This is a genomic window from Pseudomonas sp. F(2018) (genome assembly GCF_005508865.1).
Taxonomy (GTDB): domain Bacteria; phylum Pseudomonadota; class Gammaproteobacteria; order Pseudomonadales; family Pseudomonadaceae; genus Aquipseudomonas.
The window spans coordinates 1,392,678-1,566,359 of record NZ_SCOM01000001.1 but is presented as its reverse complement, the minus strand read 5'-3'; the positions used below and the strand labels follow the sequence as shown (position 1 = coordinate 1,566,359).

Genomic DNA, 173,682 nt, shown 5'->3' with positions numbered 1-173,682 from the left:
TTCTTCTCAACCGCTTGCGCTTCAGATCAGAACTTCTTCTCGTCAGCGGGAGGCGCATTCTACAGCGTTCAAAACCGCTGTCAACCACCTCTTTCAACCGCTTTCGATCTACCCGATCGAAGCAACCAACAAGATCAAACCACCACCTTGTCAGCCCGGCGCATTCTACTCGAATTCGCCATCCGGTCAATCTCTTTTTTCATCCAACTCTTTGAATTTCAAGGAGTTTTCCGAGAGAACTGCGCCGGAAGTGGTGCGCATTATAGGGGACCAAATCTAACCGTCAACTCCTTTATGCAAAGTTTCTGAAATTCCCGCTTCCCTCTATATGAAGAGGGGGTTTTCATGCCTGCATGATCCAGCCTTCTACACCCATAGCTGCCTGGCGCAGTGCCTCGGAGCGGGTTGGGTGTGGATGGCAGATCAGCGCGATGTCTTCGGACGACGCGGCGAACTCCATGGCGACGCAGTACTCGCCAATCATCTCGCTCACGCTCGGCCCCACCATATGCACGCCAAGGATCTCGTCGGTGCGCTCATCGGCCAGCACTTTCACGAAGCCCTCGGTCTCGTGGTTGATCTTGGCGCGGCTGTTGGCCGTAAAGGGAAACTTGCCGACGCGATAGGCACGCCCTTCTGACTTGAGCTGCTCCTCGGTCCTGCCGACGCAGGCCACCTCGGGCTTGGTATAGATGACGCTGGGGATGACGTCATAGTTCACCTCGGCAGCCTTGCCGGCGATCTTCTCGATGCAAGCGATCGCCTCATCTTCCGCCTTGTGCGCCAGCATCAACCCTGAAGTGACATCACCGATCACCCAGATGCCAGGGATCGATGTCTTGTGGTGCTCATTGGTCAGCATGCCGCGCTTGTCTGCAGCGAGCCCCACGCTCTCCAAGCCCAATTCCTCGGTGTATGGGCGACGTCCAATGGCTACCAGCACATAGTCGGCCTCCAGCACCTGGGCCGAACCGCCCGCGGCTGGCTCGATGCTCAACTCCACCCCTTTGCCTTTCACTACCGCACCGGAGACCTTGCTGCCCAGCTTGAAACTCATGCCCTGCTTGCTCAGCGAGCGTTGCAGCGTCTTGGCCGTCTCGTCGTCCAGCCCGGGGCAGATTCGATCCAGATACTCGACCACTGTCACTTCACTGCCAAGCCGGCGCCAGACCGAACCCAACTCCAGGCCGATGACTCCTGCACCGATCACGACCAGGTGTTTGGGTACCTCCGGCAGCGAGAGTGCACCGGTCGAATCCAAGATGCGCTGGTTGTCGATGGTCACGCCCGGCAACGGGGTCGGTTCGGAGCCGGTGGCGATCACTATGTCCTTGGCCTGCAGCTCGGTCTGGCTACCGTCGGCTGCCGTCACCTCCACCCGCCCTGCCCCGGCCAGCTTGCCCCAGCCCTTGATCCATTCAACCTTGTTCTTGCGAAAGAGGAACTCGATGCCCTTGGTCAGCGCAGAAACGCTCTCATCCTTCTGCTTCATCATCTGCGGCAGATTGAGTGTCGGCTTGACCTCGATGCCGAGGTTGGCGAACTCCTTACCGCTCGCTGCTTCGTAGAGCTCCGATGCATGCAGCAATGCCTTGGACGGCATGCACCCCACATTCAGGCAGGTACCACCGAGCGTGTCGCGCCCCTCGACACAGGCGACCTTGAACCCGAGCTGACCAGCCCGAATGGCGGCGTTGTAACCACCGGGACCACCGCCGATTACCACGACATCGTATGCACTCATGAAGCACTCCTTAAATTAGCGACTAGCCGGCAAAGGGGCGGCACTCGAACCGCGACGCAGCAGGTGGAAGGCCGCAAAGGCCGCGGTAGCGAACAAGCCATGAAGAAGAACCATAGGCCAGGACGTGCCGTCCTGCAGAACACCGAGCAGAACTCCGGCCAGGGTCGCGCCGGCCATCTGGGCAAAGCCCATGAAGCCCGCCGCCAGACCGGCACGATGGGCATTGGGAATCACCGCTCCGGCCACCGACGCCGGTAGCACCATGCCACCGCCGATGGTGACCAGCACCTGCGGCAGAGACAGACCGAGCACCGAAAGCCCGAACAAGGCATGCACCAATACGGTCAATGCAGCGCCGGTGGCTACCAGGGCAACGCCAAAGGCGACGATCCGCTGCGGCCCGAGCTGGAGAATCTTCTTCTGGGTGAACAGCGCTCCGGCAATCAGTCCGGAGACGATGGCGCCAAAGGTAAGGCCGTACTCCGCCGCACTCAGGCCAAGCAACTTTATATAGGCAGCGGATGAGCCGGCGATCACGGCGAACATCGCGCCGTAGGTGAAGGCCAGGGTCAGCGCGAAGGCGCGCAGCGAGCGCCCCTGCAGCAGATCCCAATAGTCGCCCGCCAACCCGAGCAGGCGACCGGCCCGCGGATCAAGCTGCGCATTGCTCTCCTTATAAAGGAACAGCACCGCGAGCAGCGCGACGCTGCCGACCGAGAAAGCCGCCAGCACTGGCGCCTGCCAGCCCCAATATTGAGTCAGCTGACCGCCGAACATGGGCGCAAGCGCGATGGAGGTCAGCATGCCGATTACCGTGAGCGCCAGGGCCGGGCCGGCTTCGGCCTTCCACACATCGCGTACCACGGCTCGCGCCAGCACCAGGGCCGAACAGGCACCCAGCCCCTGCAGCGCCCGAGCGGCGATGAACTCGGTGAGATCGCCAGCCGGCAGCATCCAGCCAGTCGCGGCCAGGTAGACCAGCAATCCGGCAATCAGCACCGGCCGGCGCCCCAGGCGATCGGACAGCGGCCCGACGATCAGCTGACCGAGCCCGAATGCCGCCACGAATATCGACAACGCGGCCAGGCTCGACCCTGGCTTGGCCGCAAAGCCCTGCTCCAGTTCAGCAAGCGCCGGAATCAGCAACTGGGTGGAAATCTCTCCCAGCGCCGTAAGCGTCATGAGCATCAGCAGCAGGATTCTGGTTGGTTTCGGCATGGCATTTCTCCGCACATCCGCAGCGAGGCCACATGGCGTCGCGCATTTATATTTTGACCATAATATAAAATATGAAATGATGCCAATCATTCATTGCCCTTCAAAAGGAGCCGAGCATGCAAACAACTAATCGAGAGCAGATCCTCGCCAACTGGCTGGAGGCCGAGCGCAACGCCCGCGCCCGGCTGGGTGAGCCCGGCACCCTGTCGCTGAAACAGGTCAGCGAGCTGAGCGCCCAGGAATTCTTCGACCGTATTGGCAGTGGCGAGCTGCCCAGCCCACCCTTCGGTCATCTGGTCGACTTCATTCCGCTGGAATGGGAGCCGGGTCGTTTCTTGTTCCAGGGCACGCCTGACGCCCGCCACTACAACCCGCTCGGTAGCGTGCATGGCGGTTACGCAGCCACCCTGCTCGACTCCTGCATGGGCTGCGCCGTGCATACTCAACTGAAAGCCGGCCAGGGCTACACCACCATGGATCTGCGCATCAGCTACGTGCGTGCCATCACTGCCAGCATCGGACCGATCCGCGCCGAGGGGCGCGTCGTCCACCTGGGCCGCTCCACCGCGCTGGCCGAGGGTCGGTTGTATGACGTGGATGACCGCCTGTACGCGGTCGGCTCCACCACCTGCATGATTCTCGATTTACGCGGCTGACCAACCTCGCGGGCCCGCCAGTACGCTTACAACGGCAGGCCCGCATCTCCCAACCAGTTGGATTGCTCACCCACCAATCACCTCAATAGAACCCATCAATCATTAAATTACAATCGACATCTATACGGTCGTTTGAATTACTCCTATCATATTTCTGCGGATGGCGAATCCACGCCTCCCTCACCGTCACAGGACTACAGCCATGACCTCCATCGTGATCGCCGGCTACGCCCGCTCCCCCTTCCACTTCGCCAAGAAAGGCGGATTGATCAATCTGCGTCCGGACGACCTGGCGGCCCAGGTACTGAAGGGGCTGGTCAACAAGCTCGATCTCGACCCCAGCCTGCTGGAAGACGTGATCATGGGCTGTGCCTATCCAGAGGCCGAACAGGGCATGAACATCGCCCGCATCGCCAGCTTCCGCGCCGGCTTCCCCGAGACCCTCGGCGGTGCCACGGTCAACCGCTTCTGTGGCTCCTCTATGACCTCGGTGCACTTCGCCGCCGGGCAGATCATGCTCGGTGCCGGCGAGGCCTTCCTCTGCGCCGGTGTGGAGTCCATGACCCGCGTGCCCATGGGCGGCTTCAACATCTCGCCCAACCCGACGCTGATGAGCAGCTTCCCGCAGGTCTACATGGCCATGGGGCATACCGCCGAAGAGGTGGCCAAGCGCTTCGAGATCAGCCGCGAGGAGCAGGAAGCCATGGCGGTCGAATCCCACGCCAAGGCCGTTCGCGCCCGCGAGCTCGGCTATTTCAAGGACGAGATCCTCGCCGTGGAAACCCCTGAAGGCGTGATCGACGAAGACGGCTGCATCCGCCCCGGTACCAATGCCGAAGCCCTGGCCGGACTGAAGCCGGCCTTCGGCGGCAGTGTCACCGCCGCCACTTCGTCGCCACTCACTGACGGCAGCGCCGCCGTGCTGGTGTGTACCGAAGAGTTCGCCCGCCGCCATAAGCTGGACATCCTGGCGCGCATCAAAGCCGTCGCCGTCGGCGGCTGCGCCCCGGAAATCATGGGCATGGGTCCGGTGGTCGCGACCCGCAAGGTGCTGGAGCGCGCCGGTCTGAGCATCGACGATATCGACCTGGTCGAGATCAACGAGGCCTTCGCCAGCCAGTCCATCGCCTGCGTACGCGAGCTGGGCCTGGACATGGCCAAGGTCAATATCGATGGCGGCGCCCTCGCCCTCGGCCACCCGCTGGGCGCCACTGGCGCGCGCATCACCGGCAAAGCCGCGTCGCTGCTCAAGCGCACGGGCGGCCGTTACGCCATTGCCACCCAGTGCATTGCCGGCGGCCAGGGTGTGGCCACGCTGCTCGAAGCGGTCTGACCATCACGGGCGCGGCTCCTCGCCGCGCCCGCATTCCCTTCCCAGCGTGTAAGATGAAGGTCAGCATTCCAATTCCTGCCTGGAACTGACCGCCATGCGCTATTCCGAAGACCACAAAGCCAAGACCCACCAACGCATCGTCGACGAGGCCGCCCTGCGCTTTCGCCGCGACGGCGTGCTGGCCACCGGGCTGCAACCGCTGATGAAGGCCCTGGGCCTCACCCACGGCGGTTTCTACGCGCACTTCAAGTCCAAGGACGACCTGGTCGAGCAGGCGCTGCAGCAGAGCGCCGATCAGCTCAAGGTCGGCCTCAACGAAGTCGAGCAGAGCCCGCAGCCGTTGCAGACCCTGATCAAACGCTACCTCTCCTCCGCCCATTGCAAGGCGCCGGGCGCCGGCTGCCCGCTGCCGACCATCTCCGCCGAGCTGGGCCAACGCGGCCAACCGAGTCCGGTCACCGATCAGATCGTGCGCGACCGCCTGCAGATGATCGCCAGCAACCTGTCCGGCGAAGACGCCGAGGCACAGAGCGCGCTGATTCTCTCGAGCATGGTCGGCGCCCTGGTGCTGTCACGCAGCGTCGCCGATCCGGAACTGGCCGAGCAGCTGCTCAGCTCGGCACGCAAGCTGTTGCTGGAACAGGTCGAAGAGGCCTGATCGGCATGCAACAAAAAGCCCTCGCGGTCACCCGCGAGGGCTTTTTATTTTCTGCGCCTCAGCGCTTGTAGCGAGCCGCCGCGCTGTTGCGCGACAGATTCGGCCCCAGTGCGCCACGCGCGGCCACCAGCGCCTGCCAGTCGGCCGCGTTCGGCAGCGACGGAATGGTGACCAGCTCGCCCTGGTCGAAACCGGCCAGCGCGGCATCCACCATCTCGCCGACCTCCATGATCATCTCCGCCGGCAACGCGGCCTCATCGATGCCGGTGCGCTCCCAGATCTCGGTGCGGGTCATGCCCGGCAGCACGACCTGGACCTTCACGCCCTTGCCGACCAGCTCGCCATTCAGCGTCTGGCTCAGGCTCAGTACATAGGCCTTGGAGGCACTGTACACGGCGTTGAACAGCTCCGGCGCCAGGGCCACTACCGAGGCGATGTTGATGATCGCGCCGTTACCACGCGCGGAGAACTGCGCGGCAGCCACGGACGCCAGACGAGTCAGGGCGACGATATTGAGCTGGATCAGCACCTCTGCCTGGTCGAGATCGGCCTCGGCCAGCTTGCCGTTGGCGGCGATGCCGGCGTTGTTCACCAGCACGCTGATGTCCGCATCGTTGCGCAACTTGTCTTCCACTACCGCCAGCTCGGCCCTCTGGGTCAGGTCGGCCTTGAGCACTTCGACCTGCACCCCGTACTCCTGGCTCAGGCGACCGGCCATGCTTTCCAGGCGCTGGGCGTCGCGCGCCACCAGCAGCAGGTCGTGGCCGCGGCGCGCCAGGCGCTCTGCATAGGTTGCGCCGATGCCTGCGGATGCGCCAGTGATCAGTGCCTTGCCGAGTTTGCTCATGTTTCGTCTCCCGAAGAATGGATAAGGCCGAATGGCCAGCAACTGCATTGGATTACGCTCGACATATTATATGACGAACGTAATCCCACAACAGCTATTTGCCTATGGCTCTCATAGAGCGGCGGCTACCCCTGCTTATGACTATAAAAATAGTCTAAAAAAGTATTTATCTATTCCATTTTTATCACTTAGCTTTGCTCTACCGGACCACCGGACAAACCCCAAGAAGAACGACATCTGTCCAGTGGCTCGACCTTCCCCGGAACGGTCCGCGCCCGCCCGAGGAGCATCACCATGAGCATTCCCTTCGCCCGCCGCCTGCTGGCGGTACTGACGATTTCCAGCCTGAGCCTGAGCGCCCAGGCCGCCGACTTCACCGTTGCCTACCAGACCACCGTCGACCCGGCCAAGGTCGCCCAGGCCGATGGCGCCTATGAGAAAGCCAGCAAGTCCGAGATCGACTGGCGCAAATTCGACGGCGGTGCCGAAGTCATAACCGCCGTGGCCTCCGGCGACGTGCAGATCGGCTACGTCGGCTCCAGCCCGCTGGCCGCCGCGGCCACCCGCCAGCTGCCGGTGCAGACCTTCCTGATCGCCACCCAGATCGGCGCCGCCGAGGCCCTGGTCGCTCGCGACGGCAGCAAGATCAGCAAGCCGGAAGACCTGATCGGCAAGAAGGTCGCCGTACCCTTCGTTTCCACCGGCCACTACAGCCTGCTGGCCGCGCTCAAGCACTGGAACATCGACCCGGCCAAGGTGCAGGTCCTCAACCTGGCGCCGCCGGCGATCATCTCCGCCTGGAAGCGCGGCGACATCGACGCCACCTATGTTTGGGACCCGGCCCTGGGCGTGGCCAAGGAAAACGGCAAGGTGCTGATCACCTCCGGCGAGCTGAGCGAGCTGGGCGCACCGACCTTCGACGCCTGGATCGTGCGCAAGGACTTCGCCGAGAAACACCCGGAAGTGGTGCGCGCCTTCGCCAAGGTGACCCTCGACGCCTACGCCGACTACCGCAAGGATCCGAAGGCCTGGCTGGCCAACCAGGACAACATCGCCAAGGTGGTGAAGCTCTCCGGCGCCAAGGCCGAGGACATCCCGCTGCTGCTGCAGGGCAACGTGTTCCCGCTGGCCGCCGACCAGGCCACCGCCCTCGGCGCGCCGACCACCCAGGCCATCACCGACACCGCCAAGTTCCTCAAGGAGCAAGGCAAGGTCGACGCCGTGCTGCCGGACTACGCCCCCTACGTCAGCAACCAGTACGTCACCAACTGAGGACTGGAATCGCGGGTTTCACCCGCCCTACATCGAGGCTTTCCGTAGGGCGAGTGAAACCCGCGAACAGGCAACCAAGCATCGGGCCCTCACCTCTCACGAGGCGAGGTTCGGCGACGGCAGGGAAGCCGTCACCGGATGCACCCAACCTGAAGAGAAAGACATGGCCCTACTCGAACTGGAGCGCATCGGCGCACAGTACCCCGGCGCGGCCGAACCGGTACTGCAAGACATTTCCCTGACCCTCGGCCCCGAGCAGTTGCTGGTGGCCCTGGGCCCTTCCGGCAGCGGCAAGACCAGCCTGCTCAACCTGATCGCCGGTTTCACCGCCCCCAGCCAAGGGCGCATCAGCCTCGACGGCGTGCCCGTCACCGGTCCCTCCGCCGAGCGCGGCGTGGTGTTCCAGGACGACGCCCTGCTGCCCTGGCAGAACGTGCTGGATAACGTCGCCTTCGGCCTGCAACTGGCCGGCGTGCCACGCGCGCAACGCGAGGCCAAGGCCCGCGAGTTGCTGAGCCTGGTCGACCTGGCCGGCTTCGAACAACGACGCATCTGGGAACTCTCCGGCGGGCAGAAACAGCGCGTCGGCCTGGCCCGCGCCCTGGCCGCCGAGCCGCGCGTGCTGCTGATGGACGAACCCTTCGGCGCGCTGGACGCCTTCACCCGCGAACAGATGCAGGAACTGCTGCTGCAGGTTTGGCGGCGCACCGCCAAGCCGGTGCTACTGATCACTCACGACATCGAGGAAGCGGTCTTCCTCGCCACCGACCTGGTGCTGCTGGCGCCCAACCCGGGACGCATCGCCGAGCGCCTGCACCTGAACTTCGGCAGGCGCTACGCCGCTGGCGAGAGCGCCCGCGCCATCAAGTCCGATCCCGATTTCATCGCCACCCGCGAACACGTGCTCGCCCAGGTCTTCGCCGAGCGCCAGAGGAGGCAGGCATGAGCAGCTACGAGTTCGTCTACGCCAAGAGCGAGGCCGAACAGCAGGCCGCGCGTGCGCCACGCCAGCTCAGCCTGCTCGCCCTCGGGCTGATCAGCACCGGCAGCCTGCTGTGGATCTGGTGGGCGGTGACCGCCGCCGGGCTGATCGAGCCGCTGTTCCTGCCCAGCCCGCAGACCGTGCTGGCGCGCGGCTGGAAGCTGATCACCGAGGGCTACCTGGATGCCAGCCTGTGGCAGCACCTGGGCGCCAGCCTCGGGCGCATCGGCCTGGCCCTGCTGTTTGCCGTGCTGACCGCCATTCCGCTGGGCATCGCCATCGGCCGCAGCCGCGTGGTGCGCGGCCTGGTCGACCCGCTGATCGAGTTCTACCGGCCGATTCCGCCGCTGGCCTACCTGCCGCTGATCGTCATCTGGTGCGGCATCGGCGAGCTGTCCAAGGTGCTGCTGATCTACCTGGCAATCTTCGCCCCCATCGTCATCGCCACCGCCACCGGCGTGCGCAGCGTCGACCCGGCCAAGCTGCGCGCCGCCCAGGCGCTCGGCGCTACCCAGGGCCAACTGATCCGCCACGTGGTGCTGCCCAGTGCCCTGGCGGACATCCTCACCGGCGTGCGCATCGGCCTCGGGGTCGGCTGGTCGACCCTGGTCGCCGCCGAGCTGATCGCCGCCCAACGCGGCCTGGGCTTCATGGTGCAGTCGGCGGCGCAGTTCCTGGTCACCGACGTGGTGATCTTGGGCATCCTGCTGATCGCGGTGATCGCCTTCGCCCTGGAACTGGGCCTGCGCGCCCTGCAACGCAAGCTGGTGCCCTGGCACGGCCAGGCCCACTGATTCGGAAGTAGCTGCATGAGCCTCAATATCACTCCCCTGAGCCCGGCGCTGGGCGCCATCGTTGGCGGCATCGACCTGCGCCAGCCACTGGCGGACGCCGACCAGCGCGCCATCGAACAGGCCCTGCTCGACCACCAAGTGCTGTTCTTCCGCGCCCAGCCGATCGAGCCGCCACAACAGGCAGCCTTCGCCGCACGCTTCGGCGACCTGCACATCCACCCGATCTACCCGAACATCCCCGAGCAGCCGGAAGTGCTGGTGCTCGACACGGCCGTCACCGACGTGCGCGACAACGCCATCTGGCACACCGACGTGACCTTCCTCCAGACCCCGGCCCTGGGCGCCGTGCTGGCCGCCAAGCAGCTGCCGGCCTATGGCGGCGATACGCTGTGGGCAAGCAGCAGCGCGGCCTTCGAGGCACTGTCCAAGCCATTGCAACACCTGCTCGACGGCCTCACCGCCAGCCACGACTTCACCCGTTCGTTCCCGCTGGAACGCTTCGGCAACACGCCCGAGGCGCTGGAGCGCTACCACGAGGTGCAGCGCCAGCATCCACCGGTGACCCACCCGGTGGTACGCACCCACCCGGTCACCGGGCGCAAGGGGCTGTTCGTCAACGAGGGTTTCACCACGCGGATCAACGAGCTGGAACCGGCCGAGAGCGACGCCCTGCTGCGCTTCCTGTTCGCCCATTCGACTCGGCCGGAATTCAGCATCCGCTGGCGCTGGCAGGAGAACGACGTGGCCTTCTGGGACAATCGCATCACCCAGCACTATGCGGTGGACGACTACCGCCCGGCGCGACGGGTGATGCACCGCGCCACCATCCTGGGTGACAAGCCCGCTTAGGGCTTGTTGCTATCCGGCGACGCATCCTCGAAACGGTCCACGGTACGCAGGCTGCGGAAGCCCCACATCCAGCCGCCGACCACGCCAAGGGTGCACAGGCTGCCCAGCACCGCCGCCGGCACCGCGCCGAACCAGGCGGCGCTGCTGCCGGCGCGGAATTCGCCCAGCTCGTTGGAAGAACCGATGAACAGCATGTTCACCGCGTTCACCCGGCCGCGCATGGCGTCCGGGGTGGAGAACTGGATCAGCGAGGAGCGGATATACATGCTCACCATGTCCGCGCCGCCGGCCACCATCAGCGCGGCGAACGACAGCCAGAACAGGCTGGACAGCGAGAACACCAGGTTGGCCAGGCCGAACACCGCCACTGCGATGAACATGCGCATGCCCACGTGGCGATTGAACGGCCGCGTGCTCAGGTAGAAGCCCACCGTCACCTCGCCGATGGCCATGGCACTGCGCAGGATGCCGAGACCGGTCGGGCCAACCTCCAGCACCTCATGGGCGTACATCGGCAGCAGCGCCACCACGCCGCCGAGCAGCACGGCGAACAGGTCCAGCGAGATGGTGCCGAGGATGATCGGCCGCGAGCGGATGAAGTGGATACCGGCGGTGAAGCGCTTCCAGGCGGTGGCTTCGAGCGGCTTGCTCTCCTCACGGAAACGCACCTGGACGCAGGCCAGCATCAGCACGCCGGCGGCGAAGAACAGCAGGCACAGCGCATAGGTCAGCTCGCCGCCGCCGATGGCGTAGAGGCCGCCGCCGAGCACCGGGCCGGAGATGGTCGAGGCGCGCACGATCATGCTGTTGGCGGCGATGGCCGCCGCCAGGCTCTCGCGCGGCACGATCTGCGGCAGCAGGCTGGACAGCGCCGGCCCGGTGAAGGCACGGGCGCAGCCGTAGGCCACCAGCACGCCGTAGAAGGCCTCGACCGGCCCATGGATCAGCGACAACCACAGCAGCACCGCGGCGCAGATCGCCTCCACGCCCCAGCTCAGGCCGAGTATCCACTTGCGGTCGAAGCGGTCGATCAGGTCGCCGGCCGGCAGCAGCAGGAACAGCATCGGCAGGAACTGGGCCAGGCCCACATAGGCCAGGCTCATCGGGTCGCGGGTCAGGTCATAGACCTGCCAGGCCACCACCACTGCGAGGATCTGCACGGCGAACATGGCCAGCACACGGGCGGCGAGAAACGGCAGGAAACCGGGCTGGCGGTAGACGGAAAGTTCGGCGGACACGGCGCAAGTCCCAAGGCAGAAAAGAAAACGGGGCAATCTACTGGATCAAAAGCTGTCCGGGCAAACAACTCCCGGGCACATGCATATACCTAAATGTCATTTATGAAATAACAAACAAATCAATAAGCTATAAAAACCGGACCACCGGAGCACCGCACTTTTCTCGCCGCTCCGTTGCGCCCTCATCCCCGGTGCCCGTTGCTGGCGCATCCACAAGATGAGGTTTGCATGACCAGTCCGATTACCCTTGAGGACAGCTCCACCGCCCGCGAAGTTCTGCGTTCATCCGACCAGGACATCACCCCCGCCCTGCTCCCCGCCGCCATTCTCGGCAGCGACGCCGAGGCCCTGCAGGCCGCCCATGAGCTGGCCCGCGCCGCCGAAGCCGAGGCCATCGGCCGCGACCGCGAACGCCGTCTGCCCTGGGAACTGGTAGAGCGCTTCACCGCCAGCGGCCTCGGCAGCATCGCCGTGCCACGCGAGTTCGGCGGGCCGCAGCTGTCCCACGTCACCATCGCCGAAGTATTCCGCATCATTTCCGCCGCCGACCCGGCCCTGGGGCAGATCCCGCAGAACCAGTTCGGCCTGCTCGGCCTGCTGCGCGTCGCCGCCAGCCCGGAGCAACAGCGCCGCCTGTTCGCCAGCGTGTTGGCCGGCTGGCGCATCGGCAACGGCGGCCCCGAGCGCGGCAGCAAGCACACCCAGGACATCCAGGCGCGCCTGGTGCAGCGCAACGGCCGCTGGCTGTTCAGCGGCGAGAAGTTCTATTCCACCGGCGCCCTGTTCGCCCACTGGATCGCCAGCAAGGCCCTGGACGAATCCGGCCGGCCCTGGCTGGCCTTTATCCAGCGCGGCCGCCCGGGCCTGCGCATCGTCAACGACTGGTCCGGTTTCGGCCAGCGCACCACCGCCAGCGGCACCGTGCTGCTCAACGAGGTGGAAGTGGACGCGGACAATTTGATCCCGCTGTGGCCGCTGGCCGAACAGCCGAGCCTGCAGGGCGCCTTTTCCCAGCTGATCCAGGCCGCCATCGACCTGGGCATCGCCGACGCCGCCCTGCGCGACGCCATCGCCTTCGTTCGCGACAAGACGCGGCCGTGGATCGACGCCAAGGTCGAGCGCGCCGGCGATGATCCTTACGTGATCGCCGATGTCGGCCGCCTGCAGGTCGAGCTGCACGCCGCCGAGGCGCTGCTGCACCAGGCCGGCCGCGTGCTCGACGAAGTCGCCGCCGCGCCCATCGATGCCGACGGCGCCGCCCGCGCCTCCATCGCCGTGGCCGAAGCCAAGGCGCTGACCACCGAAATCTCGCTGGTCGCCAGCGAGAAGCTGCTGGAGCTGGCCGGTAGCCGCGCGACCCTGGCCGAGTTCGGCCTCGATCGCCACTGGCGCAACGCGCGCACCCACACCCTGCACGACCCGGTGCGCTGGAAGTACCACGCCATCGGCGCCTGGCACCTCAACGGCAGCCGCCCCAACCGCCACTCCTGGATCTGAGCCATGAACGCACCTCTGAACACCGGCGCGGCGAAGATCCGCGACGACGCCCAGGCTCTGGCCACCGCCGAGCGCCTGGCCCAGGATTTCGCCGCCAGTGCCGCCGAGCGCGACCGCGAGCGCCGCCTGCCGCATGCGGAACTCGACGTCTTCAGCCGCTCAGGCCTGTGGGGCATCACCGTACCCAAAGCCTTTGGCGGCCCCGGCCTGTCCAGCGTCACCCTGGCCAAGGTCATCGCCCGCATCGCCCAGGCCGACGGCTCGCTCGGGCAGATTCCGCAGAACCACTTCTACGCCCTGGAAGTGCTGCGGGTGAACGGCAGCGAGGCGCAGCAGCGCCGCCTGTACGCCGAGGCCCTGGCCGGCAAACGCTTCGGCAACGCCCTGGCCGAGCTGGGCACCAAGACCGCGCTGGACCGCAACACCCGCCTGACTCGCACTGACGACGGCTACCGCATCGACGGGCGCAAGTTCTACTGCACCGGCGCGCTGTTCGCCCAGCGCATTCCTACCCTGGCGGTGGACGAGCACGGCGTCGGCTTCCTCGCCTTCGTTCCGCGCGAAGCCGAGGGCCTGCAGCTGATCGACGACTGGAGCGGCTTCGGCCAGCGCACCACCGGCAGCGGCAGCGTGCTGTTCGATAACGTACCGGTGGCCGCCGACGACGTGGTGCCGTTCCAGAGCGCCTTCGAGCGGCCGACCACGGTCGGCCCCTTCGCCCAGCTGCTGCACGCGGCCATCGACACCGGCATCGCCCGCGGCGCCTACGAGGACCTGCTGCAGTTCGTGCGACACAAGTCGCGGCCATGGATCGACGCCGGCGTAGATACAGCCGCCGAAGACCCGCTGACCCAGCAGGAGATCGGCAAGCTGCGCGTGCGCCTGGCCGCCACCGAGGCGCTGCTGGAGCGCGCCGGCGAGTTCGTCGACCGCGCCCAGCTGGCGCCGGACGAGGCCAGCGTGGCCGCCGCTTCCATCGCCGTGGCCGAGGCCCGCGCGATCAGTACCGAGACCTCGCTGCTGCTTGGCAGCAAGCTGCTGGAGCTGTCTGGCAGCCGCGCCACGCTGGCCGAGTACGGCCTCGACCGCCACTGGCGCAATGCGCGCACCCACACCCTGCACGACCCGGTGCGCTGGAAGTACCACGCCATCGGCGACTACTACCTCAACGAGCGCCTGCCGCCGCGCCGGGGGACCATCTGATGGCCAAGCAGTTGCTGCTCAACGCCTTCAACATGAACTGCGTCGGCCACATCAACCACGGCCTGTGGACCCACCCGCGCGACCGCTCGGTGGACTTCAACCGCCTGGACTACTGGACCGACCTGGCCCGCCTGCTCGAGCGCGGGCTATTCGACGGTCTGTTCCTCGCCGACATCCTCGGCGTCTACGACGTGTACCAGGGCGGCGTCGACCTGACTCTGCGCGAGAGCATCCAGCTGCCGGTCAACGACCCGCTGCTGCTGGTCTCTGCCATGGCCGGCGTCACCTCGCACCTGGGCTTCGGCGTCACCGCCAACCTGAGCTACGAGGCGCCCTTCACCTTCGCCCGGCGCATGAGCACGCTGGACCACCTCACTGGCGGCCGGGTCGGCTGGAACATCGTCACCGGCTACCTGGAGAGCGCGGCCCGCGCCATGGGCCACAGCGAACAGGTGGAACACGACCGCCGCTACGACCAGGCCGACGAGTACCTGGAGGTGCTCTACAAGCTCTGGGAAGGCAGCTGGGAAGACGACGCCGTACTCGCCGACCGCGGCCGGCGCATCTACGCCCAGCCGCACAAGGTCCATCCGATCCGCCACCACGGCGAGTTCTACCAGGTCGAGGGCTACCACCTCAGCCAACCCTCGCCGCAGCGCACGCCGCTGCTGTTCCAGGCCGGCTCCTCCGCACGCGGCCTGCAGTTCGCCGGCAGCCACGCCGAGTGCGTGTTCATCGGCGGGCAGAACAAGGAAGCGGTGCGTGCCCAGGTCGACAAGGTGCGTGCCGCAGCCGTGGCTGCCGGCCGCCCGGCGGATGCGATCAAGGTGTTCATGGGCATCAACGTGGTGGTCGCGCCGAGCGAGGCCGAGGCCCGGGACAAGCTGGCCGAGTACCAGCGCCACGCCAGCCCCGAGGCCGGTATCGCGCATTTCTCCGCCTCCACCGGCATCGACCTGGCGGGCTTCGGCCTGGACGAGCCGATCGTCGAGCGCAAGACCAACGCCATCGAGTCGGTGGTCAAGAGCTTCAGCGGCTGGACCAAACGCCGCCTGCTGGAGCAGCACGCCCTCGGCGGCCGCTATCCGCAGGCGGTCGGCTCACCCAGCCAGGTGGCCGACCAGCTGCTGGCCTGGATCGACGAGACCGGCCTGGACGGCTTCAACCTCACCCGCACCGTCACCCCGGAGAGCTACGTCGATTTCATCGACCTGGTGATCCCCGAGCTGCAGCAACGCGGCCGCTACAAGACCGCCTACGCCGACGGCGCCCTGCGCCACAAGCTGTTCGGCCAGGGCCCGCGACTGACCGCGCCACATCCGGCCGCCCACTGGCGGCAAGCGCACCTAAAAACCGAAGAAAAGGAATCTCGCCATGCGTAAAACCATTCGTAGCTTCACCCTGCGCGCCGCCGCCCTCGGCCTGCTGCTGGCCGGCGGCCTGGCCCAGGCGGACGAACCGCTCAAGCTCGGCACCACCGCCGCCTTCGCCCCGCCGCTGGAAGTAGCCGTGGCCGAAGCCAAGGCCCAGGGCCTGGACGTGGAGCTGGTGGAATTCACCGATTGGATCGCGCCCAATGTCAGCCTGGCCAACGGCGACATCGACGTGAACTACTTCCAGCACATCCCCTTCCTGGAGAACGCCAAGAAGGAAGGCGGCTACGACCTGGTGCCGGTGGCCCGCGGGGTGATCAACAACGTCGGCCTCTACTCCAAGAAGCACAAGGACTTCGCCAGCCTGCCGGACGCCGCCACCGTGGCCATCGCCAACGACCCGGTCAACGGCGGCCGCGGCCTGCAGCTGCTGGAGAAGGCCGGGCTGATCAAGCTCAAGCCCGGCGTCGGCTACAAGGCCACTCTGGAAGACATCACCGACAACCCCAAGCACCTGAAGATCATCGAGCTGGAGGCCGTGCAGCTGGTGCGCGCGCTGGACGAGGTCGACCTGGCCCAGGGCTACCCGCACTACATCCGTCTGGCCGGCACCCTGGACGCCGAGTCCGCCCTGCTGTTCGACGGCCTCGACCACCCCGAGTACATCATCCAGTTCGTCGCCCATCCGGAGAAGGCCAAGGACGCGCGCGTGCTCAAATTCATCGACATCTACCAGCATTCGCCGAAAGTGCGCGCCGCCCTCGACAAGGCTCACGGCAAGCTCTACCAGGCGGGTTGGGAGAGTTGAGATGAGCGGCTTCCAGGCCCACCTGCCGCAAGCCACCGGCGAGGCGCAGCTGCGCTTCGTCGGTGTCGGCAAGACCTACGTCACCGGTGTGCGCGCCCTGCGCGACATCGACCTGGCCATCGACCGTGGCGAGATCTTCGGCATCATCGGCCGCAGCGGCGCCGGCAAGTCCTCGCTGCTGCGCACCATCAACCGCCTGGAAAAGCCCACCAGCGGCCGCGTGCTGATCGACGGCGTGGACATCGGCCAGCACGACTACGACCAGCTGGTGGCGCTGCGTCGGCGCATCGGCATGATCTTCCAGCACTTCAATTTGCTCTCGGCCAAGACCGTGCGGCAGAACGTCGAGCTCCCACTCAAGGTCGCCGGCGTGCCGCGCGAGGAGCGCCGGCGCAAGGTCGACGAGCTGCTCAAGCTGGTCGGCCTGGAGGGCAAGCACGACGCCTACCCGGCGCAGCTCTCCGGCGGACAAAAGCAGCGCGTCGGCATCGCCCGCGCGCTGGTGCACGATCCGGACATCCTGCTGTGCGACGAGGCCACCAGCGCGCTGGACCCGGAGACCACCCAGTCGATCCTCGCCCTGCTGCGGCAGATCAACCTGCGCCTGAACCTGACCATCGTGCTGATCACCCACGAGATGGCGGTGATCCGCGACATCTGCGAGCGCGTGGTGGTGCTGGAACAGGGCGAGATCGTCGAACAGGGTCCGGTCTGGCGCGTGTTTGGCACGCCCAGCCACGAGGTCACCCGCACCCTGCTGGCGCCGCTGCAGCACGAGCTGCCGGACGACCTCAAGGCGCGCCTGCGCAGCTACCGCCTGACCCCGGATGACAACCTGGTGCTGCGCCTGCACTACGCCGGCCACGGCACCGCGCCGGACCTGCTCGGCATCGGCAGCGCCCTCGGCGGCCGGGTGACCCTGCTCGACGGCGGCATCGAACGCATCCAGGGCCGCCCGCTCGGCCGCCTGCTGGTGGAAGTGGCAGGCTCCGCACTGGAGCCGGAACAACTGCTGAACAACGCCCGCCGCCTGGCGGACCACGCGGAGGTAGTCGGCTATGCCACTGCTGCTTGAACGTCTCTGCCAGGGCCTGCTCGACACCCTGCTGATGGTCGGCGTGTCATCGCTGCTGGCCCTGCTCGTCGGCATCCCGCTGGCGGTATTCCTGGTCACCAGCGGCCGCGGCGGCCTGTTCGAGGCGCCACGCCTGAACCGTCTGCTCGGCGCCATCGTCAACCTGTTCCGCTCGGTGCCATTCCTGATCCTGATGGTCGCGCTGATCCCCTTCACCCGCCTGGTGGTCGGCACCACCTACGGCGTATGGGCCGCCGTGGTCCCGCTGACCATCGCCGCCACGCCGTTCTTCGCGCGCATCGCCGAAGTCAGCCTGCGCGAGGTCGATCTGGGTTTGATCGAGGCCGCCCAGGCCATGGGCTGCCGGCGTCGGCACATCATCTGGCACGTGCTGCTGCCCGAGGCTCTGCCCGGCATAGTCGGCGGCTTCACCATCACCCTGGTGACCATGATCAACTCCTCGGCCATGGCTGGCGCCATCGGTGCCGGCGGCCTGGGCGATCTGGCCTACCGCTATGGCTACCAGCGCTTCGACACCCAGGTGATGCTGACGGTGATAGTCGTGCTGGTAGCGATGGTCAGCCTGATCCAGCTCGGCGGAGATAGATTGGCCGGCAGGCTGAATAAACGAACCTGAGCCGCTAGCGGCTCAGCTCGTAGGCGCACATGTTGACGGTGGAGGCCAGGTTCAGCGACTCGATGGCGCCACAGCCGGCGATGGTGAATGGCTGGGCGCCGAGCGCGCTGAGCTGCTCGCGCGGCACGCCGCGGGCTTCGTTGCCGAACAGGTAGCAGTCGAAGTCCTTGAAGCCGGCGGACTGCAGGCTGTCGCCCTGCATGTCCAGGCAGGCGATGCGCGGGAAGCGCTCGGCCAGGGAGTCCAGCTCGACATCCAGCTCCAGCGGGGCATGGAAGATCGCGCCCATGCTCGAACGCACCACCTTGGGGTTGTACGGGTCGACGCTGCCAGGGCTGAGCAGGCAGCGGAAGCCGCCGAACCAGGCCAGGGTGCGCAGGATGGTGCCGAGGTTGCCCGGGTCCTGGATCTCGTGCAGGTAGATGGCACGCTCGCCGGCAACCACCGGCGCGGCGCCCTGCGGCATCGGCACCACGGCGACGATGCCCTGCGGCGTCTTGGTGTCGGAGATCTGCGCCATCTGCCGTTCGCCGATCACATGGGTCTTGAACGGGCTCTGCCAGTGCTCGTGGGCGGCGGTCACATACAACTGGCTGCGCTGCAGCAGCGGGTTGTGCACGGCCGCCTTCTGCAGCTCCAGCACCAGGTGCTCACCCTCAACCAGAAAGTGGCCGAACTCGGCGCGATACTTCTTCTGCTGCAGTTTCTTGACGTCGTCGAGCTTCATCAAGCGCCCTGCCCGGCCAGCAGCGACTTGGCCACCGCCTCGGCGACCTTGATGCCGTCCACGCCCGCCGAGAGGATGCCGCCGGCGTAGCCGGCGCCCTCGCCGGCCGGGTACAGGCCCTTGAGGTTGAGGCTCTGCAGGCTCTCGTTGTCGCGGGTGATGCGCACCGGCGACGAGGTGCGGGTCTCGATACCGGTGAGGATCGCGTCGTCGCGGTCGAAGCCGCGAATCTGCTTGCCGAAGGCCGGCAGCGCCTCGCGGATCGCCTCGATGGCGTATTCCGGCAGCGACGGCGCCAGGTCACCCAGACGCACGCCGGGCTTGTACGAAGGCTCGACCTCGCCGAACTCGCTCGACGGCGTGCCGCGAATAAAGTCGCCCACCAATTGGGCCGGTGCGCAGTAGTCACGCCCGCCCAGCTCGTAGGCACGCGACTCCAGGCGCTCCTGGAACTCCACGCCGGCCAGCGGGCCGCCGGGGAAGTCCTGCTCCGGGTTGATGCCGACGACGATGCCGGAGTTGGCGTTGCGCTCGTTGCGCGAGTACTGGCTCATGCCGTTGGTGACCACGCGCTCCGGCTCGGAGGTGGCAGCCACCACGGTGCCGCCCGGGCACATGCAGAAGCTGTACACGGCGCGGCCGTTCTTGGCGTGGTGCACCAGCTTGTAGTCGGCGGCGCCCAGCTCCGGGTGACCGGCGTACTTGCCCAGGCGGGCCTGGTCGATCAGCGATTGCGGGTGCTCGACGCGGAAGCCGATGGCGAAGGGCTTGGCCTCGATGAACACGTTCTGTCGATGCAGCATGCGGAAGGTATCCCGCGAGCTATGGCCCAGCGCCAGCACCACGTGGCGGCTGCGAATGGTCTCGCCATCGGCCAGCACTACACCTTCCAGTTGGCCGTCGTCGATCACCAGGTCGCTGACCTTGCTCTCGAAGCGCACCTCGCCGCCCAGGGCGATGATTTCCTCGCGCATGGCCGCCACCACGCCGGTGAGGCGGAAGGTGCCGATGTGCGGCTTGCTGACATACATGATCTCTTCCGGCGCGCCGGCGCGGACGAACTCGTGCATCACCTTGCGCCCGTAGAACTTCGGGTCCTTGATCTGGCTGTACAGCTTGCCGTCGGAGAACAGCCCGGCACCGCCCTCGCCGAACTGCACGTTGGACTCCGGAGTCAGCACCTTCTTGCGCCACAGGGCCCAGGTGTCCTTGGTGCGGCGGCGCACATCCTTGCCGCGTTCCAGCACGATGGGTTTGAAGCCCATCTGCGCCAGCAGCAGCGCGGCGAACAGGCCGCAGGGACCGAAGCCCACCACCAGCGGGCGCTCGCTCAGGCCGGCCGGCGCCTGGCCGACCGGATAGTAGTTGGTGTCCGGGGCCACGCGGATGTGCTGGTCATCGGCGAAGCGCGCCAGGATCGCCGCCTCGTCACGCACCTCCACGTCGATGATGTAGATGAACAGGATGACGCTGTTCTTCTTGCGCGCATCGTAGCTGCGCTTGAATACGCTGAAGTCCAGCAGGTCGGCGTCGGCGATACCCAGGCGCTTGAGGATGGCCTGGCGCAGTTCATCGGCGGAATGATCGAGGGGCAGGGACAGTTCGTTGATGCGAATCATGGCGGTAATCCTGGCCGGTCGACCCGGCAAAGGAAGCGAAGAAGGAGGGGTAAGGCGCCAATTGTAGCCGCGGCCACCCTGCCCTGTCAGGCCGCGTGCCGGGGCGCGGGCCCCGTGGATTTAACCTGCGGCGCACTATCGGCTTATAATTGCCGCCACTTTGCGGCCCGCTGCCCATGCAACGGCCCGCACCCCACCTGATTTTCCGTGCCTGGCCCCCTCATGAAACGCTCCAAAAGCAGCAGCCGCTGGCTGAACGAACACGTCAACGATCCTTACGTCAAACGCGCGCAGAAGGACGGCTATCGCTCGCGGGCCAGCTACAAGCTGCTCGAGCTGAACGAGAAGGACAAGCTGATCCGCCCCGGCATGCTGGTCATGGACCTGGGTTCGGCACCCGGCGGCTGGTCCCAGGTGGCCGGCAAGATCGTCGGTGACAACGGCCGCGTGATCGCCAGCGACATCCTGCCGATGGACCCGCTGGACAACGTCGACTTCATCCAGGGCGATTTCACCGAGGATGCCGTGTTCCAGCAGATCCTCGCCAAGCTCGACGGCCGCCAGCCCGACCTGATCATCTCCGACATCGCACCGAACATCAGCGGCGTCGCGGTGGCAGACCAGGCCTCGTCGATGTACCTGGTCGAGCTGACCCTGGACATGGTGCGCCAGGTGCTCAAGCCCGGCGGCAACTACGCGGTGAAGGTGTTCCAGGGCGAAGGCTCCGAGGCCTTCCTGAAGGACGTGCGCAGCTCGTTCGAGAAGGTGGCGATCCGCAAACCGGAAGCCTCGCGCCCACGCTCGCGGGAAGTCTACCTGGTGGGTAAAGGCTTCAAGGGCTAAGGCGGCCTGGCGCCGCTGCACAGCAGATCAACAGCGGCTCCACCCGATCCAGACGGCCATACCACTCCGCTCAATGGCAGTGACCTTTTGCCAGCGATGCCGGCCCAAAGCTAGATGTCTTTGCCGCAATCCAGGCTAACCACCGCCCGCGGTTAGCCAGCAGAATGCCAGTATTTTCACCGAGCTCCGGGGCCCTCCCGGGGTGCGAAATTCCCCATCCGGACCATAACGACTAGAGCCGGTAAGGGGCAGTGGCACACCGTTACTCCCGGTGGCCACAGTCCAGGCTCGGCCCCGTCTGGCTGGCGTGTAGCGCCGGCAGCGGCGGCAGGAGCCATGGAACGACAGCCGCCTCGGGCACAACCCGTGGCGGTACCCGGCTACAGAAACCTTGCATGGATACCTTGCGATGCCCTCCAACCTGAAGTTCAGCCAGAAGATCCTGCTGGCCGCCTCGCTGGTGACGATTGTTGCCTTCACCCTGTTCGTGCTGTTCAACGACTACCGCCAGCGCCAGACCCTGAATGCCGATGTGCACGCCTCGCTGCAGGAAGTCGGCAGCCTGGCCACGCGCAACATCAAGACCTGGCTGGACGGCCGTATCCAGCTGGTCGAGTCCCTGGCCCAGCAGCTTTCCGCCAACGGCGAGCAGGGCCAGCCGCTGCAGGCCGCGCTGAACCTGCCGGTCTACGACCAGCGCTTCCAGCTCACCTACTTCGGCGGCGCGGACGGCGCCATGACCTCGGTGCCGGTGGGCAACCGTCCGGCCGACTACGACCCGCGCGCGCGCGGCTGGTACAAGGCCGCCAGCGCCGCCCAGGGCAGCGCGCTGACCGAGCCCTATATCGCCGCCTCCTCGCAGAAGCTGGTGATCACCATCGCCACCCCGGTGCGCCGTGACGGCCAGATGGTCGGCGTAGCCGGTGCCGACATGGACCTGGCGAGCATCGCCCAGCTGCTGGAGTCGCTGAAGTTCCAGGGCCACGGCCATGCCTTCCTGGTCAGCGCCCAGGGCAAGGTGCTGCTGCACCCGGACAGCAACTACACCCTCAAGGACATCCAGCAGCTGTACCCGCAGGACACCCCGCGCGTGCAGGCCGGCGTCAGCGAAGTCGAGGTGGACGGCAAGACCCAGTTCATCGCCTTCACCCCGCTGGAAGGCCTGCCCTCGGCCAACTGGTATGTGGCCCTGGTGCTGGACCAGGACGCCGCCTTCGCCGCCCTCGGCGAGTTCCGCACCTCGGCCGTGGTCGCCACCATCGTCGCGGTGATCGCCACCGTATTTCTGCTGGGCATGCTGATCCGCGTGCTGATGCAGCCGCTGCTGCTGATGGGCAAGGCCATGCGTGACATCGCCCAGGGCGACGGCGACCTGACCAAGCGCCTGAGCGTGCAGAGCCAAGACGAATTCGGCGAGCTGGCCACCTCCTTCAACCAGTTCGTCGAGCGCATTCATGGCTCGATCCGCGAGGTGTCCTCGGCCACCGGCCAGCTCAACGAAGTGGCCAAGCTGGTGGTCAACGCCTCCAACTCTTCCATGGCCAACTCCGACGAGCAGGCCAGCCGCACCAACAGCGTGGCCGCGGCGATCAACGAGCTGGGCGCCGCCGCCCAGGAGATCGCACGCAACGCCGCCGATGCCTCCAACCAGGCCTCGGATGCCCGTCATCTGGCCGAGGACGGCAGCCAGGTGCTGCAGAAGACCATCGTGGCGATGAACGAGCTGTCGGAGAAGATCAGCGCCTCCAGCGCCAACATCGAGGTGCTGAACAGCAAGACCGTAGACATCGGCCAGATCCTCGAGGTGATCAAGAGCATCTCCGCGCAGACCAACCTCCTCGCCCTCAACGCGGCCATCGAGGCGGCACGTGCCGGCGAGGCCGGGCGCGGCTTCGCGGTGGTGGCGGACGAGGTGCGCAGCCTGGCCCACCGCACCCAGGAGTCGGCCCAGGAAATCCACAAGATGATCGAGGAGCTGCAGGTCGGCGCCCGCGACTCGGTCACCACCATGACCGAGAGCCAGCACTACAGCGCGCAGAGCGTGGAGATCGCCAACCAGGCCGGCGAGCGCCTGGGCAGCGTGACCCAGCGCATCGGCGAGATCGATGGCATGAACCAGTCGGTGGCCACCGCCACCGAGGAGCAGACCGCCGTGGTCGAGGCGCTGAACATGGACGTCAACGAGATCAACACCCTCAACCAGGAAGGCGTGGAGAACCTGCAGGCCACCCTGCGCGCCTGCGGCGACCTGGAGCGCCAGGCCGCCCGCCTACAGCAGCTGGTCGGCAGTTTCCGCATCTGAGTACGGGCCCGGTGGGCTTGCCGCCCACCGGGTCGCGTTGCTGAACCGCGCGAAACCAGCACCGGCGGTCACCGATCGCCCTCGGTATTTCCGCTGCCGCCGCTGCCTTCCTATGCTTCGACGTAGCGAAATGTCTGCCGCCATGAGCAAGCGTTTGACATATCAGATCAACTGTTTGACATAATTGACACCCTGAACCCAGAGTTCAGCGTGCAGCAGGTTCCCTGCGCCACCCATCAGTAGCCAGCGGTGATAACAAGATGATTGAGGTAACTGAGGTTTCCATTGCCGAGTTGCGTGCGGCGCTCGAGTCCGGTCGCACCACGGCGGTCAACCTGGTCAAGGCCTACCTGGCCCGCATCGACGCCTACGACGGCCCCGAGACCGCGACCCGGCTCAACGCCGTGGTCGTGCGCAACCCCGATGCGCTGCAGGAGGCCGAGGCTTCCGACGCCCGCCGCGCCCGCGGCGAGACGCTCGGCCCGCTGGATGGCATTCCCTACACGGCCAAGGACAGCTACCTGGTCAAGGGCCTGACCGCCGCCTCCGGGAGCCCCGCCTTCAAGGATCTGCTCGCCTATCGCGACGCCTTCACCGTCGAGCGCCTGCGCGCCGCCGGCGCCATCTGCCTGGGCAAGACCAATATGCCGCCCATGGCCAACGGCGGCATGCAGCGCGGCGTGTATGGCCGGGCGGAGAGCCCGTACAACGCCGCCTATCTCACCGCGCCCTTCGCCTCCGGTTCGTCCAATGGTGCTGGCACCGCCACCGCCGCCAGCTACTCCGCCTTCGGCCTGGCCGAGGAAACCTGGTCCAGCGGCCGTGGTCCGGCCTCCAACAACGGCCTGTGCGCCTACACGCCGTCGCGCGGGGTGATCTCGGTGCGCGGCAACTGGCCGCTGACGCCGACCATGGACGTAGTGGTGCCCTACGCACGGACCATGGCCGATCTGCTCGAAGTGCTCGACGTGGTGGTGGCCGATGACGCCGAGACCCGCGGCGACCTGTGGCGCCTGCAGCCCTGGGTGCCGATCCCCAAGGCCTCCGAGGTACGTCCGGCGTCCTACCTGGAGCTGGCCGCCGGCGCCGCCGCGCTCAAGGGCAAGCGCCTGGGCGTGCCGCGCATGTTCATCAACAAGGACGAGCTGGCCGGCACCAGCGAGAAACCCGGCATCGGCGGCCCGACCGGCCAGCGCATCCATACCCGTGCCTCAGTGATCGCACTGTGGGAAGCGGCGTGCAAGGCCCTGGAAGCCGCCGGCGCCGAAGTCATCGAAGTGGACTTCCCGCTGGTGTCCAACTGCGAGGGCGATCGCCCGGGCGCGCCGACCGTGTACAACCGCGGCCTGGTGAGCAAGGAGTTCCTGCATGACGAGCTGTGGGAGCTGTCGGGCTGGGCCTTCGACGACTTCCTGCGCGCCAACGGCGATCCCAAGCTGAACAGGCTGGCGGACGTCGACGGCCCGCAGATCTTCCCGCACGACCCGGGCACCCTGCCCAATCGCGAGGACGACCTGGCCGCCGGCATGGACGAGTACGCCAACATGGCCAAGCGCGGCCTCAAGACCTGGGACCAGATCGAGACGCTGCCCGACGGCCTGCGTGGCCTGGAGCAGACGCGCAAGATCGACCTGGAAGACTGGATGGACGAGCTCAAGCTCGACGCCGTGCTGTTCCCCACCGTGGCCGACGTGGGCCCGGCGGATGCCGACGTGAATCCGGCCTCGGCGGACATCGCCTGGAGCAACGGCATCTGGGTCGCCAACGGCAACCTCGCCATTCGCCACCTGGGCGTACCCACGGTCACCGTGCCGATGGGCGTGATGGCCGACATCGGCATGCCGGTGGGCCTGACCTTCGCCGGCCGCGCCTACGACGACTCGGCGCTGCTGCGCTTCGCCGCGGCCTTCGAGTCGACCGGCTCGAAGCGCCTGGTGCCGCCGCGCACCCCTCCGCTGGGCAACTGATGGAGTAGCGGATCGGCGCCGCAATGGCGCCGATCCCGCTCGGCTTCAGCCGCCCACAGCAGACGGCCCGCGGGTCCGTATGACGCGGGCGGGGTTGCCGACCACGGTCGCTCCGGCAGGTACATCCCGAGTCACCACGCTGCCCGCACCGATCAGGGCGTCATCACCGACTGTCACGCCTGGCAGGATCAGCGCACCCGCACCTATCCAGACATTCGCACCGATGCTCACCGGCCTGCCGAACTCCAGCAGCTGGGCGCGCAGCTCGGGTTCGCGCGGGTGGTCTGCGCTCAGCAGCTGCACGCCCGGGCCAATCTGCGTGCCGGCGCCGATGCTAACCCGGCAGACATCCAGCACGACGCAGCCGAAGTTCATGAACACCCCAGGGCCCAGATGGATGTTGTAGCCATAGTCGCAATGGAACGGCGGCCGTATGTTCACCCCCTCGCCCACCGCTCCCATTATCTCGGCCAGCAGCGCGCGACGCTCTTCCAGCGAGGCCGCGCTGGCGGCGTTGTAACGCGCCATCCAGTCCGCCGCGCGCTGCGCATCCGCGGCCAGTTCGGGGCCGCACGCCACATACAGCTCCCCGGCCAGCATCAGTTGTTTCTGCGAGCGCTGTGTCATCGCTGACCTCTCGGCTTGCGCCTGTGTGATAGGGCTGGCCGCGCGCATGTCGCTGCAAGAACAGCCGCACCCCGCTCGGCAGGCGCAACGTCTCGCCGGCTAGACATCCACCGTCACCCAGGCGGGAGCGTGGTCGCTGGCATGGGGCTCACCGCGCACCCAGCGGTCCACGCCGGCGTCCTGCAAGCCCTTGGCCAGCGTCTCGCTGAGCAGCAGGTGGTCGATGCGCAGCCCCGAATTGCGCTGCCAGTGCTGGCGGAAATAGTCCCAGAAGGTATAGAGCCGCTCCTCGGGAAAGCGCGCGCGCAGCGCATCGGTCCAGCCCTGTTGCAGCAGGCGCTGGTAGCAGGCACGACTCTCCGGTTGCAGCAGCGCGTCCTTCTGCCAGGAGCGCGGGTTGTAGATGTCCAGATCGGTCGGCACCACGTTGTAGTCGCCGGCCAGCACCACCGGATGGCCGCTGCTGGCGAGGGATTTGGCATGGGCGATCAGGCGCTCGAACCAGGCCAGCTTGTAGTCGAACTTCGGGCCCGGCTGCGGGTTGCCGTTGGGCAGATACAGGCAGCCGACGATCACGCCATGGGCCGCCGCCTCCAGATAGCGGCTCTGGGTGTCGGCCGCGTCGCCGGGCAGCTCGCGGCGGATCTCCAGCGGCTGCATGCCCCTGGCCAGGATCGCCACGCCGTTCCAGGCCGGCTGGCCGCGCCAGAGCACCCCGTAGCCGGCGTCACGCAGGGCATCGGCGGGAAACTTGTGATCGGCCGCCTTGAGCTCCTGCAGGCACACGATGTCCGGGGCTTCGCGATCGAGCCAGGCGAGCAAGGCCGCCAGGCGTGACTGGATGCCGTTGACGTTGAAGGTGGCGATACGCAGCGTGGCCAAGCGTGCCTCGGGCGATAACAGATGGATGTTGTCAATGCTTCCCTCCGCTCGCCAGAGCGGGAGGACATGCCCCATAGATGCTGATGCGGCCGCATGAGTTCAGCACAGCGAGCCGGCCCGCCAACAGAAACCCGGCTGCACGCCGGGTCTGGTGGTTAAGGCGGGTCAGACATTCACTGGCTGGGCCGTGCCTTGGTCCGGTTGCTCCGTGCTGGGGGAGTCCGGCTCGTTGGGGTCTTTCCAGTCCTCCGGGCGTTCGTCGTCCTGCACCGGTGTATCCGTGTCCGTGTCCGTACCCGTGTCGGTGTCGGTGTCGGTGTCGGTGTCGTCGGGGACTATGCCGGGCTCGATCGGCTCTTCGGTTTCGGGCTGGTTACCTGGGTTGGTCGTTTGCATGTTTCACCTCGCGAGAGGCCCCGGATGGGCCTCACTGGGTTCGAGGTGGCCGGTTCTACCCCAGTTCAAGCTATCCGCTGCGCGGTAAACGTCGACTCGTCGACAGCCCGTCAAGGCCGGGAGTTATAGGCCGAACTTTTCTGCCAGCGCCCTGTTCTACCGCTCAAGGATAAGGACGCATGCAGCCAAGCACAGCGCCTATCTGCTCTTGCACAGCGCACTTCGGTTGGCCGCATTGGCGCAACCATCTACCGCGTCCGATAGGAAAACGACACATGACGGACTGGCTCAAGGCTGACGGCGAGATGGCGGAGCGTATTCGCGACTATGACTGGTCCGCGACCGCGCTGGGCCCCATCGGCACCTGGCCCGACGTGCTCAAGACCACCCTCGCCCTGTGCCTGGACTCGCGCTTTCCCCAAGTCATCATGTGGGGCCGCGACCTGGTCACGCTGCATAACGACGCCTTCACCCCGATACTCGGCAGCAAGCCCGCTGCCCTCGGGCGGCCGTTCAGCGAGGTATGGAAGGAGGTCTGGGGCGACGTCAGCCCGATTGCCGAACGCGCCTGGGCAGGCCAGGCCACCTATGTCGAGGACTTCCCCCTGTTCATCGAGCGCAGCGGTGAACCGGAGCAGGCCTACTTCACCTTCTGCTACAGCCCGATACGCGACCACACCGGCCGCGTCGTCGCCATCCTCGATACGGTCACGGAGACCACCGCCACGGTGGTCGCCAACCAGCGACTCGGCTTTCTCGCCGCACTGGCGGCCGAGGTGGCCGACGCCACCAGCCCCGACATGATCATGGCCGCCACCACGCGCATGCTCGGCGAACACCTGCGGCTGTCCGGCTGTGCCTATGCCGAGATGGACGCGGACGAGAATGGCCTGACCGTGCGTGGCGACTGGGTCAAATCCGGGATGCCAAGCCTGCAGGGACGTTACAGCCTGGCCGATTACGGCGAACTCGCCGTGCGTAATCTGCGCGCCGGCCAACCGCTGGTGATCAACGATCTGCGGCAGCTGCCGCCGAGCGAGGCCGCCGCGTTCCGCGCCTCGCACATCTCCGCCGCCGTCTGCATGCCGCTGATCAAGGACGGCCGCCTGATCGCCCTGATGGCGGTTCACGACAAGAAGCCACGCACCTGGTCCGTGTATGAACGCACCCTGGTCGGAGAAGTAACCCAGCGCTGCTGGGCGCACATCGAGCGGGCCCGTGCCGAGGTGAAGCTGCGCGAACTCAACGAGAGCCTGGAGGAGCGCGTCGCCCTGATGGTGGCCGAGCGCGAGGCCACCGTGGCGGAGCACCACGAGATGCGCAAGATGGAGACCATCGGCCAGCTCACCGGCGGTATCGCGCATGACTTCAACAACCTGCTGACGCCGATCATGGGCACCCTGGACCTGGTGCGCCGGCGCCTGGACGACCAGCGTTCGCGGGAGCTGGTCGACTGCGCCCTGCAGGCTTCGGACCGCGCGCGCACCCTGGTCGGCCGCCTGCTGACCTTCGCCCGCCGGCAGACCCTCAAGCCACGGGCGGTAGCGCTGGACGCGCTGGTCAGTGACATGCGCGACCTGATCGTCCGTTCGCTGGGCCCGATGATCGAAGTGGCGATCGACATTCCCAGTCAGCTGCCGGCGGTGATAGTCGACCCGCACCAGCTCGAACTGGCCATCCTCAATCTGGCGGTCAACGCCCGCGACGCCATGGATGATGGCGGCCGCCTGGAAATCAGTGCGACGCTGGACGACGTGCCCAGCGCCGCCGTGAGAGGCCTGAGCGCCGGACGCTACGCACGGCTGACGATCAGCGACAACGGCAGCGGCATGAGCGCCGAAACGCTCAAGCGCTGCGTGGACCCGTTCTTCTCCACCAAGGGCATCGGCAAGGGCACCGGCCTCGGCCTGTCCATGGTGCAGGGGCTGGCGGCGCAATCCGGCGGTGGCCTAGGTATCGAATCGGAAGTGGGGGTGGGCACGCGCGTCAGCATGTGGCTGCCGATCACCGAGACTCAGGCCGCGAGCGAGGGCGACGAATCCGCCGACGCACCGCAGGCACCGCGGCCGACCCGGGTGCTGCTGGTCGACGACGAGGAAATGGTCCGCCAGACCGTCACCATGCAGCTGCAGGACCTGGGCTACCAGGTGACCGGAGCCGCCTCGGCGGCCACCGCGCTGCGCCTGATCGACGAGGGCCTGGCGCCGGACGTGCTGGTCACCGACCACATCATGCAGGACAAGACCGGCGCCCAGCTCGCCCGCGAGCTACGCCAGCGCATTCCCAGCCTGCCGGTGCTGATCATCTCCGGCTACGCCAACCTCACTCCCGCACAGATGCGCGGCTTCGAGGTCCTGGCGAAGCCCTTCCGCCGCAGCGAACTGGCTGCACGCCTGGTCCAGATGCTGAGCGCCGCGAGCTGAGGGCATCCCGCGTCCCGCTGACAGAGCCACAGCCCGGCCCGGCGCCCCGCATGCAGGCGCTCGAAGCCACCATGGCGGCCAATCAACCTGCCGAGAAAAAGTTGAACTCCCTTTTCCACCGCCGGTCCGTTTAAAAAATCCCCTGCCGCCGTTGCGCTTGCCGTCACTCGATGTGGCTTCACGAGTGCCAGCGTTGGCGGCACTGTTATTCCCCGCGAAAGGAAATCCGCGATGTCCGTTTCTCAGCTTGCCGAGCTACTCAAACAGAACGAAGAACAGCTTCTGGACAAATGGATGGCCGCCCAGCGCGCCGCCGGCATCCGCATCGACCTGATCGACGAGCGCGCCGTCCAGGAAAGCTCCCGCGAGCTGCTCAAGGCCGTGACCATCGCCCTGGCCCAGGGCTCGGACGATATCGAGGCGCCGGCCTGGAAGCCGCTCATCGCGCAACTCGAACGACTCTCGGTGACCCAGGCGCGCCAGGGCTTCAGCCCTTCCGAGACGGCCACCTTCGTATTCTCCCTCAAGGAGCCGCTGTTCGACCTGATCCAAAGCCAGGGCAACAATGCCATCGACCTGGTCTGGCTGATCAACAAGCTGATCGACAAGCTCGGCCTGTTCAGCCTGGAGTACTACATGGCCAGCCGCGAGACGGTGATCCGCGAGCAGCAGGAAAGCCTACTGGAGCTCTCCACCCCGGTGGTCCAGCTGTGGGATGGCGTGCTGGCGGTGCCGCTGATCGGCGCGCTGGACAGCAACCGCACGCAGATCGTCATGGAATCGCTGCTGCAGAAGATCGTCGAGACCGAGTCGGACATCGCCATCATCGATATCACCGGGGTGCCGACCGTGGACACCATGGTCGCCCAGCACCTGCTCAAGACCATCACCGCGGCCAAGCTGATGGGCGCCCGCTGCATTATCAGCGGCATCCGCCCGCAGATCGCCGCGACCATCGTGCACCTGGGCGTCGAGCTGGGCGATGTGGTGACCAAGGCTTCCCTGTCCGACGCCTTCAAGCTGGCGCTCAAAGAGCTGGACGTTCGTCTGGTCAGCGGCAAGGCACGCTAAGGACGGGCGCCATGGTAGATCGCATTCCAATTCTCAAGATGGGCAACTACCTGCTGCTCAGCATCCAGGTCGACATGCACGACCAGCTGGCGCTGGACCTGCAGGAAGACCTCACCGCACAGATCGTGCGCCACAAGGCCAAGGGCGTGCTGATCGATATTTCCTCCCTGGAGATAGTCGACTCCTTCATCGGCCGCATGCTCTCGCACATAGCCAACGTCTCCCGGATTCTCGATGCCAAGGTGATAGTGGTCGGCATGCAGCCGGCCGTGGCCATCACGCTGGTGGAACTGGGCCTGTCCCTGGAGGGTATCGCCACCGCGCTGAACATCGAGAAGGGCATGCGCTGGCTGGAGAACAGCGTGAACGAGGACGACATCGCCGGGGAGCCCGAGAGTGAAGACGCAGACGCTCCCTCTGAAGCAGGAAACTGACATCGTCATCATCCGCCAGCAGGTACGCAAACTCGCCGAGCAAGCCCGCCTGGGCCTGGTCTCGCAGACCAAGATAGTCACCGCGGCCAGCGAAATTGCGCGTAACGCGCTGATCTACGGCAATGGCGGCGAATGCCAGCTGGAGCTCGCCAGCCGCGAGGGTCGTGCGGCCGTGCGCCTGGTCATCCGCGACCAGGGGCCGGGCATCGCCGACATCGAGCGCGCCCTGGTCGACGGCTATACCTCGGGCAGCGGGCTGGGCCTCGGTCTCAGCGGCTCACGCCGCCTGGTGGACGAATTCGCCATCGACAGCCAGCCCGGCGCCGGCACCACCGTGGAGCTATGGAAGTGGAGATGAGCGAACGCTCCACGCAATGCGTCTTCCCCATCAGCCATACCGCGCACGCCGACGCTGCACGCCGCAGCATCGTACGCCTGGCCGGCCGCCTGACAGCCGATGAGCCCCTGCTTGGCCGCATCGGCGTGGTGGTGCAGGAGATGGCGCTCAACCTGGTGATCCACGCCGGCGGTGGCGAACTGCTGTATTACCAGGACGACAGCCGCCTGGAACTGCTGGCGGTGGACCGTGGCCCCGGCATGGTCGATATAGCCCGCTGCCTGGCCGACAGCTATTCCAGCAAGGGCACCATGGGCGCCGGCCTGGGCGCGATCAGTCGGCTCTCCGACCGCTTCGATATCTATTCCCAGCCGGAGCGCGGCACCGTGGTGCTGGCCCAGTTTCACCTGCAGCCGCCGGCAGGACCGCTGATTTCGGCGGGCGTCTCCCTGCCCTACCCGGGCGAGGAGCTGTGCGGCGACGCCTGGGCGGTGAATGGCAACCGCCTGCTGGTGTGCGACGGGCTGGGCCACGGCTATGCGGCCAACGAGGCCAGCCGCAAGGCGCGCGAGCTGTTCCGCGAACACGACGCGAACCTCCCGCTGGAGACGCTACTCGAACGTATGCACCGGGTACTGATGGCGACCCGCGGTGGCGCCGTGGCCCTGGCGGAGGTCCTGCCGCAACAGGCTCAGGTGCGCTTCTGCGGGGTCGGCAACATCGCCGGCGTGCTGCACGACGGGCGCAACCGCAGCATGGTGTCCGGCAACGGCACGGTGGGCTACCGGATCGGCAGGATCCAGAGCTTCAGCTACCCCTGGTCGCCCACCACCCTGCTGCTGCTGGCCTCGGACGGCATCAGCACCCGCTTCGACCTGGCCAGCTATCCCGGGCTGGCCGGGCGCCATCCGGCCGTGATCGCGGCGGTGCTGCACCGCGACTTCCGCCGGCACAACGACGACGCAACCATGGTGGTAATGAAACATGCATAAGGTGCGGCGCATCGTATCCATAGACATCCGGGAGGAAGTCGATGTGGTCACCTGCCGTCAGAGCGCCAAGCGCATCGCCGCCTGGCTCGACCTGTCGCAACTGGAGCAGATCCGCTTCGCCACCTCGGTGTCGGAGCTGGCCCGCAACATCTACCAGTACGCCGGCCAGGGCGAGTTCCTGTTCGAGCTGGTGGAGAACAAGGCCGGCCTGCTCTGCGGCCTGCGCTTCATCGCCGACGACCACGGGCCCGGCATCGTCGCCATCGACAGCATTCTCGACGGCAGCTACGTCTCGCCCACCGGCATGGGCGTGGGGTTGCGCGGCGCCCAGCGGCTGATGGATGAATTCGAGATCCAGACTTCCGCTGACGGTACGCGCATCCTCGGCATGAAGGCGATCCATCCGCCGCGCCCCTCCCCCTCGCCGACGCAGCTGCGCGAAATCCGCGAGCAACTGCACTCCGATGGGGTCGCCGACCCCTATATCGAGCTGCAGGTACGCGGCAAGGAACTGCTGCTGACCGCTGCCGAACTGCAGAACAAGCAATTCGAGCTGGAGGCCACCAACCAAGAGCTGGAGAACACCAACAAGGGCGTGGTGGCGCTGTATTCCGAGCTGGAGAAGGCCACCGACGAGCTACGGACTGCCAGTCAGTCGAAGAGCCGCTTCTTCGCCAACATGACCCACGAGATCCGCACGCCGATCAACATCGTCGAGAACATCAGCAAGATGCTGCTCAAGGGCGTGGACGGGCCACTCAACCCCGAGCAGTACAAGCAGGTGGCCTTCATCCGCGACGCCGCCTACGAGCTGTCCGAGCTGGTCAACGAGCTGCTCGACCTGTCCGAGGCCGAGTCCGGACGCATCGAGATCACCCCCGTGCGCTTCACCCTCGCCGACTTCGTCGAGCAGCTGCGCCAGTTCACCGGCGCCCTGGCGCAACGGTATCCGGCGCTGGCCTGGGAAGTGCTCGGCGCCACCCATGACGTGGTGCTGGAAACCGACCGCCACCGCCTGTTCCAGATACTGCGCAACCTGATCGGCAATGCCTTCAAGTACACACCATCCGGCAAGGTCAGCGTGCGCACCTACCTGCCGGACGAACAGAACGTCGAGTTCCTGGTGGAAGACACCGGCATCGGCATCGACGCGGAGAATCACAGTCGCGTCTTCGAGGAATTCCTGCGGGTACGCAACCCCGCCGCGCCACAGATCCAGGGCACCGGCCTGGGCCTACCCGTGGCCCAGCGCCTGGCACGCCTGCTGCGCGGCGAGATCAGCCTGGACAGCGAGCTGGGACGCGGCAGCCGCTTCCTGCTGCAGGTGGCCCGCCTGTATGACCAGCAGGCGCCCGAGCCGGCGGCGCTCGACCTGAACGGTATCAACATCCTGCTGATCGACGACAGCGAGGCCGACCGCTACCTGCTGTCGCGCCTGCTGCAGCCCTACCATCCGGTGATCATCGAGGCAGTCAGCGCCACCTCGAGCATCGACAAGCTGCATGCGGTGCGCCCGGACATCATCTTCCTCGACCTGGACCTGCCGGACATCTCCGGCGAGGACCTGCTCGAGAGCATGGACTGGAGCATGCACTCGCGCGTGCTGATCAACACCTCCAAGCCGCTCGCAGGGGCGGCGCTGGAGCATCTGCAGCGTCACAGCCGGGCGGTTCTGCACAAGTCGCACCCGGACTACGCTGAGCAGGTCCTGCATCACGTGGGACGCCTGGTGGAGGAGCAACGCGATGCGCACTAGACGAGTCCTCATCGTCGACGACATGGAAGCCAACCGCTATGTGCTGCGCAAGATCCTGGCCAGCGAGGAGAACTTCCAGATCCTGGAGGCCGGCACGGGCGCCGAGGGCCTGCAACTGATGATCGAGGGCGTCGACCTGGTGATCCTCGACATCAACCTGCCGGACATGACCGGCTTCGAGCTGATCCAGCAGGCCGAGCAGAGCCTGGGGCCGTCGCGGCTGCCGGCGATCATCAATATCTCGGCCACCTTCGTCAGTGGCAAGGACAAGGCCACCGGGCTGAACACCGGCGCCCGCGCCTACCTGACCCATCCGATCAACCCGGATGAGGTGCTGGCGACCATCACCAGCCTGCTGAAGAGCAACACCCGAATGGAGCGTATCGAGCGCCAGCGCAACTGGGCCGAAGCGCGCAACGAGCAGCTGAGCAAGGAAAAGGTCATGCTCGAACGCTTCATGCGCTCCTTCAGCCATGACCTGCGTTCGCCGCTGTCGGCGGCGGTGATGGCCACCGGGCTGATGCAGCGCAACCCGGCGCGGCGCACCGAGGATCTGCTCGCCGTGCTGCAGGACAACCTGCGGCGCATCGACGAGATGGTGGGCAACCTGCTGGATATCTCCCACGTCAGCGTCGGCGGTGGGATCAAGCTGATGAGCGAGAGCATGGAACTGGGCATGCTGCTGCGCGACGCCGTAGCCAACCTCGCCCTGCAGCTGGACAACCCGCTGGAGCTGCAACTGGAAAGTCCCGACCTGCAGATAACCTGGGACCGCTCGGCGTTCCTGCGCATCTTCGACAACTTGGTCGGCAACGCCGCCAAGCATGGCCAGGCGCTCAAGCCAATCCGCATAGAGCAGAGCCATGAAGGCGACTTCGTCAGGCTGGTGGTGACCAACCAGGGCACCTTCCCCGAGGAAGTGCTGGACAATCTGGCTACCCCCTATTTCATCTCCAGCCGCAGCGACACCAAGGGCTGGGGACTCGGCCTGCCCATCGTCAAGGCACTGGCGGAGAGCTTCGGCGGCGAAGTGCAGTTCAGCAACCAGGGCGACCTGGCGCGGGTGGAGCTGCTGCTGCCGGTGGCCTTGGCGGGCTAATCCCGACCGCAACACGAAGAAAAGCCAGGCGATGCCTGGCTTTGCTTTTCCGGCAGCCGGCGGCTGCGCTCGGCCTGGTCACTTCTTCAGATAGGCACCCGAACCCAGGTCCGCTCCGGTGAGCGGGTCCAGGGTCGGATCCGATGCGGTGCGCACCGCCATCTGCTCGACCACCTCGGCCTGTTTCGTCGGCAGCTTCACACTGGCCAGGCCATCGCCGCCGTCCAGGGCGGGCTGGGGATCGTCCACGAACTCCCACTGGTCGCCCTGGTTCCACGGGCCGCGCACGTCCCCTTCGCCCTGGGACATGTTGAAGTAGACGTTGGTGAACTCGGGCATGCCAGGCAGCTTGCCTTGCGGGAAGTTCGGCTGGATGGTGTGCAACGCCTTCTCGAACGATTGCTGGTGGGCCAGCTCACGGGTCATGAGGAAGCCCAGCGCCTCCTTGATACCCGGGTCATCGGTGACGTTGATCAGCCGCTCGTAGACGATCTTGGCCCGTGCCTCGGCCGCGATATTGGAGCGGAAGTCCGCGGTGGGCTCGCCGATGGAATCCACATAGGCCGCGGTCCACGGCACGCCGGCGGAGTTGGTCAGAGCCGGGCCGCCACCGTAGAGCAACGAGGTGATGTGCGAGTCGTTGCCACCTTCGGTCAGGGAGCGATACAGCACCGCCTCCTTCTCCACCGCCTCGGCCAGATCGCCCTTGGCGCCCTTGTTCAGCATGCCGACGATCGAGCCGATGATCTCCAAGTGGCTCAGCTCCTCGGTGGCGATATCCAGCAGCAGATCCTTGCGGCCTGGATCGTCCTCATTCAGGCCCTGGGTGAAGTAGCGCATCGCTGCAGCCAGTTCCCCTTGCGGCCCACCAAACTGCTCGAGCAGCAGATTCGCCAGGCCCGGGTTGGGGCCGGCGACACGCACGGTGTATTGCAGTCGCTTGTTATGTACGAACATCGAAGACTCCTCCGGTTGGGTTGCTCCCTCATGTCATCCACCGGCCTTCCCGGGCTCTTCAGATGCAGAGTCACCACATCCGCAGGCAGTTCAGGGAGATTGCGGAGAATCGAACAAGCCAAGCGCGAGCCTCTGGCGCGGGCGTTTCGCTTGTTTACCCGGCGTAAATTAGGTTGAACCGCCGAGGGCAGGACGGCTTCCGAGATACATGGCCACTGACCCCGGAGAAACAGCGCTATGGCTGACAAACGAGACAACCTGATCGACTGGCTGCGTGACGCCCACGCCATGGAACAGCAAGCGGAGCAGATGCTCAGTGCGCAGAAGTCGCGGCTGGAGAACTACCCCAAACTGCGTACCCGCATCGAGAAGCACCTGGAGGAAACCCAGGGCCAGAAGGCGCTGCTGGAGCAGACCCTGGCGCGCCTGGGCAAGGAACCATCCACGCTGAAGGACATCGGCGGCAAGCTGATGGCCTTCGGTCAGGCGGTGGGTGGCATGGCCGTGAGCGACGAGGTGATAAAGGGCGCCATGGCCGGCTATGTGTTCGAGAATGTCGAGATCGCCGCGTACACGGTGCTGATTGCCGCAGCCAAGGCGGCGGGTGATGTGGAAACCCAGAAGGCCTGCGAGCAGATCCTGCCGCAGGAGATCGCAATGGCCGAGTGGCTCAAGGAGCACCTGCCGGAGCTGACCCAGGCCTTCCTCGATCGCTCCGAGACACCCGGCCTCGAGGCCAAGCGATGAAGGCTGTGCTGCGCGGCTGTTGCGGGGCTGGCGCTCAGGAGCAACAGCCCCTGCTGAAGACCCTGAGCTTTGCCGTACTGCACTTTTCCATCGCGTTCACCGTCGCCTACCTGCTTACGGGCAGCCTGCTGACCGGTGGCCTGATCGCCCTGATCGAACCCGCCTGCAATACCGTGGCGTTCTACTTCCACGAGCGCCTCTGGAACAAGCGCGGCTCTCCGGTGCAACGCGAAGAAGGCCACGGTCACGGTAACCTCATGGGCGCGCTCAACTCCCAGGGCCGAGGGGGCCAGCAGGAAAGCCAATGATCGCCCTGCCCTGAACGACGACAGCGTGAGCGAGAAACGCATAACGGCGCAGCAGCTGGGCCTGGCCGAGGGATTGGCCAGGGCCAGCGACGCCGCGTTGTTCAAATGGCTGGTGGCGAGTTTTCTGTTCGGCAAGCCGATCCAGCAGTCCGTCGCCGAGCAGGCCTACCGCATCATCGTCGAACGGCACCAGCGCGATACGCCGCAGCGGCTGGGCGGCTCCAGCAAGGCGGAACTGGTGCGCATGCTCGGTGAGGCGCGCTACGTTCGCTACGACCGCTCCACCGCCGAGCGCCTGCTGAAGCTGTGCCGCAAGCTCGATGAGCAGTACGACGGCAAGCTCAGCGTGATGCGCCAGCAGAGCAGCGACCGCGAAGACTTCGAACGGCGCCTGGCCGAGTTCGAAGGCATCGGCCCCAAGACCGTGGAAATATTCATGCTCGAGGCGGCCGGCGGGCTGTACTGACGACGCGGCGCCCGGCGCTGGAACACTGCGGTCATGGCCCCCTGCCACACTCCATTTGGCGATACTCCGGCCCCCTATATTCGGCTAGGAAGAGCAATGGACTGGCTTGTCACCTATCAAACCGCCGCGGGTCTGCAGAAGAAGGTCGTGGTGCGGGCGATTGCCCTGCCCAACCACAAGGCAGTGGCGCAGAAAATTGTCATGGATGCCTACGGCGACGAGCCGCCTCAGCCGTTGGGCAATCTGTCGGCCATCGACTGGCTGGATCGATGCGGTCTCGAGATCGTGGATATCGATCTGCTGAATTCGGAAGCGGCCGTCTGATCCCCGGGATCAGCCTCACCTCGCAGCCGGCTCGAATCGTCTCGACGTTCTCGGCCGCTCGCCGCCACGATCACCTGCCTGAACGACTGCCGCCCGAGAAAGATATGGCGCGGCCGACAGCCCGTCGGCCCGGAGGAATTGTTCGGCGAGCACTGCAGTCAGCTCTTTGACCCTCATTGCATCGCCTGAACAGGAGTCCTCCCATGAGCACGCGCTCCCTCAACAACGCGCTGGTGGTGATCACCGGCGCCTCCAGCGGCATCGGCCGGGCGGCCGCTCACGCCTTTGCCCGTCAGGGCGCACGCCTGGTGCTGGCGTCCCGCGACGCCAGCGCATTGGCCACCGTCGTCGAGGAGTGCGAGGCACTGGGCGCGCATGCCCTGGCCGTGCCCACGGACGTCACGCAAAGCGCCGCGGTGGAGAATCTGGCCACCCGTGCCGCGGCGTTTGGCGATGGCTATCTCGATGTGTGGGTGAACAACGCCGGCGTCGGCGCGGTAGGCGACTTCGTGCAGACCCCGCTGCAGGCCCATGAACAGATCGTCCAGACCGACCTGCTCGGCTACCTGCGCGGCGCCCATGTGGCGCTGCCGTACTTCAAGGCGCAGAAGTCGGGCGTGCTGATCAACACCCTGTCGGTGGGCAGCTGGGTGGCGCAGCCCTATGCGGTGGCTTATTCGGCGAGCAAGTACGGCCTGCGTGGCTTCTCCGAGGCGCTGCGCGGCGAGCTGACCCAGTGGCCGGATATCCACGTCTGCGATGTGTACCCCGCGGTGATGGATACGCCCGGTTTCCGCGATGGCGGGAACTTCACCGGCAGCGCCCTCAAGCCGCCACCGCCGCGCTACGATCCGCGCCTGGTCGCCGAGGCGATGGTCGACCTGGCTCGGCATCCCCGGCCCGGCAAGACGGTGGGCGGCACCGCCACCCTGCTGCGCCTCGGTCACTTTCTGCTGCCCGGTTTCGCGCAGCTCTCCGGCCTGCTGGTCGGCCAGGCCTTCAAGCACGGCGAACCCATCGCGCAATCCTCGGGCAACCTGTTCCAGCCGCCCTCCGGCGAGCGACGCATCGATGGCGGCTGGCGCACGCCCGCCACCAGCAGCACCGCGCCGCTGCTGCTCGGCACGGCGGCCGCCTTGCTGATTGGCTGGGGGCTGCTGCAGCGCCTGCGTCACGGCGCGCAGCACTGAGGCGTCACGCGGCGTCTCGCTACGCAACCGTCGGTCACGCCAGGCGAACCTTGCCGAAGGCATGGCGGCCCAAACTGGGTCGCCGACCACAAAGAGAATGCCTATATGAAAGCGCTGCGAATCGTCCTAGCCGCCACCGCCCTGCTGGTCGGTAACGTCGCCCTGGCCCAGGCTCCCGCCGGTAGCCCCGATGGCAACGAGGGCTCGGCGCCGAGCCCGAGGGGCAATCCGGCGCCGCAACAGGAACTGGATACGCACCAGGACAACGGCCAGGTCCGTACCGAAGACGGACGCAAGGTGAATACCCGCGATGGCAACGCGCAGAACGATGGCGAGCGCGACGACTCCGCCGAGCACTCCTCCCCCGGCGGGCCGACCGACCCGGCCTCCGACCCCGGCTCGCTCGACTAGCTACTGAGCCGGATCAACCAAACCGGGCCAGCAACGGCCCGGCAAGCGGCCTCGGTCCCGATCCATGAGCGCCTGCCAGCCATGCACCCTCGTCAGATCTGATCGGGCGCCTAGCGCATTCTCACTGGAAACGCGCCGATGTACTTCAGGCGCAGGTTGTCGGTCCGAGGATGACACTCGGGTGACTGTTTGATGATTACACAAGCGAATGCCTCGACCTCACCCGGTGGGGTGGTGCCGATGCGGGGATTTGGCAGGACCGGCTAAGAGGAGATGCAGCCGGCGAAGCGGTGCAGAGCTACGAATAAGACTCCATGGCGGCAAGGGTGAAGCCCGAACCATCGACGACACGACGCTCAGGGGCGCCCTCGTTTGACCGCCGCTCGATCTTGCGCACACCCTCGACAGACATACCGGCGGCGAGCAACGTCAGGTCTTCGGAGATCCGTTTGCCGACAGAAGCCGGCTCCAGGCCCGCGAGCTGGTCGAGCCGCACTGCGTCGATGGCAAAGCGCTCGCCGGTGGCCTCGTTGGCCAGGGAAAGCACGCTTCTGCCCTGTCCTTCGTCGCCTGCGCCTATTACCCGATAGCCAGGGATACTTCCGGAAAGCTCATGTACCAGCATGGGTGATCCTCAATGAGAGGAGGCCCAGAACGGGCCTCCCTTCGCAGCGGCTACGCTTACTGACGACCACCGCCGTGGCTGTTCTGACCACCTTTGCGGCCGGCTTCGGCGGCCTTCTCGCGGTCGTTGGCAAAGTTGCCACCGCTGTTCTGGCCACCCTTCTTACCGGCTTCCGAGGCTTTCTCCCGATCATTGGCGAAATTGCCCGGATTTCCCTGACCACCTTGGCTGCCTTGGCTGCCTTGGTCCTGATTGGCTTGGCTGCCTTTGCTGCCTTGGCCTTGATTGCCTTGATTGCCTTGATTGCCTTGATTGCCTTGATTGCCTTGATTGTTGCTCATGTCGGTATCTCCAAATTGCAGGGCAAGGATTGCCCAGGCGCTTCAATGGAGGGGGCCGCGCCGCTTGATGTTCCGTCTATTTCCACGCTCCGCTTGGCGATGGCAGACGAGTGGTAGAAGGCCAAACGCCAGTTTCCGTGGCCGTTCGAATCACCGATCGGCGCAGGTCGGCGGCGTATAGCCCGATCGGACGATGGAAGGCTGCACTGACCGTACGGATGCGTTTAGCCCGCTACTTCCGCGAGATGCACGGGAAAAATGCGCGGGCCAGGATCCGCAGCGAAAAATAGCGGGAGATATTCATGGACGGTATCGCCAGCGAGGCGTACAACTCTAAGAGAACACACAAGCACTTCACGTCCCACACTCCCCGCCTAGTCTCTAGCTAACTCAGCTTGCACTCCCGCTGAAGAACCTGACTAAGGATCGTGGTTACCCACGAGAGCGCCATATCCGACAGCGCTCTCTCACTTAGTTGGAAGGCATATCAAAGCCATGAGTGCGCTACATCGTGAGCGGTACGAGGTTCCCCTCGCACAGCTGCGGGATTCGATTTTTCTGGATGTCATGTGTCACGGCGGCAAGATCCTGCTGGTCAATGTGCTCTTTCGAGAGACCACCCAGGCGGTTTACTACCCGGCGCCCGACGTTCAGATGCCGTGCAGCGACGCGGAAAAGGCCTGCCGACTCGCCCTGGGCCACTTCAGATCGCGGTCGTACAACCTCTACCCCCAGGAGCGTCGCAGCATCCTGCGACGCTGCGTTCTCATACTCGATGAGAACGGTCCGCTGTATGACGGCGTGCTGTTCCAGCATCAGGAAGAGAACGGGAAAGCCACGCGGCATCGCAGCTCCTCCATATCCTGAAGGTGACGGCGAGCCCGCCCAGCGGGCCGACAGAATCTGATCTGCTGCCCTGCTAGGCTAGCTACGCGAGCAATACGGACCCTCGTGGAGAATCGGGATGATCAGCAAGAACACCATCTGCCTCTGGTACGACGGCACCGCGCTGGATGCAGCGACCTTCTACGCCGAGACATTTCCGAACAGCTCGGTGGACGCCATCCACCGCGCGCCTAGCGACTACCCTGCGGGCAAACAGGGCGATGTACTGACGGTCAATTTCACGCTGATGGGCATTCCCTGCCTCGGGCTTAACGGCGGGGACACTTTCCCGCATACCGAAGCCTTCTCGTTTCAGGTTGCCACCGATGACCAGGCCGAAACCGATCGCCTGTGGAACGCCATCGTTGGCAACGGTGGGCAGGAAAGCGCATGCGGCTGGTGCAAGGACAAATGGGGTCTGTCATGGCAGATCACCCCGCGCGCGTTGACGGACGCGATCACCAACCCGGACCCGGCAGCGGCCGGGCGTGCCTTTGCAGCGATGATGGGCATGCACAAGATCGACATCGCCGTCATCGAAGCTGCACTGAAGGGTTGACCGGCAACTGGCGTGCGCTTCTGGCCGCCGACTGATGATCATTCGACGGTCATAAGCGCAACTCCCCGGCGCCTCGTGGAGGCTAATCCGCCAATGCCGCCAACACCTCGCGCACCCGCTCCAGCGTCCCCGGCGTGCAAGGCATCAGCGGCTCGCGCAGCTCATGGGCGATTCTGTCCTGCACAGCCAGGGCACCCTTGATCACCGCCGGATTCGGCTCGACGAAGGCCAGCTGCATCCATGGCAGCAGGCGATAGAAGGTGCGTCGCGCAGCCACCAGCTCACCCTGCTCGATCTGCCGCTGCATCAGCACATAGAGGTCGGCGCGAATGTGCGCGGACGCGGATATGGCCCCTGCTCCGCCCAGGCACAGCGTGCCGAAGATCTGCAGGTCCTCGCCTGCCAGCACCTGAACGTTGCCATCGGCGATCAGCGCCATGGTGGTTTCCGGATCGCCGCCGCAGTCCTTGATCGCCGCGATGCGCGGGTGGCGAACGATGCGCCGCAAGGTCTCGCGCTCGATGCGCACGCCGGTGCGATAAGGAATGTCATACAGCACCAGCGGCACGCTGGCGGCGTCGGCGACCGTCTGGAAGAAGGCCTCCAGCCCTTGCTGCGACGGGCGTACGTAGTAAGGCGCCGGCACCAGCAGCCCGGCAGGCGCGCGCAGCTGGATCTGCTGCTGCAGGGCCAGCAGCTCGCGCAGGTTGTTGCCGGCCAGGCCCATGATCACCTGTTGCGGCGGCACCCACTGCAGCACCGCATCCAGCACCGCGAGTTGTTCTTCCTGGCTCAGCGCCGCCGCCTCACCGGTGGAGCCGCAGATCACCAGGCCCGAGACACCCTCCTCCAGCAGCCTGCCGACCAGGCCGTGCAGTGCGGCGAAATCGATCTCACCGGCACGAAAGGGAGTGACCAGGGCCACCCAGATCCCACGAAAATCAGACATGCGAAAACTCCTTGTGGCTGACCGTAAAAGTCGCCGTCAGGAGGGAGCGGGAATCAAGCGTGCGAGAGGTTCGACCTGGCGCCTTGTGTCCTGTCAGCCCATCTGACGGGACAGCGCGCCCCGGTCAAATGAGCGACTGTTTCTTGGATTTATTGGCAACGACGACGCACGCGCCAGCCTGGGCGAAGAAGCCCGGCGCTGGCAGCGAGTGGTCGAAGATTGGAAACATGGAATGTCCGTTGCGCAAATCCTGAGCCGGATAGTGCGCAGCGGCAGGCGTGGCTGTCAATCAGCAGCACGAGGCCCTGCAGGAGCCGCCGCTGGCTCGTCGGTGTGCGCCAATTCCCCGGATACAGAGGCCAAGCGCAACCTAAGGTCGCTCAAAGGATTGCCGTGCCCGCTCCACTTCCGCCCTGATCACGCATTCGCTGGCATGGTCGTTGAACAGTCCCATGGCCTGCATGAACGCATAGACAGTCGTAGGCCCCACGAACTTCCAGCCTCGGCGCTTCAGCTCCTTGGATAGCGCCACCGACTCGGCAGAAGACGAGGCGCTCTGGGGCACAGTCGAGCCCGCATTCCCGGGTTCGTAGCGCCAGAAGAACGCGGCTAGCGACCCCTCCGTCTCAACCAAGTCGCAGGCGCGGCGTGCATTGTTGATGACGGCCTCGATCTTGCCGCGATGGCGGACGATGCCGGAGTCCTGCAGTAGCCGCTCTACATCAGTGTCATCGAACCTGGCGATGCGCCGAAAATCGAAGCCATGGAAGGCCTCTCGAAAGCTGCCGCGCTTGGCCAGGATCGTGCGCCAGCTGAGGCCTGACTGAAATGCCTCGAGGCTGATCTTCTCGAACAGGCGCCTGTCGTCAGCAACAGGAAAGCCCCATTCCGTGTCGTGATACTGGAGAAACTCCGGTGCTGCCGCGCACCAGCGGCAGCGAGGCAGGCCGTCGGGGCCAACAATCGTCTCGTTCATGGCCTCAGCTATCCAGATTGGCCAGCAGGAACTCCAGGCGGGGATCCACCCTCGACGGGGTCACCGCCACGATCTCCGCCTGCACAACGTCTTCCACTACGAATGGATCGCTGCCGATCCGCGCCTCGAGCTGGGCCAGCGTGATGCCGCTCGCCAGAATCATCCCGCCGGCCTGTGACTGCAGGCTGCCGGCCAGGAGAAAAACATCCTCGTCGAATCCGCGCTGCAGCCAATCCTTGTGAGCCTGCATCAGCTGACTCGCCTGATCACGCCTGGCTGAAAATCTTAGGAACACGATGAACATGTACGGCCCTCCCTGAAGTGATTACTCGATCCTGGTCTTTGCCTCGCCGGCGATACCGTCAAGCCATGCGCACATGCGCTCGGCCTCCCGCTCGACAAAGCGCTCGTCTTGCAATACATGGGCGAGCACGGCAACGCCCTGACTGAACGCCAGCACGTGCATCGCCAGAGCATCGGCGTCCACCTCATGCCCCAGTTGAGAGAACTGCTGGCACAACCAGGTGCGAAACAGAGCGAACAGCTGGTTGGATTGCGGCTGTGCGGGATGGCCGATCTTGGCCAGCTCGCTGCAGAGCGTGCCGACCGGGCAGCCGTGGCGGATGATCTGTGGCCGATTCGCGATGACGATGAGGATGAAGCTCTTGATCCGCTCGGAGGGCGAGCTGCTCTGGCCCTCCCACGCCCGCAGCATCTCCGAGGTGCTCGTCATGCGCCGCTCGATGACGGCATCGAGGATCTCGTCCTTGCTCTTGAAGTGGTAATAGAAATTGCCTCGGGAGATGCCCACGGCATCGGCGATGTCGGCGAAGGAGGCATAGTCATAGCCCCGCTCATAGAACAGCCTGTCCGCCTCGGAAACGATGCGCTCGCGGGTAGTCAGATCAGCCATTGAAGGTGTGCCTGTCGCCTTGGTCGGTGGATTAGGACACTTGGCCTAATCCGATGCGCCCGATCCTAGGACGGCCATCCTAATCGGTCAAGACAGGCGAACGGCTGTCGGGCAGCTGCCAGCCGGAAGCGGCCGCAGACAGTGGACCGCTTGGACGATCCAGCCCGGCGCGATCAATCGCGATTGCGGTACAGCGCCGGAACCCACTCGTACTGGCCGGCCTCTCGACGGATATGGCCGATACCGGGAAATGGCAGGTGGGCCACGGCCGACAGGCGCCTCTCGCCGGCTGCTCGCTCGAACTGCAGCAGACGCTGGGCACGCGCCGCGTCCTGATCGACATCGAAGGCGATGGTGACCTCGGGCCGGGGGAACTGGATCAGGCCGACATGCATGATGTCACCCCAGAAATCGATGCTCTGCCCCTCGCTCTCCACTCGGTAGAAGCTGTGCCCTGGCGTATGTCCGGGAGTGGGTATGGCGGTGATGCCGGGCAGCACTTCCGCTCTCGAGGAGAAGGTCCTCACCTTGCCCGCCTTCTGGTACGGGCCGACCGTCTTGAGCGCTTCCTCCAGATGCTTGGGCTTCAGCCCCTTGTCCAGGTTGCCCCGGTCGAGAAAGAAATCGACATCTGCCTGGCCGACATGGACGGTCGCGTTGGGAAACAGCATGCGCCCGCCGCGAGCGAGGCCACCGGAGTGGTCGGTGTGGATGTGCGTGATCAGCACGTCGCTGATCTGCTCCGGGCGAAAGCCCGCCGCTGCCAAACTCTCGGGAAGCTTGCCGCCAACCGCACCGAACAATTCGCCGGCACCGGTATCGACCAGCACCAAGCGTGAACCGGTGTCGATGACGTAGGCGTTGATCGATGTCTCCAGGGGATTGGCAGCAAATCCCCTGCGCAGCAAAACGTCGATCTGCTTGGCGCTGATGCCCTTGAGCAGAGGGTGCAGGTCAAGCAGCAAGGTTCCGTCACTCAGGGCGGTGACTCTGAACCGGCCGACATCGAAGCGGTAGACGCCCGCAACCTGTTGCTCAGCGTCTGCAGCGCCAGCCGCAGCGAGCGAAGGGGCCACAAGAGTCAGTGGGCCAGTAGTCAGCAGCACCATCAGGTAGAGACACAGCGGTTTGATCTTCATGGCAAGGACCTACGCTCGAGCGATCATCAGTGATCGATGAATAACATTAGCTGGTGCGGCTCCACGAACTTCCCTTGCCTTCTTCGTGGTTCCCAATAGCAATGTCAGGGAGTAATGTAGAGTCTGAACTTATTTCGTGAGATCTCTACATTGAATAATTGGCTGTGTCTGGTCATGGCGCTGCCGACGGCCAATGCCGCCGAGCGAATGCGCGCTTGGCGCATGCTGAAAAGCGCTGGCGCTGCGGTGCTGCGCGATGGGGTCTATCTCTTGCCAGAGGGCTCGGCTAGTCGCGAGGTCCTGGAGTCCGTCGAGCGTGACGTACTGGATAGCGGTGGCTCGGCGACGCTGCTGCCGGTAGATGACCCCAACGGCGAACGCTTCATAGCGCTCTTCGATCGCGGCGACGATTACGCCAGGTTGCGCTCGGAGGTTGAGCCCCAACTGGCCCAGCTGGCTCCCGAGAATGCGCTGGCGACCGCTCGCCAGGCGCGCAAGTTGCGCAAGTCGTTTGCCCAGATCCAGGCCATCGACTTCTTTCCGGGCGCAGCTCAGCAACAGGCAGACGCGCTGCTGCGTGACCTGGAGGTGGCCATCAACCGGGCGCTGTGCAAGGACGAGCCCAGCAGCCACGAGCACGCCCTCGAGCAGCTCGACCCGCGGGACTACCGCGGGAGGATCTGGGCGACTCGCCAGCGTCCCTGGGTAGACCGCCTGGCCAGCGCCTGGCTGATCCGCCGCTTCATCGATCCGCAGGCCAGCATGCTCTGGCTGCCCTCTCCCGATGCCTGCCCTGCGGATGCGCTCGGATTCGATTTCGATGGTGCCCGGTTCAGCCACGTCGGCAACAAGGTCACCTTCGAAACCCTGCAGGCCAGCTTTGCGCTGGAGGCGCCGGGGCTTCAGCGCATAGGGGCACTAGTGCATTACCTGGATGTGGGGGGCGCGCAACCCACGGAAGCGACGGGTGTGGAGCGCGTACTGGCTGGCCTGCGAGACAGCATCCGGGACGACGATCAGCTATTGGCTGCGGCCTGCGCCATCTTCGATGGGCTGCTGGCCGCATTCGGCAAGGAAGGACAACGTGATGAGTGAGACGGCCATGCAAGCGACAGAGCAAGACCAGGGCAAGGTAGAAAAAGTCGGCCTACTCGAGGCATTCCTGTTCTGGCTGAAACTGGGGTTCATCAGCTTCGGTGGCCCCGCCGGGCAGATCTCGATCATGCACCAGGAGCTGGTGGAGAGACGGCGCTGGATCTCGGAGCGGCGCTTTCTGCATGCATTGAACTACTGCATGCTCCTGCCAGGCCCCGAGGCCCAGCAGCTGGCCACCTACATCGGCTGGCTCATGCATCGCACCTGGGGTGGAGTGATCGCCGGCGCACTGTTTGTGCTGCCCTCGCTGTTCATCCTGATTGCCCTGTCTTGGGTCTACATCGCCTTCGGCGAAGTGCCCGTGGTGGCGGGATTGTTCTACGGCATCAAACCCGCCGTCACCGCCATCGTGGTGCAGGCTGCTCACCGTATCGGTTCACGCGCCCTGAAGAACAACTGGTTGTGGGCGATCGCGGCAGCCTCCTTCGTGGCGATCTTCGCGCTCAACCTCCCGTTCCCGCTGATCGTCCTGGGGGCAGCCATGATCGGCTACCTGGGCGGACGCTATGCTCCCGACAAGTTCAGCATCGGTGGCGGGCATGGTGCGTCCAAGCAGTCCTACGGCCCGGCATTGATCGACGATGACACGCCACCGCCGGCCCATGCTCGCTTCCGCTGGCCACGCCTGGCCCTGCTGGTCGCAGTGGGAGCCGTGCTGTGGGCCTTGCCGATGGGGCTGCTGACTGCCCTGTATGGTTGGGAGGGCACCCTGACCCAGATGGGCTGGTTCTTCACCAAGGCCGCCCTCCTCACCTTCGGCGGCGCCTATGCGGTACTGCCGTATGTGTATCAGGGCGCGGTAGGCCACTACGGTTGGCTGACCCCAACCCAGATGATCGATGGCCTGGCACTGGGCGAGACCACCCCGGGGCCGCTGATCATGGTGGTGGCCTTCGTGGGCTTCGTTGGCGCCTATGTGCATCAGGTCTTCGGGCCGGAACAGGCCTTCCTTGCCGGTGCCGTGGCGGCCAGTCTGGTCACCTGGTTTACCTTCCTGCCCTCGTTCCTGTTCATCCTCGCCGGCGGCCCGCTGGTGGAGTCGACCCACAATGAACTGAAGTTCACGGCACCGCTGACCGGCATCACTGCCGCGGTGGTTGGCGTCATCCTCAATCTGGCGTTGTTCTTCGGCTATCACGTGCTGTGGCCCGAGGGTTTCGCGGGCCGCTTCGATTGGCCTTCAGCGCTGATCACCGTCGGCGCCGCAGTGGCGCTGTTCCGCTTCAAGCGTGGAGTCATCCAGGTGTTGCTGGGCTGCGCTCTCGTGGGCTTGGCTATCCACCTGCTGCGTTAGGGAGGGGTTATGGGGCGCATATCGATTCACGAGCTCGCCGAATGGCAGGCTGCAGGTCGCAGCTTCGAGCTGCTCGATGTGCGCCGAGCCATCGTGCGCAACGCCGACGGAGCACAGATCGCCAACGCGAAATGGCATGACCCCGAACAGCTTTTCTCCTGGAAGGATCAGGTGCCACGGGACCGGCCAGTGATTCTTTACTGCGCTCGCGGGCATGAAATCAGCCAGGGATGTGCCGCTACCCTCTGGGCAATGGGACTGGATGCGCGATATCTCGTAGACGGCTTTGCAGGGTGGCGCGAGGCCGGGCAACCGGTGTGCGATTTGCTCTAGCCGCGTCGTTCTGCCCGCGTTGCGAAAGACGAGCCGCGGCCTAGATCGATGCGGTGGTAAACGGACACAGGGCTGCCACCCACTTTCCCGTATTGGCCGATAGCTGCCCGTCGTCACCGGCTGCAATCGGCCAGAAGCGGACGCCTGGAGCGTCCGCCGACTGTGGGTCATCCGTGCTTGACCAAGTTGATTGCCGGTAATGGCCCTCCGGGGAACTGTGCCAGGCGACCCTCGGACAGACCGCCTAGATCTATGCCGGCGAAGCCCAAGCGCTCAATCAGCTTGGCCACTTCGGCCTTGGCCGCGGCATCCTCACCTGAGTAGAACAGCACCCTTCTGCCACCCTCGGCCGTTGGATCGCCACTTAGCAGCGCTGCCTGCAGATGGTTGAACGCCTTCACCAAGCGCGCCCCTGGAAGCATCCGTGCAACCACCTCGCTCGAGCTCTCGCCGCCCAGATCGAAGGGACGGAAAGTCGGCGCCTCGATGGGGTTGTTGGTGTCGACCACGATGCGTCCATTCCAGGGAGACAGGTTTTCTAGCGCGGCGGGAATTTTCGACCAGTTCACCGCGAGAAAGACTATGTCCGCCTGGGCGGCTTGCTCTCGGCTTACCGGTATGACCTTTGGCCCCAGTTCGTCAGCCAGACTCTGCAAGCTCTCCGGCCCACGGCTGTTGGCGATTTCGACCTCGATACCCGCCTTGCTCAGGGCGCGTGCGATGGCGCTGCCTATGGCGCCGGCGCCGATGATTCCAATCTTCATGTCATCTCTCCTCAGGCAGTGAAACCGCCGTCTACCAGCAGCTCGGCGCCGCTGACGAAGTCCGCCTCGGGGCTGGCCAGCCAGGCTACGGCAGCGGCGACGTCGCGGCCCTCGCCGTAGCGGCCGACGGCAATATTGGGGCGGACGAAATCGGCCACAGGGCCATCCGCCGGGTTCATGTCACTGTCGGTCGGGCCGGGGTGCACGGTATTGACCGTGATGCCACGAGGACCGAGATCACGCACCAGCCCGCGACTGAAACCGGCCAGCGCACCCTTGGTTAAGGTGTAGGCGGAGGCGGTGGCAAAGGCGGCGTACTGCACCATGGAGCTGCCGATATGAATGATGCGCCCGCCGCGCCCCATGTGCTTGAGCGCCTCCTGGGTGGCGACGAATACGCCGGTGACATTCACCGCGAGAATGCGCTGGAAGTCCTCGAAGGCGATTTCCTCCGGGGCGCCGAGTACGCTGATGCCGGCGTTGTTGACCAGAATGTCCAGTCGACCGAACGTGCTGGCAACCTGCTGTACCGCGTTGCGTACCGCTTGCGGGTCACCCGCATCGGCGGCAATGGCCATTGCCCTGCCACCGGCGGCAACTATCTCGCCGACCAGTGTCTCGGCCTTAGCCGGCGAGGCGTTGTAGGTGATGGCGACACTGGCTCCGTCGGCGGCCAGGCGTTTGGCGATAGCGGCGCCGATGCTGCGCGATCCGCCGGTAACCAGGGCGACCTGGCCACTCAGGGGAAGATTGACGTTGTTCATGATGCAGACCTCGTGTGGATGGTTGGTGTGCTCATGAAACGCCTTTCGCTTTCCACGCAGTAGCAGGTAATGACTAGAATCACTTTCAATCAATGATTGAAGGTGTGGTTATGGAGACCCTGGCTAATTTGGAGTCCTTCGTGCGCAGCGCCGAGTGCGGTAGCTTCTCAGCTGCCGCACGTCGCCTGGGTCTGACGCCGGCGGCCATCAGCCGCAACGTGGCTCAGCTGGAAAGCAACCTCGGCGTGCGCCTGTTTCAGCGCAGCACCCGACGCCTGACCCTGACTGAAGCCGGCGAGCGCTTTCTCGGCAATGTGGGCGGCGGGCTTGAAAGCATCCAGGCGGCGATTGCCGATCTCACCAGTAGCGCCGGTGCCCCGGCCGGGGTGCTGCGCCTGTCGGCGGCTCCGGCCTTTGGGCGCGACTATCTGCTCCCCCTGATGCCCGAGTTCCTGGCCCGCTACCCGGCAGTCACGCCGGAATGGCATTTCGACAACCGCCAGGTAGAGCTGATCACCGATGGCTTTGATGCGGCTATTGGTGGCGGCATCGAGTTGACGCCGGGCGTGGTGGCGCGCGAACTGGCACCAGCGCATCTGGTAATGGTCGCTTCGCCAGCCTACTTAGCCGGAAGGCCAGCACCACGTCAGCCAGGCCAGCTCGCCGAAATCGACCACTTGGCCATGAGATCGGCTCAGAGCGGCAAGGTACGCAGCTGGATGCTGCAGAACTCCAAGGACGAGCGAGCACCGCTGGAGCTGCGCCCGAGGATGTTAGTGAACGACCCGCAAGCACTGTGTCAGAGCGCCTTGCTCGGGCTGGGCGTGGCCCTGCTTGCCGTACCGGATGTGCTGGAGCATCTGCAAAGCGGTGCGCTGCAACGTGTCTTGCCGGACTGGTATGTCGATGCCGGCCCCATCTCGCTCTACTTTGCCAGCCAGAAGCTGTTACCGGCCAAGACACGGGCATTCATCGATCACCTGATCGAGCGGTCCCGTGATCAGAAGTGGGGAAGACGGTTCGATGCGAGGCTTTTGGCGAGTAGCTAATGTCTGCTTTGGCCGCGTCGAGCCAGTCCCTTCAGCCAGGAACCGGCCATGGGGGACGCCCAGGCTGGACGGTACGAGCAGTACCCTTGGCACTGCTCGTCCATCTTCACTGGCTCAACCGGCCGTAACGGTCATGCCACCATCGGCCATCACCACCGATCCGACGATGAAGCTGGCCCGATCCGAGGCGAGGAATGCCACCACCTCGGCGATTTCCTCCGGTTGAGCCGCACGGCCGATGGGGGCGGCCTCGCCGTGCTGCGCCAGGAACCCAGGGCCGTCCTCGACCACGCCGTTGAGGATGTTGGTGATGACGTCGCCGACGCCGATGGCGTTGACCCGGATGCCATGCTCGATAGCCTCGAGCGCCAGGGTGCGAGTCAACTGAGCCAGCGCGCCCTTGGAGGCCGTGTACGCGGCAATGGTCGGGAAGGCGAAGTAAGAGGCGTAGGAGGCGATATTGATGATGGCGCCGGACTTGTTCGGCATCATCGCCTTGACCGCCTCGCGGGAATGCAGGAAGGCCGCGGTGGCGTTCACCGCCTGGATACGCTCCCAGTCTTCGCGCGTCATATCGATCACCAGCTTGTTGATGATGATGCCGGCGTTGTTGACCAGGATGTCCAGTCGGCCGAACTTCTCCACAGCCAGTCCGACGGCGCGCTCGGCGGCACCGTCTACCGTGATGTCCGCCACCAGCGGGACCAGTCCTGGGCGAGCCAGCTCCTCGACGGCGGGATTCAGGTCCTCGGCGATGACCTTGGCTCCCCTCGCGTGCAGCATCAGTGCGATGGCCTTGCCGATGCCGCTGGCTGCACCGGTAACCAGTGCCACTTTGCCCGCAACCTCTTGGATAACGTTGTTGTAGATAACAGTCATGGTGATCTCCTTCGTCACGAGCCGGCGAGGAATTCGCGGCCCAGCACCCTGAGGCACTGTCGTTTTCGACGGCTTCACTGTCTCGCAATGCCATGAGTCGGGCTTTGGCGTAATTGCCGGCGATGTCGGAGTTTTGCGCTGAACTGATCCTGTCGGAGAAGCGGAAGGTCTCATCTAGCCAACGGGCCGCATCTGCTCTTGCGCGCCCAGAACGACAAGCCGGCTGTCATCCGCACATACGTCTATCCAGTCAGAACTGCGATCGCTTCGGGCGCCCCATCGCTGGGCTGGTGGACTGACCACGGCAGCCTGCTCGAAAACTGCGCGCTGCGTTACCCTAACCATGCCGCCCCTCCGGGGCATCGCCGATGGAGAACCTGTGAGCCCTCTCGAGTCTGACGAGCGCGCTGCCAGCGGTCATCAACGCATCGCCGCCGAATCAATGCCGCAGCACCTGCCGGGCGAGCCTCGCCCGTTGCCGGCGCACCCCCAGGTGCAGGACGCCGTGATGCAGCTGTACAGCCATCACACCGTTACCGACCCGGTACTCGTCCCTGCGGTTGTGGAGCCATTGCTGGTGCTGGTTCTGGCTGGATCGGCCAGGGTCGAGGAGCGCTCACTCGGCGGGCCATGGGAGGCGGCAGAGGTGCAGGTCGGCGACTTCTTCCTGACCAGCACCTGCGAACCCTACGAGATGCGCTGGCAGACTCACGGCGCCGACTGCTTCGAGGTGATGCATCTCTATCTGGGCTTGCCGCTGATCGATCTGGCTGCACGCGAGGTGCTGGGCGATCAGGAAAGGTCGGTAGCGTTTCGCGATATCTCCGGTGCCCGCGATGAACGGGTGACCGCCATGCTGCAGCAGATACGTAAAGAACTGGTCGACGAGCAGCAACCCAGTCCTCTAGTGGTGAATTGCCTAGCCCAGGCGCTAGCGGTGCATCTGGTTCGCAATTACCTGGATCCGCTTAGCCAAACCCGGAGAGCCAATGCGCTGCAGGCGTACAAACTTCGCCGTGTGGTCGACGCGATGAGCGAGCGCCTTGCCGAGGATTTCAGCCTGGCCTACCTGGCTCGGGTCGCCGACCTCAGCGAATACCACTTCAGCCGGATGTTCAAACGCGCCACCGGCCTTTCACCCTCGCAGTACTTCATCCGCTTGCGCATGAACCGCGCCCGGAGTCTGCTGCTCGAAACCGACCGCAGCGTCATCGACATTGGCCTGGAGGTCGGATATTCGAGCCCGAGCCATTTCTCGCAGGTGTTTCGCCGGGAGGTGGGCGTCACCCCCAGCGCCTACCGGCAAACCTGAGCCATACCAGATCTCAGAGATTCTGGGGCAGGAAGCGCTCACTCAGATCCAGGGTTCGACCGGCCACGCGGAATTGTCCCTGCCCCTGATAATGCAATGTGGCCGGCTCGGTGACGGTCGAGGCTACATGTCCCTTGACCACTTCCCAGATGAACAGACCGTACTCATCGATCTGGCTGTCATCGGCCAAGCGACACTCGAAGCTCGCGTAGCATTCCTCGATGAGGGGCGCCCTGACCCGCGTTGCAGGCGCCGCCGTCAGACCACAGGTTGCGAACTTGTCCGAGGATCGGCCTGAACTGTTGCCCACGGCGACGACGGCCTCGACCAGATCGGCGGTCGGTACGTTGATCACACATTCCCTGCTTCGGCGGATCAGCTCATAGCTATGGTTGCCTTCCCAGATGTAGCAACCGAATAACGCTGGCCTGAATTGCATCATCATGTGCCAGCCCATGGTCATGATGTTGCGTTCGCCTCGCCAGGAAGAGCTGACCAGGACTATCGGCCCCGTCTCGAGATGACGTCGGGTCTCGACCAGCGGAAAGTCGGTTTTCTGATAGCGGCGCATGGCTCGTCTCCTCTGCGTGAACGATGGAGAGCCAGACTCCCGCAGCTTCGTCGCCTTTTCTGTCGCGAGCCTGCCCACCCTGTCGAGAAATTGCGGCCCAAAAGAAGCCGGGCATCTGCGAACCTGGGACAGCGTCGACGACGTCCGACACATGTCTGCTACGTCGACCGAACTCGAATGGCGACTGGGTGGCTGGCGCCAGCAAGCGGAGCAGTCATCCGCTCAACGGATCATGAGGTTGGCCGCCAGGAAATCCATGAACACTCTGACCCTGGTGGGCAACCGCCCCCCTTGCCCCACGTAGACCGCGTGGACCTCGGTTTTCACCGCGGGCATAAAATCCTCCAGCACCGGCAAAAGCCTGCCTGCGGCGAGATCCTGCTCGACCTGACAGAGGCCGACGCGCGCGAGGCCGAGCCCCAGCAGCGCCAGGTCGCGAACGCCGTTGCCATCACTGACTCGAGCGTTGCCCGCCACCGGCACAGAGATCGCCTCGCCATTCTTTTCCCTGAAGCCCCACTCCATGGAAGGCTGGCTGAAGGTGAACCCCAAGCAGTTATGGGTCGCGAGCTCAGACGGCATCTGCGGAGTACCGTGTGCCTCGAGGTAGGCAGGCGCTGCCACGATCAGGGTTCGAGTCTCCCCCAAACGTCTGGCGACCAGGTTCGAGTTCTTCAGCGGGCCACTGCGGATTGCGACGTCCGCGCGGGAGCTGATCAGGTCAACGACCTCATCGCTCAGGTACACCTCTACCGAAACCCCAGGGTGGTGCTCGAGAAACTCGTTCAGCAGCGGCAGCAGATACAGCCGACCGATGTCCACGTTGCAGTTGACCCGCACGATCCCCTGAGGCGCCGAGCTGGCTGCCGCCTCCTGCTCCGCCTCATCGAGAGCGGCCAGGATGGTCAGACAGCGCTCATAGAAGGCGGCCCCTTCGGGGGTCAGCAGTTGCCGACGTGTCGAGCGATTGAGCAGGCGGGCGCCGAGCCTGCTCTCCAAACGAGAAATCAGCTTGCTCACCGCGGAGGGGCTCATCGCGCAGCTCTTGGCCGCGGCCGTGTAACCGCCGTCCTCGACGACCCTGACGAAGACACTCATCTCGGCGAAGCAGTTTATGTCTAGCCGTCTCATATGAATTCAAGTCACAAGTTGTATGCCTGAGGACCGGCTATATCGGCCGGATCATCGCTCTTACGCTGTTTCCCAGAGCCCGAGCTGAGCCTCGAAATTCAGCAACAGACGTGCCACTGCAAGCGGAAATGTGTCGGGAGGATGAGATGAACTGCAAGGTCAAACTGGTCCTGATTCACCAAGGAAACGATGAAGAAGCGATAGGCCCTGCGCTGGCGAGATGGGCCTCCATGGTTATAGCGCAACGCGCCGAATTCGAATGCTGCCTGCTCGATACCTCCGAGCGACGAACAGCACTTGCCCAGCTCACCAGAGCCGATGCGTTCCTGATACTCGCGTCGGAGCAAAGCCATGGCTACTCCGCCGAGCTGAAGGCCTTCATCGACCGAGCACCGATTCGCTGGCAGGCCAGGCCGGTGGCCTTCATTGGCTATGGCGGTGCATCGGGCGGCATGAGCGCCATCGCCCAGCTTCGTCAGGTTCTGGCGGAGCAGCATGCCGTTCCCATCTGCAGCGTAGTGACACTGCCCAATCCGTGGGCGCTACGGGATGAAGAAGGAGCCTGGCGCGAGCCGGATCAGGCAAGAGTCCCCATGGCGCGCATGTTGGTCCTGCTGAACTGGTGGGCCATAGCACTAAGGAGCGCGCGCGAGCAGGCGCCCTATCAACTGGTCAGCCAGTAACGGAACTTTTGCAGGATTAGGCAAGTGGCATGCAGTAATCGATTAATGGCTATCAGTCCCCTGACCCTAATCTTTTTTCCAGGCCCACTCGCGGGTGAACAGTGAACTGAAGAGGAAAAGACCATGAAGAATATCGAAGGCAAGGTCATCGTCATTACTGGCGCCAGCAGCGGTATTGGTGAATCCACTGCACGGCTGTTGGCCAGCCGCGGAGCGAAGGTGGTGCTGGGTGCTCGGCGCACTGACCGCCTGGAGAAAGTTGCAGGTGAAATCCACGAAGCCGGTGGTACCGCAGCGTTTCGCGCCCTCGACGTCACCAGCCGACAAGACGTCCAGGACTTCATCGACTTCACCGTCACTCGCTTCGGTCGGGTCGATGTGCTGATCAACAACGCCGGGGTGATGCCGCTTTCCAAACTCGAAGCGCTCAAGGTGGACGAGTGGGATCGCATGATCGACGTCAACATCCGTGGGGTGCTGCACGGCATCGCAGCAACGCTTCCGCTGATGCAGCAGCAACGCGCCGGGCAGATCATCAATATCGCCTCGATCGGTGCATACGCCGTCAGTCCGACCGCGGCGGTCTACTGCGCGACCAAGTACGCCGTGCGCGCCATCTCGGAGGGCCTCCGGCAGGAGGTCGGCGGCGACATCCGGGTCACCGTCATCGCACCTGGCGTAACCGAATCCGAGCTGGCTGACAGCATCTCCGATGAGGGCGGTCGCGCCGAGATGGTGGAGTTCCGCAAGATCGCCATCCCTGCCGAAGCCATCGCTCGGGCAATCGCCTATGCCGTCGAACAGCCTGCGGACGTAGATGTCAGCGAGCTGATCGTACGGCCCACGGCGAGCCCCTTCTGACTGTTGTGCATCGTGCTGCTGGCCTTCCGTGAGGCCAGCTAGCGCGCAAGCTCGAGCAGCTGCCTGCGACCATGCAAGGCAAGTCGCCCCCCCCCAATCAGAGGATCAGCAAAATGGCGAAACCATCGAAAGATCAGAACAAGTACGTTGGCATGTGGGTTACCGCGGATGGCCGCATTCGTCACGAGCTACTTGCCGGTGGCCGTTATGACGAAGCCCGTGGCAGGAAGAAAAGTGCCTACCAGGGACGCTACTGGCTTGAGGGCGACCATATCGAATACGTGGACGATACCGGCTTCACCGCCGATGGTGAGTTCCGCGATGGTGTTCTTTACCACGCCGGGATGGTTCTCTATCGCGAAGAGATCGAACCGGCCGCGCAAGGCATGACGAACATCCGTCATTAAACAGCGAGCGGGAGCCTCAGGCGCAGGCGCGTCAGGTTTGCTTCGTCATCCGCTTCCAGAACCAGACTTCCTTGCTGTGCTTCGGCGAGGAGCTTGGCGGAGTAGGTGCCAAGGCCGGTGCCGCCTGGCTTGCCATGGCTCGCGTATTTTTCGAAGAACTGCGCCCGGAAAGACTCGGGTACCGCCGGCTGGTTCTCCATGACCAGCTCAATGCAGTCAGTCCGTCGCAACTCCAGGTGCACCCGACTCTTGTCGGGGGCGGCCTCGCAGGCGTTCTTCAGCAGGTTGTTCAGCAGCGAGAAGCACAGCAGCTCGCTGCCGCAGGCCAGAATCGGCGTTGTCTCGGTGGCATCCTCCAAGACCAGCTCGATGGTCAGGCTCTTGGCCTGGTAGGTGAGCCTGGCCGACTCGCATAGACGGCGCACCATGGTCAGCAGATCGACCGGCACGGGGCGCAGCACGAAGCGGCCGGTCTCGATCTTGTGTACGTCCCCCGCCAGGTCGATCATCCCCAGCAGGTTCCGGCAGTCATCCTCCAAGGTCTGCAGCATTTGCAGCTGGCGCGGCAGCAGGTTGCCACCTTCGAGCAGGCCACGGGCCAGACCGAGGATGTTGCACAGCGGCGCCTTGAGGTCGTGGCGGGAAATGCTGCTCGCCTCCTCCCGCAGGCGCTCCAGCTCCAGCATGGTGTCGTACTCCTGCTGCAGGGCGTTGCGCTGCTCGACCAGGCGCAGCAGGTTGGCCACGCGCAGGTGCAGCGCCTGGGGATCCACCGGCTTGCTGACGAAATCCACCGCCCCCAGTTCCAGCCCGCGCAACTGCGCCGCCTTATCGGTCATGCCGGTGATGAAGATCACCGGAGTCCGCCCGGCATCGGGATGGCTGCGCAGGCGTTCGGCCAGTTCGAAGCCATCCATGTTCGGCATCATCACGTCCAGCAGGATCAGGTCCGGCGGCGTGCCCGAGGTGCAGATGGTCAGCGCACTGCTGCCATCACGGGCCGCCAGCACCCGGTACTCGTCCTGGAACAGGCCGACGATCAGGGCCAGGTTGTCCGGCACGTCATCCACCACCAGCAGTGTCGGGCGCCGTTCCGCAACCGGCTCAGGAGCCTGCACCGGTGCCTCTACCACCGGGGGGCGTGGCAGCGGCCGACGGCTCATGGCCCTGGTGATGCGCTGCGCCAGGTCATTGGCGGTGTAGGGCTTGATCAGAATGTTGCTGACCCCCGCGGCGATGGCCTCGATGATCTGCGCGCGGGAGCTCTCCGCGGTGATCATGATGAAGGGCAGCGAGGCCAGCCGGGGATCGCCACGAACCTCGCGCAGCAGGCTGAGACCATTCATGACCGGCATGTTCCAGTCGGAAAGGACGACGTCTACCTTGCGTGCCCGCAGCACCGCAAGCGCCTCGGCGCCATTGCTGGCCAGCAGGATATGCCGAGCACCGAGCCGTCCGAGCTGGCTGCTGTTGACCTTGCGCATGGTGTCGGCGTCATCGACGACGAGGAAAACGGTTTCGGCGGTCATCATGGCGCCTGCCACTCCCGAATCTCGAAAGGAAAATGAGGTTTCATTGCGCCTCGCCGTCCTGCAGCAGCTCGAGCGCGCGATCGAAGTCGAACAGTTCGACCTGCTGCGCGACTAGTGCCAGGCGTTTGGCCAAGGCCGGATCGAGCGGCTGGCGGCGCAGCTCGCCGAGCGCCCCCATGGCGGCGGTATCGCTTTCGGCCAACAGTTGCTTGAGTCGGCTCAATTGCCGGCGCAGCTCGCCCTCCTGCAGCATCTCACCTCCCGCCTCCTGGCCGGCACCACCCAGACGGGCCAAGGCCGCCAGAGTCGGCGCCAGGAGGCGTTGCACTTCTGCAGCGAGCCCCGCTAGCGCCGCCGACTCGCCGGCCTGGCAAGCTCGCTCCAGCTCGGCCGCGGCCTGGGCCACGCCCTTGGCGCCGATGTTGCCGGCCGTACCGCGCAGGCTGTGGGCCAGACGCTCGGCGGCCTGGGCATCCGGATCGGCCAGTGCGGCCTGGAACTGTTCGGCAAAGCCAGCCTGGGCATCGCGGAACTTGCGCAGCAAGCGCAGATAGAGCTCCCGGCGCCCCATGCAGGTAGCCAGCCCGGCCGTCATGTCGATGCCCTCCAGGCTATCCGGCAGTTCATCCACCGGGTGCTCCGCCTGAGGCAACGGCGCGGGCTGCCGAGTGGCCGGCTTGATCCATTTGGCCAGGGTGGCGAACATCCCCTCGACATTCAGCGGCTTGGAAATATGGTCGTTCATGCCACAGGCCAGGGCCCGTTCGCGATCCCCCTCCATGGCATTGGCGGTCATGGCAATCACCGGCAGCGTGGCGAACTGCGCCTGCTCGCGAATCCGCCCGGTTGCCGTGTAGCCGTCCATGACCGGCATCTGGCAATCCATCAGCACGCCGTCGAAGTCCGCATCGGCAGCCAGTATGTCCAGCGCCTCCTGGCCATGCCACGCCACGCGCAGCTGAACGCCGGCGATTTCCAGCAGCTCGCGCGCCAGCTCTTGGTTCAACTCGTTGTCTTCCACCAGCAGCAGCCTCGCGCCCTGCAGATTGGCCATGGAGCTGGCGCTCTGCCCGGAGCGCTCGGTGGCGCGGGTCTCGCTCTGCACGCCCTTGCCCAGCACCACGCCGATGGCCTCGAGCAGGGTCGAGGGCGTTACCGGCTTGGTCAGCACCACCGGCAACTGGATGCCCTGGCGCTCGGCCTCCTCTCTCGCCTCCTCGCGGCCGAAGGCGGTGACCATGATCACCGACGGCGTGCAGTCCGGATTGGTGGAGCGCATGCGCCGCACCGTCTCCATGCCATCCATGTCGGGCATCTTCCAGTCCATCAGCACCAAGTCATAGGGCAGCTGCCTGGTCAGCGCATCGTCGAGCATGTGCAGGGCTGTGGCTCCGCTCTCCGCCACATCGACCTCCAGACCGAAGTTGCGCGCCATGCCGGAAAGAATCTCGCGGGCGCTGGCATTGTCATCGACCACCAGCACGCGCATGCCGAGCAACTCGTCGGCCTGGAACATGCGCCGTGGTTGGGCGTTGCGCTGCACCCCGAGGTACACCTGGAAGTGGAAGGTGGAGCCCTGCCCCGGCGTGCTCTCCACCCAGATGCTGCCGCCCATCAGCTCCACCAGCTTCTTCGAGATCGACAGCCCCAGGCCGGTGCCGCCGTATTTGCGGGTGATCGAGCTGTCGGCCTGGCTGAAGGACTGGAACATGCGTTGGCACTGTTCCGCCGTCATGCCGATGCCGCTGTCGCGCACCTGGAAATGCAGCATCACCCGATCCTCACCTTCGATCGTGCCCTCCACGCCCACCACTATCTCGCCGCGCTCGGTGAACTTGGCGGCATTGTTGCCCAGGTTGATCAGCACCTGGCCCAGGCGCAGCGGGTCGCCGATCAACGCGGTCGGCAGGTCGGCCTGGGTGTGGAACAGCAGCTCGAGGCCTTTGTCCTCGGCCTTCAGGCCGATCATGCTGGCGAAGTTGTCGAGCACGTCCTCCAGGCGGAAAGGCAGCTGCTCCAGGCTCATCTTGCCGGCCTCGATCTTGGAGAAGTCGAGGATGTCGTTGATGATGCCCAACAGATTTTCCGCCGAGCGATGCACCTTCTCGATGTAGTTGCGCTGCTTGTTGTCCAGCTCGGTGCGCAGCGCCAGGTGGCTCATGCCGATGATGGCGTTCATCGGCGTGCGGATCTCGTGGCTCATGTTGGCCAGGAAGTCGCTCTTGGCCCGGGTCGCCTCCTCTGCCGCCGCCCGGGCCTCGACCAGCTCCGTGACGTCGATGTTGACCCCGGTGGCGCGCAGCGGTGTGCCATCCGGGGCGCGGGTGAAGCGGCTGAGCGACCTGAAGGTGCGGACCGTGCCGTCGTTCTGCCGCACGATGCGGAACTCGAAGTCATAGCGATCGGCGCCACTGGCGACCGCCTCGGCAAAGGACCTGTCGGCCTCCTCCGCATCGTCGGGATGCAGCAGGGACTTCCAGGCCGCCATCGTTCCGCCGAACCCGCCTGGCTCGAGGCCGAACATCTTCTCCAGCTGGGGCGTCCAGTAGTCGCGGCCGGTCACGAGGTCGACGTCGAACAGGCCGATGTCGCCCGCCTCCTGGGCCAGGCTCAGGCGGTCGCTGGCCGTACGCAACTTGCTCTCCATCGCCCGGCGCTCGCTCACGTCGCGCACCGAGGCGCAGACGCAGATGCCCCGCCCCTCCAGGCTGGGCAGGCGGGACAGGCCGATCTCCACGGCGAACATGCTGCCGTCCTTGCGCACGCCCCGCAGGTCTTCGATATTGCCGCCCATCTGGCGAGTGCTGCCGTGGGCGATGAACTCGTTGCGCAGGCCCACGTGGCGGCCGCGGATCATGGCCGGCGTGAGCCGCTCGACCGGCTCGCCGATCAGCTCTCCGGCTTCGTAGCCGAACAGATTGTCCAGCTGCGGATTGGTCAGCAGGATATGGCCCTGGGCATCGACCACCAGCATGCCATCCGGGGAGGCCTCGATGATCCCGCGGTACCAGGCCTCGGTGGCTCGCAACGCCGCCTGCTGCACTTCCAGCTCTTGGGCCTGGCGCTCCAGCTGCTGGGTCTGAGCGACCATCTCGTCGGCCTGCCGACGGGTCTCCTGGAGCAGAGCCTGGGCCGCCTCGCTGCGTTCCATGATGGCCATGGCACCCGCCAGCCTGGGCAGCATCTCCTGCAGCAGCAGCGCCTCGTTCTCCTCCAGCGGGCGAAAGCCGGCCAGCTCGAGCACGCCGAGCAGGCGTTCGCCACGCAGCACCGGCTGCACCAGCAACTGGCTGGCCGGTGCCTCGCCCAGTTGCGCGCGCACATGCCAGAACTGCTCGGGCAGGTTCGCCAGCTGGCGCGGCTGACGGTCCAGCGCGCACTGGCCGAGCAGCCCTTCGCCGAGCTCGACCTCGGCGGCCGGCGGCCGCTCGCCATCCGTTGCATAGCCCCCCAGCAATTGCAGGCGTGACGCCCCACCGTAGAGGACATACAGCACCCCCTGGCACACGCCCAACGGCGGGGCGATGCGGCTGAAGAAGGCCTCGGCCAGCTGCTGCGGCGTCTCCGCCTGCTGCAGGTCGACTTGCAGCAGCGCGACCTGGGCCTTGACCCAACGCTGCCGTTCGAGCTGACGCGACTCCAGCTGAAGCTTACCGATGGCACGCGCCAGATCGCCGGTCTCGTTGCGCATGTCGGTGTGTGGGATAGGCCTGTCCAACTGCCCGGCGGCCAGCTGGTCAACGGCGTTGCGTACCCGCTCGAGCGGGTTGCGTATCGACTGGCTGACCAGCCAGGCCAGGGCCAGGGCCAGGGCCAGGCCTCCCAACAACAGGGCGTAGGTGAGCAGGCTGCGACGCTCGGCATAGGCGGTGATCTGCGTGACCAGGTCGCGCAGGGCAACCTGCTTGATCTGCGCAATGTTCTCCAGCAGCTCGTTGACTTGGGTTTCGAGAAGCTGGAACTCATCGCCGTTGAGCAACAGCTGTGCCTGCCCCTGGCGGCCCTGGCCGGTCAGCTGCAAGGCCTCTTCGCCGACCCGCTGCAGACGTTCGAGCTGAATCTCGAGATCTGCCAGCCGGACCAGGTTCTCGTCACGCGTGATGGTCGGCTCGGCCAGGGCCAGTTCCTCGCGCAGGCGCTGCTGGGCGCCCTGTATCTCGCGCAGGGCATCGAGGCGCACTTCGGCGTTGCTGGTGCTGACGGAGCGGTGCAGGGCCTGGACTATGTGCAGTAGCTGCACTCGCGCCTCATGCAGGTGCAGGGCTCCGATCAGATCATTGCTGTACAGATGCTGCAGATCGCGGGTCAGCTTGGCCTGGGTGCGCAGGCTCTGTACCCCGAGGGCCAGTGCCAGGGCCAGCAGCACGACGAACCCCAGCATCAGCTTGCGCCCCAGGGCAAGACGCTCAAGCAGGGCGAGCATTCTCATCGGGGACTCCTTGCCGACTCAGGGTTGCTGACCGCTCTGCTCGAGCGCGGCCCGCTTCTTGGCCATATCCTGATCGCTGTCGGCGAAGCGCTCGGCGATCTCGCGGAAACGCTCGGCATTGGCCAGGAAGGCATCGCAGATATCCGGGTCGAAGTGCGAGCCGCGGCCGTCGCGGATGATGCCCACCGCCTGCTCGTGGGGCATGCCGGGCTTGTACACGCGGCGGCTGATCAGCGCGTCGTACACATCGGCCACCGCCATCAGGCGCGCGCTGATGGGGATGTCGTCGGCGGCCAGGCCTTCCGGGTAGCCGCTACCGTCCCACTTCTCCTGGTGGCTGTAGGCGATTTCCTTGGCGAAGTGGAGGAAGTCGACCTTCACCCCCAGCTGGTCTTCGGCATGCTGAATGGCATCGCGCCCCAGGGTGGTGTGGGTCTTCATGATCTCGAACTCTTCCGGGGTGAAGCGGCCCGGCTTGAGCAGGATGCGATCGGGAATACCGATCTTGCCGATGTCATGCAACGGCGCCGACTTGAACAGCAGCTTGATGGTGTCCTCGTCGAGGAAGTGGCGGAAGCGCGGGTGCTCGCGCAGCAGCTCGGCCAGCAGCTTGACGTAATTCTGGGTGCGACGGATGTGGTTGCCGGTTTCGTTATCGCGGGTCTCGGCCAGCGATGCCATGGCCTGGATGGTGACATCCTGGATGGCCATGACCTCGCGGGTTCGGCGCTGCACCTCCTGCTCCAGGTAGTCGTTCTGGTCGCGCAGGAAGTCCGCGGCCGCCTTGACCTTGAGCTGGGTCTCGACCCGGGCCAGGACCACCGGCGGGCTGATCGGCTTGGTGATGTAGTCGGCGGCGCCCAGCTCCAGACCGTGAATCTCGTCCTCGGTGGCCGCCATGGCCGTGAGGAAGATGATCGGAATGTGCTGGGTGCGCTTGTCGCCCTGCAGGCGTTCGGCCACTTCGTAGCCGGACAGCCCCGGCATCATGATGTCCAGCAGGATCAGATCCGGCAGCGAGTCGCCCTGCAGAATGTGTAACGCCTTCTCGCCACTGTTGGCCGCCTTGACCCGATACCTGTCCTTGAGCAGGTCGGCCATCAGCATCAGGTTGTCCGGCGTATCGTCGACCACCAGGATGGTGGACGGGTTGTAGTGGCTCTCTCCGATGCTCACAACGGCGCTCCTCCCTGCCATGTTTCCTCTGCGTAGAGAGGACCGGCTATAGCTTTCCAGCACTTCGATGGACTGCATCGAACGATGCTGGCTCTCGGGCTTTAGCGAACGTTGTACTTCCTGGCCGGCAAGCCAAACGGCTGAATCAATATTAGATCGGCTTGAGCATCCTGCCTGGGAACGCCCGGCGCGCTAGCCGAAGGCCTTGGGCAGCGCGCAATACCTGTATATCGATACCCGGACCAGAAAGGCGCATGAATGGAGATATCGGGCGCGGCGGCACCCTGTCACTCTTTAGCTACGCGGGAGTTAACGACTTACGGGCTGCGAAGTAATTGCGCGTTGTTAACGATGAGGGTTTGCAGGATTTCTATCGCCCCGTTGATGGCGAATTGCACCCCCATGCACACGAGCAAAAAGCCCATTACACGGGATATGGCATCGATGCCCGACGGGCCGGTTATCTTCATGATCAGGTCGGAAGCGCGCAAACACCCCCAGAGTATGAGTGCGGTGGCCAGGAAGATTAATGGCGGTGCTATCAGGATTACCCAGGATGGAAAGCTCGTGTTCTGCTTGAGGGTGGCAGAGGCGCTGATGATCATCGCGATGGTCCCGGGTCCGGCAGTACTGGGCATGGCCAGTGGGACGAAGGCAAAACTGGCTCTTGGTGCCTCGCCGTCGCGAGAGGTCGATGGCTGAACAGGTTGAGGGAACAGCATGCGCGCACCGATTATTATCAGAATGCCGCCGCCTGCGATGCGCAATCCCGGTATCGATATATTGAAGACACTCATGATCAGCTCACCGACGTAGTAGGTGAACGTCATGATCAGAAAGACATTGAGTGCGGTCAGGAGCGCCTGCCGGTTCTTTTCCTCGCGACTAAGGCCTTGGGAGAGAGCCAGGAAAAGTGCCACTGTCGTGGGCGGGTTTATCAATGGCAGCAATGCCAGCAGCCCCAGAATAATGGCGTCGAATAAGTTGCCCATGCCCAGTCATCCTGAAAATTTCTGGTGGTTTGCCGCGGCTACTGACTGCGGAAGCGAGTCTGTCGGTGTCGCCGTCTGAATATAGACGTTGAACGAGCAGGCCCCGGTAGGACGTCCGTGACCGCCAACCACACTGCAAGCCTCTCGATGGCTCTTCGATATGCCTTTTCATATGATGCGCGAACACGAGATTTGGGATGTTTGGCGTGAAATCATCACCTAGAGGTATTTCATCGGGTCAGGGTACGCAAGGCAGTGCCAAATGGGACCTGAGCGAAGCTGTAAACCAGCTCTCGTGGGACGATCTTCGAATCATCAAGACGCTCAGCGAGTGCGGCAATCGCGCCCTGACTGCCAAGAAGCTCGGGATCAACGTATCTACCGTCTCACGCCGAGTGGCCCAGCTCGAGAAAGCACTGGGGATCGCTCTGTTCGATCACCGGCGCTCGGGTTACATGCTCACCACGGAAGGCGCCGAGTTGCGAGCCCTTGCCGAACGCGTCGAGCTCGATATCGTCAGCGTCGCTCGGCGCATATCACGTGCGGAGCACGGGCTTCTGGGCAAGCTGCGAATCACCACCAGTGACTCGTTACTCCTGTACTTCCTCACCCCCATCATTGCGGACTTCAAGGCGGTCAACGAAGGGATAACGATCGAGGTTCTGGTGGGTAACCAAACGTTGAGTCTTGCCCGGGACGAGTCGGACATCGCGGTAAGAGCGACCAAGAAACCTTCGGAAAGCCTGGTGGGGCGCAAACTCGCGACGATCGCCTGGGCACCGTACGGCAACCTCAGAAGCGCGCCTGCTTCTGCGCTTTTCGCCGAAGGCCAGTCGTGGGTGTCGTATTCCGGTGGCCTTAGCGGCCTGAAGGCCACCAGCTACGTCGACAACAGAGTGAATGCGCACTGCATCTCCTATCGCACCGACTCTGTCGCAGCAGCGAGCGTGGCAATCGCGGCGGGTCTCGGTTTCGGGTTCCTGCCCTGCATGCTGGGCGATATCACGCCGGGGCTGAGGCGCGTCGGCCCGGTGGTGCCCGAGCTCAATGATGAACTCTGGCTGCTCACCCACCAGGACATTCGGAAGTCTTGGCGAGTCAAGGCATTCATGACCTTCTGCGCCGCCGCAGTGGCGAACCAGAAGCCCCTCATCGAGGGACAACTGGCTCAACCGGCCGAGTAGTTCCGGGCGGGAATCTCGCTTAATCGGCTCGCGCGCCGATAACTGCCTTGCAAGCGATTTCGATCAGTTGCGGACGCTGCGCCAATCTGGACACGCCAATGATATTGCTCGCGCACTGTGGGTGTTCGGTGCCATAGGCTGCCTTGCGGACACTGCCCGCCACGGCGAATGCCGCGTCCATGTCCAGTACATACAGCGTCTCTTCGACTACGTCCTCAAGCGTGGCGCCGTAGAGGGCGAGCAGCTTGGCGATATTGTCATAGGCGGTACGCATCTGCTTTCCCATCGCGGAGAAATCACGGGGCTTCCCCTTGCTATCCAGCGGTGCGGGGGCAACCAGATTGCCGTCTTCATCGTGGTTGAACTGGCCGGATACATAGATCTCGTTCCCCACCTGCCGCGCCTGTGGATAGCCATACCCCTCTTCCCAGGGAACCCCCCAGTACGCGGTTTTTTGGCCATTGGGACGTGAAGCCGCCATTGCATTCTCCTTGTTCGGATCGGACGCCTGGATCGCGTCGGTTCGGTTGGTGGACGGCGGATGCTAGCAGCGCCGGCGCGTCTTTGATGGCGCATTTGTGCGCCATTGAAAGCGCAAAAATGCACAAACGAACTGGCTATCGATCCGCTAACTTGGATTCGAGTTCAGGCCGTAGCCGCTCCGAAAGCCCCTGTACTGCCGGGTGACTACGAAGCGAATGCAACCGCCGAGAACCACACCAAGACCTTCCAACCACCGACAGGTAACGACAATGAACAATCCGAAAACCGAAGTCCTGACTCCCCAGAACAGCCAACTGATCTTCATTGACCACCAGCCCCAGATGGCCTTTGGTGTCCAGAGCATCGATCGGCAAACTCTGAAGAACAACACGGTGGCTCTGGCCAAGGCAGCGAAGATCTTCGACGTCCCCACCACCATCACCACGGTGGAGACCGAGAGCTTCTCCGGCCATACCTACCCCGAACTGCTCGCGGTGTTTCCCGATGCGCCCCTGCTCGAGCGCACCTCTATGAATTCCTGGGACGACCAGAAGGTTCGTGATGCCTTGAAGAAGAACGGGCGCAAAAAGATCATCGTCGCCGGCCTGTGGACCGAGGTGTGCAACACCACCTTCGCACTCTCCGCCATGCACGATGCCGACTACGAGATCTACATGGTCGCCGACGCTTCCGGCGGCACTACCAAGGAAGCACACGACTACGCCATGCAGCGCATGATCCAGGCTGGCGTGGTGCCGATGACCTGGCAGCAAGTGCTGCTGGAATGGCAGCGCGACTGGAAGAATCGCGACACTTATGACGCCGTCATGAGCCTGGTCAAGGAACACTCCGGCGCATACGGCATGGGCGTCGACTACGCCTACACCATGGTCCACAAGGCACCTGAGCGCGTTGCGCACGGCCCGACCCTGGCCCCTGTCGCCGCTCCCATCTAAGCCTGAGCGCCCCCGGCTCTCGGGGGCGGCTCTTTCAACCGAATGACAGACGCAAGCCTATAGCCTCCCGATGGTGGGCACCGCTGCGCGCGTTACCAGGACAACATCGACGTAACCCTCTCACTGGTCGACAAACAAGGAGTATCCGCATGAATCGTCTCGCCCTGCTCACCTCGCTGCTGGCCCTGGCCACCGGCAATGCCCTTGCCGCCGGCAGCCCCGGCGTGGAACACAACACCCAGGCCTTCCTCCAGGCCCTGGAAGCCGGCGGCGGCAAGCCGCTGGAAACCCTCAGCCCGCAAGATGCCCGTGCCGTGCTGGTCGGCGCCCAATCCTCGGTCAAGGTCGACCTGTCCGGCGTGAGCGTGTCCGAGAAGACCATTCAGGCCGGCGGCCAGTCGATCCCGCTGACCATCGTCCGTCCCGAAGGCGCCAAGGGCGATCTGCCGGTATTCATGTTCTTCCATGGCGGCGGCTGGGTGCTCGGCGACTATCCGACCCACGCCCGCTTGATCCGCGACCTGGTGGTGAACTCCGGCGCCGCGGCCGTCTATGTCGGCTACACGCCGTCGCCGGAAGCCAAGTATCCGACCGCCATCGACCAGGCCTACGCCGCCACCCAGTGGGTCGGTGAGCACGGCAAGGACATCCAGGTCGACAGCTCGCGCCTGGCGGTGGCCGGCAACAGCGTCGGCGGCAATATGGCCGCGGTGGTCGCACTGAAAGCCAAGGAAGCCGGTACACCCAAGCTGCGCTTCCAGCTGCTGCTGTGGCCGGTGACCGATGCCAGCTTCGAGACGGCCTCCTACAACCAGTTCGCCCAAGGCCACTTCCTGACCAAGCCGATGATGCAGTGGTTCTGGGCCAGCTACACCACCGACCCGAAGCAGCGCGCCGAACGATTCGCCTCGCCGCTGCGCGCCTCTGCCGAACAGCTGAAAGGCCTGCCGCCGACGCTGATCCAGACCGCCGAGTTCGACGTGCTGCGCGACGAGGGCGAGGCCTATGCACGCAAGCTGGACGCCGCCGGCGTGACGGTCACCGCGGTGCGTTACAACGGCATGATCCACGACTACGGCCTGCTCAACCCGCTGGCCCATGTCCCGGCCGTGCAGGCCGCCATGCGCCAGGCCGGCGCCGAGCTGAAGCAGCACCTGCAGTAATCAACCCAGCAACCCGTCTGCCCCGGCACGGCAGTGCGCCGGGGCAGCGTGCACAAGGAACTGCAATATGCCCACAGAAACCGTCACCCTGATCATTCGGCACCGGGTCGCCAGCGGTCAGGTGCCCGCCTATGAGACCTGGCTACGGCGCATCACCCGCGTGGCCAGCGACTACCCAGGACACCTCGGTGTCGATGTACTGCGCAACGACGCGCTGTTCACCTCGGTACTGCGTTTTGCCAGCGCCGGTCAATTGCAGGCCTGGCTGGATTCCGCCGAGCGCGGCGCGCTGATCGCCGAGGTCACGCCGCTGCTGGCCGAGGAAGAAAGCAAGGAGCTGCACGACGGCCACGAGTTCTGGTTCGTCCCCGAGCAGCGGGCCGCGACCCCGCCACCGCGATGGAAGCAGGCCTGCATCACCTTCCTGGTCATCCAGCCACTGACCCTGCTGATGCCGCTGCTCTGGCAGCCGCTGTTCAGCCGGCTACCCTGGCTGGGAAGCTATGTTCCGAGCAACGTGCTGATCACCCTGAGCATCGTGCTGTCCGTCGTCTATCTGTTCATGCCGCGTGTCACTGCCTGGTTCGCCGGCTGGCTGAGCGCGCGCTGAGTACTGGAGAAAGTCATGAGCCAAGACCCGACCGATAAAAGCCGCCGCCACTTCCTCGCCAGCAGTTCCGTGCTCGGCGCCGCCGGCGCGCTGTGGGCCGCCCTACCTTTTGCCGGCGCTGCCGGCAGTTCTTTCGCCAGCAGTCTGGGGAGCGATATGAAAGCCGATCTGATCCTGTTCAACGGCCGCCTGCACACGGTCGACCGCGAGAAGCCCACGGCCAGCGCCGTGGCGATCAAGGACGGGCGATTCCTCGCCGTCGGCAGCGATGCCGAAGTCATGGCCCTGCGCGGCAGCGCCACCCAGGTCATCGATCTGCACAAGCGCACGGTGATCCCCGGCCTCAACGACTCGCACCTGCACCTGATCCGCGGCGGCCTCAACTACAACCTGGAGCTGCGCTGGGAAGGCGTGCCCTCGCTGGCCGACGCCCTGCGCATGCTCAAGGAACAGGCCGACCGCACACCGACGCCACAGTGGGTTCGGGTGGTCGGCGGCTGGAACGAATTCCAGTTCGCCGAGAAGCGCATGCCGACCCTCGACGAGCTGAACAAGGCGGCGCCGGACACCCCGGTGTTCGTCCTCCACCTGTACGACCGCGCACTGCTCAATCGCGCCGCGCTGCGGGTGGTCGGCTATACCAGGGACACGCCCAACCCGCCGGGTGGCGAGATCGTCCGCGATGCCAATGGCGAACCCACCGGCATGCTGGTGGCGCGACCCAACGCGATGATCCTCTACTCGACCCTGAGCAAGGGGCCGAAACTGCCGCTGGAGTACCAGGTCAACTCGACCCGCCAATTCATGCGCGAGCTCAATCGCCTGGGCGTGACCAGCGCCATCGATGCCGGCGGCGGCTACCAGAACTACCCGGACGACTACCAGGTGATCGAACAGCTGGCCAAGGACCAACAGCTGACCGTGCGCATCGCCTACAACCTGTTCACCCAGAAGCCCAAGGAAGAGCTGACCGACTTCAAGAACTGGACCGGCAGCGTCAAGCTGCACCAAGGAGACGACTTCCTGCGCCACAACGGCGCCGGCGAGATGCTGGTGTTCTCCGCCGCCGACTTCGAGGACTTCCTCGAGCCGCGCCCTGACCTGGCGCCGAACATGGAGAGCGACCTGGAGCCGGTGGTGCGCCACCTGGTCGAGCAGCGCTGGCCGTTCCGCCTGCACGCCACCTATGACGAATCCATCTCGCGCATGCTCGACGTGTTCGAGAAGGTCAACCGCGACATCCCGTTCAACGGCCTGCCGTGGTTCTTCGACCACGCCGAGACCATCACGCCGAAGAACATCGAACGGGTGCGCGCCCTGGGCGGCGGCATCGCCATCCAGCACCGCATGGCGTTCCAGGGCGAGTACTTCGTCGACCGCTACGGCGCCAAGGCGGCGGAAAAGACCCCGCCGATCCAGCGCATGCTGGCCGAAGGCGTACCGGTCGGCGCCGGCACCGATGCCACCCGGGTGGCCAGCTACAACCCCTGGACCTCGCTGTACTGGATGGTCAGCGGCAAGACCGTCGGCGGCCTGGAGCTTTATCCGCAAGGCCTGCCACGCGCCACCGCGCTGGAGCTGTTCACCCACGGCAGCGCCTGGTTCTCCAGCGAGCAGGGTAAGAAGGGGCAGATCAAGGTTGGCCAGCTGGCGGATCTGACCGCGCTGTCGGCGGACTTCTTCAGCGTCGAGGAAGAAGCCATCAAGTGGATCGAGTCGGTGCTCACGGTGGTCGACGGCAAGGTGGTTTACGGCGCCGGCGAGTTCGACAAGCTGGCACCGCCGCCGGCCCCGGTACTACCAGACTGGTCGCCGGTGGCCAAGGTGCCCGGCCACTGGAAGCCCGGCGCGCCGCTGGTGGCGCAGGTGCACCAGTGCGCTGGCGCTTGTGCCGTGCATGCTCACAGCCATGACCGCGCGCGACGCTCGTCGGTGCCGATCAGCGATTTCCAGGGCTTCTGGGGCGCGTTCGGCTGCTCCTGCTTCGCCTTCTGATGCGAAGCCGCCCGCGCGCCGGCCAACAACCCGGCGCGTGGGCACTATCTCGCTGGTCTCCAGCAACCCGCACATCGCCATCGGCCCTGAATCGCCCCCGATTTCGTAGGGGCTCACCGACCGCTATTGGCCGATAAGCGCCGTTGACTGACGTCAGCCATCGGCCAAAGGCTCCCGAGGTAGCGGAGCTAATCCTCGGGGAGCTGGAGCTCTACTTTGCGGGCCTCGTCAGAACGCTACCCTACTTCCAACTCCCATAGCTGGCCTCAACCCCATCTGCGGAACAGCACGCTCGCATTCACCCCGCCGAAGCCGAAGCCATTGGACAGGGCATATTCCAGAGGCATAGGTCGGGCGCCGCCGCTAATCAGATTCAAGCCTTCAGCGGCTGCATCGGGCACCTCCAGATTCAGTGTGGCGGGAACGATCTGATCGCGCAGCGCGAGGATGGTAAAGATGGCCTCGATACCTCCCGCAGCGCCCAACAGGTGTCCCGTGGCCGATTTGGTCGAGCTGATAGCGACACCGCTGCCGTCGCCAAACACGGTTCTGATCGCGGCCAACTCACCCTTGTCGCCCACTTGCGTCGAGGTGGCGTGGGCATTGAGGTGCTGCACCTGGGAGGCTTCGACACCGGCTTGTCGCAGCGCTTGCTGCATGGCCCGGCGGGCACCGTCTCCATCTTCCGGACCTGCCGTCATATGGTAGGCGTCGGCACTGGTGCCGTAGCCCACCAGTTCGGCGATCGGCGTGGCGCCGCGCGACAGGGCATGCTGCAGCTCTTCGATCACCAGCAGCCCCGCGCCTTCGCCCATGACGAACCCATCGCGCCGCTCATCGAAGGGTCTGGAGGCACGCTCCGGGGTATCGTTGTAGTTGCTCGAAAGTGCGCGTGCCGCGGCGAATCCGGCCAGGCTGACGCGGTGAATGGTCGCCTCCGCGCCACCACAAACCGCTACGTCAACCTCCCCCGCACGAATCATCCGCGCGGCATCACCAATGGCCTGGACGCCGGCGGCACAGGCCGTGACCGGCGTGCCCAGCGGCCCCTTGAAACCATGCGAGATGGACACATGCCCGGCAGCCATGTTGCTCAGGAAGGACGGAATGGTGAAGGGAGACAGGCGACGGGGCCCCTTGCTGTCGGTGGTGCGCACGGCCTCGGCAATCGCATGGAATCCGCCAACGCCCGAGGCGATGATGGTTGCGGTGCGTTCCTGCTCTTCAGGCGTGCTCGGCGACCAACCGGCCTGAGCCAATGCCTCATGGGCGGCAGCCAAGGCGAAGAGGATGAAACGATCCATCTTGCGCTGCTCTTTGGCCGCCAGCAGTTGATCCGGATCGAATCCGGCTTCGGGATCCTGGCTGCGATCCGGCACCTGGCCGCCGATGGTGATTGGCAGGTCACCTACCAGCTCAGGCGGTAGCCGGCGAATCCCCGACTGGCCAGCCAGAAGGCGTTTCCATATCTGCTCGACTCCACAGCCCAGCGGGCTGACCGCGCCCATTCCGGTAATGACGATACGCTTGCTCATGCTGGCCCAGCTCCTTGTGCTGCTTGATGGATAGCGGTGTATGGACGTTACTATCATCATGAAAGTAACATGCGAGCGAACATTCTTCAGCCCCACAAAGGAACAGCCATGCAGCGCAAGACTCTCGCCGATGCCGAATGCCCCATCGCGCGTAGCCTGGAACGGGTTGGCGAGTGGTGGAGCATCCTGATCATGCGGGATGCCCTGCAGGGCCTGCGCCGCTTCGACGAGTTTGCCCGCAGCCTGGAGATCGCTCCGAACATGCTCACCCGGCGCCTGAATTCACTGGTGGAGGCGGGGCTGCTCGAACGCCAGGCATACAGTCAGCGGCCCCTGCGCTATCAATATGTGCCGACGGCCAAGGGCGAAGACTTCCGCATCGTGCTGATGGCGTTTGTGGCCTGGGGCAATCGCCATTACGCCGAGGAAGGGGAAAGTGTGCAGCTCGTCGAGCGAGCCACCGGGCGACCGGTACGCCAGTTCATGGCAGACATCTCCGAAAGCTGTTCCGTGCCGCTGGAGCAGTGCACTGTGCAAGCGGGACCTAGCGCCAGCGCGGAAATGCGCCTGCGTCTGGGGGCCATGCCGGAGCGGAGCTAGCTGGCGGTTTTGGTGCAGCCGTCTTGGGAAGAGACGCCCAGTCAAAAACACTGGTCGCTAACGGGCCTGACGCTGTCCTAAAAGGTGGATAGACCAGGGGGCAGCCATGACCACGCAGAAACTGATCGTCAACGACTTGCGGCTGAACGTCTCGATCCGCGGCCAGGGCTCACCGCTGCTCCTGCTGAACGGCCTGGGCGGCCTGATCCGCACCTTTGATCCTCTGCGCGATGAACTGGTGGGCTATACAACCATCACCCTGGACGTTCCCGGGGTGGGCGAATCGCAAATGCCCCGCTGGCCGATGCGCCTGCCGCGCCATGCCGACCTGATCGCCGAAGTGCTCAAGCAGTTGGGAATCGAACGGGTCGATGTATTCGGCGTGAGTTGGGGCGGTGCGTTGGCGCAAGAGTTCGTCCTGCGTCATCCGGGTATGGTGCGTCGGCTGATCCTCGCCGCTACCTCGGCCGGCCCGGCGATGCTGGTGAAGCCCGCCGACATCCTAGATTTCTTTGGCAGGAGCAAAGGAGCCCGACTGCGCAAGCAAGAGGGCTCGCGCCATTCGATACAGACCCTGCTGCGCTTCGGCATGGTGAACGGCATGCTCACGGCCAACCCGCGAACCTACTACCACCAACTCACCGCCCTGGTCGGCTGGACCAGCCTGCTGCGGCTGTTTCGCCTGCGCCAGCGCACGCTGATCCTCACCGGTGAACGCGACACCCTGGTGCGCCTGTACAACGCGCATATTCTGCGCCGCACCATCCGCCATGCCGAACTGCACGTGCTGCAGGGCGAGGGACATTTTTTCGTGGTGACCGGCGCCAGGCGAACCGCCCAAGCGATACACGAGTTCCTCTGTCGGTAGCCGACGAGCTCCCGCCGAGAAATTGTAAAAACGCCGCATCCGAGCGGATGACCTTTAGCGGTCGGATGCGGCCCAGATGGCGGACAGCTCACTCAACGTCGACGGCCAGATCAGCGGCCGGCTGCTGAGATGGGCGATACAGCATCAGGTCATAGAGCGCCAGGCTGATTAACCAGCACAGCAGCGCCGTCCACAGGTTGTGCGAGAAGAAGTGGGCGCCCTGGGCCATACGCACCAGGGAGAACAGCACACCGAGAACCATTGCGGCGACTAGTGCCGTTCTGGCGCTGCGCGGGTAACGGTCGCGCAGGGCGAAGAACAGCGCGAACAAGGCGAAGCCGGACGCCGCATGGCCGCCGGGCCAGCAATTGCCCGGTTTCTCCACGGGCGCCGCACGCGGGCCGAGCAGAGGCGAGAAATGCTCAGGTCCGCCATATTGCTCCAGGCTCCACGGACAGTGCATCTGCGTGACCTTCTTCAGCGGGGTGACGAAGCCGGTGGACAACCCCATGGCCAACACCAGATAGCCCAAGGTGCGGCGCAACGGGCGCAGGCGCGTGGGTAGCAGGCTGAGCAGGAAGCCGGACAGGGCCAGCACGCCGATGGCGATGGTCAGCTGCTTGGCGCGGTCGTGAAGGACCTCCTCCAAGAAGTCATTGCGGCGACCGATGAAGCCCAGGTCCTGAACGTAGAACAGATCGGCAATGGCAAAGTCCAGGCGGCTCGGCTCGAACACCAGCAACAGGGCGAGCAGGGCCAGCGGGACGCCATACCACCAGCGCCGATCGAAACGAGGCGAGATGCTCATGGTCTTTCCACGCCTCTCCAGCTCAGCAGGCGGTGCTGCAGGTCGTGGCTGGCCGCCTGGTAGTACGCGATGTCGCGCTGCAGCAGCGGATCGTGGCTGTCGACCCGGTATTCGCGGCTGGCGCCGAGAGCGTCATCGTGCCGCCGCATGTGCCCGCGTGGGCTGAGGATGGCCAGGTTCTGGCCGTCGAACAGGCCCAGGTGTTGGTAATTGCCGATCAACACCCTGGGCGGAGCGGCATTAGCTTTGAGCAGGTCGTGACCGAAGAAGGTGGACTGGTAGTCCAGGTTGAGCAGGCCGAGCAGGGTCGGCGCCAGGTCGATCTGACTGGCCAGCTGGTCATCCTCACGGGGCGTCAGCCACTGGGGGGCATAGAGGAACAGCGGGATGTGGTAGTTGGCCACCGGGAGATCCTCCATCCCCGCGCTGCCGGCGCAGTGGTCGGCGACGAAGACGAACAGCGTGTCATCGAACCAGGGCTTGCGCTTGGCCTGTTCGAGGAAGCGCCCGATGGCCCAGTCGGTGTACTTCACGGCTCCCTCGCGGCCGTCCCCGGAAGGGATGTCTATGCGCCCGTCCGGATAGGTGTACGGACGGTGATTGGAGGTGGTCATCAGTTGCAGGAGAAAGGGTTTGCCAGCGGCATGATCGCGGTCGGCGATCTGCATGGCCTGGGCGTAAAGGTCCTCGTCGGCCATGCCCCAGGCGTTCTTGAAGTGGATATCGGCCTCGTCGACGCTGCTCTGGTCCACCACCCGGTAACCGTTGCCGGAGAAGAAGGCGTTCATGTTGTCGAAGTAGCCTCGCCCGCCATAGACGAACACGCTGTCGTAGCCCTGGGCGGCGAGCTGCTGGCCGAGACTGCCGTAGCCAGCCTCGCGACCGATGCGCTTGACGATGGAGCGTCCGGGCGTCGGCGGCACCGCCAGTGTGATGGCCTCCAGGCCTCGGTCGGTGCGAGTGCCGGTGGCATAGAAGTTGTTGAAGAACAGGCTCTGCCTGCGCAGTTCGTCCAGGTTCGGGGTCAACCCGCGCGCGTCACCGAAACTGCCGAGGTACTTGGCCGAGAGGCTCTCGATGGTCACCAGCACCACATTCAGCCTGCGCGGTGCACCGGGGTTGTCGATCTGCCGGCGGACGTCCAGGGGATCGCTGCCAACGAAGGTGGCCGTCGGCTCATCGAGCTCCCGGTGCAGCACGGGCGCCAGCGCGGTGTCTGGCAGTTGACTGTAGAACTGCCGATAGTCCAGCTCATTGTTGCGGAAGGCGGCGAAGAACTGGTACGGCCCGTTGCTCGCCAGCTCATGGCGGTAGGCATTGCCGCCCTGCCCTCGCGGGCTCTCCTGGTCGAGCAGAAGTGCGCTTAGACCGGCGGCCAGTGCCAGGCCGGCAATTCCCACGGCGCGCCCGCGCCAACTCGGCAACGACGCCCGCAGAGCTTCGCGCAGCGGCCGGCGCAGGGCGAGGCCGAGCAAGGCCGCCAGCACGCCTAAACCACTCAGCAACAGGCCCAGCGGATAGGACTCCAGCAGGTTGTTGAGCACCTCATCGGAATAGACCAGATAGTCCACGGCAATGAAGTTGAAACGAACGCCGAACTCTTCCCAGAACAGCCACTCCGCGGTGGCGACGAACAACATGGCGAACAGGCTTAGGAACAGCACTCCGGCCAGCAGCAGGCGATGCCCGGGGCGGCGCCAGAGGGCCGGTGGACACAGCAGCAGATAGAGGCCGAGCGGCAGCGCCGCATAGGCGAGAAAGCCCAGGTCATAGAGCAGGCCGACGGCGAATACGCCCGGAGCGAAACCGTCGGCCTCCCCCCAATGGGCGGAGAGCAGCAGAGCGCGGGTGACGAGGAATACGACCAGCCAGCAGGCCAGCAACAGCGACAGATAGCGCAGGGGTGCAGTACGAGGCAGCAGCATACGAGTGTCCGGGTAATAAATACGCTCGGCAGGATGTGCGGGCACACGTCGAAAGCTGGTGAAGAGAAAGTGAAAAGATCGTGGGTTGCTGCAGCGCTTGTGGGCGGAGGCGGCCGCCCCTATCAGCTAGCGGCTCGGCATCAGCCAGATGACCAGCCCCACGCCCAGGGCCAGCCAGACAAGCACGACAAAGAAAGCGGCCATCTTGCTGATGGGTCGCGCCAAGGCCTGCGACGCGAGTGCACGGAACTCGGCCATCAGGCCCGCCGGAATCAACCTGACCACTAGCCAGATCCCCAGCGGGACAATGATCAGATCGTCCAGATAGCCGAGCACAGGGATGAAGTCGGGGATCAGGTCGATCGGCGACAGGGCATACGCCGCGACGAGCAATGCCAGCAGCTTGGCTAGCTTTGGCGTTCGGGCATCCCGCGCCGCCAGCCACAGCGCATGGACGTCGCGCTTCAGAGCACGCGCCCAGTGCCGAAGACGATTGAGACCGAACACCAAACCTCCAGACGACGGACAGTCGATTTCACGGAACATTTACAGCCGGCGAGACACCTTACTGACCATACCACCTTCTGTCAGGAGCCCTACTTTGAGCAGCTCAGCGTCGGTTCTCGCCCTTGTGTCATTGCTTATCGCCACGCCGGCCATGTCGGCCAACCAGCCCGCAGCCAGGAGCTTCGGCTGGATAGAGGAAGGCCTGCTCCTGCCAGAAAACGTCTCGCTCAAAATCAAGCTGGACACCGGAGCGCTGACATCGTCAATGGACGCATCGGATATCAAGCGCTTCGAGAAAGACGGTGAGAAGTGGGTGAGATTCAACGTCGAGGCGAAGGACAGCAACAGCGGCGAGTCGGTAAGCATCCCCTTCGAGCGGAAGGTGGAGCGCACCATCAAGGTGCGAGGAGCAGGCGGCGCCGACCATCGTCCCGTGGTGCGCCTGAAGATGTGCATCGGCAACCAGATCCATGACGAAGAATTCTCCCTCAACAATCGGGGCAAGATGCTCTATCCCGTATTGATCGGGCGACGGACGCTGAAGCATCTGGGGACGGTCGACGTAGCTCGAACCTTTACTGTCGAGCCCAAGTGCAAGGCCAGCGCCAGCTGAACAGAGTCGGCAGTTCGTGGCGCATCGCCGCTTCCGGCGGAGAGTCGGCCTAAGCCGCTGCCAGAACGACTAACCCGGAAGATACAAAACCCCGTGCCGGCGCCCTGCATTTGCTGCAGGGCGGGACGGCACGGGGTGTTACGAAGCCGCAGGCCGATAGCCCCGGTGTGGCCTGGGCTTGCGCCTTAACGGGCCTGCAGCTTGAAGTTGTCGTCCGAGGGTTCCTTGGTATAGGCGCCCTGGTCGTGAACCAGCTTCTGCGTTCCGTTCATCAAGGTGGCAATGCGGCTGTCGGCGGTCTTGGCCGAGGCGGCCTGGTTGCTGGTGCCGGTGACCACGGGCGGGTTGAAGCTGAACGACCACAGGTAGTGCCACACCGCCGCGTTGTGCTTCTCGGTGATCTGCGTGGCGTTGAAGTACCAGGGCTTCAGCTCGCTGAAGGCGGTCATGTTCATCAGCCCCGGGTTCTCATCGCCGACGAAGACGGTGCTGGTGACGGCCGAGGAGCGGTAGGCCTCGAAGATCACGCCCTTGCCCTTCAGTTCGCTGACATAGCTGCGGCACACCGCACCGGTCCACTGATTGCCCAGCCAGCTCTTGGCATTGTTGGAGTAGAAGGGATCGAGCAGGGCCACGCGCTTGGGCAGCAGCTTGCTGTTGAGGGTGCCGGCAGTGACGGCATCGCTGATCTTCTTGCTCAGCACGATGGCCATCTGGTTGCCCAGCGAGTGGCCGAGGATGCGGATATTGCTGCCGGTGTAGCTGGCCATGTTGTCCTTGTAGCTCTTGAACAGCAGGTCGCTGGCGGACTGGGTCGGGCCGGTGCTGTAGACGCCGGCGGCGTTGCGCCAGCGCATGGCGCGCGGGCCACTGGTGCTCCAGATCTTGGCCTCGGCATCGGTGACTTCGCCCTCGTCGGCGAACTGGTTCCAGTACAGCACGCCAACGTTGTATCCGGCGTTGAGCCAGGCGGTGGCCAGATCCAGGCTCGGACCGCCGGCACCCTCGCGGTTGAACGTCTCGCGATCCTTGCGCGCGGTGGCGCCGTTCTGCCAGCCGTGGATGTAGATCACCGTCGGTTTGCTGGGGCCGAAGTAGGCGTTGCTCTGCCCGGGAACGGCTTTCTGCCAGGTATCGCCATAGCCAAACCAGTACAGGCCATAGTCGAGGTTGTTGAAGGTGGAGTCAGGGAAAACGCCGGGAGCGGCGTGGACGAGCGAGGAAAAGCACAGCAGGCAAAGCATGAATAGCTTGCGCATGGCGGGTGTCCCTAGTGTTGTTATTGTGTTGGGGCGCGGCCAATTAGGCAGAGTGCTGGCAACACTGTCAATGCACCAGGAGGCGGCCGCGGCGCGTCCATGCACGGGTGCGACAGCACCCGCTCATGTGGCTCCCGCGCCGGGCCGCTCCTGTCAGGTTGGCTAGTTGGGGAGCATGTCCACCAGCAGGCGCAGGTAGGAGGTCATGGTCTGCCCGCCCACGGTGCCCTTGTAGCCATGGCTGTCGAACTGGGTGCTCTTGACCAGGTTGACGCGATAGCGCGGGTTGGTCTCATAGGTGCGCCCGAGGGTGCTGGCGGAGCGGCTGTTGAACAGATCGGCGCTGACGGTCACGAACTCGCGCGGCTTGCGCCGGCCATTGGCACCGCTGTTGTTGGGGCTGCTGAAGATGTCGCCGGTGGCGGTCATCGCGGTGCTGTACTGCTCGCGACCGCGCAGGCTGGTCTTGCCGCTGGCGATCACGAACTGGCCGCTCTGCGGGCGATACTTGTCGCCGCTGGTCAGGTAGCTGGCCAGCACGTCGTACAGCGCCCAGCTGCTGCCACTGCCCAGTTCGGCATTGCGCAGGTCGAAGACGAACACGCCGCCGGTGCCGATTACCTCCATTTCCATCTGGCCGAGGCTGGCATTGTTCTGCACCAGCAGGCCGGTGTTCTCGTCCACGCCGAAGGCGAACGGCACGTTGGTGTAGTCGGCCAGGCGCACGATGCGGCCCTGGCGGCCCCGCTCGCTGAAGTGGGTATCCAGCAGGCCATAGTTGAAGAAGCGGAAGCCGCCTTGCGGGTCATACGCCAGGTCGTCTCCGGACGGCGTGGTGTAAGGCCCGTAGCGCAGCGCCTCGTAGCTCTCGCCACCGGTGACCATCGGCCCGTCGACCATGATCGCGGTACCGGCGCTGGTGCCGGCCAGCACGGCCCCCGCCGCGTACTTGCTGCGGATCGCGGCCAGCGCCGGGGTGTCGCCGCGGCTGGCGTTCTGCAGCGTCTGCACCAGGCGCGACTGGTCGCCTCCGCCGAAGAAGAAGCCGGTCATGCCATTTATCTGGCTGACCACGGTCGGGTTGCTGCTGTTGGCGATGTTGTCCAGGTCGATGGGGATCCACTCGGCCTTGACCGCGCCGTAGGTCTTCAGCAGGTTGGCGTAGTAGGCGCCGTTGGCCTTGGAGTTGGAGGCGTTGGCGGTGCCGGCATCCGGGTCCTGGCTCTCCGGAATGGAGGCGGCGGTGATCACGCCGATCTTGGCCTGGCCGCTGCCACCGGCCAGCTGGATAAAGCGCTGGTAGATGGCCGCGTTGTCATCCTTGAGGCCGCCGCCGACCAGCAGTAGCGCGCCTGCCGCATGCCCCAGGCCGGGTATCAGGGTAATCAGCAGAACGGCGTGGCGACACAGTTTGCTCAGTCTCATCTTCAGTTCTCCGTGGCTGCAGTTGTCTGCAGCGTTGTTGTGGATGTTGTGCAACGGGTACTGCGGAAACGGGGAATCAATAAACGCTGAAGCGTTGGAAGTACTGGCGCTCGATGCGGCGGTAGACGCCGTTGTCGAGAATCGCCACCAGGGCCTGGTCCAGGCGCGCGCGCAGGGCCTCATCGCCCTTGCGCACGGCGATGCCCTGGCCCTTGCCAAAGAACTTGGGAGCCTGCACGGCGTTGCCGACGCGTTCGAAGCCCTTGCCGCGCTCGGACTGGAGGAAGCCGAAGTAGCCGGACACCGCGTCGTCCAGCACCAGGTCCACTTCGCCGCGTTCCAGGGCCTGGTAGGTTTCTGCGGCGCTGGCGAAGCGCACGATGGGCAGGTGCTTTTCGTAGCGGGCGGCGAGGAAGCGGTCATAGGTGGTCTCGAGCTGCACGCCGATGCGTTTTCCGGCCAGGCGCCGCGGGGTGATGATCACCTCGTTGACGGTGCCCTCGCGGGCGAAGAAGAAGGCCGGGGTGTGCGCGTAGCGCTGGGTGAAGTCGACCAGGGCCTGGCGTTCCTCGGTGATCGACATCGACGCCAGGATCAGGTCCGTACGGCGCTCGCGCAGTGCCGGGATCAGGTCGTCCCAGGCGAAGCGCTGCAGCTCGCAGCGGGCGCGCATCTGCACGCACAGGGCGTTGGCGATGTCGACGTTGAAGCCCTTGAGGCGACCGTTCTGGTCGAGCTCCTCGAAGGGCGGAAATTGTCCTTCCATGGCGATGCGCAGCGTCTCGGCCTGGGCCGAAAGCGTCATGAACATGCCAAGCAGCAGGCAAACAAATCGCATGTGTCACTCCCACGAGAAAAAAAGGCGCCGGGCAGGCGCCTCAAGGCCAAAGGAGCAATCGAGCAGACCTTGAATCAAAGCAGCCGGCCTCCGCGCATGAGGTACGGAGGCCCGCGGCCCTACAGGCGGCCCGTGACAGGTGACACGGGCCGCAACATCACAGGATGCTCAGCGGGTAGTCGACGATCACGCGGAACTCGTGCAGGTCGCCCTCGCCCTGGTCACCATTGGCGTAGTGGAAGGCCTGGCGCAGGCGTACGGACAGGTCCTTGGCCGGACCCTCCTGGACGACGTACTTGATGTCGATGTCGGTCTCGCTGTGCTTGCCGTCCTCGCCGTAGTAACCGACGTAGCCGCCGTTCACATCCGCGTCGGTGCCATCGATATCGCTGCCCTTGACGTAGGTGACCTTGGTGGTCAGGCCGGGGACGCCGAGGCCGCTCCAGTCGTAGCCATAACCGATGCGCCAGGACTTCTCGTTCGGTGCGTTGAAGTCGGAGTACTGCATGGAGTTGGAGAGGAAGATCGAGTCACCGCCGACGTAGTCGAACGGGGTGTCGCCGTTGACGCGCTGATAGGCCAGCAGGATCGAGTGCGAACCCAGGGCGTAGGTGGCCGCCAGGCTGTAGGTGGTGTTGCTGATGTCGCCCTGCAGGGCATCACCGGTATCGCTGGTGCGGTACAGGTTGAGGTCGAAGTTCAGGCTCTGCCCTTCGCTGATGCTCAGGGTGTAGTTGAGGTTGCCGTAGTACTGGTTCCAGGTGTCCTCGAAGCGCGAGGCGTACAGGCCCAGGGCCAGGTCGTCGCTGACGTTGTACCAGCCGCCGGCGAAGTCGATGGTCTGGCCGATCTCGCCGCTGCCGTAGTTGAGGTACAGCTCCTCGTCACTGTTGGTCGAGTTGCGGTTGTTGTAGGCGGTGAAGTGACCGGCCTCCAGGGCCAGGCCGTCGATCTCGCCGCTGCTGACATGGAAACCGGTGGCGGTTTCCGGCAGCAGACGGCTATGGGCAGTGGCGAATACCGGTGCCTCGGTACGCATCTCGCCGTACTTCAGCACGGTCTCGGAAATGCGCAGCTTGGCGGCGCCGCCGGCCTCGCCGTATTCATCCTGGGCACGGCCCTCGTCGCTGATCGGCAGCAGACCGGTGCCGGTACGGCCGCGACCGCTGTCCAGCTTGATGCCCATGTAGCCATAGGCATCGGCGCCGAAGCCGACGGTGCCCTGGGTGAAGCCCGAGGCGAACTCGGCCATCACGCCGTGGGCCCACTCCTCGCGGTAGTTCTGGCCACCCGGGTTGTTCTTGAAGTCGCGCTGGAAGTAGTAGTTGCGATTCAGCAGGCTCAGCTCGCTGTCTTCGACAAAGCCCTTGGCATCGGCCTGGCCAGCCACGGCCAGCTGGCTGCTGGCGGTGGCGACCGCCAGGGCGAGACAACTCAGTTTCACGAGGTTCATGCCTTACTCCATTTCTAGTGTTGTTGGCGGGCCTGCGGCCCTTCTTGGTTTTTGCCCGGTCAGACAAAGAGTTCTGCTGTCAGCACCTCTGGGCGCCTGCCCTTGCTGATCACCGCCTCCAGGCACAGCGTCGATTCGCCATCCGGCCAGCAGACGAAGTAGCCCGCGGTCTTCTTCGGGCTCTTCAGCTTGAATTTCCATTCGCGCTCGGCGAACTCGCCGACATCGCGCAGTCGCTGCTGCAGCTCGATCACCGCGAAGAAGCCGGCCGGCGTCTCGACGCGCTCCAGCACGCGCACCTCGGAAGTGCGCAGCGCCTGGGCCGCGGGCTGGTGGTCGTGCAGCAGCTTGTCCAGGGCGAACAGCTCCAGATTGTTCAGTTGCATCGGTACATCTCGTTTTCTGGTTTTCTCGCGGGCAAACGCTGCCCGTCCGCCCTGTCACGACAGGGCGTGTTCGGTTGCGTATCAGGCGGTCAGGACGGTTTGGCGAGCCCGATCAGGCGAGCCAGGCTGCGTGCGGCCTCTTCCCGGCTGACGGTTTGCTGTGGCTGGAAGCGGCCGGAATCGGCGCTCATCCACCCCTCGCCGACCAGCAGCTCGGCGGCCTCGGCGGCGGCGGGATCGGTACCGGCCAGGTCCTTGAGCGGCGCGCGGCGCGTCAGATCGGTCTTGGCGAAGTTCTCGACCAGCGCCTTGCAGGCCAGCGCCCACTCCGCCCGGGTCACCTCGCGCTCGCCATCGAAGCGCTCGCCGCTGTGCAGCCAGCCATTGGAGACCGCCACCTCGATCTGCTCGCGCAGCGGGTGGTCCTGCTCGATGTCGACGAGCTTGGGCAACTTGTCCAAAGCCGGCTCGGCGGCCAGGGTCATCTGCAGCGCGTTGGCCAGCTCGTAGCGGGTCAGCGCGCGTTTGGGCTCGAAGCGGTTGTCGCCATCGCTGGTCATCAGGCCGCGGAAACTCACCGCGCGCACCGCGTCCGGCCAGCGGCTGGCGGCGGCGTCCTGCGGGCTGCTGCGGGCCGGGTCACGCAGGAAGGCATCCACCGGCGCGATGTCCAAGCGCACGTTCTGCACCGTGTAGTTGGTCAGCGAGTCGTTGAAGCGGCTGTGGGCCTGGAATCCGGCGGCCTCGCTGAGCTCGAAGCGATAGCCATAGTGGTAGCCGTTGGCCGGGTTGTAGCGGGTCATCAGCCCCACCTGGCGGGTAGCGGTGTTGTCGGCCAGGCCATAGAGCACCGCACGCGACATGGCGGATACCGCGGACAGGTCGGTGAGCAGCTGGTTGCCCACCAGGTATTCGTTACCGGCGGTGATCGGCTCCTTGCCCTCGGCTGGCTGGACCTTGCCGCTGGCCAGGTCATAGCGGTCGCCATGGCCGAGCATGGCCAGGCGCACGTTCTGCAGGCGGGTACCGTACAGGCCGAACTCCTTGTGCGCCTGGCTGGCATCCATCACCGTCAGGTAGCCCTCGCCGAGCACCTGCAGCTGGCCACCGGGCTGAACCCAGATAGCCGTATTGGTATCCAGACCGAAGCCCTTGGCCGGCCGCTGCTCGACCAGGTAGCTGGCCATGCGCGCCGCGCGACCGGTGCTGGTTTCCTCGATCTGGTCGAAGTGCTGGTCGATGATGCCGGCCTTGAACAGGCCCGCGCCCTTGAGCAACGCCGTGCCGCGCTGATCGGCCTTGGCCGCCACGCCGAAGTCCAGGGTGTCCATGACCACGCCGTAGGCGGTCGGCATGGTCGAGCCGAGAATGCTGGCGCCGGCGCTGGTGCCGGCGACCACGCCACCCTTGTCGAACACGCCACGCACCGCCTTCAGCGTCAGCGATTCGCTGCCGTCGCCGTTGTACAGCGCGCGGGCGATACGCGCCTGGTCGCCGCCGACGAACCACACGGCGCTGGCCTCGCTCAGCGGCTTGAGCACGGCCGGGTCGTTCATGGTGGTCTGGTAGTTCTGCTTGTCGATACCGACGATGCTGATGCGCTCGGCCGGCACGCCCAGGGCCTGCAGCTCGGCCTGGAAGCGCTTGCTGGAGCCGAGGCTGCCGCTGGCGGTGGGCATGATGGCGATGCGCGCCCGCTCGGCGCCGCCGGCCAGTTCGATGAGCTTCTGATAGACCTCGGTGTTGCTGGCCCGCAGCATGCCGCCGACGGCCAGCAGATGGCCTTCGGCCAGGGTCGGCGCGCAGTGGCCGGCAAGAATCAGGGTGGCGAGCAGCACGCCAGGTTTGGTCTGCATTCTCATTTCTTGTTGCTCTTCTTCTGAGTAGGGAGTGTTCGGCACACAACCAAATGACTCATTTATTTTCATAAATCAGTCAATTTGAAATGTTGTATACCAACGAAATTCCGCGATCAACCCCAGGCAGCACCACAGAAACAGACCGAACAGACAGCTTATTGAGCCTAAAACAGCTCTATTACGGCACTCTTCGCAGCCGCATCAGGCTGAAATTATTTTTTCAGAGAACAATACAATTGACATGATTTTTTCTTGACCTTAGCTTTGCTGACACAAAACGTGTCACTCACCACCGCAACACAACACAGCCAGGCCGCCTCATCTGCGCGGCTACTGGAGCTCTGGCCCACAAAGCCAGGGCTGAGAAATTCGCCGCCAGGCGAAGCAATGCACCTCACCCGCGAGGGTGGCCAACCATCCGCAACTGGAGTCATAAGATGAACAAGATCGCTCTGCTCGGCGCCCTGGCGCTCTCCGCCTGCGCCACCCTGGCACAGGCCCAGGAAACCCTGCGTATCGGCATCGAAGCCGCCTACCCGCCCTTCGCCTTCAAGACCCCGGATGGGCAGATCAGCGGCTTCGACTACGACATCGGCAATGCGCTGTGCGCGCAGATGCAGGTCAAGTGTGAGTGGGTCGAGCAGGCCTTCGACGGCCTGATTCCCTCGCTCAAGGTGCGCAAGGTCGACGCCGTGCTGTCGTCCATGTCGATCACCCCGGATCGCCTGAAGTCCGTCGACTTCACCAAGAAGTACTACCACACCCCCGGCAAGCTGGTGATGAAGGCCGGCACCGAGGTCAAGGACCCGCTGGTCGACCTCAAGGGCAAGAAGGTCGGCGTGCAGCGCGCCTCCACCTACGATCGCTACGCCAGCGACAAATTCGCCGATGCCGGCATCGAAGTGGTGCGCTACGGCTCGCAGAACGAGGCCTTCCTCGACCTGGCTTCCGGGCGTATCGATGCCTCCCTGGCCGACGTGGTGAACATCGGCGAAGGCTTCCTCAAGACCGACGGCGGCAAGGGCTTCGCCCTGGTCGGCCCGGACTTCAACGATCCGAAGTACTTCGGCAACGGCGCCGGCATTGCCGTGCGCAAGGGTGATGCCGCCACCGCCGAGAAATTCAGCAACGCCATCGCCGCCCTGCGCGCCAACGGCAAGTACGAAGAAGTCCAGGGCAAGTACTTCGCATACGACATCTACGGCCAGTAAGAGCCTGTGCACAGGGGTATCCGGCGAGTCCGGATACCCCTTTTTTCTGCCGACATTCCAGGTAAGCCATGATACGGATCGATCACCCCCTCCCTTGGAACAGCCCCGGCACGCAGCGCCAACTGAGCGTGCTGCACTTCGGCCAGGGGCCGCGCAAGGCCTACATTCAGGCGGCCTTGCACGCCGACGAATTACCCGGGATGCGCGTAGCCGTGGCCCTGCGTCAACGCCTCACCGCGCTGGAGGCGAACGGACAGCTACTCGGCCGCATCGAGCTGGTACCGGTCGCCAACCCGATCGGTCTGGCCCAGGTGTTCCAGTCCACCCACCAGGGCCGCTTCGACTTTGCCAGCGGCAAGAACTTCAACCGCGACTTCCCGGATCTGGCCGCGCTGATCGCGCCCAAGCTCCACTCGCTTCTGGGCGACGATGCGGCAGACAACCTTGCATTGATACGCGAGCTGATGGTCGGCGCCCTGCAGGACCTGCCACCGGCCGGAACGCCCCTGGAAGGATTGCAGCGGTTGCTGCTCGGCCATGCCTGCACGGCCGATCTGGTGCTCGACCTTCACTGCGACTTCGAGTCGGTCCTGCTGCTCTACGCCCTGCCCCAGCTGTGGCCTCGGCTATCCGGGCTGGCCGCGCACCTGAGCGCACAGGCGGCGCTGCTGGCCGAAGACTCCGGCGGTCAGTCGTTCGACGAGGCCTGCGCCACACCCTGGCTGAAGCTGGCCGCGGCCTTTCCCGATGCGGCGATTCCCGCTGCCTGCCTGGCCACCACCATCGAACTCGGTGGCATGGCCGATACCGAGGCGCAGCGCGCCGAGGCAGACGCCGAGGCTATCCTCGCCTTCCTCGCGGAACAGGGCTTCATCGACGGCAGCTGGCCGAACCGGCCCGAGCACCAGTGCCCGGCAACGCCCTTCGCTGGCGCCCAGTACGCCTACCCGCCGCACCCGGGCGTGGTCAGCTATCTGCAGCCCTTGGGCGCACGGGTAGCGGTGGGCGATCCCCTGTTCGAGGTCATCGATCCGCTCTCCGGCCAACACAGCATCGTGCGCGCCACCACCGACGGCCTGCTGTATGCCCGCGAGCGCCTGCGCTTTGCCCAGCCCGGCCTGTGGTTGGCCAAAGTGGCCGGCGCCATGCCGATCCGCAGCGGCCGCCTACTGAGCGACTGACGCTGCCGCAGACGCAGCACCATCGGATACACTGCCGCCCCAGCCCATCGACAACGCCGCCGCTCACATGACCCCAGCGCCGAACGATCTGACCGTCTATACCTCCCCGGTGATGCGCAAGCTGGCATCGGCCTCGCCCGACCTGCAGCCGTCCCTGCGCAAGGTGGCCGACTTCATCCTTCGCCATCCGCTGAAGGCCGCGACCCTGACCATCGAGGAGCTGGCCCAGGAGACATCCACCTCCGCCGCGGCGGTCAATCGCCTGGCCCGCGCCCTCAAGTTGAGCGGCTTCAGCGCGCTCAAGGCCGCCCTGGTGGCCACCCTGCAGGACCTGGTGTCGCCGGTGGACAAGCTGCGCAACGAAATGGCCCAGCGCCCGGACGGCGCCTTCGGCCTGCACGAGCAGATTCAGGTCGCCAGCGGCAACCTCGGCACGGCCGCCAACAGCAACAGCCCGGCGACCTTCGAAGCCTTCGTCGACTGCCTGATACAGGCCCGCCGCATCTACATACTCGGCTTCGGCAACAGTGCCTACATGGCCGGCCTGGCGGCCGCCAACCTGGTGCCCTACTGCGCCGACGCCGTCGCCATCAGCATGGAAGGCGGCAACGAGAACGCGGCCTATCGCCTGGCCGCCATCACCGAGAACGACGTGCTGCTGGCGATCTCGCTGCCACGCTACTCGCTGGACACCATCCATCTGGCGCGCTTCGCCAACGAGCGCGGCGCTCGCGTACTGGCCATTACCGACTCGCCCGCCTCGCCCCTGGTGCGATTGGCCGAGTACGTGCTTTTCGCCCCCGCCGACCACCCCATGCTGATCAGTTCGAATACGGTGGTGCTGGCGCTGATCGAGAGCCTGGTCGCCGCCGTGATGACCCGCAACAAGGAGGCGGTAAAGCTGGCCGCCGAACTCACGGAAAGCGTGCTGTCGTACCTGCACATACCGGCAGAGCAGCCGCGCGCGCGCAAGACCATGCGCAAACGCAAGGAATGACCTGCGCCCTTGAGGTGAAGCCGCAAGACCAGAACCGGAGCCCGCTACAGGCTCCGGTTTTTGCTTATGGGTGGTCACCTAGCGCGGTGCAATAACGCTCGCCTGGTCGCCACCGGTAGTCGCGTGGCGCTGGCCACGGCAACGCGCGGAGCAGTAGCGCGCCTCCTCCCAGCAGCGTGCCCAGCGGCGCCGCCAGGCGAATGGCCGGCCGCAGACCACGCAGGTCTTCTGCGGCAGATGGGGCTTCTTCACAGCGCCTCTCCGCCATCCAGACGCGCCAGCAGCTGCTCGCCACGCTGCCACAGCGCGCTGACGCGGGACTCGTCCATGCGCTGCAGGTTGCGATAGGCCATGGCCATGCGCGGGTTGCGGCCGAGGCGATCGCGATGGCGCATCAGGAAGTGCCAGTAGAGCGAGTTGAACGGGCAGGCATCGTCCTCGATCGCCCGGTCTACCCGGTAGCGGCAGGCGGCGCAGTGATCGGACATCCGCTGGATGTAGCGGCCGCTGGCGCAATAGGGCTTGGAGCCCAGGTAGCCGCCGTCGGCGTGCATCACCATGCCCAGGGTGTTGGGCAGCTCGACCCACTCGAAGGCGTCCAGGTACACCGCCAGGTACCACTCGCAGATGGCCGCGGGAGCGATACCGGCGAGCAGGGCGAAGTTGCCGGTCACCATCAGCCGCTGGATGTGATGGGCATAGCCCAGCTCCAGCGTCTGGCCGATCGCCCGGGCCATGCAGCGCATCTCGGTGCGGCCGGTCCAATAGAACTCCGGCAGCGCCCGGCTATTGCCGAACACATTGAGCGCGGCGTAGTCCGGCATGCGCAGCCAGTAGATGCCGCGTACGTACTCGCGCCAGCCGATCAGCTGGCGGATAAAGCCTTCGGCCGCGTTGAGCGGCACCCAGCCCTGACGATGGGCGCTCTCCACGTCGGCGCACAGCTGGCGCAGGTCCAGCAGGCCGATGTTGAGGGCGGCGCTGATGCGCGCATGGAACAGGTAGGGCTCGCCCTCGACCATGGCGTCCTGATAGTCGCCGAACGACGGCAGGGAGAACTCCAGGAAGTGCTGCCAGAGTTCCTGCGCCTGGGCGTGGGTCACCGGGTAGTCGAAGCCTTCCAGGCGACCGTAATGGCTGGCGAACCGCTCGGCCACCAGGGCCACCACCTCGCGGGTGATCGCGTCCTGCCCGAAGCGCGCGGGAAACGGACCGCGCGCACCTTTCGGCAGGGCCTTGCGATTGTCGGCATCGAAGTTCCAGCTGCCGCCCAGCGGCCCGCCGTCGGGCTCCAGCAACAGCCCGCTGCGCCGGCGCATCTCGCGGTAGAACAGCTCCATGCGCAGCTGCCGGCGACTGCCCGCCCAACGCGCGAACTCTTCGCGGGAACAGAGGAAACGGCGGTCGACGTGCCAGTTCAGCGGCAATCCGCTGGCACGCAGCGCCTCCTCCACCCGCCACTCGCCGCATTCGGTGAGGTGCAGTTCCGGACCACCCAGGGCGTCGTGCCAGCGGCGCAACTCCCCCGCCAGGCTGCCGCTATTGTCGACGGCATCGAGGCGCACATAGATCACCCGCCAGCCGCGCGCCTCCAGCGCTTGCGCGAAGTGGCGCATGGCGCTGAAGACCAGCACGATCTTCTGCGGGTGATGCGGCACGTAGCGCGCCTCCTCGCTCACCTCGGCCATCAGCACCGCGTCGCGGGCCGGGTCGAGGGCATCGAACAGCGAGAGGTCGAAGCTGAGCTGGTCGCCCAGCACCAGACCGAGGCGGCGGATGCCGTCGCTCACCAGCGCTGCTCCAGCGACAGCGGCAGGCGCAGCGGCTCGATCGCGCCCTCGCGAACGCCGCACATCTCGTCGTGGGCACAGTGCTGCACCAGTTCACAGGGCAGGCGCGGCAGATCCTGCAGCAGCTCGCGGACCTGAGTGGACGAGCGCAGGTGCAGCACCTTGCCCTGCTCGTCGCGCAGCGGCTCGAGGCCCGAGGCGAGCCTGGCCTGCAGGATGTAGAAGCCACCCTCCAGGGACACCACCTCGAGACCCTCGACATGGCCCGCCAGCGCGGCATCGCCCAGTTGCTGAAGATTCATCGCCCTACCCTCCGGATCGCACCTGGTCAGTTGTCCGAGGCGGAGTCGCGGCGGAAGAACAGGGTCACCTGGCCCAGTTCGACGCCGAGCTTGCTCATGCTCGAACGGTTGATGAGGGTGTCCTCGTCCATCAGGTACATCCAGTCATCGAAGTCCACTTCCCAGGTCGTGCCGTCCACCTCCAGGTTCAGTCGATAGCGCCAGCGCAGGGCATTGCCCGCCACCTCGCCCTGAGCCTCGCCGATCACGTCCGCGGCGCGCCCTCGCCAGCGCCCCTCGCCGGCCGGAACCAGGTTCCAGATTCGCTGTTGGCGGGTGCCGTCGCTGTAGAGAAAGCGCTCGTCGAGGATCAGCCGCTCACCCTCGCGGCGGCTGGTGATGTCGACCGTGAAGCGCTTGACCACCTCACCCGAGCGATTCTGGAAGATGCCCCAGGCCTGCACCGGGCGCGAGAAGTACCCCGGCAGATCCAGCTGCGGGCGCTCATTGGCGTAGTGCTCGACCTCGACACTGCCGCAAGCGCTCAGCAGCAGGACGCACAGCAAACAGATCCCGATGCGCATCGTCGGCCTCCTCATGGGCTTGTCTCGTTGAGCCCCAGCAGCTCGCGGCGCAGCTCGGGATGGCGAGTGCGGGCGTCCAGCCAGATGGCGAAGAAGGCGCAGGCGAAGTCGGTGTCGGCCACCGCGTGACGGAACTGGCCGTCGATATAGAAGCTGCCGCCCTCGCCCGGCTGGTAGAGGCCGGTGATGCGCTGGCCCGGCTGCACATCGACGAAAGCCTTGCGCATCTCGCCGTCCCAGGCCGCCAGGCGGGCCTCATCGAGCGAGGGGCCGCCCAGCCGGCGCATCTCCTCCAGGCTGGCTTGCACCAGGGTGTCCCGCGACAGCTCGCGGCGGTAGATCAGTTCCAGGGCAAAGGGTTGTTCCCAGCTCACTGCCGTCGCAGGACTCCACAGACGGGCCTGATACACCCGCCAGCCGAACCAGGTGAAGTCACCCTGGCCGACCAGTGCGGCACCGGGAAGCTCGGTACGCCAGTCCGCCCAGGCCGATGGCGCCGCCATCAGCAACCACAGCAGGGCAATACGGCGCAGCGTCGGGGAAGTGGAAATGGCCAGGACCATGGCGATTCTCTAGGTCTGCTCACACACGACAATACTTATACAAACACGAAATTCTGTATAGGTTTTTCAGAAAATCTTTCGTCGGTCGGTCGTGCGCGCCTGTCAGATCCCACGAGCGAAATCGGCCACATCGACGGGCAACTTCGGCTGGAAGCGGCTTACTGCGGCTCTGTTCATCGCATATGAGTTTCCGTATATTCGAAAAACCATATGTAATGAGCGACCGCCGTGCTAACCCCGCCCGAGCTCTTCAAGTGCCTCTCCGACGAGACCCGCGCCCGCGCCACCCTGCTGATCGCCGAGCACGGAGAGCTGTGCGTCTGCGAGCTCATGTGCGCGCTGGACGACAGCCAACCCAAGATCTCCCGCCATCTGGCCCTGCTGCGCAGCGCCGGCCTGCTGCTCGACCGCCGTCAGGGCCAATGGGTCTATTACCGTCTCAATCCGCAGTTGCCGGCCTGGGCCGCAGAAGTGCTCAAGCTGACCCTGCAAGCCAATGCCGACTGGCTGGCGAGCGACACCTCTCGCCTTTGCAACATGGATGGGCGCCCCGTCCGTACCTGCTGCTGATCCTCATCCGTAAGAGTCCGCCATGCTGATTGCCGCTGCCGTCTTTCTGTTCACCCTCGTCCTGGTCATCTGGCAACCCAAGGGCCTTGGCGTTGGCTGGAGTGCCGCGCTGGGAGCCGTCATCGCCCTCGCGGTCGGTGCCGTATCGCTGCAGGACATCCCCACCGTATGGGCCATCGTGTGGAATGCCACCGCGACCTTTATCGCGGTGATCATCATCAGCCTGCTACTCGACGAGGCCGGTTTCTTTGAATGGGCCGCCCTGCATGTGGCGCGCTGGGCGGGTGGCAACGGGCATCGCCTGTTCGCCTTCTGCGTGCTGTTGGGCGCCGCCGTTTCCGCGCTGTTCGCCAATGACGGTGCCGCGCTGATCCTCACGCCCATCGTGATCTCCATGCTGCTGGCGCTGCGCTTCTCCGCCGCCACCACGCTGGCATTCGTCATGGCCGCCGGGTTCATCGCGGACACCGCCAGCCTGCCGCTGGTGGTATCGAACCTGGTGAACATCGTCTCGGCGGACTATTTCGACCTGGGCTTCGCCGAGTACGCCTCGGTGATGGTGCCGGTCAACCTGGTCAGCGTCGCCGCGACCCTGCTGGTGCTCTACCTGTTCTTCCGCCGCGACATCCCAGCGCAGTACGCCCCCGAAGTGCTGAAGGCGCCCGCCGAGGCAATCCGCGACCGTTCGACCTTCGTCGTCGGCTGGTGGATGCTGCTGGTGCTGCTGGTCGGCCTGTTTGCCCTGGAGCCCCTGGGCATCCCCATCAGCGCGGTGGCGGCGGTGTGTGCGGCCATCCTCTTCGCCGTAGCGGCCAAGGGGCATGTGATCTCCACTCGGCGAGTGCTGCGTGAGGCGCCCTGGCAGGTGGTGATCTTCTCGCTGGGCATGTACCTGGTGGTCTACGGACTGAAGAATGCCGGCCTCACCGACTCCCTCACCCTGGTCCTGAATCGCCTCGCCGAGCAGGGCGTGTGGGCTGCGGCCCTGGGCACTGGGCTGCTGTCGGCGGTGCTGTCCTCGGTGATGAACAACATGCCCAGCGTGCTGATCGGCGCGCTGTCGATCCAGGCCAGCGACTCCAGCGGCATCGTCCGCGAGGCGATGATCTACGCCAACGTCATCGGCTGCGACCTGGGCCCGAAGATCACCCCCATCGGCAGCCTGGCCACCCTGCTCTGGCTGCACGTGCTGGAACGCAAGGGCATCCGCATCACCTGGGGCTACTACTTCAAGGTCGGCATCCTGCTGACCCTGCCGGTTCTGCTTGTCACCCTTTCGGCCCTGGCCCTGCGCCTGGCCATTTGATAGTTCGGGAGCACAACATGCGAATTCTCTTCATGTGCACGGCCAACAGCTGCCGCAGCATCCTTTCCGAGGCGATGTTCAATCACCTGGCGCCCGAAGGTTTCGAGGCCGTCAGTTCCGGCAGCTTCCCGAAGGGGCAGGTGCTGCCGCGCAGCCTCACTACCCTGCAGCACGCAGGCATCTCCATCGACGGGCTGAGCAGCAAGGGCAACGATGCCTTCGAGGGCAATCCGCCGGACATCGTCATCACCGTCTGCGACAAGGCGGCGGGCGAGGCCTGCCCGGTGTACTTCGGCCCGGCGCTGAAGGCTCACTGGGGCCTGGAAGATCCGTCCGACGTGCAGGGTGACGAGAGCGAAGTGGACGCTGCCTTCCGTGCCACACTGGCGCGTATCGAGCAGCGCTGCCGCGTGTTCCTCGCCCTGCCCTTCGAGCGCCTGAGCCGCGATGAGCTCAAGCGTGCGCTGGACGGCATCGGCATCCTGTAAGCGCCTATCGTCCCGAAACCGGAGAGTGTGATGACCAGTGCAGCGCTCCAGTTCTCAGCCGTTTCGCCAACCGGGCTTGCGGCTCTCGCCCAGGCGCTGCGGGAGGCAGGGCTACCGGATGATGATGTGGCGCTGCCCGGTCGGGTCTTCTATGCCTTCCAGCTCGCGGGGCAGCACGTTGGCTATGCAGGGCTGGAGGTCTATGGGCCAGTTGCGCTGCTGCGCTCCGTACTGATCGTTGCGCGGCACAGAAGGCGCGGGCTTGGAAGCCTGGTGGTCAGCGAGATGGAGAGGCTCGCACGCGACAGCGGAATCGAGAGCCTGCACCTGCTGACCACCAACCAGGCGCCGTTCTTCGAGCGAATCGGCTACCTGCCGGCGCCGCGCCAACTGGCGCCAGCCGAGATAGCAGGAACCGCGCAATTCAAATCGCTCTGCCCAGCCTCGGCCAGCTACCTGCGCAAAGCTCTCGCGGGAAATGCTCCGGCAGGTGACGAGGCCGCATGGCCATAAATCATCTGCTGATCGGCCGGGCCTGCTTCATCGTGACGGCTGGAGCCCTACCCAACGGCTACAACCAGCGTCCGGGAATGACCCTGCTGCTGGCGGATGGTGAGCCACTGGCGCTGGAATTCGACGACCAATCCATTGCGACGGCAGATGCCTGGCTGCTGGCTCCGGAGATCCGGCGCCGCTTCGTCCGCCCACAGGCGCACATCAGCATCACGGTCGAGCCGAGCCACCCGGCCTATGCACGGCTGCTGCGCTGGGCGCGTGTCAGCCCGAATGCGGCTCATCGCTTCGAGGTGGCCGCTGCGGATCGAACACGGCTGGCCGCGGTAGCGACGCAGCAGGCGTTCGATGCCTGGCTGGATGGCTTGCTGACCGACAATCAGCAGCCATCGGCCACCGCCAATCCGCGCCTGGAGCATCTGCTGGCCCTGGTACAGGACGCCGATATCGAGACCACGGCGGAGCAGATCTGGCAATCCTTCCGCCTGCGCTACCCGAGCACCCAGGCCCACTGCTCGCACTGGCTGCAGGACAGCATCGGCATTCCACTGCGCAAGCTGCTGCTCTGGCAGAAACTGCGCCGGGCCCTGGAGGCGCTGAGCGGCGCCCAGGGTGCGACCGAGGTAGCCCACGCCGCCGGCTTCGCCGACTCGGCGCACCTGTCACGCATCTGCCTGCGCACCTTCGGGCTGCGGCCATCGCAGGCCAACGACCACAAAATCCTTCAAGTAAACCGCTTCCCGGATTACTGACACTGACACCCTCGCATTCTGAGGAAAGTGTCATGCCCCATCTCGATACCTGGGTCGTCAGCGGCCTGCTGCTAGCACTGGGCAGCCTGGAGCTGCTCGCCGGGCGCATGCTCAACAGGCGGCAGTCGGACGAGCTGGCGGTCGATCTCGTCAGCCTTGCCCAGTTCGCCCTGCTGATCAAACCGCTGATCATCGCCACTGCCGCACTGCTGCTCGCGCAGTGGGCACCCGGTTGGGCCGATAGCCTGGCGGCGATGCCACTCTGGCAAGCCGTTCTGCTGGTGGTCATTCCGGCGGACTTTCTGCACTACTGGTACCACCGCCTGGGCCATACGCTGCCCTTCATGTGGCACATGCATCGCACCCACCACACGGCGACCGCGATGAGCATCAGCGTGGCCTACCGGGAGAACTGGCGCTGGTTCATGTTCATGCCGGACATCTGGTACGCCGGCGTGATGGTCTACCTGGGCCTGGGTGAGGCGGTGCTGATCGGCCACCTGATCTTTGGCTGCGCCAACGTGCTGGTACACAGCGCCTTCGCCTGGGACAGCGGCCTGTACCGCATCCGCTGGCTTTCGCCCCTGGCCTGGCTGCTGGAGCGCACCGTACAGCTCCCCAGCACTCACCGGGCGCACCATGCCGAGCTGGATGAACACGGCAAACCGCCACACCATAACTTCGGCCAGCTGCTGTACCTCTGGGACACGCTGTTCGGTACGGCCAACTTCACCCGCGCCCGTTATCCGACTCGCTATGGCATCCCCCATGATCCGGGCGACTCTTGGTGCGTCCAGCTGTGGTGGCCATTGTGCAGATCGAAGAAGCCGGGGAGCGAGTACAGCTGAGCGCCCAAGGAGGTCCGCTTCTGGCCGGTTAGCGCCCTGCGTCATGACTGGCGATCCTTGTCCTCCCTCACGAGGAGGACAAACCATGAACACCATTGCTATCTGTAGCCGCCAACCCTGGAACAAAGGAAAGCTGGTTGGGCAGAAAGCCCCGCTCCGCCTACGAGATATCTGGGCGATCCGGGTAAGGCTTCAAATTGCGGAGAGAGTCCGGGACCTAGCCCTCTTCGATCTAGCCATCGACAGCAAGCTTCGAGCCTGCGACTTAACCAAGCTTCGTGTGCGCGATGTCGCTCATGGCGAGCGAGTGTCCTCGCGGGCCATTGTGATGCAGCAGAAAACCCAGCGCCCAGTACAGTTTGAAATCACCGAGCAAACACGTATTGCTCTGGAAGCTTGGATACATCAGGCGCATCTCCGCAACGAGGACTGCCTTTTCCCGAGCCGGCTACATAGCTCAGAGCATCTCTCCACTCGGCAATACGCACGAATCGTCAAAGCCTGGGTGAGAGCAATTGGTCTTGATCCTGCCCTGTACGGCACTCACACCATGAGACGCACCAAGGCATCTCTGATCTATCGCAGGACGAAGAACCTGAGGGCAGTTCAACTGCTGCTTGGCCATACAAAGCTTGAGAGTACCGTTCGATATCTTGGCATTGAGGTCGATGACGCCTTGGAGATGGCAGAGCAGACAGAGGTTTGACTATGCACGGCGACGGTCCGATTCGGGCCGTCGCTAACCGGCCAGACGCGGACATTGAGAAGGATTGTTCGACAGTGCGTCTAGCCTCTACAAAGCGCTTCGTCGATGACTAATTAGTGAGTTTCGAGTCACCATTCAACCCGTTGCCTCTTTCCTTCCACTGTGTGGCCCAAGCGGCCAGATGTTCTGGGGGCATGGGCCGTGCAAATGCCGTAGCCCTGAGCTACGTGGCAACCCATACGTTGCAATAGGTGTGCATGCTCACGTGTTCACTCCTTCGGCTATCACCTCAAGCTTGATAGTGTTGCCATGTGCTTGGCGCGGCGCCCGCCGTCGGCATAGGTGCAGTGGTGCACAGGCTTTTCCACTGTCCGCGAGGCAATCTGCGCAATTGGATGCCGCGATGGCACCAGGTACAACATAGGGACACTCGGCCACGCTTCCCCCCAGCAGCGAGGGGGGCTATGCGAGACAGGAGGATCTGGCGGGACGAGAATACGAAACCGGCCCACAAGGGGCCGGTATTGCGAAGGACGCAGCGAGCTCTATTCGGCCCGTACGACCTGGGGCGGGGTCCAGCTGCCGTCGAGAATCGACGGGTTCTTATCCTTCGGCCAGTACATGCGCATCATCGGCAAGAAGTCTCCCTTTGGCGCCGGCAGCCAATTGGCCTCCTTGTCCTTGCCGGGCGACTCATGCTGGAAGTACAGGGTCAGCGAGCCGTCAGCGTTGTACTTTAGATCGTTACGCGGGCTGACGGTGAACTTGTTCAGCGCGTTGGGCACGAACCACCAGCCTTTGTCGATCTGGTACATGGTGATGGACCAGAAGCCATTCACCGGCGGCGTCTGCCCCTTGGCGAAGGTCAGGGTATAGCGGTTGGCGCCATTGAGTGTCCGTCCCTCGCTGTCGACCGTGGTGTAGGGATAGACGGCATCCTGTTCCACGTTCGCCGGCCAGCCGAATGCGGCGACCACGGCGCGCTTCATGTAATGCGTGCCGTAGACGCCGAGGCCCTTGGTGTAGGTCCAGCCGTTGATCTTGCTACCTAGGGACGGCTGGTTGGCACCGATTTCCTTCAGCGCCACTGCGGGAAGGTCAGCCAGGGCTTTCTGTAGCTCCGGGTCCAGCTTGCTCATCTCGAATGGCTTGCAGGGCTCGATTCCCAGCTTGGCCATACGCGCCAGGATCGGACCATCCTCAGCGGCCGGCGGCGCCTCCTCGCACATCAGCGAGGCGAGCTTGTTGAAGTAGGTTTCCGTGCTCATGCCCAGGATCACGTCCTGCGGCTTGTCGGTCATGCTGAAGCCCGGATTAGGGTCCACTGCCGGCACCTTGGGTGTGTAGGGCTTGCCCCAGGCCGACAGTGGAGTCAATTTCAACTGCGCCTGCAGCGCGTTGACCGCCTGGTAATCCTGCTCGCTGCCGTCGGCATAGGTGCGCCCCAGGATCAGCATTTTCCGAGTGGGCGACTGGATCTGCACCATGCCCTCGGGCACCTCACCCTTCCAGCCGGGGCCGGTGAGCAAGTAATTGGTCGCGGTGCGGCTGTCAGTGCGCGCGCCAGGCGAATGGAAGATACCCATCCACAGGCTGTACATCGGCAGCAGGAAGTAGCGCTTACCCATGTCCGGCTGGCTAAGCACCTGAGGCTCGCTCAGGTCCACCCATGCGGCCGAGTACAGCGTGTCGGCATTGGGTGCCGATACGCCGCGATAGTCTGCTGGCGGATAGCGCTTGACGTTGATGAACTGCCCCATGGGCCCATGCTCGCCCGCTACCTTGTCCACGTTAGTCATCTGCACGCGGGTGACTTCCGTGGTGATCAGCGAGTAACCGTAGACGTAGGTATCCTTGGCAATCTGCAGAAGCTCATCCTGATCGGCGGCCAAAACATGGCCGGCAAGCCCCAGGCTGATAGCACCAGCCAGCATGGCTGTAGTTGCAACTCTCATATGCATTCTCCTTAGCTATGAGATGGTTTATGCGCGACGGAACCCGACGCGACTTGATATCAATCACACCTTCGTGCGCAGTCGATGCAGGACTATCGGAACTTCAAAACGTCGGTGGTGAGCTCGTCGACAACCGGCTTGAGGTCGGCGAACTCAATGGCCTGGCGGTTATTACTCAGTGTCTTTCCGAAGCCCTTGCGAACAACCCGCAATACGGCCTTTCCCGTACTGGTGTCGACGAGTTCTCCCTCCAAAAACAACTCGGTATCCTGGTCGCGTTCACCGGAAGCCGTCATTGCGCCGGCCACCACCAACGCCACGGGAATCACCTCATAAGGTTTGAGGCCCTCGGTCTCTGCACTGACACCAGTAATGGCACCGCGAAACTCGAGAGTGCGGGGGCCGCTGGAAAAACCCACCAGCTGGAAGCGCTGCGACAGCGCCTCGCTCAAGCGCCGATTGGCATACTTCAAGAGCTCGTCATAGGTTGACTGCCCGATGCGATCTGTAGTCTGCGGGGTTGGATAGAAGCGAAGCGGCTGAAAGATCAACTTGTCATAGTTGGCGGCACTGAAAGCGGGATCCACCCAACGCAACACCTTCTGCCCACCCGCACTTTCGACAGACTGCAGCCCGTCATAGCTGGAAAGAAATCCTGAATACTGCGTTTGCTTCACTGTTTGGCTGGTACAGCCAGTCAGTAACACTGCAGCAGCAATTACGCCGCTGAGAATCAAAGTCTTTGCCATCACTACGCTCTCCTTGTTGGAAGCTTTCCTACGAAACACCTGAACACGCAGCCGATAAGCGCTCTCATCGGCTAGCACGCCCGCAAAATCCACCACAATCAGACCTACCCCTCACATGAACCGTGAGCGGCTGAGTACTTAGAAACGCCACGTTGCGCTGGCGCTTAGCGCCTGGATCCAGGCGTTGTCGAATTCACCCGACACCCGCTGGGGATCATTACGCGGGAGCGACTTCTGCTGACTGACCTCCATATCCCCGAGCCAAACCATTTCATAACTCAGATTCACTTCAGTCTGAACATCCAGGGCATACGTTAACCCCGTCCCGAAGCGCCAGGTCTCTGCCATCGGAACCGTGAGCGTACGATCCTCGTCACTCACCGGTGAGCTGTCGTAGCCGATACCGAAGCTCCACATCCAGCGCGGGTCGAACCGGTACTGTGTGCCGACAGAGAGATGCCAGGTGTCTTGATAATTCGACTCAAGCGTTGCTGAGCGAGGCCGACTGCTATCCAGATCGACCCCCACTTCACCGAACCTGGACCAGTCTTGCCAATTGACACTGGCCAGAAGCGCCCACTCGTCATCGAGCTGGTGATAGAGGCTGAAGGTCAAGGTTTGTGGCACATGCATATCGATGCGGGTAGCGGCATCGAGCAACCCGCGCTCATTCAGCAAACGCGTAGCCACCGGACCAACGCCCTGGAGGTCCAAGCCATCCTCCAGCTCTATGTCGATTTCGCTCGTATAGCTCAACCCCAAACGAGTGCCTGGCTCGGGGGCATATATAGCCCCCAGATTGGCCCCATAAGCCCAATCATCGTCACGATAATTCAGTTGGCCGTCCGAACGCTCGAGTAGTCCGAACGGGTCATTGTCGATAGCCAGCTGGCTGTCCAGAGTTGCATAGAAAGCCCGGACGCCAATACCGAATGCCCAGTGCTCGTTCGCCTTATAGGCCAGCGTCGGCATCAGCGACATGCCGAGCAATTCGCCGTTTTGCAGGAAGTAGCGGCCGCTCCAGTCGTTCTCATAGTCCAGGCTGAGACCGAAATCGCCATAGCTGGCGAAGCCAACTGCCCAGCCATCACCCAGCTCTTGGGAGATGAAGAGACTTCCTCCCGGCGACCACTCCATCGCGTTGCCGCCATCGGCGCCTGCGACATTGGTGAAACCATCGGTTTTGAAGTCGAGATTACCGTGCAGGACCTGGGCCCCGAGGCTGATCTGCGTGCCAGGCAACCAGGCTATACCAGCCACGTTGCTGGCCAAGGTAGAGGGCCCCTGAGCACGTGCGCCGGCTCCAGCATTGGCCAGACCGACATTGTCCGTGCCGACCTCATAGAGCAGCAGACCACCTGCCAGGAGCTGGCCGGGGATCATCAGAAAAGCGGTTGCAGCGACAACAAGAACAGGTTGGCTCATGGTGCAATCCCTGACGGAGCGGTATCCAAGCGCTGACGATACTAGCCACGTTTATCAGTAACCAGCTGATTCAAAGCCTAGATTGCGGAGCGCCCCACATCCCCGCATCAGACGGTATGAGATGGCGCGACTCAGAAATGAACGGGGTGGAGGTCCGCTTCTGGCCGGTAGCAGCCCCTCACGAGCGACTGGTAACGGCCATAAAGCGGACAGTTACGCCGGATTAGCAGTCCTTACTTAAAGCTTGAATGCCCCTACGGAAGCAGGGGCGACTCAGAATGATCTTCTGGTCACGCAAACATCTCATGGCTGGGCGAAGCTTAACGCCCTATAGGGGGGTCCAGATTTGAGCCACAACAGTCGGAATTAAAACGGTGACCAGTGCGGAGGGGTATCTGGAACGTAGCCATGAAGGCCTTTTACCTTCTTCACGTTGCAATCAAATCGAGTGGACTCCCCGATAGAAGGGGTTTCGCCTTCACCCTTACCACACCCTGCATCACCCAAGGCTTGCCGGAGGGTGTTGGTAGTAGCCATTTGGCCATACGGCCCGTAGCACTTAAACCCTCGCTTGTTCTGCGTGCACCATGCGAAAGCCTCGTCGTCACTGGTGCTTGCCTCGCCTGGTTTCCCTTGCGATCCGTCTCCTGACCCTCCCGTCACAGGCTTCTTGCTGCCTGAAGTGCCGGCGTGCTCCGTATCCGCTGCGCCACCGCTACCACCATTGGCGGACAGACGACGAGCTTCCGCCTCTTCCTCTCTGGTTTGCGGGCAGAGTGGCCAGTGGGCGGGGCCTTCATCTCCAGGTCGGTTGCAGAGGCGAACTTTCCCTTGGGCCATGTTGCTCGCCTCAGCCGCAGGCTCGGGCAGGCTCGGTGTCGGCGTGATGCTGTTGGTTGCAGTGCTCAGCTGGATCTTCGACGGTAGGATCTTATTGGTCCCCGCCACTTGCTTCCGCTTCTCCGCTTGCTGTTGGCGTTGCTGTATCTGTTGCTGAACTGCATTGAGCTGCGCCATCACCGCAGGGTCGCCGCCACCTTCTGCTAGTGCTTGCTGAGTTTGTGCCAAAGCTGCGGCAACAGTCGCATCCTGTTGGGCCTCCAGCTCGGAAGAGTCAGTCAAGGCATTGGCTTCGTAGTTGTCGCCGCCACGTCCGTCTACGGCGGAGGACTGCTGAGCTTGCGCCGCTTGTTGCTGCTGCATGGCTAGAGAGGCTGCCTCTACGCGCTCGCGTTCCACCTGCTCGCTCATTGCAGCTAGTGTCGCATCAAGGTTCGCTTGGGATTGAGCGGCATTTGCGGCGGCCACTGCGTTCGCGGCCGTCAGTGCTTGGTTCATCGAGGCAGATAATTCGAGCAAGCGGGTAGAGCGCTCGCTGGCAGCGCGTGCTTCGTTGTACTGATCGATTCGCGCTAAACGCTCGACCTTTTGCGCACTGCTTTCTCGCAAATAGGTCTTGTCGAATTTCCTGAGCTCACCATTCACCCATTTCTCTGAATGAACGAGCAACTTGTCGGACCCGACTAGCTCATACGTGAAACGATTCTCTCCGAAGTAGTGTTTTGCTTTATTGGTGCCTTCAAGCACAACGAGTCCTACGGGTTCTCCAAAGTAGAAATCTCGTTCGCCAGTAAAGGTGCTATTGGCCACGATTTCGTTCTGATGGCCAGGCCTCAATGAGAAAATGACGTAAGTGGCATCCCACACTTCATCGCCCATACGCGCATGGATCAGCTTTTTTTCAGGGATCCACTCGAAGTCGAGGTTGTTCGATTCACTGACCACCCAGTTAGAACCCGCCAGTTTGGCGAACAAACCCCATTCAGGCCCAAGTGCCGCAGCAGCGACGGGCGCCTGAATCGGTGCTGCCTTACTGGGGGCAACACTTGCCACTTGGGTTGGAGCGCTCGCAGGTGCTGGCATGATTGTGCCGCTGGGATGGTAAGTCGTTGTGGTGTCGACACTCGCTACTGCGCCCCCTCTCAAAGACACATTTTCGCGCAGCAACGTACCGTCGGCAGCTCGAATCATTCGGAACGGCATGTTGGAGAAAGCGTTGCTCTGGGTGAAAAGAATGGATGACGTTCCGTCAATCTTGCCGTCCCAAGCAAAGATGTTGCTGTTGTACTGCAGATAGCCTGGTATCTGTCCCGGCGTGATCGTATTGGTAGCTGCCAGCGCACCAGTTGCGGGGTTTCGAAACTCTTCGCCTAGTACTGCGTTCGGTCTGATCCACCGGTAGGTCACCTGATACTGGTTCTGTGCGGTCCAGGTTGTGCCAGCAAGGTCGTGGAATGGCCCCCAGATCTGCTCGCTGGTTGCCTGGCTTTGAGCTAGCCAGGAAGGATCATTGGAGGGGACATACGCGGTAGCGCAACCAGTAAGGCTCAACACCAACGCAACCAACATCCAGATCGGTTTCTTGTTCATTTTCCCTGTCTCTTCTCATGGGGAACTCGAACGGATCGTACGCTGCCTGTAGATCCTCGCTGAACATTTGAATCGAATTGCTGGCGCATTGCCACTGGCTGTGCGGATGATCAATAGGGGCGTGTGCTTGAGGAAAGGGAATGACGATGGTCTGAATCGCCCCGATTTTCCTAGATATCTCCAAGCCTCAAAGGAGGCGCCCTCAGGCAAGGTTTGATCAGTCCGCTTTTGGCCGGTAGCTGCCTCTCGCCGACGACTGCTTCCGGCCAGAAGCGGGCATCAGCTAGCTGCAGGCTCCGTCTAAGGCGATTGTCAGATCCACACTAGCCTGAGCAATTGACTATTCACCTCAGACAGCCCCCTCGGATGTTACCTCTGGTCTCCTGTAGGCCATGCCAACAGAGAGCGGTGCTGTATGGATGAAGCCAAACTGTGCGTACAGGTCTTGTGCTTGGCCATCCGCGATGAGGCTCACGTAGCCGCTTTCAGGAACATTGGCTTCGATGTACTTCAGGATTTCGCCCATGATGCGCTTTCCTAGGCCATTGCCCTGATGTTCCCTGAGGACAGCAATGTCTACCACTTGAAAGAAGCAACCTTCGTCGCCGATGACTCTCCCCATTCCCACCGGTTGAAACTCATGAAGAATTTGGACAGCAAAGAGCGTATTGGGCAAACCCCGAGCTGCTGCTTCAGCAGTCTTCGCGCTGAGGCCAGCGCCGATGCGAAGAGCTTGATAAGTCTGAACAGAGGGTACCTCGTGCAGGCATGAGTAAATGGTCATACGTTCCGCTCGATACATTGGAAAAAGTAGTGTGTCTAGTATCAGGCTTTACTGCTAAGCCTGTGATGCAGAAGCCGCTCGCCACTGGCCAGTGAGCGAACGGAAACGTCGCCTCTATAGATAAGTATTTCCTTGGGTACCAGCAGGCACCAACCGGCCGGGGCGAGGCTCAACTTTCCCTGACATAGACAGGTAAGCCATTACATAAGGGCCCGGTTTACACGAGCTTGCTTCTGAATACATCTCCGGATGTGTCTGCGTAGGCGCGGGTACGCGCAGAGCTATGCCAGCACCGCGATGCGTTTCTCTATCAGCGCCAAAGTAGTGCTCCTTCCATAGGCGATCCCGCTTTCTACATCATCCCCAAGCTGCCCCGGCGGCACCGTGGCTCCGGCTTCCCGCAGTTGGGTGGCGATCTGCTGCAGCTCGTTAATCGCGTCGCAGCCAAAGGGAGACAATTCGGCCATGTGGATGAGCTGCTGGAGAATGAACTGAAGCCCGTGCTCGGTATTACCCATTTGTTCGACTTGCGTGAGCTCTAGGGCCAGCCGTAAACCACTTATGTCACTGCGATACGGGGTTCGCATCTGAATACCCTCCGGCAGGTTTGCCAGTTTGACATCGTTGATCGACTGAAAGGTTCATATAGGGAGGCGGTGATTCTGGGTTCAGATAGGCAGAACATTGCAGCCCGCCCGAGGTCTTCCGAAGACCCACCGGAGATTGCTATGGAAACCTTTAAAGAGCGCAGCCGCAGACTTGCCAGAGTAGCTTGTGCCTCCTGGGCAGCGATTGATCAATATCTGAGTAGCGATCCAGATCTGAACTCCTCTGATGCCAGGGAGCGTATGTTTCAGCTGGAGTCAGTGGCGGAGCAGGCGCACGACGATTACTTCGAGGCCGTGGATACTGAACAGGCGAAGAGCTCGAACACGTGAGTGTGACGCCGAAGGTCTGCCTAAATTACCTTGAGCTCCCAAAGTACAGCCCTATCGACATAAGCAACTTAGCACGACTGCATCTGGTAGATGAGTTCCCTGCATCGAGCAGTAGTTGCCGGTCCGATTTCCGGCCAAGCGGACATAGAAAGCGACCCTCGACTCAGGCTCCAGCAGGCAATCGCCAATCGGTCTAACACGAAAGAAGCATGCTCGGGGAGTAGGCCAGGAAGCGTTCTGCTCACAGGTCCCTGTACCACGCGATAGTAGGAACGCAGCTGTTCCCAAGGACTCAACTATGTACGGTACCGCTCAGTGCGGGCGTATAGTTTGTCTCGCTTAGTGAGAGGGATTGAAAATGACCACGGAGCCTACACCGCAACAGAATCACCTGCTGGCGGCCCTCTCAAGCGAAGTTCAGGAGAGACTTTTCAGCCATCTGGAGCATGTTTCCTTGCCCTTGGGGAAGGTGCTCTACGAGTCGGGCGATACCATGCGCCATGTCTACTTCCCTACCGACTCGATCATCTCGCTGCTCTATGTGATGGAGAGCGGCGCATCGGCGGAAATATCGGTGGTAGGCAACGAGGGTTTGGTCGGCATAGCTCTGTTCATGGGCGGCGAAAGCACGCCCAGCCGGGCCATCGTGCAAAGTGGCGGCTCCGCCTATCGGCTGCCGGGCCAGCGCCTCAAGGATGAATTCAATCGGCATGGCGAGTTACTGGTGCTGATGCTCCGTTACACCCAGGCGCTGATCACCCAGATGTCCCAGACCGCGGTGTGCAACCGCCACCACTCGATCGACCAGCAGCTGTGCCGCTGGCTGCTGCTGTCACTGGACCGCCTACCCAGCAACCAGCTGACCATGACCCAGGAACTGATCGCCAACATGCTCGGGGTGCGCCGCGAAGGCGTCACCGAGGCGGCCGGCAAGCTGCAGCGCCAAGGAGTGATCGAGTACAGTCGCGGGCATATCACCGTGCTCGACCGCTGCAAGCTCGAGCAACTGAGCTGCGAGTGCTACGCCGTGGTGAAGAAGGAAACCGACCGCCTGTTGCCCTATATCCTGCGTAATGCCGATGTGGAGTCCAGCTGAGGCCTGCCACGCAGAGGCATGACGATAAAGGCCACGCAGCGTGCTGTAGCGAACAGAACGGTGCGGCGCGCTAGCGCAGACTGCAACAGCGGGATTGCCAGGCACCCTTCCCTCGCCCTCGTCGGCTCGCTCCGTGCTGCTGGACATCGTCATGTCGGCTCCCGCCCCGCCGCCCATCGTCAATCTTCTGTTGCACAACCTGCCCCACAAGGAACACCAGCGAGTCCTGCAGCACTGCGAGCCGGTGGAACTGGTCTTCGGGAGCGTCCTCTGCGAGACCACCAAGCCCTTCCGCCACCTGTACTTCCCCCTGAGCAGCTTCATCTCCCTGGTCACCATCCTGGGACAGCATCGCCCCCTGGAGCTGGGCCTGATCGGTAACGAAGGCATGTTGGGCGCCACTCTGGCCCTGGGCATTGCGGCCGCTCCCAGCCGCGCCGTGGTGCAGGGCAGCGGCAGCGCGCTGCGCATCAGCGCCACCCACCTGCGTCGGGTATTGCGCGAATGCCCGACCCTGCAGCGCACTCTGCAGCGCTATCTCTATGTAACGCTGACCCAGCTATCGCAGAATGCCGCCTGCGGGCACTTCCACGAACTCGAGCCACGCCTGGCCCGATGGCTGTTGATGACCCACGACCGAGCCCATGCGGATCACTTCTACCTGACCCATGAATACCTGGCGGACATGCTCGGGGTACGCCGCAGCGGCGTCACCATAGCCGCCGGTGCGCTGCAGCTCCGCCGGTTGATTCATTACAGCCGCGGGCAGATCAGCATCCTCGATCGCAGCGGCCTGGAAGACGCCGCCTGCGAGTGCTACGCAGCGCTCAGCGAAGGCTACGCCCGGCTGCTTGAGGCGCCGCGTCCGGCTACAACCTAGCGTCCGATGTGAATGCCGGATTCATCTGGTTCCCGCATTTGCTCGCCTGTAGCAGGGCGGTGAATGGCTCGCTCGCCACGCCATGGCTGAACAGGTAGCCCTGCCCTTCCTGGCACAGTTCACCCTGGAGAAAGGCCAGCTGCGTATCGTTCTCCACGCCTTCGGCGACGACCTGATAGCTGAGGCTGGCGCCCATGGCGATCACGGCGCTGGCGATGGCGCCGTCGCCGGCGCTGATGGTATGCACGAAGGACTTGTCGATCTTCAGCACATCGATAGGGAACTTCAGCAGGTAGCTGAGGCTGGAGTAACCGGTACCGAAATCGTCCATGGCGAGCTGCACACCGATGCCCTTGAGCTGATACAGGATCTCGGCACTGGAGTCGGCATCGCGCATCAGCACGCTTTCGGTGATTTCCAGCTGAAGACAGGCTGGCGGCAGACCGCTCTCGTCGAGAATGGCCTGCACTCCCGCGACGAAGTCCGGATGGCGAAACTCCAGCGCGCAGACATTCACCGATATCAACGGCAGCTCGAACCCGTCCTCCTGCCAGCACTTGGCCTGCCGACAGGCCTCGCGCAGCACCCAGCGACCAATCGGCACGATCAACCCGCATTCCTCGGCGATGGCCACGAAACGCTCCGGCAGGGTCACGCCCCATTGCGGGTGCAACCAGCGCAGCAACGCCTCGGCACCGGTGATGGCGCCTGTCGCCAGGTTCACCTTGGGCTGGTAGTGCAGCATGAACTCGCGCCGGTCCAGGGCCTGCCAAAGGTTGCTTTCGATGACCTGCCGCTCGACCGCACGCACGTTCATCGCATGCTTGAAGAACTGGTAGTTGTTCCGCCCCACTTCCTTGGCGTGGTACATCGCGGTATCCGCGTTCTTCATCAACTCCTCGGCACTGTCGGCATCCGCCGGGTACACGCTGATGCCGATGCTGCAGGTCACGTGCAACTCATGCTGGTCGATGGAATACGGAGCAGACAGCGCCGCAATGATCTTGTGCGCGATGACGCTGGCATCCTGCATGTCACGCCCCTCCGCCAGCAGCACCACGAACTCGTCTCCGCCATTGCGGCTTACCGTATCGGTGTTACGCACGCAGGCCGAGAGCCGCTGCGCCACCATTTGCAACAGCTGATCTCCCGCCGCATGGCCGAGGGAATCGTTGATGTGCTTGAAGTGATCCAGGTCGAGGAACATCAGGGCAATCGCATTGCCACTGCGATCCGCCAGGCTGATCGCCTGGGCGATACGGTCGCTGAGCAGCAGGCGGTTGGGCAGCCGGGTGAGGGAGTCGTGCTGGGCCAGATAGGCCATGCGCATGGCCATGGCACGCGCCTCGGACACATCGTGGAACACCACCACGGCACCGCTGATCTGGCCATCGGGATCGAGAATCGGCGCGGCGGAATCCTCGACCGCCACATTGCTGCCATCGCGCCGCACCAGCATGATCCCGGCGGTCATCCCCATTGGTTGTTTCTGTTCCAGCACCAGGCGCACCGGATTGACGGCAGCCGCAGCCGTTTCGTCATCGACCATGTTCATCACCTGGTCGATCGGTTGACCATGGGCGTCGTCACGCGGCCAGCCGGTCATGTTTTCCGCCGCCGCATTCAGGTAATCGACATTGCCCTGCAGATCCGTACCGATGACGGCATCGCCGATCGAGTTGAGGATAATTTCCGCCCGGGCCCTCTCAACGCCGAGATGCGCCTCCGCCGTCCGGCGCTGAATGATGTGGCGCAGAGACTGGGCCACCAGGTAACTGGCGAACAAGCCCTTCAGCAGATAACCCTGGGCGCCGCACTCCAGTGCCTGCAACGCCAGGGTTTCGTCCTCCGGCACGCACAGGGTCATGATCGGTACCTGCGGTGCTGCGGCGAATAGCTTCTTGAAGGTTTCGATACCCTGGCTATCGGGCAGAGCCAGATCGAGTAGCACCGCATCGATGCCGCCGCGCTGCATGCGCTCCAGCGCAGCGGACAATGTCTTGACCTGTTCGCTGTTGAAGGGTCCATCCGCCGCTTCGCCGAGCATGCCCAGCAGCCCCCGGCAATCGACGGCGTCCGCGGTGACAATCAGTATCCGGTAGGTCATCACCCGTCTCCGTTCAGTACTGTTAGGTGTGAGGTGGTACGGAGGAGCACCTCGCCGCGCAAAGCGAACTCATGGCTGTCCCGGTCCGCCTTCATCCTCATCGGCAGTCGACTCCAGCTGGATGTACTGCCGCTCGTCCGACAGATTCCGTATGGGCGCCCCGTCGACCTCGGGTTGCGGCGGGATCCGTGGTTCGTGGATCTCGTTGGGCAACGGCGCGTACTCGGGAACGCGTTCCGTCGATTCGATATCGGTGTCCGGGATATCCGGCTCGATTGGCTTGTTCATGCTGACCTCCAATGCAGACCCTCTCTCACACTGAAGGCGGAGCTCGGGCAGGTAGACCATGACAGCCATGTCCGAGTCTGTCCGTACGCTAACGCGCATATGGGGTAGAGCCATCGGAGCAGGGCCGCAGGCTTTACCGGCGGTGGTTCGCTAGCGTACAGACCGGCGTCCGACAGCCGCACAGAATGGGGGCAACCAGAGCAGCCAGCAGATCTCGCCATGCACGGAATGACAGAGTCACATCTAGTCCGCCACATCAATGCACAGTGCCATCCGCTACTGCGCTACCTGCACAAGTTGAGTGGCGTGCACTACTCCGCCACCTATGAGTCCCCCTTCGGCTACGAACTCAACCCACTGCACGGTCGCAGCCGACACGCCACCGTGGAGGAGCTGGCCAATGCCGAGGTCTGGCAGCTGATGCCGTAGCCGAACGGAGGGATAGAGCCAGGCGCTTCTGAGCCGAGCCTGCGCACGCAGCTACATCCCCCGCACGTCATCATCACAGGAGGTATTGCCATGAGCAGTTTCAGCATCGAAGGTTGGCGCAAAGCCAATGGGGCAGACAGATCCACGCCGATGGAACATATCGACTTCTATCTGAACGGCGTCGACCACCTGCGCCTGGAACAGGCAGAGGAATTCCTGCAGAAGAGCCACCAGCGCGAGACCACGGTCGATGTCGATCTGGCGACACTGAACCTTAGCTTGCCGCAAGAATGCGGAGCCCTGGCCGACTGCAATCTGCGGGTCTATCTGCGGCCAGGCGATCAGCGTGGCCAGTTCCATCTGGTCGGTCACCTGCTCAGCGATGGCAGCCTGATCTACAGCAACGCCATTCTGATCGACCAGCTCATGTAGCCGTAACCAGCCCTGCATGCCTGCCTGGTCGGAGGTCCCTGAAGCATGTGCAAACGGATCGCCACGCCAGCCGTTCTAGCGGCGGCGTGATGATCCCGCAGCAAGCAAGGCTGCGTTAAAACACCAGTCCATTGGACTGCACGCTCTTCACACCGCGTACGTTCTGCGCCAGTTCGATGGCCAGGTCGTGCTCGGCACCGTTGCTGACCCTGCCGCTGAGGCTGACGATGCCCTTGCTGGTAGTCACATCGATGGCCGAGCCGGACACGTTGCTGGAGTAGAGCAGGGTCGACTTGACCTTGGTGGTGATCCAGCTGTCGGCCATCTCGACGCCCGCTTCGTCGGTCATGTTCTTGCTGTTCTCTGCAATGGTCGGGCGCAGGGCATTGACCTTGATCTGGTTGTCCAGCGCCACCACGCCGCGGGTGTTCTTCGCCACGCGCCCGGCCAGATCGCGCTCGGCGGCGCTCTGTGCGGTGCCGCGCAGGGTCACCCGGCCGTACCGGGTATCCACATTGGTGGCCATGCCATCGGTGTTCTTGCCCCACAGCAGCTTCGACTTGATCTGCGCGGTGATGCCCGCGTCATCGATGGTGTCACCAAAGCTGCGCTCGGCACCGGGCTTGGCCGGCTGGTACTCGGCGTTCACCACGATGCGGTTGTCGACGTCGGTGATGCCTTTGACGCCCAGGGCGATTTCCCTGGCCAGATCCTTGTTGACGTCTTCGGCGACATTTCCGGTCAGCGTGGCCTTACCGTTGTCCACCGTGACTTTGAGGTCGTTGGCGCGCAGATAAGGGCTCAGCGCGTAGGTGGTCCAGATCTGGGTTTCCTGGCGGGCATCGGTGACCTCCTGCCCTGCCGTGGCGGCAAGGGCTCCGCCACTCGCAGTGCTGATGGCCAGGGCGATGGCTGAAGCCAGGCACAGGGTGCGCGATTGTCTGTTCATGGTGACCTCTGAGGAGCCGCAGCACACACGATTGCGTGGGGACGGGTTGAGGACATTGGCAGGCGCCGCGCCGCTCGTCGGTGCGCTAGCGCGCTTAGAGCCGACCGGCCTGCCAGGCTATGTGCGCTAGCGGACAGACCAGGCCGGCCGGTCTGCGCAGACTTGGCTCCTGAGCTACGCCATCCCGTTGCCCCACCGCGAGCTCCCACAGGTCGCCGAATACAGGCGTGGCCGGTCAAGGAAACAATGCCCAGCACATGGCTCCGTAACCTGTTGCCCCAGCGCAGTTCGCCTCGTAAGTTTGCCTACGAACCCGTCTTGCGTGCCGAACTGTTCAGCGCCGAGCAGATGGCCAACCACGGCCACCTGCTGGCCAGGCAGCACCAGCTCAGCCCACGCTCGACCTCCGCGGCCCTGCTGGTGCGCCTGGACGACAACGAGGCGCTGCTGGTGCACAGCTGCAGCATGCTCGGCGAGGTGCCGCCGGCCACGCGCCGCGCCACTCCGGCGGCGGAATGGCTGCTGGACAACTTCTACCTGATCGAGGAGCAGATCCGTACCGCGCGTAAGCACCTGCCGCAGGGCTACAGCCGCCAGTTGCCACGCCTGGCAGGCGGCCCGTCGAGCGGCCTGCCGCGGGTCTACGACATCGCCCTGGAAACCATTTCGCATGGCGACGGTCGGGTCGACAGCGACAGCCTGAGACTCTTCGTCGCCTCCTACCAGACGGTCATGCCGCTCACCCTCGGCGAGCTGTGGGCGATCCCGATCATGCTGCGCCTGGCGCTGATCGAAAACCTGCGCCGCGTGGCCTCGCGGGTGATGGCCAACTGGGACGACCGCAATCTGGCCAACGACTGGGCCGACCGCCTGCACGAAACCGCCGAGCACGATGCCAAGAGCGTGCTGCTGACCGTCGCCGACATGGCCCGTTCGCAGCCGCCGATGACCAGTTCGTTCGTCGCCGAACTGGCCAGGCGCCTGCAGGGGCAGAGCGCGGCGCTGATCCTGCCGCTGACCTGGATCGAACAGACGCTCAGCGAAAGCGGCCTGAACATCGAGCGCCTGGTGCAGCTGGATGCCCAGCAGCAGGCTGCCGAGCAGGTGTCCATCAGCAACAGCATCAATAGCCTGCGCAAGCTGTCTGCTATCGACTGGCGCAGCTTCGTCGAGAGCATGAGCCGGGTCGAACAGGTGCTGCAGGAAGACCCGGCGCAGGTCTACCCGCACATGGACTTCGCCACGCGCGACCACTATCGCCATGTGATCGAACGCCTGGCCAGGCAGTGCGCGCATAGCGAGGAAGAAGTAGCCCGCGCCACCGTCGACCTGGCCGGCAATGCCGCCACAGGCGTCGGCGCCCATGTCGGCTTCTATCTACTAGGCGAGGGCCTGGGCGAACTGGAACGGCGCCTCGACGCCCGCATACCGCCGAGCGAGGCCTGGCAGCGCCTGCTGCGTCGCGCGCCGCTGACCTTCTTCCTCCTGCCGGTGCTGATTCTCAGCGTGCTGCTGGCCTGGCCCTTCCTCACGGTCGCCCAGGCCAACGGCGTGAGCGGCGGCCTGCTGGCCCTGCTCGGCGTACCCGCCCTGCTGATGACCAGTTGCCTGGCCCTGGGCCTTGTCAACTGGCTGGTGACCCTGACCGTGCCTCCGCACATCCTGCCGCGCCTGGACTACAGCGCCGGGATTCCCGAACAGGCACGCAGCCTGGTGGTGGTGCCCACCCTGATGGGCTGCGCGCGGGACGTCGAGGAGCTGGTCGAAGGCCTGGAAGTGCGCTTCCTGGCCAACCGCGACGCCAACCTGCACTTCGCCCTGCTCACCGACTTCATGGATGCGTCGAGTGAGGTGCTGGAACAGGATGCCGCCCTGCTAGCGCTGGCCCGCCAACTGATCGAGGCGCTCAACCACAAGTACCCCCCGGTCGGCGCCGAACGCTTCTACCTGCTGCACCGCCCGCGCCGCTGGAACCCAGGCGAAGGCATGTGGATGGGCCATGAGCGCAAGCGCGGCAAGCTCGCCGCGCTGAATGCCCTGCTGCGCGGCCAGGGCCAGGAACAGTTCGCGCTGATCGTCGGCAATATTGCCGCCCTGCCGCGGGTGCACTACGTGATCAGCCTGGATACCGACACCCAGCTGCCGCGCGATGTTGCCCGGCAACTGGTCGGCGCCCTCGCCCACCCGCTCAACCAGGCGGTGTTCGACCCGGTGCGACGCCGCATCAGCGCCGGCTATGCGATCCTCCAGCCTCGGGTCGGCATCAGCCTGCCGAGCACCGCGCGCTCGGCTTATGCCCAGTTGTTTGGCAGCGACGCCGGGGTCGACCCCTACACCCGCGCCGTCTCCGACGTGTATCAGGACCTGTTCCAGCAGGGCTCGTTCATCGGCAAGGGCATCTACGCGGTGGATGCCTTCGAGCACGCGCTGGAAGGTTGCTTCCCCGACAACCACATCCTCAGCCACGACCTGATCGAGGGCTGCTACGCCCGCTCCGGTCTGCTCAGCGACGTGCAGCTGTACGAGGAGCATCCGGCCCGCTACAGCGCCGACTGCAAGCGCCGCCATCGCTGGATCCGCGGCGACTGGCAGCTGCTGCCCTGGCTGCTGCCGTGGACACCGAAGCCCCAGGGCGGCCTGCAGCGCAATCGCCTCGGCGCGCTGGCGCGCTGGAAGATTCTCGACAACCTGCGCCGCAGCCTGGAGCCGACGGCTTTTCTCGCCATGCTGCTGTGGGGCTGGCTGGCTATCGACCAGGCGCTGCTGTGGACCCTGGCGGTGCTCGGCCTGGTACTGACCCAACCCTTGCTCGGCACATTGCTGGAACTGCTGCGCAAGCCCCACGACACGCCTTTCGGCCAGCACCTGCAGGCCGCCGCACGCATGGCCGCGCTGCATTTCGGTCGTGCCCTGCTGGCGCTGGTCTGGCTGCCCTTCGAGGCCTTGTTCAGCCTGGACGCCATCGCCCGTACCCTGTGGCGCATGCTGGTCAGCCGGCGCCACCTGCTGCAGTGGAGCCCCTCGCGCGAGGTGGAGCGCAGCAGCCGCAACGATCTACCCGGCCTGTACCGGCTGATGTGGATCGCCCCAACGCTGGCACTGGCCTGTGCCGCAGTGCTGGTGGCCAAGCCCACGGTACTGGCCCTGGCCAGCCCCCTGCTATTGCTGTGGCTGGCCAGCCCGGCCATCGCCTGGTGGCTGAGTCGGCCCAGGGCCCGAGCGAGCTTCGAGCCTTCCGCCGAGGAGCTGCGCTTCCTGCGCAACCTGGCGCGCAAGACCTGGGCCTTCTTCGATCAGCATGTCGGCCCGCTGGACAACTGGCTGCCGCCCGACAACATCCAGGAGCAGCCGAGCCTGGTGATCGCCCACCGCACCTCGCCCACCAACATGGGCATGGCCCTGCTCTCGCACCTGGCCGCCCACGATTTCGGCTACCTCAGCGGCGGCCGCCTGCTGGCGCGCCTCGACCAGTCGCTGAGCAGCATGGCCAGCCTGGAGCGCCATCGCCGGCACTTCTTCAACTGGTACGACACCCAGACCCTCAAGCCCCTGCCACCGCATTACGTGTCGACGGTGGACAGCGGCAACCTGGCCGGCCTGCTGCTGACCCTGCGCCCCGGCCTGCTGGAGCTGGCGGACCAGCCCCTGCTCACGCCCCGGCTGTTCACCGGCCTCGCCGACACCCTCGCACTACTGCGCGAGGCGGTGATCGGCGCACGGCTCGATGAGCATGCCCTGCGCGACGTCCAGGGTGAGCTCGATAGCGCACTGGCAGCGCCGCCGCAGAGCCTGGAGTCGACCTGCCTGCTCCTGCAACGGCTGCTCGAGCGCAGCCGCCTGCTGCGCCAGACCCTGCACCCGGCGCCTGGCAGCGACGGCGAACGCTGGCTACAGGCACTGGTGGCGCACTGTGAAGACCTGCATGACGAGCTGCAGCTGTTCCGCCTGCCGCCGCTCGACACCGGCGCGCAGCCGGTGCAGGCAACCTGGCGCCAGCTGGCGCAGCTGAACAGCACGCAGTGGCGCGCCGCCGACCAGGCCCAGGTACAGGCGGTGCAGCGCTGCGCCAGCGCGCGCATCGCCTGCGCCGAGCACCTAGCCCGACAGGCCGGCGAGCTGGCGCAGATGGATTTCGCCTTTCTCTACGACCCGCAGCGCGACCTGTTCGCCATCGGCTACAACACCGACGAAAACCGTTTGGACGCCGCCTACTACGACCTGCTGGCCTCCGAGGCGCGGCTGACCAACTTCGTGGTGATCGCCCAGGGCCAGCTGCCCCAGGAAGGCTGGTTCACCCTCGGCCGCCTGCTCACCAGCAACGCCGGCGTGCCGGTGCTGCTGTCCTGGTCCGGCTCGATGTTCGAGTACCTGATGCCGCTGCTGGTAATGCCCAACTATGCCGGCACCCTGCTCGACCAGACCTGCCGCGCCGCCGTGGCCCGGCAGATCGAGCACGGCAACCAGCTGGGACTGCCCTGGGGTGTGTCGGAGTCTGGCTACAACACCCAGGATGCCCACTTCAACTACCAGTACCGCGCCTTCGGCGTGCCCGGCCTGGGCCTCAAGCGCGGGCTCGGCGAAGACATGGTGGTGGCCCCCTACGCCTCGGCCCTGGCCCTGATGGTCGACCCGCAGGCTGCCTGCCGCAACCTGCAGCGCCTGGCCACCCAGGGCCTGAGCGGCACCTTCGGCCTCTACGAGGCGGTCGACTTCACCCCGGCGCGCCTGCCGCGCGGGCAGAGCGCGGCGGTGATCCACTCGTTCATGGCCCACCACCAGGGCATGAGCCTGCTGGCACTGACCCATGTGCTGCTGGACCGGCCGATGCAACGGCGCTTCGAGTCCGACCCGCAGTTCCAGGCCACCGCCCTGCTGCTGCAGGAGCGCGTCCCGAAAACCGCCGCGCAGTACCTGCATGCCGCCCACTCCCCGGCCGCCGACGCCGCCGCGCGGATCAGCGAGACCAAGCTGCGGGTGTTCACCGACCCGGATCGTCGCCGCCCGGCCGTGCAGCTGCTGTCCAACGGCCGCTACCACGTGATGCTGAGCAGCGCCGGCGGTGGCTACAGCCGCTGCGACGGTACGGCCGTGACGCGTTGGCAGGAGGACACCAGCCGCGACCACTGGGGCATGTTCTGCTACCTGCGCGATGTCGCCAGCGGCGACTTCTGGTCCGCCGCACACCAGCCGACCCTGCGTCGCACGGCCAGCTACGAGGCGATCTTCACCGATGCCCGCGCCGAGTTCCGCGTGCGCGAGCGCGACTTCGACAGCCATACCGAGATCGTCGTCTCGCCCGAGGACAACATCGAACTGCGCCGCCTGCACCTGACCAACCGCGCCCGCGTCCGGCGCAGCCTGGAACTGACCAGCTACGCCGAAGTGGTGCTCGCCCCGGGCATAGCCGATGCCCTGCACCCGGCCTTCAGCAAGCTGTTCGTGCAGACCGAGCTGGTGCCGGAGCTGCAGGCGATTCTGTGTTCGCGGCGACCGCGTTCGAGCCAGGAGCACGTGCCCTGGATGTGCCACCTGCTGGCCGCCCACGGCGTGGACATCGACACGATGTCCTACGAGACCGATCGCGCGCGCTTTATCGGCCGCGGTCGCAGTGCGGCCCGCCCGACGGCGCTCGACAGCGGCGTCGACAACCTGTCCGGCAGCGCCGGCTCGGTGCTCGACCCGATCGTGGCTATCCGTTGCCGGATCAGCCTGGAGCCCGGCCAGACCGCGATCATCGACCTGGTCAGCGGCATCGCCGACACGCGCGAAGCCTGCCTACAGCTGATCAACAAGTACCGCGACCGCCACCTGGCCGACCGCGTGTTCGGCCTGGCCTGGACCCACAGCCAGGTGCTGCTGCGCCAGCTCAACGCCTCGCAGGCCGATGCCCGACTGTTCGAGCAGATGGCCGCCTCGATTCTCTATGCCAACGCCGCGCTGCGCGCCGATGCCGGCGTGCTGCTCGGCAACCAGCGCAACCAGTCCGACCTCTGGGGCCAGGCGATATCCGGCGACCTGCCGATCGTCCTGGTGCAGATCGCAGACCCGGCCAATATCGAACTGGTCCGCCAACTGGTGCAGGCCCACGCTTACTGGCGGCAGAAAGGCCTGGCGCTGGACCTGGTGATCTGGAACGAGGACCAGGCCGGCTATCGCCAGCAGCTGCAGGACCAGATCATGGCGCTGGTCACCTCCGGCAGCGAGGCCAGCCTGGTCGACCGACCGGGCGGCATCTTCGTCCGTCCGGCCCAGCAACTGTCCAACGAGGACCGCCTGCTGATGCTCGCCGTGGCGCGCCTGGTGCTCAGCGACAGCAATGGCAGCCTGGCCGAACAGGTGCACCGGCGCGCCAGCGAGCCGGCCCTGCCGCGCTTCAATGCGGAATTGATGCGCACGCCCCGCCGCCTGCCGGCCGGCCCACAGCCCGGCCACACGGCGCTGTTGCTGGGCAACCCCTACGGCGGTTTCAGCGAAGATGGCAGCGAGTATGTGATCCGTCTGGGCCAGGGCGTCAGCACCCCGGCGCCCTGGTGCAACGTGCTGGCCAACCCGCAGTTCGGCACGGTGATCAGCGAGAGCGGCGGCGCCTATACCTGGAGCGAGAATGCCCATGAATACCGCCTGACGCCCTGGCACAACGACCCGGTTGGCGACGCCAGCGACGAGGCCCTGTACCTGCGCGACGACGACAGCGGCCACTACTGGTCGCCCACCCCGCTGCCACGCCCGGGCACGGGCAGCTACACCACCCGCCACGGCTTCGGCTACAGCGTCTTCGAGCATGACGAGGACGGCGTCCACAGCGAGCTGTGGGTGTACGTGGCGCTGGATGCCTCGATCAAGTTCTCGCGCCTGAAAGTGCGCAACCTCTCGGGACGCGAGCGTCGCCTGTCGGCCACCGGCTACGTGGCCTGGGTGCTCGGTGACCTGCGCGAGAAATCGGCGCTGCACGTGGTCACCGAGCAGGACCCGGTCAGCGGTACCCTGTTCGCGCGCAACGCCTACTCCATCGAGTTTCCCGGCCGAGTGGCGTTTTTCGATGTCGACTCGCCGGCGCGCAGCGTCAGCGGCGACCGCAGCGAATTCCTCGGCCGCAACGGCAACCTGAACGCCCCGGCGGCGCTGGCCAAGCCGCGTCTGTCGGGGCGTACCGGCAGCGGCTTAGACCCGTGTGCGGCGATCCGGGTGGCCTTCGAGTTGGCCGACGGCGACAGCCGGGAGATCGTCTTCCGCCTCGGCGCCGGCCACGACGCCAAGACGGCCGCGCACCTGGCCCTGCGCTTTCGCGGCGACAGCGCGGCCAGCACCGTGCTCGACCAGGTGCGCAGCCACTGGCGCACGACCCTGGGGGCGATCCGGATCAGCACGCCCGAGCCGGCCATCGATGTGCTGGTCAACGGCTGGCTGATGTATCAGGTGATCGCCAGCCGCTTCTGGGCGCGCAGCGGCTATTACCAGTCCGGTGGCGCCTACGGCTTCCGCGACCAGCTGCAGGACAGCATGGCGATGATCCATGCCAGCCCGGCCGCCAGCCGTCAGCACCTGCTGTTGTGCGCCGCCCATCAGTTCAGCGAGGGCGATGTGCAGCACTGGTGGCATCCGCCACTGGATCGCGGCGTGCGCACCGGCTGTTCCGACGACTACCTATGGCTGCCCCTGGCCACCAGCCGCTATGTGCGCATCAGCGGCGACCACCGCGTGCTCGACGAGCCAGTGGGCTTTATCGAAGGCCGCGCGCTGAACCCCGGTGAAGAGTCCTACTACGACCTGCCGCAACGCTCTTCCCTGCAGGAAAGCCTCTACCAGCACTGCGTGCGCGCCATCGAGCACGGCATGGCCCGCGGCGCACACGGTCTGCCGCTGATCGGCTGCGGCGACTGGAACGACGGCATGAACCGCGTCGGCGAACAGGGCCAGGGCGAAAGTGTGTGGCTGGGCTTCTTCCTCTACGAGGTACTGCAGCAGTTCTCCGCCACCGCGCTCACCCGCGGCGACGCGGCGTTCGCCCAACGCTGCGCGGAACAGGCCGCACTGCTACGCAGCAGCCTGGAGGAGCATGGCTGGGACGGCGCCTGGTACCGCCGCGCCTACTTCGACGACGGCACCCCGCTGGGCTCGGCGAGCAATGAAGAATGCCGCATCGACTCCATTGCCCAGAGCTGGTCGGTACTCTCCGGAGCCGCCGCGCCTCAGCGCCAGCGCAGCGCCATGGACGCGCTGGAGAAACATCTGTTGCGCCGCGACCTGGGCCTGGTGCAACTGCTCGAGCCGCCCTTCGACAAAGGCGCGCTCGACCCCGGCTACATCAAGGGCTATGTGCCCGGCGTGCGCGAGAATGGCGGCCAGTACACCCACGCCGCCGTGTGGGCGAGCATGGCCTTCGCAGGCCTGGGCGACAGCACGCGTGCCTGGGAACTGCTGCGCCTGATCAACCCGGTCAATCACGGCAAGGCGACGACCATCGAGCAGTACAAGGTCGAACCCTATGTGCTGTCTGCCGATGTCTATGGCGTGGCGCCGCACGCCGGGCGCGGCGGCTGGAGCTGGTACACCGGCGCGGCTGGCTGGATGTACCGGCTGATCGTCGAGTCGTTGCTCGGCCTGCAACGCAACGCCAATAGCCTGCGCCTGCAACCGGTGCTGCCGGCCGACTGGCCGGGGTTCAGCCTGGACTACCGCTTCGGCACCACGCTGTACCGGATCGAGGTGACGCAGCAGGCCGACGCCGTCCCATCGCTGCATCTGGATGGCGTGCTGCTCGAGGGCATCGATTGTCCACTGGTGGACGATGGTCACGAGCACCGCGTCGAGCTGCGCTGCCGGCCGAGTTGAGCGCGCAAGCGCGCCGACGCCCTGAAGTGCGATGCGCTATGAGCTGCCGCACACCAGCAAGAAAATAGGCGAGAGACTTGCAACGATACGGAGCCATTCAACCCGCTACGTTGGTGATCGCACAGACAGTCGGCGCTGTATCAACCAGGCTGAAGCTTCGACTGTCTCGCACAGTTCCCCATCAGGAATAGCAGCATGCGCATCTATCAGCACAACATCGCAGGCCTATTCGCTCGGCGCGACAGCGCCGAAACCGCCCTGTCCATGCTCATGCAGAAAGGCCTGCGCAGCGATCAGTTGCGAATTACCGCCATCAAAAACCACAGCTCACCGGCTCCTGACGCTCTGCGGGGTCAGCCACGGCAGCCAAATAAACTTCATGCTCTATACCGTCATCGGCGCGACTGTCGGTTTCGTTGTGGGGCTGCTGGTGGAATTCGTGCTGCTGGTGAGCGACACCATCCCATTGAATATCTTCTCGGTCGCCAGTCCAGCGATGCTTGTAGGGTGGTGCGTCCTCGCTGGCGCGTTTCTTGGCTGCGCCGCAGGTACCGCAATCCTTTGGCAACCGTCTCAGACTGAAGATGAAAGTGATGTGATGCTGGTGGCGAAAACTCATACCGAAGGAGAAACCGCTATTGCCCGGACAGTGATCAAGGCCTCGGCGGATATGTACAAGGAAGACGACCTGCTCATCGAGGGACGAGCCGAAGTTGCCAGATAACTCTGTGCGGCAACTGCGCTCATCAAGCGCGCCTAGCTGATCGCTATCGCTTTCCTGGCTGTGTCGTGGCATCAGGCTAGAAACGGAAACCTGGCCGGTGGGGATGCACGTCAACAATCTCCAACCGCCTGGCTACCAGCCCATAAGGGGGTTCGACTTCGTCCACGACACTGTTCCGGGTTTCGAACAGGTCACGCCTATGCAAGCTCGATGCATAGGTTTCCCAGGCCCTGGCTTGCTGGCGCGCGGCCTCAAGCTCCCGCGCCGACAGATATAGAGCAGCTATCAGGGTAGCGACCGCCAGCATCGCCAGGGCTAAGCCGAAGGCGAGCATTGTCATGCGGGAGTGCGTACTCATAATTTGCTCCGACCAACCAGTCGGCAGAAGTCGCGGCACAGGTCGCCGCGGCACATACCGATCAGTTGAAAAATCAACACTCGCCAGTCAGTACCGACTCCGCACACAGCATTGACCTGCACATAGCCATCAGCGCACCCGAACAGCAGACCGAGAGGCTCTGCCCATTTCGTCAATGAGCGAGGGAATCGACCAGCTCAGTCCAGATATCGCCTAGCTGAACCGGTATCACCTTGGGCCTACTTGGATCGGGTTAGCTATCCATCAAGTCATCTTGCGGATCACGAGTGGTCCGTTCTCGCCTCTCATGCGTGAGAGGCGGCGACTCGTGTAGCTCGCCCGGTAGTGGCAGGCGGGTGGACTCGTCGCTGCTCGGCTGCATGGCATCAGGCTCCGGGGCTTGCGGCTGGCCATCTTCTCGCGGCCGTTCTGGTTCTCTAGGCTTGTGCATGGTCGCCTCCAATGAGGACTCAGTGGGTACGCAATAGCGCACCCTGGGCAAGAAAGGTGACAGCAAACAGATTGCCCTGTCCGTGCGCTGGCGCGCATAGGACATGCGCCCAACAGCGTTGGCTATCGCACAGACAATCAGGGCACAGGCAGCCCAGGCTGTGCGCTTCCACACCGGCCTATTCGCCGACACCCAAAGGAGCTAACCATGCAACCGCAAAACCATTTGCCCATGTCGGGCAACAGTAGCGACAAGTCCGCAACCACCGCCCCCACGCTCGCGCAGTCCGGAGTTTCCCGTGACTTTCACAATCTGCTCGCAGACATCGAGGATCTGATCAAGGGGGCCACTTCACTGACTGGCGAGGAACTGATCGAGGCCAGAAACAAACTCAATACCCGCATCGTCGAGGCTCGAGCAGCAGCCCGGGACATGAGCGACAGCGTGGTGCAGCGGGCACGTCAGACAGCCACCGTGGCCAACGAGTATGTTCATGAACAGCCTTGGAAAGCGCTTGGCGCGGGCATCGCCATCGCCTTTCTGCTCGGCTTCGTGATGGCGCGACGTGGGTAGACTGCCGTGAGAGAGTGGAGGCAATATGCGAGAGCCCACCATGGCACCGCAATCGCTACCTGACAGCCTGGCACTCGAGCTAGTGCTTCAACCTGCGACTGCCCCGGGCAATGGGTGCTGCAATGCCTTCAACCAGCTTTCGAGGTTACTGGAAACACGCTGCGGCTGCTCCAAGGGTGTCAAATGACCTGCCTCCTCGATTTGCGCCAGTTGCGCCCCCACAATTGCCGACTGCATTTCAACATGCAGCGCGGGCGGCGTGATGGCGTCCTCTAGACCACACAGCAACAGCGTGGGACATACGATCTGCCCCAGGCTAGCACGGCTATCCATACGCCCGAGCATGGCCAGTTGCTGACGAATGAAGACTTCGGGGCCAAGGCTTTCGGCCATCGCCGTGACCACCTGCACCAGTGCAGCATCCTGCTGGTGCAGGGGATGCAGCAACCTGGGCGGCAAGCTGGCAACGAACGCGGAAAAGTCCTGTTCGGCCTGGCACATCGCCTTCACCCTGGCCCGCTTGCTCTCGAAGTCGTCGGCGTGCGCGCTGGTATCAAGCAGGGCCAGCGCGAGCACCCGCTGCGGAGCCTGGCGCATGATCTCCAGGGCGACATAGCCACCGAGGGAAAAACCCGCCAGGACAAAACTCTGCCCCTGCACCTGAGCCAATGCGTCCTGCGCCAATTCCTCCATGGAATCGGCCTGACTCAGATCGACCACAGCGACATGCGCCACGTCTGCCAACGCAGCAAGCTGGTGCTGCCACAGGCGGGCGTCACACAGCAGCCCCGGCAAGAGAAGAAGATGCGGCTTGTTCATGGCGTACCTCAAGGAGTTAGCGAACCTCCGCCGCGGCGAAGGCGATGAGCACTACTTTCCCCCGGCTATGCCCCAGACACCGTTCGCTAGCGCACGCTATGCCGGCAGTGTTGGCGAACGTACAGACGAAATATCGAGAGCTCTCTAACCTGCAGCCTCGACCAACACTGATGAATGGCCCCAAGGAGCAGCACATGCACAACTACCAGCACAGTGTCTCAGGCGCCTTCTCTCGGCGTGATCTCGCGGAAAGCGCACTGTCCCAGCTGATTCGACGAGGCCTGCGCAGCGAGCATCTGCACATCATTGCCGTCGACGCTACGGATACGGCAAAGGCAGGGGCACTGGTCAGTCACCACGCCGCGCTGTTGCGCTTGCTGCGCTATGGCATAGTCGGCACGGCCGTTGGTGTCGCTTGCAGTGTGCTGTTGGAGGTGGCGCTATTGCTCGGCGACTCCAACCCATTGCAGGCTTGGCTGCTGCTCGGCCCCGCGATGCTGATCGGCTGGGGTGCGCTTCTGGGCGCACTAGTGGGCTGTGCGGTCGGTGCGGCAATCATCTGGCAGCCGCTGCAGAGCAGTGCCGATGAAGACGTGCTGCTGGTGGCACAGACACACAGCGTGCAAGAAACCTCTATCGCCCGCAAAGTGCTCAAGGCCGCTGCCGGTCGCTGCCAGGATGTCGATATCTACACCACCCGTAGCGGTGGAGCTGTTGGTTCAAATGAGCCCGAGAAACAGTAGGGCCAGCATGACAATCACCATGACTCCCAGCCCACCACTCGGCCAGTAACCCCAGGTGCGACTGTATGGCCAGTTGGGGATGACGCTCATCAGCAAGCCGAACAGTAGAAGCAGTAAAAGGACACTCAGGTTCATGGAGTTCCCCTTGCGGTGGAGGGATGGGTTAGCTGCCGTCCGGTCCTTGGGCCGCAACTCCTCATGCATCAGCATGAACGCATGCACCTGGCCAATCTGTACGCAAGCGCACGCAGGGACGCCTTCTCTCTGCGGAGCAGTGCAGCTGGTCGCGTGGGTTTTGCGCTGATGAGGACGAAAGCTCATTCGCATGCTGCGCTCGATGGCCAAGGTGCACCGACAACGCGAAGCAGGAGGGACAGGTACCGCGGTAGCCAAAAGCCACACCGACGCCCAGACGAACGACGGTGCAGGTCATGGGATAGGGTCTTGTAGAAAACAGCTTGTGCTCTAGCCCCTGCGACAGATCCAGGTCGACGAGCTAGAAGTCTCCCGACGAGACTGACCCACTATCCTTGCTGGTGTCGGCGCTCATTGGTTCTGGCTGGACTCAGGAGTTCTTCGATTTCTCACTAGAGCCTTGGACTTCGCCCTGGGCAAGCTTCTTCTCCTCCCGCTCGCCCTTGGCACTAGGCTGCGGAGCATTCTGCTTCTGCGGCCCCTGGTTGGCTCTGTACTGCTGACTGTTGCCAGAAGCCCCGTCTTTCTGTACTTGCCCGGAGCTTTTTTCCGGAGTCTTGGGGCTGCGTGGCTCGTTGGACTTGTTCATGGTGACCTCGGTTGGAGCATGGCGCCGGCGATATGCCGATACCGAGGGAGGACGATGACAGCCTGCACAGCAGAGGTCGGTGCGCTAGCGCGCTTAGCGCTCACGAGCGTCAGTTTTCACTGAGCGTCAGTAGGATGTCCGCGTACCAGGTGCAGTTGAGTCCCAGCGCCTCGTCCTGCATACGGTCGCGGCTGCCCAGGTCAATGCGTGCCGAGTGGATACCGAGCAGCAACCATGGCAACTCTTCCAAACCATTGCGTGCTACTGGAGCCCGCATCACTACCGGCGCGCCGCTGGTGCCACGGTGGGTGCGTGCATCGGTAAGGAAGTAGCCCTGGCCCTGAAAGCGCAGGCCGAAAGACGAAGCAAGCACAGCATGGCGAACAACTGGCATGTGATGCAGGCTGTCGTGAAAGCCCAGGGGAAAGCCCACTACCAGCAACGTCGTGCCGACCTCGACAGGAGCACCAGACCACTGCAGATGCGCTGGTGTGAAAGAGTGATAGACCACCGACACCGGCAATGCCGCACGCTCGATCTCGAGCATCGCCACATCGATGGCACCTGCCGCGTCCAGCCCTTGGCGCCACAGGCTCTGGCCATCACGATACAGCGGTACAGAGAAAATACAGGAGCAACCCATGTCATCTGGGTCGCTGTGCACTTCGATCTCTAAGCGTTCGGGGAAATGCCGGCTCGGCTCATCCAGCAATACATGCCGACTGGTCACCAAGAACAGGTGTTGGTCACGGGCGAAGAAAAAAGCCGCTGGCATTGGTCAGCATGCGCGCCCCTGCGTAAGTGCAGATCCGCACAGTGCTGAGCAGCAGAGGCTCGATCACTGGCATGGCGGCGCCCCCTCCCTGTGGCGTCGTCTATACCGCTGCATCAGCGGCCTGACCGACGCACCATGCAACAGAATCGACGCGGCCACGGTGAGCAGCGTAAAGCTGATCAGTTGTTCTGCCAGTTCGCCCGAAACGCCCTGATGCAAGGCGAACATCAGGTAGAAGAGCGAGCCGATACCACGGATGCCGAACCAGCCGATCATGCTGCGCTGATGGCCGGCCAGCGGCTCGCCGAGCGTACCCAGTACCACCGCAATCGCACGCAGAGGCACGAATAGCAGCGCAATGAACCAACATATCTCCAGACTGGGGCGGGTGTATGCCAGCATCACACCGATAAGCAGTACCAGCGCAAGTTCGGCGAGGCTTTCCAGTCGATCGTTGAAGCCTTGCACCGCGTGACTCATCGCGGCACTTGCATGGTGAGAGTGAATGGCTAACTCGCTTTCCCCATGCCCGCCGAGACTCGGCTCCGTCCCGAGCGACTCGCTGCCTACGCGCGGCTGTTCCTTGACCCGTTGTAATGCCAGCCCCGCGGCAAACACGGCGAGAAACCCGGAGGCCAGGCACAGTTGTGCCGCGCCGTAGGCCACAGCAATCAGCCCCAGCGAGAGGAACTCATCCAGGCCGACAGCCAAGTGATGGCGGGTGCGCAGATAGACCACGAGCTTGCCGATCGAGGCTCCCGCCGATGCACCGATCAGTAAGCCTCCGAACGTGGCCCAGAGCAGATCGACCAGCCACCAACGCCAACCTCCAGCCCCCAGTTCATGCAGCCCCAGCAGACCAAGACCGAGCATGACGAACGGGAAAGCCGTGCCATCGTTCAGTCCCCCCTCACCGGACAGACTGAAGCGCAGCCGATCCTGATTGTTGCTGGGCGTGGTCTGCACGCCCGAGGCCAAGACCGGGTCGGTAGGCGCCAGGATGCCACCGAGCAACACAGCAGCGCCCAGCGGCAGATCCAGCAGGTAGACGCCAACCAACGTAACCAACCCAACGGTGAGCGCCATGGAAACGAACGCCAGGCGCAACGGCAGTCCCCAGCGCTTATCGCGCAGCGGCACCGCGCCCATGTTCAGTCCCACTGCGAACAGGGAAATCAGCAGCGCTATCTCAGCGCCCCACAAGAGCACCTCGACATGGAGTGCTGGATCCAACTGGACGATGCCCAGCCCGAAGGGGCCGAAGGCGAAACCGACAGCCATGTAGACCATGGCACTGCTCAGCAGCAAGCGGGCCAATAGTGTCCCCGCCAAAACCATGGTGATGAGGAGGATGCCAAGCAGCAACGACCAGAAGGCGACAGACATGAGGGGAGCTCAGAGGGCGGGGGCAAATCTGTCTCGAGCATCCGCCTAGTTGACACGCTTGGCTATCGCTATTGCCCGCGGCCAACCGCTTAGGCAGACCTGGTGCATAAATGCGCCAGTGGGCATCAAAGAGAGAGCAGGCTTAGGTGGTGTAGCGCACCGACACAGGTGTGCACTAGCTGACACGCTGACTTCATCCATCCGAATGCCAGGCAACCAAGCCAGGCCAGATCAGGAGATAAGCGCATGAGCAGGCCACTTGCAGAAATCATCCGCAAAAACTGGCGGCAACTGGCCGGCCTCGCTCGAGTAGCCTGGGATGAACTGACGCTCGATGAACTGATCCGGACCCAGGGCGATGCCCAACAACTGACGGACCTGGTGCAACGTCGCTATGACATGCCTCGCGAGGATGCACAGAAACAGGTTATGAGCTTCTTCGAGCGACACCGCACCGCCTGACCAGCACCAGTACGCCGGCACAACCGGCCAGAGGGTATCAACATGCTCTTCTCCTACTTCGCCGTATCTCGTGACTCGGGCAACATCCTCCACATCACCATGCGCAGCAGTCCGCCAGCTGACACACCAACCGTGCAGTACAGTTATGCCTCCATCGCCGGCGTCAATCGCTACAACACACTGCACAACGCAGGGCAGGATCTTATTAGCCTCAGAAACGTGGGCTGACGCAGTAGATCTCCAGAGGCACTGCGACAGCAATGAAGCTCCCTGTGTACTTGCTATGACCGGCTATCGCATATGCAAGACGAAAAACACAGCTTCAGGCCAGTAACATGTAGGATGCCCCTGCCGCAAGGTGATAGGCGTTGAAGGCAAAAGCCTCCGCGACCTATGCGGCAAAGCGGTCCTGCTTGGACACGGCATGTACCTGGGACATCAATCCCCATTTCAGCGTGCGTTGAGCCCTCTTGAGATCGGGGGCAGATACCTCGCCTAGCTCTGATACAAGCCGAGCCCCTCTTCCTCGTGCGCAGTACCTCGCAAAACGAGGCTCATGCGGCTGTTCTGCTCGATCTCAATCGTCCGCACTGGCATCACCTCCTGTCGAGACAACAGTCCCCGGTGCAACCACCTGCAAACGCATGCCTGGCTGACCGGTCTCACAACACGCGAGCCCCCGCACTGCGCAGTCTCGCCCGACATGAGTACACGTCATGCCAGCCCCCATCATCTGCCGCACCTACCGAAAACCCGCCAATCAATGCAGCTGCTTCCGCTGCCGCCCCTTGCGAGGCGATATTCAGCTAAAAGCCGTAACTAACCGACCAGTCATCCAATAGGCTCCCGCTTACCTAGGAATTGATTGCCTTCTGGGCAACTGAGGGGGATGGTGAAAATTCATCTCGCCCGAGCCCTGGTGGAATCCCTCTTCCCTCCGTTCGGCTAGGGAGCCGAAATGAACGATGATCGATTCCACATCGGCCTGAATATCGCCAGCTACTGCATAACCATGGCCAGCGACGACCTGCTGGACGTTGCCGAGTACTCTGAATATCCAGCTCTGGCCGAAAAGCTGCTGCGCATTCGCGAGAACCTAGATGATTGCGTGCTGATTATTGAGACTCTCAAACACTACTGGCTAACCCAACCGGCGCCCTCATTAGACATGGCTCACATGTGGTCCTACCTCTGGCTTGAGCGAGCGACACAACCGTGAATACAGCCAACGAGAGCATGCGTTCAAAGCTCAATAAACAGATCGAGAAGTTTCTATCCGAGGGTGGCGAGATTACCGAGGTCTCCAGCAGGAAGACCGGAGTGACGAGGAGCCCCAAAAAGCTTGGGGAAATCAAGACAGTCGCCAAGAGGCCCCTGGACAACAGCGCAGACCATTGAGAGTAGAAAGCATCCTGCAGCGGGTTCGGACGCAGGATGGTCATGGTCCAGTGAAGGTGCTCCAACGATTAACCAGAAAGGGCTCCCACAGGAGCCCTTTCTACATTTCCTCATGATGATCCACCAATGACCGCTTTTGGCCGGAAGCAGCCTCTCGCGAAAGGTCAGCTACAGCCGACAGCGGACAGCGGACAGCGGACAGCGGACAGCGGACAGCGGACAGCGGACAGCGGACATTTTGCGTAAGCGCGGCCCTAAGCAGCTCGATTTTGCAAACGAGGTCTCAATAGACCTCTGGCAGTCCATCTAGACGGCTTCTACGCTCAAGCCTCCCCTTCCAAGGCAGGATTTCGGACATGGAACGTTCCTCTCGCGGGCTTAGTCTCGCTTTCGTTTTGCTGGTTGGCGTTTTCTTTCAACACGCTGGTTTTGCTGCTGCCACTTGCACTTCCACCGGTACAAGTTATTTCGGCACTGAATTTTATGCCCCCCCCCAAACGCCTAATGGCTCGGGCGAGTACATTTATGAAACAGCGCTACTGCAGTGCCAAGGAAATAAGGTGGTTAAGTGGAACGGAAGTCCTATAACTGCAACGCCAGAAAACATGCTGGCGCAAGTAAAGGCCAACAATATAAATATGAAGCGCACGTTTTCCAATACGTGCAGAACACATATATTGGCTATCCATGATCTTTATGCCGGAGTTCTAGATGGTGTCAATATAACTCAGTTTGCAGTTAGCAATCAGACCCACTACAAGGTATTCGCTGGGCCTGTTTACTATGATCGGCCAACAACAAGGCTGACTTGCCCCGAAACTCCAGGAATGGGTGACCCTGATCTTCCGAAAACATGCCCCGTTGTAGCGGCAACCTCGGAAAGTGCTCGATCAGCAGACCCTACAAGCGGCGTAGCTGATCCAGTCAATGTTTCCAACGGCAACAGCTATCAGATCGAGGTTGATTATCCAGGGCAAGCTGGCACGAAAATGCATCTCGCCCGCTACTACAATAGTAGAACCGCGAACTGGACTCACACCTATTCAGCCCAACTTGAAATTGCGCCGTTAGAGGTTATGTTGACCAATACGGATGGCCGGGAGAGCTTGTTTTTTGTAGCGGGAGGCGTGGTTACCGCCTCGCCTAAAGAACTAGGTCGCTTGGAGCAAACTGCTTCAGGCTGGCGCTATGACAACACCTACAACGAGCACCTGCATTTCGATTCTGCAGGCAAGCTCACTCGAGTCGACCGAGCTAACGGCACCTATGAAACGCTTACGTACGGCGCGAATAACGCTGTTGTAACCGACTCGCTTGGTCGAACCATGACCCTCACCTTCAACTCTGCCAAGCGCCTATCCGCCGTGAGTGTCGGGGCGATGCAGGTGGCCTACACCTACAGCACTGCAGGTCGCTTGACCAGGGCCACACGCACACAGGGCGGTCAGAGCAAGTTTCGTATCTACCACTACGAGGACACCAATGAGGGGGGCTTGCTCACCGGTATCACCGATGAGCGCAATATCCGCTATGTCACCTGGGAGTACGACACGAAGGGCAGGGTTAAGAAAAACGTACTGCACAACAACGCCAGCCAGTATCTGTTCACCTATAACAGCAATGGCTCGACTACCGTCACCAATCCGCTGAACAAGCAAACCACTTACACCTTCCAGACCGTCGCCGGTGCCAAGCGCATCACTTCGATTTCAGGTGCCCAGTCCCCTAACTGCCCCAGCAGCAACGCCACCTTCACCTACGACAACCGTGGCCTGATCAAAACGAAGATCGACAACAAGGGCTACCTCACCACCTATGAATATGACAGTCGAGGCCTAGAGAAGTCGCGTACCGAAGCGTCCGGTACGCCTCAGGAACGTACCATCACCACGGAATGGCACCCCACGCTTTATCGACCGGCCGCCATTACTGAGCCAAATCGCATTCTGACTTACCAATACGATGACTACGGCAACCTGCTCAGCCAGACCGTTACTGCGCCCTGATCAGAAGGAACTGACACATGGACATCAAGCATCGCGTAAGCCTGCTCAGCCTCGCCCTGGTAGCAACATTGGGGCAACCGAGCGCTCATGCCATCGAGCGCAGCTGGAGCTACACCTATAACAGCCTTGGCCTGGTAGAGACTGCCGATGGGCCGCGCACCGACGTAAGCGACATCACGACCTACACCTATGACACCTCGGGTCGCTTGAGTCAGGTCACTAATGCCCTTAACCACATCACACAGTTGTCCAACTTCGATAGCTATGGCAATCCACAAACCGTGGTCGACGCCAACAATGTCACCTCTACGCTGACCTATACCCCGCAAGGCTGGCTGAAATCAGTAACCACAGGCGGCAGCACCACGAGTTTCGACCACGACGATATCGGTCAGATCATCAAGGTTACTCGTGGAGACGGGAGTTGGTTGAGCTACACCTGGAACGGCGCACGCCGGCTGGAGCAGATCACCAACAATCTGAATGAGTCGGTGGAGTTCGGTTACGACAACATGGGGAACAGGAAGTCCCAAGTTGTCAGGGACGCATCCAATACGCTCACCCAACAGCGGAGCTGGGTCTACGACGAACTGGGCCGCCTGATGCAGTCGATCGGCGCCGACCTTCAGACTCAGAAGTACGGCTACGACCTTAACGACAATCCTTCTTCTATTACTACGCCCAAGGGGCACAGTACGGTAACGGGCTTTGATGCCCTGAATCGGCTGGTATCCAGCACAGATCCGCGCAACGGCGTCACCATTCATGGGTATGACGCTCAAGACAACCTGACCAAAGTGACCGACCCACGCAGCGTCGTCACCGAATACAAATACGACGGTCTAGGTAATCTGAAGCAGGTGATCAGCAAGGACAGTGGCACGACCACCTTCACCCATGACGACGCTGGCAACGTGCTGAGCAAGACAGACGCTCGAAATGTGGTTACTACCTACAGCTACGATGCACTGAATCGCCTCAAGACCAAGCAGTACCCCGCTAACCCTGCGCTGAATGTCCAATACCACTACGACATGACTGCCGATGGTAATCATGGCATCGGTCGACTTACCGGGGTGCAGGATGCCAGTGGGGTGCTTGGCTACCACTACGATGCCCGGGGAAATCTGGTGGAGCAGATTCGCTCCGTGGAGATCGCGAATGGGGATGTCTACGACGCGCTTGAATACGGCTACGACAGCGCCGACCAGTTAACCCGCATCGCTTACCCAGACGGGATTGCGGTGGAGTATCCACGCAATGCTGCAGGCCAGGTTAGTGACGTGGTGTTGGTTCTAGGCTCGCAAGCGCCCGCACCTCTTGCCACCTCGCTGAGCTACATGCCTTTTGGCCCGCTGAAGAGCCTGACGTGGGCCAATGGGCTGACGCTCTCGCGAACCTACGATCAAGACTATCGCTTGAAGCAGCAGAGTGTTGGCCCTTGGCAGGCGACCTATGGCTACGACGCTAACAGCAACATCAAAACCCTGCAAAGCGGACTGTTCGGCGACCTCACCTATGGCTACGACGAGCTGGATCGACTCACTAGCGAAGAGCAGGCCGCCGAGCGCAAGACTTACGGGTACGATGCTGTAGGCAATCGATCCAAGCGGGTGACGGAGGCGCTGAGCAGCGGGCAAGTTACAAGCACCTCTACCAACACCTATACCTACGGCACCGATAGTAATCGCTTAACCCGTATCGGCTCGCTGGCGCTGCCCAGCGACGCCGCCGGCAACCTGCAAATGATCCGCGCCGGTCGCGAACTCGAGTACGACCCCCAGGGCCGTTTGAGCACAGCCAAATACAACGGCGCGATAGTCGGCGAATACCGCTACAACGCGTTGGGTCAACGCGTAATCAAGGTCGCCGGTGGCTACACCTATACCTTCCTCTATGGTGCCGATGGCCAACTTCTAGGTGAGACCCGCTATAGCAGTTCAGGCACCAAAATCACTAGCCAGTATTACTTCTGGCTGGACGGCATGCCCATCGGCGGTATCACACTGAAATTCAATAGCCAGGGGGCAATCACCGCCAGTACTGCCTTCTACCTGCATGCCGACCACCTCAACACTCCGCGCTTGGCTACCAATCAGGCTGGTCAGGAGGTATGGCGCTGGAAGTCCGATGCGTTTGGTATGGGTAACGCAGTGAGCGTTGCTAACAGTGGCTTAAACGCAATCAACCTGCGGTTCCCCGGTCAGTACTTCGATAGCGATTCCGGCCTGCACTACAACTACTTCCGCGATTACGACCCGCAGACCGGGCGCTACGTCGAAAGCGATCCGATTGGTCTGGATGGGGGGCTGAATACCTACGGGTATGTAGAGGGGAATCCTTTAAGGTCTTCGGACCCCGATGGGCTATTTCCTGTTAGGCCACAACAGCCATTGGGAGTGAGAGGAGTCGGAGTGATGCCTGGTATGGGCGGCCTCATTACCCCGATTAGTGCTTACCACCCATCCATTGGCCAAGAATCCAACGTCGTACCATTATTCCCCCCGCCGAAACAACCTACAGGACAGTGCTCGAAAGACGATCCCAATGGAGACGATGGCTGCTACGTAGCCCAGAAAGGATTGCTTGCCACAAGAGCATTCATCCTTGAACTCTACGGCCTATCAGCCAGTGAACAAGATGTGGCTGCCGCACAAAGCGCGATTACACGATTCAATCAGAAGGCAAGCATTCATAATCAGCGATGCCCAAACTACAAAGTGCCGCCAATTAGACCAATTCTCTTCTGAGGAAGATATGTCCCCACAAGTAAGTCTTTATGTAAATGGCAAAGAGTTGTTCAGTCATGACACAGTGACCAACGAAGCTTTTGAATTGATCATTTCGCAGACAGAAAACAAAAGAGCTTTGCACCTTATCGCACAAGCTAAAGACATCGCCTCGCATAGTTCAACCATCATTGCCAAGGCGACTATTCCAAGCGGAGACCACATCCAAATAGGTCACTATGCTAGCGACTCAACACCGCGGCGTTTCAACCAAGATGAGATCGAGAAACTACTACGCCTTCACCCAAGTCTTAATCCTGAGGGCTATGAAAGCCAGCAGCTTCACATAGCTACAAAAGAAAGCAACTTTATAATCAGAGCGCACAATGGGTCAGACATAACCTGTTTCTACGAGGCGGGGATATCAAACAAAGAACAGTCCCCCTTGTTCTCGGTTGGGACCCTATCTCAGAACTCGGAGTGCGAGCAGTGGATGAAGAAAACAATTACCCCTGGCGAAATCATTGAGCTCATCTATATAGCATCTTAGACGTAACAATGAAGGCCCTGCCCGCGGCGGGGCCAATCTTCGTCCTACTGCTTTACTGCATCAATTTTCCCAGCAGGGTGTTCAGACTTTTTCGGTTCAGGGTGTCAGGTGAGGCCGGCACGGTGTTCAACTTGGTGCAGCGCCTACAGCAGGCTCCCTTGAACGACCGCTTTTGGCCGGAAGCAGACGTTGGGCTGTCGGCCAGGAGCTGCCGCTCACAGACGAACGCGTCCGGCCAGAAGCAGCCACGTCCGATGGCCTAAACATGCTCAATCGACCCGCAGCATCCCAAATCCTGCTTTCCATGTTTGAACGAGTCGCCTCAAAGAATCATGTGCCCCAGCTCGCCAACCCCCTCGATGGACAACTGCAGAGTGTCCCCCCTCTCGAGCAGGCGGCCGTTCTCGATTCCGCACCCTCCGGGGAGCGTGCCGGTCCCGATCAGCTCCCCGGGATAGAGCGGCTCGGAACTGGACAGGAATGCCAGTAGTTCTCCCAGCGAATAGCGCATGTCTGCGGTGGAGGTTTCTGAGACCAGCTCGCCATTCAAATGCACAGTCGCCGTAAGCGAGCCTATCCGGGGAAGCACCTCATCCGCGGTGGTCAGGATCTGCGAAATGGAGGACAGGAAATGCTTGCACTTCTGCGGGCCGAAGCCGGAACGCATCTCTGATCGCTGAATATCCCGTGCGGAAAAGTCATTCAGGACGACGAAACCGCCAATAGCATCCAAGGCCTCATCCGGCGTGGCGTTGAACAGCGGCTTTGCCAGCACGATGCCAAGCTCCAATTCGTAATCGAATGCTTGGGTGTGGCTTGGATACTTCACGGGCGTGTCACCGGGAACGATCGTCAGGTGGTTGCTGAAGTAATAGATCGGCTGGCGCTTCCAGAGCGCCGGCGGACGGAAGGCCGGAAAAGGTGACTGACTGAGGTGTTCGTAGAGCTGAGTGATTCTGAAGACGGTTGGCATGAAGCGCCTTACGAATCCTCGTGATGCCTGGATCCAGTGCTGCTCGAACAGCATGCAGTCACGGAACGAGCGCGGCTGAAAAGGCAGCACGCCCCCTCCTTCGCCTGGGGCAGCCGGCGCGAGCTCTTCCAACCACTCCGGAATTACTGCGTCAGGAGCTCCCGTCACAATCTCAAGCCGCGACCCTCGAGGGGCGTTGACGTCGCATATGCGTCGGACCTTCATGGACAAGCCTCATTATTGTTCGTTTAGTTGATCCGCAACACAGCCTGGCTTTGCCTGGACTATCTGCAGGCCCCCCTCCGCATCACAACCAAGTGGACAGGCTGATCGATCCGAATTGGTCGTGCTCGCGCTGGGTCTCGAATTCGTGGCTGCGCCAGACGTTGGCAAACGACAGCTGCCAGCGATCCCAGAGCATTGCCACTCCCAGCTGAGCATCGCCCACCCATTTCTCCCGATCCACGGAGTGGCTATCTTCGAAGGTGTTGCCGTCGAGGAGCATGTTGTGCGCCATGAAGCGCCCTTCGAAGTTGGCGAAGACAAACCAGCCGAGGCCCTCACCGGGCTTGAAATACTGGACGCCACTGGGGGCGGGCGTAACGGAGAACTGGCTGAAGCTGCGCGATAGCCCCTGACCGAGGCGAACCCCGGCACCGGTGGATGCGTAGGTATAGAGATTGCCGACTGCCCCGCCGACGCTCGGCCCGTACTCCAGCTCCAAACCTCCCAGCCGGTTCTGCAGCCACCAGCGCTTTTCATAGCCCAGGTTTACAAAAGGCTCGTTCTCGAGCTGATGGTCCCATCCTTCCGGCGCATCGCTCCCTGTCACCTTGTGCACCGCCCGTTGCAGCCTCTCGCCTGGCCCCCTGGCCAACGAGGCCCACATCGAGCGTGAAGGTATCGGTCTTGCGCACCCCCTCAAGCTGCTCTGCAGAAAACAGCGTCACACCACCGAAGAACATCCCGGCGTAGGGGCGATCATCCTCCTGCAGCTCGGCGGTTTCGATCTCCTCGGGGGTGTAGAGCTGGTGGCCGAAACGGTATGCGGAATAGGTCAGGTCACTGGCAGACCAGCCCGGCAGAAAGTCGGCGAGGTTCCTGGTCCAATGCTCCTGCGCGGGCTCGAATGCCCAGAAGCCTTCGATTCCGTTCGTATAGTGGCCATCCTGACCGCCCGTGACGACGTCGTTTTCGACCTTCAGCGAAAAGACTTCGGCGTGCACGCCGCTGGCAACCAACAGGGAAGTTACCAGCATGCCGATAGCAGAGGCTTTCATGATTTGCTCCTTTTTCAGTGCTTGCGAGAACAGGCGGCTGAGCCGCATCAGTACGAAAACAGGCGCTGGGTTTGGGCATTAGCACGCCCTGGGAACTGGCGCAGTTTGCATAGGCGCTCCCCGTCCAGATCCTGGAAGGTCCGTGAGTGATGAGCCTCTCTGGGGCTCAAGCTGATTCGGGGAAACGACGCTCCTTTGCAGGAAAGACCAGCTCGACAAGCCGCTCCGATTCCTCCCAAAGTCGCGCGGCGTCAGCAGTACTCAGCGCTCTCGGCGGGATGAAAGCGGGGGACGGAGAACCGCGAGTTTCACTGAGCCCGTTCGGACCGTAGTAACCGCCGCGCTGGGCATAGGGCGCCGTGGCGGCGAAGAGAGTGGGCAGCGCCCCCTGTGCCGCGGGTTGGAACAGGAACCATAAATAGCGGCGGAGCATCCCCGGCACGCTTCGGGCGCCCATGCCGTTGGGTATCAGTTCGGTGCGTGCGATACCCGGATGGGACGCGATGCTCTGGATGCCCCAGCCCCCTGCATTGCTGCGACGCTGCAGTTCGAGCGCGAACATGAGGCAGGCCAGTTTGGATTGGCTGTAAGCCACCATCGGCTTGTAGTCGCGCTCTGACTGCAAGTCATCAAAGTCGATGGCGCCGTTTCTCGCCGCCACGCTCGAGAGGCTCACCACACGCGGTCTCTTGCCGTTGCGCAGCAAGGGGAGCAGCTGAGCCGTCAGAGCGAAGTGCCCCAGGTAGTTGGTGCCAAACTGCAGCTCGAAGCCATCGGACGTTTCCCGGCGCGTCGGCGGGGTCATGACCGCAGCGTTGTTGACCAGCAGGTCCAGACCGTCGTGCAAGTAGCGCAAGCGCTTCCCGAAGGCCTCGATGGATTCGAGACAGGCCAGGTTGACCGCTTCGAAACGAACGTCTGCGGCCGGCACCACCTGGCGAATCTGCTCGATGGCCGCCGCACCTTTCAGAGGGTTCCGCCCTGCGACAATGACCTGGGCACCGGCTTGGGCCAACGCCAGTGAAACCTCGAAACCGATACCGCCGGTTCCTGTCACCACGGCCGTTCGGCCGCCTTGAAAGGGAATGTCAGAAGTTTTCCAACTGGCCATGATTTTTGCCCCGCAGAACGGATGGAAGGTATGCTGAGTGCACTTTTATAAGCACTCAGTGCTTAATTTATCTGCACTGAGTGCAACATTGCAGCAAGGCGTAATCAAATGTCAAAACCTTCTCGTTCCAGCGGCCACCCACCTGCGGAGGGCCTGCGTGAGCAAAAGCGTCGGGAGACGCACCAACGTATCGTCGACACCGCGCTGAGCCTGTTCCTGGCCAACGGCTACGAAGCGACGACACTGGACGCCATCGCCGCCGAAGCCGGCATTTCGCGGCGTACCTTCTTTGCCTACTTCAAGTCCAAGGACGACATCCTCATGTCCTTCATGGATGCTGGCTGGGCCAGCATGTGCGCCGACCTGCTCAAGACCTCGCCGGATGTACAACCGCTGCATGCCGTGCGCGATGTCATGACGAAGCAGATATCGAGCTACACCACCGAGGAGATGACGTCCCTCGACAACCTGATGCGCTCAAGCGAGTCACTGCTCGCGCGCAAACAGATCTTCTACGCAGAGCAGGAGCAGGCGCTGTTTGCCACGCTCTGCGAAGTCTGGAGGCAACCCGAGCGCCAGGTGGCGCTGCGGATGGTGGCGATCATCGCCATCGGCGCGATGAAGCTGACGACACAGGCCTGGGGCAACCAGAGCGGGCACAAGAAGCCGATGGCGGAAATGTTCTGTGAAGCCCTCGCCAGCCTGAAGTCCGAGCTTTGAGCATGCCTCTCCCCTCAAGCATCGGGGCGTGACCAGGTTTGCTGCAGTGACTGCCTCTTCCCACGCCCCAGCGACAAGCGCGTCGCGGCAATGGCGTTATCGAGAGACGAGCGCAGCAGATTGGAAATCTTCGGCCGCTCGGGCGTTGCGCGAACTGCCCGCTCCATGGGGTCCATCGCCGGCAGAATACGGGGGAAGGCCCCACCACACAGCGCGCCCCCTGGTAACGAGGCATGCGCGTAATGGATCGGCATGCGCCTGGCTGAAGGCGCATAGACCACGTCGTCACCGGTCCAGCGCAAGGCCAGGGCACGTCGACGACGAGTTCTCGATTGGTTGCCGTACGAGCCGTGCAGCGTCAACGGGTGGAACATCAGGATGTCGCCTGGCTCCATGTCCCAGTCGAGCAGCTCATAACGCTCGGGATGGGCATTGATGTCCGGGATATCGTCCATCTCGTCATCGATCATCGCCGCCACGTAGTCCGGCGAGATCGCCTTGAAGCGCTGCGGCCACTTGTGCGAGCTCTTCACGTACAGCAGCCCGCTGTTCTCGCGATTGACCGGATCGCAGGGAATCCAGAACGAGCAGATCTGCTCGCCGCGAATCGGCCAGAAGCTGAGGTCCTGGTGCCAAGGCGTCGGTGCATCCGTACCGGGCTCCTTGACGAACATCTGGTCGTAGAAGAAGCGAACCTCCTGGGATCCCATCAACTGTTGGGCCCAGCGAGCGAAAGGACCGTAATAGATCAGATCGCGCAGAGCGTCGATGCGCTTCCAGAGGAAGATATCCATCTGGTAGCCCTCCACCTTGCGCGACATGAACCGTCCCACCATGGATGCATTGCTACGCGCCTCCTCCAGGCCGCTCTCGATCATCGCCATCCAGTTCGGCTCGATCGCCCCCTTGATCATCACCACACCATCGTCGCGGTAGCGCTGGATTTCCTCGGCAGTCAGGACTCGTACGGGGTATGCGGGATAGGACATGGTTCAACTCCCTCGGCACAGCGTGCTCGACTTGTTATTGGAATAGGGAAATCGTGACAAAACTCAATATTGAGAGATTACTCAATTTTGAATAATCTGCCACAAAAGAACCGCACCCTCAATAACGACAAGAGACCGACATGCACAACAACAAGACCACACTGCCTGCAACAGTGGACATACTGATCATCGGTTACGGCCCCGTTGGCGCCACGCTGGCCGCCCTGCTCGGCCGCTATGGCGTGCAGGCCCTGGCAGTCGACAAGGTTCACGAGGTGCTGCTGATGCCCCGGGCGATCGCCCTCGACAACGAGGCACTGCGCATCCTCCAACAGGCCGGGCTGGCCGAGGATGCGTTCGACAAGATCGTCATACCCGAGGTGCGCATGCACTGCCCGATGGTCGGCCAGTTCGGTCGCGCCAATACCAGCGGCAGCCTGGACGGCCATCCGAAGCTGGTGACCTTCTATCAACCGGACCTGGAGCACTCGATGCGCGCCCAGTCCCGCCACTTCGCCAATGTTCAGCACCTGGGGGGCTTCGAGCTGGTGGACCTGATCCAGGATGACACCGGCGTGCTGGCCGTCCTGCGTGGCGAAGATGGCAGCCAGCAGCAGGTCCGCTCGCAATACCTGGTGGGCGCCGATGGGGCCAGCTCGAAGGTGCGCAGCCTGATCGGCCAGGACTTCCAGGGCACCAGCTATAGCGAGGACTGGCTGATCATCGACGCCGCCGAACGCGAGGAGCAGGCCATCGACCATGTCGAGTTCATCTGCGATCACCGCCGCCCTACCCCGCACATGCCGGCACCTGGCGGACGAGAGCGCTGGGAATTCATGCTCCGGGCCGGCGAAACCCGTGAGCAGGTGGAGAACGATGCACACATCGCCACCCTGCTTCAGCCATGGATAGCGGCGGACCAGCTGAAGGTCGAGCGCAAGGCGGTCTATCGATTCCACGCGCGTTGCTGCGAGCGCTTCCAGAGTGGCCGGGTGTTCCTCATCGGCGATGCGGCGCACATCACCCCGCCCTTCGTCGGCCAGGGGCTGGTGGCCGGCCTGCGCGACGCCGCCAACCTGGCCTGGAAACTCGCCTGGGTCGTGAATGGCCGCGCCAACTCGAAGATTCTCGACAGCTACGACCAGGAGCGCCGCCCTCATGCCCGCGAAATGATCGCGCTGGCGAAACTGATGGGGAGCATGGTGATGCCCAAGAACGCGCCCTTGGCCTTTCTGGGGCACGGACTGATGCGGTCGTTGCGGCTGATCCCTTACTTGAGATCACTGTTCGAGGAGTTGGAGATCAAGCCGAAGAACAACTTCAAGCGTGGCCTGTTCATGCCGGTGGTACGTGGTCGCCGGCTACGTCGTGGCGGGCTGTTCCCGCAGGGGCTGGTGCGTACCCAGAATGGCAGCATTGGCCTCAGCGACGACAGCCTCGGCGACCACCTGACCCTGGTCGGCTTCGGCATCGACCCTTGCACCCAACTGGACGAAGAAATTCGTCGCTGCTGGGAGGGCTGCGGCGGTCGCTACCTGCACATCGGGCTGCAAGGGCAGAAGAGCCGTGCCACTACCCCCTTTATCGAGGACCTCAACTACGCCCTGCTCGGCAAGGCACCCGCTGGCTCGCTCGCGGTGGTGCGCCCCGACCGCATCGTCATGCATGAAGGCCCGCATGCCCAGGCCGGCAAGCTGATCCGGGAAAGCCTGGCGCTGCTCGGCTATTGAGTGGGCCTGCCCCAATGCGGACGCTTCCACTATCATCGGGCCTACTTCTCCAGCGAGTGGCCCAATGAGCAACACAGCCCAACCCGACGCCCCTCTGACCCGTGGCCATAAAAAGCGCGAGCGTACCCGACAGAGCCTGATCGAGGCCGCGCTGCGCCTGCTGGCGCGCAAGGAAGTCGGCGAGGTCGCCTTGCTGGAAGTGGCCAGCGAGGCGGAGGTGGCCAGCGGTACCATCTACAACTATTTCCGCACCCGCGACGAGGTCATCGAGGCAGTCGGCATCGCCCTGGCTGACAAATTCTCCGAGACCATTTCGGCTCTCAGCAGCGGCGTGAACAGCGGCGCCCTGCGCCTGGCGATTGGCGTACGCATGTTCATTCGCCGTGCGGCGGCAGATCCGACCTGGGCCAGCGCGGTCATTCGCGTGGTGCATTTCGATCAGGCGATTCGCTCGAAAATCGCCAACTTCGTATTGGTCGATCTGCGTGAAGGCGCGGAGGAAGGTGTGTTTTCCTACCCCGACGAGAATATTGCTCGTGATCTGGTGGTGTCCTGCGTGGTTGGCGGGATGCGCGCCGTCATAGAAGGACGTGGCACCCAGGAGTACGACAGCCAGGTCGCGGAGATGGTGCTCAAGGCCCTCGGCGCCCCCCCGGCCCGCGCGCGCAAGCTGGCCCAGCAGCCGCTGCCGGGCTGAGTCTCGCAGCCGAGTACAGCTCCCGTTTGCGTCATCTGTCAGCCCCTGGCTGCAGACTTGGTAGCGCCAGTCATTCGAAACAGGCGGTGCTGCCGTTGGGGCATCGCTGGATAGCCTCAGAAACCCCTCCGCTCGACTACCAGCCCTTCTCCCTGCGCTCTCGCCACTCTCCCGCCGCACCGCCCGCCTTGCACTCGCACCTTCACAGGCCGGCATCTGCTCGACCCTTAAAAATGCTCACCAAACGATAAAAACAAAATAGATTGACCAAAATTGAACATTGCTGTTCAATTCACTCATAGCGAATCTGGAGGCATTCCGTTGACCCGTCTCAATCAAGCTCAGCGCCGTATTCACCAGGCAGCCCTGCGTCTCTTTGCCGAGAAGGGGGTCACGCAGCTGAATATCAGCGACCTCGCCGAGGAAGCGGGAGTGGCACGCGGCACCATCTACAACAACGTGGAGACGATGGAGCAGCTGTTCGAGCAGGTCGCCAGCCAATTGAGCGGCGAGATGCATCAGCGCATCGCGCTCAGCTTTGCCGGTGTCGAGGACCCGGCCGAGCGTCTCTCTAAGGGCGTGCGCCTGTTCATCCGGCGAGCCCACGACGAGCCCCACTGGGGAGCGTTCCTCAACCGCTTTGCGCTGAGCAACGCCTCGATGCGGGAAATGCTCTACAGCCAGGTCACCATCGACCTGCTCCAGGGGCTACAGACGGGCCGCTATCAGATTCGCCAGGAGACTCTGGCCAGTGTGATCTCACTGATTGCCGGCGCCACGCTGGGGGCGATCTTCATGGTGCGCGAGGGGATAAAAACCTGGCGCGACGCGGGCACCGAAGCCGTTGAGCTGCTGCTTCGCGCCCTCGGAGTTCCCGCCGAGGAAGCGCTGCGCTTGGCGAGGCTCGATTTACCACCCCTACCCGCTGTGGACTGACTATTTATCCGGTTTCTAGCGACCCCGCCATTCGGGGTCGAAGGCGAAGCCTTGCCTGAAAAAAGTGCGGAGAACAACAACAATGACAATACCGAACATGCAACCCCCGCTGGCGACGCCCCAGCCCGCCAGGCATCCCCAGCCTACGGTGAAGGCTACGGCGCTTGCCCATCTGATCTTCGAGCGTGCGGACCTGAATCTGGCTGAGCGCTTTCTCCTCGACTTCGGCCTGCGCGTGGCTCGCCGCGATGTCGACAATCTTTATATGCGCGGCACTGGCAGCGCCGCCTATTGCTACCAGGTCCGTCGTGCCGAGAAGACACGCTTCGTTGGCCTCGGCCTCGCCCTCGCCTCCCGGGAGGACCTGGAAGCCCTCTCGCGCCTGCCGGGCGCCTCTTCCATCCAGCCCACGCAGGCCCCGGGTGGCGGCGAAAAGGTCTGCCTGACCGACCCCTCCGGGTTCGTCGTGGAGGTCGTGTTCGGTCAGGCGCCCGCCGAAGTCATTCCACATCGGCCCGCGCTGCCGCTCAACCAAGTCGACAGTCACGCCCGTATCAACGGCACGCAACGCCCGCCCATTGCTCCGCCGGAAGTGATCCGGCTGGGCCATGTGGTGCTGGAAGTTGCCGACTTCCAGGCCACTTGCGCCTGGTACACCCAGCACTTCGGCCTGATCCCCAGCGATGTTCAGGTGCTGCCGGACGGCTCGCCCGCCGTCGCCTTCATGCGCCTGGATCTGGGCAACGAGCCGGCCGACCACCACACGCTGGCCATGGCCCAGGGATTCATGGCGACCTACAGCCACAGCGCCTATGAAGTGGTGGATGCCGATGCCGTAGGCGTCGGCCAGCGCGTCCTGCACGAACGTGGCTGGAAGCATGCCTGGGGTATCGGCCGGCACATTCTCGGCAGCCAGATCTTCGATTACTGGCAGGACCCCTGGGGCGACAAGCACGAGCACTACTGCGACGGTGACCTGTTCACCAGCGAGCAGCCAACCGGGCTGCATAGCGTAAGCCCGGAAGCCATGGCCCAGTGGGGGCAGCGCATGCCGAAGAGCTTCACCAAGCCGGCGCTCAACTTCACCAATCTGCGGCTGCTGCTGCGCAACCTGCGGCGAAGCCCAGACCTGACCTGGCGAAAGCTGGTGATGCTGGCGCGACTCTTCGGCTAGCCGGCGCCATGAAGATCTGGAGTCGCCGCACAGCCCTCAAGGCAGGGTTGACCCTGGTAGGGGGAGCCTTGCTGCCGACTTCGACGAACAGTTTTACAGAACAACAACACCCAGCCTCCGTGCCACCACCCTCCTCTTCGGGAGCCATTGTCATGCCCGTTCATGTAGTCCGCTTCGAACACCAGAACAAGGTCCAGTGGGGCGTCATTCGCCAGGACCGCATATCGATCATCCCCGGTGAGTTCGCCACCACCGGTGAGCTGATCCGCGAGACCCGCATCAGCGAGCTGGCCGAGCTGCGCGGTGATGAGCTGAGCCTGGATGCCGTCACCCTGCTGTCGCCGGTGACGCAGAACCAGCAGTTCGTGTGTCAGGGCGCCAACTACCGGCAGCACATGATCGAGTCGGGGATGGACCCCGACGCGAAGAACTTCAACATGATCTTCACCAAGGCCTCCAGCTGCATCGTCCCGGCGAACAGCCCGTTGATCAAACCCCGCGTGGTGCGCTTCCTCGATTACGAGATCGAGCTGGGCCTGGTGCTCAAGCGCGAGATCACCGGCCAGGTGCAGGTCACGGACGCCAACCTGCACGAGTTCGTGGCCGGGCTGGTGATCGTCAACGACTACTCGGCGCGGGATATCCAGATTCCGCAAATGCAGTTCTACAAGGGCAAGAGCTTCCGCACCTTCGGCCCGGTCGGGCCCCGTCTGTGCCTGCTGGAAGCCAAGGACATGGGCTATCTCAAGCGCCTGCAGCTGCACCTGAGCGTCAACCAGCAGACACGCCAGAACGACAGTACCGCCAACCTGGTACATGGGCCCGCGGAAACCCTCACGGAGCTTTCCGGCGTGCATGACTTTGCCGCCGGAGACCTGATCGCCACCGGCACGCCGGCGGGCTGTGCCCTGACCATCCCGTCGCCCGCCAAGCAACGCATCGGCGCGCTGCTGCCGGAGTCGGTGAAATGGAAGGTGTTCATGAAAGCGCAGGAGGGCCGCAGCAGCCACTACCTGAAGGCAGGCGATGTGGTGGAGGCCTCCATCCGCAGCGCCGATGGCGCCATCGACCTCGGCACACAACGCAATGTCGTGGTGGAGCAAGCCTGATGGCCGTTCGCTCCCTGCACGATATTCACGTCCTCGAAAGCCCGCCCCTGGCGCAACGGGGCCTGGCCGCGAGCACCTACGAAGCCTTGCAGCGCTGCGCCGCAGCCTATGCCAACGCACCGGCGCTGAGCTTCTTCCTGCATAGCACGGACTATCAGAACACTCATGACTGGAGCTACGCCGAGCTGTTCGCCGATATCACCCGGGCGGCCAATGCGTTCCATGACCTGGGGATCGGCCCCAAGGATGTGATCGCCTTCCTGCTGCCGAACTTGCCGGAAACCCACTTCACTATCTGGGGAGGTGAAGCCGCCGGCATCGTCATGGCGGTCAACCCCATGCTGGAAGCCGCACAGATCGGCGACCTGCTGCGCGCGGCCGGCGCCAAGGTAGTGGTGACGCTGTCACCCACTCCGGGAGTGGACTTGTGGGACAAGCTCTCCAGCGAGCTGGAGCGCCTGCCGTGCGTGCAGGACATCGTGTGGGTGGACATGACGCCCTATGTAGGCGCGCTGTCCGCACTCGCCCTGCGCTGGATGGCTGCACGGGAAAAATCCCGTCACCGGGGACGGCGCATTCACAACCTGCGCGCCCTGATGCAGCGGCAGCCCGAGGCCCGCCTCAAAAGCGGCAGGCAGATTCGATCGGATGAGCATTCGTCCTACTTCTGCACGGGAGGTACCACCGGCCTGCCGAAGATCGCCATTCGCACCCACGGCTCGGAGGTATTCAATGCCTGGTCCATGGATGCCGCCACTCAGCCGAGGGCTTCCGGTCAGGTGATCTTCTGCGGCCTGCCCCTCTTCCATGTCAACGGTCAGCTGGTGACCGGGCTCATGCCCTGGACCCATGGTGACCGGGTGATCATCGGCACGCCCCAGGGCTACCGTGGCGAAGGAGTCATCGCCAACTTCTGGGCCATCGTCCAGCACTTCCGGATCACTTCCTTCTCCGGTGTGCCCACCGTCTATTCGGCGCTGCTGCAGCATCCGGTAAACGGCTTCGACCTTTCCAGCCTGCAGTACGCGCTGTGTGGCGCGGCGCCCATGCCGGTCGAACTGTTCCGCGAGTTCGAACGCCGCGTCGGGGTGCGCATTCTCGAAGGCTATGGGCTGACCGAAGGCGCCTGCGTCTCCTCCAGCAACCCTCCGGAGGGCGAACGGCGAGTCGGCTCCATCGGCCTGCGCCTGGCCTACCAGGACATGCGCGCGGTGATACTCGACGACGCTGGGATCTACCTGCGCGATGCGGCAGTGGATGAGGTCGGCGTCATTGCCATCCATGGCCCGAACGTGTTTGCCGGTTACCTGGACAACAGCCACAACAAGGGTGTCTGGATCGAGATCGATCGCAGGCGCTGGCTCAATACCGGTGATCTGGGCCGCCAGGATGCCGAAGGCTATTTCTGGCTGACGGGCCGCAAGAAGGAACTGATCATCCGTGGCGGCCACAACATCGATCCCAAGCAGATCGAGGAAGCCCTGCAGGCGCATGCCGCGGTCGCGCTGGTGGCCGCCGTCGGCAGCCCGGACGCCCATGCCGGAGAAGTACCCGTTGCCTACGTCCAGCTTGCCGCTGGGCAGAGCACCAGCAGCGCCGAGCTGATGGCCTTCGCCAGCGCCAATATCCCCGAGCGCGCGGCGGTTCCCAAACGCATCGAAATTCTCGACGCACTGCCAGTCACGCCGGTCGGCAAGATATTCAAACCCGCCCTGCAGCAACGAGAGATCGCCCTGGTCATTCGCCACGAGGCCAAGGCACTTGGCATTTCCGAGCTGGGCGTCGACGTGGTTCAGGACGCCAAGCGCGGCCTGGTCGCCCAGATAGCCGTCGCGTCCGAGCAGACCGCACTGGCCCAGGCGCTGGGTCGTTACAGCTTCCCCATCGAATGGCACTGCACGCCCGGGAGGTCATCCATTGCCCCACCACCTGCGCAGCTAACCAGCTGATCTAGCCCCGTAGACACCCGATGGCCGTCGCTCCTCCACGGCCAATGGGCCCGGCTGTGCCCGCAAAACGGCCAGAACGACTTCGCCACAACAACAACAAGAGGTAGTGAAATCCATGACACGCATACAACCGCCATGGCGGCTGGCTCACCTCGCCACCGCCGTTACCGTTGCCGCACTCACCAGCACCGCCGCGTCGGCCGTGACATTCCAGATAGGCGAGGTCGAAGGCCAGCTCGACTCCAACCTCACCATCGGTGCCAGCTGGGCATTGCGCAACCCCGACCCGGATCTCCTGCACGACCCGGCCTCGGATGACGGCAGGCGCAACTTCAAGAAGGGCGAAACCTTCTCGAAGGTGTTCAAGGGCATCCACGATCTGGAGCTCAAGTATGGCGAGACCGGTGTGTTTCTCCGGGGCAAGTACTGGTACGACTTCGAGCTGAAGGATGAAAGCCGTCTCTTCAGCGACATCGACGAGCACAACCGCAAGGAGGCGGCACGCTCCTCGGGTGCGCAGCTACTGGATGCCTTCGTCTACCACAACTACCTGATCGGCGATCTGCCCGGCACGGCGCGTGTAGGCAAACAGGTGGTGAGCTGGGGCGAAAGCACCTTCATCCAGGGCGGCATCAACACCATTAACCCGGTCGACGCCTCGGCCTTCCGCAGGCCCGGCGCCGAGATCAAGGAGGGACTGATCCCGGTCAACATGCTGTACCTCTCGCAGAACCTGACCGAGGAGGTTTCCGTCGAGGGCTTCTACCAGCTGGAATGGGACCAGACGGTCATCGACAACTGCGGCACCTTCTTCTCGCCAACCGACGCACTGGCCGACGGGTGTTCGGGTCTTTACGCCCCGTCGGGCGCCGAGATCCCTCGGATAGGGGATCGCGATGCACGTGATCAAGGCCAGTGGGGGACCGCCCTGCGCTGGTTCGCCCCCGAACTGGACAGCGAGTTTGCCGCCTACTTCATCAACTATCACAGCCGTATGGCTTACTTCAGTACCGTCGGTGCCACAACGTTCGGTGACCTGGGCAGCGCCAAGTACTTCGTCGAATACCCTGAAGACATCCGGCTCTATGGCCTGAGCGCCAGCACCATGCTGCCGACCGGCACCACCCTGGCCGGCGAGATCAGCTACCGGCCCAACATGCCGGTTCAGCTCAGCCCGGTGGACCTGGTGATCGCCTCGTCCGGTGTCCCGCCGCTGTCCCCCGTGCTGTCCAGCGGCAGCGTGCAATTCGGTGCTGGAGAAGACCTCACTGGCTATCGGCGCAAGGAAGTAACCCAAGCGCAGGTCACCGCTACCCACTTCTTCGATCAGGTGATGGGCGCCGATCGCCTGACGCTGGTCGGCGAGGTCGGCGTGGTTCATGTCGGCGGGCTGGAAGGCCGCGACGACCTGAGATATGGCCGCGCGACGGCATTTGGCCAAGGTGAGCTTGCTCCAGACAACAGCCTGTGCAGGGGACTGACCAACGCAGCAACACCGAACAACTGCACGGACGATGGCTTCGCCACCAGCACGTCCTGGGGATACCGCGTCCGCGCCATCTGGGAGTACAGCAACCTGATCCCCGGTGTGGATCTGCGCCCCAACCTCGCCTGGTCCCACGATGTCGACGGCTATGGCACCGAGCCTGGCTTCAACGAAGGCGCCAAGGCCATCAGCCTGGGCATCGATGCCAGCGTCCTCAGCACCTACAGCGCCAACCTGTCCTACACCGACTTCTTCGGCGGTGACTACAACACCAACATCGATCGTGACTTCGTCGCCTTGAGCTTCGGCGTTGCCTTCTGAATGAGTGATCACAATGAAAATAAAATCCCTGATCCTTGCGACTACCTCCCTTTCCCTCGCCATTCACTGCACGGCCCAGGCCGCCGTGCCTGCCAGTGAGGCAGCCAAACTTGGCGATACGCTGACGCCGATTGGCGCCGAGAAAGCCGGCAATGCCGATGGCAGCATTCCCGCCTGGACCGGTGGCCTCGACAAGGCCGCGGCCAGTGTCGACGCCGCAAGTGGGAGGCCAGCCAATCCGTTTGCCAACGAGCAACCGCTGTTCACCATTACCGCCGAGAACCAGGAGCAATACGCCGACAAGCTCAGCGAGGGGCAGCGCGCGATGCTCAAGCGCTATCCCCAGAGCTATCGCCTGCGAGTGTTTCCCACGCACCGCAGCGTGACAGTGCCCGAGCATGTGCAGAAAGCCGCCGCACGCAATGCGCTCAGTACCACACTGGTATCGAACGGCGACGGCCTGAAGGACTTCGAGACCGCCATCCCCTTCCCGATTCCCCAGAGCGCCATCGAGGTGATGTGGAATCACCTCACCCGCTACCGCGGGGGCAGCGCCCGCAGAAGTTACGTGCAGGCCACTCCGACGGCGAATGGCACCTATACACCGGTGCATTTCAAGCAGCAGTTCGCCTATCGGGACCAGTTGAACGACTTCGACCCGGCGGACCCGGGCAACGTGCTCTTCTATTACCGCGAGCTGATCACCGCCCCCGCACGCCTGGCCGGTGACGTGGTGCTGGTTCACGAGACCCTCGATCAGGTCAAGGAGCCGCGCAAGGCCTGGATCTACAACTCGGGTCAGCGCCGCGTTCGCCGCGCCCCGCAGATTTCCTATGACGGCCCCTTCCCGGCCTCGGAAGGCCAACGCACCTCGGACAACCTCGACATGTTCAACGGGGCGCTGGATCGCTATGAGTGGAAGCTCCTGGGCAAGAAGGAGCTCTACATTCCCTATAACAACTACCAGCTCGAATCGACCGAGCTGAAGTACTCCGACATCGTCAAGCCGGGCCATATCAACGCCGACCTTCCCCGCTATGAGCTCCATCGGGTGTGGGTGGTTGAGGGGAATCTCAAGGCAGACGCCCGGCACATCTACGCCAAACGGGTGGCATATATCGACGAGGACACCTGGCAGATCGCCCTCCTCGACCATTACGACGCGCGCGGCACCCTGTGGCGAGTGGCCGAAGGCTTCATGACCCCGATCTATGACAAGCAGATTCCCATGCTGGGCGTGGAGGCGCTGTACGACCTCATCAACGGCCGATACATCGTTTCGGGAATGCGTAATGAGGAGAAGGACCCCCTCGAATTCGGCTTTAAAGTCTCGTCCGCCGAATACACCCCAACCGCTTTGCGCAACGCCGGTGTTCGCTGAGTAGAGGGATGCCGCCGCCAGTTGCTGACGCTCGGGATCGACGATCCTACTCCCGTTGATCACCGAGAACTTTTACCGCTCCCTCGGGAGCGGTCTTTTTTTGACCTCGTAGCCCACGAAAGCTTGCGACTCAGCCCGCTCGCCAATCGAGTTGCGCTACCCCATCAGACGAGGCCATGGCCATGCCGAGTATTCGTAGCCATCTGCTCAAGATGCTTCTCAAACGTGAGATTCGTAAAACCTCCCACCGCCCCTTTTCGCAATGCCGCACACTCATGGATCGCCAGGTCAGGCTGTTCAAGAACGCTAGCGGTGTATCTCAGAGCTCCGAGAGCGTCGGAGGGCGTGATGCGCAGTGGCTGATCCCTGAACGAGCCGCTTTGGATGCCGCCGTGCTGTATCTGCACGGCGGTGCGTATGTCTCGGGCTCCATAAGCTCGCACAGGGCTCTGGCGAGCCACATTGCCAAGGCGAGTCAGGTTCGCGTGCTTCTTCTCGACTATCGACTGGCACCTGAACATCCCTTCCCTGCCGCGCTGGACGATGCCGTCACTGCCTTCGAATGGATGCAAAGCGAGCTGGGGCTGCAACCGAACCGTATCGTCATCGCTGGAGATTCGGCTGGGGGTGGGTTATCGCTGGCGACAGCGCTGCGTATCCGGAACAGCGGCCGTCCCCTTCCCCGGGCCCTGGTGGCGTTATGCCCCTGGACCGATTTGACATGCGGTGGGGAGTCGTACCAAACGCTAAGGCACAGGGATCCCTTTTTTCCGACAGCAGATCGCCTGCAACAGGCAGCCCTGGAATATGCGGACCAGACTCCGCTGAACCATCCGCAGGTCTCGCCCCGGTTCGCGGACCTGCGTTGGCTTCCGGAAATCTACATTCAAGTCGGATCTGACGAAGTACTGCTGAGCGACTCGGTAGATCTCGCCAATCAAGCGACCAAGGCCGGAGTCAAAGTCAGGATCGAAGAGTGGCAGGGCATGTGGCATGTCTGGCAGGCGTTTTGCGACTGGATGCCGGAGTCCCGGGAGGCCATAAGCCGGATTGGTAATTTCATAAAAGATGCTCTTACCCGCGACGCCGAGAGCAGATAACGACTCAGCAGATGGTGGCGTTGGCCGATTGCTCTGCCTCTTCCCTGAGGAAATTGACAAAGGCTCTGAGCGGCGATGGCATATGCCGGCGGTCGTTGTAATACAGATAAGGGCCATTGAAGGCTTGCCACCAATCCTGCAGAACCGGCGCCAGTTCCCCGCGGTCGAGCAGCGGCCTGAGGTATTCCTCGAAGGTATAGATGATTCCCACCCCTCCGACTGCCGAGCCTACTTCTAGATCCTGAGACGAAGTGAGCAACGGGCCTTGAGGCGGCACGCGGACTATTGCACCGTCCTTCTCGAACTCCCATACACCGAGTTTTCCGCTCTCGAACCGATGGCCAATCATCCGGTGAGTCAGCAGGTCGCGTGGGTGACGCGGCTCACCGTGCTTTTGCAGGTATGAGGGCGCGGCGGCGGCCACGAAACGCTGGCGGCGCGGGCCGATTGGCACGGCGATCATGTCTTTGGCCAGGCTTTCCTCGTACCGCACTCCAGCGTCGAAACCGGCAGCGATGACATCGATGAAGGTGTTGTCCATGGCTACCTCAACATTGATGCCCGGATGGCGCTGCAGGAATGTTGGGATCAGTCGGGGCAAAACGAAGCGGGCGACGGGTACCGGCACGTTGAGGCGTAGAGTTCCTACCGGTTGGAGCACGTCGTCCAGGTCGCCCAACGCTGCGCCTATCTCCTCCAGCGCGGGGCATAGCCTTTCCAGCAGTCGTGCGCCCACCTCTGTGGGAAAGACGCTGCGCGTAGTGCGGTTGAGCAGGCGAACGCCCAGATCGCGCTCGAGGCGGCGCACGCAATCGCTAATTGAGGAGGCAGACATACCACGCTGCTGAGCAGCTACGCGGAACCCTCCAGCATCCACAACTGCTGCGAACAACGCGACATCGGTCAAGTTAGGCTGGCGCATGGCTTTATCCCTCAGCAAGGGCCTGATTGTACGACCAGCCGTACGCGGCATCCATGTTTACACGGCTTATCCTGAGTAATCCTCCAGAGAACAATGCCTCCTGTAAACGCACTGCACCGAAGCGGTGTGTCACAACAGGAGGATCGAAGCATGAGCAATACCCTACAGATGAGCGCTGTCGGAACTGTCAAACCGGCATGGCGCAGAGGGCTTGCAGCTATAGGCTTGGCGGTGAGCTGTGTACTGGAGATGGGCAGCGCGGTTGCCCAAGGCCAGCCCAAACCGGATTGGAGCCTCGTCGATATGCCTTCGCAGAGCGGGCGTATTTTCCTGGTTACCGGAGGCACCAGCGGGATGGGTTTCGAAGACGCCAAGGCATTGGCTGCGGCTGGCGCCCAGGTGGTAATCGCTGCGCGTAATGCGCAGCGCGGCAAGGAGGCGATTGCTCGGATCAAGCAGGAGGTCGCCGATGCTCGAGTGGAATTCGAGGCTGTGGATCTAGCCGACTTGGTGTCGGTTCAAGATTTGGGTAAGCGCCTCAACTCGCGCCTACCGCGCCTGGATGGACTCATCAACAACGCGGCGATCATGGCCCCGCCGCAGCGAGGCACTTCGGCTCAAGGTTTCGAGCTGCAATTGGCCACCAACTATCTCGGGCATTTTGCTCTGACTGCACACCTGCTTCCGTTGCTGCGCAAAAGCGATTCACCGCGCGTCGTCACGTTGGCGAGCATCGCTGCAGCACGAGGTCGCATCAACTTCGACGATCTGCAGTCGGAGCAGGCCTACGACCCCTACTCTGCCTACGCCCAGTCCAAGTTGGCCGGGCTTATGTTCGCCTTCGAACTGCATCGTCGCAGCACCGCGCACGGCTGGGGTGTTCAGAGCATCGCCGCACATCCTGGAGTGGCCGTCACCGAGTTGATCGCTCGAGGGCCAGGCTTGGACAGCGAGTTCGGCCGTAACTGGGCCAAGGATCGTGAGCGATACCACTCCGCTGCCCAAGGTGCATTGCCGACGCTATACGCTGCCACCGCTCACGAGGCGCAGGCGGGCGCCTACTACGGGCCTGTGGGCAAGGATGAAAAGCGCGGGCCGCTTGGGCTGGCCTCGGTTCCCGCTGCAGCGAAGGACGCCGAAGCGGCTGCGCGCTTGTGGTCGACCACCGAGCAACTGACCAACGTCAGCTTCCGCTGAACTCATCGGAGCGTCGATCATGCTTTCAGCAAACCTGGTGCGGCGCCTCAGCGCCGCCATCAATGCCGAGCACCGTGAGATCAAGCCCGCCTTCACGGGGTTCTTCCTGTTCTTCTGCCTTTTCTGTGGCTACTTCATGCTGAGGCCGATTCGCGAGTCGATGGGCATCATGGCTGGGATAGAGAATCTGCAGTGGCTGTTCACCGCCACCTTCGTCGTCATGCTGATAGCCGTTCCGCTGTTCGCCTGGCTTAGCTCACGGGTGCCACGCCTGCACTTCATCGATTGGGTCTACGGCTTCTTTTGCCTCAACCTGCTGGTCTTCTCCGGACTGTTTCAACTCAGTAGCGATAGCGTCTGGTTGGCACGGGTGTTCTACGTCTGGATTTCGGTCTACAACCTGTTCGTGGTCTCCGTGGCCTGGAGCCTGATGGCCGATGTGTTCGACGGTCAGCAGGCCAAGCGGCTGTTCGCGTTCATTGCTGCCGGAGCAAGCGTCGGTGGTTTGGTCGGTCCAGCGTTGGCCTCGTTATTGGTCGGCGTGACGGGTCCGGCCGGCTTGGTTCTACTGGCAGCTGTGTTGCTAGGCGTCGCCCTGGCACTCAAGACCCCACTTATGCGCTGGCGGGAAATCGACGGCGCGGGTAGGCCAGGTGCAGTCAAGCCTGAGAGCTCCCACCGACCGGTAGCCGGCAATCCGCTCAGCGGCCTGACGCGGGTGACCCAGTCTCCCTATCTGCTCGCTGTCGCTGGCTTCGTCGTGCTGCTGGCTGCGGTGACCACCCTGCTGTACTTCGAGCAGGCGAGGCTAGTCGCGGAGCTCTTTCCCGATCGCGAGTCACAGATCAGGGTCTTTGGCGTCATCGATGTCATCGTTCAGGCCGGCGCCCTGTTGTCACAGCTGTTCATCACGGGACGTATCGCCAAGAAAATGGGCGTGCGCATGCTGTTGGCGATAATGCCGATACTGGTCTGCCTTGGCTTCATCTGTCTCGCCCTCGCGCCGACCTTTGCAGTACTTGCCGCGCTGATGATTGTTCGTCGCATCGGTGAGTACGCGTTCATCCGGCCGGGTAGGGAGATGCTTTTTGCGCCGCTGGATGCCGAGAGCAAGTACAAGGCCAAGAACTTCATTGATACCGTGGTGTATCGCGCGGGTGACGCGCTCAGCGGTTGGCTGAAGAGTGGACTGGACATGCTGGGTCAAGGCGCGATGCTGGTCGCACTGACCGGGGCAGTGTGTGCGTTGGTCTGGGGTGGGCTGGGCTGGTATTTAGGCAAGCAGGCGGACGAATTTAGCCGACGGACTGAACCGGAGAGAAAGGGGCCAGAGTTGCACTCCCTAGGAGCCAGCTTATGACCCGCGACGAGTTAGAGCGGCCTTCCCATTTGGTTGGACATGCAACTGAGCTCTTGAGATGCACCCTCTCGGCCGACTGGACTCGCTACAGCGACCGCTGGGTACGCGGCTATGCTCGGGCGCTTGAAGCACCGCGAGCGTATTTCTTCTGCAGGATCATCGAGGCTTCGTTGTAAGCCGTCTGGAAGGTGTCGCCACCGACCCATTTCACGGCCGTGTCTTCGTCTTCATCGTGGAAGATTCCGCGATAGGTGATCAGCAGGCCCATCATGAAGTCGATGGCGGCGTCCTCCCCCTCCTCCGCGATCACCAGCTCCAGCACCGGGTACTGCAGGAACACCAGACACATCGCCAGCAGGCTGATGCCTTCGCCGACTTTCATCGCCTGGAACAGGTCGTCGAAGTGCGCCGGGTCGAAACCGTTTTCTTCGATGTCTTTGAAGTCGAAGGTGCTCAGGTCGATTTCGACATCATCGAAGGGCTCGTTGACCAGCGGGTTGGCCAGCAGCGGATGTACGACGTTGGGCTTGGCCTTGCCCGAACGATTCTGCTTGGCCTTGGCTTTGGCCCGCTGGGCACGTTTCTGCTGTTTGTCCGGGGAGGCCATGGAGGCGCGTTCCTTGTTCGAGGCAGCCATCTTCATGGCCCAGGGGGTTCGGGCACAGATTGTATTCAGTCTTGGCCAGGGCCGCCGGCCAAGAGGTCGATTTTTCGCGATCTGACGCCCTATGGCCGACGAAACACCAGTAGCGTTGCGGTGTTGCGCTGGCAGATGACGTCGTCCTGGTTGATCGCGAGATTCTCCATGATGACGATGCCGCGATCCGGCTTGGATTTCGACGGGATTATGTCCTTCACCGTCGAGACGACGTGCAGGGTATCTCCAGGCCTGACCACGCTCAGCCACTCGACATTGCAGCCGGCACCGATGATGCCGGTGGCCAAGGGAACACTCTCCGCAAACAGCCGCATGACCACAGCCGAGGTGTGCCAGCCACTGGCGGCGAGCCCGTTGAAGAAGGATTGCTGGGCTGCGGCCGGATCGACATGAAACGGCTGTGGGTCGAATTCACTGGCGAAGGCAACCACGCGCTCGGCACTCATCTCGTAGTGCCGGCTGGTGAAGGTATCGCCTATGGAAAGGTCTTCCAGGTAAAGCTTCTGTTGCGATTGGGTAAGGGTCACAGCGTTTGCCCGTGTTGGAGTTGAGTCGGGATACGCTACCCCATTTGCTCGATGTTCAGGCTCAATCCGGTGGTGCTCATTCGCCTCAGCCGCGGATCGCGTCCAGGAAATCCTGATAGTGCCGAGCGGTTTCAGCCGGGCGTTCGAGCATGGGTACGTGGCCGCAGTTCTGCATAATCACCACGCTGGGTTGCTTCAGCAGCGGTTTCATCACCTCGATGCTCGACACATCCAGCACCCGATCCTGATCGCCCCACAGCAGCAAGGTCGGCACCTGGATTTTGGGCAGCTCCGGCTCCAGTGGCACGTAGTGTTCGCGCAGCTGAGCAAAGACCCGGTCGTAGTGCACGCGGTTGGCCATCGACTGCTCGGCGAAGTGCCGCTTCAACGGTCCGGGAATACTTGGCGGAGTGGCGAAGACGAACTGCATCAGCGCATCGAAGTCTTGCGGCTCCCGCACGATCAGCGGGTTGGGCTCGCCGCGCTGCACGCGCAGGTACATCTCGCTCTTGGTCGGGGTGGTCACGCCGGCATTGTTCAGTAGCGCCAGGCTGAGCACCTGGTCGCCATGACGCGCGCTATACAGCGCGGCGATGTGGCCGCCCATGGAGTTGCCGATCAGGTGCAGTTTGCCCAGGCCCAGGGTCTGGATCACGGCGTGCAGGCGCTCGACCTGGCTGGCGACGTCATAGCTGACATCCGGCTTGCTGCTCTGGCCGAAGCCCGGCAGATCCAGGGCGATAACGTGGTAGCGCTCGGTGAGCTGGCGCGAGAAGCGCAGCCAGGTGTCGCGGTTGCCGCCGAAGCCATGCAGCATCAGGAGGGTTTCGCCATCGGCCGGGCCGCCCTCGTAGTAGCGAATGGTGAACTCGCCAACCTGGATTTCCTGGGGCGAGAGCCCGGCCAGGCGCCGCTCGACCAGTTGCGTGGTGGCAAGCAGGGCCGAAGGGAAGAAGTACAAGCAGGCGGCGGCGCCTAGCAACAGCACCACGATGGCCGAGATCAGTTTTTTCATGGCGACTCCCCGCGCCTCGTTGCTGGAATGACCGCTCATGCGATGGCTCCGGGCAGCGGCCAAAGCGAGACGATATCTAGCAATGTTCGGGACTTGGGAGTGGCGGCGCTATCGCTCTTCGGGGTGATCTCGCGGCGAGCTACAGAGCGATGGTGGCGCTAGCCATGCCCGCTTCGGGGGAAGCGGGCCTTGTACGGCGGCGACTAGATGAAGGTTTGCTTGGCTGCGCCGCGTGGCAGTCGATTGCGCCCCGGCAGCTGTTGCAGACGCTGCTGCCATTCGGCGCGCGCCGACAGTCTGGGGGTGGGCTTGGCAGCCTCGGCAGCGGCTGCCTTCTCCGCCTTCGCCGCGGCTCTCAGCTCCGCCAGGCTCGGCGCCTTGCGCACGGGCGCGGTAGCCATCTTTTCCACGGAACGAAGGCAGAGCTTGCATGAAACCTGGGCGACATCCTGGCTGCTATTGAGGCCAGACCCGGTGCGTCCGCACGCAACACTTTCCTGGGACGCGAAGTAATGAATGACCAACGTGTTGTCTCCTGCATTCGGGCGCGGGATTCTACACAGTCACTCCGCAGAGTCGACAGAATTTTGCGGCGAGAATCGCTGACCGTCAGCCGAGGGAGCGAAACGACTCGCCAGCCGTATTCAGGAACCAGGTGATCGCCGCCGCAGCTGCAAGCGCCGCGACCAGCAGGCCGACAAGCAGCCACTGCACCACCTTGCGCCACACCGAGGGCTTGCGCCTCGGTACCAGAGCCTCTCTGGCCAGCCGCTTCTCCTCGGCACAGCGCGAACAGGGCGCGTTGTGCTGGAAGATGAGGAATCCGCATCGATCACACTTTCTCATGCTGCTGACTCAGGATCGCAGGACGCGCGAAGGCGCTCAGTATTTGTGGACGATGCCCAGCCGGCCCATGATTTCCAGCGCATTGACCAGCCCCAGGCCATTCATGGGCAGGCAGGCGAAGGCCTGGCTCTCGTCGAAATGCATGCCGATGGCCAGCAGCTTCAGATCATGGGCCTCCAGCTGCGCGTTGAAATACTGCAGCACCGCCCGCCCCCAGTCGTCGGCGCGGTTGACGGCGGCGACGGTCGTGTCGTCAGGCGTCGCGATGGCAATGCCCAACTGCCGTAGCGGCGCGAGGGCATTGACGGCAACCACGCCATGGGACGGCCACTCCTTCCATTCGAACTCGGCCAGCTGGTCGGCCCCGGCCAGCGCCGATTCGAGCTGCCTCCAGGCCCAATCCCACTGCGCCGACGGCGCCGGGAGGTTATCCGCGAGTTGCTGCGCGCGGGGCTCGTCGAACAGGCAGTAGAACAGCTCGGCCAGGGTGTCGCCTACATCGAGCTGCGGCCCCTGCTCCTGGCTGTCCAGGTCGCGGCTCATACGCTGCCACATATCGCCCAGCTCGCCCCAGTCCTCCTCGTCCATGGCGTCATCGATGACCTTGGCTTTGTCGCCACGCCGGTAGTTGTCCAGTCGCGTCTTGCGCACGCGTATGCCGCCCTCGGCGAGGTCGACCTCATAGCTGCGGTAATCCAGATAATTGGTCTGGAAAACGATGCGGTCAGGAAACACCTCGTGGGCGAGTTCCTCCTCGGAGTCGAAGTACGCGGCCCCCTCGAATTCGCCATGGGCGCTGATGATGCGTTGGAACGACTGGAGGTCGATTGGATTCATGGGGGTCTGATCGTATGAGGGGCGGGAGTGGGCTATCAGCGGGATATGCTGCCAGCCGTCCTCAACGTCGCGCTGTCGACCAATGCTCAAACGGGTGGTGTCGTGCAAACGGCGCAGCATTCGGCTTGCCTGCGATGCCCGCAAATACTTGAACACCCGCCCCGCTCTCCCCTCCAAACAGAGGTATCCAGCCTTGATGGAGAGCCGAGCCCATGACCAGTCACGCAAAACCCAACAGCAAAGCCGAACAGACGCCCACCACCCATGAACCGCCCGCGAAGGAAGAGCAGCCGGACGACGACATCACGGGGGAACAGCCGCGCAGCCGGTCGAACGAGGGCGACCCGCAGAACGAACCCGACTGATGCGCACGCCCTCGGCTCAGCCGTGGGCCTGCACCCTCAGCATCTCGTGGCGCATTTCCTCCTCGATCTCGACCACCGCGTGGGCGCGCATCGCCACGCCCAGGTTCTTCTGGTCGGTATCGATGGGAAACTGCTCCAACAGGTAACGCTCCAGCTCGGCTTGCGCGGCATTTCTCTTGTCGCGCAACGCATCCAGCGTGCAGCTCGCCTGTTGCTCCGTGACACTCGCCTTCATGCCAACCTCCCGATTCGCGCCTGCAGATGTGCTCCAGAGTTTTGAGCCCTGGGAGCCGCATCCATTGCAGCTAAATGCAGGCAGCTCGTCCGGGAGCCGACGGTTCGACCATCACATGCCGCTCAACGACGCGCGCCTTCAGCCGGCTGCCTCGTTGCCTGCCCGGCGTGCCGGGCGGACTCCAGCAACTGGCGGATGATGCGTTCCTGCTCGGCGTAGCCGCCCTCGCCCCAATGCAGATGGCGGATTCGTCCATTGGCATCGATGAAGTAATGCGCCGGCCAGTACTGATTGTTGAAGGCGCTCCAGATCCGGTACTGGTTGTCGATCGCCACCGGGTGCTGCACGCCCAGCCGCACCACCGCGTCACGCACGTTCTCGACGATGCGCTCGTAGGGGTACTCGGGGGTGTGCACGCCGATCACCACCAGGCCCTGGTCGGCATAGCGCCGGGCCCACTGGTTCACGTACGGCAGGCTGTTGCGGCAGTTGATGCAGTCGTAGGTCCAGAAATCCACCAGCACCACCTTGCCGCGCAGGGCTTGCAGATCCAGCGCCGGACCGTTGAGCCACTGGGTGGCCCCGTCCAGCGAGGGTGCCGGCCCCAGGTCGGGCAGCTGTTCGCTATCGGCGGCGCGGGCATCGCCGACCAGCTGCGTCAGCAGCAGGGGCACGCCGTCGAGCACCTTGCGTTCCAGCGCGGACAGCAGGCTCGACGAGCCGGCGCCGGCCAGCTGGCCACTCACCCCGCTGGCGATGCCGATGACCGCCAGCAGCGCCACGCCGCCCATGCCACGTCGCAGCCACTCGATCAGGCGTAGCGAGGGGCGTAGCCGCTGCACCACACCACGGCCCAGGAATATCACCAGCGCCAGCGCCACGGCGCTGCCGAGCCCGTAGCTGAACAGCAGCAGGCTGCTGGCAACAGCGGGCCCGCCGAGCATGGCACCCGAGAGGATCAGGCCGAGTATCGGCCCCGCACAGGGCGCCCACAGCAGCCCGCTGGCGAGCCCCAGCAACCAGGCGGAAAGCCCTGCAGGCAGGCGCCGGGCCTCGCCGTGCAGGCGATCGCCCAGCCATAGCAATGGGCGCGACAACCAGTTGCCAAAGCGAGTGGAGAGCAACGCCAGCGCGGACAACGCCAAGGCGGCGAGTGCCACATAGCGACCCCAGACGCTGGCCGTGATGGCCCAGTCCGCAGACACCGCCGCCAGGCTGGCCAGCAGGGCGAAGCCGGAAGCAAGGCCGAGAAGGGTCAGCCAGATCGATGCGGCCGAGCCACCGACTCTGGACAGCAACAGCGGCAGCACGGGCAGAATGCAGGGGCTGAGAATGGTCAGCACCCCACCGAGGAAGGCAATGAGCAGCATGGGTCACCTCGCGGTGCGCGAAAGGTCATGCCCGGCGCCGCCGGGCGAGTCGGGGGCAGCGATCAGTTGTCGTACTCGCAGGCCTTGGCATGCTTGAGGTAGGCCAGGCTGCGCTCGCGGCCCTGGGAATCCAGGTAATCCATGCGCGCCTCGACCACCTGGCACAGGGTCGAAGGAGCTTCGTGCAGCTGCAGGACTTTCTGCACGTCCAGCTGCATGCCGTAGTGGTAGCGCTCGACGGGGATGCTCTCGGCGGCCTGAACGGCGAAGCTGCCGAAGGGAAGGACGCAGGCCAGGACGAGGGCGGCGCGGGTGATGGCTTTCATGGGAGTCTCCTGAGGATCATGGGGATGGCGATGGATCGCATCTGCCGGGCGCCCATTGCACGTTCAGGAGGTATCGCCAATGTGTCGGGCACGGCGAGCGATTGCCGCGCCAGGTATCACCCCGGAGCCTGGATACACTGCAATACAAAGGGTGGCGGGCAAGCGCCGCCGAGGTCGATAGACTAGGCACCGTCACTGCAACGAGAGACCGCCATGGACCATGTCGATCACATCCTGATCGTCGACGACGACCGGGAAATCCGCGAGCTGGTGGGCAACTACCTGAAGAAGAACGGCCTGCGCGTGAGCCTGGCGGCCGATGGTCGGCAGATGCGCGCCTTCCTCGAAGGCAACGCCGTGGACCTGATCGTGCTCGACATCATGATGCCCGGCGACGACGGCCTGAAGCTGTGCCGCGAGCTGCGCGTGGGCAAGCACAAGGCCACGCCGGTGCTGATGCTCACCGCGCGCAACGAGGAGACCGACCGCATCGTCGGCCTGGAGATGGGCGCCGACGACTACCTGACCAAGCCCTTCTCCGCCCGCGAGCTGCTGGCGCGGATCAACGCCGTGCTACGGCGCACCCGCATGCTGCCGCCGAACCTGCAGATCAGCGAGAGCAGCCGGCTGATCGGCTTCGGCCACTGGCGCCTGGACACCAGCGCACGCCACCTGCTGGATGCGGCCGATACGGTGATCGCCCTGAGCGGCGCCGAGTACCGCCTGCTGCGCGTGTTTCTCGATCATCCGCAGCGGGTGCTGAGCCGCGAGCAGCTGCTCAACCTGACCCAGGGCCGCGAGGCAGACGTGTTCGACCGCTCCATCGACCTGCTGGTCAGCCGCCTGCGCCAGCGCCTGCTGGACGATGCCCGCGAGCCGGCCTACATCAAGACGGTGCGCAGCGAGGGCTACGTGTTTTCGCTGCCCGTGCAGCTGATCGAGCCGGGCCTGTGAACGCCCTGTTGCGCTGGCCACGCACCCTGGCCGCACGCCTGAGTCTGATCTTCCTGGTCGGCCTGGTGCTGGCCTATGGCATGTCGTTCAGCTCGCAGTTCTACGAGCGCTACCAGACCGGCCGTGAACTGATGCTCGACAATCTGCAGATGGATCTGAGCACCACGGTGATGCTGATCGACCGCCTGCCCGCCGCCGAGCGCGCCAGCTGGCTGCCGCTGCTGGAGCGACGCAACTACCGCTACCGGCTCGACCAGGGCCTGCCCGGCGTGCCAATGGACATGAACGAGGCGCCCATGGCGGTGCCCGCCATCGAGCGGGCCATCGGTGCGCATTTCCCCCTGCGCTTCGAGACCATCGCGGGGCCGCGCCCGCATTTCCAGGTGCATATCCGCCTCAGCGACGGCAACCCGCTGGTGCTGGACGTCACGCCCGGCACCGTTCCCATGGCCGACTGGCTGCCGCTGATGCTGCTGGTGCAGCTGCTGGTGCTGCTGCTCTGCACCTGGCTCGCGGTGCGCATGGCGATCCGCCCGCTGACCCGCCTGGCCAGCGCGGTGGACCACCTCGACCCGGACAGCCCGGCGCCACCCCTGGATGAGCGCGGGCCGAAGGAAGTGGCCTACGCCGCCCGCGCCTTCAACGCCCTGCAGGGCCGCATCGGTGCCTACCTGAAGGAGCGCATGCAGCTGCTGGCCGCCATCTCCCACGACCTGCAGACGCCGATCACGCGCATGAAGCTGCGCGTCGAGCAGATGGACGAGTCGCCGGAGCGCGAGCGCCTGTGGAGCGACCTCAACGAGATGCAGCACCTGGTGCGCGAAGGTGTGGCCTACGCCCGCAGCATGGACGGCAGCCGCGAGGCGCTGTGCCGGGTCGACCTGGACGCCTTCCTCGACAGCCTGGTGCTGGACTACCAGGACAGCGGCCAGGCGGTGAGCCTGGACGGCCGCAGCGGCGCCCTGGTGGAAACCCGTCCGCATGCCCTGCGCCGGGTGCTGAGCAACCTGATCGACAATGCCCTCAAGTTCGCCGGCAGCGCCGAGCTGCGGGTGGAGCGCGACGAACATGGCGTGCGCCTGCAGATACTGGACGACGGCCCCGGCATCGCCGAGGCGGAACTGGAGGAAGTATTCAAGCCGTTCTATCGGGTGGAAAGCTCGCGCAACCGCAGCACTGGCGGCACCGGCCTGGGCCTGGCCATCGCCCTGCAACTGAGCCAGGCCCTGGGCGCCCGCCTGAGCCTGCGCAACCGCGAACACGGTGGCCTGTGCGCCGAACTGGAGCTGACTGTAACAAGCTGAGCCGGCGATACACGGCGATACACGAAGGCCCCAGGCGGACACATCCGATACAAACCGCTTGGCGAGCATGGCAGGGACAGCGCGATGGCATCCCGCCGACCGCGCCCCCCCCGGAGCCCTCCCATGAATCCTTCCACCGCCCCTGCCAGCCTGCACGGCTGGCGCCTGTTCGGCCTGCTCGCGCTGCTCGTCCTAGTCGCCACCGCACTGGCCCTGGCCTGGCAGCCACAGCTGGTCGAGGCGCTGCGCAGCGCCATCCGCGTCACCGCCCGCACCTCCTTCGCCCTGTTCCTGCTGGCCTTCCTCGCCTCGTCGCTGGCCATCCTGGTGCCCAGCCCGACCAGCCGCGCGCTGCTGCGCGAACGGCGCTTCTTCGGCCTGGCCTTCGCCTTCTCCCACCTGATCCACGGCGTACTAATCCTGACCTACGCGCAGCTGTTTCCCGAGGTGTTCTGGAACGGTCGCTCGGCGGCCGCCAACATCCCCGGCTCGGTGGGCTACCTGTTCATCCTGCTGCTCGCACTCACCTCCTTCCCCTGGGCGATGAAGGCCCTCGGCGGCCGCGGCTGGAAGGCGTTGCACAGCACCGGCACCTGGGTGTTGGCGCTGATCTTCTGCTTCTCGTTTTACAAGCGCATCCCGCTGAGCCCCGGCTATGTGCTGGCCTTCGGCCTGATGTTCTCCGCCATCGTGCTCAAGCTCGTCGCCAAGCTGGCGCAGCGCGTGCGCCGCAACGCCCAACCGGCCCGTACGCCGCTCACCACCGCCCGCTGATTGGAGGTCACCATGCACACTCTCGCATTCGCTCCGCTGAAGAACGTCTTCGCCCAACTCGACCGCCTCGGTGCCTGGAGCGCCGACCTGCCGCTGCGCCTGTTCCTCGCCTGGGAATTCTTCGAGGCCGGCCTGGAGAAATGGAACGGGCCAAACTGGTTCGCCCAGCTGCAGTTTCCCTTTCCCTTCCACCTGCTGCCGGCCGAGGTGAACTGGCAGCTGTCGATGTGGATCGAGCTGATCGCGCCCCTGCTCCTGCTGCTCGGCCTGGGCACACGCCTGGCGTCGGCCACCCTGATCGTCCTGACCATCGTGGCCATCGCCGCCGTGCACTGGCCGGCGCACTGGTCGAGCCTGGCGGAGCTGGCGCTGGGCTACTCGATCAGCGACCACGGCCATGGCAACTACAAGCTGCCGCTGATCTACCTGGTCGCCCTGCTGCCGCTGCTGCTCAAGGGCGCCGGGCGCCTGAGCCTGGACGCGCTGTTGCGGCGCGAGGCCTGATCCACGCAACAAAAAGCCCGCGCACCTCGACAGGTGCGCGGGCTTTTTCATGGCTGTCGCTCAGGCGCATGCGCGAGTACCCAGCACCACGCCCTGGGCGCGCAGGCTCTGCAGCAGCGCCAGCCCAGCCGGCAGAATCTCCTCCGGCGCCACGCCGATTGCCTCGGCCAGCAGTGCCAGGTGCTCGCCGCCGCTGACATCGCGCTCCTGCAGCGACAGCAGCAGCGCATGGGCCAGCGGCGCCAGCCGCGAGAAATGCACGCGCTGGTCCGCCTGGCGCTGGGCCAGGATCAGGGTCGGTTGCGCCGGCTCCTGCTGCGGCAGATGCCCGGGGCCGATCTCCACCACCGGCCAGCGATAGGCCAGCGGCCAGGCCAGGGACGACAGCGCGGGCACGCCGTCGAGCAGATCACCCTGCGGGTCGCAGTCCGGCTCGTCCGCAGCGCTGAGCAGCAGCACGCTCTCCACCCGCTCGTAGTGGGCCAGTTCGGCCAGCCACTCCGGCACATCCGGGGTCTCGCCCGCCTCCAGGTAGTCGACGAACTCGCCGGCCAGCTCGGTGAACAGCGGCGTGCGGCAGCGGTAGTCGGCGTAGAAGGCCTGCACCAGCGCCTGCCATGCGGCCGACCCAAGACTGGCCCGAGCAACGGGAAAAGCCCCAGCCAGCAGCGATTCGAGATTGCCGAAGAACAGCTGCCGATAGACCGCCAGGCGCCGCGCCTCGATGCCTGGTGGCGGCGCATGGCGCTGCGGGTCGCGCACATGGCGGGCCATGCGCAGCAGTTGCTCGTGCAGTGCCTCAGCCATGGCGCACCTCCGGCAGCCGGGCGGCGCGCTGGTAGCCGCGAATCTGTTCGACCTCGGTTAGCAGCTCGGCCAGCGGCGGGAAGTTGAAGTCCCGCTCCAGCAGCGTCGGCACCTCGCCGAAGCGCGCGTAGGCCTGTTCAAGTAGCGTCCAAACGTCGCCCTTCACGGCGGCGCCGTGGGTGTCGATCTTCAGGTCCGGGGCCTCGTCGTAATGCCCGGCCACGTGCAGGCATACCACCCGCGCGGCGGGAATCGCCGCGAGGTAGCTCGTCGCGTCGTAGCCATGGTTGATGGCGTTGACGAACAGGTTGTTGACATCCAGCAGCAGGTCGCAGTCGGCCTCGTCCAGTACCGCGCGAAGGAAGTCGATCTCGCTCAGCGCCTGGTAGGGCGCCGCGTAGTAGGAGATGTTTTCCACCGCGATGCGCCGGCCGAGCACGTCCTGGGCCTGGCGGATGCGCGCGGCCACGTGGTGCACGGACTCGTCGGTGAACGGCAGCGGCAGCAGGTCGTACAGCTGGCCGTCGTCCGAGCAGTAGCTCAGGTGCTCGCTGTACAGCGGCACCCGATGGCGTTCGAGAAAACTGCGGGTGCGCGTCAGCAGGTCGAGGTCCAGCGGCGCCGGGCCGCCGAGCGACAGCGACAGGCCGTGGCAGGTCAGCGGGATGCGCTCGGCCAGTGCCGCCAGGCCATCGCCATGAGCGCCACCGACGCCGATCCAGTTGTCCGGCGCACATTCGAGAAAATCCACGCTGCCGGGCGCCATCGCCAGCAGTTCGGGAAGCAGGGCACGGCGCAGGCCGAGGCCAGCGCCGTACACGGGAGCAAGAGCGGTCATGAGGCTTCTCCAGATGGACGAACGCCCTCCCGGTCGGCGACAGGGAGGGCGTGGTTACAGGGGTGGATCAGTCCTTGGCCTGGCTCATCTTGGTGAACAGCTCGGTCGGCACCGGCTTGCCATTGCTGGTGTACTGGTTGCTGCGGAACTTGTAGACCTCGGCCTCGGACAGGTAGCCGTCAGCGTTGCTGTCCATGGCCTTGAACTCGCCGCTGCCCTTCGGCGCCACGGCCAGCAGCTCCTTGAGGGAGACGCGGCCGTCGTCGTCGGTGTCGGTGCGGGCGAAGGAGGCGTCACCGCACTTGCCCTCCCCGCATTTACCTTCACCGCACTTGCCTTCGGCCTGGGTTGTCTTTTCGCTACCACCGCATTTGCCTTCGCCGCACTTGCCCTCCCCGGCCTTGTCGGCGGCGGCCAGCTGGTAGCCCTGGGGCAGTTGTTCGACGGCGAAGGCGGTGGACGCCAGGTTCATGCCGCCGGCCAGGGCGACAGCGAGCAGGCCGATGCGGGACTTGGTGGAAACGGGGGTACGGGACATGGAAGTTCTCCGGTGCTGGGCGCAATAGCGCGGATATGTCACAGGGCGATTGGCCGGCAGAGGCCGCTTGTTGCGGGTCTCTTTCGGGTGTCGCCATTTGGCCGCGCGCTTGTATCTGGCACGTATCGGAGAGGCGCTCGCTTTGTATGCCAGCCGCACCCAGGACGCGGCAGATACAGAGTGATACGCAGGGTGGCGCTCAGGCGTCAGCGGCCCACTGGCGCTGCTGCTCCATGATGAAGTCGACGAACGCGCGCAGGCGCAGCGGCATGTGCCGGCCCTGGGGATACAGCAGGGTGAAGGGCCGCGAGCGCCCGGCGAACGGTTGCAGCACCTCGACCAGCGAACCCTCGGCCAGCTCCCGTTCGACGATGAAGCGATAGGTCTGGAACAGCCCCGCACCATACTTGGCCAGGGTCACGCCACCCAGCACATCATCCGAGCAGCCGTAGCCACCCTCGGTAAGGATCTCACGCTGCTGGCCATCCTGGTTGAACAGCCAGGTGATGCGCCGCCCGCTGCTGGGCAGCTCGAACTGGATGCAGTCGTGCCGCGCCAGATCCTCCAGAGTCTGCGGCACGCCCTCGCGCGCCAGATACTCGGGCGTGGCCACCACCACCAGGCGGGCATCCTCAAGCGGCCGGGCGATCAGGGTCGAGTCCGGCTGCGCACGCACGCGAATGGCCAGGTCGTAGCCCTCGCCGACGAAGTCGATATTGCGGTTGCCCAGGTGGATATCGACCTGCACCCTCGGGTAGCGCCGGCGGAACTCCGGCAGCAGCGGCAGGATGCGGTGATGACCGTAGGTGGTCGGCAGGCTGATGCGCAGCGTGCCCGAAGGCTCCTGCTGCTGGCCGCTCACCGCCCGCTCCGCCTCCACCAGTTGGGTCAGCGCCTGGCGGCACTGCTCGTAGTAGCCACGGCCGCCCTCGGTCAGGCGGATGCTGCGGGTGGTGCGCACGAACAGCCGCGAACCCAGGCGCTCCTCCAGGCGGCCGATCGAGCGACTGACCGCTGCCGGCGTCACGCCGGCCGCCAGTCCGGCCGCGGTGAAGCTGCCCAGCTCCGCCGCCAGGCAGAACAGCTCGATGCTGCCGAGCAGGATGTCGTCGAATTGGCGCTGCATGATTGATTACACCATGTATCAACTGAAGTTCTCGAAGCCATATTTATCCGCATACCACGCAAAAATATAGTCCTCCCAACGGCGCCACTGGGTGCCTCCTTATCGGGAGAAGCGACATGAGCAACAACAGAACCGTGGTGATCACCGGCGCCTCCAGCGGCATCGGCTTCGGCCTGGCCAAGGCGTTTCTCGCCAGCGGCTTCAACGTGGTCGGCAATGCCCGCTCCGCCGAGCGTCTGGACGAAGCCAGGGCGCAACTGGACAACCCCGCCTTTATCGGTGTGGCCGGCGACATCGCCAGGCCGGACACCGCGCGCCGCCTGATCGGGGCCGGCATCGAGGCCTTCGGCCAGGTCGACGTGCTGGTCAACAACGCCGGCTTCTTCCTGCCCAAGCCCTTTATCGAATACAGCCCGGACGACATCGACGGCCTGCTGGAGACCAATCTCAAGGGCGTGGTCTACGCCTCCCAGGCCGCCGCCGCGCACATGATCGAGCGGCGCCAGGGCCACATCATCAACATCACCGCCGCCGTCGCGCTGCAGGCCAATATCAGCGTGCCGGCGGCATTGCCGGTGCTGATCAAGGGCGGCCTGAACCAGGTCACCCGCGCCCTGGCGCTGGAACTTTCGCCGCACAATATCCAGGTCAACGCGGTCGCCCCCGGCATCATCGAGACGCCGATGCACGACCCGGCCAGCTACGGTTTCCTCAACGGCCTGCAACCGGCCGGACGCATGGGCCGGGTCAGCGAGATCGCCGATGCCGTGCTGTACCTGGCCAACGCCAACTTCACCACGGGCGTGGTGCTGCCGGTCGACGGCGGCATGAGCGCCGGCAAGTGGTAACAGGCTGATCGATCACCCTTCTTCACCCACACAGGAGCCGCACCATGCCCTTCGTCAGCGTCCGCATCACCCGCGACGGCGTCACCCGCGAGCAGAAAGCTCAGGTCATCAAGGAGATCACCGAGACCCTGCAGCGCGTGCTCAACAAGCAGCCCGAGCTCACCCATATCGTGATCGAGGAAGTCGACACCGATAACTGGGGCTACGCGGGCATCACCACCACCGAATACCGCAGCAAGTTGCCCAAGGGCTGAAGCTAAGGCCGACCAGACTCAGCGCCGTCCCCAGGCCGACGGCATCGGCATGTTGCCGGTGCCGGTCTCGAAGCAAGGCGAGCTAGCTGGTACACCGTCTTTCGAAGGTCACGGGGCGACTCCTGGGCGCTTAGCCTCGGCGCCATAGGAGTCGAGTCAGCCAACCCTCAAAGCGGGCCCAGAGCAATCCTTCGAGGCACAGCCCGGCATGGGCACAATGATCGGCAACTACTGGGTCGGTACAGACTTTAGCGCTGCCGCCTGAGCACCTCGGCCGTCCTCGCCCATAGCCTACGCCAAACAGCATCAGCGCCAGCCCCGCCGGCTAGTATCGAACAGACTGTGATGCACACTCTTGTGCATCAAGTTCAAGGGTTAATAGAGTAGATGCTGGTGTTATGCCCTGAAATTGTTGATGGGCCTCTATTTAAAGGGAATTTCCGTGTCGACCATCGAGAGCGCGCCAAGCCTGGAAGCCATTGCTGCTTTGGAAGGGCTGTTCAAGGCAATGGATAGTCTTTTCAGTGAGAGCGGCGAACGCCAGCAATTCATGCTGGCCGCAAACGAACTAAGCCAAAGCGACCTTCACCTGCTTCAGTCGGTATTGGGCGGCAAGCTCACGTCCCAAGAGGCGCAAGCAGGATCGGAGTCTGCAGACAATGCTTTACGTATAGCCAACGCGCTTTTCCAACTCGAGACGACGATTAAAAAAATCAAAGATCGGACGCTCCTGCATTTCATCTTCTCTTTGCTAAAGTCGGAGAAGGTCGTCAAGGGACTGAACCGAACTTGGTTTTTTCCTTGGGAGCTACCGCTGATTCTCAACAAGAACCTCACAGCGGAGCAGGTCAGATTTATCTGGCTCCGCAAGAAAGAGGATTACATCAAGGAACCCGTTCCTTCCTCGATGCGAGTACTGGTCAAGCATCCCCAATGCCCTCCCGACGTACTTGAAGCCTTGCTGGCTTACGACGATGGCATGCTGCGCAAAAGCATCGCGCTGCATAAAAACATATCGACTGAAATCGCCCACTTCTTTTTGAACAGCCAACGCAAACCTGAGCGATTGAATCTTTCCCTGTCCCGATATGCCACCAGCGAGACCCTCCTGAGCTTGCTGGACGACAAGTACGACGAAATCATCAAGTCGGCCAGAAAGAACCTAACCAAGCGCTTCCCCGAGATGGAGATCACCGACGAGGCCATCCAAAAAGCTATCAGGAAGAACATTGTCAAGCCTTCGTGAGGCCAACGGCCTCTAAGCCGGTCTTCAACCCCATAGAAGCAGAGACGGCGGGAGTGGCAGGCATTTTGGCGATGAGCAGCGAACAGCGTAAACGCATTGCGGATAGCAGCAGTGACCCGCAAATCCTCGCTCTGCTGGCGCAAGACAGCAGTAAAGCTGTACGCCGGGCTGTGGCGAAGAAGGGTTTCGCTGGACAAGAGGTATTGCGAGCATTGGCCAAAGACAGCGATACAGAAACCTCGAATAACGCGCTGAAGGTCATATCCAGAATAAACCCAGATATCCGCGCAGAAGAGTTGCTCAGCACGCAAACCCTAGATGCGGCTTACCGGCAAATTGCCCTGCATGTCAGTCGAAACTCCAGCAAGCCCTACTACAAAGAAATGTCCACTACACAAGACACGCTGAATTTCGAGCAGACGCTGCTGGTTGCTGCGCATACCGACAATCCTCTTATTCAGCTGATGATCGTCAAGGATCTGGAACGTCGACCAGCGTCTGACACGGCACGCTGGAAGCTACTTTCCGCGCTGACGGATAACTGGAACTTGAGCGATGCGGTCGCCAGAAAGATCGTCGTACAACTTCAATTTGGCCCTAGAAGTGTGATCGAACGTTGCAAGAGCATTGCACTGTTAAAGGAGCTTCTTGAGCCAGGGAATATCGAGCCGCACGACAGATCCTCAGTCGAGGCGCGACTGCGTGTACTAGCAATCGAGGTGGTTTGAAAGGCGCCTGATTGATAGCCCATGCTGTTGCCGTAGCTCATCAATGAAAAGCCCCAGATCTTGTGGATCGGGGGCTTTTGCTTTAACGCCTTAGCGCCGGCTGGCCAGTCGTTGTACGGTGGCCACCAGCAGATCGACCTCGTCCAGCGTGTTGTAGAACGCCAGCGACGGCCGCACCGTGGCCTCCACGCCGAAGCGGCGCAGGATCGGCTGCGCGCAGTGGTGGCCGGAGCGCACGGCAATGCCCTCGCGGTTCAGCGCCGCGCCGACTTCCTCGGTGCGGTAGCCGTCGAGGACGAAGGACAGCACGCTGGCCTTGTGGGCCGCGGTGCCGATCAGGCGGATGCCCGGAATGGGCGCCAGCCCACGGGTGGCGTACTGCAGCAGGTCGTGCTCGTAGCGCTGGATGTTCTCCAGACCCAGCCGCTCGACATAGTCCAGCGCCGCGCCCAGGCCCACCGCGTCGGCGATGTTGCCGGTGCCGGCCTCGAAGCGCGCCGGGGCCGGCTGGTACACCGTCTTGTCGAAGGTCACGTCGGCGATCATGTTGCCGCCGCCCTGCCAGGGCGGCAGCTGCTCCAGCAGATCGCGCTTGCCGTAGACCACGCCGATACCGGTGGGGCCGAAGATCTTGTGCCCGGAGAACACGAAGAAGTCGGCGTCCAGCGCCTGCACGTTGACCCGCAGGTGCGAGACCGACTGGGCGCCGTCCACCAGCACCCGCGCGCCCACCGCATGGGCCAGGCCGATGATCTCGGCCACCGGGGTCACCGTGCCCAGGGCATTGGAGACCTGGGTGACGGCCACCAGCTTGGTACGCGGGCAGAGCAGCTTGGCGTACTCCTCGAGGATGATCTGCCCCGTGTCGTCCACCGGAATCACCCGGATCTTCGCGCCCACCTCGGCCGCCAGCTGCTGCCAGGGCACGATGTTGGCGTGGTGCTCCAGCTGGGAGACGATGATCTCGTCGCCGGCGCCGATGAACTTGCGGCCGAAGGTGTTGGCCACCAGGTTGATCGCCTCGGTCGCCCCGCGCACGAAGATGATCTCCTCCTCCGAACGCGCGCCGAGAAAGCGCCGCACCTTGCTCCGTGCGCCCTCGTAGGCGTCGGTGGCGCGCGCCGCCAGCTCGTGCGCGGCGCGGTGGATGTTGGAGTTCTCGTGCTCGTAGAAGTAGCTGATGCGCTCGATCACCTGGCGCGGCTTCTGCGTGGTGGCGGCGTTGTCGAACCACACCAGCGGCTTGCCGTTGACCCGCTCCTGCAGGATCGGGAAGTCGCGGCGCACCGCATTGACGTCGAAGCTGCCGGAAGGCTGCGGCTGACCGGACGGTTGCGGAGCCTTCTCCAGCCGTGGCGCGCCACCCTGGTCGAGGAAATAGAACTGACCGCCACCACTGGCCGGCTGGCTGCGTGCGGCCGGTGCCGGCTCGGCGAGGATCGACTGGAGGATCTGCCCCAGCTCGTCGCCACCCGGCAGCCCATGGCTGCGCGCGGACACCCGATCCTCCCCCGCCGGTGCGGCCGCCGGTGGCGTGTGGTCGGCGAAGTAGTAGGCGGACGGCGCAGGCGCCCCGCCGCCACCCGGCGACTGCACGATGGAGGCTCCCGGATAGACCTGCGGAATCGCCGCCGTGTAGGCCTGCGGCGAACCGAGGTCGAGACCGTCCGCGGTACCCGCCGGCGGCGTGGCCGCCAGCGGCGCCTCGTGAGCGCTCAGGTTCGGCACCTGCGCGCGCGGCTCCTCGCCCGGTTTGGCCGAGAACAGCTCGTTGGCCAGCCGCGCCAGGCTACCGAGATCCGGCAGCCCGGCCTGGGGCTCACTTGTAGGTATCTGGATAGTCATGGTACTTGCCGACCTCCACGTCATCGAGCACGGCCAGGGCATCCTCGGTCAGCACCGCCAGCGAGCAGTACAGCGAGATCAGGTAGGAGGCGATCGCGTTGCGGTTGATGCCCATGAAGCGCACGGACAGGCCCGGGCTCTGCTCGCCGGCCACGCCGGGCTGGTACAGGCCGATCACTCCCTGGCGCTTGTCGCCCACACGCAGCAGCAGG

General features: G+C 63.8%; 169 protein-coding genes and 3 pseudogenes (1 of these 172 cut by a window edge). 96 read left to right on the top strand and 76 right to left on the bottom strand.

The genetic code is table 11. From position 1 onward, the window contains the following. Positions 1-280: pseudogene (locus tag FFS62_RS23260) on the top strand (hypothetical protein); the annotation flags it as partial. Between the two features lie 63 nt (positions 281-343). On the opposite strand, the gene lpdA reads toward FFS62_RS23260, so the two are convergent. After that, a complete protein-coding gene (gene lpdA, locus FFS62_RS07775; RefSeq protein WP_137972190.1) occupies positions 344-1,744 on the bottom strand; it encodes a dihydrolipoyl dehydrogenase in 1,401 nt (466 codons plus the stop codon). Positions 1,745-1,759: 15 nt separating this feature from the next. Continuing rightward, complete coding sequence (locus FFS62_RS07770) at positions 1,760-2,962, bottom strand: MFS transporter (RefSeq protein ID WP_137972189.1); 1,203 nt, start codon at positions 2,960-2,962, stop codon at positions 1,760-1,762. A 116-nt stretch (positions 2,963-3,078) separates the two neighbouring features. Between FFS62_RS07770 and FFS62_RS07765 the strand changes: the two genes are divergently transcribed. The 3 genes from FFS62_RS07765 (at position 3,079) to FFS62_RS07755 (ending at position 5,609) form a co-directional block, all read left to right on the top strand. Then, positions 3,079-3,618 carry a PaaI family thioesterase gene (locus tag FFS62_RS07765; RefSeq protein ID WP_137972188.1) on the top strand — a complete coding sequence of 180 codons (540 nt, stop codon included), beginning with the start codon at positions 3,079-3,081 and terminating at the stop codon, positions 3,616-3,618. Between the two features lie 202 nt (positions 3,619-3,820). Further along, positions 3,821-4,951, top strand: coding sequence for a thiolase family protein (locus FFS62_RS07760; protein ID WP_137972187.1), 1,131 nt, complete (start codon positions 3,821-3,823; stop codon positions 4,949-4,951). A 94-nt stretch (positions 4,952-5,045) separates the two neighbouring features. After that, positions 5,046-5,609 carry a TetR/AcrR family transcriptional regulator gene (locus FFS62_RS07755; RefSeq protein ID WP_137972186.1) on the top strand — a complete coding sequence of 188 codons (564 nt, stop codon included), beginning with the start codon at positions 5,046-5,048 and terminating at the stop codon, positions 5,607-5,609. 58 nt (positions 5,610-5,667) lie between these two features. On the opposite strand, the gene FFS62_RS07750 is transcribed toward FFS62_RS07755, so the two are convergent. Next, positions 5,668-6,456, bottom strand: coding sequence for an SDR family oxidoreductase (locus FFS62_RS07750; protein ID WP_137972185.1), 789 nt, complete (start codon positions 6,454-6,456; stop codon positions 5,668-5,670). Between the two features lie 294 nt (positions 6,457-6,750). Between FFS62_RS07750 and tauA the strand changes: the two genes are divergently transcribed. The 4 genes from tauA to tauD all read left to right on the top strand — a co-directional run bounded on the left by tauA (position 6,751) and on the right by tauD (position 10,353). Beyond that, positions 6,751-7,728: a taurine ABC transporter substrate-binding protein gene (gene tauA / locus FFS62_RS07745; RefSeq protein ID WP_137972184.1), complete on the top strand. Its 978-nt coding sequence runs from the start codon at positions 6,751-6,753 to the stop codon at positions 7,726-7,728. A 163-nt stretch (positions 7,729-7,891) separates the two neighbouring features. Continuing rightward, positions 7,892-8,674: a taurine ABC transporter ATP-binding subunit gene (gene tauB, locus FFS62_RS07740; protein ID WP_137972183.1), complete on the top strand. Its 783-nt coding sequence runs from the start codon at positions 7,892-7,894 to the stop codon at positions 8,672-8,674. After that, complete coding sequence (tauC, locus tag FFS62_RS07735; protein WP_137972182.1) at positions 8,671-9,504, top strand: taurine ABC transporter permease TauC; 834 nt, start codon at positions 8,671-8,673, stop codon at positions 9,502-9,504. Before tauB ends, tauC begins: the two co-directional genes overlap by 4 nt. Before the next feature lie 15 nt (positions 9,505-9,519). After that, positions 9,520-10,353: a taurine dioxygenase gene (tauD, locus tag FFS62_RS07730; protein WP_137972181.1), complete on the top strand. Its 834-nt coding sequence runs from the start codon at positions 9,520-9,522 to the stop codon at positions 10,351-10,353. On the opposite strand, the gene FFS62_RS07725 is transcribed toward tauD, so the two are convergent. Further along, positions 10,350-11,591, bottom strand: a complete 1,242-nt coding sequence (locus FFS62_RS07725) for an MFS transporter (RefSeq protein WP_137972180.1) — start codon at positions 11,589-11,591, stop codon at positions 10,350-10,352. The two genes, tauD and FFS62_RS07725, sit on opposite strands and share 4 nt — an antisense overlap. 228 nt (positions 11,592-11,819) lie before the next feature. On the opposite strand from FFS62_RS07725, the gene FFS62_RS07720 reads away from it, so the two are divergent. The 6 genes from FFS62_RS07720 to FFS62_RS07695 are packed head-to-tail and all read left to right on the top strand — an operon-like array spanning position 11,820 to position 18,184. After that, entirely contained in the window at positions 11,820-13,088 is a 1,269-nt protein-coding gene (locus FFS62_RS07720; protein WP_137972179.1) for an SfnB family sulfur acquisition oxidoreductase, read from the top strand. Positions 13,089-13,091: 3 nt separating this feature from the next. Further along, positions 13,092-14,291 carry an SfnB family sulfur acquisition oxidoreductase gene (locus FFS62_RS07715; protein WP_137972178.1) on the top strand — a complete coding sequence of 400 codons (1,200 nt, stop codon included), beginning with the start codon at positions 13,092-13,094 and terminating at the stop codon, positions 14,289-14,291. Further along, positions 14,291-15,673, top strand: a complete 1,383-nt coding sequence (locus tag FFS62_RS07710) for an LLM class flavin-dependent oxidoreductase (protein ID WP_171016278.1) — start codon at positions 14,291-14,293, stop codon at positions 15,671-15,673. Before FFS62_RS07715 ends, FFS62_RS07710 begins: the two co-directional genes overlap by 1 nt. Continuing rightward, a complete protein-coding gene (locus FFS62_RS07705; RefSeq protein ID WP_137972177.1) occupies positions 15,666-16,472 on the top strand; it encodes a MetQ/NlpA family ABC transporter substrate-binding protein in 807 nt (268 codons plus the stop codon). Before FFS62_RS07710 ends, FFS62_RS07705 begins: the two co-directional genes overlap by 8 nt. 1 nt (position 16,473) lies before the next feature. Further along, complete coding sequence (locus FFS62_RS07700) at positions 16,474-17,547, top strand: methionine ABC transporter ATP-binding protein (RefSeq protein WP_137972176.1); 1,074 nt, start codon at positions 16,474-16,476, stop codon at positions 17,545-17,547. After that, positions 17,531-18,184, top strand: a complete 654-nt coding sequence (locus tag FFS62_RS07695) for a methionine ABC transporter permease (RefSeq protein WP_171016277.1) — start codon at positions 17,531-17,533, stop codon at positions 18,182-18,184. The genes FFS62_RS07700 and FFS62_RS07695 overlap by 17 nt, the downstream gene beginning before the upstream one ends. 4 nt (positions 18,185-18,188) lie before the next feature. Here FFS62_RS07695 and FFS62_RS07690 read toward each other — a convergent pair whose 3' ends face one another. Both FFS62_RS07690 and FFS62_RS07685 read right to left on the bottom strand, forming a co-directional pair. Next, positions 18,189-18,911 (bottom strand): RNA methyltransferase, encoded by a 723-nt coding sequence (locus tag FFS62_RS07690; protein ID WP_137972175.1) that lies wholly within the window; start codon positions 18,909-18,911, stop codon positions 18,189-18,191. Continuing rightward, positions 18,911-20,530, bottom strand: coding sequence for an NAD(P)/FAD-dependent oxidoreductase (locus FFS62_RS07685; protein WP_137972174.1), 1,620 nt, complete (start codon positions 20,528-20,530; stop codon positions 18,911-18,913). The genes FFS62_RS07690 and FFS62_RS07685 overlap by 1 nt, the downstream gene beginning before the upstream one ends. Before the next feature lie 222 nt (positions 20,531-20,752). On the opposite strand from FFS62_RS07685, the gene rlmE reads away from it, so the two are divergent. The 4 genes and pseudogenes from rlmE (at position 20,753) to FFS62_RS07670 (ending at position 25,642) form a co-directional block, all read left to right on the top strand. Further along, on the top strand, positions 20,753-21,373 hold the full coding sequence (gene rlmE / locus FFS62_RS07680; RefSeq protein ID WP_137972173.1) for a 23S rRNA (uridine(2552)-2'-O)-methyltransferase RlmE: 621 nt from the start codon (positions 20,753-20,755) through the stop codon (positions 21,371-21,373). Between the two features lie 409 nt (positions 21,374-21,782). Further along, positions 21,783-22,817, top strand: a pseudogene (locus tag FFS62_RS23635) (cache domain-containing protein); the annotation flags it as partial. 93 nt (positions 22,818-22,910) lie between these two features. Further along, a complete protein-coding gene (locus FFS62_RS23630; protein WP_371920110.1) occupies positions 22,911-23,675 on the top strand; it encodes a methyl-accepting chemotaxis protein in 765 nt (254 codons plus the stop codon). A 260-nt stretch (positions 23,676-23,935) separates the two neighbouring features. Further along, positions 23,936-25,642, top strand: a complete 1,707-nt coding sequence (locus FFS62_RS07670) for an amidase (RefSeq protein WP_137972171.1) — start codon at positions 23,936-23,938, stop codon at positions 25,640-25,642. Between the two features lie 45 nt (positions 25,643-25,687). Here FFS62_RS07670 and FFS62_RS07665 read toward each other — a convergent pair whose 3' ends face one another. From FFS62_RS07665 to FFS62_RS07655, 3 genes are all read right to left on the bottom strand, one after another. After that, positions 25,688-26,269 carry a sugar O-acetyltransferase gene (locus FFS62_RS07665; protein ID WP_137972170.1) on the bottom strand — a complete coding sequence of 194 codons (582 nt, stop codon included), beginning with the start codon at positions 26,267-26,269 and terminating at the stop codon, positions 25,688-25,690. A 99-nt stretch (positions 26,270-26,368) separates the two neighbouring features. Continuing rightward, positions 26,369-27,151, bottom strand: coding sequence for an exodeoxyribonuclease III (locus FFS62_RS07660; protein ID WP_137972169.1), 783 nt, complete (start codon positions 27,149-27,151; stop codon positions 26,369-26,371). Positions 27,152-27,316: 165 nt separating this feature from the next. Beyond that, on the bottom strand, positions 27,317-27,547 hold the full coding sequence (locus FFS62_RS07655; protein WP_137972168.1) for a hypothetical protein: 231 nt from the start codon (positions 27,545-27,547) through the stop codon (positions 27,317-27,319). A 275-nt stretch (positions 27,548-27,822) separates the two neighbouring features. On the opposite strand from FFS62_RS07655, the gene FFS62_RS07650 reads away from it, so the two are divergent. From FFS62_RS07650 to FFS62_RS07620, 7 genes are all read left to right on the top strand, one after another. Further along, positions 27,823-29,970, top strand: a complete 2,148-nt coding sequence (locus tag FFS62_RS07650) for an ATP-binding protein (protein ID WP_137972167.1) — start codon at positions 27,823-27,825, stop codon at positions 29,968-29,970. A 231-nt stretch (positions 29,971-30,201) separates the two neighbouring features. After that, on the top strand, positions 30,202-31,041 hold the full coding sequence (locus FFS62_RS07645) for an STAS domain-containing protein (RefSeq protein ID WP_137972166.1): 840 nt from the start codon (positions 30,202-30,204) through the stop codon (positions 31,039-31,041). Between the two features lie 11 nt (positions 31,042-31,052). Further along, positions 31,053-31,475, top strand: a complete 423-nt coding sequence (locus FFS62_RS07640) for an STAS domain-containing protein (RefSeq protein ID WP_137972165.1) — start codon at positions 31,053-31,055, stop codon at positions 31,473-31,475. Further along, positions 31,438-31,833, top strand: coding sequence for an ATP-binding protein (locus FFS62_RS07635; RefSeq protein WP_256662145.1), 396 nt, complete (start codon positions 31,438-31,440; stop codon positions 31,831-31,833). The genes FFS62_RS07640 and FFS62_RS07635 overlap by 38 nt, the downstream gene beginning before the upstream one ends. After that, entirely contained in the window at positions 31,830-32,804 is a 975-nt protein-coding gene (locus FFS62_RS07630; protein WP_137972164.1) for a SpoIIE family protein phosphatase, read from the top strand. Before FFS62_RS07635 ends, FFS62_RS07630 begins: the two co-directional genes overlap by 4 nt. After that, the gene (locus tag FFS62_RS07625) at positions 32,797-34,560 is read left to right on the top strand and encodes an ATP-binding protein (RefSeq protein WP_137972163.1); all 1,764 of its coding nucleotides are present in this window, start codon (positions 32,797-32,799) and stop codon (positions 34,558-34,560) included. Before FFS62_RS07630 ends, FFS62_RS07625 begins: the two co-directional genes overlap by 8 nt. Further along, entirely contained in the window at positions 34,550-35,659 is a 1,110-nt protein-coding gene (locus FFS62_RS07620; RefSeq protein ID WP_137972162.1) for a response regulator, read from the top strand. The genes FFS62_RS07625 and FFS62_RS07620 overlap by 11 nt, the downstream gene beginning before the upstream one ends. Before the next feature lie 78 nt (positions 35,660-35,737). On the opposite strand, the gene FFS62_RS07615 is transcribed toward FFS62_RS07620, so the two are convergent. Continuing rightward, positions 35,738-36,616, bottom strand: a complete 879-nt coding sequence (locus FFS62_RS07615; protein ID WP_137972161.1) for a manganese catalase family protein — start codon at positions 36,614-36,616, stop codon at positions 35,738-35,740. Positions 36,617-36,853: 237 nt separating this feature from the next. Between FFS62_RS07615 and FFS62_RS07610 the strand changes: the two genes are divergently transcribed. The 6 genes from FFS62_RS07610 to FFS62_RS07585 all read left to right on the top strand — a co-directional run bounded on the left by FFS62_RS07610 (position 36,854) and on the right by FFS62_RS07585 (position 40,062). Next, positions 36,854-37,363, top strand: coding sequence for a ferritin-like domain-containing protein (locus FFS62_RS07610; protein ID WP_137972160.1), 510 nt, complete (start codon positions 36,854-36,856; stop codon positions 37,361-37,363). Continuing rightward, positions 37,360-37,671: a DUF2061 domain-containing protein gene (locus FFS62_RS07605; RefSeq protein WP_137972159.1), complete on the top strand. Its 312-nt coding sequence runs from the start codon at positions 37,360-37,362 to the stop codon at positions 37,669-37,671. Before FFS62_RS07610 ends, FFS62_RS07605 begins: the two co-directional genes overlap by 4 nt. Positions 37,672-37,696: 25 nt before the next feature. Beyond that, positions 37,697-38,137: a DNA methylase gene (locus FFS62_RS07600; protein ID WP_371920099.1), complete on the top strand. Its 441-nt coding sequence runs from the start codon at positions 37,697-37,699 to the stop codon at positions 38,135-38,137. Between the two features lie 96 nt (positions 38,138-38,233). Continuing rightward, positions 38,234-38,461 carry a hypothetical protein gene (locus tag FFS62_RS07595; protein ID WP_137972158.1) on the top strand — a complete coding sequence of 76 codons (228 nt, stop codon included), beginning with the start codon at positions 38,234-38,236 and terminating at the stop codon, positions 38,459-38,461. Between the two features lie 203 nt (positions 38,462-38,664). Then, the gene (locus FFS62_RS07590; RefSeq protein WP_137972157.1) at positions 38,665-39,651 is read left to right on the top strand and encodes an SDR family oxidoreductase; all 987 of its coding nucleotides are present in this window, start codon (positions 38,665-38,667) and stop codon (positions 39,649-39,651) included. Between the two features lie 105 nt (positions 39,652-39,756). Next, positions 39,757-40,062 carry a hypothetical protein gene (locus tag FFS62_RS07585; RefSeq protein WP_137972156.1) on the top strand — a complete coding sequence of 102 codons (306 nt, stop codon included), beginning with the start codon at positions 39,757-39,759 and terminating at the stop codon, positions 40,060-40,062. Positions 40,063-40,360: 298 nt separating this feature from the next. Here the strand turns inward: FFS62_RS07585 and FFS62_RS07580 are convergent, their stop codons facing one another. Both FFS62_RS07580 and FFS62_RS23625 read right to left on the bottom strand, forming a co-directional pair. Further along, positions 40,361-40,687, bottom strand: coding sequence for a hypothetical protein (locus FFS62_RS07580; protein WP_137972155.1), 327 nt, complete (start codon positions 40,685-40,687; stop codon positions 40,361-40,363). A gap of 56 nt (positions 40,688-40,743) precedes the next feature. After that, the gene (locus FFS62_RS23625) at positions 40,744-41,028 is read right to left on the bottom strand and encodes a general stress protein (RefSeq protein WP_137972154.1); all 285 of its coding nucleotides are present in this window, start codon (positions 41,026-41,028) and stop codon (positions 40,744-40,746) included. 495 nt (positions 41,029-41,523) lie between these two features. Between FFS62_RS23625 and FFS62_RS07570 the strand changes: the two genes are divergently transcribed. Continuing rightward, entirely contained in the window at positions 41,524-41,895 is a 372-nt protein-coding gene (locus tag FFS62_RS07570; RefSeq protein ID WP_137972153.1) for a hypothetical protein, read from the top strand. Positions 41,896-41,992: 97 nt separating this feature from the next. Then, a complete protein-coding gene (locus tag FFS62_RS07565; protein WP_137972152.1) occupies positions 41,993-42,472 on the top strand; it encodes a VOC family protein in 480 nt (159 codons plus the stop codon). Positions 42,473-42,554: 82 nt separating this feature from the next. Here the strand turns inward: FFS62_RS07565 and dapA are convergent, their stop codons facing one another. From dapA to FFS62_RS07535, 5 genes are all read right to left on the bottom strand, one after another. Beyond that, positions 42,555-43,421: a 4-hydroxy-tetrahydrodipicolinate synthase gene (gene dapA, locus FFS62_RS07560; RefSeq protein WP_137972151.1), complete on the bottom strand. Its 867-nt coding sequence runs from the start codon at positions 43,419-43,421 to the stop codon at positions 42,555-42,557. A 370-nt stretch (positions 43,422-43,791) separates the two neighbouring features. Continuing rightward, the gene (locus tag FFS62_RS07550) at positions 43,792-44,397 is read right to left on the bottom strand and encodes a DNA-3-methyladenine glycosylase I (RefSeq protein ID WP_137972149.1); all 606 of its coding nucleotides are present in this window, start codon (positions 44,395-44,397) and stop codon (positions 43,792-43,794) included. Positions 44,398-44,401: 4 nt separating this feature from the next. After that, positions 44,402-44,701, bottom strand: a complete 300-nt coding sequence (locus tag FFS62_RS07545) for a YciI family protein (protein WP_137972148.1) — start codon at positions 44,699-44,701, stop codon at positions 44,402-44,404. Positions 44,702-44,722: 21 nt separating this feature from the next. After that, complete coding sequence (locus tag FFS62_RS07540) at positions 44,723-45,310, bottom strand: TetR/AcrR family transcriptional regulator (RefSeq protein WP_137972147.1); 588 nt, start codon at positions 45,308-45,310, stop codon at positions 44,723-44,725. Between the two features lie 173 nt (positions 45,311-45,483). Further along, on the bottom strand, positions 45,484-46,449 hold the full coding sequence (locus tag FFS62_RS07535; protein WP_137972146.1) for an MBL fold metallo-hydrolase: 966 nt from the start codon (positions 46,447-46,449) through the stop codon (positions 45,484-45,486). A gap of 150 nt (positions 46,450-46,599) precedes the next feature. Between FFS62_RS07535 and FFS62_RS07530 the strand changes: the two genes are divergently transcribed. Genes FFS62_RS07530 through FFS62_RS07520 form a run of 3 tightly spaced genes read left to right on the top strand, consistent with a single transcriptional unit; the run spans position 46,600 to position 49,231 of the window. Beyond that, on the top strand, positions 46,600-47,544 hold the full coding sequence (locus FFS62_RS07530) for a chromate resistance protein ChrB domain-containing protein (protein WP_256662142.1): 945 nt from the start codon (positions 46,600-46,602) through the stop codon (positions 47,542-47,544). Then, entirely contained in the window at positions 47,537-48,898 is a 1,362-nt protein-coding gene (gene chrA / locus FFS62_RS07525) for a chromate efflux transporter (protein ID WP_137972145.1), read from the top strand. Before FFS62_RS07530 ends, chrA begins: the two co-directional genes overlap by 8 nt. 9 nt (positions 48,899-48,907) lie before the next feature. Continuing rightward, positions 48,908-49,231: a rhodanese-like domain-containing protein gene (locus FFS62_RS07520; protein ID WP_137972144.1), complete on the top strand. Its 324-nt coding sequence runs from the start codon at positions 48,908-48,910 to the stop codon at positions 49,229-49,231. 167 nt (positions 49,232-49,398) lie between these two features. On the opposite strand, the gene FFS62_RS07515 is transcribed toward FFS62_RS07520, so the two are convergent. Further along, positions 49,399-49,995, bottom strand: a complete 597-nt coding sequence (locus FFS62_RS07515) for an NADPH-dependent F420 reductase (protein ID WP_137972143.1) — start codon at positions 49,993-49,995, stop codon at positions 49,399-49,401. 11 nt (positions 49,996-50,006) lie between these two features. Next, positions 50,007-50,759: a 3-oxoacyl-ACP reductase family protein gene (locus FFS62_RS07510; protein WP_137972142.1), complete on the bottom strand. Its 753-nt coding sequence runs from the start codon at positions 50,757-50,759 to the stop codon at positions 50,007-50,009. Between the two features lie 110 nt (positions 50,760-50,869). Here FFS62_RS07510 and FFS62_RS07505 point away from each other — a divergent pair, with 110 nt between their 5' ends. Beyond that, the gene (locus tag FFS62_RS07505) at positions 50,870-51,808 is read left to right on the top strand and encodes a LysR family transcriptional regulator (protein ID WP_137972141.1); all 939 of its coding nucleotides are present in this window, start codon (positions 50,870-50,872) and stop codon (positions 51,806-51,808) included. Positions 51,809-51,922: 114 nt separating this feature from the next. On the opposite strand, the gene FFS62_RS07500 is transcribed toward FFS62_RS07505, so the two are convergent. Beyond that, complete coding sequence (locus FFS62_RS07500) at positions 51,923-52,687, bottom strand: SDR family NAD(P)-dependent oxidoreductase (protein WP_137972140.1); 765 nt, start codon at positions 52,685-52,687, stop codon at positions 51,923-51,925. A 442-nt stretch (positions 52,688-53,129) separates the two neighbouring features. Between FFS62_RS07500 and FFS62_RS07495 the strand changes: the two genes are divergently transcribed. Next, positions 53,130-53,999 (top strand): helix-turn-helix domain-containing protein, encoded by an 870-nt coding sequence (locus FFS62_RS07495; RefSeq protein ID WP_137972259.1) that lies wholly within the window; start codon positions 53,130-53,132, stop codon positions 53,997-53,999. Positions 54,000-54,012: 13 nt separating this feature from the next. On the opposite strand, the gene FFS62_RS07490 is transcribed toward FFS62_RS07495, so the two are convergent. Next, a complete protein-coding gene (locus FFS62_RS07490) occupies positions 54,013-54,570 on the bottom strand; it encodes a flavin reductase family protein (RefSeq protein ID WP_137972139.1) in 558 nt (185 codons plus the stop codon). 222 nt (positions 54,571-54,792) lie between these two features. After that, positions 54,793-55,701, bottom strand: a complete 909-nt coding sequence (locus FFS62_RS07485) for a LysR family transcriptional regulator (RefSeq protein ID WP_137972138.1) — start codon at positions 55,699-55,701, stop codon at positions 54,793-54,795. A gap of 146 nt (positions 55,702-55,847) precedes the next feature. On the opposite strand from FFS62_RS07485, the gene FFS62_RS07480 reads away from it, so the two are divergent. The 3 genes from FFS62_RS07480 to FFS62_RS07470 all read left to right on the top strand — a co-directional run bounded on the left by FFS62_RS07480 (position 55,848) and on the right by FFS62_RS07470 (position 57,652). After that, a complete protein-coding gene (locus tag FFS62_RS07480) occupies positions 55,848-56,384 on the top strand; it encodes an NAD(P)H-dependent oxidoreductase (protein WP_137972137.1) in 537 nt (178 codons plus the stop codon). Positions 56,385-56,507: 123 nt separating this feature from the next. Then, positions 56,508-57,245, top strand: coding sequence for an SDR family oxidoreductase (locus tag FFS62_RS07475; RefSeq protein ID WP_137972136.1), 738 nt, complete (start codon positions 56,508-56,510; stop codon positions 57,243-57,245). A gap of 113 nt (positions 57,246-57,358) precedes the next feature. Next, the gene (locus FFS62_RS07470; protein WP_137972135.1) at positions 57,359-57,652 is read left to right on the top strand and encodes an Atu4866 domain-containing protein; all 294 of its coding nucleotides are present in this window, start codon (positions 57,359-57,361) and stop codon (positions 57,650-57,652) included. On the opposite strand, the gene FFS62_RS07465 is transcribed toward FFS62_RS07470, so the two are convergent. From FFS62_RS07465 to FFS62_RS07450, 4 genes are all read right to left on the bottom strand, one after another. Continuing rightward, positions 57,649-59,184, bottom strand: coding sequence for a hybrid sensor histidine kinase/response regulator (locus FFS62_RS07465; protein WP_137972134.1), 1,536 nt, complete (start codon positions 59,182-59,184; stop codon positions 57,649-57,651). The genes FFS62_RS07470 and FFS62_RS07465 overlap by 4 nt on opposite strands. A gap of 40 nt (positions 59,185-59,224) precedes the next feature. Next, positions 59,225-63,613 carry a response regulator gene (locus FFS62_RS07460; RefSeq protein ID WP_137972133.1) on the bottom strand — a complete coding sequence of 1,463 codons (4,389 nt, stop codon included), beginning with the start codon at positions 63,611-63,613 and terminating at the stop codon, positions 59,225-59,227. A gap of 18 nt (positions 63,614-63,631) precedes the next feature. After that, entirely contained in the window at positions 63,632-64,810 is a 1,179-nt protein-coding gene (locus FFS62_RS07455; protein WP_137972132.1) for an HD-GYP domain-containing protein, read from the bottom strand. A 296-nt stretch (positions 64,811-65,106) separates the two neighbouring features. Beyond that, on the bottom strand, positions 65,107-65,781 hold the full coding sequence (locus FFS62_RS07450; protein WP_137972131.1) for a MarC family NAAT transporter: 675 nt from the start codon (positions 65,779-65,781) through the stop codon (positions 65,107-65,109). A 197-nt stretch (positions 65,782-65,978) separates the two neighbouring features. Here FFS62_RS07450 and FFS62_RS07445 point away from each other — a divergent pair, with 197 nt between their 5' ends. Then, positions 65,979-66,965 (top strand): LysR family transcriptional regulator, encoded by a 987-nt coding sequence (locus FFS62_RS07445; RefSeq protein ID WP_137972130.1) that lies wholly within the window; start codon positions 65,979-65,981, stop codon positions 66,963-66,965. Positions 66,966-66,984: 19 nt separating this feature from the next. Here the strand turns inward: FFS62_RS07445 and FFS62_RS07440 are convergent, their stop codons facing one another. After that, a complete protein-coding gene (locus tag FFS62_RS07440) occupies positions 66,985-67,446 on the bottom strand; it encodes a Rid family hydrolase (RefSeq protein ID WP_137972129.1) in 462 nt (153 codons plus the stop codon). 271 nt (positions 67,447-67,717) lie between these two features. Between FFS62_RS07440 and FFS62_RS07435 the strand changes: the two genes are divergently transcribed. From FFS62_RS07435 to FFS62_RS07420, 4 genes are all read left to right on the top strand, one after another. Next, positions 67,718-68,404, top strand: coding sequence for a hydrolase (locus FFS62_RS07435; protein WP_137972128.1), 687 nt, complete (start codon positions 67,718-67,720; stop codon positions 68,402-68,404). A gap of 149 nt (positions 68,405-68,553) precedes the next feature. Then, a complete protein-coding gene (locus FFS62_RS07430; RefSeq protein WP_137972127.1) occupies positions 68,554-69,567 on the top strand; it encodes an alpha/beta hydrolase in 1,014 nt (337 codons plus the stop codon). Positions 69,568-69,634: 67 nt separating this feature from the next. Then, entirely contained in the window at positions 69,635-70,177 is a 543-nt protein-coding gene (locus FFS62_RS07425; protein WP_137972126.1) for an antibiotic biosynthesis monooxygenase, read from the top strand. A gap of 156 nt (positions 70,178-70,333) precedes the next feature. Beyond that, complete coding sequence (locus FFS62_RS07420; protein ID WP_171016292.1) at positions 70,334-72,172, top strand: amidohydrolase; 1,839 nt, start codon at positions 70,334-70,336, stop codon at positions 72,170-72,172. Positions 72,173-72,438: 266 nt separating this feature from the next. Here FFS62_RS07420 and fabF read toward each other — a convergent pair whose 3' ends face one another. Next, positions 72,439-73,707: a beta-ketoacyl-ACP synthase II gene (gene fabF / locus FFS62_RS07415; protein WP_137972124.1), complete on the bottom strand. Its 1,269-nt coding sequence runs from the start codon at positions 73,705-73,707 to the stop codon at positions 72,439-72,441. Between the two features lie 108 nt (positions 73,708-73,815). Between fabF and FFS62_RS07410 the strand changes: the two genes are divergently transcribed. Together FFS62_RS07410 and FFS62_RS07405 are read left to right on the top strand one after the other, a co-directional pair. Next, positions 73,816-74,307 carry a helix-turn-helix domain-containing protein gene (locus tag FFS62_RS07410; protein WP_137972123.1) on the top strand — a complete coding sequence of 164 codons (492 nt, stop codon included), beginning with the start codon at positions 73,816-73,818 and terminating at the stop codon, positions 74,305-74,307. 106 nt (positions 74,308-74,413) lie between these two features. Beyond that, positions 74,414-75,175, top strand: a complete 762-nt coding sequence (locus tag FFS62_RS07405) for an alpha/beta fold hydrolase (RefSeq protein WP_137972122.1) — start codon at positions 74,414-74,416, stop codon at positions 75,173-75,175. A gap of 88 nt (positions 75,176-75,263) precedes the next feature. Here the strand turns inward: FFS62_RS07405 and FFS62_RS07400 are convergent, their stop codons facing one another. The 3 genes from FFS62_RS07400 to FFS62_RS07390 form a co-directional block, all read right to left on the bottom strand. After that, a complete protein-coding gene (locus tag FFS62_RS07400; protein WP_137972121.1) occupies positions 75,264-75,983 on the bottom strand; it encodes a phosphatase PAP2 family protein in 720 nt (239 codons plus the stop codon). Next, positions 75,980-77,908, bottom strand: a complete 1,929-nt coding sequence (locus FFS62_RS07395) for an LTA synthase family protein (RefSeq protein ID WP_137972120.1) — start codon at positions 77,906-77,908, stop codon at positions 75,980-75,982. Before FFS62_RS07395 ends, FFS62_RS07400 begins: the two co-directional genes overlap by 4 nt. A 126-nt stretch (positions 77,909-78,034) precedes the next feature. Beyond that, positions 78,035-78,415, bottom strand: coding sequence for a YkvA family protein (locus tag FFS62_RS07390; protein WP_371920098.1), 381 nt, complete (start codon positions 78,413-78,415; stop codon positions 78,035-78,037). 151 nt (positions 78,416-78,566) lie between these two features. On the opposite strand from FFS62_RS07390, the gene FFS62_RS07385 reads away from it, so the two are divergent. Then, positions 78,567-79,028 (top strand): ATP-dependent zinc protease, encoded by a 462-nt coding sequence (locus FFS62_RS07385; RefSeq protein WP_137972258.1) that lies wholly within the window; start codon positions 78,567-78,569, stop codon positions 79,026-79,028. A gap of 185 nt (positions 79,029-79,213) precedes the next feature. Here FFS62_RS07385 and FFS62_RS07380 read toward each other — a convergent pair whose 3' ends face one another. From FFS62_RS07380 to FFS62_RS07355, 6 genes are all read right to left on the bottom strand, one after another. Beyond that, the gene (locus FFS62_RS07380) at positions 79,214-80,287 is read right to left on the bottom strand and encodes a hypothetical protein (protein ID WP_137972118.1); all 1,074 of its coding nucleotides are present in this window, start codon (positions 80,285-80,287) and stop codon (positions 79,214-79,216) included. Between the two features lie 162 nt (positions 80,288-80,449). Beyond that, positions 80,450-81,712, bottom strand: coding sequence for a cyanophycinase (locus FFS62_RS07375; RefSeq protein ID WP_137972117.1), 1,263 nt, complete (start codon positions 81,710-81,712; stop codon positions 80,450-80,452). A gap of 76 nt (positions 81,713-81,788) precedes the next feature. Continuing rightward, on the bottom strand, positions 81,789-82,550 hold the full coding sequence (locus FFS62_RS07370) for a transporter substrate-binding domain-containing protein (RefSeq protein WP_137972116.1): 762 nt from the start codon (positions 82,548-82,550) through the stop codon (positions 81,789-81,791). 157 nt (positions 82,551-82,707) lie between these two features. Next, the gene (locus FFS62_RS07365; RefSeq protein WP_137972115.1) at positions 82,708-84,003 is read right to left on the bottom strand and encodes an OprD family porin; all 1,296 of its coding nucleotides are present in this window, start codon (positions 84,001-84,003) and stop codon (positions 82,708-82,710) included. A gap of 59 nt (positions 84,004-84,062) precedes the next feature. Beyond that, complete coding sequence (locus tag FFS62_RS07360) at positions 84,063-84,389, bottom strand: hypothetical protein (RefSeq protein WP_137972114.1); 327 nt, start codon at positions 84,387-84,389, stop codon at positions 84,063-84,065. An 89-nt stretch (positions 84,390-84,478) separates the two neighbouring features. Further along, entirely contained in the window at positions 84,479-86,245 is a 1,767-nt protein-coding gene (locus FFS62_RS07355; RefSeq protein ID WP_256662139.1) for a cyanophycinase, read from the bottom strand. 440 nt (positions 86,246-86,685) lie between these two features. Here FFS62_RS07355 and FFS62_RS07350 point away from each other — a divergent pair, with 440 nt between their 5' ends. The 3 genes from FFS62_RS07350 to FFS62_RS07340 all read left to right on the top strand — a co-directional run bounded on the left by FFS62_RS07350 (position 86,686) and on the right by FFS62_RS07340 (position 89,637). Next, the gene (locus tag FFS62_RS07350) at positions 86,686-87,459 is read left to right on the top strand and encodes an ABC transporter substrate-binding protein (protein WP_137972112.1); all 774 of its coding nucleotides are present in this window, start codon (positions 86,686-86,688) and stop codon (positions 87,457-87,459) included. A gap of 68 nt (positions 87,460-87,527) precedes the next feature. Next, entirely contained in the window at positions 87,528-88,640 is a 1,113-nt protein-coding gene (locus FFS62_RS07345) for a succinylglutamate desuccinylase/aspartoacylase family protein (protein WP_137972111.1), read from the top strand. Positions 88,641-88,707: 67 nt separating this feature from the next. Beyond that, complete coding sequence (locus FFS62_RS07340; RefSeq protein ID WP_137972110.1) at positions 88,708-89,637, top strand: MurR/RpiR family transcriptional regulator; 930 nt, start codon at positions 88,708-88,710, stop codon at positions 89,635-89,637. 78 nt (positions 89,638-89,715) lie between these two features. Here the strand turns inward: FFS62_RS07340 and FFS62_RS07335 are convergent, their stop codons facing one another. Genes FFS62_RS07335 through FFS62_RS07315 form a run of 5 tightly spaced genes read right to left on the bottom strand, consistent with a single transcriptional unit; the run spans position 89,716 to position 92,855 of the window. Further along, the gene (locus tag FFS62_RS07335) at positions 89,716-89,889 is read right to left on the bottom strand and encodes a DUF2256 domain-containing protein (protein WP_137972109.1); all 174 of its coding nucleotides are present in this window, start codon (positions 89,887-89,889) and stop codon (positions 89,716-89,718) included. After that, positions 89,886-91,427: a cryptochrome/photolyase family protein gene (locus FFS62_RS07330; RefSeq protein ID WP_137972108.1), complete on the bottom strand. Its 1,542-nt coding sequence runs from the start codon at positions 91,425-91,427 to the stop codon at positions 89,886-89,888. The genes FFS62_RS07335 and FFS62_RS07330 overlap by 4 nt, the downstream gene beginning before the upstream one ends. Then, positions 91,424-91,729, bottom strand: a complete 306-nt coding sequence (locus tag FFS62_RS07325; RefSeq protein ID WP_137972107.1) for a DUF6482 family protein — start codon at positions 91,727-91,729, stop codon at positions 91,424-91,426. Before FFS62_RS07325 ends, FFS62_RS07330 begins: the two co-directional genes overlap by 4 nt. A gap of 26 nt (positions 91,730-91,755) precedes the next feature. Continuing rightward, positions 91,756-92,292, bottom strand: coding sequence for a DUF3833 domain-containing protein (locus FFS62_RS07320; protein ID WP_137972106.1), 537 nt, complete (start codon positions 92,290-92,292; stop codon positions 91,756-91,758). 11 nt (positions 92,293-92,303) lie between these two features. Then, positions 92,304-92,855, bottom strand: a complete 552-nt coding sequence (locus FFS62_RS07315) for a chalcone isomerase family protein (RefSeq protein ID WP_137972105.1) — start codon at positions 92,853-92,855, stop codon at positions 92,304-92,306. Positions 92,856-93,083: 228 nt separating this feature from the next. Here FFS62_RS07315 and FFS62_RS07310 point away from each other — a divergent pair, with 228 nt between their 5' ends. The 7 genes from FFS62_RS07310 (at position 93,084) to FFS62_RS07280 (ending at position 98,038) form a co-directional block, all read left to right on the top strand. Then, positions 93,084-93,425 (top strand): metalloregulator ArsR/SmtB family transcription factor, encoded by a 342-nt coding sequence (locus tag FFS62_RS07310; protein WP_137972104.1) that lies wholly within the window; start codon positions 93,084-93,086, stop codon positions 93,423-93,425. Between the two features lie 22 nt (positions 93,426-93,447). Further along, on the top strand, positions 93,448-94,731 hold the full coding sequence (locus FFS62_RS07305; protein ID WP_137972103.1) for an arsenic transporter: 1,284 nt from the start codon (positions 93,448-93,450) through the stop codon (positions 94,729-94,731). A gap of 17 nt (positions 94,732-94,748) precedes the next feature. Next, positions 94,749-95,219: an arsenate reductase ArsC gene (locus FFS62_RS07300; RefSeq protein ID WP_137972102.1), complete on the top strand. Its 471-nt coding sequence runs from the start codon at positions 94,749-94,751 to the stop codon at positions 95,217-95,219. A gap of 30 nt (positions 95,220-95,249) precedes the next feature. Beyond that, positions 95,250-95,732, top strand: a complete 483-nt coding sequence (arsN2, locus tag FFS62_RS07295; protein ID WP_137972101.1) for an arsenic resistance N-acetyltransferase ArsN2 — start codon at positions 95,250-95,252, stop codon at positions 95,730-95,732. Further along, the gene (locus FFS62_RS07290) at positions 95,723-96,484 is read left to right on the top strand and encodes a helix-turn-helix domain-containing protein (protein ID WP_137972100.1); all 762 of its coding nucleotides are present in this window, start codon (positions 95,723-95,725) and stop codon (positions 96,482-96,484) included. The genes arsN2 and FFS62_RS07290 overlap by 10 nt, the downstream gene beginning before the upstream one ends. Before the next feature lie 32 nt (positions 96,485-96,516). Further along, positions 96,517-97,332 (top strand): sterol desaturase family protein, encoded by an 816-nt coding sequence (locus FFS62_RS07285; protein WP_137972099.1) that lies wholly within the window; start codon positions 96,517-96,519, stop codon positions 97,330-97,332. 85 nt (positions 97,333-97,417) lie between these two features. Continuing rightward, positions 97,418-98,038, top strand: a complete 621-nt coding sequence (locus FFS62_RS07280) for a tyrosine-type recombinase/integrase (RefSeq protein WP_137972098.1) — start codon at positions 97,418-97,420, stop codon at positions 98,036-98,038. Positions 98,039-98,583: 545 nt separating this feature from the next. Here the strand turns inward: FFS62_RS07280 and FFS62_RS07275 are convergent. From FFS62_RS07275 to FFS62_RS07250, 6 genes are all read right to left on the bottom strand, one after another. Continuing rightward, positions 98,584-99,993 (bottom strand): DUF1254 domain-containing protein, encoded by a 1,410-nt coding sequence (locus FFS62_RS07275; protein ID WP_137972097.1) that lies wholly within the window; start codon positions 99,991-99,993, stop codon positions 98,584-98,586. 92 nt (positions 99,994-100,085) lie between these two features. Continuing rightward, positions 100,086-100,742 carry a DUF3313 domain-containing protein gene (locus FFS62_RS07270; RefSeq protein WP_137972096.1) on the bottom strand — a complete coding sequence of 219 codons (657 nt, stop codon included), beginning with the start codon at positions 100,740-100,742 and terminating at the stop codon, positions 100,086-100,088. A gap of 138 nt (positions 100,743-100,880) precedes the next feature. Beyond that, positions 100,881-102,167 (bottom strand): OmpP1/FadL family transporter, encoded by a 1,287-nt coding sequence (locus FFS62_RS07265; RefSeq protein ID WP_137972095.1) that lies wholly within the window; start codon positions 102,165-102,167, stop codon positions 100,881-100,883. 366 nt (positions 102,168-102,533) lie between these two features. Then, the gene (locus tag FFS62_RS07260; protein ID WP_137972094.1) at positions 102,534-104,597 is read right to left on the bottom strand and encodes a hypothetical protein; all 2,064 of its coding nucleotides are present in this window, start codon (positions 104,595-104,597) and stop codon (positions 102,534-102,536) included. Between the two features lie 349 nt (positions 104,598-104,946). Then, entirely contained in the window at positions 104,947-105,381 is a 435-nt protein-coding gene (locus tag FFS62_RS07255; protein ID WP_137972093.1) for a GNAT family N-acetyltransferase, read from the bottom strand. 281 nt (positions 105,382-105,662) lie between these two features. Next, entirely contained in the window at positions 105,663-105,968 is a 306-nt protein-coding gene (locus FFS62_RS07250; protein ID WP_137972092.1) for a hypothetical protein, read from the bottom strand. A gap of 141 nt (positions 105,969-106,109) precedes the next feature. On the opposite strand from FFS62_RS07250, the gene FFS62_RS07245 reads away from it, so the two are divergent. The 3 genes from FFS62_RS07245 (at position 106,110) to FFS62_RS07235 (ending at position 108,295) form a co-directional block, all read left to right on the top strand. After that, on the top strand, positions 106,110-106,319 hold the full coding sequence (locus FFS62_RS07245; protein WP_137972091.1) for a hypothetical protein: 210 nt from the start codon (positions 106,110-106,112) through the stop codon (positions 106,317-106,319). 358 nt (positions 106,320-106,677) lie between these two features. After that, a complete protein-coding gene (locus tag FFS62_RS07240) occupies positions 106,678-107,415 on the top strand; it encodes a Crp/Fnr family transcriptional regulator (RefSeq protein ID WP_137972090.1) in 738 nt (245 codons plus the stop codon). A 151-nt stretch (positions 107,416-107,566) separates the two neighbouring features. Next, complete coding sequence (locus FFS62_RS07235; protein ID WP_137972089.1) at positions 107,567-108,295, top strand: Crp/Fnr family transcriptional regulator; 729 nt, start codon at positions 107,567-107,569, stop codon at positions 108,293-108,295. On the opposite strand, the gene FFS62_RS07230 is transcribed toward FFS62_RS07235, so the two are convergent. Together FFS62_RS07230 and FFS62_RS07225 are read right to left on the bottom strand one after the other, a co-directional pair. Then, on the bottom strand, positions 108,285-110,402 hold the full coding sequence (locus tag FFS62_RS07230) for an EAL domain-containing protein (RefSeq protein ID WP_137972088.1): 2,118 nt from the start codon (positions 110,400-110,402) through the stop codon (positions 108,285-108,287). The two genes, FFS62_RS07235 and FFS62_RS07230, sit on opposite strands and share 11 nt — an antisense overlap. A 69-nt stretch (positions 110,403-110,471) precedes the next feature. Continuing rightward, positions 110,472-110,690: a hypothetical protein gene (locus tag FFS62_RS07225; protein ID WP_137972087.1), complete on the bottom strand. Its 219-nt coding sequence runs from the start codon at positions 110,688-110,690 to the stop codon at positions 110,472-110,474. A 219-nt stretch (positions 110,691-110,909) separates the two neighbouring features. Between FFS62_RS07225 and FFS62_RS07220 the strand changes: the two genes are divergently transcribed. Both FFS62_RS07220 and FFS62_RS07215 read left to right on the top strand, forming a co-directional pair. Then, positions 110,910-111,119: a hypothetical protein gene (locus tag FFS62_RS07220; protein ID WP_256662135.1), complete on the top strand. Its 210-nt coding sequence runs from the start codon at positions 110,910-110,912 to the stop codon at positions 111,117-111,119. 90 nt (positions 111,120-111,209) lie between these two features. After that, a complete protein-coding gene (locus tag FFS62_RS07215) occupies positions 111,210-111,551 on the top strand; it encodes a hypothetical protein (protein WP_137972086.1) in 342 nt (113 codons plus the stop codon). Between the two features lie 115 nt (positions 111,552-111,666). Here FFS62_RS07215 and FFS62_RS07210 read toward each other — a convergent pair whose 3' ends face one another. After that, complete coding sequence (locus FFS62_RS07210; RefSeq protein ID WP_137972085.1) at positions 111,667-112,500, bottom strand: BON domain-containing protein; 834 nt, start codon at positions 112,498-112,500, stop codon at positions 111,667-111,669. A gap of 246 nt (positions 112,501-112,746) precedes the next feature. On the opposite strand from FFS62_RS07210, the gene FFS62_RS07205 reads away from it, so the two are divergent. The 3 genes from FFS62_RS07205 to FFS62_RS07195 all read left to right on the top strand — a co-directional run bounded on the left by FFS62_RS07205 (position 112,747) and on the right by FFS62_RS07195 (position 123,438). Then, a complete protein-coding gene (locus FFS62_RS07205; RefSeq protein ID WP_218569276.1) occupies positions 112,747-121,332 on the top strand; it encodes a GH36-type glycosyl hydrolase domain-containing protein in 8,586 nt (2,861 codons plus the stop codon). A gap of 379 nt (positions 121,333-121,711) precedes the next feature. Further along, complete coding sequence (locus tag FFS62_RS07200; protein WP_137972084.1) at positions 121,712-122,056, top strand: hypothetical protein; 345 nt, start codon at positions 121,712-121,714, stop codon at positions 122,054-122,056. Positions 122,057-123,072: 1,016 nt separating this feature from the next. Beyond that, positions 123,073-123,438, top strand: a complete 366-nt coding sequence (locus FFS62_RS07195; protein WP_137972083.1) for a YqjD family protein — start codon at positions 123,073-123,075, stop codon at positions 123,436-123,438. Between the two features lie 87 nt (positions 123,439-123,525). On the opposite strand, the gene FFS62_RS07190 is transcribed toward FFS62_RS07195, so the two are convergent. After that, positions 123,526-124,257 carry an alpha/beta fold hydrolase gene (locus FFS62_RS07190; RefSeq protein ID WP_137972082.1) on the bottom strand — a complete coding sequence of 244 codons (732 nt, stop codon included), beginning with the start codon at positions 124,255-124,257 and terminating at the stop codon, positions 123,526-123,528. A 194-nt stretch (positions 124,258-124,451) separates the two neighbouring features. Between FFS62_RS07190 and FFS62_RS07185 the strand changes: the two genes are divergently transcribed. Then, the gene (locus FFS62_RS07185; protein ID WP_137972081.1) at positions 124,452-125,000 is read left to right on the top strand and encodes a hypothetical protein; all 549 of its coding nucleotides are present in this window, start codon (positions 124,452-124,454) and stop codon (positions 124,998-125,000) included. On the opposite strand, the gene FFS62_RS07180 is transcribed toward FFS62_RS07185, so the two are convergent. The 4 genes from FFS62_RS07180 to FFS62_RS07165 all read right to left on the bottom strand — a co-directional run bounded on the left by FFS62_RS07180 (position 124,977) and on the right by FFS62_RS07165 (position 127,945). After that, positions 124,977-125,090 (bottom strand): DUF3309 family protein, encoded by a 114-nt coding sequence (locus FFS62_RS07180; protein ID WP_256662164.1) that lies wholly within the window; start codon positions 125,088-125,090, stop codon positions 124,977-124,979. The genes FFS62_RS07185 and FFS62_RS07180 overlap by 24 nt on opposite strands. Positions 125,091-125,565: 475 nt before the next feature. Further along, positions 125,566-125,784, bottom strand: a complete 219-nt coding sequence (locus FFS62_RS07175; RefSeq protein ID WP_137972080.1) for a hypothetical protein — start codon at positions 125,782-125,784, stop codon at positions 125,566-125,568. A 109-nt stretch (positions 125,785-125,893) separates the two neighbouring features. Beyond that, positions 125,894-126,559 carry a serine protease gene (locus tag FFS62_RS07170; RefSeq protein ID WP_256662134.1) on the bottom strand — a complete coding sequence of 222 codons (666 nt, stop codon included), beginning with the start codon at positions 126,557-126,559 and terminating at the stop codon, positions 125,894-125,896. A gap of 63 nt (positions 126,560-126,622) precedes the next feature. After that, positions 126,623-127,945, bottom strand: coding sequence for a sodium:proton antiporter (locus FFS62_RS07165; RefSeq protein ID WP_171016276.1), 1,323 nt, complete (start codon positions 127,943-127,945; stop codon positions 126,623-126,625). Positions 127,946-128,191: 246 nt separating this feature from the next. Between FFS62_RS07165 and FFS62_RS07160 the strand changes: the two genes are divergently transcribed. From FFS62_RS07160 to FFS62_RS07135, 7 genes are all read left to right on the top strand, one after another. Then, positions 128,192-128,407, top strand: coding sequence for a general stress protein CsbD (locus FFS62_RS07160; protein ID WP_137972079.1), 216 nt, complete (start codon positions 128,192-128,194; stop codon positions 128,405-128,407). 42 nt (positions 128,408-128,449) lie between these two features. Next, positions 128,450-128,635, top strand: a complete 186-nt coding sequence (locus FFS62_RS07155) for a hypothetical protein (protein WP_137972078.1) — start codon at positions 128,450-128,452, stop codon at positions 128,633-128,635. A gap of 730 nt (positions 128,636-129,365) precedes the next feature. Further along, positions 129,366-129,626, top strand: a complete 261-nt coding sequence (locus FFS62_RS07150) for a hypothetical protein (protein WP_137972077.1) — start codon at positions 129,366-129,368, stop codon at positions 129,624-129,626. Between the two features lie 17 nt (positions 129,627-129,643). Then, positions 129,644-129,805 (top strand): hypothetical protein, encoded by a 162-nt coding sequence (locus tag FFS62_RS23620; RefSeq protein WP_371920109.1) that lies wholly within the window; start codon positions 129,644-129,646, stop codon positions 129,803-129,805. 356 nt (positions 129,806-130,161) lie between these two features. Next, entirely contained in the window at positions 130,162-131,811 is a 1,650-nt protein-coding gene (locus tag FFS62_RS07145) for a DUF6531 domain-containing protein (RefSeq protein ID WP_137972076.1), read from the top strand. 17 nt (positions 131,812-131,828) lie between these two features. Continuing rightward, entirely contained in the window at positions 131,829-134,561 is a 2,733-nt protein-coding gene (locus tag FFS62_RS07140; protein ID WP_218569275.1) for an RHS repeat-associated core domain-containing protein, read from the top strand. A 7-nt stretch (positions 134,562-134,568) separates the two neighbouring features. Further along, a complete protein-coding gene (locus tag FFS62_RS07135; RefSeq protein WP_137972075.1) occupies positions 134,569-135,090 on the top strand; it encodes a hypothetical protein in 522 nt (173 codons plus the stop codon). A 322-nt stretch (positions 135,091-135,412) separates the two neighbouring features. On the opposite strand, the gene FFS62_RS07130 is transcribed toward FFS62_RS07135, so the two are convergent. From FFS62_RS07130 to FFS62_RS07120, 3 genes and pseudogenes are all read right to left on the bottom strand, one after another. Then, the gene (locus FFS62_RS07130; protein ID WP_218569274.1) at positions 135,413-136,153 is read right to left on the bottom strand and encodes a fumarylacetoacetate hydrolase family protein; all 741 of its coding nucleotides are present in this window, start codon (positions 136,151-136,153) and stop codon (positions 135,413-135,415) included. 217 nt (positions 136,154-136,370) lie between these two features. Further along, positions 136,371-137,343 (bottom strand): annotated as a pseudogene (locus FFS62_RS07125) (lipid A deacylase LpxR family protein). A gap of 166 nt (positions 137,344-137,509) precedes the next feature. Then, positions 137,510-138,454, bottom strand: a complete 945-nt coding sequence (locus FFS62_RS07120; protein WP_137972073.1) for an SDR family oxidoreductase — start codon at positions 138,452-138,454, stop codon at positions 137,510-137,512. 108 nt (positions 138,455-138,562) lie between these two features. Between FFS62_RS07120 and FFS62_RS07115 the strand changes: the two genes are divergently transcribed. Next, positions 138,563-139,174: a TetR/AcrR family transcriptional regulator gene (locus FFS62_RS07115; RefSeq protein ID WP_137972072.1), complete on the top strand. Its 612-nt coding sequence runs from the start codon at positions 138,563-138,565 to the stop codon at positions 139,172-139,174. Between the two features lie 14 nt (positions 139,175-139,188). Here the strand turns inward: FFS62_RS07115 and FFS62_RS07110 are convergent, their stop codons facing one another. Continuing rightward, complete coding sequence (locus FFS62_RS07110) at positions 139,189-140,163, bottom strand: phytanoyl-CoA dioxygenase family protein (RefSeq protein ID WP_137972071.1); 975 nt, start codon at positions 140,161-140,163, stop codon at positions 139,189-139,191. A gap of 140 nt (positions 140,164-140,303) precedes the next feature. On the opposite strand from FFS62_RS07110, the gene FFS62_RS07105 reads away from it, so the two are divergent. From FFS62_RS07105 to FFS62_RS07065, 9 genes are all read left to right on the top strand, one after another. Continuing rightward, positions 140,304-141,893 carry a bifunctional 3-(3-hydroxy-phenyl)propionate/3-hydroxycinnamic acid hydroxylase gene (locus FFS62_RS07105; RefSeq protein ID WP_137972070.1) on the top strand — a complete coding sequence of 530 codons (1,590 nt, stop codon included), beginning with the start codon at positions 140,304-140,306 and terminating at the stop codon, positions 141,891-141,893. A gap of 64 nt (positions 141,894-141,957) precedes the next feature. Next, a complete protein-coding gene (locus FFS62_RS07100; protein ID WP_137972069.1) occupies positions 141,958-142,590 on the top strand; it encodes a TetR/AcrR family transcriptional regulator in 633 nt (210 codons plus the stop codon). 321 nt (positions 142,591-142,911) lie between these two features. Further along, complete coding sequence (locus FFS62_RS07095) at positions 142,912-143,526, top strand: TetR/AcrR family transcriptional regulator (protein ID WP_137972068.1); 615 nt, start codon at positions 142,912-142,914, stop codon at positions 143,524-143,526. Positions 143,527-143,623: 97 nt separating this feature from the next. After that, positions 143,624-144,700, top strand: coding sequence for a VOC family protein (locus tag FFS62_RS07090; RefSeq protein WP_256662132.1), 1,077 nt, complete (start codon positions 143,624-143,626; stop codon positions 144,698-144,700). Positions 144,701-144,852: 152 nt separating this feature from the next. Beyond that, entirely contained in the window at positions 144,853-145,809 is a 957-nt protein-coding gene (locus FFS62_RS07085) for a fumarylacetoacetate hydrolase family protein (protein ID WP_137972066.1), read from the top strand. Then, positions 145,809-147,758: an acyl-CoA synthetase gene (locus FFS62_RS07080; protein WP_137972065.1), complete on the top strand. Its 1,950-nt coding sequence runs from the start codon at positions 145,809-145,811 to the stop codon at positions 147,756-147,758. The genes FFS62_RS07085 and FFS62_RS07080 overlap by 1 nt, the downstream gene beginning before the upstream one ends. Before the next feature lie 115 nt (positions 147,759-147,873). Beyond that, positions 147,874-149,565, top strand: coding sequence for a DUF1302 domain-containing protein (locus tag FFS62_RS07075; protein ID WP_137972064.1), 1,692 nt, complete (start codon positions 147,874-147,876; stop codon positions 149,563-149,565). Between the two features lie 13 nt (positions 149,566-149,578). Next, on the top strand, positions 149,579-150,946 hold the full coding sequence (locus FFS62_RS07070) for a DUF1329 domain-containing protein (protein ID WP_137972063.1): 1,368 nt from the start codon (positions 149,579-149,581) through the stop codon (positions 150,944-150,946). Positions 150,947-151,128: 182 nt separating this feature from the next. Continuing rightward, positions 151,129-152,046, top strand: coding sequence for an alpha/beta hydrolase (locus FFS62_RS07065; protein WP_137972062.1), 918 nt, complete (start codon positions 151,129-151,131; stop codon positions 152,044-152,046). A gap of 4 nt (positions 152,047-152,050) precedes the next feature. Here FFS62_RS07065 and FFS62_RS07060 read toward each other — a convergent pair whose 3' ends face one another. Next, the gene (locus tag FFS62_RS07060) at positions 152,051-152,968 is read right to left on the bottom strand and encodes a LysR family transcriptional regulator (RefSeq protein WP_137972061.1); all 918 of its coding nucleotides are present in this window, start codon (positions 152,966-152,968) and stop codon (positions 152,051-152,053) included. Between the two features lie 249 nt (positions 152,969-153,217). Between FFS62_RS07060 and FFS62_RS07055 the strand changes: the two genes are divergently transcribed. Both FFS62_RS07055 and FFS62_RS07050 read left to right on the top strand, forming a co-directional pair. After that, the gene (locus FFS62_RS07055; RefSeq protein ID WP_256662162.1) at positions 153,218-154,165 is read left to right on the top strand and encodes an SDR family oxidoreductase; all 948 of its coding nucleotides are present in this window, start codon (positions 153,218-153,220) and stop codon (positions 154,163-154,165) included. Positions 154,166-154,184: 19 nt separating this feature from the next. Continuing rightward, the gene (locus FFS62_RS07050) at positions 154,185-155,525 is read left to right on the top strand and encodes an NTP/NDP exchange transporter (protein ID WP_137972059.1); all 1,341 of its coding nucleotides are present in this window, start codon (positions 154,185-154,187) and stop codon (positions 155,523-155,525) included. Between the two features lie 109 nt (positions 155,526-155,634). On the opposite strand, the gene FFS62_RS07045 is transcribed toward FFS62_RS07050, so the two are convergent. The 6 genes from FFS62_RS07045 to FFS62_RS07020 form a co-directional block, all read right to left on the bottom strand. Beyond that, positions 155,635-156,132: a hypothetical protein gene (locus tag FFS62_RS07045; protein WP_137972058.1), complete on the bottom strand. Its 498-nt coding sequence runs from the start codon at positions 156,130-156,132 to the stop codon at positions 155,635-155,637. 119 nt (positions 156,133-156,251) lie between these two features. Next, entirely contained in the window at positions 156,252-156,710 is a 459-nt protein-coding gene (locus FFS62_RS07040) for a MaoC family dehydratase (protein WP_137972057.1), read from the bottom strand. 85 nt (positions 156,711-156,795) lie between these two features. Further along, a complete protein-coding gene (locus tag FFS62_RS07035) occupies positions 156,796-157,725 on the bottom strand; it encodes an alpha/beta fold hydrolase (protein ID WP_137972056.1) in 930 nt (309 codons plus the stop codon). 203 nt (positions 157,726-157,928) lie between these two features. Beyond that, positions 157,929-158,249: a hypothetical protein gene (locus FFS62_RS07030; protein ID WP_137972055.1), complete on the bottom strand. Its 321-nt coding sequence runs from the start codon at positions 158,247-158,249 to the stop codon at positions 157,929-157,931. A gap of 85 nt (positions 158,250-158,334) precedes the next feature. Next, positions 158,335-158,571 (bottom strand): hypothetical protein, encoded by a 237-nt coding sequence (locus FFS62_RS07025; protein ID WP_137972054.1) that lies wholly within the window; start codon positions 158,569-158,571, stop codon positions 158,335-158,337. 36 nt (positions 158,572-158,607) lie between these two features. Then, on the bottom strand, positions 158,608-159,528 hold the full coding sequence (locus FFS62_RS07020; protein WP_171016275.1) for a hypothetical protein: 921 nt from the start codon (positions 159,526-159,528) through the stop codon (positions 158,608-158,610). 92 nt (positions 159,529-159,620) lie between these two features. Here FFS62_RS07020 and FFS62_RS23155 point away from each other — a divergent pair, with 92 nt between their 5' ends. Then, positions 159,621-159,773 (top strand): hypothetical protein, encoded by a 153-nt coding sequence (locus FFS62_RS23155; protein WP_171016274.1) that lies wholly within the window; start codon positions 159,621-159,623, stop codon positions 159,771-159,773. 16 nt (positions 159,774-159,789) lie between these two features. Here FFS62_RS23155 and FFS62_RS07015 read toward each other — a convergent pair whose 3' ends face one another. The 3 genes from FFS62_RS07015 to FFS62_RS07005 all read right to left on the bottom strand — a co-directional run bounded on the left by FFS62_RS07015 (position 159,790) and on the right by FFS62_RS07005 (position 161,704). Beyond that, entirely contained in the window at positions 159,790-160,008 is a 219-nt protein-coding gene (locus FFS62_RS07015) for a hypothetical protein (RefSeq protein WP_137972053.1), read from the bottom strand. Positions 160,009-160,130: 122 nt separating this feature from the next. Continuing rightward, on the bottom strand, positions 160,131-161,378 hold the full coding sequence (locus FFS62_RS07010) for a cytochrome c biogenesis protein DipZ (RefSeq protein WP_137972052.1): 1,248 nt from the start codon (positions 161,376-161,378) through the stop codon (positions 160,131-160,133). 62 nt (positions 161,379-161,440) lie between these two features. Further along, the gene (locus tag FFS62_RS07005; RefSeq protein WP_137972051.1) at positions 161,441-161,704 is read right to left on the bottom strand and encodes a DUF2790 domain-containing protein; all 264 of its coding nucleotides are present in this window, start codon (positions 161,702-161,704) and stop codon (positions 161,441-161,443) included. A 213-nt stretch (positions 161,705-161,917) separates the two neighbouring features. On the opposite strand from FFS62_RS07005, the gene FFS62_RS07000 reads away from it, so the two are divergent. The 4 genes from FFS62_RS07000 to FFS62_RS06985 all read left to right on the top strand — a co-directional run bounded on the left by FFS62_RS07000 (position 161,918) and on the right by FFS62_RS06985 (position 165,240). Then, positions 161,918-162,658, top strand: a complete 741-nt coding sequence (locus FFS62_RS07000) for a response regulator (protein WP_137972050.1) — start codon at positions 161,918-161,920, stop codon at positions 162,656-162,658. Continuing rightward, positions 162,655-163,962 (top strand): HAMP domain-containing sensor histidine kinase, encoded by a 1,308-nt coding sequence (locus tag FFS62_RS06995; RefSeq protein ID WP_256662130.1) that lies wholly within the window; start codon positions 162,655-162,657, stop codon positions 163,960-163,962. The genes FFS62_RS07000 and FFS62_RS06995 overlap by 4 nt, the downstream gene beginning before the upstream one ends. Before the next feature lie 123 nt (positions 163,963-164,085). Continuing rightward, positions 164,086-164,736 (top strand): ferric reductase-like transmembrane domain-containing protein, encoded by a 651-nt coding sequence (locus tag FFS62_RS06990; RefSeq protein WP_137972049.1) that lies wholly within the window; start codon positions 164,086-164,088, stop codon positions 164,734-164,736. Positions 164,737-164,748: 12 nt separating this feature from the next. Then, positions 164,749-165,240: a DoxX family protein gene (locus FFS62_RS06985; protein ID WP_137972048.1), complete on the top strand. Its 492-nt coding sequence runs from the start codon at positions 164,749-164,751 to the stop codon at positions 165,238-165,240. Between the two features lie 60 nt (positions 165,241-165,300). Here FFS62_RS06985 and FFS62_RS06980 read toward each other — a convergent pair whose 3' ends face one another. The 4 genes from FFS62_RS06980 to FFS62_RS06965 all read right to left on the bottom strand — a co-directional run bounded on the left by FFS62_RS06980 (position 165,301) and on the right by FFS62_RS06965 (position 168,549). Next, on the bottom strand, positions 165,301-166,047 hold the full coding sequence (locus FFS62_RS06980; RefSeq protein ID WP_137972047.1) for a DUF2063 domain-containing protein: 747 nt from the start codon (positions 166,045-166,047) through the stop codon (positions 165,301-165,303). Continuing rightward, on the bottom strand, positions 166,040-166,885 hold the full coding sequence (locus FFS62_RS06975) for a DUF692 domain-containing protein (RefSeq protein WP_137972046.1): 846 nt from the start codon (positions 166,883-166,885) through the stop codon (positions 166,040-166,042). Before FFS62_RS06975 ends, FFS62_RS06980 begins: the two co-directional genes overlap by 8 nt. A gap of 67 nt (positions 166,886-166,952) precedes the next feature. Then, positions 166,953-167,423, bottom strand: coding sequence for a hypothetical protein (locus tag FFS62_RS06970; protein WP_137972045.1), 471 nt, complete (start codon positions 167,421-167,423; stop codon positions 166,953-166,955). Positions 167,424-167,622: 199 nt separating this feature from the next. Next, positions 167,623-168,549 carry a LysR family transcriptional regulator gene (locus tag FFS62_RS06965; RefSeq protein WP_137972044.1) on the bottom strand — a complete coding sequence of 309 codons (927 nt, stop codon included), beginning with the start codon at positions 168,547-168,549 and terminating at the stop codon, positions 167,623-167,625. Positions 168,550-168,665: 116 nt separating this feature from the next. Here FFS62_RS06965 and FFS62_RS06960 point away from each other — a divergent pair, with 116 nt between their 5' ends. The 4 genes from FFS62_RS06960 (at position 168,666) to FFS62_RS06945 (ending at position 171,625) form a co-directional block, all read left to right on the top strand. Beyond that, a complete protein-coding gene (locus tag FFS62_RS06960) occupies positions 168,666-169,397 on the top strand; it encodes an SDR family NAD(P)-dependent oxidoreductase (protein ID WP_137972043.1) in 732 nt (243 codons plus the stop codon). Between the two features lie 44 nt (positions 169,398-169,441). Continuing rightward, the gene (locus tag FFS62_RS06955) at positions 169,442-169,651 is read left to right on the top strand and encodes a 4-oxalocrotonate tautomerase family protein (RefSeq protein ID WP_137972042.1); all 210 of its coding nucleotides are present in this window, start codon (positions 169,442-169,444) and stop codon (positions 169,649-169,651) included. Positions 169,652-170,093: 442 nt separating this feature from the next. Continuing rightward, positions 170,094-170,897: a hypothetical protein gene (locus tag FFS62_RS06950; RefSeq protein ID WP_137972041.1), complete on the top strand. Its 804-nt coding sequence runs from the start codon at positions 170,094-170,096 to the stop codon at positions 170,895-170,897. Positions 170,898-170,968: 71 nt separating this feature from the next. After that, positions 170,969-171,625, top strand: coding sequence for a hypothetical protein (locus FFS62_RS06945; protein WP_137972040.1), 657 nt, complete (start codon positions 170,969-170,971; stop codon positions 171,623-171,625). A gap of 90 nt (positions 171,626-171,715) precedes the next feature. On the opposite strand, the gene FFS62_RS06940 is transcribed toward FFS62_RS06945, so the two are convergent. Beyond that, positions 171,716-173,470: a family 2A encapsulin nanocompartment cargo protein cysteine desulfurase gene (locus FFS62_RS06940; RefSeq protein ID WP_137972039.1), complete on the bottom strand. Its 1,755-nt coding sequence runs from the start codon at positions 173,468-173,470 to the stop codon at positions 171,716-171,718. Beyond that, positions 173,445-173,682 carry the end of a family 2A encapsulin nanocompartment shell protein gene (locus FFS62_RS06935; RefSeq protein ID WP_137972038.1) on the bottom strand. The gene runs 695 nt beyond the window's last position, so the window shows 238 of its 933 coding nt (coding positions 696-933); its start codon lies beyond the right edge, outside the window — the gene reads right to left on this strand; it ends in the stop codon at positions 173,445-173,447. Before FFS62_RS06935 ends, FFS62_RS06940 begins: the two co-directional genes overlap by 26 nt.

Bases quoted from the DNA above. Each gene is read 5' to 3' on its own strand.
- lpdA (WP_137972190.1), bottom strand. From the start codon at position 1,744: ATGAGTGCATACGATGTCGTGGTAATCGGCGGTGGTCCCGGTGGTTAC.
- FFS62_RS07770 (WP_137972189.1), bottom strand. From the start codon at position 2,962: ATGCCGAAACCAACCAGAATCCTGCTGCTGATGCTCATGACGCTTACG.
- FFS62_RS07765 (WP_137972188.1), top strand. From the start codon at position 3,079: ATGCAAACAACTAATCGAGAGCAGATCCTCGCCAACTGGCTGGAGGCC.
- FFS62_RS07760 (WP_137972187.1), top strand. From the start codon at position 3,821: ATGACCTCCATCGTGATCGCCGGCTACGCCCGCTCCCCCTTCCACTTC.
- FFS62_RS07755 (WP_137972186.1), top strand. From the start codon at position 5,046: ATGCGCTATTCCGAAGACCACAAAGCCAAGACCCACCAACGCATCGTC.
- FFS62_RS07750 (WP_137972185.1), bottom strand. From the start codon at position 6,456: ATGAGCAAACTCGGCAAGGCACTGATCACTGGCGCATCCGCAGGCATC.
- tauA (WP_137972184.1), top strand. From the start codon at position 6,751: ATGAGCATTCCCTTCGCCCGCCGCCTGCTGGCGGTACTGACGATTTCC.
- tauB (WP_137972183.1), top strand. From the start codon at position 7,892: ATGGCCCTACTCGAACTGGAGCGCATCGGCGCACAGTACCCCGGCGCG.
- tauC (WP_137972182.1), top strand. From the start codon at position 8,671: ATGAGCAGCTACGAGTTCGTCTACGCCAAGAGCGAGGCCGAACAGCAG.
- tauD (WP_137972181.1), top strand. From the start codon at position 9,520: ATGAGCCTCAATATCACTCCCCTGAGCCCGGCGCTGGGCGCCATCGTT.
- FFS62_RS07720 (WP_137972179.1), top strand. From the start codon at position 11,820: ATGACCAGTCCGATTACCCTTGAGGACAGCTCCACCGCCCGCGAAGTT.
- FFS62_RS07715 (WP_137972178.1), top strand. From the start codon at position 13,092: ATGAACGCACCTCTGAACACCGGCGCGGCGAAGATCCGCGACGACGCC.
- FFS62_RS07710 (WP_171016278.1), top strand. From the start codon at position 14,291: ATGGCCAAGCAGTTGCTGCTCAACGCCTTCAACATGAACTGCGTCGGC.
- FFS62_RS07705 (WP_137972177.1), top strand. From the start codon at position 15,666: ATGCGTAAAACCATTCGTAGCTTCACCCTGCGCGCCGCCGCCCTCGGC.
- FFS62_RS07700 (WP_137972176.1), top strand. From the start codon at position 16,474: ATGAGCGGCTTCCAGGCCCACCTGCCGCAAGCCACCGGCGAGGCGCAG.
- FFS62_RS07695 (WP_171016277.1), top strand. From the start codon at position 17,531: ATGCCACTGCTGCTTGAACGTCTCTGCCAGGGCCTGCTCGACACCCTG.
- FFS62_RS07690 (WP_137972175.1), bottom strand. From the start codon at position 18,911: ATGAAGCTCGACGACGTCAAGAAACTGCAGCAGAAGAAGTATCGCGCC.
- FFS62_RS07685 (WP_137972174.1), bottom strand. From the start codon at position 20,530: ATGATTCGCATCAACGAACTGTCCCTGCCCCTCGATCATTCCGCCGAT.
- rlmE (WP_137972173.1), top strand. From the start codon at position 20,753: ATGAAACGCTCCAAAAGCAGCAGCCGCTGGCTGAACGAACACGTCAAC.
- FFS62_RS23630 (WP_371920110.1), top strand. From the start codon at position 22,911: ATGGCCAACTCCGACGAGCAGGCCAGCCGCACCAACAGCGTGGCCGCG.
- FFS62_RS07670 (WP_137972171.1), top strand. From the start codon at position 23,936: ATGATTGAGGTAACTGAGGTTTCCATTGCCGAGTTGCGTGCGGCGCTC.
- FFS62_RS07665 (WP_137972170.1), bottom strand. From the start codon at position 26,269: ATGACACAGCGCTCGCAGAAACAACTGATGCTGGCCGGGGAGCTGTAT.
- FFS62_RS07655 (WP_137972168.1), bottom strand. From the start codon at position 27,547: ATGCAAACGACCAACCCAGGTAACCAGCCCGAAACCGAAGAGCCGATC.
- FFS62_RS07650 (WP_137972167.1), top strand. From the start codon at position 27,823: ATGACGGACTGGCTCAAGGCTGACGGCGAGATGGCGGAGCGTATTCGC.
- FFS62_RS07645 (WP_137972166.1), top strand. From the start codon at position 30,202: ATGTCCGTTTCTCAGCTTGCCGAGCTACTCAAACAGAACGAAGAACAG.
- FFS62_RS07640 (WP_137972165.1), top strand. From the start codon at position 31,053: ATGGTAGATCGCATTCCAATTCTCAAGATGGGCAACTACCTGCTGCTC.
- FFS62_RS07630 (WP_137972164.1), top strand. From the start codon at position 31,830: ATGAGCGAACGCTCCACGCAATGCGTCTTCCCCATCAGCCATACCGCG.
- FFS62_RS07625 (WP_137972163.1), top strand. From the start codon at position 32,797: ATGCATAAGGTGCGGCGCATCGTATCCATAGACATCCGGGAGGAAGTC.
- FFS62_RS07620 (WP_137972162.1), top strand. From the start codon at position 34,550: ATGCGCACTAGACGAGTCCTCATCGTCGACGACATGGAAGCCAACCGC.
- FFS62_RS07615 (WP_137972161.1), bottom strand. From the start codon at position 36,616: ATGTTCGTACATAACAAGCGACTGCAATACACCGTGCGTGTCGCCGGC.
- FFS62_RS07610 (WP_137972160.1), top strand. From the start codon at position 36,854: ATGGCTGACAAACGAGACAACCTGATCGACTGGCTGCGTGACGCCCAC.
- FFS62_RS07605 (WP_137972159.1), top strand. From the start codon at position 37,360: ATGAAGGCTGTGCTGCGCGGCTGTTGCGGGGCTGGCGCTCAGGAGCAA.
- FFS62_RS07595 (WP_137972158.1), top strand. From the start codon at position 38,234: ATGGACTGGCTTGTCACCTATCAAACCGCCGCGGGTCTGCAGAAGAAG.
- FFS62_RS07590 (WP_137972157.1), top strand. From the start codon at position 38,665: ATGAGCACGCGCTCCCTCAACAACGCGCTGGTGGTGATCACCGGCGCC.
- FFS62_RS07585 (WP_137972156.1), top strand. From the start codon at position 39,757: ATGAAAGCGCTGCGAATCGTCCTAGCCGCCACCGCCCTGCTGGTCGGT.
- FFS62_RS07580 (WP_137972155.1), bottom strand. From the start codon at position 40,687: ATGCTGGTACATGAGCTTTCCGGAAGTATCCCTGGCTATCGGGTAATA.
- FFS62_RS23625 (WP_137972154.1), bottom strand. From the start codon at position 41,028: ATGAGCAACAATCAAGGCAATCAAGGCAATCAAGGCAATCAAGGCAAT.
- FFS62_RS07570 (WP_137972153.1), top strand. From the start codon at position 41,524: ATGAGTGCGCTACATCGTGAGCGGTACGAGGTTCCCCTCGCACAGCTG.
- FFS62_RS07565 (WP_137972152.1), top strand. From the start codon at position 41,993: ATGATCAGCAAGAACACCATCTGCCTCTGGTACGACGGCACCGCGCTG.
- dapA (WP_137972151.1), bottom strand. From the start codon at position 43,421: ATGTCTGATTTTCGTGGGATCTGGGTGGCCCTGGTCACTCCCTTTCGT.
- FFS62_RS07550 (WP_137972149.1), bottom strand. From the start codon at position 44,397: ATGAACGAGACGATTGTTGGCCCCGACGGCCTGCCTCGCTGCCGCTGG.
- FFS62_RS07545 (WP_137972148.1), bottom strand. From the start codon at position 44,701: ATGTTCATCGTGTTCCTAAGATTTTCAGCCAGGCGTGATCAGGCGAGT.
- FFS62_RS07540 (WP_137972147.1), bottom strand. From the start codon at position 45,310: ATGGCTGATCTGACTACCCGCGAGCGCATCGTTTCCGAGGCGGACAGG.
- FFS62_RS07535 (WP_137972146.1), bottom strand. From the start codon at position 46,449: ATGAAGATCAAACCGCTGTGTCTCTACCTGATGGTGCTGCTGACTACT.
- chrA (WP_137972145.1), top strand. From the start codon at position 47,537: ATGAGTGAGACGGCCATGCAAGCGACAGAGCAAGACCAGGGCAAGGTA.
- FFS62_RS07520 (WP_137972144.1), top strand. From the start codon at position 48,908: ATGGGGCGCATATCGATTCACGAGCTCGCCGAATGGCAGGCTGCAGGT.
- FFS62_RS07515 (WP_137972143.1), bottom strand. From the start codon at position 49,995: ATGAAGATTGGAATCATCGGCGCCGGCGCCATAGGCAGCGCCATCGCA.
- FFS62_RS07510 (WP_137972142.1), bottom strand. From the start codon at position 50,759: ATGAACAACGTCAATCTTCCCCTGAGTGGCCAGGTCGCCCTGGTTACC.
- FFS62_RS07505 (WP_137972141.1), top strand. From the start codon at position 50,870: ATGGAGACCCTGGCTAATTTGGAGTCCTTCGTGCGCAGCGCCGAGTGC.
- FFS62_RS07500 (WP_137972140.1), bottom strand. From the start codon at position 52,687: ATGACTGTTATCTACAACAACGTTATCCAAGAGGTTGCGGGCAAAGTG.
- FFS62_RS07495 (WP_137972259.1), top strand. From the start codon at position 53,130: ATGCCGCAGCACCTGCCGGGCGAGCCTCGCCCGTTGCCGGCGCACCCC.
- FFS62_RS07490 (WP_137972139.1), bottom strand. From the start codon at position 54,570: ATGCGCCGCTATCAGAAAACCGACTTTCCGCTGGTCGAGACCCGACGT.
- FFS62_RS07485 (WP_137972138.1), bottom strand. From the start codon at position 55,701: ATGAGACGGCTAGACATAAACTGCTTCGCCGAGATGAGTGTCTTCGTC.
- FFS62_RS07480 (WP_137972137.1), top strand. From the start codon at position 55,848: ATGAACTGCAAGGTCAAACTGGTCCTGATTCACCAAGGAAACGATGAA.
- FFS62_RS07475 (WP_137972136.1), top strand. From the start codon at position 56,508: ATGAAGAATATCGAAGGCAAGGTCATCGTCATTACTGGCGCCAGCAGC.
- FFS62_RS07470 (WP_137972135.1), top strand. From the start codon at position 57,359: ATGGCGAAACCATCGAAAGATCAGAACAAGTACGTTGGCATGTGGGTT.
- FFS62_RS07465 (WP_137972134.1), bottom strand. From the start codon at position 59,184: ATGATGACCGCCGAAACCGTTTTCCTCGTCGTCGATGACGCCGACACC.
- FFS62_RS07460 (WP_137972133.1), bottom strand. From the start codon at position 63,613: ATGAGAATGCTCGCCCTGCTTGAGCGTCTTGCCCTGGGGCGCAAGCTG.
- FFS62_RS07455 (WP_137972132.1), bottom strand. From the start codon at position 64,810: ATGGCAGGGAGGAGCGCCGTTGTGAGCATCGGAGAGAGCCACTACAAC.
- FFS62_RS07450 (WP_137972131.1), bottom strand. From the start codon at position 65,781: ATGGGCAACTTATTCGACGCCATTATTCTGGGGCTGCTGGCATTGCTG.
- FFS62_RS07445 (WP_137972130.1), top strand. From the start codon at position 65,979: ATGTTTGGCGTGAAATCATCACCTAGAGGTATTTCATCGGGTCAGGGT.
- FFS62_RS07440 (WP_137972129.1), bottom strand. From the start codon at position 67,446: ATGGCGGCTTCACGTCCCAATGGCCAAAAAACCGCGTACTGGGGGGTT.
- FFS62_RS07435 (WP_137972128.1), top strand. From the start codon at position 67,718: ATGAACAATCCGAAAACCGAAGTCCTGACTCCCCAGAACAGCCAACTG.
- FFS62_RS07430 (WP_137972127.1), top strand. From the start codon at position 68,554: ATGAATCGTCTCGCCCTGCTCACCTCGCTGCTGGCCCTGGCCACCGGC.
- FFS62_RS07425 (WP_137972126.1), top strand. From the start codon at position 69,635: ATGCCCACAGAAACCGTCACCCTGATCATTCGGCACCGGGTCGCCAGC.
- FFS62_RS07420 (WP_171016292.1), top strand. From the start codon at position 70,334: ATGAAAGCCGATCTGATCCTGTTCAACGGCCGCCTGCACACGGTCGAC.
- fabF (WP_137972124.1), bottom strand. From the start codon at position 73,707: ATGAGCAAGCGTATCGTCATTACCGGAATGGGCGCGGTCAGCCCGCTG.
- FFS62_RS07410 (WP_137972123.1), top strand. From the start codon at position 73,816: ATGCAGCGCAAGACTCTCGCCGATGCCGAATGCCCCATCGCGCGTAGC.
- FFS62_RS07405 (WP_137972122.1), top strand. From the start codon at position 74,414: ATGACCACGCAGAAACTGATCGTCAACGACTTGCGGCTGAACGTCTCG.
- FFS62_RS07400 (WP_137972121.1), bottom strand. From the start codon at position 75,983: ATGAGCATCTCGCCTCGTTTCGATCGGCGCTGGTGGTATGGCGTCCCG.
- FFS62_RS07395 (WP_137972120.1), bottom strand. From the start codon at position 77,908: ATGCTGCTGCCTCGTACTGCACCCCTGCGCTATCTGTCGCTGTTGCTG.
- FFS62_RS07385 (WP_137972258.1), top strand. From the start codon at position 78,567: ATGTCGGCCAACCAGCCCGCAGCCAGGAGCTTCGGCTGGATAGAGGAA.
- FFS62_RS07380 (WP_137972118.1), bottom strand. From the start codon at position 80,287: ATGCGCAAGCTATTCATGCTTTGCCTGCTGTGCTTTTCCTCGCTCGTC.
- FFS62_RS07375 (WP_137972117.1), bottom strand. From the start codon at position 81,712: ATGAGACTGAGCAAACTGTGTCGCCACGCCGTTCTGCTGATTACCCTG.
- FFS62_RS07370 (WP_137972116.1), bottom strand. From the start codon at position 82,550: ATGCGATTTGTTTGCCTGCTGCTTGGCATGTTCATGACGCTTTCGGCC.
- FFS62_RS07365 (WP_137972115.1), bottom strand. From the start codon at position 84,003: ATGAACCTCGTGAAACTGAGTTGTCTCGCCCTGGCGGTCGCCACCGCC.
- FFS62_RS07360 (WP_137972114.1), bottom strand. From the start codon at position 84,389: ATGCAACTGAACAATCTGGAGCTGTTCGCCCTGGACAAGCTGCTGCAC.
- FFS62_RS07355 (WP_256662139.1), bottom strand. From the start codon at position 86,245: ATGCAGACCAAACCTGGCGTGCTGCTCGCCACCCTGATTCTTGCCGGC.
- FFS62_RS07350 (WP_137972112.1), top strand. From the start codon at position 86,686: ATGAACAAGATCGCTCTGCTCGGCGCCCTGGCGCTCTCCGCCTGCGCC.
- FFS62_RS07345 (WP_137972111.1), top strand. From the start codon at position 87,528: ATGATACGGATCGATCACCCCCTCCCTTGGAACAGCCCCGGCACGCAG.
- FFS62_RS07340 (WP_137972110.1), top strand. From the start codon at position 88,708: ATGACCCCAGCGCCGAACGATCTGACCGTCTATACCTCCCCGGTGATG.
- FFS62_RS07325 (WP_137972107.1), bottom strand. From the start codon at position 91,729: ATGAATCTTCAGCAACTGGGCGATGCCGCGCTGGCGGGCCATGTCGAG.
- FFS62_RS07320 (WP_137972106.1), bottom strand. From the start codon at position 92,292: ATGCGCATCGGGATCTGTTTGCTGTGCGTCCTGCTGCTGAGCGCTTGC.
- FFS62_RS07315 (WP_137972105.1), bottom strand. From the start codon at position 92,855: ATGGTCCTGGCCATTTCCACTTCCCCGACGCTGCGCCGTATTGCCCTG.
- FFS62_RS07305 (WP_137972103.1), top strand. From the start codon at position 93,448: ATGCTGATTGCCGCTGCCGTCTTTCTGTTCACCCTCGTCCTGGTCATC.
- FFS62_RS07300 (WP_137972102.1), top strand. From the start codon at position 94,749: ATGCGAATTCTCTTCATGTGCACGGCCAACAGCTGCCGCAGCATCCTT.
- arsN2 (WP_137972101.1), top strand. From the start codon at position 95,250: ATGACCAGTGCAGCGCTCCAGTTCTCAGCCGTTTCGCCAACCGGGCTT.
- FFS62_RS07290 (WP_137972100.1), top strand. From the start codon at position 95,723: ATGGCCATAAATCATCTGCTGATCGGCCGGGCCTGCTTCATCGTGACG.
- FFS62_RS07285 (WP_137972099.1), top strand. From the start codon at position 96,517: ATGCCCCATCTCGATACCTGGGTCGTCAGCGGCCTGCTGCTAGCACTG.
- FFS62_RS07280 (WP_137972098.1), top strand. From the start codon at position 97,418: ATGAACACCATTGCTATCTGTAGCCGCCAACCCTGGAACAAAGGAAAG.
- FFS62_RS07275 (WP_137972097.1), bottom strand. From the start codon at position 99,993: ATGAGAGTTGCAACTACAGCCATGCTGGCTGGTGCTATCAGCCTGGGG.
- FFS62_RS07270 (WP_137972096.1), bottom strand. From the start codon at position 100,742: ATGGCAAAGACTTTGATTCTCAGCGGCGTAATTGCTGCTGCAGTGTTA.
- FFS62_RS07265 (WP_137972095.1), bottom strand. From the start codon at position 102,167: ATGAGCCAACCTGTTCTTGTTGTCGCTGCAACCGCTTTTCTGATGATC.
- FFS62_RS07260 (WP_137972094.1), bottom strand. From the start codon at position 104,597: ATGAACAAGAAACCGATCTGGATGTTGGTTGCGTTGGTGTTGAGCCTT.
- FFS62_RS07255 (WP_137972093.1), bottom strand. From the start codon at position 105,381: ATGACCATTTACTCATGCCTGCACGAGGTACCCTCTGTTCAGACTTAT.
- FFS62_RS07250 (WP_137972092.1), bottom strand. From the start codon at position 105,968: ATGCGAACCCCGTATCGCAGTGACATAAGTGGTTTACGGCTGGCCCTA.
- FFS62_RS07245 (WP_137972091.1), top strand. From the start codon at position 106,110: ATGGAAACCTTTAAAGAGCGCAGCCGCAGACTTGCCAGAGTAGCTTGT.
- FFS62_RS07240 (WP_137972090.1), top strand. From the start codon at position 106,678: ATGACCACGGAGCCTACACCGCAACAGAATCACCTGCTGGCGGCCCTC.
- FFS62_RS07235 (WP_137972089.1), top strand. From the start codon at position 107,567: ATGTCGGCTCCCGCCCCGCCGCCCATCGTCAATCTTCTGTTGCACAAC.
- FFS62_RS07230 (WP_137972088.1), bottom strand. From the start codon at position 110,402: ATGACCTACCGGATACTGATTGTCACCGCGGACGCCGTCGATTGCCGG.
- FFS62_RS07225 (WP_137972087.1), bottom strand. From the start codon at position 110,690: ATGAACAAGCCAATCGAGCCGGATATCCCGGACACCGATATCGAATCG.
- FFS62_RS07220 (WP_256662135.1), top strand. From the start codon at position 110,910: ATGCACGGAATGACAGAGTCACATCTAGTCCGCCACATCAATGCACAG.
- FFS62_RS07215 (WP_137972086.1), top strand. From the start codon at position 111,210: ATGAGCAGTTTCAGCATCGAAGGTTGGCGCAAAGCCAATGGGGCAGAC.
- FFS62_RS07210 (WP_137972085.1), bottom strand. From the start codon at position 112,500: ATGAACAGACAATCGCGCACCCTGTGCCTGGCTTCAGCCATCGCCCTG.
- FFS62_RS07205 (WP_218569276.1), top strand. From the start codon at position 112,747: ATGCCCAGCACATGGCTCCGTAACCTGTTGCCCCAGCGCAGTTCGCCT.
- FFS62_RS07200 (WP_137972084.1), top strand. From the start codon at position 121,712: ATGCTCTATACCGTCATCGGCGCGACTGTCGGTTTCGTTGTGGGGCTG.
- FFS62_RS07195 (WP_137972083.1), top strand. From the start codon at position 123,073: ATGCAACCGCAAAACCATTTGCCCATGTCGGGCAACAGTAGCGACAAG.
- FFS62_RS07190 (WP_137972082.1), bottom strand. From the start codon at position 124,257: ATGAACAAGCCGCATCTTCTTCTCTTGCCGGGGCTGCTGTGTGACGCC.
- FFS62_RS07185 (WP_137972081.1), top strand. From the start codon at position 124,452: ATGCACAACTACCAGCACAGTGTCTCAGGCGCCTTCTCTCGGCGTGAT.
- FFS62_RS07180 (WP_256662164.1), bottom strand. From the start codon at position 125,090: ATGAGCGTCATCCCCAACTGGCCATACAGTCGCACCTGGGGTTACTGG.
- FFS62_RS07175 (WP_137972080.1), bottom strand. From the start codon at position 125,784: ATGAACAAGTCCAACGAGCCACGCAGCCCCAAGACTCCGGAAAAAAGC.
- FFS62_RS07170 (WP_256662134.1), bottom strand. From the start codon at position 126,559: ATGCCAGCGGCTTTTTTCTTCGCCCGTGACCAACACCTGTTCTTGGTG.
- FFS62_RS07165 (WP_171016276.1), bottom strand. From the start codon at position 127,945: ATGTCTGTCGCCTTCTGGTCGTTGCTGCTTGGCATCCTCCTCATCACC.
- FFS62_RS07160 (WP_137972079.1), top strand. From the start codon at position 128,192: ATGAGCAGGCCACTTGCAGAAATCATCCGCAAAAACTGGCGGCAACTG.
- FFS62_RS07155 (WP_137972078.1), top strand. From the start codon at position 128,450: ATGCTCTTCTCCTACTTCGCCGTATCTCGTGACTCGGGCAACATCCTC.
- FFS62_RS07150 (WP_137972077.1), top strand. From the start codon at position 129,366: ATGAACGATGATCGATTCCACATCGGCCTGAATATCGCCAGCTACTGC.
- FFS62_RS23620 (WP_371920109.1), top strand. From the start codon at position 129,644: ATGCGTTCAAAGCTCAATAAACAGATCGAGAAGTTTCTATCCGAGGGT.
- FFS62_RS07145 (WP_137972076.1), top strand. From the start codon at position 130,162: ATGGAACGTTCCTCTCGCGGGCTTAGTCTCGCTTTCGTTTTGCTGGTT.
- FFS62_RS07140 (WP_218569275.1), top strand. From the start codon at position 131,829: ATGGACATCAAGCATCGCGTAAGCCTGCTCAGCCTCGCCCTGGTAGCA.
- FFS62_RS07135 (WP_137972075.1), top strand. From the start codon at position 134,569: ATGTCCCCACAAGTAAGTCTTTATGTAAATGGCAAAGAGTTGTTCAGT.
- FFS62_RS07120 (WP_137972073.1), bottom strand. From the start codon at position 138,454: ATGGCCAGTTGGAAAACTTCTGACATTCCCTTTCAAGGCGGCCGAACG.
- FFS62_RS07115 (WP_137972072.1), top strand. From the start codon at position 138,563: ATGTCAAAACCTTCTCGTTCCAGCGGCCACCCACCTGCGGAGGGCCTG.
- FFS62_RS07110 (WP_137972071.1), bottom strand. From the start codon at position 140,163: ATGTCCTATCCCGCATACCCCGTACGAGTCCTGACTGCCGAGGAAATC.
- FFS62_RS07105 (WP_137972070.1), top strand. From the start codon at position 140,304: ATGCACAACAACAAGACCACACTGCCTGCAACAGTGGACATACTGATC.
- FFS62_RS07100 (WP_137972069.1), top strand. From the start codon at position 141,958: ATGAGCAACACAGCCCAACCCGACGCCCCTCTGACCCGTGGCCATAAA.
- FFS62_RS07090 (WP_256662132.1), top strand. From the start codon at position 143,624: ATGCAACCCCCGCTGGCGACGCCCCAGCCCGCCAGGCATCCCCAGCCT.
- FFS62_RS07085 (WP_137972066.1), top strand. From the start codon at position 144,853: ATGCCCGTTCATGTAGTCCGCTTCGAACACCAGAACAAGGTCCAGTGG.
- FFS62_RS07080 (WP_137972065.1), top strand. From the start codon at position 145,809: ATGGCCGTTCGCTCCCTGCACGATATTCACGTCCTCGAAAGCCCGCCC.
- FFS62_RS07075 (WP_137972064.1), top strand. From the start codon at position 147,874: ATGACACGCATACAACCGCCATGGCGGCTGGCTCACCTCGCCACCGCC.
- FFS62_RS07070 (WP_137972063.1), top strand. From the start codon at position 149,579: ATGAAAATAAAATCCCTGATCCTTGCGACTACCTCCCTTTCCCTCGCC.
- FFS62_RS07065 (WP_137972062.1), top strand. From the start codon at position 151,129: ATGCCGAGTATTCGTAGCCATCTGCTCAAGATGCTTCTCAAACGTGAG.
- FFS62_RS07060 (WP_137972061.1), bottom strand. From the start codon at position 152,968: ATGCGCCAGCCTAACTTGACCGATGTCGCGTTGTTCGCAGCAGTTGTG.
- FFS62_RS07055 (WP_256662162.1), top strand. From the start codon at position 153,218: ATGGGCAGCGCGGTTGCCCAAGGCCAGCCCAAACCGGATTGGAGCCTC.
- FFS62_RS07050 (WP_137972059.1), top strand. From the start codon at position 154,185: ATGCTTTCAGCAAACCTGGTGCGGCGCCTCAGCGCCGCCATCAATGCC.
- FFS62_RS07045 (WP_137972058.1), bottom strand. From the start codon at position 156,132: ATGGCCTCCCCGGACAAACAGCAGAAACGTGCCCAGCGGGCCAAAGCC.
- FFS62_RS07035 (WP_137972056.1), bottom strand. From the start codon at position 157,725: ATGAAAAAACTGATCTCGGCCATCGTGGTGCTGTTGCTAGGCGCCGCC.
- FFS62_RS07025 (WP_137972054.1), bottom strand. From the start codon at position 158,571: ATGAGAAAGTGTGATCGATGCGGATTCCTCATCTTCCAGCACAACGCG.
- FFS62_RS07020 (WP_171016275.1), bottom strand. From the start codon at position 159,528: ATGCTGCGCCGTTTGCACGACACCACCCGTTTGAGCATTGGTCGACAG.
- FFS62_RS23155 (WP_171016274.1), top strand. From the start codon at position 159,621: ATGACCAGTCACGCAAAACCCAACAGCAAAGCCGAACAGACGCCCACC.
- FFS62_RS07015 (WP_137972053.1), bottom strand. From the start codon at position 160,008: ATGAAGGCGAGTGTCACGGAGCAACAGGCGAGCTGCACGCTGGATGCG.
- FFS62_RS07010 (WP_137972052.1), bottom strand. From the start codon at position 161,378: ATGCTGCTCATTGCCTTCCTCGGTGGGGTGCTGACCATTCTCAGCCCC.
- FFS62_RS07005 (WP_137972051.1), bottom strand. From the start codon at position 161,704: ATGAAAGCCATCACCCGCGCCGCCCTCGTCCTGGCCTGCGTCCTTCCC.
- FFS62_RS07000 (WP_137972050.1), top strand. From the start codon at position 161,918: ATGGACCATGTCGATCACATCCTGATCGTCGACGACGACCGGGAAATC.
- FFS62_RS06990 (WP_137972049.1), top strand. From the start codon at position 164,086: ATGAATCCTTCCACCGCCCCTGCCAGCCTGCACGGCTGGCGCCTGTTC.
- FFS62_RS06985 (WP_137972048.1), top strand. From the start codon at position 164,749: ATGCACACTCTCGCATTCGCTCCGCTGAAGAACGTCTTCGCCCAACTC.
- FFS62_RS06980 (WP_137972047.1), bottom strand. From the start codon at position 166,047: ATGGCTGAGGCACTGCACGAGCAACTGCTGCGCATGGCCCGCCATGTG.
- FFS62_RS06975 (WP_137972046.1), bottom strand. From the start codon at position 166,885: ATGACCGCTCTTGCTCCCGTGTACGGCGCTGGCCTCGGCCTGCGCCGT.
- FFS62_RS06970 (WP_137972045.1), bottom strand. From the start codon at position 167,423: ATGTCCCGTACCCCCGTTTCCACCAAGTCCCGCATCGGCCTGCTCGCT.
- FFS62_RS06965 (WP_137972044.1), bottom strand. From the start codon at position 168,549: ATGCAGCGCCAATTCGACGACATCCTGCTCGGCAGCATCGAGCTGTTC.
- FFS62_RS06960 (WP_137972043.1), top strand. From the start codon at position 168,666: ATGAGCAACAACAGAACCGTGGTGATCACCGGCGCCTCCAGCGGCATC.
- FFS62_RS06955 (WP_137972042.1), top strand. From the start codon at position 169,442: ATGCCCTTCGTCAGCGTCCGCATCACCCGCGACGGCGTCACCCGCGAG.
- FFS62_RS06945 (WP_137972040.1), top strand. From the start codon at position 170,969: ATGAGCAGCGAACAGCGTAAACGCATTGCGGATAGCAGCAGTGACCCG.
- FFS62_RS06940 (WP_137972039.1), bottom strand. From the start codon at position 173,470: ATGACTATCCAGATACCTACAAGTGAGCCCCAGGCCGGGCTGCCGGAT.